Here is a 229826-nt window from a genome sequence, read left to right as displayed (position 1 = left end):
CCCCATGGCAGACCGCGCGAGGTCGCATAGTCGATCTGACGTTGCACCACGAGTTTGTTGGTCTGGTCGAGCAACGAACCGAGCGGCTCGGACATGACCAGCGGCGGCATCAGATATTCGAACATCGAGCCGGACCAGGAGAGCAGAGCGCCCTTCCAGCCCACCGGCACCAGTAGACGGCCCAGCTTGAACCAATGCTCGACCGGCACGTCGCCCTTGGCGATGGCGAAGAGGCTCGCCAGACGGGCTTCGGAAGCCAGAAGATCGTAGCAGCTTTCGTCCAGTTCGTTTTCCTGCACGCGGAAACCGATCGACAGAAGGCGACGTTCCTTCCGCTCAAGGAAGCCGAACTGCATATCGAAGGCCAGCTGACGCGAACGGGTTGCGAGATCGCGCAGGCGCTCGCGCAGCGCGTCGGTGTCGCGTTCGCCCATGGCGTCATCGGTGTGCGCCTGGCAGGTATCGACCAGAATACGCGCCCATTCCTTGGCCTCGGCGCTGGCGGGCGTCTCGATCTCGCTGTCGAGTTCTTCCATCAGACGCACGATATCATTGGCGAAAAGCGACAGGTTGATCGTGCGGAAGGATGCCGTTTCCGGCTCTTCCTTGATGGTGCGCACGGCGCGGCGGAAATTGGCGATACGCTCTTCCAGACGGCGGCGCAGCGGACGCAGGATGCGGCGGTCGTCCGGGATACTCGCGATGGTTTCCTCAAGGATGTCGTTGACATCGAGGATACCGTCGAGGTCGCCCTGCACATAGACGGATGGCGCTTCGGCCCATTCTTCGAGCGCCGAAGACAATGTCACCAGATGGCCGGCGAGATTGCCGCTATCCACCGCCGACACATAAAGCGGGCGCATCGGCGTCAGCGTGTTGGTCTCATACCAGTTGTAGAGATGGCCCTGATACTTCTCCATCTTCTCCAGCGTATTGACGGTCGCCTCGACACGCTCCACCGTTTCGTCGAAGCCAATCCAGCCGAAATCGCGGGCTGCGACAATCGACAGAAGATAGACGCCGATATTGGTCGGAGAGGTACGCTGCGCCAGCACCGGCAGCGGGTCTTCCTGGAAGTTATCCGGCGGCAGATGATGGTTTTCATCATTCGCGAATTCGGCGAAATAACGCCAAGTCCGGCGCGCATAACGGCGCAGATCAGACTTGTCGGATGACAGAACTTCGAGCGTGTCCTGCGGCTTGGCCGAACGGCTGACCAGCCAAGCGATCAGCGGCGAGACGAACCAGATCACCGCAAAGGGAGCGGCGATCAGCGCGGCATGGCTTTCGGCTGCGAGAGGCACGAACATCGCCAGACCAGCAATGGCCATGGCTGGCCACATGAGCTGGAAATAGAACAGCAGCGTGTCCGGTGAGGTCTTGGCCTGCGCCGCTGTGCGCCATTCCAGGAGGTTGCGGCGCGAAACGAACAGACGATAGACCGTGCGCGCAATGGCATCGGCCATGAGGAAGGCCGAATGCGCGATGAAGGTGGTGCGTAGCGCCACATCCGCTGTGCCCAGTGCAATATCGGTCAGCACCGATTGCGCATGTCCCTTCAGCGAATAATCCATATTCACCGGGATCAGATTGGTGACGATGCCGAAAGTCGGCGCGACGAACATGCTGACGATCAGGAAGCCCTGCCAGACGGCAGCAACGCCAAGCGGCAGCACGCTCCAGCCGATTACGGCGGCAAGCAACCACAGGATCGGGTTCAGCGAACGGCGCAGATTGTCCACCATCTTCCAACGCGTCGTGGCGCTGACGCCGCGATTGGTGGAAAACAGCCATGGCAGAAGCTGCCAGTCGCCACGCGCCCAGCGATGGTGGCGCGACACATCGACATTATAGCCGGTCGGATAATCTTCCACGACTTCAACATCGCTGACGAGTGCAGCGCGGGCATAGCCGCCTTCGAGAAGATCGTGGCTAAGAAGCGTGTTTTCCGGCACGCGATCCTTCAGCGCCGCCTCAAAGGCGTCGATGTCGTAAAGACCCTTACCGGTAAATGTGCCTTCGCCCAGCAGGTCCTGATAGGTGTCGGAAACCGCGAAGACATAAGGGTCTATGCCACGATTGACCGAGAAGACGCGTTGCAGGAACGATGCCTCGTCGCCCGTCGTCAGCGACGGCGTCACGCGCGGCTGCAAAATGCCATAACCGCGAACAACCTTGCCGGTCTTTTCATCGATGACCGGACGGTTCAGCGGATGGCTGAGCTTGCCAGCGAGATTGGTGACGGATTCCGGCGTCAGACGCGTATCGGCGTCCAGCGTCATCACATATTTGATTTCCTTCGGCAGACGCTCATCCGGCGGGAAGAAGCTCGTATCCTGATCGCCGCGCAGAAGCAGGTTCAGCTCGTGCAGCTTGCCGCGCTTGCGCTCCCAACCCATCCAGCAATTCTGCTTGTCGTTGAACAGGCGACGGCGATGCATGAGGAAGAAGCGCGGCTGGTCGCCGCCCGTATAATGCTCGTTGAGCTTAGCGATTTCCTCACGCGCATAGTCATAGATTTCCATGTCCGCAGGCTTGATTTCCTGCTTCGCATCCACCCAGTCGCTGACCAGCGCGAAATAGATCTCGCCGCGCGGATTGGTGAGATAATGGACTTCCAGATTGCGGATCTGCTCGTCGATGGAATCACGCGAGGTGATGAAGGTCGGCACCGCGACAAGCGTGCGCGCTTCTTCAGGCAAGCCTTCCTTATATTCGAATCCGATCAGGCGCGTCGGCTGTACGAACCACGGCACCAGCGCATTGAACAGCGAATAGGAGGCATCCATCGCCGGGAAGATCGCCAGCAGCGTGAACAGCAGGCGCAGATCGGTCGAAAGACCGGCACGGCTCATGCAGTAATTGACGAGCAGCAGAATCAGGATCGTGAAGATCGCCGTCGGGATGAATAGCCCAAGAAGTCCAAGCCCGCGATAAAAGCGCAGCGCCTTGACGCCGAACGGCGCCTTGTAGCCACAGACTTTCTCAAGATCGCTGCGACCGTCGCCCGACAGATAATAGGCGATGGAGCCCTTGCCTTCGGCTTCCGGATGACCGGCCTGCTCGGCACGCTGGCCTTCCTCGGCAAGCTTGAGCGCTGCCCAGGTGATATCGATTTCGCTCATATCCGAATAGCGGGCGAGCTCTTCAATCGTCACGCGATAGGCATTGCGCGAGCGGAAATCCAAGAGTTCGAAATCGCTGTGGTCGCGCAGGATCGCATCGACCTCGTTGACCGTTTCGAACCAGGTTTCCCAATCCACGTCGTCGATGGATTTCAGGCTGCGAATGACGTTGCCCATCGTCACGCCGCCAGTGGACTGGCGTGCATGTTCCTCGACGATGGCGTCTTCCGGGTTGCTGCCTTCCTGTTCCAGAATCCGTTCGAGCCAGCTTGCGGCAGCCGTCGTGTCGGTGGAGGCGGAACGCAGACGATAGAGAAGATGCGTGGCGAAAGTGCTGTCGCGGGCGGCCTGCGCATATTGCGCCAGAACCGCATCGAGTTCCGCGCCGTCGGCAGCGACCACAATGCGGTCTGCGGCCGTGTTGGCGAGATTGCGCATCAGGCGCGCACGATCAACACGCAGAGCCAGACGGCGCGCATTTTCGATCAGGAAATAGCGAACAGCGGACGGCAGCGCCCACAATTCACCGATCTTCAGCGGCTCGACTTCCTGAAAGCCCTTTACGATGGCCGTCAGGGTTTTGAGCGAGAAATTGCTGTCCGTATGGGCGACATAAAGCCAGGCCAGCGCGAAAATGCGCGGCATGCCTTCGACAGCCTTGTAAGGCGGCAACTGGCGAATGAATCGGCGCGGCAGATCGCGGCGTGCCTGCTGGACATTCTTGTCGATCTGGTAATGGTTATCGAGCAGCCATTGCGCGGCAGGCGTAATCGTCTCACCGGCACGCGACGCGGCGTCGGACGCGCGATAGGCATGCAGGATCAGCTTGCCGTTTTCGGACAGGCGCTGATCGAACGGAAACGCCAGATAGCCCGGCAGCGGAATGTCTTCCCCGCGGGCAACGGTGCTCGCCAGAACGCGCAGCTCATCTTCCGTCTTGTAAAGCGCGCGGATCGGCGATGGCTGTTCCGGCGGAATCTGATCAGAACCGCCCTGCCCAGTGGATTTCGGCTCCATCGGACTATTCGTTTTGGGCGGCTTTGACGATTTATTCTCGGTTGAGGTTGAATGGGAGTGCGACGAAGACGATTCCGGCATCTGCCTTAACAGCCTTTCCGAAGGGATGAGTTATCTGCGGCGGTGGATACTAAATTCATTTCAATTCAATGTAGGGAAACGACAGTATCCGTAATCGGTTCCCTGCATGTCGCCCGCATTTGGCCAAAATGCGACGGCGGATTGTGCTGATATTCAAACCGTTTAAATCGCAACGCACAATTCTTTCCCGGTAGTAATGTTGCGTTATGGATCAACTCGTTGAATACAACCCTAACATATTGAATTTATAAAAAATACCACCCTGGGTACGGTCGCAGCCATTTTAACGCGCGCCGCCATTCTCGTCCAGAACAACAAAAAAAGCGGCCTCCACGCGAGAATCATCGTGCGGAGGCCGCTTTTAGTCTGCTTAGCCAGTCAAAAACCGCGATTCAGGCATCAATCTTCGCCGAAGTTTCACTCGAAGCCTTTTCCGGTCCGCCTGCCGGAAACAGCTTCCAGTAGCGCGGACGAAACGCGATGCGGCTTTTCTCCGCAGCCGGGTGTTCGGCAGGAATTTCGATCTCGATGCGCTCACGCGCACCGCCCACTTCAAGCTCCACACGCCGCTTACCGCCGGAGCGGCGGCTTGCCACAACCGTGCCTGCGATGCAGCCGCCGCAACCGTCGAGCAGTTCCACATCATGCGGGCGGAAATAGAGCTGCGCCTCGCCCTCTGCCGCGCCCTCGGCGGTGAGGCCGATATTGCGATCCGTCAGCCAGACCTCGCCATTTTCGACCCGGACCGGAAGCGTGCTGGACTCGCCGATAAATCCATAGACGAAAGGCGAGTTCGGATTGTCATAGATTTCATCGGGCGTGCCGAGTTGTTCGATCCGTCCCTGGCTCATGACCACCACGCGGTCGGCCAGTTCGAGCGCTTCATCCTGATCATGCGTGACGAAAACGGTCGTATGGCCGGTCTTGTCATGAATTTCACGCAGCCAGCGGCGCAATTCCTTGCGCACAAGCGCATCCAGCGCGCCAAAAGGCTCGTCGAGCAGCAGAACCTTCGGCTCGATGGCCATGGCGCGGGCAAGCGCGACGCGCTGGCGCTGACCACCGGAAAGCTGGGCGGGATAACGCTTTTCCAGCCCCTGCAACTGCACCAGATCGAGCAATTCCAGCGCACGGCGACGGATTTCGCTGGTGGCAGGACGGGTCGAACCGGGGCGCACTTTCAGGCCAAAACCGATATTGTCCGCGACCGTCATATGCCGGAACAGCGCATAATGCTGAAACACAAAACCAACATTGCGCTCCTGCACGCTCTTCTGCGAGGCGTCTTCCTCACCGAAGAAAATCGTGCCTTCCGTCGGTGTTTCCAGCCCGGCGATCAGACGCAGCAGCGTCGTCTTGCCCGAACCGGACGGGCCGAGCAGCGCGATCAGTTCGCCAGACCGGATATCCAGCGACACATTATGCAAAGCCGGAAAACGGGCAAACTCCTTACGCACGTCGGCAACACGAACTTCCATTCCCTATCCTTCCCCTGCCGCTTCGCGGCCATTTATCCTTGAAGCCGAGCCCGGTTTCAACCACCCGGATCAGCTTTCCAAATTGCCTTCAGTGCCCGTTGCTGCCCGCCAGCTCATCGCTATAGCGCAGCTCCAGGATTGTCTTGATCGCCAGCGTCAGAAGCGCAAGCAGAGCCAGAAGCGAAGCCACCGCAAATGCTGCAACGAAGTTATACTCGTTATAGAGGATTTCCACGTGCAAAGGCATCGTATTGGTGAGACCGCGAATGCGGCCCGATACCACGGATACCGCCCCGAACTCACCCATGGCGCGGGCATTACAGAGCAGAACGCCATAGAGAAGGCCCCATTTGATATTCGGCAACGTGACATAGCGAAATGTCTGCCAGCCATTAGCGCCAAGTGAAATCGCCGCCTCTTCGTCCCCGGTTCCCTGCTCCTGCATCAGCGGGATCAGTTCGCGCGCCACGAAGGGAAAAGTGACGAAGACCGTCGCCAGAACGATCCCGGGCACCGCGAAGAGTATCTGGATCCCATGCTGCTCCAGCCACGGCCCGAGCAGGCTGTGACTGGAAAACAGCAGCACGAAGACCAGACCGGAAATGACCGGCGACACCGAAAACGGCAGGTCGATCAGCGTGGTCAACAGTGCCTTGCCCTTGAACTCGAACTTGGCGATAGCCCATGCGGCGGCCACGCCGAAAACCAGATTGAGCGGCACGGCGATGGCCGCAACCGTCAAGGTGAGCTTGATCGCCGACCAGGCGTCCGGCTCCAGCAAGGCTTCGAGATATTCGGTCGGGCCTTTGCGGAAGGCTTCCACAAAAACCGCAATCACCGGCAGGATCAGAAAGAGCGCCAGAAACGCCAGCGCCAGCGCAATCAGGATGATGCGCGTGGTCCGGCTTTCCGTCACGGCGCTACGGCTGGCGCGGCCAGTGCGGCTGGCGCGGCCAGTGCCTGTTGTTTCATTCGCCATAGCCGTATTTCTTTCTCGAACGCGCCTGAATGAGATTGATGAACAAGAGCATCGCGAAGGAAAGCACCAGCATGATGGTGGCGAGCGCCGTCGCACCGGCGTAATCATATTCCTCCAGCTTGACGACGATCAGCAGTGGCGCGATTTCCGACACATAGGGCGTGTTGCCCGCAATGAAGATGACCGAGCCATATTCACCCACTCCACGCGCAAAGGCGAGAGCAAAGCCGGTGAGGATCGCAGGCTGAAGGCTGGGCAGAAGCACCCGCCAGATGGTCTGGAAACGCGTGGCACCGAGCGTCGCCGCAGCCTCTTCGACCTCACGGCTGATTTCTTCCATGATCGGCTGCACCGTGCGCACCACGAAAGGAAGGCCGATGAAGATCAGCGCGACCACGATACCGATGCGCGTAAAGGCGATGCGGATGCCGAAGGGCGCAAACAGGCTGCCGATCCAGCCATTCGGTGCATAGATGGCGGCCAGCGCAATACCGGCAACCGCTGTCGGCAGCGCAAAGGGAATATCGACAATGGCATCGATGAAACGGCGGCCCGGAAAGCGATAGCGGGTCAGAACCCAGGCCAGAATAACGCCGAACACGACATTGACCAGCGCGGCGATGAATGCCGTTCCAAAGCTTGTTTCCAGCGATTTCAACGTGCGTTGATCGGTGATCAGCCGCCAGAAGCCGGAGAAACCGATCTCGCTGGAGCGCAGCACGAGGGCCGCCAGCGGAATGAGAATGAGAAGGGTCAGATAGGCAACACTGAAACCGAACGTCAGTCCGAAACCTGGAATGACGCTCGGCTTGCGAAAGTGCGACCCTGCTCTGGCCCGTGCAGGGAGCGAAGACATGCTGTTGTTTTGTTCCCTTTTTCAGTGGCTGCAAATATCAGCTTCGGTTCTGACCGGCTGACTGTGCTTTTGTCTGCCCCTTATTTGCCAGGCTTGTAGATCTGGTCGAACGTACCGCCGTCACCGAAATGGTAAGGCTGCGCCTTGGCCCAACCGCCGAAAATCGGATCGTCGATGGTTACCAGCGTCAGGTCTGGAAGCTTGCGCTGCTGGTCAGCCGGGATGAGGTCCGGCTTCGACGGACGGTAGAAATGCTTGGCTGCGATAGCCTGACCTTCCGGCGAATAGAGATATTCGAGATAGGCCTGCGCCAGCTTGGTGGTGCCGTTCTCCTCGGCGTTCTTGTCAACGATAGAGACCGGGGGTTCAGCTAGGATCGACTGCGGCGGCACAACGATATCGAACGCATCCTCGCCGAATTCGGCAACCGAAAGATAGGCTTCGTTTTCCCAGGCCAGCAGCACATCGCCGAGCTGGCGCTGCACGAAGCTGGTCGTCGCGCCGCGTGCGCCAGTATCAAGCACCGGCACGTGACGGAACAGGTCAGCGATGTAATCCTTGATCTTCTGTTCGTCGCCGCCATACTGCTTGTAGGCCCAGGCCCAGGCGGCAAGATAGTTCCAGCGCGCGCCGCCGGATGTCTTCGGGTTCGGCGTGATGACTTCCACACCGTCCTTCACCAGATCACCCCAGTCCTTGATGGCCTTGGGGTTGCCCTTGCGCACCAGAAAAACGATCGTTGATGTATAAGGCGACGAATTGTTCGGAAGGCGCTTGCGCCATTCCTTGTCGATCTTGCCGGTGCGCGACGCTATCGCGTCGATATCGCTTTCGAGCGCCAGCGTGACCACATCAGCCTTGACGCCGTCGATCACCGAACGGGCCTGCGCGCCCGAACCGCCATGCGATGCGCGGATGGTGACGGTTTCGCCGGTTTCCTTCTTCCAATGCGCCGCAAAGGCCGCATTGTAATCCTTGTAGAGCTCACGCGTCGGATCATAGGACACGTTCAGAAGCGTCTGATCCGCGTGGCTCGCCTGAACGGTTCCGGCCAGCGAGGCCGCTGCCACCAATGCCGCCAAAGTGAGCGAAAGTCTCGATAATTTCACGACCGCCTCCATTGTTTCCTTTGGGCCCCCCACGGGTATCCCTCGTAGCCATTGGTCAGGACAGTATCAGAGGTCTTTGACGACAGGATGCCACAACCTCACCGAAATTTAAAACCGCTTCGAAAAATCTGCTCACTTTTGGGGTTATTTCGGGGATATTTTTTCCAGCGCCCTATCAAAACGCGTCGGGCGGTAGCATCATAAACTCAATGGGCAGGCGCGAGAACTGCCGAAGGCGCAGCGCTGCCCAACGCAAGCGGTGGCTGTTTCGGCTCATTCCATCCCATGTAGTTATAGAACTCATAGCGCCAGACGCCTATCGCTTCATGCAGGGCCAAATCGGTCACCAGAAAAGAAAGTCCCGCCGAAGACATGTTGGTATGCGCCGCCGTCAGAAACCCGGCTGCGACCGGCTCGGGCTTCACGCCGAAATGTGCCAGATAGAGCAAGTCACGCTTGATGATCGGCGCTGCTTGCAGCAGCACGATCTTCGCGGGCTTGATCGCACGCAGGATTGCTGCGGTGTTTTTGGCGTTCTGCCAAGTATTCCGGCTCTTTTCGTCCAACAGGATGGAAGCGGGATCAATACCGGCCTTCACCAATTGCCCGGCGATCGATGCCGCCTCGGTCACACCGGTCCCGGCCACATCTGCGCCGCTGACGATGAAGGTGCACTTCAGGGCGCTCTCGATACAGTGATGGTTCATGCCCACGGCAGCAAGGATCGGCCCATAGGAAAAGGCGAGCGGTTCGACCACTTTTTCACCGCGTTCCATGACGGTCTGCGTGCCCATGCCGAAGACGATAAAGGCGGTATTGTCTTCAAGCGAGGATTGCAGCGTCGATGAATAGGACGACTGCAGGCGGTTCATCAGATAATCGGGCAGGATGGCCGACGCGATTGCGCCATACAGAACGATGCCGACGGCAATCGAAACAAACCCAAGCTTGCGGCATTTGAAATACCAAAGCAGCAACCCGACAACAATAAATGCAATGGTCAGATTAAGTGTCATATCCGGAAAACCGATTATTATTATAAGTTTAGCAATAATTGATGTATTGAGAGACCACACATCGCCCCAGCTGGCAATCCCAATTATTTCGGAATATTGAACGAGCGCAATGAAAGAATGCCGCGCGCTGTAATCTTTGACGCAAAGATTATCAGTTATTTATAAATACAGCGATTTTATTGAATCACGGCACCAGATAGTGCTTGTCCCACTGGTCGGCGGGGACTTCGTCGCCAATATCATATTGAAAAGACGTTATATTGATGTGTTCATCATCCGTCTTGCAGGTAAAGGCGAGCTTGTACCAGTGCTCGCGGCTGCGGAAGGCAGCACCGTCTGCCGCAATGGAATTCTTCTTCGTCACCGGATCGGAAAAAGCATAGGCCAGCACCTTATCGACCGAAAATTTATTCTGTTCGCGGGTAATCCGCTCCATGGCCTCGACATCGCAGCGCTGTTCCAGACGGGTTACCGGATCGAGCTTTTCGAGCTGCGCTTTCTCGGACGCATTCATCGCGGAAGCAGGCAATGCCATCGAAACCAGGGAAACAAGGCAAGCGAGGGCAAAGGCCGGGGACAAAACAGACATAAACTTCATGAGACTTTCGGATACTCCTCGAAATGCATCGATATATGTCGAAAATTGTTCCCGATGCGAAGCGCGGGACTATAACAGCGATTTGGGACGCAAAGCCGATCATCACCTGAAATTGATATATTACCAGAGCAATTATGACCCAATGCTCTTTTTGACCACAGCTTTTGGCCGGGCCGTCAGTCGGGTTTCGAACAGGATTTGCAGCGATTGATAAGCCCTCATTCCGCAATGGCTCTTGATTTCGCCAGCCCGACCGTGTTTGAAACCTCGAACGCCGCCATCGATGCGAAAGGTAGAGACATGAAGCCCGTATTCCTGCAACTGCAGTGCGCTCCCGGCAAAACCTATGAGGTTGCCGACACTCTCTTTCAGCGCGAGATCGTATCCGAGCTTTATTCGACCAGCGGTGAATTCGACCTGCTGGCGAAAATCTATATCGCCGAGGGCGACGATATCGGCAAGTTCATCAACGACAATGTGCTCAATATCCCGCATATCGTGCGGTCCCTGACAACGCTGACTTTCACGGCATTCTGATTATCGGCTAATTACCTTCTGGAGCACCCTTCCGGCGGTAAAGATTTGATTCACCATAAGTGAATTATCATGCGGCGAAGGGAACTACCTTCTGTGTTCGCGCATTTTCTGTATGGAAGCGCGGGCCTCGCTCAGTGGGCTCCCGCAGAGGTGAAAGACAGTGATGAACGATCTTGAACAGCGACGCATACTGGTTGTGGAGGACGAAATTTTCGTCGCTCTCGACGTTGCCGCGACTGTGGAAGACGCGAACGGAACGGTTGTCGGTCCGGTCGGCACTGTCCGGCAGGCCATGGATCTCATCAATCGTAATGAAGTCGATGCCGCCATCCTCGATGTCAATCTGATTGACGGCAATGTGGAACCTATCCTGGACCGGCTGAAAAGCCGCAACACATTCGTCGTCATCCATACCGGCGGCGGGCTGCCTGCCGAGCTTGCGGCGCGCTATCCTGAAGTGCCGGTCTTTCAGAAGCCGATCCCGCCCACCATACTGACCCGCACGCTGGCAACCGCCCTTTCAGCCGGCGCGGTGCGCTGAGACCGATGCGGCGGGCGTTCCCGGATTTTGCGACTGTCCTGAAAGAAACCGAGGCGAATTCCGGTCAGGAAGAGGCCGTTCGCCGGTCGCAGATCAATCTTGCATCGGCGTTCTTTTCGGCAGGGTTGGGCGATAGTGCCGCACCCTCACGCCCGGAAATCGATCTTGCGCCGCTTTTCTATTTTGAGGAAAAGTCGGCCGAGAGCGACCAGCGAGAGACTGAACGGCAAGCAATCGCTGAGCGCATGCAAAACCAGTCGCCCGACGCGATACGGCGAGAGTTGAACCTTCGCCCCGGTCTGACGCGCGCTGAGCTTCAACGCCTGCGTCGCTCCTTTGCCGCGAGCAATCATCCAGACCGCCTGCCACAAGAGTTTCGCGCCGATGCGGAACAGCGTATGAAGATGGCAAATGCCCTCCTCGACACAGCCATGGCGACAGCAGCAAATTGAGTTCAAGCAATTTCGTTACGTTTTGAGCTCAAATTCTTTTGCATTATAACAAGAACCTGCTAGATTGGGGTCAATTGCGCCTGCGAAAGCTGGCGCACGAGAGAACCCCTTTCGTTGTCCGTAAACCGGCAAATGGTCCCGCTTCTGGCAATATGGGGCAATTTGCGCTTTGCCTGCTGTGGGTGGTTCTGTCATACCGCATTATAAAGTTAGAATAATTCCTAAAAGGTCAGAAAATGCCTCCTTATCGTTCGCGAACAACCACCCACGGCCGGAATATGGCGGGTGCGCGCGGCCTATGGCGCGCCACCGGCATGAAGGATGAGGATTTCGGCAAGCCGATTATTGCTGTGGTGAACTCGTTCACACAGTTCGTGCCGGGCCACGTTCACCTCAAGGATCTCGGCCAGCTCGTCGCGCGCGAAATCGAAAGTGCTGGCGGCGTGGCCAAGGAATTCAACACCATCGCGGTCGATGACGGTATCGCCATGGGCCATGACGGCATGCTCTATTCGCTGCCATCGCGCGAACTCATCGCCGACTCGGTCGAATATATGGTCAATGCCCATTGCGCCGATGCGATGGTCTGCATTTCCAACTGCGACAAGATCACCCCCGGCATGCTGATGGCCGCGCTGCGCCTCAATATTCCGGTCGTGTTCGTTTCGGGCGGACCGATGGAAGCGGGCAAGGTCGTCTGGGACGACCAGATCAAGAAGCTCGACCTGGTTGACGCCATGGTCGCCGCTGCCGACGATCACTATACCGACGAGCAGGTCAAGACGATTGAACGCTCCGCCTGCCCGACTTGCGGTTCGTGCTCGGGCATGTTCACCGCAAACTCGATGAACTGCCTCACCGAAGCGCTTGGCCTGTCACTGCCGGGCAACGGCTCGACGCTCGCAACCCATGCCGACCGCAAGCGCCTCTTCGTAGAAGCCGGCCATCTAGTCGTCGATCTCGCCCGCCGTTATTACGAGCAGGACGACGAAAGCGTGCTGCCGCGCTCGATTGCAAGCTTCCCGGCGTTTGAAAACGCCATGACGCTCGACATCGCCATGGGCGGTTCGACCAATACGGTCCTGCATCTTCTCGCCGCCGCGCAGGAAGCCGAAATCGATTTCACCATGGCCGATATCGACCGCCTGTCGCGCCGCGTGCCGGTGCTTTGCAAGGTCGCCCCTGCCAACAATACGGTTCACATGGAAGATGTGCACCGTGCGGGCGGCATCATGGGCATTCTCGGCCAGCTCGACAAAGCGGGCCTGATCAATACCGATCTGCCGACCGTGCACAGCCAGACGGTTGCCAAGGCGCTGGATCATTGGGACGTGACCCGTACCAACAGCGAAATGGTGCACAAGTTCTATTCGGCGGCACCGGGTGGCGTGCCGACGCAGGTGGCATTCAGCCAGGAGCGCCGCTTTGATAGCGTCGATACCGACCGCGAAAAGGGCGTTATCCGCTCCAAGGAACACGCGTTTAGTCAGGATGGCGGTCTGGCCGTGCTTTACGGCAATCTGGCGGAAGACGGCTGCATCGTGAAAACGGCAGGCGTGGATGATTCCATCCTTAAGTTCTCCGGCCCGGCGCGTATTTTCGAAAGCCAGGATACGGCGGTACTCGGCATTTTGAACGGCAAGATCAAGGCTGGCGATATCGTGCTGATCCGCTATGAAGGCCCGCGCGGCGGCCCCGGCATGCAGGAAATGCTCTACCCGACCAGCTATCTGAAGTCGAAGGGTCTGGGCAAGGCCTGCGCGCTGATCACCGACGGTCGTTTCTCGGGCGGCTCGTCGGGCCTCTCCATCGGCCATGTTTCGCCGGAAGCAGCCGAAGGCGGCACGATCGGTCTGGTGCGCGAAGGCGATATCATCGATATCGACATTCCGAACCGCAAGATCCACCTCGCCGTGGACGATGCAACGCTGGCCGAACGCCGCGCCGAACAGGAAGCAACGGGCTGGAAGCCCGCCGAAGATCGCAAGCGCAAGATTTCCACTGCGCTGAAGGCTTATGCCTCCATGGCAACCAGCGCCGCCAAGGGTGCGGTGCGGAAATTGCCGGATTGATTATCAAAAGAAAAGCAAAAGCCCCGCAAATGCGGGGCTTTTTCATAATCTGCTCGTTGTAAACCTGTTGCTTCGCCCCCCTCATCCTGAGGAGGGGCCCTGAGCTTGCGAAGGGAACCGTCTCGAAGGGCTGAGGGGAGATGTGCGTTTTTCCCTCAGCCCTTCGATCCTTCGACAAGCTCAGGGTGATGCGCTGTTTTCAACAGCTCCTTAGGATGAGGGAAAAGAGCAGCGCAGCAACGTCCATAAACCACGACGTTGTAAGGTCGATGATTATTGAAAGGCCTTTTCCACCGCAGGCATCAGATCATCCCGCACCGACTCCGGCGTGAACGGGCCGACATGCTTATAAATGATCTTGCCGTCCGGGCCGACGAGGAAGGTTTCCGGCACGCCGTAGACGCCCCATTCGATGGCTGAGCGACCCACGCGGTCGGCGCCGACAGCGGCAAAGGGATTGCCGAGATCGCCCAGAAAGCGGCGGGCGTTTTCGGGCTGGTCCTTGTAGTTAAGGCCCACCAGACGGATGCGGCTGTCCCTGGCGATTTCCATCAGGAGCGGATGCTCCTGACGGCAGGGAACGCACCACGATCCCCAGACATTCACCAGTGTCAGCTTGCCCCCCGGACCCGTTTTGAAATCTTCGCTGTTGAGGCCCGGCACCGGAACGCCATCGCGCATCAGGCCTTCGACCGCCGGGAGATTGGTTTGCGGCGCTTGCTTGCCGATCAAAGCAGATGGAATGGCCGAGCTATCCTTGCCTGACAGAAGCTGCACGGCGAAGACGGCTGCAAGCCCCACAAACACCAGCAATGGAAGCAGCGCTGCCCATGTGGCGCGTTTTTTCGGCGCGGCGTGCTTTTGTGTCGTTTCCGTCATTGAACCGGCGCCTTTGACGAGCGGCGGCGCACGCCCTGCGCCTCAAGCCGCTTCAGCTCATTCTTCTGGATACGCTGATCGATATATATCCAGCCGACAGTCAGGATAAGCGCCGCGATGGTGATGCCATAAGCGGCCATGACGAAGCCGAGATGATTGCTCATACCGCGCCCTCCTCCTGCATTTGTTTGCCGCGTTTGCGATCAGCGTTGCGGGCGGCGAGCTTCTTCATCGAAGCCACGCGGCGACGCCATATTTCGTTGCGCATCGCCATCATATGCAGCGCAAGGAATAGCAGCGTGAAGCCAATCGCCATCACGAATAACGGGCGCAACATGGAGCCATCGATGGTCGGCCCGCCCATGCGGAAAACGGAAGCTGGCTGATGCAACGTGTTCCACCAGTCGACCGAGAATTTGATGATCGGGATGTTGATGAAGCCCACCAGCGTCAGCACCGCCACCGGCTTGGCACTCTTGGCCGGATCGGCGAAGGCGCGCGATAGCGCGATGATACCGAGATACATCAGGAACAGCACGAAAACCGAGGTCAGGCGTGCATCCCACACCCACCACGTGCCCCACATGGGCTTGCCCCATAGCGAACCCGTGGCAAGCGCCAATGCGGTGAAAACCGCACCCAAGGGGGCAGCCGAGCGGATCGACACATCGGCCAGCGGATGCCGCCAGACCAGTGTGCCGAGAGCCGACACTGCCATGATCGAGTAACACATCATGGAAAGCCATGCGAAAGGCACATGGATATACATGATGCGGACTGTGAGGCCTTGCTGGTAATCGTCCGGCGACAGGAAAACCATACCGAGACCGGCGGCAAGGAACAGAACGGCAAGCCCCGCCAGCCACGGCAAAACCTTGCCCGCAAAAGCGAGGAAGCGTGTGGGATTGGCCATATCGAGCCAGCTTGCGGTTTTCACGGCGTCTTTCGTCATGACCTATACTTAACCTCCCCCCTCATGCCGTTCAATTGACCGCGCTCAACTGCGTCAATCGGTCGAGCATGATCCGATTCCGATCGTAGCGGGATCAGAAAACAGTCCAGTGGACTGTTTTCCCCGCGAAGGCGGTTCCCACTTTTCGGGATCATGCTCAATCCGCCGAATTCTTCAGCGCCGCGCTCGCGGCCAGCGGTCCCAGCACAGCGAAAAACAGCGTCAGTGCGGCAAGCACCAGAAATGGAGCCAGAAAGGGGGCGTTGTCTACCGTCGCTCCGTAAGAAGCAGATACACCAAAAATGAGAACCGGAATGGTGAGCGGCAGCACGATGACCGAAACAAGCAGTCCGCCGCGCGGCAGAGCCACCGCCAGCGCCGCACCCACCGCACCGACAAAGGCGATGGCGGGTGTGCCGACCAGAAGCGTCAGGGTTGTGGCACCGATTGCCGCCGCATCCATATTCATGAACAGGCCGAGCATGGGCGAGGCGATTACCAGCGGCAAAACGCTCGCCGCCCAATGGGCGACGCATTTGACCAGAACCGTGAGCGCCAGCATGTGACGGTCGGAGCCGATCAGCAGCAGATCGAGCGAGCCATCGTCACGGTCGGCCTGAAACAGCCGGTCGAGGCCGAGCAGCGTCGCCAGCAACGCACCGATCCACAGCATGGCCGGACCGATCCGCGCCAGTAGATTGAGGTCCGGGCCGACGCCGAATGGCATCACCGAAATAACAGCGAGAAAGAACAATATGCCGACCAGCGCACCGCCGCCCGCGCGAAAGCTCAGGCGCATGTCGCGAAGGAACAGCGCCAGCATCAAAACGCCTCATGCGAGAATCTGGCCATATCGAGCGTGTTCGCACCTTCCAGCCCCAGCGGAATATGCGTGGCGGCAATGATCATGCCGCCCTGTTGCAGATGGTCGCGCATCAGCACGGCAAAACGGGTTTCCGACGCCTTGTCGAGACCGGCGGTCGGCTCATCGACAATCCATAGCGGGCGATGGCTGACCAGAAGCTTGGCAATGGAGACGCGACGCTTTTGCCCGGTGGAGAGATAGCCGAAAGGCAGATGTTCGACGCCGGGCAGGTTGACAGCTTCCAGCGCGTCATCAATGTCGAGCGCTCCCGCGCCGTTAAACCGCTGCCAGAACAAAAGATTTTCGCGCACGCTCAAGGCCGGTTTCATCGCATTTTGATGGCCGAGATAATGACAGGCCGCCTGCACGGGCAGCGATGCGCCGTCCTCGATCAGTGCGATGCGGCCTTCTTCCGGCGCGAGCAGACCGCAGATGATTCGCAGCAAGGTGGATTTGCCGGACCCGTTCGGGCCGGTGACCACCAGCGCCTCCCCGCCATCGAGCGTGAAAGAAAGGTTGGAGAAGATCGTCTCGCCACCCCGTTCGCCACCCAGATTTTCGGCCTCAAGCCGCATTTTCTCTCCTCAAAAACCAACCGTCTCCCAGAGTTTCGGGAACGAACGGAAGGATCGCAACATTTCGCCGCAAGGCAGCGAATTCACGAAATTCAGTCTGGAATCGTTTTAGAAAACTCTCTATATGAGGGCTACCACGCCAGCGGTCGGCGTGGAAACCATTTTTGGCCGATCTCAAACACCTGGCGCCCGTGAGGACCCAGGCTTCGGGACGGACAGCGGAAATGACTGCACCCGCACCTTGGCGCGTCCTTGAAACGCTAGCCTAGGCGTTCGTCCTGGTTTTCCGGCCAGTAGCATAAGGACGAACGCAGTGTCACACATTGACAGCTTCAAATGTCGCAAAACCCTCACCGTCGGCGGTAAAGACTATGTCTATTACAGCCTGACCGAAGCCGAAAAGAACGGCCTCGAAGGCGTTTCCAAGCTTCCTTTCTCCATGAAGGTTCTTCTTGAGAACCTGCTTCGCTTCGAGGACGACCGCTCCGTCAAGAAGTCGGATATTGAAGCTGTCGCCAAGTGGCTGGCCGACCGCGGCAAAGCCGGTGCAGAAATCGCCTACCGCCCGGCCCGCGTTCTCATGCAGGATTTCACCGGCGTTCCAGCTGTTGTCGACCTTGCAGCCATGCGCGACGGCCTCAAGGCGCTCGGCGGCGACCCGGAAAAGATCAACCCGCTCGTGCCCGTCGATCTGGTCATCGATCACTCGGTCATCGTTGACGAATTCGGCAATCCAAGCGCATTCAAGGCCAATGTGGACCTCGAATATCAGCGCAACGGCGAACGCTACCGCTTTCTGAAGTGGGGCCAGCAGGCGTTCCAGAACTTCCGCGTTGTTCCTCCAGGCACCGGCATCTGCCATCAGGTGAATCTCGAATATCTGGCCCAGGCAGTCTGGACCAAGGAAGAAGACGGCGAAACCGTCGCTTATCCCGACACCTGCGTCGGCACCGACAGCCACACCACCATGGTCAACGGCCTTGGCGTTCTGGGCTGGGGCGTGGGCGGCATCGAAGCTGAAGCTGCCATGCTCGGCCAGCCGGTTTCCATGCTTCTGCCGGAAGTCGTCGGCTTCCGCCTGACCGGCAAGGTCAAGGAAGGCGTCACCGCGACCGACCTCGTGCTCACCGTCACGCAGATGCTGCGCAAGAAGGGCGTTGTCGGCAAGTTCGTCGAATTCTTCGGCGAAGGCCTCGAAAACATGACGCTGGCCGACCGTGCGACCATCGCAAACATGGGGCCGGAATATGGCGCAACCTGCGGCTTCTTCCCGGTTGACAGCGAAACGCTGAACTACATGAACACCACTGGTCGCGATGAACATCGCATCGAGCTGGTTGAAGCATACTGCCGTGCGCAGGGCATGTGGCGCGACAAGGGCGCAGCCGATCCGGTCTTCACCGACGTTCTCGAACTCGACATGGGCGACGTTGTTCCCTCGATGGCCGGTCCGAAGCGTCCTGAAGGCCGCATTCCGCTGGAAAACATCGGCTCCGGTTTCGCGACCTCGCTCGAAAACGAATACAAGAAGACCACCGGCCAGACCACGCGCTATGCCGTCGAAGGCGAAGATTTCGACCTCGGCCATGGCGATGTGGTGATTGCCGCTATCACGTCCTGCACCAACACCTCGAACCCGAGCGTGTTGATCGCTGCCGGTCTTCTGGCCCGCAACGCCGTCGCCAAGGGCCTCAAGACCAAGCCTTGGGTCAAGACCTCGCTCGCGCCCGGCTCTCAGGTCGTTGCCGCCTATCTCGAATCCGCCGGTCTCCAGAAGGATCTCGATGCGCTCGGCTTCAACCTCGTCGGCTTCGGCTGCACGACCTGCATCGGCAATTCCGGTCCGCTGCCGGCACCGATCTCCAAGACCATCAACGAAAAGGGCCTGATCGCGGCTGCCGTTCTGTCCGGCAACCGTAACTTCGAAGGCCGCGTTTCGCCGGATGTACAGGCAAACTACCTTGCTTCGCCACCGCTTGTCGTCGCTCATGCTCTTGCCGGTACGGTCACCAAGGACCTGACCAAGGAGCCGCTTGGCGAAGACCAGAACGGCAACCCGGTATACCTCCGCGACATCTGGCCTTCCTCTCAGGAAATCCAGGACTTCATCGCCAAGAACGTCACCCGCAAAATCTTCTCGGAGAAATATGCGGACGTGTTCAAGGGCGACGAAAACTGGCAGGCCGTTCAGGTTCCTGCGGGCCAGACCTATGCATGGGACGACAACTCGACCTATGTGCAGAACCCGCCTTACTTCGTCGGCATGGGCAAGTCGGCTGGCACGATCGGCGACGTGAAGGGTGCTCGTATTCTTGGCCTCTTCGGCGACAAGATCACGACTGACCACATTTCGCCTGCCGGTTCGATCAAGGCGCAGTCGCCTGCCGGTAAATACCTCATCGACCATGGCGTTGGCGTTGCCGACTTCAACCAGTACGGCACGCGTCGCGGCAACCATGAAGTGATGATGCGCGGCACCTTCGCCAACATCCGTATCCGCAACCACATGCTGGGCGAAAACGGACGTGAAGGCGGCTACACCATCCACTACCCGTCGAAGGAAGAAACCTCGATCTATGATGCTGCCATGCAGTACAAGGCCGAGGGCGTGCCGCTCGTCGTCTTCGCAGGCGTCGAATATGGCAATGGTTCTTCGCGTGACTGGGCTGCCAAGGGCACCAACCTGCTTGGCGTGAAGGCCGTGATTGCGCAGTCTTTCGAGCGTATCCACCGTTCCAACCTCGTCGGCATGGGCATTGTGCCTTTCGTCTTCGAGGAAGGCACGAGCTGGCAGACGCTGGGCCTCAAGGGCGACGAAATCGTCACCATCGAAGGTCTGGCCGATGTGCGTCCGCGTCAGAAGGTCGAAGCTTCCATCACCTATGCCGACGGCTCGGTGAAGAAGGTTCCGCTCATCTGCCGCATCGATACGCTGGACGAGCTCGACTACATGAAGAACGGCGGCATTCTGCAGACCGTTCTGCGCGATCTCGCTGCTTAATCAGCGCCCGACTGAAACAAAAAGGCCGCCGGAGCAATCCGGCGGCCTTTTCGTTTCTGACGCAAATAGAGCACACTCGCCGCTGAATCTCACCGCAACGTGAATTCCCATTGATCGGCGTAATTCCTACATAATAGATGTCATCGTCAATTAATGCAGGATCATACAAAGTGACCGTTCAGCCCTCATTCTATGGAACAGCCACATGGCTGACCGGCGATTCCCTGCCGGGCTGGCGCAATGTCTGCGCCGTTCTGGGGCTGGCTTTCACCGGTTGCGTTTCCATGCAGGGTTCTGCATCGGCTGAAGCAGCGCCCAAGAAAACCGCGGTGGTAGAGCTTTTCACCAGTCAGGGCTGCAAGTCCTGCCCGAAGGCGGACGATAATTTTGCCAAGTTCGCCGATGACCCCAGCGTGCTGGCGCTGTCGTTCCACGTCAATTACTGGGATTATATGGGGTGGCGCGACACGCTTGCCACTCAGGATAATACCGACCGCCAGAATGCTTACCGTAACTCCTTCAACGCGCGCATGATCTATACGCCGCAGGCCATCATCAATGGTCAGGCGGAGGTCAATGGGCGCGATGCGGGCGCCATCAAGGCACAGGTCGCCGCCGACAAGCTGACAGTGCCGGTTGCGATCAACCGGCTCGACGATGGTCGCCTGTCCATCGAGATCGGGGCTGGCGAAAAGCCAAAGTCGCCGGTGCATGTCGTTCTGTTCTATTTCCGCGATGCGGTCACCATCCCAATCACCGAAGGCGAGAATGCCGGTCAGGATATCACCTACCGAAACACGGTGAGCGAGATCAACACGATCGGCATGTGGGATGGCAAGCCGCTGAAAATCGAGCTCCCTGCTTCTGAATTGAAGCGTAAGGATGTTTCCGGTTGCGCGGTCATTCTTCAGGAAACCCGGGACGACAACTCGCTCGGGCGCATTCATGGCGCAGCCATGTTCAAGCAGAAAGCGCCGGTCGGCTTCTGATCGCAGGCATTCGGCCGCAAGCCATTATCCATTCGGCATCGGGCCGGATGGTGTGAGGTTAGCTGTCATATTGCGGGAATATCTGGTGTTGCGGCTCGGTCGGACGAAAAAGTTGGTTCGGCTCGGGCAGTCCTTTGGGCGGGGGGCTTGGGGTCGGACATACCCGAACCGAACCGTCTCAGGCAACACGTAGATGCTGAAGCCATAATCAGGCTGGAATGCGAAGCTGACAAGGCGAAAATGTGTTCAACGATCACCATTGCCGACAGACTTTCGTTTTTCGTGAACAGCTAATGCACAGCGGCCCGCGTGCAAAATCCAGCGTTTTATGAGGGAAATCCCGTTCATTTGAACGGTGCCGCGCCTTCCCGCACTTGAATTTGTTTCACAAAAGCATCACCCTCCTGTCATGCGTTTCAAACGCACCTGCCGCTTCGCCACCCACAGGGCTGAAAGGAAGGACATGGATATTTCAAGCGCAGAGGATTCATCATCCTCGTCCAACGCGTCCGCGTCGCCAAAGGTCGTCTCTCTCGACCGCGCAAGGCCGGTTCCCACCGCCATCAGTTTCGACCGGCATGAACTTGGCAAGATCCTGAACATCTATGGCCGCATGGTCGCCGCCGGTGCCTGGCGCGACTACGCTATCGACCATCTGAGCGACCGGGCGGTCTTTTCCATCTTCCGACGCGCCAGCGAGGTTCCGCTGTTCCGGATCGAGAAAAATCCCAAGCTCGCGCAAAAGCAAGGCGCTTACGCGGTCATCGCTGCAAGCGGACTGATCATGAAGCGCGGCCATGAACTGGACCGCGTGCTGCGCGTTTTCGACAAGAGCCTGAAACTCGTCGAGGCCTGATTAGCCTTCGGTTCCTCAATCCTTCGATCCTTCGAGACGCCGTTTTCAACGGCTCCTCAGGATGAGGGGAGCGTAGTCTGCAACGCCCTCCCCTGAGCTTGTCGAAGGGCGAGCTTGTCGAAGGGTGAGCCTGTCGAAGGGGCACTGACCCGCCATTTGATTTATGAAAGCGGCGGTGCTCCCGGCTCCAGCGTGCGCCCGCCATTGAGCGGCAGCTGCATCAGCACCGTATCCAGCCAGCGCCCATGCTTGAAGCCGGAGCCCTCAATTCGTCCGCAATGCACGAAACCCATGCTTTCATGCAGCCGCACCGAGCCGATATTGTTCTCGCCATCACCGATGACAGCCAAAAGCTGCCGGAAGCCGAGCTGGGCGGCCCGTTCGATCAGTTCGCGCAGGAGAAGCTTGCCCACGCCCTTCTTCTTGGCCTCGGGCGCGATATAGATCGAATCCTCCGCAAGCCAGCGATAGGCCGGTCTGGTGCGGAAATAGCTGGCATAGGCATAGCCCAGAACCACACCATCCTCTTCCGCGATCAGAATAGGGAAACCCTGCGCGACGAAGCCCTCAAAGCGCTGGCGCAGGTCTTCGCGCGACGGCGGCTCGACCTCGTAGGAACCGGAGCCGTTCAACACGGCTTCGGTATAGATTGCAGTGATGGCATCGATGTCGGTGGGGTGAAAATCGCGGACGATGGGCATGAGGCAGAACCGGAGAAATGATTTTACACATTTCCAGAATGCATCAGGAAGCGACCGGACAAAAGCAAAAAGGGCGGCGTTTCCGCTGCCCTTTTCATTCAGAACCTGATCCAGCGACTATTCACGGTTGCCCATGAACTGCAGCAGGAAGGTGAACATATTGATGAAGTCGAGATAGAGACGCAGCGCGCCCATCACGATCTTGCGGCCCTGCGTATCCGATGCATCGCCTTCGTAATACATTTCCTTGATCGACTGGGTGTCGTAGGCGGTGAGGCCTGCGAAGATCAGAACGCCGATCACCGAGATTGCGAATTGCAGCGCGGTGGAGCCGAGGAAGATGTTGACGACCGAAGCCAGGATCAGGCCGAACAGGCCCATGATCAGGAACGAGCCCATAGCGGACAGGTCACGCTTGGTCGTGTAGCCGTAGAGCGACAGCGCACCGAAGGACGCAGCCGTCACGAAGAAGGTGCGAACGACGCTCTGGCCCGTGAAGACCAGGAAGATCGACGACAGCGACAGGCCGACGAGAGCTGCATAGCCCCAGAAGACGGCGTTAGCGGTCGAGACCGAAAGACGTTCGATGCGGAAGCTCAGGAAGAACACTGCCGCCAGCGGCGCAAGCATCACCACCCAGCGCAGCGGCGAAGTGTAGAGCGCGACGCCAAGGCCCGTGAGCATCTTGCCATTGGCAAGCTGCGCGACGGCTGCGGACGGGTCCGTCGTCGTTGCGAGTGCCGCAACGGCGAATGCAGCAAGGCCGGTAACGGCCAAACCGATAGCCATCATGTTGTAGACGCCCAGCATATAGCTGCGCAAACCCTGATCGATGCCTGCATCGGCGCGAGCGCCGCCTACCGGCCTCTGCTGCGCCTGAATATTGCGAAAGTCAGCCATGACTTAAATCCTCTTGCCATGTCCCGTCCGGTGTCGGGGCGCTCATTCCGGCGAGCCGCCGCCAGGCGCCGCTGGCGGGACTCCAGCATGCCTGCCTGACATTATGGGGATTATGGCCCTCACGTACAAGTACCGCCTGTAAAAAAACGCGAGGGCAGGTTTGAAAAATCGGGCTGCATTCTCCATAGGTTCCAATAGCTTAGGCTTTGCGCCCTCTCCGCATTACAAATAACTCATATTGTTCTGAGAACCTGCGCAGGCTTCTGTCCCAGCACACGCCATGTCCCGGCCAGCCCGAAACCGACGGTCAGCACCAGCGCAACCACCACGGTCATCAGCGCCACATCGGGCAGGAATTGCGCTTTAAGCTTCATGATCTCCACCACGACATACCAGCCCGCCACACTGCCAGCGGCAAGTGCGAAAAGCGCTGTTGCAAGGCCGAGCAGCATATATTCCATGATATAGGCTGCAATCAGCGTGCCGCGTGTGGCGCCCAATGTCTTCAGGACGACAGCGTCGTGCACCCGGGCGCGGTTGCCCGCAGCCAGCGCCCCGCCCAGCACCAGAACCGATGCAGCAAGCGCAATGGAAGCCGCCGCGCGAATGGCTGTCGCCAGCTGACCGATCAGATCATTGGCGACGTTAAGCGCGTCCGTCACGCTAACCGTCGTGACGGCGGGCCAGGTTTTGGTGACCTGCCGCAGTACATCGGGCGCGAGGTTTTTCTTGCCGTCCGGAATGGTCAGCGTCGCAAGCCATGTCGCCGGCGCACCGGCGAAGGTGTTGGGCGAGAACACCATGACGAAATTCATCGCCAGTGTTTCCCATTGCACCTGCCGGAAACTCGCGATCTTTGCGGTGATGTTGCGGCCCAGCACATTGACCGTCACCGTGTCGCCAAGCTTCAGGCCCAGTTCCTTGCCTTCCCGTTCAGCGAAGGAGACAAGTGGCTCACCGCTATAATCGGCGGGCCACCATTCGCCCTCACTCAGCGTCGAATTCTCCGGCACCTTGTCGGCAAAGGTTATGCCGCGATCGCCACGCAGCACCCAGGCGGCTTCCGGCGGGATGGTCATATCGCGCACATTGGTGCCATTGAAAGCCACAATACGCCCGCGCAGCATCGGACCAGAGGTGAGCTTGCCGTCCGGCACGATGCCGCTTACCAGCTTGGTGAAATCGCCAATGTCGCGGTTCTGGATATCCACGAAAAAGAAATCCGGCGCTTGTGCCGGGATATTCTCGGTCACCTGACGGCGCAGATTGCCGTCGATCAGCGCAATCGCCACCATCAGCGTGAGGCCGAGGCCGAGCGAAAGCACCACCGAAGGGGTAAGCGCGCCGGGGCGGTGAATATTGCCGACCGCAAGTCGAAGTGCGGTCGAGCGCACACGCGGCGCACGGCGGGCAAGCCAGCGTATGCCATCGGCCACAAGCCGCAACACGCCGAAAGCGGCAATGGCCGAGACGATGAAGATCGCCGCGATCCGCCGATCATAGGCGACATAGAGCGCCAATCCGGCCAGAGCCGCAATCAGCAGAACCGCAAGACCGAGATATAGCAGGGGCGGCAGGCCGCGCTGCTCAAAGCCCTGCTCGCGGAACAGCGCAGTCGCGGGAATATTGCGAGCGCGCCCAAGCGGAATGATCGCAAAGGCAAGCGTGGTGATGAGGCCGAAGACTGCCGCAAGCGCCAGCGCGCCGGGGAAGAAGCCGCCGCCACCGGCGACCGGCAGATAATTGGCGAGCGCCAGTGCGGCGGCAAAAGGGATGATTGCCGCCAGAATGAGCCCAAGCACGATGCCGATCAGGCCGATCACCATGATCTGCACGAGATAGACCAGAACCGCAAAGCGTGCAGGGGCGCCGAGCGATTTGAAAGTCGCGATCACGCCGCGCTTGCCGTCGAGATAGGCGCGCACCGCATTGGCGACACCAACGCCACCGACGATCAGCGCGGTCAGGCCGACCAGCGTCAGAAACTGGGAGAAGCGTTCGATATTGGCGCTCAGCGCCGGTGCAGCATTGGCGCGGGATCGGATATTCCATCCGGCATCCGGGAAATCGGCGGCGGCCTGCCGCCGCACCTCGGCAATCGCCGAGTCAGGTGCTCCGTTGGGCAGTGCGACCTTGTAGATATGATCGACAAGGCTGCCGGGTTGAATCAGACCAGACGCGCGCAGACCATCGAGCGAAACGAGAAACCGCGGTGCAAAATTGAAGCCGGACGACAAGAGGTCCGGTTCGCTTTCGATCACAGCGCGCAGTTCAAAGGTTTGCGAGCCAAGCAGCACCTTTGCGCCAAGCGAAAGTCCCATGCGGTTGAGGAAATCCTGACTGACGGCAGCGCCGTAAATATCGCCTTTGATGGCCGTCATATCGGCCAGCGACTGCTCCGGTGCGGCCTTCAGCGTGCCATAAAGCGGATAGGCGGCATCGACCGCCTTCACCTCGACCAGCGACTGGTCGGAACCATCGGGCATACGGGCCATGGAGCGCATTGTCGCGCTTTCGGCCATTCTGCCCTGTTTTCCGATGAAGGCGCGTTCTTCCGCTGTTGCTTCGCGCTGATTGAGTGCAAAGCTGACATCGCCGCCCAAAATGCTCTGGCCTTCCGATGCAATGCCGGTGCTGACCGACCGCGCCACGGAATTGACGCCGCCAATGGCCGCCACGCCAAGCGCGATACAGGCCAGAAAAATATAGAAACCGGCAAGCCCGCCGCGCATTTCGCGCAGCGCAAAACGGAGAGCGAGAGAAAAAGATTTCATTCGGCTCATGCGTCCGCCGCCAGTTTCTCAAGCACCGCACCGGCCTTTTCAGCGGTTTCTTCGATGCGACCGGACCGGACGGGAATTTCGCGGTCGCAGCGCGCCGCCAGCGACGGATCATGCGTGACCAGCACCATGGTCAGCCCGTTTTCGCGTTGCTTGGCGAAGAGAAGATCGGCAATTTGACGCCCCGTTGTGGTGTCGAGATTGCCGGTCGGTTCATCGGCAATCAGAATTTTCGGCGATGGCGCGAGGGCGCGGGCAATCGCCACGCGCTGCTGCTCGCCGCCGGAAAGTTCGGACGGATAATGCGTCAGACGTTCGCCAAGCCCAACCGCTTTCAACTCGCGCTCCGCGACTTCGAATGCATCGCGGCGGCCAGCCAGTTCCAGCGGAACCGCCACATTTTCCAGCGCCGTCATATTGGGAATCAAGTGAAACGACTGGAAGACGATGCCTATATTGGCGCCACGAAAAGCGGCGGCCTGATCCTCGCTCATCTGGCTGATCGTCTCGCCCGCGATCTTCACAGTTCCGTTATCAACATGCTCCAGCCCAGCCAGAACCATGAGAAGTGTGGATTTGCCCGAGCCGGATGGACCGACGATACCAACCGACTGGCCTTGCGCAATATGGAGAGAGACACCCTTCAGCACATGCACCGACGAGGCGGCATGGCCAAGTGTCAGATGAACGTTCTCAAGTTCGATAATCGGGCCAACAGCCTGTTCCGTCACGCGGTTTTCTTCCTATATGTATGTGTAGAACCGAAAAGCGCGCCACAAATTTGAACCTATGTTGCGCCAAGATTTGATTCAATCCCGTGAGCTGTCGCTCATCCCTTTACCGAATATGGGTTGCCAACGATGCGTTTCAAACTCTCAATTCCGGCATGGCTCTCGATTTTTGCGATCCTCGGATCGGTTTTTGCGGGCAGCGTCTATGCCCAGCAGGAGCCGACGCAGGAAGACCCGACCGGCCTTGAAGACGCCTTGCCGACCGAGCAGCTTTCGCAGGTCAAGGTTGTGGGCTTCGGCGACAGCCTGATGGCCGGTTATCTCCTGCCCGCCAATGCCGCCTTTCCGCAGCAGCTTGAAAAAGCGCTCAACGACAAGGGCGTCGAGGTTTCAATCGAAAATGCAGGCGTGTCGGGTGACACGACTACCGGGGGCCTGTCGCGCATCGACTGGTCTATCCCCGATGGAACCGATCTCGTCATTCTTGAACTCGGCGCTAACGATGCGCTGCGCGGCATCCAGCCCGACATCACGGAAAAGAATCTCGACGACATGCTGGCGCGTCTCAAGGAGCGCGGCATTGCCGTCATTCTGGCAGGCATGATGGCCCCGCCCAATATGGGTAAGGACTATGCCGCCAAGTTCAACCCCATCTATCCGAAGCTGGCGCAGAAATATGGCGTGCCGCTCTACCCGTTTTTCCTCGACGGCGTAGCAACCAAGAAGGAGCTTTTGCTCGAGGATGGCATGCACCCCAATGAAAAGGGTGTTGAAGCCATGGTGGCAAACTTTATGCCGACAATCGAAAAAAGCCTGTCCGATGTGCAAAACAAGGGGACATCAGGAGGCTGAAACCCGTTAGGGGCATAAACAGCTTGCCCCGGGAACCAAACGATGATTCGCTACGAATGCATCGACTTAGCCGAATCGACTTCTGACAGGTACGATGCTTTGACTCTCTAGGTTAGAGTGTCCTTTATGCGTCCACGACGCATAGCGCTCTGACACAGAACGCTTCGAGGAGGATGCCTTATGCCGCGTCTTTTCACTGCCCTCGAAATCCCGCGCGATGCTGCGCTCTCGCTGTCATTATTGCGAGGCGGTCTCCCCGGCGCACGCTGGATTGATGTCGAAAACTACCACATAACGCTGCGTTTTATCGGAGATGTGGAAGGCCATGTGGCCGACGAGATCGCCAATGCGCTCGACCGCGTACGGCGACCCGAATTCATGCTCAACCTGTCAGGCGTCAATGCTTTCGGCTCCAAAAAGCCGCACAGCATTTATGCGGGTGTATCCCCCTCGCCTGAACTCAACGCATTGCAGGCGGAAATCGAACGCATCTGCCAGAGGCTTCACATTCCCGCCGATCCGCGCAAATTCACTCCCCATGTGACCCTGGCGCGTCTTCGGAATGCCCGCATCGATGATGTGGTGCATTACCTGTCCTCACGCGGCAATTTCGCGACGCTACCCTTCAAGGTGGGGCGTTTCGTGCTGATGTCGTCGCGCGATTCCGTGGGCGGCGGACCTTACATCGTCGAGGAAGCTTGGCCTTTGGTGGCCCGTTCCAGCCAGAACTGGTCGGCCAATGCTTTCGAGGAAGCCAGAACCATCCGGTAAACCAGCTCGAAATCCCCGATGCCACCATAATAGGGATCGGGGATTTCAACCGGCTTTCCCTCGGCAATCTCGGTGAACAATCCGATACGGGCTGCAGCATTACCGGGCTTGCGCTCGGCTATCATCCGCATGTTGTAACGGTCCATTCCGAGGATGAGATCAAAGCGGCTGAAATCTCCCGCAGTCAGCTGACGGCAACGCTGCGCGGAAATATCAAGCCCGTGCACGGCTGCCACGCGCACCGAACGCTCATCTGGCGCTTCGCCAGTGTGATAACCGTTGGTGCCCGCCGAATCGATCAGCACATCGCGAATGCCGCGTGCTTCAAGCACCTGCCCCATCACGCCTTCGGCGAGCGGCGAACGGCAGATATTGCCCGCGCAGATGAAAAGAATGCTGGTCGGTTTCTCTATGGTCACGGAACCCTCGCGCTCATGATAAGTTAGTTCGAGAACCGCAACATAGGCGAAAGATGATGGCACGCAACCGGTTGACCGAAGACGAACTGAAACAGGCGTTGGCCGAACTGGATGGCTGGCAGAAGTTGGAGGATCGCGAGGCGATCACCAAGAGCTTCAAGTTCAAGGATTTCAGCGCTGCCTTCGGCTTCATGACACGGGCGGCACTTTATGCCGAAAAACTCGACCATCATCCAGAATGGTTCAACGTTTATAATCGCGTTGATGTCACGCTTGCGACCCATAGCGAAAATGGCGTTACCGAGCTGGACATCAAGATGGCGCGCAAGATGAACGCGATAGCTGTGCCAGGCTCTTAAACCTTTGAAATATAAACCATAATATTCTTCTTCTGGTAAGTGAAGCTGCCGTCGCGGTTTCGGCACGAATAGGGCAGCGCTTTGGTCAGATCGACGCGATCGCCCCAGTTCTGGCCGAGCGCGCCGCCATTGATGCTGCGGATAAAGACATCGCCGACTGCAATGGCCGAATGGAAAATATGCCCGGCCCGGACATCGTAGAAGCCGATGGCGCGGCCATAGGTAATGGCGGAATAGCCGTTCCATTGCTCTCCGGCACGGAAATTCAGCAGCGGAATCCAGTTCTGCCCGGAGGTTCCGCGCAAGGTATGCTCCGAAATGCCCGCCCCCAGAAGAAAGCGCATATAGGCCGTCGCGTCGTAGCAAACATTGTCTTTCACATCGACATTGATGTGGTCGCTCAAATCCTGCGCCGATGCGAGCTGGTTTCCGCGATAGAACTGACTTGTCCGGTCAGCACGGACAAAGTTCTCTCCATAGCCGGTAAGATGCATGAACAGTCTCCATTCAATCAGATCAACAAGCTGACCCAGCCCAAAACTGACCTTGGGCTGGCCGGACCTATATTCCTTTGATTTGGCATGGCCGTTGTAGCTGATGGTTCTTGCAGGATGCTCCCTGCCCTGAACGAGCAAAAACTTGAAAACCGGGTCGATTGCCCCCATTTTCGGTCGTGTCATTTTCGGCTCTGTTCACGCCGACATCTGACTGACAGGAGTTTGCACGACGATGGATAGCGTCAAAATTGGTGAAATCCTTGAACCCGGCAGCGAAAGCGATTTCAAGAAACGCAGCGAACGGGTGAAGCAAGGTTTCTGGAAGGCCGCGCGCCGCGCCGGTCGCATGGTGCCCTTCATGGATGAAGTGGTGGCCGCCTATTATTGCGCGCTCGACCAGAACACGCCGACACGCGTGCGTATGACCCTGATGGCGGCGCTCGCCTATTTCGTGCTGCCCTTCGACATTATCCCCGACATGCTGGTCGGCATCGGCTTTACCGACGACGTCGCCGTGCTGATGGCGGCGCTCACCGCCGTGCGCACGCATATTACGCCCGCGCATCGGCTCGCGGCGCGTCAGGCGTTGGAAGAAGGTAAGGGAGTAAGGGAGTAAGGGAGTAAGGGAGTAAGGATGCTCGCTTAATTGTGAAGTAAAACAATTCCCTATTCCCTTATTCCCCTACTCCCTTACTCCCTTATTTTCCAAACGCATGTCTTTATCCCAAAACCGGTTCCCACTTTTGGGAGACATGCTTTCCGTCATATTCCAGCCGCTTTCTTTGCATTGAAGTTGAGCGCGGGATGGCTACCAGCCCTTGCTCGTTCAAGTTTTCTTTCAAAACTTCACCGTTTGGTAACCCAGATTAAGGCACTTTAATCGGCAACTGAGCGGGGCGGCGTGTTGAACGGCGGCATCCCGATATTCGAGTTTGAAGCAAACGAAAGAGAACCGGTAAAAGACCATGCTTGGAAAATCGATCGTCGCGGCTTCGGTGTTTACGATTGCAATGGCGGGCTCGGCCCTCGCCCAGACACCGACCCAGATTAAACAGTTCGACGCCTGGGGCGCCTATAGCTACAAGGCTGGCAACGGCAAGGTTTGCTATGTCCTCTCCGTTCCGACTGTGAAGGCTCCCGCCTCGGTCGATCACGGTGACAATTTCTTCCTGATCAGCCAGAAGCCGGGCCAGAACATCTCGTTCGAGCCGCAGTTCATGGCCGGTTACGATCTGAACCCCAATGCCAAGGTTACCGTCAGCGTCGGCAGCAACCGCTTCACCATGTTCGTGAACGGCAAGTCGGGCTGGATGGAAAACGCCGCCGAAGAGCCGAAGCTCATCGCAGCCATGAAGTCCGGTCAGGATCTCAAGGTCGAGGCGCAGTCGAAGCGCGGCACCAAGACCAATTACACCTATTCGCTGAAGGGTGTTTCGGCAGCGCTTGCCGCGATCCAGAACTGCAAGTAAGCGACATTTCGTCGGATACGGACTGCTTTTTCAAAGCCGGAGCCTGTGCTCCGGCTTTTTTCTTCGTGCCTGTTCCGGCAATTCTGCATAACAGCCGGGATGATCGAACGGGATGACGGACGCCTTATTCTATGCTAAGAGCGCGCGAAACAAGGCTCGCATATGCAGATGACAGAGCCCATATATCCTCGCAATAAGGGCAATCGGGCCCAAATTGATCGGCGCGCGACATCGCGGTCGCCCCTTAACAGTTGAAAACAGATGTCTATTTCGTTCGATCTTACCATTGATGATACGCGCGACCAGCTGGCCCGCCATGTGCGCGCCAATCTGGACGCAAAGCCGTCGCTCATCGGCATGTCGCGCGAGGAAATGGCCGAAGCGCTCGTCAAGGCTGGCGTGCCGGAACGTCAGGTGAAGATGCGCATCAGCCAGCTCTGGCACTGGCTCTATGTGCGCGGCGTTTCCGATTTCGCCGATATGCGCAATATTTCCAAGGATTTGCGCGCCATGCTGGCGCAGCATTTCACCATTGCGCGCCCGGAAGTGGTCGAAGAGCAGATTTCGCAGGACGGCACCCGCAAGTGGCTGTTCCGATTTCCGCCGCGGGGCGCTGGCCGCCCGGTCGAGATCGAAAGCGTCTATATTCCCGAAGAAGGTCGCGGCACGCTGTGCGTTTCCAGCCAGGTCGGCTGCACGCTGACCTGCTCGTTTTGCCATACTGGCACGCAGAAGCTGGTGCGCAATCTAACTTCGGAAGAAATTCTGGCGCAGCTTCTGACCGCCCGCGACCGGCTCGGCGATTTCCCGGACAAGGACACGCCCGACGGTGCCATGGTGCCCGCCGAAGGCCGCAAGATCACCAATATCGTGATGATGGGCATGGGCGAGCCGCTCTATAATTTCGAGGAAGTGAAGAAGGCTCTCATTATCGCCTCGGATGGTGATGGCCTGTCGCTTTCCAAGCGTCGCATCACGCTTTCGACCTCCGGCGTGGTGCCTGAAATCTACCGCACCGGCGATGAAATCGGCGTGATGCTGGCGATTTCGCTCCATGCCGTGCGCGACGAGTTGCGCGACATCCTGGTGCCGATCAACAAGAAATATCCGCTGGAGCAGCTCATCAAGGCTTGCCGCGAATATCCCGGCCTGTCGAATGCCAAGCGCATCACATTCGAATATGTGATGCTGAAGGACATCAACGACAGCCTGGAAGATGCCAAGCTTCTGGTGAAGCTGTTGCAGGGCATTCCGGCCAAGATCAATCTCATTCCGTTCAATCCATGGCCCGGCACCAACTATCAGTGCTCGGACTGGGAACAGATCGAGCGCTTTGCCGATTACGTCAATGCAGCCGGTTATGCCTCGCCGATCCGCACGCCGCGTGGTCGCGACATTCTCGCCGCCTGCGGTCAGTTGAAGTCGGAATCGGAACGCATGCGCAAGAGCGAACGCCTTGCGCTGGAAGCCATGATGATCGCCGGACACGGCGAATAAACGGGGCGAATAACCCGATAAAGCGAGCGCGCATGAACGATACATTCGACTACATAATGCGCTTCGTCGTTATTCTTTTTGGCTATTGCTGCGGCTTGCTGGCAACCGGTTGGTTTCTGGCGGCAATCCTGTTTCGCAGCATCGGCGTTGATGCGCTGATGGACGATTTCGCGATGATGGCCGGGGCAGGCAATACGGAAGCCGCCAGCCTTTGGGCCACAACCAGCTTCTGGAGCAGCGTTTTCGTCGGCGGTTTCATCGTGGCCATGCTGGCAGGCGGCATCAGCTTCCTGCCAGCGGCCATCGTCATTCTGCTTGCCGAAGCACGCGGTTATCGCTCGTCGGTGTTTTATTGCGTTGTGGGCGCCATCATCGGCCTAGGAGCCGCGGGAACCGCTATTCCGTTTCGCGGATCGGACGACTGGCCGGAAATGCCGCTCTGGATTGCAGCCTTCGTCGGTGCGGGCATTGTCGGCGGCTTCATCTACTGGCTGATTGCAGGCCGCAATGCCGGACGGCTTTCCGACCGCCCGGCTGGGTAGATATCAGGTTATTTCGCCTGCGCGGTGATGATTTTCAGGGCGAAAGCCGAAAACACGCCCGCAAACAACCAATCCACAATGCGCGTGACCGTCGGGTTCTTCTTCAGGAGGCCCGCAAACCGGTCGGCTGCGACCACCATCGGAATGGTGAAGGGCAGCGCCAGCGGGATGAAGGACAGGCCGAGAAAGAACAATTTGCCCATTGCATGCGGGTCCGTTACGGAAACGAACTGCGGCAGGAAGGTCATGTTGAACAGAATGATCTTCGGGTTGAGCAGATTGATGCCAAGCCCGGTTGCCCAGTTCTGAACCAGCGTATGTTTCTTACCGCCGTTCTTTTCCGGCGAAAACGCCGAACCCTTGCGGATTGCCTGTACGGCGAGCCAGACGAGATAGCCCGCACCCACAACCTTCAGCACGGTGAAGGCAGCTGGAGACGCGATAATCAGTGCCGAAAGCCCCAGCGCCACCATGGTGGTGTGGATGACGATGCCGGTGCTTGCGCCAGCCATGCAGGCGAAACCGGCTGCCTTGCCTTCAGACAAGGCCCGTCCGACGAACAGCGTCATATCCGGGCCGGGTGTGATGGAAAGAATGGCGGTTGCAATCGCGAACTGGACGAAAATGGTCCATTCGGGAATGAAGGTCAGGTTTGTCAGGAACGACATGCGAAAAGCTCCGAAAATTCGCGGCAAGCTAACGCGAATCAAATCTCGCCGCTACTGGATTCTCGGGTCTTTTCGATAAGTCGCAGCCATCCGGCTTGCACGTCGCCTAGCAACTGATAAAAGGACAGCAACATCCAATTCCCAAGCCCTGCGGATGCTCTCCCCGAGCGGACAATGGGTCATCCATCGTATCGGAAGTTGACTATGAGCAAGTGGAAAGACGTTAAGAAAGTCGTGCTCGCCTATTCGGGCGGTCTCGACACCTCGATCATCCTGAAATGGCTTCAGACGGAACTCGGCGCGGAAGTCGTGACTTTCACCGCTGATCTGGGTCAGGGCGAAGAACTTGAACCGGCACGCAAGAAAGCGGAAATGCTGGGCATCAAGGAAATCTTCATTGAGGACGTGCGCGAAGAATTCGTGCGCGATTTCGTTTTCCCGATGTTCCGCGCCAATGCCGTCTATGAAGGCGTTTATCTGCTCGGCACGTCGATTGCCCGTCCGCTGATTTCCAAGCATCTCATCGAGATCGCCAAGAAGACCGGCGCAGACGCCATTGCGCATGGCGCAACGGGCAAGGGCAACGATCAGGTTCGCTTCGAGCTTTCCGCTTATGCGCTGAACCCGGACATCAAGATCATCGCTCCATGGCGCGACTGGTCGTTCAAGAGCCGCACGCATCTGCTCGAATTCGCTGAACAACACCAGATTCCGGTTGCCAAGGACAAGAAGGGCGAAGCGCCGTTCTCCGTCGACGCCAACCTGCTGCACTCCTCGTCCGAGGGCAAGGTTCTGGAAGATCCAGCACTCGAAGCACCCGAATATGTGCATATGCGCACCATTTCGCCGGAAGCAGCACCCGACAAGGCAACGATCATCAAGATCGGCTTTGAAAAGGGCGACGCCGTTTCGATCAATGGCCAGCGTCTTTCGCCTGCAACGCTGCTTGCCAAGCTAAACGAATATGGCCGCGACAACGGCATCGGTCGTCTCGACCTCGTGGAAAACCGCTTCGTCGGCATGAAGTCGCGCGGCGTCTACGAAACGCCCGGCGGCACGATCCTGCTGGCGGCCCACCGCGCCATCGAATCGATCACGCTCGACCGTGGCGCTGCTCACCTCAAGGACGAGCTGATGCCGCGCTATGCGGAGCTGATCTATTACGGCTTCTGGTTCTCGCCGGAGCGCGAAATGCTTCAGGCCGCAATCGATCTCAGCCAGAAGAACGTCGAAGGCGAAGTCACCCTCAAGCTCTACAAGGGCAATGTGATGGTGATCGGTCGCGAGTCGGACAAGTCGCTTTATTCCGACAAGCTCGTGACCTTCGAAGACGATCAGGGCGCTTACGACCAGAAAGACGCAGCAGGCTTCATCAAGCTCAACGCGCTGCGGTTGCGTACGCTGGCTGCCCGTGACCGCCGTTAGGTATTGATCTTCAGGCTCTGCTGGCCTGCAAATGGCAGTTTTCTGCGCTTCCGGTGCTCACGTACCTTTAAGTACGCTGCGCGCCGGTTCTCGAGGCCCACCATTTTCGGCTCACCGCGCCAGAATCTCAACGGCCTAAGGTCTACCGTTTTGGAAACGCCCTTCTCATCGGAGGGCGTTTTTCTTTGTCCTGAATTTTCTTGTTCCTTGAAGAATCCGACGCGCCCACAGGGATCGAACGTTTCCCTGCTTGACTCTTTTCAGAGTCGATTCAATACTAGAACAAATAGAGAACAATGACGGTTCCTGTCTCCGGAACCGCGCCAACAAACACAGACAGATTACAGGATTTTTGACGTGAGCGGCATCGACATCGCGACGTTGCGGCGCATGGTTACCGCCATTGAAGGCAACGATCCGCAAGGAAATTTTGCTGGCGATACAGCTGCCGGTTTCGGGCGCGAAAACAGTTTCGCGCTGGGCCACGCGGCGGCGGACGCGGCCTTTCCGCATGGGCTTGCTGGCGATGCCTTGCATGAGGTTTTCGCGGAAAATCCCGGTGCGCATATGGCGGCGACCGGCTTTGCGCTCGCCATGGCATTGCGCGCCACACAAAAGCAGCGACCGATCATCTGGATCGAGGAGGAAACGGCGACAAGCGAATATGGCGGGCTCTACCCGCCGGGGCTGCATGCTTTCGGCATCGCCCCGCACCGGTTGCTGATCGTGCGCTGTCCGAATGCGCAGGATGTGCTGAAGGCGGCCAATGATGTGCTGGAAGCAGGAACCGGCGGCAAGGCTTCGCATCTCGTCTCCGGCATCGTTGCCTCGATAACCGGCCAGCCGAAATGCCTCGACCTGACACCCTCACGTCGCCTGCTGCTGGCAGCGGAGACAGCGCAACTGCCGGTCATCCTGCTTCGAAGTCATCGCACCGGCGTGCAAAGCGCTGCCGTCAGCCGATGGCGTGTCGCGCCTGCGCCTTCTCGCTCCAGCGGGGCCAATGCGCCGGGAAAACCGGCCTTTCTGGCCATTCTGGAGCGCAACCGTCATGGCACATGCGGCCAGTGGATCATGGAATGGAACAATGAAACCCTTGAATTCGGCATCAGAGAACGGGAAGGAAGCGGCAGCGTCGGCATCCACCATGGCGTTCATGGCGCTGTGGTTTCCGTTCCTGCCGACGGACAGGCTGCACCGCGCCGGGCGATCTGATGCATCCTCCGGGCAAGCGTCCGACGCACTGCCGCTTGTCATTACCGAGCGCACCGCCAATGCGCTTCGGTTGACGGCCATCGACGTCAAGGCCGCCAAGCTCGGGCTTTATCCCGGCATGGCGCTGACCGATGCGCGGGCGCGTGTGGAAAGGCTTGATGTCGCCAATGCCGCGCCGGAGCGCGATGCCGCCCTGCTCAACAAAATGGCCCATTGGTGCGAACGCTATACGCCACTTGTCGCCTTCGATCCGCCGCACGGGCTGATGCTGGACATTACCGGCTGCGCGCATCTGTTCGGCGGACTGGTCGCCATGCATGCCGATGTGATCCAGCGCATCGAGCGCGCTGGTCTGCACGTGCGGGCAGCCATTACCGATAACAGTTTTGCGGCGCGGCTTCTCGCCCGTGGCACCAGAGGCGGCGTATTCGACAAGGCGCAGGCCGATGCCGTGTTGCCGCGCCTGCCGCTTTCCGCGCTTGAACTGGCCGATGCCGCTGAAACCGGCCTCAAGCGCGCGGGCCTGAAACGCATCGGCGATGTGATGGCGCTGCCGCGTGCAGCACTCACCGCGCGCTTTGGTCCCGATCTCGCCACCCGTCTCGGTCGCCTGACACGGCAGGAGCGCGCGCCCATCTCGCCGCTACGCATGGTGCCGCTCGCAACGGCAGAGCGCCGCCAGTCCGAGCCTCTGACCGCCATGGAACTGGTGGAGCGCATCTTGCAGGAATTGGCGCAGGAGCTGTTCGCCCGGCTTGAGATGGAAGGCAAAGGCGCGCTTTTGATCGAAGCATCCTTCTTCCGGGTCGATGGCGAGATACGCCATATCCGCATTGAAACCGGCCAGCCTCTGCGCGATGACAGGGTTTTTCTGCGTCTTGCGCGTGAAAGGCTTAATGCCCTCACCGATCCGCTGGATGCCGGTTTCGGTTTTGACATGATCAGGCTTGCCGCCTTGCGCAGTGCTGCGGTCACACAACGCCAGACCGGGCTGGACCAGCATGAGGAAGATGATGCCGGCTTCAGCCAGCTGATCGACCGTCTCTCGGCGCGTCTGGGGCCGGACCGCGTGCTGGTGCCTTTCGCACGCGATACGCATATGCCGGAGCGCGCTTTTGGCCTGCGCCCTGCCCTGCATGGCAGCCGCGCAAACCAGACCGGTTATGAAAGCAGCCCAACGCTGGCTGGTGACCCGCCAGCGCGCCCCATAAAACTGTTTCGCCCGCCGCAGCTGATCGAAAGCGTGGCGGAAGTGCCGGACAGCCCACCCTCATTCTTCCTGTGGCGACGGGTCCGCCATCATATTCGCCTTGCCGAAGGACCAGAGCGGATCGAACCGGAATGGTGGCTTTCTCTCGGTCATGACGTACCGGAACTGCGCGATTATTACCGGGTGGAAGATGTGAACGGCCAGCGTTTCTGGATTTTCCGCGAAGGTCTTTATGACGGCGCCAATCATCCGCGCTGGTTCCTGCATGGGTTGTTTGCCTGATGCCCCACATCGAGAAAAAACCCGCTTATTATGAAATGGCTGTCGCCAGCAATTTTTCGTTCCTGTGCGGTGCGTCGCACCCGCAGGAACTGGTGCTGCAAGCTCGCGATCTTGGCCTTTCCGGCATCGGCATTGCCGACCGCAACACGCTGGCCGGTGTGGTGCGGGCACATGCCGCCTGGAAGGATTTTCGCGACAAAAGCAATTTCCGGCTGTTCATCGGCTGCCGCTTGTCCTTCATCGACGGCACGCCGGATATGGTCGTCTATCCGCGTGACCGACCTGCCTATGGGCAATTATGCCGCCTTCTGACCGAAGGCAAAAGGCGCGCCGCCATCAAGGGTGAATGCCATCTGCTCTGGGCCGATCTGCTGTTTCGCGCCCGGCAGTTTCAAATCGCCGTCATGCCCCCGGAAGAGGATGACCCTGCCTTTCCGGCGCGTCTGTCGGAAATCGCCACGGCGGCACAAGGCTGCATCTGGCTGGCGCTTGCCATGCCACATCAGGGGCATGATGGACGCCGGGCCGAACGCATCGCCCGCTTTGCAGCCGATGCCGGTGTGCCGCTTCTCGCCACCAATGACGTACTCTATCACCACCCCAACCGCCGCGCGCTTCAGGATGTGCTGACGGCAACCCGCCATCACAGCACGGTTTTTGCCGCCGGGCGGCTGCTGGAGAAAAACGCCGAGCGCCATCTGAAACCAGCGCAGGAAATGGTGCGGCTGTTCCGCCAATATCCGCAGGCGATTGCCGCGACCGCCGATTTCATCGCGCCCATCACCTTCCAGCTCGACGAGTTGAAATATGATTATCCCGACGAGCCCGTGCCACCGGGAAAGACACCGCAACAGCATCTGCACGACCTTACCTGGGAGGGCGCTGCCAAGTTCTACGGATTGGGTAGCATACCGGAAAAGGTGCAGGCGCTGATCCACAAGGAACTGGCGCTGATCGAAAAGCTGCAATATGCGGCCTATTTCCTGACCGTCCATGACATTGTGCGCTATGCCCGCTCAAAAGAAATTTTGTGTCAGGGGCGCGGTTCGGCGGCCAATTCCGTCGTCTGCTTCTGTCTTGGCATAACCGGCGTGGACCCAACCGAAGTGGACCTGCTGTTCGAGCGCTTTATCTCTGCCGAGCGCCAGGAACCGCCGGATATCGACGTCGATTTCGAGCATGAGCGGCGCGAGCAGGTGATGCAATATGTGTATGAACGCTACACCACCGACCGTGCGGCGATTGTCGCGACTGTCATCAGCTATCGATCCCGCAGCGCGATCCGCGATGTCGGCAAGGCGCTGGGCCTGACGGAAGATGTGACGGCAGCCCTTGCCAATACGGTCTGGGGCATATCCGGCGGCGGCATCGACAAGCAGCATATTCGCCAGGCGGGTCTCGACCCCGACAATCCGGTCATCCGGCGCGCAGTGGAACTGGCCATTGAGCTGATCGGCTTTCCCCGTCATCTGTCGCAGCATGTGGGGGGCTTTGTGCTCACACGCGACCGTCTGGACGAGACCGTGCCCATCGGCCCGGCGGCCATGGAAGACCGCTATTTCATCGAATGGGACAAGGATGACATCGATGAAGTGGGGCTGATGAAAGTGGATGTGCTGTCACTCGGCATGCTCACCTGCATTCGCAAGGCTTTCGACCTCATTCATCAGCACAAGCCGCAGCTTTATGGCGGTCAAAAGCAGACCCTCGCCACCCTGCCGCGCAAAGACAAGGCCGTCTACGACATGCTTTGCAAGGGGGATTCGCTCGGCGTGTTTCAGGTGGAAAGCCGCGCTCAGATGAACATGCTGCCGCGTCTGCAACCGCAGGAGTTTTACGATCTGGTCATTCAGGTCGCTATCGTGCGTCCCGGCCCGATTCAGGGCGATATGGTGCATCCTTATCTGAGACGAAGAAGCGGACAGGAGCCCAACATCTTGCCGTCACCAGCCCCCGAACACGGCCCACCGGACGAGTTGCAACAGATATTGGACAAGACCAAAGGCGTGCCGCTATTTCAGGAACAGGCGATGCGCATTGCCATCGAAGCGGCAAAGTTCACGCCCGACGAAGCCAACCAGCTTCGCCGCGCCATGGCGACTTTCCGCAAGATGGGCACCATCCACACCATGGAGAAAAAGATGATCGACGGCATGGTCAATCGCGGCTACGACCGGAGCTTTGCCGAGAATTGTTTCAACCAGATCAAGGGCTTCGGTGAATATGGCTTCCCCGAAAGCCATGCGGCCAGCTTTGCGCATCTGGTCTATATTTCCGCGTGGATCAAGCATCATCACCCGGAAGTCTTTGCCGCCGCCCTGCTCAATTCGCAGCCGATGGGCTTTTATGCGCCAGCGCAGATCGTGCGTGACGCGCGCGAACATGACGTGACGGTCCTGCCCGTCGATGTGAATTTCAGTGCGTGGGATAATCTTCTGGAAGACATTCCCGGTCCGCGCCCTGCTGTGCGGCTCGGCTTTCGCCAGATCGACGGTTTTTCAAAACGTGACACCGAACTACTGCTTGCCGACCGGCATGAGCCTTATCGCACCATCGAGGACATGCATCGCCGTCTGCGCCTCGACCGGCGCGCCTTCACCGCGCTGGCCGATGCCGATGCTTTCGGCTCGCTCGATATCGACCGCCGCGCAGCACTTTGGGCCGTGCGCCGCCTGCCCAATGACGAAACCCTGCCGCTGTTCCGGGCCGCCGCCACCAGCGAACTGGCGGAAGAGCCGCGCACGAAGCTGCCCGAAATGGCGGCATCCGAACATGTCATTGCCGATTACGAGACGACCCGGCTTTCGCTGAAAGGGCATCCGCTGCAATATTTGCGCGAAGGGCTGGCGGCAGAAGGTGTCTCCACCTGTCGCGCCGTGCAGGAGGGTGCCGATGGTCGCCGGATGAAAGTGGCGGGCGTCGTGACTGTGCGCCAGCGCCCCGGCAGCGCGAAGGGTGTTGTGTTTCTCACCATCGAGGATGAGACCGGCATTGCCAATATCGTTGTCTGGCCGAAAATCATGAAAGCGTTTCGCCGTGAGGTGATGGGCGCACGCCTGATCCGCATCGAAGGCCGCATCCAGCGCAGCCCGGAGGGTGTGGTGCATCTGGTGGCGGCCAGGATCGAAGACCGCTCCAGCGCCCTGATGGATCTGAGCGGGCGCGAGGCGCAACGCCTCGTCGCGCCGTCACAAATGGCGCATCACCCGAGAAATGTGCGGATCATGCCGAAGTCGCGAGACTTCCATTGAGAATTTCAGTTCCAGGCACCGACAAAAAACACCGCACAATAATGCAGCATCGCCCCGACGACGACAAAGCCATGCCAGATGGCGTTCTGGAAACGCAGCCGCTGCCAGACGTGAAAGATCACGCCCAGCGAATAAACAATGCCGCCCGCCGCGATCAGCCAGAACACGGTCTTCGGCAGCGATTGAGTAATCGTGTCGTAGACCATGATGCCACTCCATCCGAGCGCCAGATAAAGCAGGATCGACAGCCGGTCGAAACGACCGGGCAGAAAAAGCTTCAGCATGATGCCGACGAAAGCCACGCCCCAGACGAAGAGCAAAAGTGGCACGGCGCGATCCCCCATATGCATGGCGAAGGGCGTATAGGTTCCGGCAATCAGCAGATAGATGGCCGAGTGATCGAACCGGCGCAGGAACCATTTGGTCGGCGAGACGGGCCAGATATTATAGACCGCCGAAATGCCAAGCGCGCCCAGAAGGCTTGCCAGATAGACGCTGGACGAAATCGAGGTCGTTGCGGAACTGTTCGGCAGAAAATAGATCAGCATGGCAACCGCACCGGCGAAAGCCAGCGCCACGCCAAGCACATGGATAACACCATCCGCCCAGAGTTCGGCCTTGTCGTAATGCCATTTGATGGAATGTGGCAGCTTCATAATCTTCGCCCTGTCCGGTCTTCGGACAGGGAACTACCTTCGCTTTGCAGCGTCAAGATGACAGTTAAACGCATTGTGCTTTCCAAAAATCGATTCCGATTTTTGGGCCGATGCGCCAGTCGATATGGGGAATTAAACCGGCGACCAAGCGCCGCCGGGAGAAGCTTATTGTGCTGGCGTGTAGGACGCCTGGATCGGTGCAACACCCGGCAGCGGCGCCGAAGAACCGCTTGGCAGGGACACCGGTTCGATGGCAGCCGCGGCATCGCGGGTCGGACCGTTGCGGAAACCGCCGTCCATGCCGGTTTCTTCCAGCATGCCCTTGCGCTTGGCATCGTAATAATAGCCGCGTGCATAGAAACGCACGGCCTGGCTTTCATTGCCACCCGCAACCTTATATGCGCCCGACAGATAGCGAACGGCATATTTCAGGTTGGTTTCGGCATCGAGCAAGCCCTTCGGCGCACCCGTATAGCCCATGCCGCGTGCGGTCGGATGGCTGATCTGCATCAGACCCCAATAGGGACCGTTGCGCGCACCGGGATTGAAGCGGCTTTCGCGATGCACGACGCGGCGCACCAGACGCTCAGGCACATCATAAGCGACGGAATATTTGGCAATCAGCGCATCGAGATTTTTCGGCGCGCTCTCCGGCGTTTCAAACGCCATATTGGCGGCAACCGAGGCAGGCGAAGCGGCGGCACGTGCCCCTGCATAGGCCATCATCGGCTGCGAAACGCCGCGTTCGCCCGGAATAGGAACCGCGGCAGGCAGAACCGGCTCGGCAGAAGCAACAGCCTCGACACCAGCAGCCGGTACGCCAGGAACAGCAGCGCCGTCCGTCGTGGTGGCAGCGGCAATCGCGGCAGCACCGCCCGTTGCAGCCGGACCAGCGGCCATGGCCGTTGCGGTCGCGCCGACAGCGGCATTGGCGACTGGTGCAGGGGAAGCCGCAGCGCCGGGAACGGCAGTGCCAGCGGCGGCCACGGCAACAGTCTTCGCATCAGTCGCCTGTGGGGCGCCCGGTGCAGCGGTCTGCGTTGCAGCATCCGTTGGGGAAATCAGCGCCGTTTTCACGGGCTTGCCGTCATTGGTGGTGTTGCAGGCGCTCAGCGCCACGGCGCAGCCCAAAAGCAGGACACCCTTGCCGAGAAGGGAAGCGGATATAGAAGAAAAAAGCGCGAAACGCATGGCTGGACCCGTTCTCAGGAATCGAAATCTTTTTCGATGCGTTTTTCAAGCTCGACCAGATCGTCAGGCAGCGGCAAACCGTTCGCACGGAGCGCATTCAGCTTTTCGCGAACCGTTTCGCGGATTTCATGGGCGTCCTGCGGCTGATTCACCATTTGCTCAAACAGCAGCGCAATTTCCGCCTTGATGTCCTCGAATGCCATCCAGATCCTCTTGGCTTAACGGCCTCCAGGAAGCCCGTTGCAGTCAATATTCTTTCGGTCGATGACAGTTCTGTACCATGCAAAAGACGAAAAACGGAAGCGCTAAACGTCTGGGTCGCGCCAAAATGAATATTTCAAATGGTAACAAAAGGATTAACGCGCTCAGAGAATGCGCGGCAGCATCGTATCTATCACATTGAAATCCAATGCAAATATTCCAAGATCGTCGAAGTCCAGTCCACCATTCGGATCGAACAGATAAATGCTCATCCAGATGAGCGCGATGACCAGCAAAATGGCCAGAATCGTGAGAATCAAAAGGCGTTTGCCGAGCGCCGCCTTGCGACCCGCCCCCTGTTTTGAATGCTTGGCCATCGTCACTTGTCGCCTCGGCTTTGCTGCTTCGGCGTGGTATCGAACGCGCTAATCATCATTGGTCGCGTTCAGTTCTTCCGGCGGTGTGCCGTGTTCTGGCACCGCGGGCAGATAGCCTTCATGGACCAGCCATTTGCGCAAAATCAGCGTTATGGCTTCTGTCAGGTTCAGACCCGGGTGCTTTTCAGCGATGACGCGCTCCAAAGCATCATGCACGTCATCGGGAAGATAGGTGCTCATTCTGTCTCCTCCGCTTAGAGCGCATTTCGATCTGATTGAATCAGATCGGCGCTCTGGTCCTTTGCTTTAACGCGCATCTTGACCGAAAACCGGTTCCCACTTTTCGGAATGCGCTGTAGTCCTTTGCTTTAGCGCGCATCTTGTCCGAAAACCGGTTCCCACTTTTCGGGATGCGCTTTATAGAAAATCAGGCAACCGTAACCGACAAGCTGCCGACACCATCCACCTTGCCCACAAGGTGGTCGCCGCGCTGCACGGGGCCGACGCCTGCGGGGGTGCCTGTAAATATAAGATCGCCCGGTTGCAGCTCAAAGAGCGACGAAAGATAGGAGATCGTTTCCGCCACTTTCCAGATCATCTGGTTGAGGTCGCCAGACTGGCGCGTCTCGCCATTGATGGACAGCGAAATCGATGCCGACTGCGGATGGCCGACATCCGATACTGGCGCGATGGCAGAGCATGGCGCGGAATGCTCGAATGCCTTGGCGACTTCCCACGGGCGACCGGCCTTCTTGGCGACCGCTTGCAAGTCGCGCCGCGTCATGTCGATGCCCACCGCATAGCCATAAACGTGATCCAGCGCCTGTTCGACCGGAATATCGATGCCGCCAGTCTTCAATGCGACCACAAGCTCGATTTCGTGATGCACATCCTCGGTCTTGGGCGGATAGGGAAAATCGCCGCCATTGATCACCAGACTGTCAGGGTTTTTCTGGAAGAAGAACGGCGGATTGCGGGTCGGATCGCCGCCCATTTCGATGGCGTGATCGGCATAATTCTGACCGACGCAATAGATGCGATGCACGGGAAAAGCTGCGTCCGTGCCCTTCACGGGCAGAATAGGCTGCGGGCGCGGCGCGAAGACATAATCGGTCATTGGGGATTATTCCGATCGGAAATTGCAGGATGCTACGATTTTTCCCCATCATGCAGGCGCATGCGCATCCTCGCAAGCCTTGAAAACAGCAATTCCCCATTATCGCCCATCCGTCGCGACCACAAATTCCGCTTGGCGCGATTGGCTCACGACAAGCTTAGCGTTCGGAATATCGTTGGACAATGCGCGGCTGCGCGCCGTCTCCTCGTCGAAACCAAAAGAGAGCCAGCGGTCGATCAACCGCCGCTCCAGCACCGGAAAAGGCACATCGAGACGGATTGTCATGTCGAAAAACGGCGCAAGTCCCGACCATGGTTCCTGATCGAGCAGCAGGTAATTGCCCTCAACCAGAAGCACGCGATGCTCGGGCCCGACCACTGAGGCCGCCGCGCGGGAAAGCTCCAGCGAACGGTCGAACACAGGAATGAACACTTCGTCGCGTGCATGTTTCAGCCGTTCCAACAGGGCGGCAAAACCGGCGCAATCGAAGGTCGGCGGCGACCCCTTGCGACTGCGCAACCCGCGCTGATCGAGAATCACGTCATCAAGGTGAAACCCGTCCATCGGCACGACGATGGATGGGCCATCAGCGCCCTTGTTGAGCGCCACGCGCAGTTCTTCCGCGATGGTGGATTTGCCTGCGCCCGGAGGACCCGCAATGGCGACGATCAGCCGGCTATCCACCTTCGAAAGCCGCGCAAGAATTTCTGAAGGCAAGGCTTCGCGGTCAATAGGCGTCATGTCCGATTTCCGTTTCGTGGTCGTGCGGACAGATGTCCCGATTCGTGCAGCCCGCTCAAGGGAGTTAGGCAGCTTCGGCCTTCGGTCGCATTGCACCCGTCATCAGAGCCACAGCGTCCGACATGGAATATTCCTTCGGGTCAATCACCGTCAGGCGACGTCCGAGCCGGTGAATATGGATGCGGTCGGCCACTTCGAACACATGCGGCATGTTATGCGAGATGAGCACAATCGGCATGCCCCGCGCCTTCACGTCGAGGATCAGTTCCAGCACGCGGCGCGATTCCTTGACGCCAAGCGCTGCCGTCGGCTCATCCATGATCACGACCTCGGACCCGAAAGCGGCAGCGCGCGCCACGGCAACGCCCTGACGCTGGCCGCCGGACAGCGTTTCCACCGCTTGACCGATATTCTGGATGGTCATCAGGCCCAGCTCCGTCAGCTTGTCGCGGGCGATCTTTTCCATCGCGCCGCGATCGAGCATGCGAAACAGCGAACCGAGCGGTCCCTTGCGGCGGATTTCCCGCCCGAGAAACAGATTGTCAGCAATCGAAAGCGCAGGCGACAAAGCGAGGTTCTGATAAACCGTCTCGATGCCCGCATGGCGTGCTTCCATCGGCGAATGGAAACTGACCGGTTTTCCGTCGAGCTTGATCTCGCCTTCGTCGGGCTTGATCGCGCCAGACAGCGCCTTGATCAGCGAGGATTTACCGGCGCCATTGTCGCCGATAACGGCGAGGATTTCGCCCGGATAGAGATCGAAATCGGCATGGTCGAGCGCGGTAACGCGCCCGTAACGCTTGACCAGACCCTTTGCCGAGAGAACAGGTGTAGCCGAGGTTTTCATGCGGCAGCCTTTCTGATCCATTGGTCGATAGCGACGGCGGCGATGATGAGAACGCCGATCAGGAGATAGGTCCATTGCGGATCGGTGCCCCACAGGCGCAAGCCAAGCGAAAATACGCCGACGATCAGCGCGCCGAACATGGTGCCGAGGATCGAGCCGCGCCCGCCGAAGAGCGAAATGCCGCCGATCACCACAGCCGTGATGGATTCGATATTGGCGAACTGGCCTGCGGTCGGCGACACGGAGCCAAGGCGGCCAATCATCGCCCAACCGGCCAGAGCGCAGATGATACCGGCCAGAACATAGACGGACATCAGGATCGGTTTGACCGAAACGCCCGACAGCTTTGCCGCCTCCGGATCGTCGCCAATGGCATAGACATGGCGGCCCCAGGCGGTGTGGTTCAGCACATACCAGAGCAGCAGCACCAGAAGCACCATGGCGATGACGCCATAGGTGAAGACAGCGCCACCGACACGAATGCTCTCGCCGAAGAATTGCAAGATTGGCGCTTGCGCGGTTATTTCCTGCGCGCGGATGGTTTCATTGGCCGAATAGAGGAAATTTGTGGCCAGAATCACCTGCCACATTCCGAGCGTGACGATGAAGGGCGGCAGGCGGACATAGGCCACCAGAAAGCCGTTGATAAAGCCGCACAGTGCGCCGGTGGCAAAGCCAAGCACGATGGAAAGCTCGGCTGGCAGGCCATAGCGGAAGGTGAACTGGCCCATCACCACCGATGACAGCACCATGATCGCGCCGACCGAAAGATCGATACCGGCGGTGAGGATAACCAGCGTTTGCGCTGCGGCCACGATGCCGGTGATGGCGACCTGCTGGAGAATGAGCGTGAGCGCGAAGGCGGAGAAGAATTTGCCGCCCAATGTGACGCCAAACACCACCAGCGACAGGACCAGCACGATCAGCGGCACGGCTGCCGGATTGTGATGCAGGAAATTCCGCATCCGATAAAGCGCCGACTGGTCACCCGCATCAAAGGAGGCCACGTCGGATGCGCTTTGCGAAAGGGTCGTTTCAAACGCCTGCATCGACGGTTTTTGTGCAGCGGAAGCCGCCTCTGGCTCACTCATGATTATCTCCTGCTTTCAGCTGCAAAACGGTCCGGCAAATCTGACGATCCGCCGGACCGATATTTCAAAAGATCAGCCCCAGCACTTGTCGAGCGCAGTCTTGGTATCGATGGACGGAACGCCATCGACAGGCTTGTCCGTCACCAGCGTCACGCCCGTATCGACGAAGGTTTTGCCTTCCGTCGGCTTTGGCTTTTCGCCGGTATCGGCAAATTTCTTGATCGCTTCGATGCCGAGCGACGCCATCTGCAACGGATATTGCTGCGAGGTTGCGCCGATCACGCCAGCCGCAACGTTCTTCACGCCGGGGCAGCCGCCATCGATGGAAACGATCAGCACATCCTTTTCACGGCCCACAGCCTTCAGCGCTTCATAAGCGCCAGCGGCGGCAGGTTCGTTGATCGTGTGCACGACATTGATGTTCGGGTCCTTCTGCAGAAGGTTTTCCATGGCGCGTCGACCGCCTTCTTCGTTGCCGTCGGTCAGGTCGCGACCGGCGATGCGCGGATCGTCCTCGTCGCCAAGCTTGTTCTTGTCTTTCGGGTCGATGCCGAAGCCGACATCAAAACCCTGATCGCGCAGAACATCCACGCTTGGCTGCGATGCGGTCAGGTTGAGGAAGGCGACGCGCGCATCCTTGGCCTTGTCACCAAGCGCTGCTGCGGCCCATTTTCCGACCAGTTCTCCGGCCAGGAAATTATCCGTTGCAAAAGTCGCGTCTGCCGCATCCGCCGGTTCCAGCGGCGTGTCGAGCGCGATGATCAGAAGACCCGCGTCACGCGCCTTTTGCAGCGTCGGCACGATGCCCTTGGTGTCGGAAGCGGTGATGAGAATGCCCTTGGCGCCGTCGGCGATGCAGGTTTCGATGGCCGCGACCTGACTTTCGGAATCGCCGTCGATCTTGCCCGCATAGGTTTTGAGATTGACGCCCAACTCCTTGGCCTTGGCGACAGCGCCTTCCTTCATCTTGACGAAAAAGGGATTGGTGTCAGTCTTGGTGATGAGGCACGCGCCGACATCGGCAGCATGCGCTGGAAGTGCGGCAACACCAAGCGTGAAGGCAGCAAAGGCCGCCGACAGAACTGTCTTCTTCATGAACTCCTCCCAGAGTGAAACCGGTCCTTCTTCCCCCGGCATGGTTGAAGCAAAACACGGCTTCGAAACAGAGTCAATTAATAAATCCACTTGATTTATTAATGTACTGTGTCACTCTCGCCCCGGGAGGAGAGAGCCGAGGAAGACGCGACGCCACGCTGAAAAAAGCGCGCATCTCGCTGCTTAAGCTTTTGTTTTTATTTCATATCCCACAGAATGAGGCTTTTTCTCCTGCGATGAATGGGTTAGGAACCTCGCCGTGCCCGAACACTACAGTTGCAAATTCGTCAGGCCGTGGCGAAACGAGTGATTTTCGAGCACCGGAGCGGAGCGTACTTAAAAGTACGTGAGCACCGAAGCACAGGAAATTGCTCGATGCAGACCGGCATCACGAAGAATGCAACTGGGTGTTAAGCGTGGGATCTGGGAGAGAAAATGGTCAGGCATCATCCGGAACAGGACGTTTCCGAGCCAAGGGGCGGCCCGGCAGGCTCGCCCGGCCCTGCCATGCAGAAATTTGCCGAACCGGGCGCGAGTATCAATCGCGGTTCCAACCAGATCGGCGTGCGCGCCTATAATGAGCGGCTGGTTCTGGCGCTTGTGCGCAGGCATGGCGCGCTGGCCCGAGCCGATATTGCACGCCTGACCGGACTTTCGGCGCAAACTGTTTCCGTCATCATCCGCGCGCTGGAAAAAGACGGGCTGATTACGCAAGGCGAGCGCGTGCGTGGGCGCGTCGGCCAGCCCTCCATGCCGATGCGGCTTGCAGCGGACGGCGTTTTTTCCTTCGGCCTCAAGATCGGGCGGCGCAGCGCGGAAATCATCCTGATGGATTTTCTGGGCGCGATCCGCGAACGCAGGCATATCACCTATCGCTGGCCGGTGCCCGACGAAATCCGCCGTTTCGCCTTTGACAGCATTACCGCCTTCACCGCCGCACTTGATCCGGACAAGCGCGATCGCATTGCGGGCCTCGGCATCGCGCTGCCGTTTGAACTCTGGAACTGGGTGGAGGAAGTGGGCGCGCCCGCCGCCGACATGAATGCGTGGCTCGATGCCGATCTCGTCAACGATTTCGGCGCGGTCTTTCCGTTCCCCGTGTTTCTTCAGAATGACGGCACGGCGGCCTGTGGCGCGGAACTCACCTTCGGGCGCGGGCCGGAATTCACCGATTTCGTCTATTTCTTCATCGGCTCGTTCATTGGTGGCGGCGTGGTGCTGAACAACACGCTTTATCCGGGACGCACAGGCAATGCCGGTGCGCTCGGTTCCATGCCGATGCGCATGCGCAGCGCCGAAGATGGACGCGCGACATTGCAGCTGATCGATACCGCCTCGCTTTTCGTGCTGGAGCGGCTGTTGCAGGAGAGAAATATTTCGTCCGACGATCTCTGGCTATCGCCCGAAAGCTGGCACAATTTCGGCGAACCGCTCGATGCCTGGATCGCACTTGCCGCGCGGGGGCTTGCCCATGCGGCGGTGGCGGCTGCGTCGATCATCGATTTTCCTGCGGCCATCATCGATGGATGGTTGCCGGAAGGCGTTCGCCATCGCATTGTCGAAGCGACGCGGGCCGAACTCTCCCGCCTCGACCTGCAAGGCCTCAGCGCGCCGGAGATCATCGAGGGCAATGTGGGCGTCCACGCCAAGGCCATGGGCGCCGCAAGTCTGCCGCTCTCCAACCGGTATCTGTTCGACCAGAGCGTGCTGTTCAAGGATGCAGGTTAATCTCCAGAATTTGTAAAACACGCACACGGTTTGTTATTTACCAATGACAAGTTTGATCTATTTTGTCTTGCAATGACCGCAAATGCCGACAAGTTAACCGCTTGAAACCATTGAATCGAACGGGAAAGATATGACCGTCAAGACGATTGCGACCACGCCTTTTCAGGACCAGCAGCCGGGCACATCAGGCCTGCGCAAGAAGGTTCCCGTATTCCAGCAGCCCAATTATGCAGAAAACTTTATTCAGTCCGTTTTCGATGTGCTGGAAGGTTTTGAGGGCAAGACGCTTGTGGTCGGCGGCGATGGACGCTTCTATAATCGCGAAGTGATCCAGAAGCTCATCAAGATCGCGGTAGCCAACGGCTTCGGCCGCATCATGGTCGGTCAGGGCGGCATACTTTCCACGCCAGCCGCATCCAACATGATCCGCAAATACAAGGCATTTGGCGGCATGGTGCTTTCGGCCAGCCATAATCCCGGCGGACCGAAGGAAGATTTCGGCATCAAGTACAATATCGGCAATGGCGGCCCGGCACCGGAAAAGATCACCGATGCGATCTTCGCTCGCTCCAAGGTGATAGACCAGTACAAAATCGCCGATGTGGCCGATATCGATATCGACAAGCTCGGCAGCACCAAGCTGGGTGACACCGAGATCGTCATTTTCGATCCGGTGACCGATTATGCCGAGCTGATGGAAAGCCTGTTCGATTTCGACGCCATCCGCGCCATGATCAAGGGCGGCTTTGGGCTCAAATTCGATGCGATGCATGCCGTGACAGGGCCTTACGCCAAGGAAATATTCGAGCGCCGTCTGGGTGCGCCGGACGGCAGCGTCGTCAATTTCGTGCCGCTGCCGGATTTCGGTGGGCATCACCCCGATCCGAATCTCGTCTACGCAAAAGATCTCTATGATCTGCTGATGTCGGACAATGCACCGGATTTCGGCGCAGCCTCCGATGGAGACGGCGACCGCAACCTGATTATCGGACGCGGTATTTTCGTCACCCCGTCCGACTCGCTCGCCATGCTCGCCGCCAATGCGCATCTGGCACCCGGTTATAAGGGCGGCATCAAGGGCATAGCACGTTCGATGCCGACCAGCGCCGCCGCCGACCGCGTGGCGGAAAAGCTCGGCATCGGCATCTATGAAACGCCAACCGGCTGGAAGTTCTTCGGCAATCTGCTGGACAATGGCAAGGTCACGATCTGCGGCGAGGAAAGCTCCGGCACCGGTTCCGACCATGTGCGCGAGAAGGACGGTCTATGGGCCGTGCTGCTCTGGCTCAATATTCTGGCCGTGCGCAAGGAAAGCGTGAAGGCCATTGTCGAGGAACATTGGGCGCGCTTCGGGCGCAATTATTACACCCGCCACGACTTTGAGGCGGTCGATTCAGATATCGCAAAAAAGCTGGTGGCTGACCTGCGCGCCAAGCTTTCGAGCCTGCCGGGCACCACGGTCAACGGTCTGAAGATCGAGAAAGCTGATGATTTCGCGTATCATGACCCGGTGGACCATTCGGTCAGCGAGCATCAGGGCATCCGCATCTATTTCCCCGATGGCGGGCGCGTCGTGCTTCGCCTGTCCGGCACCGGCACTTCAGGCGCCACCATCCGCATCTATATCGAGCGCTACGAAGCGGACACCGCCAAGCACAATCTTGATACGCAGGAAACGCTCGCCGCGCTGATCGACGCTGCCGAGCAGATCGCCGAAGTGAAGAAGCGCAGCGGACGCGATGCGCCGACGGTGGTTACGTAATAGGGGCATAGGGGAATAGGGGAATAGGGGAATAGGGGAATAGGGGAATAGGGGAATAGGCTAGTAAGGCCGAAACTTTGTTCAAGCTCCCTTTTCACTTATTCCCCTACTCCCTTACTCCCCTACTCCCTTAATCGAAAACAATCGCCGGTGCTGGTCGGCCAGCACCATTGCCGCCCTTCATGTTTTCCCAGACCTTGGACGCGATATCGCGGTAGATTTTCGCGTGTTCGCTATCCGGCTCGACCACCGTGACCGGTGTGCCATTATCCGAATGGGCGCGGATATCCATATGCAGTGGCACTTCGCCGAGGAACGGCACATTGAGGCGTTCGGCCTCCTTGCGCGCGCCGCCGTGACCGAAAATGTCGTAGCGCTTGCCCGTATCAGGCGCGATGAAGTAGCTCATATTTTCGACGATGCCGAGCAACGGCACATCCACCTTGCGGAACATGGACAAGCCCTTGCGCGCGTCGATCAGCGCCAGATCCTGTGGCGTCGAAACGACAACCGCACCAGCCAGCGGCACCTGTTGCGCCATGGTCAGTTGTGCGTCGCCGGTGCCGGGAGGCATATCGACGACCAGAACATCAAGCTCGCCCCAGGCCACTTCGCGCAGCATCTGCGTCAGCGCCGACATGACCATCGGACCCCGCCAGATCATCGGCGTTTCCTCATCGACCATGAAGCCCATCGACATGACCTTGAGGCCATAATTTTCCATCGGCTTCAGGATGCGTCCCTCGATCGTTTCCGGGCGACCGGAAAGGCCCAGAAGGCGCGGCATGGAGGGGCCATAAATATCGGCATCGAGAATGCCGACCTTCAGGCCATTGGCCTGCAAGCCGAGCGCCAGATTGACCGCCGTGGTGGACTTGCCAACGCCGCCCTTGCCGGATGCGACGGCGATGATCGCGCCGACGCCCGGAATGCCGGGCTTGGCTGCTGCACGTTGTGGCTGCGGCGGATGGCGATGCTGTGCGGGTGCGGCAGCGGCAGGGCGCGGTTGCGGCTTGGGCGGCGGCGGAGCGTCGTCGCTGGTGCGGCCGCCTCTTTTTTCCGCCGTCAGCGTGACCAGCGCGCCGGAAACACCGGGGATTTCCTTCACGGCCTTTTCCGCTGCAAGCCGCATCGGCTCCAGCGCATCCGCGCGCTGCGCGGGAACCGTGATGGAGAAGAAGACCTTGCCGTCGGCAATAAAAATATCCGATACCAGTCCGAGCGACACAACATCGCTTTCGAAGTCCGGTCCCGTCACGGTCTTCAGCCGTTCCAGAACCTGTTCGCGCGTTACGCTTGCCATTTCGATTCCTTTAGTGAAGGCAGTAAGGCAATAGGTGAGTAAGTGAGTATGTATAGAACATATTGTCCTACTGCCCTATTCCCTTATTCCCCTACTCCCCTAATCCCTTTTCACCAAGAGGCCAATGCTCATTCTGGGCCTCATTCGGCGCACCTTTCAGGCCGCTTCCTCGCAGACGGCGGCTTCCGGGCGGTGTCCCATGAGATAAAGCGCGCAGGTGGTGCGCAGCATGGAGGCGAAATTCGGGATTGCGCCATTGGCTTCCAGCGCTTCATCATAGAGCGTCGAGATGAAGCGCGGCGTGGTCAGATTCTGGCTGGCCGCGATCGCATCCAGCAGTCGCCAGAAGGTCGCTTCCAATTGAATGCTGGTGGAATGCCCGCCGATGCGCACAGAGCGATTGATCTGCCGGTAGCCTTCCGGGTCCTGCTCGGCGAAAACCTTGCACATGGGTTCCTCCATCCTTTAGAGCACGAACTGCGCTGTGGTAGCCGATTGCCACCACGCCGTCGTTTTTTCTTTCATAATCGACAACCAGTGAGACAATCGCAAGCCGCTTTTGCTGAAGCGCTGCCAAAAATGACCTGCAAGAAATAGGAGTCACTTGTGGCTAAAGCCATTCATTCGATGATCCGCGTTCTCAACGAGGAAAAATCCGTTTCCTTCTACCACCAAGCTTTCAAGCTCGACATTGCAGAACGCATTGATTTCGAAACCTTCACGCTGATTTATCTGCGCAATGCAGAAGCCGACTTCGAAGTCGAGCTGACCGTTAACAAGGGTCGCACCGAACCCTACAATCTGGGCGATGGCTACGGTCATCTTGCTGTGGTCGTGGACGATGTCGACGCCGAACATGCGCGCTTCACCGCGCTTGGCTTCAAGGTCGGCAAGCTTGTCGATTTCAAGAACAACGGTGTGCAGCTTGCCCGCTTCTTCTTTGCCGAAGATCCGGATGGCTACAAGATCGAAGTTCTGCAGCGCGGCGGCCGTTACCAGTAAGCCGCCCGGCACCATATCGCCTGTCATGGCCGAGAGGAGCGGCCACGACAGACGCCAGCGTTCCCGGTGACGAAAATGCGCCGGGTACGCGCAGCCAGTCCATCCATTCCGGATGGGCAAGCAAAGGAGGAGAACCGAATGACAACCGTTTTCGACGGTCTTTCCACCCACGAAAAGAAGAAGCTCTCCCGCCGCGACCTCTTGAAGCGCGGTGCGGGCCTGAGCCTTGGGGCCATGCTGGTCATCAGCGGCAATGCCGTTATCTGCCCGCAATTTGCATGGGCGCTTGAAACGACAACGCTCAAGCCCGAAACCATAGCGACGCTGATCCAGCTCGCACGCGATATTTATCCGCATGACAAGCTTCCCGACCGGTTCTACGCCATTGCCGTCAAACCCTACGACGCGGATTCCGCCAAGGATGAAACGCTGAAAAAGCTGATTGAGGACGGTGTTGCCGATCTGGACAAACGGGCCGGAGCCGGAGGCTATCTGGGTCTCGGTTGGGAGGAAGAGCGCGTGGCGATCCTGCGCGATATTGAACAAAGCCCCTTCTTCCAGAAGGTGCGCAGCGGACTTGTGACCGGCCTTTATAACCAGAAGGATATCTGGCCGCTCTTCGGCTACGAAGGCGAATCCTATTCCAAGGGCGGTTATATCAAGCGCGGCTTCGACGATATCGAGTGGCTTTAAAGAGCCGGATCAAGCTCAACCGAACCAAATTCAAAGCGGCATTACCGTTCGGCAAGCGCCAAGCGCTTTGCGGAAACGGCGAAGCATTGGGAGGAAACCATGGCTGCTCCATATGATCTCAAGGACGACAAGGTCGTCGTTATCATCGGTTCCGGCGCTGGCGGCGGTACGCTCGGCAACGAACTGGCGCAGAAAGGCATCGACGTCGTTATTCTGGAAGCTGGAAAGCGCCACGAATTCGAAGACTTCATCAATGATGAATGGGACAGTTTTGCGCAGCTCGCCTGGCTGGACAAGCGCACCACATCCGGCGACTGGCGGGTCGCGAAAGATTTCCCAAATCTGCCCGCATGGATCGTCAAGGCGGTCGGCGGCACCACCACGCACTGGGCTGGCGCATCGTTGCGTTTTCAGGAACACGAATTCCACACGCTGACGAATTACGGCAAGCTGGAAGGCGCGAATCTCCTCGACTGGCCGATTACCCTTGCCGATCTGGAGCCTTATTACACCAAGGCCGAGGACAAAATGGGGGTGACGCGCACCAACGGCATTGAAGGCCTGCCCGGCAACAATAATTTCAAGGTGATGAAAGCCGGTGCCGACAAGCTCGGCTACAAGGAATGTCATACCGGTCGCATGGCGATCAATTCTGCGCCGCGCGATGACCGCATGGGCTGCCAGCAAACCGGCTTCTGTTTCCAGGGCTGCAAATGGGGCGCGAAATGGTCGACGCTCTATACCGAAATTCCCAAGGGCGAAGAGACCGGCAAGCTGGAAGTTCGTCCCGAATGCACAGCGCTCAAGATCGAACACAATGCGGCTGGCAAGGTGACGGGCGTTCTCTATGCCGACAAGGACGGCAAGCAGCATCTGCAAAAAGCGCGTGTGGTCTGTGTGGCAGGCAATTCGATCGAAAGCCCGCGCCTGCTGCTCAACTCGGCCTCGTCGAAATTTCCCGACGGGCTCGCCAATTCATCGGGACAGGTCGGACGCAATTATATGCGGCACACGACGGGATCGGTTTACGCTTCGTTCGAAAAGCCGGTTCACATGTATCGCGGCACGACCATGGCAGGCATCATCCGCGACGAAGCGATCCACGATCCGAAGCGCGGCTTTGTCGGCGGTTATGAAATGGAGACCATTTCGCTTGGCCTGCCCTTCATGGCGGCGTTCCTTAATCCGGGCGGCTGGGGTCGAAGCTTTACTTCGGCGCTGGATGATTATGTCAACATGGCGGGCCTCTGGATCGTTGGCGAGGACATGCCGCAGGAGAACAACCGCATCACATTGAGCAAGGACGTGAAGGATGAGCATGGCCTGCCGGTGCCGGATGTTCATTATAGCGACCATGCGAATGACGTCGCCATGCGCACCCATGCCTATGCGCAGGGCAAGGCGCTCTATGAAGCGGTCGGTGCGGTTCGGACTTTCCCGACACCGCCCTACCCTTCCACCCATAATCTCGGCACCAATCGCATGAGCGAGAAGCCGCAGGACGGCGTGGTCAACAAGCACGGGCAGACGCATGACATCAAGAACCTGTTCGTTTCCGATGGCAGCCAGTTCACGACCGGCGGCGCGGAAAATCCGACCCTGACCATCGTGGCGCTGGCCATCCGTCAGGCGGATTACATCGCCGAGCAGATGAAAAAGCGGACGATCTGAGCCGCGACCGGCATTCTCCCCCGACTGCCCGCGATGATGAAACCGGCGCGACCAATTCGCGCCGGTTTCGTTTGATGCTTGGCAAAGATGCATGGCTTCGACTAGATAGGCTCCGCGACACAGGGAGATGCCGTAGGTTGAAGTTCAGCGCACGCCAGTTTCGGAGCAATCTCGCCATACGCCTCCTGAGCGTATTGGCTTTGATGCTCGTGGCCTTCGCGCACAAGCCCATCGATCTGAATGCTCCCGACAGCTATCAGCTCGCACAGTATCAACTGCCGGATGGCACCTATCCCGTTCTTTGCATCGGTAACCAGGGTGAAAAACAGAATCATCAGGGGCATGACAAGCATGTAAGCAGCGAAAGCTGCGAGGCCTGCCGTATTGCCTCCGGCTTCCTTTGTCCGACACCGGAAAGCTCGACCGCTCCCTCGCCGCATGTCGCGATCACCCATTGCTTTGCACCGCCACAGCTTGCATTATTCCGCAGTGTCTACCCGCCTTCGGCGCCGCCGCAGGCTCCGCCTATTGTTTGATTAAAAATTTTTAGCCGTGCGCCTTTTCTCAAAAGGTTGCGCCTTCCTTTTTTTTAAACTTCAGGTTTATCAGAATGAAAAATCATCGTCTTTTCGCGTCCGCATTTTCGCTGGCAGCCCTTTGCCTTTCCGCAGGCCTGGCCAATGCCCATTCGTCGCTCGACCAGAGCGAAGCCAAGGCTGGCAGCTTCTACAAGGCCACTTTCCGCATTCCGCACGGCTGCGACGGCAAGGCCACGACCGAAGTCAAAGTGGAGCTTCCCGAAGGTTTTGTGTCGGCGCAGCCGCAGGTCAAGGCTGGCTGGACAATTGAAACCACCAAGGGCGATTATGCCAAGAGCTACAAAGTTCATGGCAAGGATGTCACCTCCGGTATCAAGGAAGTGCGCTTCACCGAGGGCAACCTGCCGGGCGAGTTCTATGACGAGTTCACCGTCGTCGGCCAGCTGGCCAAGTTCGACAAGGACACCACGCTTTCCTTCCCCGTGACGCAGATCTGCGGCAGCGACGCTTCCGTCGCATGGACGGAAATTGCCAAAGACGGACAGAACCCGCACGAGCTTGAACATCCGGCCCCGCAGCTTCTCGTATTGGCGGCGACCGGCGCTGACGAGCATGCAGGCCACGGTGGTCATGGTGACCACGGCGACGCGCACGGCAGCCATGCAGCCGAGCCGGTGAAACTTGGCGATCTCACCATTACATCGCCTTCGGTTCGCGCCATGGTGCCCGGTGCCAAGGTGGCAGGCGGTTTTCTGACAATCGAAAATGGCGGCAAGGATGCCGACAAGCTCATCTCCGTCAGCACAACGGGCGTAAAGCGCGTAGAAGTCCACGAAATGAGCATGGAAAACAATGTGATGAAGATGCGCAAGCTCGATGGCGGTCTCGACCTGCCTGCGGGCGAAACCGTCGAGCTGAAGTCCGGCGGTTATCACCTCATGTTCATCCAGCCGGAGAAGCCCTACAAGGAAGGCGAAACCGTGCCGGTTACGCTCGAATTCGAAAAGGCTGGCAAGGTTGAGATCAACTTCCCCGTCACGGCCCAGAATGGCCAGACGAGCGAACATTCATCCGATCATTCATCCGATCATTCTGGCCACTAATTCCCGGAGCATGGGGCGCGGTGTCGTTCTCTCCCTCCTCCACCGGCATTGCGCCCGTTTGCCGCAACCGCTGTCTCCCCGCAGCGGTTGCGTTATCATTCGAATACTGTAAACATGACTATTGCAGTCTAGAATAATTCTACGCTCTTGAAATCTCTCGGCTTTTTAAAAGTTGACCAATTGACTCCAGATCAATTTGCAGCTTTTATATAGCTCCGCGCAATCCTGCGCACCTTTGATGTCTGGGCCTTGAACCCTTTCGATTGGAGGACCCAATGGTTGGTCTCGGTGAATGCCGGTCCGCAAATATCGACGGCCTGCCCTGGCAGCTCAGTCTCTTGCCGACCGGATACTGCACTATACGCGGCGCGACGGAACGTCCCGCTCAGCGTAAACAGGGCAAGTCTCCTGTCTCGCATGCCTCTGCCGATGTTGCATCGTGGAGGCGCTCATGAATATGCGTATATCGCAGCTGAACGGCGCCAATAGCGCAGGCTATTTCGACCGCCTGCCGGAAAAGCTGGTGCTGGAAGGTTATCGCCGCTGGACTGCGGGTTTCGAGACTGGCTCGATCATCCCGTGGGAAATGACCTGGGGTCTCTATTCGGAAGTGCTCGGACCATCGGAAGCAAAGCGCGCTGTCGGCGAGCTTTCGCATTTCATCCGTGTGCTGCGTCATTGTGCAAGCTGCGAGTTGCGCGCTTTCCCGTTCGACTCGCATCATGTCTGCCGCGAGGAATGCCTGACGCTGGGGCTGATTTCCGGATTGCACAATCAGGATGCGCTGCTGCTCGACACGTGTCTGGAAGCCATTGCCTGCAAACGGCGCTGCGACGATGTGGCAGCTGCCGCCAGCAATTTTGCCGAAGCTTTGGCCGATTTCGGCCAGACTTTGCTGCCAATACCGATTCACGCCATCGACACCGCTTTGAACATTACGCATCGCGCGACTTTTCACTGATCTGAAAATCCCAGCGTTTTGCGAACAAAGACGATTCTAAGTTTTAAGCCGCTGCGATGCAGCGCAAGGAGATCAAAATGCAGGCCAGAACCGAACGACGCCTCGGCATTGCCGCTGCCCTCGTACTGACCGTAGCAGCATTTGTCATGCCGGGCGTATCCACCCAGATCGCGCAAAACGACGTTGCGCCAGAAAAGCAGGTTCACATGGCTTCCGCCGAAAGCCTGCGCGCCGAGTTCCGTCATTTCGTCAGGCTTGGCGAAGCGATGCCGAAATCGGTTCGCTACGAATAGAATGCAAAAAAGGCCGTCTCTGACGGCCTTTTGTTTAAGCATTCATATCTTCGGCGCAGTTAGCTGACAACAATCGGCGCCTGCCCCTGTACGCGATTATACAGGTCGATAATGTCCTGATTCATCAGGCGGATACAGCCCGACGACATCGACTGCCCGATGGACCACCATTCCGGCGAGCCGTGGATGCGATAGCCGGTGTCGCGGCCATTCTGGAAAATGTAAAGCGCGCGTGCGCCGAGCGGGTTCTGCGGACCCGGCTCCTGACCATTGCGGTATTTTTCGAGTTCCGGCTTGCGCTGGATCATTTCCGGCGGCGGCGTCCAGCGCGGCCACTGCTTTTTGTACTGCACATTGGCACGGCCCTGCCATTCAAAGCCCGCCTTGCCGATGCCGACGCCATAGCGCAGCGCTTCGCCGCCCGGCAGCACATAATAGAGGTAATGATCTTTCAGGCTGACGACGATGGTGCCCGGCGCTTGACCGGTCGGGTCCGGCACAATCTGGCGGCGGAATTGCTTCGGTACCTTGTCATAAGGAATGGCAGGCAGCGCGTAAGGCCCCTCCTGCACCGATGCATACATGACATCCGGCGTCGTGATGGCGCGATCAACACTGATCTGCGGACGCATCGGCGAGATGCCCCCTGTCGACATTGTATCTACCTGAAAGGCAGACATGTCCATCGTCTGCGAGCAGCCTGCGGCGCCACTCAGAACGACGGCCCCGGTGCCAAGCAAAAAGCGGCGGCGGCTCAGAACATCACTCAACTTCGACATGCAAATCGCCCAAAACACAGGTGACAGGGAGCAGGCATCATGCCGCTCGGTATTAACCGCAATTTGCAGTCTTATGGTTGAGGAACCGTTAAACCAGGCATTTCGATACTCATAAAAGATTAGCGCAGGCGTAAAAACTCAACCGAGGGATGCAGCGTTTGAAAAGAAAAAGCCGGACGAACCGCCCGGCTTATTCAAGCAAATCGAGGAAAGATCAGTAGTCTTTTTCGTAGAAGATACCGCCGCTGGAATCACCCTCTGCGCCAAGCGACCCCTTCGCCTTGAGGTTTCGCGTGATGTCGAGATTGACGGTTCCCTTGGTCGAGCCGCCGGACCCTGCTTCCACACCCAGATAGATATTGTCGCGGATGTAGCGTCCGGCGCGAACGGCTGTCTGCCCCTTGCTGTCGGTCACGACATCAAGATCGTCGAGGCCGGTACCGGCGCGAAGCTTGTTCATGAGCGAATTGTTGGAGCCGCCCGCAAGTTCCGCTGCCGCAGCAGCAAGCTGTGCAATCTGGAACGCCGACAATTCGCCGATGGAGCGCTTGAAGATCAGCTGAGCCAGCACTTCATCCTGCGGCAGTTCCGGGGACGAGGAGAAGACGATATTGAGATTATCGACCGTGCCTGTGACCGTGACGATGGCGGTGATTTCATTGCCTTCCGAACGGGCCACGAAATTGAGCTGCGGATTGAGGTCGCCAACCAGCGTGACATGCCCCTCATCAAAGGTGATGCGCTGGCCGAGAATGCCGATGCGACCGCGAATCATGTCGAAGGAACCAACCGGCTTGATATCGCTGACCGGCCCGGTGAGGCGCACGCGCCCGCCCAGTTCCGTATCGAGACCGCGACCGCGCACGAAAATCTGGTTTGGCGCATTGACGACGACATCGAGACGCGGTCCGGCTGAATTGGTCCGCGCCACCGACTTGGCCTTACCCTTGCGGGTTTCGACCTTGGCGCGCTCCAGCGTCTTCGCAACATTTTTCGGCGTGTTCTTATGCTCGACCGGCACATAGGTTGCGCCGCCACCGAGATTTTCCGGTACCGAGATTTCCGCACGTTCCACGTCGATCCGACCACCAATCAGCATGTCGCCTGCCAGCGGTCCGGTGATCGAGATGCCGCCATTGACCGTTGCGACGACAAGCTTGCCATCGGCATAACGGGCGCGGTCCAGCTTGATATCGATATTGGCCGGGAAATTCGCCGCTGCATTCGTGGAGATCGTGCCGCTTGCGGAAACGGAGCCGCCGCTACCGAACGCAGCATTGACCTGCCGCAGCGTGATGGTTTCACCATCCATGCTGCCCATGATATTGATATTGTTCACACGGACATTGGTTTCGGGATCGATGAAGGTTGCACCGCTGGTGGAGAACATGCCGCGCAATTGCGGGCGGTCGAAGCCGCCGGAAACGCTTGCGGTCAGCGTCAGTGTGCCATTGGCCTGCGCGCCGCGATCCGCCAGAAAGCGATTGGCGAGCGCCAGCGGGACGTTGCCGTTGACATTGACGCCAAGGCCCTGACCGGAGAACGGCACCTTGCCGCTCGCCGTGACATTCAGGCCCTGCGGGCCATCCACCGTCAGCGAGGAAATATCGACCGCCTTGGCGGCATAGCTGCCTGCTGCCTGAAGGCTGAGCGGCGCAAGGCCGTTTTCGCGCAGCGGCTTGGCAGCAAGGCCGGCCCCCTTGAGATTGAAGGTCGCGGCGGGATTGGTCAGCGGGCCCGTCACGCGCGCCGTGCCGGTGACATTGCCCGCGAGGTCCTGCCCTTTCACAGCGCCGTTCAGTATGCCGAGCGGCAGATTGGCCAGCGTCACATCGACGCCAAGATCACCTTTGCCGAGCGGCACGCCGCCCTTCGCCGTGACGTCGATACCATTGCCGCTTGCAGCGCCACCGGTTACCCGGGCGTCGATGTTGAGCCGGTCATTGGCCGACGTGCCCTTGGCATCGGCATTCAGCGCAGCGATGCCCTGTTTCTTCAGTTCAGCAGCCGTCACGCCACGCGCCGCCATATCGAAGGCGATATTGGGCGCATCGCGCGTACCGGTCACGCGGGCGGTCCCGTTGACAGTACCGCCGAGGCCGAGGTCCGGCTTGAAGGTGTTGGCAAGCGCCAGCGGCAGATCGGTAAGCGCCACCGACAGATCAAGGCGGTCATCGACCGAGCCGTTGATCTTGACCTGCCCCGCGCCCGCATTGGCACCGGTATTGATGATGATATCGCCAAAGGAAATCGCGCTGCCCTTCATGGCAATCGTCACCGGCTCGGCGAGATTGGCGCGAAGCGCACCCTGCTTCACATCTGCCGAGGCAAGGCCGAGTTCAAAGCCGCCATCCTTCGGCTCCAGCGAGCCGGCGGCATTGGCCACCGTGCCGATCTTGAGCTTCGTATTGGCGCTGAAATCGGTCTTGGTTCCGGTGGCGTTTGCCTTGGCGTCGAAGGTGTCGATGCCGAACGTGCCGACCATAATGTCGCGCGCGGCAGCATTGCCGTCCACGACGGGCACGCCGAACAGATCCTGTGCGGTCAGCGCGATATTGGCGGACGCAATATGATTGCCATTGACCTTCACGCCCTTGGCGTCAGCTGAAACGGTCGCATTCTGCCGGTCGCCATCGGCTTGCAGCGCGATATCGGCATTGGCCGCCCCGGTTGCCTCGGCAAGAAACAGTGCGGCGGCAGTGGAGATATCCGGCGCGTCGAGCTTCAGCGCGCCATTGAGCAAACCCTTGGCCGTCTGCGTGACATTGCCGGAAAGATGGGCCCCGCCTGCATTGAACAGAAGATTGGTCAGGCGCTTCTCGTCATTGACGATGTCGATCAGTGAACCCAGTTCAATGCGCTCGCCATTGAGGAAGGCATTGCCTGCCAGCTTGCCGGACAGAGCCGCGCCGGTGCTCGCATTGCCATCGAGCATGGCGTTGAAATCAAGACCGGCATTGGTAAGCTTGCGGCCCGCAAGCGTGCCCTGCGGCGCGTCGGCCCGCAGCGCCAGCGCAATCAGCTTGTCGTCACCGCGCGCACTGCCCTTGACCGTCATACGGCCCGATGCCTGCGGTGAAAGCAGCTTCATATCGGACAGCATCACGCCGAAATCGAAATTCGCCTTGTCCGATGCGAAGGAGCCATTGGCGGTGATTTTGCTCAACGCATTGCCGATGCGGAAATCGCGCGCGGAAAAACCTTCGGCGCTGCGACCGACAGCACCGGCCAGCCGCACTTCGCCGTCCAGAATATTGTCGACCGCCTCAGTGCCGGTGCGCATGTTTTGCGCCGTACCGTCGAGATCGAGATAGAATGCGCCGCTGATCGGGCGAACCGTGCCCTTGGCCTTGACGTCGATACTGCCCGCCAGTTCCTTGTCCGCCAAAGCGCCGAAGGGCGCAAGGCTTGCGACCTTGGCGGCGATATCGCCATTGAAGACGAAGTCGTCAATATTGCCCTTGAGATCAAGGCTGAGACCGTTGCCCTCGATATTCGCCTGTGCAAGTTCCACCGGAGAACCGGCGCGCCAGCCGCCATCGATGAGAAGCGCGATCTTGCTGCCCAGTGCCTGCGCCAGTTCTGCGCGTGGCGAGGAAATGCCGTCCATGCCGCCCGTCACCTTGAAAGTGATGTGGCGGTTTGCGGCATCGTTGAGGTTTTCGGCAACGCCGCCCATGTCCAGCGCCACGCTGGAGGCGGCAATGGTCGCATTCTTCAAGCCGTTGACGGAAAGTTGGCCGGTCCAGTCATTGGTTGGACGGTCGCCATAGGAAACCTGAAACCGCGCATTGTCGATATAGGTTTCGGCGCCCTTGACCGGCAGCAGCACACGGCCCTTGGTTTCGTCGGCAATCGACGCATCGATGCTGAGCTTGTTCAGAAAATGATCATTGCCGGATTCCGCAGCAGCCTTCAGCTTCAGCGCGGCGCTTGTCAGCGCCAGATCATCGAGACGGAAACCACCCGCATCTTTCAGGAAGCCATCGGCAGAAAGCACGGTTTCGGAACCGAAGAAGTCACGGAACACTGGTGGCACCAGCACAGCAATCGGCCCATTGAAACGGGCGGCAAAAACGCGACCGCCATTGGGCGCTTCGCCCTGACGGTTCAGCGTGAAAGCGCCAGTCAGCGTGCGGCTGCCATTGGTGTCGAGCGCCAAATCCACTTTCAGATCATCAAGCGGGCCAGCGCCTGTCAAGGTGAGATCGACTGGCGGGCGACCGTCAATATTGAGCAAGTTGGCCACGATGCCATTGGCGGGTTCTGCAACTTTCAGATCAAGATCGACCTTTTGGTCGGCATTGGCATAGGCGGCGCGCAGGGCGAAACTGCCGCCGGGACCGTCAAGGCGCTTGATATCGAAGGACGAGTTCAGTGAACCATCGGCGAGCGAAAGGCTGCCGGTTGCAGAGACTTCCGATTCGAGGCCGAAAATCTCGGGTCCAAAACGCAGCCGCGCCACATCAAGCTGATCCAGACTGATGGAAATCGGCAGTTCCGGCAGGCTGAAGCTCGACGATTCCGGCGATGGCAGGCTGTTGTCCGGCAGCGGCTTGCGGGCAATATCGATGCGCTCCGCGCTCAGCGACTGAATGCTGAGCCGACCGAGCAGCAAAGCGGTGCGGCTCCAGTTCAGCTTGGCATTTTCAATCCGCAGCCAGACGCCTTCACGGTCGGCAATGGTGATCGAGCCGATGGAGGCTTCCGACGACAGGACGCCGCTGATGCCCGAAAGCGAGATACGGCGGTTCGGCGCGGAAAGCTGGCTTTCCACGAAAGACAGGAAATAGGATTTTTGCTCTTCGTTGCTTTCCGATGCTTCGGCCTGCTGTTCGCTCTGGCCCTGCGTTTGCGCATTTGCCGGGGCGACAATCGACGCCGTGGTCTGTGTATCCACGCCGATAAGCGTGACCCATGCGCCCGGAATGGCCAGCACGGCGGCCACAGCGGCGAGAATCAGGAAGAGGAAAACGGTGATAAATCTGGTCAAAACGCCTGTCCTATGCCCACATAGAATGCATAGCTCGGATCACCCGAGCGGCGGTTAAGCGGTATGGCGACGTCGAGGCGAATCGGCCCGAGGCCGGTCAGGTAGCGCAGACCACCACCGGCGCCGACGCGCATTTGTTCCGAGAAATCCGGAAACGATTTTTCGCCGACATAGCCCGCATCGACAAAGGCGACCGCGCCGATGGAATCGGTGATGCGGGTGCGCACCTCGCCCGAAGCTTCCAGCAGCGACCGTCCGCCGACGATGTTGCCGTTTCCGGCATCGACGCCGATATTGCGATAGGCATAGCCGCGCACTGAGCCGCCGCCGCCCGCAAGGAAGGACAGGCTCGGCGGCAAATCTTCAATCGAAGCGCCAACAATCGATCCCACTTTCACGCGCCCGGCCAGAATCACGCGATCCGTTGCACCAAGGCCGTAATAGGTGCGGCCCTCGGCGGTGAAGCGGGTGGCGAAATTGCCGTAATGGAATTCGTAGAAGGGCTGGATATTGCCTTCCAGATAAAAGCCCGAACTTGGGTCCGGCTTGTTGTTGCGGCTGTCGTAAAGCACGCTGCCTTCCAGACCGGCTGTCGTGAAGTCGCGGGGACCGAAAGGATAGTCCGTGTAGCGTCCCTGGCTCGCCTTGGCATAGATCGCGCCTGACAATTCGTCGCTGAATATCTGCGTGAAACCGGTCTTGGCGTTGATCGAGGTTTCGGTATAGGCGTCGAGCACTTCGCGCTTGGCGTCGAGCGACAGAACGAAATCCGTATCAGGCGTATAGACGCCGGGCTTCTTGAACGTGCCGCCGAGCAGATAGGTATAGTTCTGCGGATTAAATGAATTATCCTGCGAACCGCCAATGCCACTGACCTTGGCGTCGAAACGCAGGTTTTCACCCTTGCCGAACAGGTTGCGATGCATCCAGTAGCCGGTGACGCCGAAGCCGTCGATGGTCGAATATTCCGCACCGAAGCCGAACCGGCGGGGTTTGCGCTCCTGCACGTTGAGCGTCATCGGCAGGCTGCCATCCGGCTCGATGGTTTCGGCTTCCTCGAAACTCATCGCACGAAACACTTCCATGCGGCCAAGACGCTTCTTGGCTTTTTCGATATCGTCGGGGTCGTATTCCTTATCGGGCGTCAGCCCGGTCATCCAGGCGACGAATTGCGGGTCCATACGCGCCGTGCCTACCACGCTGACCGGCCCATAATGCGCCTTGCGGCCCGGATCGAGCGCGACATCGGCGGCAACCGTGTTGCCATCATGGTCGGCGACAACCTCTTCGCCTGTCACCTGCGCCTTCGGATAGCCCTGCTGACGCCAAGCCTCGACGGCAAGACGCTCGGCCTTGATGATCGTTCCAGAGCGCGCTACCTGACCGGGCGCGAAACCCGCATCTTCGGGCGATTGCACGACATCGCGCTTGTCGGTGGCGGGTGGCGCTATATTGGAAATGGCCGTGCGCGAAAACAGGAACTGCGGTCCCGGATCGACGGAAATCGCCACTTTCGCATTGTTTGGAATATCAGCGTCCGGCGGAATGTCGTTCGCCTCGCGGCCATCGACGAGAATCGAGATCGTGCCGCCATAGCGGCCTTCACCGTAAAGGGCGGCCAGAATACGCCGATAATCGCCGCGCGCCTTGGCCAGCAGACCGGCGGAACCCGAGGCGGGCTTGTCCGCGTCGGTCACCAGACCGGATGCACCTTCAACGACGGATTTCAGATCGGCTTCGGTGCCATCCGCATTCTTGCGATCACCGGTGGTAGTGACCTCGACCTCATAGGTCTTCGGATCGATGATATCGGGATCGGTTTTCTTGTCTTCGCCCCAAAGACGGACGCCAAAAAGCTCAAACGCCAAAGCAGGCGACACGGTAAACGAGGAAAAATGCGCCGCCAGCAAAAGCATGGCAATGCCTTTTCCCTGTATCGTCCTGTTACTCCGAGTCATACGCGTTACTGTCCGGTTCCTGTCTATGCGGTCGCCTGGCAGCGTCCCGTTTCCATTTCCCACCCAGGACGTTTCAGGGATTACCATAGGGAGGTCGGGGGGCCAAGCAACAACCTAAAGCTTAAGCTCTAGATATGAACGGATTCAGTCAAGGGAGTGTTAACGTTACCACAGCTTTACGCAACGCCCGGTCGCAGACGCGAAGACTTCGCGCTGAAAATGCAAAATATGAAGCGCACAAAAAAGGGAGGCGCTCCGGAGGGAACCGGAGCGCCACGCGGCTTTGGGGGGAGAGAGGGAGGATAAAGCCGCGATTCAAACCGTGTGCGGATCATGGTCTGGCGCACGGGAGAAACGGTAGCTCAGCGGGGCATGTCAAAGACCAGCCCCGCCGGGCGCGGTCTGATTAAGGCAGATTACGCACGTCGTCAGGCGTCATGTACATCGGCATCATATTGGTATCGAGGTGATGCATGACCCAGATGGAGCCGGCAAGCACGATAGCCAGAATGATGACCGTGAAGATGAGCGCCAGAATGTTCCAGCCGCCTTCCGACTTCGGATCGAGGTGCAGGAAGTAAACCAGATGCACCAGGATCTGAACGACGGCGATGCCGAGAACAACGGCTGCGGTCGTGGCAGGCGTGAAATAGCCGTTCATCGCCAGAAGGAATGGAACGACGGTGAGAATAACCGCCAGCACGAAGCCGATCAGATACGACTTCAGGCTGCCATGCGCGGCATGATCGTGTGTTTCGTGTGCAGAACTCATCACAGTACACCCAGCAGATAGACAAGGGTAAAGACGCCAATCCAGATGATGTCCAGGAAGTGCCAGAAGAGGCTGAGGCACATCACGCGCGTCTGGTTCTTTTCGGTCAGGCCGTCACGCAGAAGCTGGGCGGAAAGCACCAGAATCCAGATCAGGCCGGACGTGATGTGAAGACCGTGGGTTCCGACCAGCGCGAAGAAGGCCGAAAGGAACGCGCTGCGGCTCGGGCCGGCGTCTTCGAGAATCAGGTGATGGAATTCATAGACTTCCATCACGAGGAAGGCTGCACCCAGCAGGAACGTGACGCCCAGCCAGAACAGCACGCCTGCACGGTTCTTCTTGTACATGGACAGCGTCGCCAGACCATAGGTCAGCGAAGAGACCAGCAGCAGCATGGTTTCGGTCAACACAAACTGCAGGTCGAAGAGTTCACGGCCGGTCGGACCGCCCGCAAACTGGTGCGCCAGAACGGCATAGGTTGCAAACAGGCCCGAGAACAGGACGCAGTCGCTCATCAGGTAGATCCAGAAGCCGACCAGCGTGGTCGACCCTGCATCCTGATGGTCTTCGTGAGCAGGATGCTCGTTGCCGCCCGTGAATGGACCGGCCGTTGAAATGCTAGCGCTCATGGATCAAGCCTCCTGAGCCATCAGTTGCCGGGTGCGAAGGTCTTCGACGCTCTGCACTTCTTCGGCCGAGACGTAGAAGTCTCTGTCATTGTTGAACGAGTGGAAGATCGCAACGGCGAGTACACCCACGGCAGAGGCAATGGCCAGCCACCAGATATGCCACACCAGCGCAAAGCCGAGCGGAATGTTCATGATGCCGATGATGAAACCCGTACCGGTGTTCTTCGGCATGTGGATGCGTGCGAACTTTTCCGTGCGGCGCACATAACCGTTCTGCTTCATGTCCCACCAGCTGTCGTGGTCGCGGACATGCGGCACTTCAGCGAAGTTGTAGAATGCAGGCGGCGAAGCCAGCGACCATTCCAGCGTACGGCCCGTACCCCAGCTGTCGCCGTTGTTGTCACGCAGCTTTTCGCGGTCGCGGATCGAAACCATGATCTGCAGAACCTGGAACACGATACCGCACAGGATGATCGCAACGCCGACGGCGGCGATGATCAGATAGATGTGCCATGCCGGGTTTTCGGTGTGGTTCAGACGACGGGTCATGCCCATCAGGCCGAGCACATAGAGCGGCATGAACGCCATGATGAAGCCGACCAGCCAGCACCAGAACGCGTTACGGCCCAGACGTTCGTTGAGCTTGAAGCCGAAAGCCTTCGGCCACCAGTAGACGAGACCGGCAAAGCAGCCGAACAGCACGCCCGAGATGATCACATTGTGGAAGTGGGCGATCAGGAACACCGAGTTATGCAGCACGAAATCCGCAGGCGGAACAGCAAGCAGAACGCCCGTCATACCGCCAACCACGAAGGTACACATGAAGCCGATCGTCCACAGAACCGGCGTTTCCATGCGGACGCGGCCCTTATACATCGTGAACAGCCAGTTGAAGACCTTAGCCCCCGTCGGGATCGAGATGATCATCGTCGCAACACCGAAGAAGGCGTTGACATTGGCGCCGCCACCCATGGTGAAGAAGTGGTGCACCCAGACGAGGAACGACAGGACCGTAATGGCAACTGTTGCGTAAACCATCGACTTGTAGCCGAACAGACGCTTGCCGGAGAAGGTCGCGATGATTTCGGAGAAGACACCGAAAGCAGGCAGGATGAGGATGTAGACTTCCGGGTGACCCCAGATCCAGATCAGGTTCACATACATCATCGGATTGCCACCAGCATCATTGGTGAAGAAGTGGAAATCCAGATAGCGGTCCAGCGAAAGCAGGGCCAGCGTGACAGTGAGGATCGGGAAGGCTGCGACGATCAGCACGTTCGAGCAGAGCGCGGTCCAGGTGAAGACCGGAACCTGCATCATGCCCATGCCGGGCGCACGCATCTTGATGATGGTGGTGATCAGGTTGACGCCTGAAAGCAGCGTACCCATACCGGAAATCTGCAAGGCCCAGATATAGTAATCCACGCCGACATCCGGGCTGAATTCCTTGCCGGACAGCGGCGGATAAGCAAGCCAGCCGGTCTTGGCGAATTCGCCAATGCCGAGCGACAGGTTGATCAGAACCGCACCGGCGACCGTGAGCCAGAAGCTCAGCGAGTTGAGGTAGGGGAAAGCAACGTCACGCGCACCGATCTGGAGCGGAACCGCAAAGTTCATCAGACCGACGACGAATGGCATCGCCACGAAGAAGATCATGATCACGCCGTGGGCGGTAAAGATCTGGTCGTAGTGATGGGGCGGCAAAAAGCCTTCATTCGCGCCCGAGGCAAGAGCCTGCTGCGCGCGCATCATCACGGCGTCCGAGAAGCCGCGGAACAGCATCACGAAAGCCAGAATGATATACATGATGCCGATACGCTTGTGATCGACCGTCGTGAGCCAGTCTTTCCAGAGCGGGGCCCATTTGCCGTAATAAGTGATGGCTGCCAGAATAGCGAGCGCACCACCAGCCACCGCGGTCAATGTGACCATGATGATCGGCTCGTGATACGGGATCGCTTCGAGCGTAAGTTTTCCGAACATTTTTATCACGCTTCGATTGGAGCAATTCCGGGAAAGCCTCTAACGGCTTTCGGTCCGGAACCGCGTGAAACAAAAGATTGAATGCCGATGGCCGCGATCTCGCAGGAGATCACGGCGCAAGGGCAAATCAGTTTGCGAGCTGCGACAGGCGCTGCGGCGCCACTGCACAGATGATGTCGCTCGCCCACTGGCTGAAATCGACAGGCGAAGACTTGCGCAGGTTTGCGCGTGCTTCGCGGATCATCTGCTGACGGTGCATTTCATCGTCCATGCAGACGGACTTGCCGTCCCAGCAGCGGTTCACGATATCGTGGAACAGCGTCTTGTCATTGTAGTTGAAGAACTGCACCGCATGCTTTTCGCTCGGCTGAACCAGCGATGCATAACGGTCGCGGCCCAGTTCTTCGCCCTTGGCCTTCACGTCGGCAACCCACTTGTCGAAGTCGGCCTGATTATAGGCATGTGCCTTGAAGCGCATCTGGGCAAAGCCCTGACCGCTATAATTGGCGGAAATGCCGTCGAACTCACCTTCATGATTGGCGATGAGATGCAGCTTCGTCTGCATGCTCGGCATGGTGTAGACCATGCTGCCCAGCGCCGGAATGAAGAAGGAGTTCATGATGTTGCTGGAGGTCAGCTTGAAGTTGACCGGAACATCAACAGGCATGGCCATTTCATTGACGGTGGCAATGCCCTGATCGGGATAGATGAAAAGCCATTTCCAGTCGAGCGCAACCACTTCGACATTGATCGGCTTCACGCTGGATTCCAGCGGGCGGTACGGATCGAGCTTATGCGTGCTGATCCAGGTGACCGTACCGAGAACCACGATGATCGCCAGAGGGATGAGCCAGACGCCCAGTTCGATCTTGGTCGAGTGGTGCCAGTCGGGCTGATAATCCGCCTTTTCATTCGTGGCGCGGTATTTCCAGGCGAAGTACAGCGTCATGAAGATGACAGGCAGCACGACGAGCAACATGAGGCCGGTCGCAAAAAGGATAAGATCGCGTTCCGCCACGCCGACCTCTCCCTTGGGAGAGAGAAGAACCTGGTTCTCGCAGCCGGCAAGAAACGCAGTCAGGGCCAGTACGGCGAACGAAACGATCGTCCGAGGGATGCCGAGTTTCATTTGTCTTTCCATCCTGCACCGATGCGATCTGAAAATCTGAAACCCGCTGCCGGGACCATTCCCGGTCAGACGCTTCAGTTCTTCAGATCGCACCAGAGCGATTTCGTCTCAGTGTGGCTTTGAACTTGAAATCACTTTCAAGCTGCCCGTTAACGTGAACCGCAGGGGTTCGTCATGTCGCGAGCGTCAAATCCGGCACGTATGTCGTTTTTCAGTTTTCGGTAAATTCTGAAAATTCCAAACGTACCGTTATAACGAATAGTTCCGTTTGTCACCTGTCTGGAGAAATTTGTGCTGGATCGTAATGTCGCGGTCAAAAACGCCGCAAACCAGACTCCAATTAGCGGAAATGACATCTCCGCAAGCGCCTCAACGCGGGGAATTAGAGCCCCTGTTGCGCTGACGCGGCGGTGACTTAATCCTTTGTCCCCGGCCATGCAAGTACAACCAACGGATAAATCCTGCGATAGCCGCGCGATCTGGAACCGATTAACCACATTGTGAAGTCGCCGGGCCGCGACTAAGACAATCTAAAAACACACAACCTAAAACCCGCAACGTTTCGGGGCTGGCCGACTGAAGTCTGGAAAGGGTACCATGGTTTTCGCCGACTTCCCGCTCGATGAAGCCGAAGGCGCGGTACTGGCCTATGCGGTAACGGCGGGTGCGCTCACGCTGCGCAAGGGGACCGTGCTCACCCGCGAACATTGCGCGGCCTTGCAGCAGGCTGGCCTCACAAGCGTTCTGGCGGCTCGGTTCGAGCCCGGCGATATTGGCGAAGATGAAGCGGCGCAGTTGATCGGGGCCGCCCTCACCTCGCAGACGATCCATACCGGCACGGCGACGACCGGACGCATCAATCTTTTTGCCAGCTCCACCGGTATTTTCTGCGTGGATGCTTCAACAATAGATGCGGTCAACGTCTATGACGCGCGCATTTCTCTAGCGACAATACGCAATCATATGCGCGTGGAAGCAGGCCAGATGGTCGCGACGGTCAAGATCATTCCCTTTGCCGTACCAAAAAATCTTGTCGATGCCATCTGCCCCCTCCTCCACGGTCAACAGGCGATGGACGTCAAGGCGTTTCGCCCGCTGCGCATCGGCCTGATCCAGTCGCGACTTCCCTCTATCCGCGAGACCGTGTTCGACAAGACGCGCGAGGTGATGGAAAAGCGCGTTGCGCGCAATGGCGGCACGCTAATCGTGGAAAAGCGTGTCGCGCATGACACGGAGGCGCTGGCCAGCGCGATTTCGGGCATAAGCATTGGCTGCGACATTCTCGTGGTTTTCAGTGCATCGGCGGTTGCCGACACCACCGACATCGTGCCGCGTTCGATCCTCCAGAGTGGCGGAGAAATTCTGCGCATCGGCATGCCGGTCGATCCCGGCAATCTGCTGGTGCTTGGAAGGCGCGACGGCAAATATATCATCGCGGCACCGGGTTCGGCCCGCAGCATGCGAGAAAACAGTCTCGACTGGGTGCTGGACCGCCTGATGGCAGGCATCGACCTCAATTCGACCGACTTGTCCCGCATGGGCGTGGGCGGGCTTCTGTTATAGGCTAATGGTCAGATGTCGAAATCGAACACCAGAATGCCGTCGACACCGCCTTCCGCAGCTTCGACGAGAGCCTTACCAACCTTGACGTGCTCGGGATGCGGCAGATAGGCGTCACGCGCCGCAGCATCGGCAAAATCCACCACAAAACCGTGGCGAAAGCCTTTTTCTAACCCTTCGGGGCTGTTGTTGGCCCCGGTCGTGACAGAAACTATTCCGCCGATCTTGCCTTTGAGAGCGACGACCGAAGCAAGTGCCCGCTCGATGGCCGCGCCATCAAGTTCCGGCTTGAATTTGATGAGAACGATGTGGCGTATCATGGAGCCTATCCGTTTCCAAAAACAGTGTTCCGTCGCCCCTGCCTGAAAAGCGGAAAGCCAGAGGCAAGGAAACAAAAACGAAAAAGGCCGGGATGGACCCGACCTTCCGCTTTCACCTGAGTTGACGCCGGTTCATCCGCGGTCGTCATCCCAGGTGAATTCCCGATACGGAGGCAGATATAAACCTTCTCCGTTTCAAGATTGTGACATCCCCGAAATTTCTGCCAAAGAGCAGAAATCACCCGCCGAAACGAGCCGCCCGATATCAGGCAGCCATCGCCGTTTCGGCAAATTCGGGATGGTTATAGTTCCAGACCTCGACCAGACACTGATGCATCAAATCAAGATCGACCGGACCAATCCGGCTCAAGACCAGATCAAGATCATCGCGCTCAACACCACGGTTAAGAAGCTCGACAATCGCTTCCGTGAGAATCATTTTATCGTCAAATCTGTAGCGCTGCATAAACCTGCTCCGCTAACTGCCCCAGCTTTTCATGGATTCAGACTAGACACTTATAGTTAACCGAAGCTTAAGCCACGGAAAACCAACGCAACTTCGACTGACGCCACGCAACTGACACGAATGCTTGCCCCTGACGGCTTATGGCCGTCGCCCGATATAAAATATGTAACCAAAGCTATCCAAAAAACGGCCAGAATATCGCCAGGCCGAACAAGAATAAGTCTCATTCTTACTCCATGCTCCGCCAAAGCCAAGCAAAAACTGGCGCTAGAATTTATTTCATAAAACTCTTTTAAAGCGTTCCCATGAGCTTTTTCAAAATATACGCCCAATGGTCCATCAACCGCGTCAGAATTGGCGCTCTTGCTGCTTTGACGGGAGCAAGTATGTTGGGCGGCTATCTCTATACGATCCAGTATAACGGCAATGTCCATGAAATTGTGCCCGGAGAGGCCTATCGTTCGAACCAGCCTGATCCGGCGCGGATCGCAAAACTGCAAAAGGCCTACGGTATCAAGACCATCATCAATCTGCGCGGTCCGGAACCGGGTGCGGATTGGTATGACGACGAAATCAACGCTTCACAAGCGCTTGGCATCCAGCATGTTGATTTTGAAATGTCGTCCAGCAAGCGGCTGTCGCCCCAGCGCGCGCAGGAGCTGATCACGCTGATGCAGAATGCCGAAAAACCGATCCTCATTCATTGCAAGGCTGGTGCGGATCGCACGGGTCTTGCCGCGGCGCTTTATGTGGCGGCTATCTCCAAGGGCGGCGAGCGCAAGGCCGAGGGGCAGATGTCCATTGCCTATGGGCATTTCGGTTTTCCGGGCAGTCCAACTCATGCGATGGATGACACCTTCGAGGAGCTTGAACCGACGTTCAACTTTTCCGGGTCCTGAACTGCCTTCTAATATTTATCTGAACGCAAAAACGCCGGGACAAGCCCGGCGTTTCTGATTGTCTGTCGAGGGCGTCTTATTCGAGGCCGACGATCTTGCCGTCATCCCACTTGAAGATGTCAAAGCTCGGCGAGCTGAGGTCACCATTTTCGCCATAGGTCAGCGTGCCGATTGCGGTTTCGATCGGCTTGCCGTCATGCAGAGCCTTGGCAACGGCAGCCGAATCATCAGCCGAACCTGCGCTTTCAATGCCAGCCTTGATGACTTCAACTGCGGCATAGGCGTTCATGGTGAAGGCTTCAGCCGGGATACCCTTGGCCTTCAGCGCTTCGATGGCGTCCTTGGATGCGGGGTTCTTCGTGGCGTCCTTGGCATTGGTGAACAGCGTGCCCTGTGCGTTGGTGCCGCCGATTGCCCAATATTCGGTGTTGGACAGGCCTTCGCCGCCGAGAACCAGCGCCTGCATGCCAGCGTCATGCAGCTGGCGCGACAGGAGACCGCCTTCGGCATGATAACCGCCGAAATACACGACTTCCGCGCCTGCCGACTTCAGCTTGGTGACCAGTGCGCTGAAATCCTTATCGCCCGGCGTGACGGAATCGTAATGCACTTCCGTAACACCGCCCTTGTTGATCGCAGCCTTGAAAGCGTCGGCCAGACCCTTGCCATAGGCGCCCTTGTCGTGGATCACGGCGACCTTCTTGTCCTTGAAGTTCTTCAGGACATAATCGGCCATGACTTCGGCCTGCTGGTCGTCGCGGCCGCAGGTGCGGAACACGTTTTCCAGCTTGCGTGCGGTCAGATCCGGGCCAGTTGCAGTCGGGGTGACCATCAGCACGCCGTTTTCAGAGAAAACGTCGGATACCGGAATGGCAACGCCGGTCGTGACCGGGCCAACGACGAACTTGATGCCATCGCCGACGATCTGGTTGGCAGCGGAGACGCCCTGCTTCGGTTCACCGGCGTCGTCGGCAAACTTCAGAACGATTTTCTCGCCCTTGATGCCGCCAGCCTTGTTGATGACTTCGGCAGCGGTTTCTGCGCCCTTCTTCACCTGATCGCCGAAAGCGGCAACCGGACCCGTCAGCGGTGCAACCACGCCGATGGTGATGTCGGCATAAGCAGCACTGGCAAAACCGAGAGTAGCAGCGAAAGCTACGCTGGACAGAAGTTTCAGGTTCATTCTTTTTCTCCTTTGGTGGGGCGCCGTCCTGGGACGCGCCCTCATCTAACCCATGATGGCAACCCATCCGGTCAATTGTCAGCGCTTGCGTGCTGGCGAATTGCCGGGCCCTCCCTTTTGTTTCATCTTACGATCTCAAAGGGTCGATCCAAAAGCGCGCCGCACCGCACCCAAAAAGGGACTGGAGCCATAATATTATCCAAAACAGCCTCGGCAGTTTCGGAAAACTGCTCCAAAACGGGAGCCGCTTTCGTGATGTGCTAAGAATGCATTTCCGGCTTTCGATTGCAAGGGGCCAAGTGCCCACAGTGACAGCGAAAATCGGCTTCCTCCCAAAGTCTAACTCCCTCCCTTCCATGATGGTGATTGCTTCGCAAAAAAGGCCGCGATCCCTTCCGCGGCCTCCGGTGTTTCCCATGTGTCGGCAAGACGGATGAGCGTCGTGTCGATGACGGCTTCGTCAATCGGCGCGACCAGCGCATGAACGAGCCGTTTCGACGCCGCAACCGCCGCCGGTGCGGTGGAAAAATACGGTTTGATCTCCGCTTCGACCGTCGCGTCCAGTTGCTCAGCCTCGACCACCTCATGCAGAAGGCCGATACGCATTGCCTCCTGCGCGTCGAACAGTCGGGCAGAGGTGAATGTGCGCAGTGCATGGGCCTGACCAATGCGCGCCACGACATAGGGGCTGATGGTGGCAGGTATCAGACCAAGCTTCGTCTCCGTCAGGCCGAAGCGCGCGCCGGACACGCCGATGGCTGCATCACAGACACTAATGAGGCCGATACCACCGCCATAGGCTTGTCCATTGACGCGCGCGATCAGCGGTTTTGGCAGATCGCGAAGCGCCTTCAGCATCAAGGCGAGCTTGCGCGCTTCCTCGATCCGCTGCGCACGGCTGGCATTCACCTGCGCCTGCATCCAGCCAAGGTCGCCGCCCGCGCAAAAGCTCGTACCCGCACCGGTCAGAACCACAATCCTGACCTTCGGATCATCCGCCAGATGCAGCGCCGCAGTGGTCAGTTCATCGATCATCAGACCGGAAAGCACATTGTGCTGCTCGGGCCGGTTCAGCGTCAACGTTGCGACGCCGCGCGCGTCAATGGCAAGCTGAATGGTCTCGAAAGGGTTCATGCGGCTCTATCCTGACGCAGCGCCTGCGCGAACAATGCCGCCGACCGCAGCTTGTCCAGATCAAGGCCGGTTTCAAAACCCAAACCGTGCAAAAGTTCGGCCACTGCCACCGTATCGACATTGCCCTTGGCACCCGGCGCAAAAGGACAACCGCCCAGACCGCCGACCGATGCATCGAACACCCGCAAGCCCTTTTCCAGACTGACGCGAATATTGTCGAGCGCACGTCCGCCCGTGTCGTGATAATGGCCCGCAAGGCTGTGCGCAGGGGCGATGGCAAGCACCGCATCCAGCATGGCCGCGACCTTGTCGGGCGTGCCGCGCCCAATCGTGTCGCCAAGGCTCACCTCATGGCAACCGAGCGAGAAAAGCTGCTCAGTCACATCGGCAACGGCCTGTGGCGCGGTCGGCCCGTCATAGGGGCATTCGATGGCGCAACTGACATAGCCGCGCACCGCAAGCCCGTCATTGATCGCAGCGCCAATTACCGGCGACAGGCGTTCGATGCTCTCGGCAATCGTGCAGTTGATGTTGGCTTTGGAAAAACCCTCCGAGGCGGAAATGAAAACCGCGACCTCGTCGACATTGGCCGCAGCCGCCGCCTCATAGCCCTTCATGTTCGGCACGAGCACAGAATAGCGCACGCTGTCGGCGCGACGAATGCCCGCCATCACGTCTGCTGCATCGGCCAGTTGCGGCACCCATTTCGGGCTCACGAAACTTGTCGCCTCGATGCGGGCATAACCGCAGCCGGACAGGCGGTCGATCAGGGCGATCTTGTCCGCCGTCGGCACAAAACGTTTCTCGTTTTGCAGGCCGTCACGTGCTGCCATTTCAACGATTTCGACGTGTTCAGCCATGTTCTTCCTCCAATTCGACAAGCAGCGCGCCTTCACTGACCTGATCGCCAGCCACAACAGTAATGGATGTGATCTTGCCGTCGCGTGGCGCGGTCAGCGAAAGCTCCATCTTCATCGCCTCCATCGTCACCAGCGGATCGCCCTTCGCGACGCTGGCGCCTTCCACGGCGGATACGAGCCGTACAAGTCCTGGCATCGGAGCCAGAATGCGGCTTTCCGTGGACGCATCATCTTCCGCTCCGGCAGACAGCACATGATGAAATATGGTGTCGCGCCCGTCGAACTGCACCGTCACATCATGCCCGATGCGGACGACAGACGCTTCCGACACACGGCCATCGACGGAGAACCGAACCAGCCCGTTTGCGTGACTGCGGATTTCGACCGCGCCGAAATCGAAGCCGAAACGCCGTTGATCATTGATCGCGAAGCTGATCGTCCGGCGTTCGCCCTGATGGTCGAGCAGCACCGAGCGCGATGCTTCGTCCCACAGACGAAATCCGCGCAGGCTCGACCATGGATCGTCGCTCAACGGCGCATCCAGCAGATCGAGCGCCGCCAATGCCGCCAGTGCAAAGGCGATTTCCGATGGCGGCTCGTCAGCAAATAATTGGCCCCCCTCGCGGGCAATCAGCCCGGTATCGACATCGCCGGTGCGAAAAGCATTCAGCTTGCAGAGCGCCGACAGGAACTGGCGATTGGTGACGAGTCCGGCAATGCGGGTTTTGCCCAATGCCGTGTCGAGTCGGTTCATCGCCTCGTCGCGATCCCGGCCATGGACGATGATCTTGGCGATCATAGGATCGTAGAACGGCGTGATGGTATCGCCTGTCCGCACACCGGAATCGACACGCGCCTGCTCCGGCGGAGCGAACAGCGCAAGCTTGCCCGTTGCGGGGAGAAAGTCGCGGGCTGGGTCCTCGGCGTAAAGCCGCGCCTCAAAAGCCCAGCCATGGATTGCAATTTCATCCCGCCGCTTCGGCAAGGCTTCGCCGGACGCAACGCGCAACTGCCATTCGACCAGATCGAGACCGGTGATCGCTTCCGTCACCGGATGCTCCACCTGCAAGCGCGTGTTCATTTCCATGAAGAAGAACCGGTCAGGCCGCAGCCCTTCCGACACATCGGCGATGAACTCCACCGTGCCCGCGCCGGAATAGCCGATGGCCAAAGCGGCCTTCACCGCAGCTTCGCCCATCACCGCGCGCATATCCGGCGTCATGCCGGGTGCGGGCGCTTCCTCAATCACCTTCTGGTGGCGGCGTTGCAGCGAGCAATCGCGCTCAAAAAGATGCACCGCATGGCCGTGATTATCGCCGAAGACCTGCACCTCGATATGGCGCGGCTTGGTCATATATTTTTCCACCAGCACGGCGCTGTCGCCGAACGAGGCTTCCGCCTCGCGACGCGCGCTGTCCAGCGCTGCTGCAAAATCCGCCGCCTGATCGACGCGCCGCATACCTTTGCCGCCGCCACCCGCCCGGGCCTTGATCAGCACCGGATAGCCGATGCGATCCGCCTCGCTTTTGAGGAAAGCGCCGTCCTGATTGTCGCCGTGATAGCCCGGCACGACGGGAACACCGGCTTTTTCCATCAGCGCCTTGGCGGCATCCTTTAACCCCATGGCGCGGATGGCTTTTGCCGAGGGACCGATAAAGACCAGCCCTGCTGCCTCGACGGCATCCACAAAACCGGCGTTCTCCGAGAGAAAGCCATAGCCCGGATGGATTGCCTCCGCGCCGGTTTCAAGTGCAGCTTTGATAATCGCCTCGACATTGAGATAGCTCTGCGCCGAAAGCGCTGGACCGACGCGCACCGCCTCATCGGCCATTTCGACATGCAGCGCCCGCGCGTCCGCATCGGAATAGATCGCGACGGTGGCAATACCGAATTGACGCGCCGTGCGGATGACCCGACAGGCAATTTCCCCGCGATTGGCAATCAGTATCTTTTTGAACATCTGATCGCCCCCTTCACATTCTGAACAGGCCAAAACGCGTCGGCTCGACTGGCGCATTCAGCGTTGCGGAAAGCGAAAGGCCCAGCACTTCGCGGCTCTTGCGCGGATCGACGATGCCGTCATCCCAAAGCCGTGCCGAGGCATAAAGCGGATGGCTCTGGCGCTCGAACATTTCAAGCGTCGGACGCTTGAACTCCGCTTCCTCTTCCGCCGACCATGTTCCACCGGTGCGTTCGATCCCGTCGCGCTTGACGGTCGCCAGCACGCCCGCCGCCTGCTCGCCACCCATCACGGCGATGCGGCTGTTCGGCCAGGTCCACAGAAAGCGTGGGGAATAGGCCCGTCCCGCCATACCGTAATTGCCCGCGCCATAGGATGCACCGATCAGCATGGTGATTTTCGGCACATTGGCCGTCGCCACCGCCGTCACCAGCTTGGCGCCGTGCTTGGCGATGCCTTCCGCCTCATATTTGCGCCCGACCATGAAGCCGGTGATGTTCTGCAAAAACACCAGCGGAATATTGCGCTGGCAGCAAAGCTCGATGAAATGCGCGCCCTTGGTGGCCGCTTCGGAAAACAGCACGCCATTATTGGCGATGATGCCCACCGGCATGCCGTAAATGCTGGCAAAGCCGCAAACCAGCGTGGCGCCGTAGCGCGCCTTGAACTCATTGAAATCCGAGCCGTCCACCAGCCGCGCAATCACCTCGCGCACATCATAGGGAATGCGCGTATCGGCGGAAACCACGCCCAGAAGCTCTTCCGGGTCATAGAGCGGGGCCGAACCGTCGCCCTTCGCAATGAAGGAGCGTTTCTCACTGTTGAGATTGGCCGCGATGGCGCGCGCGATCTGGAGAGCATGGGCATCGTCATTGGCCAGATGATCGGCCACGCCTGAAAGCCGCGTGTGCACGTCGCCACCGCCGAGGTCTTCCGCCGTCACCACTTCGCCGGTCGCGGCCTTCACCAGCGGCGGGCCAGCCAGAAAGATCGTACCCTGATTGCGCACGATCACCGTCTCGTCGCTCATGGCAGGCACATAAGCGCCGCCCGCCGTGCACGACCCCATGACCACGGCGACCTGCGGAATGTCCGCTGCCGACATCTGCGCCTGATTGTAAAAGATGCGTCCGAAATGGTCGCGATCCGGGAAAACCTCATCCTGATTGGGCAGGTTGGCCCCGCCTGAATCGACCAGATAGATGCAGGGCAGGCGATTCTCGCCCGCGATCTCCTGCGCGCGCAGATGCTTTTTCACCGTCACCGGATAATAGGTGCCACCCTTCACCGTCGCATCGTTGCAGACGATCATACATTCGCGTCCCGATACGCGCCCGATGCCGGTGATGATACCGCCGGAAGGAGCAGCACCGTCATACATGCCGTGACCCGCCGTCAGACCGACTTCCAGAAAGGGCGAACCCGGATCAAGCAATTGCGCAACGCGGTCACGGGGAAGCAGCTTGCCGCGTGCGACATGACGTTCGCGCGCTTTCTCGCCGCCGCCATCGATGGCAAGGCGGGACGCCTCGGCCACGATATCGATGGCCTCAAGCATGGCCTTGCGGTTAGCCTGATAGGTAGTGCTTCGCGTCGATATCTCGGATTTTAGAACCGGCATCAACGGGTCTCCTGAAACAATTCCCGCCCGATCAGCATACGCCGGATTTCCGACGTACCCGCACCGATTTCGTAAAGCTTGGCATCGCGCAGCAGACGCCCGGTCGGATAGTCGTTGATATAGCCATTGCCGCCCAGCGACTGGATTGCCTGCAAGGCCATCTGGGTCGCATTTTCTGCCGTGTAGAGAATGCAGCCCGCCGCATCCTTGCGCGTCGTCTCGCCCCGGTCGCAGGCTGCCGCCACAGCATAGGTATAGGCACGCGAGGCGTTGAAGGTCACATACATGTCGGCGAGCTTGCCCTGCATGAGCTGGAATTCGCCGATCGGCTGGTCGAACTGCTTGCGCTCGTGCACATAGGGCACCACGACATCAAGGCAGGCCGCCATGATGCCAAGCGGGCCGCCCGCCAGCACCACACGCTCATAGTCGAGGCCGGACATCAGCACGTTGACGCCCTTGCCGACCTCGCCCAGCACATTCTCGGCAGGCACTTCGCAATTTTCGAACACCAGCTCGCAGGTGTTGGAGCCGCGCATGCCAAGCTTGTCGAGCTTTTGCGCGGTCGAGAAACCCTTGAAACTTTTCTCGACGATAAAGGCGCTCATCCCGCGCGAGCCAGCCGACGGATCGGTCTTGGCGTAGACCACCAGCACATCGGCATCCGGGCCGTTGGTGATCCACATCTTGTTGCCGTTCAGCACATAGGCGTCGCCGCGCTTTTCGGCGCGAAGCTTCATCGAAACCACGTCCGATCCGGCTCCCGGCTCGGACATGGCGAGCGCGCCGACATGTTCACCGGAAATGAGCTTTGGCAGATATTTGGCGCGCTGCTCGCTTGAGCCGTTGCGCTTGATCTGGTTGACGCAGAGATTGGAATGCGCGCCATAGCTGAGGCCAATCGAGGCCGAGGCGCGGCTGATCTCTTCCATGGCCACGCAATGGGCGAGATAGCCGAGACCCGCGCCGCCATACTCTTCCGGCGCCGTGATGCCCAGCACACCCAGCTCACCCAGTTCACGCCACAGATGCATGGGAAATGCGTTATTGCGGTCGGTTTCGGCGGCAAGCGGCGCAATGCGGCTTTCCGCGAAACGGCGCACGGTCTCACGAAGGGCTTCGATCTCCTCGCCAAGACCGAAATTCATGCCCGAAGCAAACATACTCGTCCTCCACAAGTTCTGCCCGGTATCCATCTTTTTCAAGACGGCTATGTCTGGTCAGAGTGTCCCGTGGCGGTCAAATAGGCAATGGCTTTGCGCGGCGTTCTGTGGCTATTTATTACCGGATAAAGAAATTTTGTTGCGCGAAAACCGGCGACCTTCGTCGCCGGTTCAGCTTTTGTTTGCGCATCATCCCGCGCATCGGAGCAGGAATAGAAATCAGTCTTCCTGCAGGGAAGGAACGTCCCGATAAAGCTCAAGCGCTTCCGGATTGGCCAGCGCCTCGCGGTTCTTCACCTCGCGCCCATGCACGATGTCGCGCACGGCCAGTTCGACGATCTTGCCGGACTTGGTGCGCGGAATATCGCTGACGGCGACGATCTTCGCCGGAACATGGCGCGGCGTAGCGCCGGTACGGATCTTGGTCTTGATGCGCGCCTTCAGATCGTCATCCAGCGTCACGCCTTCAGCAAGCCGCACGAACAGCACTACCCGCACATCCTTATCCCAATCCTGACCGATGCAGAGCGCCTCGGCGATCTCCGGCATCTGCTCGACCTGATTGTAGATTTCCGCCGTACCGATACGCACGCCGCCGGGGTTCAACGTCGCGTCCGAACGTCCATGAATGACGATGCCGTCATGTGCGGTCCATTCGGCAAAATCACCATGGCACCAGATATTGTCGAAGCGCTCGAAATAGGCGGCCTGATATTTCGCCCCATCCGGGTCGTTCCAGAACTGCAGCGGCATGCATGGAAACGCCTTCGTGCAGACCAGTTCGCCTTTCTGCATGCGCACCGGCTGGCCGTCATCGTTCCAGACATCGACAGCCATGCCGAGGCCAGCGCCCTGAATTTCGCCCAGCCAGACGGGTTCCGTCGGCACGCCCAGCACAAAGCAGGACACGATATCCGTTCCGCCGGAAATGGACGCAAGATGCACATCCGGCTTGATGGCGTCATAGACGAAGGCAAAGCCTTCCGGCGACAACGGCGAGCCGGTGGACGAAACAGTGCGCAGCGCCGAGAGGTCGTGCGTTTCGCCCGGCTTCAGCCCGGCTTTCAGCACGGCGTCGATAAACTTTGCCGATGTGCCGAAATAGGTCATGCCTTCGGCGGCGGCATAATCGAACAGCACATTGCCATCGGGATAGAATGGTGAGCCGTCATAGAGCAGCAAGGTGGCCCCGGAACCGATGCCCGACGCCAGCCAGTTCCACATCATCCAGCCGCAAGTGGTGAAATAGAAGAACTTGTCGCCTTCGCGGATATCTGCATGGAGACGCTGCTCTTTCAGATGCTGCAACAGCACCCCACCCGCGCGATGGACGATACATTTTGGAATGCCGGTCGTGCCGGAGGAAAACAGAATATAGACCGGATGATCGAAAGGTAGGCGTGTGAATTCGACAGGCTTTGCGGCAAAGGCGCTCAGCGCTTCATCAAGCGCCACGCCCTTCGCAGCCTTCTGCGCGACAGCTTCCGCTTCGCCCAGATAGGACACGATCACCGACCGACGCAATCCCGGCAGCTGTGCCGTGACCTGCGCCACCTTGTCGGCCACCTCAATGCGCTTGCCATTGTACCAATAGCCATCGCAGGCAAAGAACAGCTTCGGTTCGATCTGGCCGAAGCGGTCGAGCACGCCCTGCATCCCGAAATCCGGCGAGCACGACGACCAGACGGCGCCGATGGAGCTGGCGGCCAGCATCAGCGCAACGGCCTCCGGCATATTGGGCATCATGCCCGCGATGCGGTCGCCCGGCTCTACGCCTTCGGCCAGCATGAATTGCTGGAGTTTCGAGACAAGCGCGTGGAGATCGTTCCAGCTCAGGCGACGCTCCACCTTGTCCTCGCCACGGAAGACGATGGCGTCGTCATGGCCCTGCTGGCGCAGGAGATTTTCCGCGAAATTAAGCCGCGCTTCGGGAAAGAATTTCGCCTCGCGCATATGGCCCTTGTCGACAAGGGCCGTTGCACCGCGCTCGCCAATGACCTCGCAGAAATCCCAGATGAGCGTCCAGAAGCCCGCGCGATCTTCCACCGACCAGCGATGCAGCGCCGCATAATCCGACAGGCTGAGGCCGGTGCGCTGCTCGGCGCGAATGCGGAATTGTTCCAGCGTGCTGGCTGCGATGCGTTGCGCATCGGGCTGCCACAGCGGATGGTCGTGCGAAAACTGCGTGGAAACGGGCTCGGTGCTCATTATTCCTCCATGACACGGGCGCAGCAGACACCAGTTACGGGCTGCGCCGCCAGAGGTTTCTAAAAGAGACTTTCCGGTACGTCCATGCTTTTCCGGGTCATGCGTCGCGTCGGCGCATCATCGGTGCGCTTTCACCCAGTCTGTCCATCCACAAGTCGATGCGGCGCACCGCCCAGCGGTGGATCGGATTTTCAAACAGATGCCACGCAGCAATGGCGACAAGCACACTGATCAACGTGCAGCCGGAAATCAGCAGAAGCGCGCTGAAGCCACTCTGCGCGGCTTCTGCCGGAAGTATCGCGAAGGCGATCTTGAAGAAAAACTGGCCGACCAGAGGGTGAAGAATGAAAATTCCGAAACTGTAACGCGACAATTTCACGAAGCCGTTCCATCGCAACGGCGTGTAGATGTTCTGCATGCTCGCGGCATAGAGAATATAGGTGCAAAAATAGAGGAAGACGAGCCGCCAGGGTCCTTCCAATGTTTGAACGCCATCCATCGCGCTTTGTGGATGATAAAACAGAAACACCACCAAACAGCCGGCGAGAGCGAGCATAATCAGCGGTTTCGGCAGATCGGTATGCTTTCGCCGCGCCAGCCACATGCCGAACAGAAACGACGGCAGCGCGCGAAACACGCCGATATCGGCAAATTGTATCCGCGTCAGCGATGGTGTGCCGACCGAGCGCGCCAGATATTCGCCGCCCAGCAAGGCAATGGCGACCACAACCAGCACACCGCTGCCCAGCCGTTTGCACAGCATATCGAAGAGCGGGAAACACAGATACATCAGGAACAGCGCGCTGAGCGACCAGCTGACGTAATTATAGGACAGGCTTTCGCCGAATCCCCAGCTTTGCACGAGGAACAATTGGGCCACACCGTCCCACACATTCATGTTCGGCAGCACAGCGGGGTGTAAAAACCCCTTGGCCGTCAGCACCGATATGAGCGCGAAACACAAAAAGGTCACCAGATGCAGCGGATAGATTCGCGCAAGGCGCTTGCCCATGAAAGCAGCGTAGTGGCGCGGGTCCCAGATATAGTTTGCGCGCCGCGCCAGAAAGAGACCGGAGACTATAAAAAAGACATCGGTAAAATAAGCAAATGTTGATATAAGATCAGACAGTGCATCGTTCTTCACGGAAACCCGAAAAGAATAATGGAAGAATGCGATCCCGAGACACAATACAAACCGGAGACCGTCGAAGTCAGGAAGCCGTTTCATTACAAGACATCTTAAACAATATGCACAGGGATGTCAGTATATGCTTCCGCGATAAAGTCGAGTGTGAAATGATCTTGCGGACAAGAAATTCGACAAAAATCGAACGTCGGGCTCTCAGAGCCTGAATCAAAAAGCGGCATGTGTGCGAAAATGGTGATTCTCGAATACCAGAGCGAAGCGTATTCATGGCACGTGAGCACCGGAAGCCTCGCATAATCCCAAAAAGCTGCAGACTTTTCGGTTCAGATTATGCGAAAGCAAATCTCAAATTGCCATTTTCGCATATATAGGACGTTTTTTGGAACAGGCTCTCAGCAATCACCGTCTTCTGGCTTCCGCGATGAGCCTTGAAATTAAACAGGATGAATCATCCGAGCAGTTAACGATTATTCGAGAAGAAGCATCGATAGCACAGAAGTTGAGATGTCATGTGGCACAATACGGGATAAACACTTAGTTGAACTATCCGTGACAATCGGATTCTGTATCTGGTCTTCCACTAAAGAAGCACTCCTCTTCTGTCGTGTGTGTCTCCTGATCCGATAAAGTCTCCCTCCTAAAACGCCAACTCTCTCCCACTGATCAGGATCTAAAGGTGTTATGCGATAATTTGTACTGCTTTCTCTGTAAAGATGCGTAAGATCAGCAGATATTTGTCGAAGCAGACCTTCATTTCCTGATGGATCTTGAATATAATTATACATATTGCGATTAAGTCGACTGAGATACTGAAATCTATCACGTCCTACAATGTATTCTGCATAAATTTCAAAACCTTCATTCTCGTTTTGATATCGAGGATCATTTCGCGGCGCGTGCGCGGGATCATCCACTCTATTCATGCCTGATGGCCCCTCAAACAAGTTTCCCGGAGCCCACAAAAAATAGTCACTGAACGCATCTAAGCCCTCTGGCTCAATCGTTCCTCCAGGCACCACTCGACCACTCGCAAAACCATCCGCAAGATCCATAGCCTGTGCAACTTCAGCATACGTTATTGCAGGACAAGTAGCCGTTCGCCTGCGATCAAGAGAATCCGCAGCCATCTGACCAAACGTACTCCGCGCCATGATCCTGAAATTAATCCAGGCTGTATGCAACCTCCGTAAATGGCCTGGGTGTGCCACTACGGTTGCAAAAAAAGCTCGAAGACGTTCTTGAGGAATAATATGGTGGCGACTTGCCTCTATGGGAAACTCTTGCGGAGAGCCTTGGCGAGTCGCTGTATTCCTCGTCAGATCAAGCGTGTATCGGGACAACGAAAGAAAGGGGGCGACCGCCCTTAATTGACGCGCTAATGAAAATGCACCTTTGAGAGGAGGATCAACTGCATTGGCCCTCATCGGAAAAGTAACGAGAACGACTATAAGAGAACCAAGGATAGCCTTCTTTTTATACATATGTTTACCCAATAAATTATATAAATATAAAATAATATGAGAAATATATTCAATTATATTTAACAAATAATAAAAATATATTACTTTGGATCCATATCGATTTTCTTTACATCGCCGTTGCTATTATCGCAGAATAAAGTTACAGGATAATAACCAGATTTAGCTGCAAGCAAAAGAGCATACATAGCGCGGCCATATTCTGTGTTCAATCCAGATTTTTTCGACAAAGTTAGCCACGTATTTCTATTATCCTCTTCTATCGAAAATGTTGGGTAATAATTAGATCCTTCATAGGAAATCGCCTTAATATGCACCTTGGTTGTATTGTCCGGACATTTTTTGTAATCATTAGCGTAAGCATTCTCATGCATAGCGATAAATGAAAATACGATCGAAGCGGCAGTAAATAATTTAGCAGGAATTTTCATAAACTATCCTTTTTAAGTATAAAAATATATTCTGTTGCAAAATTACTAATATGAAGATACTTTCAGCGATTATAGGCGGGATTTTTTGAATTATATTCGAGATATTTTAATAAAAACAATTCTTATTCGGAACGGACTCCAACAAAATATTCTTTGCATTTTCTAGAGCAGTTGCGGTTGAAACGGAATCGTGGGACCGCTCTATCCATTTGTTTATAGGCATCGAAGCGGGATCAGAAATCAGTCCAGTCGACTGATTTCCTCGCGTAGACGCTACGCACTTTTGCTGGAAATGCTCTAATTGCAATAATTAGCAGAAGCTTAAGCAACAATATACAGCAGTATATTGCTACATATTCGTCTTTCGCAGATTTTGCGCTTAGAGCCTGAATCGTAATGAATGGAGCGAATCAGACAGATGCAAGGATGAACTTGGTCAGTACCGTGGTACGCATTTGTGGCACGCGAGCGCATGTGGCATGCACGCCAAGACATCGAAAACAAGGGGAAGTTCAATTCACAAAGTGAATGGTGGAGCCAAGCGGGATCGAACCGCTGACCTCCTGCATGCCATGCAGGCGCTCTCCCAGCTGAGCTATGGCCCCATCAGACCTCTTTCGAGGCGGGCCAGACAGAACTTGCTGTCCGGTGTGGCGGCTTATTAAATGGCGTTTGCCAGAAGATCAAGAGCTAAATCGCAACTCTTTTCACATCTGCGAAAATAATTTGCCGATTGTCCGCTTCTGCCGCCGGAGGCTGTGGAAAGCGGCCTCTGCGCAGGCCGAAAAAGAAAGGGCAGCCCGTGGGCTGCCCTGTCGTAAACACTGGGAAATCAAGCTGATTCTGCGGGATCAGCCTTCTTCGTCGTCGCCACCGACGCCACCACCGAGGATGCCCGACATATCGTCGTCCTCGTCTTCTTCCTCTTCGAGGAAGGTGTCGTCATCGTCGTCGCCCAGATCGACATCGTCGTCGTCCAGATCCGGCAGATCGTCGCCGCCACCCTTCGCTTCATCGTCGGCATCTTCAAGAGAAACGAAATCCGGCTTTTCCAGTGCCGTATCCAGTTCTTCCTCTTCGGCTTCTTCTTCAACGACGCGGGCTTCTGCATTCGCGTCGAAATAAGAACGCGGATAGGAGATGCCGGTGTAAGGCGAAACGATCGGATCGCGATTCAGATCGTAAAACTTCTTGCCCGTTTCCGGGTCGATGCGCTTGGTACCAAGTTCAGCTTTTGCCACGTTGAGCCTCGTGAGTTTTATTCCCGTTACGCCTGTGGCGGGGGCCACTTTTCATCCGGGGGCATAAATTCATTTCAAAAACGCGCCGGCTGATCCTGTCAGACCACCCATATGCCCGCAATATACCGAAAGACCGGTCCACAGCAGGAACAGCGGACGGTGCCGCGTCTTTGCCTTTGTTGTTCGGTGCATAAACGCAATTTAGCGGGTTTGTCAAAGCGAAAGACGCCGAATAGCCAAGACTCTTTATTATAGGCGCGTCCGGCAGACCATCGATGGCGTATTCGCGGATGACCGCATGGTATTACTATGCTAGTGAAGCCCCGCTTATCTCTCAATCCCGGCGCGCGATCGCGCCAAAAATGCGACAGTGAAAAATCCATGTCCCATTCCGCTTCCCCGAAACCTGCAGTCGCCCGCCGCTCGGAGGCACTGGCCGGCGAAATTCGCATTCCGGGCGACAAGTCCATTTCTCACCGTTCCTTCATGTTCGGCGGCCTGGCATCGGGCGAGACCCGTATTACCGGCCTGCTTGAAGGTGAAGACGTCATCAATACCGGTCGCGCCATGCAGGCCATGGGCGCCAAGATCGAAAAGGATGGCGATACCTGGATCATCCATGGCGTCGGCAATGGCTGCCTTCTTGAACCGGAAGCACCGCTCGATTTCGGCAATGCCGGAACGGGTGCGCGCCTGACAATGGGCCTCGTCGGCACCTATGACATGACCACCGCCTTTATCGGTGATGCGTCCCTTTCGCGCCGGCCGATGGGCCGCGTGCTTGACCCGCTGCGCCAGATGGGCGTGCAGGTGAAGTCGACCGATGGCGACCGCATGCCGCTGACCCTCGTGGGACCGAGCGTCGCCAATCCGATCACCTATCGCGTGCCGATGGCTTCCGCGCAGGTAAAGTCGGCAGTGCTGCTGGCCGGTCTCAACACGCCGGGCGTCACGACCGTCATCGAGCCGGTCATGACACGCGACCATACCGAAAAGATGCTGCAGGGCTTTGGCGCTGATCTCACCGTCGAGACCGACAAGGATGGCGTGCGCCATATCCGCATCACCGGACAGGGTAAGCTGATCGGCCAGACCATCGATGTTCCGGGCGATCCATCCTCAACGGCGTTCCCGCTGGTTGCAGCGTTGCTGGTCGAAGGTTCGGATATCACCATCCGCAATGTTTTGATGAATCCGACCCGCACGGGCCTGATCCTCACCTTGCAGGAAATGGGCGCTGATATTGAAGTCTTTAATGAACGTCTCGCTGGCGGTGAAGATGTTGCCGATCTGCGCGTGAAATCGTCGAAGCTCAAGGGCGTCACCGTTCCGCCGGAGCGTGCGCCTTCGATGATCGACGAATATCCGGTGCTGGCCATCGCTGCGACTTTCGCGGAAGGCGAAACGATCATGGACGGGCTTGATGAGCTGCGCGTCAAGGAATCGGATCGTCTGGCAGCGGTTGCCCGCGGCCTCGAAGTCAACGGCGTCGATTGCACGGAAGGCGAGATGTCGCTCACCGTTCGCGGTCGTCCCGACGGCAAGGGCATCGGCGGCGGTGTCGTCGCCACCCATCTCGATCACCGTATCGCGATGAGCTTCCTTGTCATGGGCCTTGCCTCTGAAAAGCCTGTGACCGTTGACGACAGCACGATGATCGCAACCTCCTTCCCGGAATTCATGGACCTCATGACCGGAATGGGCGCGAAGATCGAGCCGAGCGAAGCCGAATGAAGCCATTCATCGTCGCCATCGATGGACCGGCAGCCTCGGGCAAGGGAACCCTTGCCCGGCGCATCGCCACGCATTACGGCATACCGCATCTCGACACCGGACTGACCTATCGCGCAGTCGCCAAGGCGCTTCTCGACAAGAACCTGCCGCTTGATGATGAGCTGCTGGCAGCCGATGCGGCCCGCCATCTCGACTTACGCGAAATGGACAAGACCGTGCTCTCCGCCCATGATATCGGCGAGGCCGCATCCAAGGTTGCGGTCATGCCAGCCGTGCGGCGTGCGCTTGTCGAAGCCCAGCGCCATTTTGCGGCGGCCCTTCCGGCCAGCGTCCTCGATGGTCGCGATATCGGCACGGTGGTCTGCCCCAAGGCGGAGATAAAGCTGTTCGTCACCGCTTCGCCGGAAGTACGCGCCGAGCGGCGTTACGACGAGATTGTTTCAAAGGGCGGCGCTGCCGACCTTGGCGAAATTCTCGCCGATCTGAAGAAGCGCGACGAGCGCGACACCAACCGCACTGATTCTCCTTTGCGCCCTGCCGAAGACGCGCACTTGCTTGATACGAGCGAAATGAGTATAGAAGCGGCATTTCTGGCGGCGAAAAACCTCATCGATGAGGCTCTCGCGCGTCATAAGGCATAACGGACCAGCATTTTAAGGCTCTTTGGCCTGAATTTGCCCCGGAAATGCTGGAAAAATGCCCGGTCGGCCCTATATAGGCTGCTCGAATAACAAATAGTCTGACTTCGCGTTCCACGCGCCGGTTGTCTGCAAAGACGGAGCCGAGGTCGGACAGTGTACAACACGAACCCCCGGCGCCGCATCCGATGAATTTTCCGGATGCATCAGGAGTATATATGTCTCAATCCAACCCCTCCCGCGCAGATTTCGAGTCCCTGCTGGCAGAATCCTTCGCGCAAAACGATCTTGCTGAAGGCTATGTCGTCAAGGGCCGCATCGTCGCCATCGAAAAGGACATGGCGATCATCGACGCCGGTCTGAAGGTCGAAGGCCGCGTACCGCTGAAGGAATTCGGCGCAAAGGGCAAAGACGGCACGCTGAAGCCGGGCGATGAAGTTGAAGTTTACGTCGAGCGTATCGAAAACGCTCTCGGCGAAGCTGTTCTCTCGCGCGAAAAAGCACGTCGTGAAGAAAGCTGGGTCAAGCTCGAGCAGAAGTTCGCCAATGGCGAGCGCGTCGACGGTGTGATCTTCAATCAGGTCAAGGGTGGTTTCACCGTCGACCTCGACGGCGCTGTTGCCTTCCTGCCGCGTTCGCAGGTCGACATCCGTCCGATCCGCGACGTCACCCCGCTCATGCACGTCCCGCAGCCGTTCGAAATCCTCAAGATGGACAAGCGTCGCGGCAACATCGTTGTCTCGCGTCGTACCGTTCTTGAAGAGAGCCGTGCGGAACAGCGTTCGGAAATCGTCCAGAACCTTGAAGAAGGTCAGGTCGTTGAAGGCGTCGTCAAGAACATCACCGATTACGGTGCGTTCGTTGACCTCGGCGGCATCGACGGTCTCCTGCACGTCACCGACATGGCATGGCGCCGCGTCAACCATCCGTCGGAAATCCTCACCATCGGCCAGACGGTCAAGGTGCAGATCATCCGCATCAACCAGGAAACCCATCGTATCTCGCTCGGCATGAAGCAGCTCGAGAGCGATCCTTGGGATGGTATCGGCGCGAAGTACCCGATCGGCAAAAAGATCACCGGCACCGTCACGAACATCACTGACTACGGTGCATTCGTGGAAATCGAGCCGGGCATCGAAGGCCTGATCCACGTTTCCGAAATGTCGTGGACCAAGAAGAATGTCCATCCGGGCAAGATTCTCTCCACCACCCAGGAAGTCGAAGTCGTTGTGCTCGAAGTTGATCCGGTCAAGCGCCGCATCTCTCTCGGCCTCAAGCAGACCCTCGACAATCCGTGGACGACGTTCGCTCAGAAGTACCCGACCGGCACCGTTGTTGAAGGCGAAGTCAAGAACAAGACCGAATTCGGCCTGTTCATTGGTCTCGACGGCGACGTTGACGGCATGGTTCACCTCTCCGATCTCGACTGGAACCGTCCAGGCGAACAGGTTATCGAAGAGTACAACAAGGGCGAAGTGGTCAAGGCTGTCGTTCTCGACGTCGATATCGACAAGGAACGCATCTCGCTTGGCATCAAGCAGCTTTCCGGCGACAAGGTCGGTGAAGCAGCAGCTTCGGGCGAACTGCGCAAGAACGCCGTTGTAACCTGCGAAGTGACCGCTGTTACCGATGGTGGCCTCGAAGTTCGTCTGGTCGATCACGACCTCGACAGCTTCATCCGCCGTTCGGATCTTTCGCGTGATCGCGAAGAACAGCGTCCGGAACGCTTCACGGTCGGTCAGAAGGTTGACGCGCGCGTCATCGCTTTCGACAAGAAGACCCGCAAGCTGCAGGTCTCGATCAAGGCGCTCGAAATCGCCGAAGAAAAGGAAGCTGTCGCTCAGTACGGTTCGACCGACTCCGGCGCTTCGCTCGGCGACATCCTCGGTGCCGCTCTGAAGAAGCAGGAAAAGAACTAATCTTTTCCCTCTTCTTGCAAACACGGAAAAGCCCGCTTTATAGCGGGCTTTTTCTTTTGGTTTTTCATAATAATACGCAATTGTTGTATTTTAATTAGTTCTAAAATTAATTTGACTCCTCTATATATTCGTTTTATTTGCGGATGTTACTTACATTTGCTTTGTTATATTTAGGAGAAATATATTGGGTGCAAGATTTTCCATGATCGCGTCTGGCATTTTGGCTCTGATCGCCACGAATGCCTATGCCGCAGACGTCATTGTTCCCGAGGCACCTGTTGCACCAGCAGTCCCGATTGCCACTCCCTTCAACTGGGGCGGCGCTTATATCGGCGGGCAGGTCGGCTACGGATGGGCAAATACCAAATACACGGTCGGACCGTCCTATAACTCCATAGGAAAACTGGACGGTTTCCTCGGCGGTATTTATGCCGGGTATAATATTGATACCGGGACAAATGTTATCTTGGGCGTTGATGGCGATTTCACTGGCACAGCGGTTGGCAAGACCGAATCTGTCGGAGATCTCGCATCAGGCAAAACGCAATTGCGTTGGTCTGGGGCAGCCCGCGCGCGCGTGGGTTACGCCGTTGACCGTTTCCTGCCTTATATCGCTGGCGGCGTGGCGTTCGGCAATATCGAAGACAAGCTGCATGTTCTAGGCGAGAAGCTTTTGTCGGAATCGAAAACACAGGCCGGCTGGACCATCGGCGGCGGTATTGATTACGCTGTGACCGACAATATCGTCACCCGCGTTGAATATCGTTACACCGATTTCAACAAGCACAACTACAATTTTGATAATACCAGCGTTGGTGGCAGTGGCAAGCTGTCGACAAACGAAGTTCGTCTCGGCGTCGCTTATAAGTTCTGATTGAACATTGTCCTGAGATCAGGAAACAGCCCTGTCCTCGCATCGAGGCGGGGCTGCTTCCGTCACACGACACCGAGCATATGGATCAGTCCGAGGCTGATGATGCCGAGCGCCAGCAGCGAGAGAACCGCCGTCAGCGTTACCCGCCCGCCAGCCTGCGCTACCGACCGTACATCTACACCAAGACCGAGCGCTGCCATCGAAATGATGGTCAGAAGCGTCGACGCATATTGAATGCCGGGGAGGAGTGCCTCTGGGATGAGGTGCAACGAGTGCAGCGCCATCATTCCAAGAAAGCCAATGATGAACCACGGCACCAGTTGGAAAAAGCCCGGCTTTGCATCCGCGTTTTTATTACCGGCAAGAACCGCCAGCGCCAGAATGACCGGACCGAGCATCAGCACGCGCACCAGCTTGACCAGCGTGCCCAACTGCACACTGATGGCGGCGACCGGAGCTGTCGCAGCCAGCACCTGCGGCACAGCATAGACCGTCAGCCCCGCCAGCACGCCATATTGCGTGTGCGACAGGCCGAGAAGCGGCACCAGCAATGGCAGGCACAGCACGACAACCACGCCGAGGATCGCCGTAAAAGCGATGGAGGCGGCAACATCTTCGCTTTCGGCCCCGATGACCGGAGCCGTTGCCGCTATGGCCGAGTTACCGCAAATCGAGTTGCCGCAAGCCACCAGCACCGCCATGCGATGCGGCAGCTTGAGCAGCCGCCCGATACCGTAGCTCAATCCAATCGCAAGAATGACCACGCAGGCGATGCCGAGAATAAGGCCCGAACCTGCCGCGATCACTGCGCTGACACTGATCGAAGCGCCGAGAAGCACCACGGCGATTTCCAGAATCATCTTTGCCGAGAAGCTGATGCCCTTGCTGAACTGTTTGCCCGGACGCAGGAAAGTCCGCACCGCCGTGCCAAGCAGAATGGCAATCACCAGCGCTTCCAGCCATGCTCTGCCCGCATAATGCACTTCGATCTTCTCGAGACCTATCGCCATCGCGGCGACACCGACGCTGAGGGCAAGTCCGGGCAGAATGTTCTGGATTTTTGAGTATGTCATTATCGGCATTTCATATCGAAAGAGAATTCCATTCCGATCTGATGCCCGATTTCCCCTGTTCAATCCATTTCATTATATGGCATATTTCATTCGATATAATCGAACGAATAACGCTATGACCCTGGAACAACTGCGTATTTTCATTGAAGTGGCGGAGCGGGAACATCTGACCCGCGCCTCCGAGGCTCTACATCTGACGCCCTCGGCCGTCAGCTCGGCAATCCGCACCCTCGAAGAGCGCTATGGTGCGACATTATTCAACCGCATCGGACGTCGTATCGAACTGACCGGAGACGGACGGCTGTTTCTGGATGAAGCGCGTGCAACGCTGGCGCGCGCACGTTCTGCCGAACGTATGCTATCTGAATTCGGTGGCGGCAAGCGTGGCATTCTCTCCATCCATGCCAGCCAGACCATCGCAAGCTATTGGTTGCCGCCCTTTCTGGCACAGTTTCACAGCGCCTTTCCGCTGGTCGAGGTGCGGCTGACAGTGGGAAATACGGAAAGCGTGACCGCGGCAACGCAGGAAGGCGCCGCCGATATCGGCCTCGTGGAAGGCTCCGTGCAGGCGCCGGCGCTTTCCATAAGCAAGGTGGCGACGGATCAGCTTATTCTGGTCACGCGCCCTGACCACGCATGGAGAGGAGCGGGACGCCTCTCGTGGGACCGGCTGTTTGAAGGAAAATGGATATTGCGCGAACAGGGATCAGGTACGCGCAGTGTTTTCGAAGATGCCATGCGCGCCAACGGCTATAACCCCGCGCGGTTGAATGTGGCGCTGGAACTGCCCTCCAACGAGGCCATTTGTTCAGCCGTGCGTTCCGGCGACTACCTCACCGCCATATCGGAACTGGTCGCTGCCCCGCATCTTGCCGCAGGAACGCTCGTCAAAGCGGACTTCATTCTGCCGCAGCGCCAGTTTCTACTTATCACTCAGAAGGAGCGGCATAATACAAAAGCTAAGGATGCGTTTTTGAGGCTAATTACGTCGACGGTTAACTCTGCCGAGTGACATCGGTTACATGTCGTAATTTACACCCGCAGAAACGAGATTCTATAATAAAATTTCCTATGAATAATTAAAATATATAGTATTATGTAAATATAATAATTTATAATTATTCTATAATATATAACCCACACCCTCTGCACCGTAACATTTTCATGGAAACTCACTATAGATACCATCACTGTGCTCTCTGTGACAAAACAGAGGGGCGCAACCTTGCCACTAAAATAGCTTATACTCCAAAAAAATCTTAAATAACTAATGCTCCGGCAAGGTACTCTGGCATATTATCGAAACCGCGCGAACCAAAGGTCGGGTAAAAATCTTTAGCCAACGCAGTGGGACGCCAGGCCTCCCCCCCCACAGAGCGCCTCTGATAATTCATCGGAGTGGGATAAGGAGAGAAGCCAATCGCTGCCTGTTGAACAACTTTTACAGCCTTCAGCCTAACTTCCCCCCGAAAACCGGTCACAGGCAATCCGGTTTTAATCGCCAACTGCGCTGCAAACGAATTTTCTCCGCCGTTAGCAGAATAATCCGTGAGCATTCGTATGTGATCAAATTCATGCTCACGTCTCAATTTCCCAATTAGCTCTGCAAATCTTTCCGCTCCCCAATATTTTCGCGGACCATTAGTATAAACATTATTAATCGGCTTTCCTTTTACTGAAACCTCTCTGGTACGAATGTATATATTTAGCCGCGGCGTTCTTCTTTTATGATCGATTATATCAAAGTATATACCAATATTTTGAGAATGAGAAAAATCCGAATATTTCACTCCGCGCGTATTTTCGAAAATTCTACCATCTTCCGGTGGAGCGATATATTCATGTTGAGTGAGCATACCGCCTTTTGGCAGCATCTGATAGCGAGGGTTTTCCAGATACCGAATAACATAATCCGGAACAGCTTCTCTCATGAACTTTATCCTATATATAGTTATGAACTATCATATTAATAAGAATTATTATTCTATGAGTAACTGACATTTATAGCAGAAAAATGAGAAACCGAATAACATTTTTATTGTCAGTCGTGCATTGATGATTAGCGGATCTGACGCAGCAGTTCAGGCTGCGGAAAACAAGTCGAAGCCAAGCCGTTCTTTGCCTGCCACATGCCGATGGAGCGGCGTGTCTTGAAGCCCGGCAATCCGTCCGGCTTGCCGACATCATAGCCCTGCGCCTGCAAGCGCTTCTGCATGGCGCCGATATCTGAGCGATACATCGTGCCGACATTGCCCCATGCCTGCTGGAAATCGCCTGCGCCATATGCAATGCGGTCGCCGACATGGCCGATGAAGAGCGCATAGAGATCGCTCATATTATAGTCCTTGAGCACGTAGAAATTCGGGCTCACGATGAAGGCGGGGCCAAATCGCCCGGCGGGCATGAGCAGAAAACCTTCGCCCTTCATTTCATTGGATGGAAATGCCTTGCCATTGACGCGGGTGATGCCAAGTCTGGCCCATTCGGCAATCGGCTTGCCCTGATCCGGGCCTTCCAGAGAACACGACACGCTCTGCGGGACATTGACCTCAAAGCCCCAGTCGCGCCCCTTCTGCCAGCCGTGCAGCTTCAGATAATTGGCGATGGAAGCCAGCGTATCCGGCACGGAATTCCAGATATCGCGCTTGCCGTCGCCGTCAAAATCGACCGCGTGCTTGAGGTAGGAGGTTGGCATAAATTGCGGCTGGCCAAGCGCGCCCGCCCATGAGCTTTTCATGGCGTTTTCGTCGATATAGCCTTTCGAGGCGATTTCGAGCGCGGCAATCAGCTCCTTGCGGAACATGTCCTTGCGCGTTGCCATAAAGGCCTTCGTGCCCAGAACTTCAAACACATTATAGGGAATTTTGACCGTGCCGAAGCCCGATTCACGGCCCCATATCGCGACAATGATCGGACCCGGAACACCATATTTCTGCTCGATGCGTTTCAGAAGGCTCGAATATTGGCTGTAACGCGCCTGACCGCCACTGGTGACCGAGGCCATGGTCTTCGCATTGAAATACTTGCCCGGCGCGCCGAACTCGGCCTGTTTCTGTTCTTTCGGCGTCGACGGCTTTTCCCCGGGGATGACCAGATCCGGCAATTTCCAATTGATGGCCACACCGGCAAAGGCCTGATCGAAGGTAGCGCGCGAAACACCCGCCGCCTTGGCCTCAGGCCAGAGATCTTGCTCGATCCAGTTGCGATACTGGCTTTCGACCTGCGCCTTGGAGGGCGCTGCGACGGCAGGAGAAACAGCAAGAATGACGACAAGCCCCAGAGCAGTTTTCAAAGCATGCTTCCAACGGCTTGCTGCCATCATGTTTCTCCTGAATAACTAAAGGGTGGTTCTCGCTCGCAAGGCGGCAGCCAGCGTGCCCTCATCCAGATAATCGAGTTCGCCGCCCACCGGGACGCCATGAGCGAGCCGTGTGACGCGAACCTCGAAATTCGCCAATTGATCGGTAATGTAATGCGCGGTGGTCTGGCCTTCGACAGTCGCATTGACTGCGAGAATCACTTCTTTGATTTCGCCGGTCGCGACACGTTCCACCAGCCCCTTGATATTGAGGTCGTCAGGACCGATGCCGTCGAGCGGCGACAGACGACCGCCCAGGACATGATAACGGACATTCATCGTGCCCGCCCGTTCCAGCGCCCAAAGATCGGACACGTCTTCCACCACGATCAGCGTGGTGGGGTCGCGGCGCTCGTCCGTGCAGATGGTGCAGGGATCGGACGTGTCGACATTGCCGCAGCACGAACAAATGCGCACCTTTTCGGCAGCGTCCTGCATGGCGCCGCCCAGCGGCACCAGAAGCGCTTCCTTCTTCTTGATGAGATGCAGCGCCGCACGGCGCGCCGAACGCGGCCCCAGACCCGGTACACGGGCAAGAAGCTGGATCAGTCGTTCGATTTCGGGACCGGCGATTCGTTTGGACATTTTTTGTAAGGGAGTAAGGGAATAGGGGAATAAGTGAGTAGGGGACGAGAATGAGGGATATGCGACATGGCGGCAACCAGCCGGCCAAACATACTCCCCTATTCCCTTATTCCCCTACTCCCTTAAAACGGCAGCTTGAAACCCGGAGGAATCGGAAGACCCGCCGTCAGCGACTGCGTCTTTTCGGCCATCACGGCTTCAAGCTTTGCCTTGGCATCGTTGTGGGCCGCGATGATCAGGTCTTCGAGGATTTCGACCTCGTCTTCCTTGGCCAGCGACGGATCGATCTTCAGCGCCGACAAGGTGCCCTTGCCGGACAGGGTGATCGTCACCAGACCGCCACCGGAAGAGGCCGTGGCTTCCAGATTGGCGATTTCGTCCTGCATGGCCTTCATCTTGGCCTGCAATTCCTTCGCCTGCTTCATCATGCCCATCATGTCACGCATGGGTTTACTCCATAGTCTTCAATAATTCAGTCGTCTTCAGACGGCACACCGGGCACTTCCGAAACGGCGTCGAGGTCAATGTCCTCGTCATCGTTCTGTTCCGCCACGGCAATGCGCACGTCGGTGATTTTCGCGCCCGGAAAGGCCGCGAGAATGGCTGCCACATCCGGATCGGCGCGGGCATCGGTGACAAGATTGTCGCGACGCTCCGTTTCCGCTTCGGCAACCGTCTGGCTCGCGACATCACGCGCCACCGTCACCACCCAGCGAATGCCGGTCCAGTTCAAAAGATGCTGCGCGATCTCGCTCGGCAGCGATTTCGGCGCATCGTCGGTCAGGCCGATTTCAAGTCGTCCCGGCGCGATGGAGGCCAGACGCACGCAGTTCTTGACCAGAATCTTGAACTGCATGTTGCGATGCTTGTCGGCCATCGCAACAATGTCGTTCAGGCTGTTGACCGGCACGGAAGGCTGCGCTGCACTCTCGGCGACCGGCTGCGGAGCAGGCGGCTGAACCGGTTGTGGAGCCGTTTCCACGATACGCATGGCCGTGGCCGGACCGCCCGAGGCGGATGCCATCGAGGCCGAACCGACGGCATCGGCCGCGAAACGTGCTTCCGGCGCGCCGTTGCCATTGGAGCGAGGATTGCCCGGAGGCTGCGGACGCGGAGCAGAAACAGAACCGTTTTCAAGGCCGCGCAAGGCTTCGTCCAGCGTCGGCAGATCGGCAGCATGGGCCAGACGGATCAGCAACATTTCGGCAGCCTGCACCGGCCTTGTCGCCGTATCCACTTCCGCAATGCCCTTGAGTAGCATCTGCCAGGTGCGCGACAGCACGCGCACGGACAGCTTTTGCGCAAAATCGCGACCGCGCACGCGTTCATCTTCCGACAGCGACACATCTTCCGCCACATCGGGCGTGAAGCGCAGTCGTGTTACCAGATGATTGAAATCGGCCAGATCAGTTAGCACCACCGAGGGATCGGCACCCACATCATATTGGGCGCGAAACTCGGTGAGAGCGCCAGCCACATCGCCGCGCATCAGCATTTCGAACAGGTCGATGATGCGGGCGCGGTCGGCAAGCCCCAGCATGGAACGCACGGCTTCCGCACTGACCTGACCGGCACCATGCGCAATGGCCTGATCGAAGATCGACAGCGAATCGCGGGCGGAACCTTCTCCAGCTCGCGCAATCATGGCGAGCGACGCATCATCGACTTCGATCTGCTCGGCCTCCGCAATGCGGCGCAAATGCTGCGCCAGCGTGCCCGATTCGATGCGGCGCAGGTCGAAGCGCTGGCAGCGCGACAGAACCGTGATCGGCACCTTGCGGATTTCGGTGGTGGCGAAGATGAATTTCACATGCGGCGGCGGCTCTTCCAGCGTCTTCAACAGACCATTGAAGGCCTGATTAGAGAGCATGTGCACTTCGTCGATGATATAGACTTTGTAGCGCGCTGAAACCGGGCGATAGCGCACCTGCTCAATGATCTCGCGAATATCGTCAATGCCGGTATGCGAGGCAGCGTCCATCTCGATCACATCGACATGGCGGCCTTCCATAATTGCCTGACAATGCTCGCCGGGCACGGAAAGGTCGATGGTCGGCTGATCGACAGTATCGGTCTTGTAATTGAGCGCCCGCGCCAGAATGCGCGCCGTCGTCGTTTTGCCAACGCCGCGAACGCCGGTCAGCATCCAGGCCTGCGCGATGCGACCGGTCTCGAACGCATTTTTGAGCGTGCGCACCATCGGCTCCTGGCCGACGAGATCGTTGAAATTCTGCGGACGGTATTTGCGGGCGAGAACGCGATAGGCCCCATCGGCAGCTATGCCAGCGGATTTCGTATCCATGGCGACCCTTCCGTTCTTCCTGTTACGCTTTTTTCTCGACCGACAGTTTGGACCGGACGTATGAGCAAGGTCAACAACGGACACTGTTCATCAACAGCCGCCAGATAGCCAAGAAAAGTGGCGAATGAGAAAAAGGTGGGAGGCTGGCACGGCGACCCGTGCCTGGCTCGTTAGGGCTGCTTCCTTCCGGACCTGACCCGGTTGGCGAGTGGCTCGTCCACCACCAACCTCCCACGCTGCATATCGTCAATCGCAGCGCAAAAAGCAAGCGCAGAACGAAAAAAACTGATAGGAAACAGCTTATGACACAGTTCGAACTCGATAAACGGCTTGATGCCGACACTTTTTCCGTCGCCGTGCTCGGCCTTTGCGAGTTGCGACTGATGAATGACCGCCGCTGGCCGTGGCTTATCCTCGTGCCGCGCAGGGCCGATCTTTCAGAAATTCACGATCTGACGCCGCTCGACCAGACGATTCTTACCTTCGAGGCCGGATTGGTAGCGCAGGCGCTGAAAACCGTGACCGAGTGCCAGAAAATCAACACCGGAGCCCTCGGCAATATCGTGCGCCAGCTTCATCTGCATGTGATTGCCCGCAACGAGGGCGATGCGGGATGGCCCGGCCCCGTCTGGGGCCATGGCACGCGTGAAGCCTATGACGAAAAAGACGCCCGCAAGCTGATCGCCGACATTCGCGCGGCGCTGTAATTCTCCCAACAACAGCAATTCGAGAGCATCATGGCTTTCCGCCTCTACGATCTGCCGGAAATAGAACCGAGCCGTTTTGTCGGCTTTGGTGGCAACCGCATCGACCGCCAGTCCGAAAAACGTCAGGACGATTCGGCCTTCACCGCGCTGGAACTGCCGGAAACGCGCGTCATGCTTTTGGGCGGCAACAAGCTTCTGCTCGATTACACCGATGAAAAGACGCCGCGCGCGCTCTTCCGCTTCAGCGAAGCGAGGGACTTTGCACCCGATCTGCACGAGCCGGTGTTTCTGGGGTTGCAGGATGGCACGCCGCTCGTCGCCCTGATGGCCCCCATCGATCCCGAGGCGCTGGAAGTACCGTTTCGGGCGCAGGACTATCGCAGCATCTATATGGAAGGGCTGGTTTCAGCCGATCTGCTGGGCGCGCTGGCGCAAGCAGCGGCACTAACTGCCTGGCACAACAATCACCGTTTCTGCGGGCGTTGTGGCACAAAGACCGAAATGCGCGCCGGTGGTGCCAAGCGTCAATGTCCAAATTGCAGCGCCGAGCATTTCCCGCGCACCGATCCGGTGGCGATCATGCTGCCGGTGCGCGGTGACAAATGCATTCTCGCGCGCAGCCCGCATTTTGCTGCCGGTTCCTATTCCTGCCTTGCTGGTTTCATCGAACATGGCGAGACGATTGAAGCAGCGGTTCGTCGTGAAAGCCTTGAGGAAATGGGGCTCGCCATTGGTCGCGTCGGATATCACGCCAGCCAGCCCTGGCCGTTTCCCTATTCGCTGATGATCGGCTGCCATGCCGAAGTGCTGTCGGACGACTTCACTATCGACCGCTCGGAACTGGAAGACGGTCGCTGGTTCGGCAAGGATGAAGTCCGCACCATGCTGGCGGGCACCCATGAAAATGGGCTGCGAGTGCCACCATCCGGCGCCATCGCAACCCATCTGATCAAGGCATGGGCGGAAAACTGATTCTGCCCGATATTTTCGTGAATTATTCCGCGGCGAGCAACTGCGTGCCGCGAATGTCGCTGCCCCGATAGACGCCGAGAATACGTACTTCCTTGGAGAAGAATTCGAGTTCCTCCAAAGCGAGCTGTACATTGCGGTCTTCAGGGTGGCCCTCAATATCGGCATAGAACTGCGTGGCGATAAAACGCCCGCCGATCTGATAGCTTTCGAGCTTGGTCATATTGACGCCGTTGGTGGCAAAGCCGCCCATCGCCTTGTAAAGCGCTGCCGGAACGTTGCGCACGCGGAAAACAAACGTCGTCATGATGCGTTCGCCGTTTTCCGGGCGTGGTGCCCATTGCTTTTCCTTCGACAGAACCACGAAGCGGGTCACATTGTCTTCCGCGTCCTCGACATTTTCTTCCAGAATATCGAGGCCGTAGAGATCGGCGGCCAGACGCGGCGCGAGCGCTGCCATCGAACGGTCCTGCATGTCGGCGACGAGACGGGCAGCGCCCGCCGTATCACCCGCGATGACCGGCTTCCAGCCGTTCTGGCGGATGACCTTGCGGCACTGGCCGAGCGCGTGAATATGGCTGTGAACCGTCTTGATTTCCTCGCGCTTGACGCCCGGAAGCACCATCAGCTGAAAATGGATCGGCAGGAAATATTCGCCCACAATGTGCATATCGGCCAGCGGCAGCAGATAATGAATATCCGCAACGCGACCAGCCAGCGTATTCTCGATCGGGATCATCGCCAGATCGGCAGCGCCGGTCTCGACCGCGTTGAAAGCGTCTTCAAAAGTCGGACACGGCAAAGGCTCCATACCGGGAAACATGTTGCGCGACGCCGTATCGGAATTGGCACCCGCTTCACCCTGAAAAGAAATCCGGTTGGTTTTCATCGTCGTCGTACTTTCTCAAACGCCCCTCACTCGCGGGGCTTTCCTGGTTGTTGACCTTGTCAAAGACCCTTTGCGACAAGAAGTCGGGCGCGGTCAAGGTCGGCGGGCGTATCGACGCCCAGCGGCACCGTTTTCACCACTTCGACATCGATGCGCATGCTGGCTTCCAAAGCGCGCAATTGCTCAAGCTTTTCGCGCTTTTCCAGCGGCGACGGCCCGAGTTTCACGAATTTCTCCAGCGCCGAACGGCGATAGGCATAAAGGCCGATATGATGATAGAGCGGGCCGTCGCCATAAGGCGCCGTGGCGCGGGTGAAATAGAGCGCGCGCAGACGCGAACTGCCCGCCAGCGGCGAGCCGACGATCTTCACCACGCTCGGATTGGTCTTTTCCGATTCTTCCTCAATCTCGACGCCAAGCGTCGCAATATCTGCCGGACCGTCTTCGAGCGGCAGCAGAGCGCTGCGGATTATGTCGGGATCTATGGTCGGCAAATCACCCTGCACATTGACCACGGCATCGAACTCGCCAGCCGGATCGAGCTTCAAAAGCGCTTCATAGATGCGGTCCGAACCCGATTCGTGATCGGTGCGGGTCATGACGGCTTCGTGGCCATGCGCAGTGACGGCGGCAAAAATTTCCTCGCTATCGGTCGCAACGACGGCGCGCCCAAGCTTGGCGGCGGCGGCTCTGTCGGCCACATGCACGATCATCGGCTTCCCGCAAATATCGGCCAGCGGCTTGTTCGGCAAGCGCGTGGCGGCCAGTCTTGCCGGAATAAGAGTAAGGGTCTTTAAGGTCTGAAGCATGGTCGCCTCTTGTTGTCTCGTCGGATCGTGGCCGTCTTTCGAGGAGTTTTATCCGCACTGTAAATGCTGCAAAAGTGTCAAAAAGTCACGGGTCTGGTTACCCTTATAGGTGTTGCATCGCCCTGGTAAAAGACCTAGTTTCCGCCCGATGCCGCGGAGAGAATTGCAACCTCATATGAGGTGCGCATGTCGGCTGAGGAGAGCGTTCTCGGGGAGAGCGTTTTGGTAGAGGGAGCGCTGACCGGCGATGAATTCAACCCGGACTAACAAGTTTATCATGGCTTTTCTGGCAACGGTTTTCGTTGTCATGACGACGGGCATCCTGTCCGATGCGCTGTTTCATTCGCCTGCACCGGAAAAGCCCGGTTTTATAATCGAAGCGGCGGAAGCGTCGACCGGTGAAGGGGGAGCTGCACCGGCCAAGGAAGAAGTTTCCATCGCAACATTGCTGCAATCCGCCGATCCTGCGCGCGGCGAAACAGTTTTCAAGCGCTGTGCTGCCTGCCACACCGGCGAAAAGGGCGGCGCAAACAAGGTCGGCCCGCATCTGTGGGATGTCGTGAACCGTCCGGCGGCTTCCGTTGAAGGTTTTGGCTATTCGTCCGCCATGAAGGAATTCGGCGCAGGCGGCAACAAGTGGGACTTCGAGCATCTCAACAAGTTCCTGACGTCGCCAAAAGGCTTCATCAAGGGCACGGCCATGGGCTTTGCGGGCGACAAGAAGGACAATGAGCGCGCCGATCTGATCGCCTATCTGCGCACGCTGTCCGACAACCCGGCTCCACTTCCAGCCGCTGATGCCGCACCGGCAGGCGTCGATGCTAAGCCTGCGGATGCAGCGCCTGCACCGGAAGGCGAAAAGCCAGCCGCACCGGCGAACTAATAGCGCAAGAATGATCGAAAAGCCCGGTTTCAACCGGGCTTTTTCATTTGGACGATGAAATTTATTGTCCCGGTGCCTTTCTTCCTCCGCAAAAACCCATAAGACTCATACAGATGATCCGAAGCAGAAACGGAGAGACTGGATGAAAGCGTTTTGGGCGGGTGCATTTGCGGTTGCCATGCTTGCAAGCACAATGTCGTTAAGCCATGCGAGCGACGTGGAACCCCAATGGCGCAGTTCTTCCAGCCTGCTCGGCGAGCCCAAATATGCGGCTGATTTCAAGCATTACGACTACGTAAACCCGCAAGCGCCGAAGGGCGGCACGCTCAATCAGGTGGCCGTCGGCACATTCGACAGTCTCAACCCGTTCGTCGTGCAGGGCGTCGCCGCAGCGGGCCTGTCAGACTTCGGCGGCGGCATGCTCTACGATACGCTGATGACAGATTCGCTCGATCAGGGATCGACACAGTATCCGCTGATCGCCGAAGCGCTTCAGTACCCGGATGATTATTCCTGGGTGAAGTTCAAGCTCAACCCGAACGCCAAATGGCATGACGGTCAGCCGATCACCGTGGAAGACGTGATCTGGTCCTTCAATGTGCTTAAGAAACAGTCGCCACTTTACAACAAATATTATGGCGACGTGGAAAGCGCGGAAAAGACCGGCGACCACGAGGTGAAGTTCAACTTCAGCCAAAAGGGCAATCGCGAATTGCCGCAAATCATGGGCCAGCTCGCAGTGCTGCCGCAGCATTGGTGGGAGGGCAAGGACGCGCAGGGCAAACAGCGCGATATCAGCCGCCCGACGCTGGAAATTCCGCTGGGTTCTTCTGCCTACAAGATCGACCGCGTTGCGCCGGGACGATCCATCACCTGGGCGCGCGTCGATGATTACTGGGGCAAAGACCTGGCCGTGAATGTCGGTCGCAACAATTTCGACCGCGTCGTCTACGAGTATTACTTCAACGAAGATGCAACCTGGGAAGCCTTCAAGAAGGGCGGCCAGTATGATTATCGTAACGAAAACCGCGCCCAGCGCTGGGCGGAACAGTATAATTTTCCGGCAGTCGAGCGCGGTGACGTCGTCAAGAAGTCCTTCCCGTATAATGCCGTCGGCCGCATGCAGGGCTATTTCCTGAATACGCGGCGCGACAAGTTCAAGGACCCGAAAGTTCGTCAAGCGCTGACCTATGCTTTCGACTTCGAATCCATGAACCGCATGCTGTTTTTTAATCAGTATAACCGCATCAACAGCTATTTCGCTGGCAATGAATTGCAGCTGAGCGGCCCGCCGACCCCGGCGGAGCAGGCCATTCTCGAAACGGTCAAGGATGCGCTCCCCGCAGATGCGCTGACCAAGGAATTCAAGCTGCCTGTTTACGACACGCCGCAGGCCACCCGCGATAATCTGCGAACGGCTCTGAAGCTGTTTGCGGAAGCGGGTTGGAAATTGCAGGGCAACAAGCTGGTCGATGCGAATGGCAATCCGTTCACCATCGAATTTCTCGGCAAGGATCCGACCGACGAGCGCATCTACAATCCGTTTGCGGCGAGCCTGCGCAAGATCGGGATCAATGCCACGGTGCGTATCGTCGATACCGCCCAATATCAGGCGCGGGTCAATGATTTCGACTATGATATCATCACCTCGGTCATCGCGCAGACCGCCTCGCCCGGCAATGAGCAGCGCGACATGTGGGGCTCGAAGGCCGCAGATTTCAAAGGCAGCCGCAACTATGCCGGTATCAAGAACCCGGCCATCGACACGCTGATCGACCGCGTGATCTATGCCAAGGATCGCGAGGAACTGGTGGCCGCAAGCCATGCGCTCGACCGGGCGCTGTTGTGGAATTATTACGTGATCCCGCAATGGTATTCCGACCACATCAATGTGGCCTATTGGAACAAGTTCGGCATGCCGGAAAAGCAGCCGGATTATCTGGGCATCGATCCATTCTCATGGTGGGTCGACTCCGCGAAGGAAGCCAAACTGAAGACCGGCAGCGAATAGGGACAAGCGGAGAATGACGATGCTTCGCATGAACCGCCGCCATTTTCTGGGTGTTTCGGGCAGCGCCGCAATCGCGGCCTGCCTGCCGGGTCAGGCTGTCATTGCCAACGCCTTTGCGGAGGTGCCGACCGGCAAGTCCCTGCATGGCCTGTCCGCCTTTGGCGAGCTGAAATATGGCAGCGATTTCACCCATTTCGATTACACCAGTCCAGACGCGCCGAAAGGCGGCACGTTCAGGTTTGCGCCAGCAAGCTGGACCTGGAACCAGAACACGCAGACCTTCAACACGCTCAGCACCTTTACCTTCAAAGGCGACGCGCCGCCGCGCATGGAGCTGACCTATGACAGCCTGATGGTCCCGGCGCTCGATGAACCGGATTCCGTCTACGGACTTATCGCTGAAAGCGTCACGCTGTCGAAAGATCGTCGGGCCTGCACCTTCAAGCTGCGCAAGGAAGCGCGGTTCCATGACGGATCACCGATCACGGCGAAAGACGTGCTGTTCACCTATACGGTGCTGAAGGAAAAGGGCCACCCGCTCATACGTCAGTCGCTCGCCGGGCTGGAAAAGGTGGAACTGACGGGCAAGAACGATATTCGCATGCGTTTTGCGACGGATCGCGGCCCCAACGCCATCCTTGACGCCGTGGTGCTGCCGATCCTGTCGGAGACCTGGTTCAAGGATCGCGATTTCGAAGCGACCACGATGGAACCGGTGCTCGGTTCGGGCGCTTACAAGGTGGGGAATTTCACCGCCGGTCAATTCATTGAATATGATCGTTTCGAAGACTACTGGGCCAAGGATTTGCCAGTGCGGCGCGGTTCCAGCCATTTCGACCGCATCCACATCGAGTTCTTCCGCGACCGGCAGCCGGAATTCGAAGCCTTCAAGAAAGGCGATATCGATTTTCGTTCCGAAAGCGTGTCCAAGAACTGGGCTACCGGCTACGACTTCCCGGCCATTCAGGAAAAGAAAATCATCAAGCGCACCTTCCCGAAAGAGAAGAGCCCGCTGATGCAGGCCTGGGCGCTGAACCAGCGTCGCGAGCGTTTCCGCGACCCGCGCGTGCGGGAGGCAATCAGCCTCTGTTTTGATTTCGAGTGGACCAACAAAAACCTCTTCTTCGACACCTATGAGCGCTCGCAATCGAGTTTCAACGGGTCGGATTTTCAGGCCAGGGGCCTCCCCACCCCGGATGAGTCGAAAGTGCTGGAACGCTATCGCGGCAAGCTTCCCGATGCCGTGTTCGGCGAGACCGTCATCATGCCGGTTTCGGATGGAACAGGGCGGGACCGCGCGCAATTCGGCAAAGCCGTCAAACTGATGGAAGAAGCCGGTTTCGAGCGGCGCAACGGGCAGTTTCACGACAAGGACGGCGCGAAATTCGCGCTGGAAATTCTCAGCGATTCGGAAGCCTTCACGCGCGTCTACAATCCGTTCATCCAGAAACTGCGGGCCATCGGTATCGATGCCAGTTTGCGGCTGGTGGATGCCAGCCAGTATCAGGCGCGGATGCAGGATTTCCAGTTCGACATGGTGGGCATTGCAATGCTGTTTGGCGCGACGCCGACGTCAGAATCGCTTTCCAGCATGTTTGGTTCGCAAGCGGCCAAGACGCCCGGAAGCTATAATCTGCCCGGCACAGCCGACCCGTTGATCGACGCCCTGATCGACGATGCCGGAAAAGTGTCGACCCGCGACGATCTTGTCGCGACCATCAGAGTGCTGGATCGGTACTTGCGTATCCGGCGCGACTGGATTCCAAATTGGACAACAGCGAATCATCTCGTCGCCTATTGGGACCGGTTCGGTTTCAAGGAACCGAAGCCCGATTACGGCTTTCCGGTCGAGACGCTGTGGTGGATTGAAGAAGAAAAGGCAAAAGTTGTTGGTAAGCCATAAGAGAAACACGGATCTAACGCGAGAGCCAAGCTAATGGGCGCCTACATCCTCCGCCGCTTGATCTTAATGATCCCGACCATCTTCGGCATCATGGCTATTTCCTTCGCCGTTGTTCAATTCGCTCCCGGCGGTCCGGTCGAGCGCGTGATCGCGCAGCTTTCCGGTCAGGGCGGCGACGCGCTGGACCGCCTTTCCGGTGGCGGCAGCGATTTCGGCCAGAGCGCGGTCGATAGCGGCTCGGTCAATTCGAAATATCGCGGCGCACAGGGGCTCGACCCCCAATTCATTGCCGATCTTGAAAAGCAGTTTGGCTTCGACAAGCCGCCACTGGAACGTTTCGGTCAGATGCTATGGAATTATCTGCGTTTTGATTTTGGGCGCAGCTATTTCCGCGACATCAGCGTCATCGATCTGATCAAGGAAAAGATGCCGGTTTCGATCTCGCTCGGCCTGTGGCTGACGTTTCTGTCCTACATGATCTCGATCCCGCTTGGCATTCGCAAGGCAATCAAGGAAGGCACGCGCTTCGATACATGGACCAGCGCGGTCATCATTGTCGGCTATGCCATTCCAAGCTTCCTCTTCGCCATCCTGCTGATCGTGCTGTTTGCGGGCGGCTCGTTCTTCGACTGGTTCCCGCTGCGCGGCCTCACCTCGCCCGACTTCGTGCAAATGTCATTCTGGGGCAAGATCGGCGACTATCTCTGGCACATGGTTCTGCCGGTCACGGCGCTGGTGCTTTCGGCCTTCGCCACCACAACACTTTTGACGAAAAACTCGTTTCTCGAGGAAATCCGCAAGCAATATGTGACGACGGCGCGCGCCAAGGGCCTTACCGAAAATCAGGTGCTTTATCGCCATGTCTTCCGCAACGCCATGCTGATCGTCATTGCCGGTTTTCCGGGCGCTTTCATCTCGGCTTTCTTCACCGGCTCGCTTTTGATTGAAACCATCTTCTCGCTCGACGGTCTTGGCCTGCTCGGCTACCAGTCGGTCATCAACCGTGATTATCCGGTTGTATTCGCCAATCTCTTCATCTTCTCGCTGATCGGTCTGCTCGTCGGGCTTCTGTCCGATCTGACCTATACGTGGATCGATCCGCGCATCGATTTCGACCGGAGGGACGTGTGATGACCGATGCCGCCCTCACCCCCACCGTCAAGCCCGTAAAGCGTCCATGGCTGTCGCCGCTGAACCGTCGCCGCTGGCAGAATTTCAAGGCCAACAAACGCGGTTACTGGTCGCTGTGGGTTTTTCTGTTCCTGCTCATTGCCGCCCTTTGCTCGGAATTCATCGCCAATGATCGCCCCATTCTCGTTTCCTACAAGGGCGAGTTGCTGGCGCCGGTCTTTGTCGATTATCCGGAAGAGAAATTCGGCGGCTTCTATGCGGTGACCGACTATCGCGATCCGGTGATCCAGGAAGAAATCGCCAATAATGGCTGGGCGATCTGGCCGCCGATCCGCTATTCCTACAACACCGTGAATAATGAAATCCCGGAAGCGGCGCCGTCCAAGCCTTTCTGGCTCTTTTCCGCCGAGGAACGTTGCCAGCGCTATCCGCAAGGCGTGAGCGATCCCAATTGCCGTTTCGGCAATTTCAACCTGCTAGGCACCGACGATCAGGCGCGCGACGTCTTTGCGCGCGCGCTTTATGGCTTCCGCATTTCGGTGCTGTTCGGCCTGATCCTCACCTTCTTCTCGGCCATCATCGGCGTGACGGCAGGCGCGGTTCAGGGCTATTTCGGCGGCTGGGTCGATCTGATCTTCCAGCGCATCATCGAAATCTGGTCGTCGATCCCCGTGCTTTATCTGTTGCTGATCATAGCGGCGATCCTGCCGCCCGGCTTCTGGGTGCTGCTCGGCATCATGCTGCTGTTCTCATGGGTGGCGTTCGTCGGCGTGGTGCGCGCTGAATTCCTGCGCGCCCGAAATTTTGAATATGTGAATGCCGCGCGCGCGCTCGGCGTGAAGAACGGCACCATCATGTGGCGGCATCTTCTGCCCAATGCCATGGTGGCGACGCTGACCTTTCTGCCCTTCATCCTCAACGGCTCGATCACCACGCTGACCTCGCTCGACTTCCTCGGCTTCGGCCTGCCACCCGGCTCGGCCTCGCTCGGCGAACTTCTGGCGCAGGGCAAGAATAATCTTCAGGCGCCGTGGCTCGGCATTACCGGCTTCGTGGTCATCTCGGTCATGCTGTCGCTGCTGATCTTCATCGGCGAGGCGACCCGCGACGCATTCGATCCGCGAAAGGCATTTCAATGAGTGGGTCAATGAGCGGATCCCTGTCCGAATCAGGCAATAAAACCCTGCTGTCCGTCCGCGACTTGTCGGTGGCCTTCCGCCAGAATGGCGAAGAACGCATTTCCGTCGACCGCGTGTCCTTCGACATTGCCGAAGGCGAAACTGTGGCACTGGTCGGCGAATCCGGCTCGGGCAAGTCTGTATCCGCTTTGTCGGTGCTGAAACTTCTGCCCTATCCGGCGGCCAGCCACCCTTCCGGTGAAATCCTTTTCAACGGCAAGGATTTGATGCAGGCCTCCGAGCCGGAATTGCGGCGCGTGCGCGGCAACGACATTGCCATGATCTTTCAGGAGCCGATGACCTCGCTCAACCCGCTGCACAGCGTCGAGCGGCAGGTCGGCGAAATTTTGCGTGTGCATCAGGGCATGGGCGACGCCCAGGCACGAGCACGCACGCTGGAGCTTTTGAACGAAGTGGGTATTCGCGAGCCGGAGAAGCGCCTGTCAGCCTTCCCTCATCAGCTTTCTGGCGGACAACGCCAGCGCGTGATGATCGCCATGGCGCTGGCCAACAAGCCGAAACTGCTGATTGCCGATGAACCCACCACCGCACTTGATGTGACGGTACAGGCGCAGATTTTGAAGCTGCTGGCCGAACTCAAGGCCGCGCAGGGCATGTCGATGCTGTTCATCACCCACGATCTCGGCATCGTGCGCAAGATCGCCGACAAGGTCTGCGTGATGAGCAAAGGCAAGATCGTCGAGGCTGGACCGACAACGGAAATTTTCGACAATCCGCAGCATCCCTATACAAAACATCTGCTTGCCGCCGAACCGAAGGGCGAGCCGCCCGCTGCCGATCCGGCAGCGAAAACGGTGATGGAAGGCAAGGATATCCGTGTCTGGTTCCCGATCAAAAAGGGGTTCATGCGCAAGACCGTCGACCATGTGAAGGCAGTGGACGGTATCGATGTCAATCTGCGCGCCGGTCAGACACTCGGTGTCGTCGGCGAATCGGGCTCTGGCAAGACTACGCTCGGCCTTGCCCTTTCGCGCATGATTTCATCAAAAGGCGATATCCACTTTGAAGGGCGCGATATCGCGAAATTCAGCTTCAAGGACATGCGTCCGCTGCGTCGTGAAATGCAGATCGTGTTTCAGGACCCGTTCGGCTCGCTCTCACCGCGCATGACCATTGCGGACATCATCGCCGAAGGTCTGCTGGTGCATGAGCCGAAACTCTCGGCAGACGACCGCGATGCGCGTGTCGTCTCGGCACTTCAGGAAGTGAACCTCGATCCCGAAACCCGCTTCCGCTATCCGCATGAATTTTCCGGCGGCCAGCGCCAGCGCATCGCCATTGCGCGCGCCATGGTGCTGAACCCGCGGTTCGTGATGCTGGATGAGCCGACCTCGGCGCTCGACATGAGCGTGCAGGCGCAAGTGGTCGATCTTTTGCGTGGATTGCAGAAGAAGCATGATCTCGCCTATCTTTTCATAAGCCACGATCTCAAAGTGGTGCGGGCACTGGCCAATGATGTGCTGGTGATGCGCAACGGCAAGGCGGTTGAATATGGTACGGCGAAGGACGTCTTCGCCAATCCGAAGACCGACTATACCAAGGCGTTGATGGCGGCAGCCTTCCATATGGAGGCGCTAGTGGAGTGAATTTGACATTTGGACACCGCCCGACCGATACGCAGGTTCAAATGTCAAATTCAAAACTCCACTAGATACAGAATTGATAAGTGGTCCTTTGATTCCGACATTTGCTCGGAGCTAAAGGCAATTGAAGGCAAATGTCGGAATCGGACCACTTGGGGAGGAGTGAGGCAATGACCACGAACAACGACAAAGGCAATATTCTTCTGGCGATCACCGATTGGGATCCGGAAATCTGGCTGAAGACATTCAAGGACAATGCGCCGGATCGCCCCGTGGTGACCGAGCGCGCCGAGGCCGATCCTTCCGTCAAATACGCGCTCGTATGGAAGCAGAAGCCCGGCTCGCTCGCCAATCTGCCCAATCTGAAAGTCATCTTCTCGCTTGGCGCTGGCGTGGACCATGTGTTCCGCGATGACCGCATTCCCGATGTGCCGCTGGTGCGCATCATCTCCGACGATCTGACCATGCGCATGACCGAATATGTGGTCTGGCAGGTGCTGGATCATCACCGTCTGGGCTCGCGCTATCGCAAGCAGCAGCAGAACCATGTCTGGCACGAAGATCGCCGCCAGCCTGCCGCCCATGAGGTGACGGTTGGCATTATGGGGCTTGGCGTGCTGGGTCGCGATGCGGCTGAAAAGCTGACCGCGCTCGGTTTTAACGTGACCGGATGGAGCCGCCGCCCTCAGGAAATCAAGGGCGTCAAAACCTATCACGGTCGCGACGGCTTTGGCGCTTTCCTCAAGACCGCCGATATTTTCGTCTGCTTGCTGCCGCTGACGCCGGACACCAAGGGCATCCTGTCCATGTCGATGTTCGCGCAGTTGAAAAGCGACGGACCGTTCGGCGCGCCGGTATTGATCAATGCCGGACGCGGCGGCTTGCAGAACGAGGCTGATATTCTGGCCGCGCTCGACCGTGGGCTGCTTTCGGCAGCAACGCTCGATGTGTTCAATCAGGAACCGCTGCCGGCCACCAGCGCGCTCTGGGATCATCCGCGCGTGACGATCACCCCGCACGCCGCCGCAAGCTCGTCAGCGACCGCGCTGGTGCCGCAGATCATCCGGCAGATCGAAGCTTTCGAGCGCAATGGCACGCTGGAGCATATCGTCGACCGCAACACGCAGTATTGATGTTGATATTCGGCTTGATCGGCAGCTACCGGCTGCCGGTCATCTCACCGCCTATCCCTGCACGATTTCCTTGCGCATGGTGATGGAGGTCGTGCGCGTATAGCCGGGATGCGCCGTTTCCGCGATCTTGCAATAACCGAGCTTTTCAAACACTGCCCGGTTGCGCGTCAGTTCGATACGCACCTGCAATTCAATCGCCGGCTTGCCCGTCGCGATAGTTTCGGCCTCCACACAATGCATAAGGGCGCGCGCGATCCCTTGCCCCTCGAAAGCAGGCGCAACGGCCAGCTTGCCGAGATAAAAGCTGTCGCTTCCTTCTTTGATGAAAACGCAGCCTACCAGTTCTTCGCCGATCAGGGCGACAAAGCCGATTTCATCGCTGGCCTTTTGTTTCAGCCCTTCCGCGGTCAGAAGATGCGCGGAAGACGGCGGATCGATCACGCCGTCCATATAGGCAAAGCTGTCGCGGATGAGTTTCAGAAGCTCGTCCCAGCGGGCGAAATCCTGAGTGATGGGTACGATACGGGGCGTGGTCATTTGGGCGTGCGCGCCTTGTAGCGAATGGTCTCGAAGCGGACATTCAGCGCATTATAGAGCAACAGGCGACCGACCAGCGGCTCGCCGATGCCGATGACGAGCTTGATGACCTCCATCGCCTGCAAGCTGCCGATCACGCCCGGCAACACGCCCAGCACGCCCGCTTCCGCGCAGGTTGGGACGGTTCCCGGCGGCGGTGCTTCCGGGAAGAGATCGCGATAGGAGGGATGTGGCGCGCCATCTGGCCCCGTCAGATAGGGCATCAGGACCGTCACGGTTCCATCGAAACGGCCCATCGCGCCTGTCACCAGCGGGCGCCCGACCTTGGCTGCCGTATCCGCCAGCACATAGCGTGTCGTGAAATTATCGGAACCGTCGACGATCACATCGTAAGCGGCAATGAGCGCTTCGGCATTGTCCGCACTGAGACGCAGGGCGTGGCCTTCGACCGCCACATGCGGATTGATGCGCGTAATGGCGCTTCGCGCGCTCTCGACCTTTTGCTGCCCGACGCTTTCCGTGTCGTGGATGACCTGACGCTGCAGGTTGGACAGCGAAACCGTGTCGTCATCGACGATGCCAAGCGTTCCTATGCCCGCTGCCGCCAGATATTGCAGCACGGGCGCGCCGAGACCGCCAGCGCCGACGACCAGCACGCGGGCCGCCTTCAGCTTCTGCTGGCCGGGACCGCCGACTTCCGGCAGCACGATATGGCGCGCATAGCGTTCAAGCTCTTCGGACGAAAATGGTCTGGATGGTGCATTCATGATGGTCACAACATAAGCCGCCGCGACGATGCTGTCAGCGGATATTTTAGCTCTTGGTGAGGACGCCGCCTGCGACACTGAAAAACTGCGCATCGCCGCCAAGCGTATCGAACAGCGCCCTGTCGGTTCCGGTCATGAAGGCCTGTCCGCCGAGATCATCGAGAATGCCGAACAAGGCGGCACGACGACCTGAATCGAGATGCGCGGCGATTTCGTCCAGAAGGAGAATCGGGGCCATGCCGGATAATTCGCCGGTCAGGCGCGCATGGGCGAGGATAAGACCGATCAGCAATGCCTTCTGCTCCCCGGTCGAACAAAGGGCGGCAGGCATCGCCTTCGGCCGATGCTGCACGATGAGGTCGGTGCGGTGCGGCCCGTCCAGCGTGCGGCCAGCCGCTCGATCCCGGCTGCGCCCGTCACGCAAGTTGCGGCGGAAATCCTCTTCCAGATCGAGCGCCGCCTCAACGCCGATCCGCTGTTCCAGCGAACCTTCCAGAAAGCAATCCGCCTTCGGGAAAGGACCTTCTGCCGGCAACCGTTCGATCATGGCTGCAATCAGCCGCATGGCTTCCGCCCGCGCTGCGGCAATGGCGGTGCCAAGCTCCGCCATCTGACTTTCAATGGCGTCGAGCCACTGGTCGTCATTATTGCCTTCGCTCAAAAGCCGGTTACGGCTGCGCATGGCCTTCTCATAATCGAGCACACGCTTGCCGTGCCCGGTATCGATGGCGAGCACCATGCGGTCGAGAAAGCGCCGCCGGTCCGACGCGCCACCGGTGAAAAGCCCGTCCATGGAAGGAACGACCCAAAGAATGCGGGCATAATCGAGCAGCTCGTCGCCAGAGGCCGCAACGCCGTTGATGCGAACCTTGCGCCCGCCTTCTCCGCCGCCTGCAGTTCCAGTGCCGATTTCTGCTTCGCCGTAAATCATGCAGTCGAGCGTTGCGTGGATGGCAAAGCCGTCATGCGCGACAGTTCGCGCCACATCGTCATAGGAGGCCCGGCGAAGGCCGCGCCCCGGCGACAGAAAGGAAAGTGCTTCGATGAGATTGGTCTTGCCCGAACCGTTCTCGCCCGTCAGCACCACATGGCCGGGACCAAGCGGCAGCGAGAGTTCCGCATAATTGCGGAAATCAGTCAATTTAAGCCGCCGGACCGAAACCCGGTCAGGGCGGCTCGTTATATCGTCTTTTATATCCACAATTGGGTTCTTTAAGAGACCTCTTCCAGCGAGATGCCGTGGCTGTCGAGATTTTGGTTATGGTGAGCCGAAAATGGCGGGATTTGAGAACCGGAGCGGAGTGTACTTCACCGCATAATCCCGAAAAGTTGCTGACTTGTCGGGATTATGCGTCGAAAAATGCCACGTGAGCACCGGAAGCGAAATATCACGCCATTTGCAGGCCGCCAGAGCCTGAAGATCGATAGCTCTTAGACGCGCATCGGCATCAGGACATACAGCACATCTTCGTCGCCGGTGTCGCGCACCAGTGTAGGCGAACCGGCATCAGCCAGCATGAAGACAGCATCCGAGCCGGAAAGCTGGCTGGTGATGTCCAGCAGATATTTGGAGTTGAAGCCGATATCCAGTGGATCGGAATCATAATCCGCTGCCAGCTCATCCGTAGCGCTGCCCGAATCGGGATTATTGACCGTCAGCGTCAACTGGCCATCGGCGATGGAAAGCTTGACCGCACGGCCACGCTCGCTCGAAATGGTCGAAACGCGGTCCACCGAAGCGGCGAATTCCTGGCGTCCGATGGTGAGCTTCTTGTCATTGCCGGAAGGAATGACGCGCTGGTAATCCGGGAAGGTGCCGTCGATGAGCTTGGAAGTAAGCACCACCGAGCCGACCGTGAAGCGGATCTTGGCATCCGACAGTTCCACTGTCGCCACCACATCCGGAGCGTCAACCAGCTTTTGCAGTTCGGCAACCGTCTTGCGCGGGATGATAATGCCCGGCATGCCTTCCGTGCCCGATGGCGCTTCCAGTTCGGCACGCGCCAAACGGTGACCGTCGGTCGCCACGGCGCGCAGCTTCAGAGCGCCGTCGCTTTCAATGGCATGGAAGTAGATGCCGTTCAGATAATAGCGGGTTTCTTCCGTCGAGATCGCAAACTGGGTGCGGTCGATAAGGCGCTTCAGCGCCTGCGCTTCGATGCGGAAGGAATGGGTGAAAGACCCGGCTGTCAGTTCCGGGAAATCCGACTGCGGCAGGCACTGGAGACGGAAGGACGACTTGCCGGAAATGACCGACATGGAACCGCCATCCGGATTAGTCGACAGCATGACTTCCGCGCCATCGGGAAGCTTGCGCACAATGTCGTAGAGAAGGTGTGCCGGAACGGTCGTCGCACCCGCCTGCTCGACCATGGCGGCGGTTGCTTCATTCACTTCGAGGTCGAGATCGGTCGCCTTGAGGGCAAGGCTTGCGCCTTCGGCCTGCAAAAGCACGTTCGACAGAATCGGAATCGTGTTGCGACGCTCCACGACGCGGTGGACGTGGTTGAGAGATTTGAGAAGGTTCGATCGCTCTAGGGTAACACGCATGTTCAAACGCACTCGCTCGCTGGGACCAGGGCGCTTGCATCTGACGGGCAGCGGCCCTCGTCGGTACGGCGCCAGAGGCGCCAGAAAGGTCCGTTAAAGTGGCAGATTTTTAAGGAGAAAAGCAAGCCCGCGCCGTGCCGTAATGCGACAGGGCCCGGGCTTTTTGTTGATAACCGCGGTTGATAGCGGGGAAGCTCTCCAACACGACCGTTGCATTCTTCGTGAGGCCGGGCTGCAACGAGCAATTTCCTGCGCTCCGGTGCTCACGTACCTTTAAGTACGCTCCGCTCCGTTGCTCGAAAATCACCCGTTTCGCCATGGCCTGACGAATTTGCAACTGTCGTGTTAATCAAGCCGCCTGATCGTTGATGAGGCGCTTCAGAAGCTCCAGTTCCTGTGCCAGCTTGGTGTCGGCACCCACCAGATCTTCGATCTTGCGCACAGCGTGCAGCACGGTGGTGTGATCGCGTCCGCCAAAGCGGCGGCCAATTTCCGGCAGCGAGCGCGGCGTCATCATCTTGGCGAGATACATCGCCACCTGACGCGGCTTCACGATGGTGCGGGTACGACGATTCGAGAGCAGATCCTGCTTCGAAACATTGTAATGGCGCGCCACGATGCGCTGGATCTCCTCGATGCGGATGCGCTTCGGTTCACCTGCGCGGGTCAAGTGACCCAGCAGCTCATCCACGCGGTCGATCGACAGATTAGGCTCGAAAGACTGGCGGAACAGAAGCTGGTTGAAAGCACCTTCCAGCTCGCGACCCGATCCGGTGACGGTGCGGGCAACATGCGAGAGAATCTCGTCGCCAATGTTGAGGCTCGGATCTTCGACCTGTGCCGTGTTCAGACGACGGCGCAGCATTTCAACGCGCATGTCGTAATCCGGTGCGGCCACTTCAAGCGCGACGCCGCCCTGCAGACGCGAACGGACGCGAACGTCGAGCGATTCCAGTTCCGACGGTGCACGATCAGCGGCAACCACGACCTGCTTGGCGCTGTCGAGCAGCGTGTTCAGGAGATGGCAGAACTCGTGCTGAATGGACTTGCCCTGCAGGAACTGCATGTCGTCGATGACCAGAAGGTCGATGTCGCGCAGCTGCTCCTTGAAGGAAAGCGCATTGTTGTCACGGATCGCGGTCGCAAAGCGCCACATGAAATATTCAGCTGTCAGATAAACGACGCGGGCCTTTTCCTGACGCTGCAACGCTGCCGCTGCAATGGCCTGGAGAAGATGCGTCTTGCCGAGACCGACCGAGGCATGGATGAAAAGCGGGTTGAAGCGCACGGCGCTGGAACCGGCTTCCGCAATGGTGCGGGCGGCAGCAAGCGCCACGCGATTCGATGCGCCATCGACGAAGCTGTCGAAGGTGTAGCGCGGATCAAGCGGCGAACCGAGAATCGAGCCCGAAGCGGCAGCCGATTCTGCGACCACGGCGGAGCCGCGCTTGTCGCCGATATGCTGACCGGCAAAGGACTGGCCGACCGGGAACATCATCTTTTCGCGCGGCGCCACGACCGGCTTGGTTTCAGCCGATTCTGCCGTTTCTGCGGGAGCGGCGCTGCGAACCACACGGTTCATGCCGCGCACCACGACTTCGACCTTCAGGATCTGCGCGTTTTCTTCCTGCCAGAGTTCGGTCAGGAGTTCGGAATAATGATTGTTGATCCAGGAGCGCAGAAAAGCGGTCGGAACCGACAGACGCACAATGCTCTTGGAAATATCGTCAAGTTTCAACCGGCCAAACCAGCTCGAATAGATTTCGCTGCCCACGCGGGCTTTCAGCTTTGCCGTCAGGCGCTCGAAAGCCTCTTCGCTAACCGCAGCGTCCACGTTCGTCAGGCTCTTGTCATTGCCGGTAGCAGAAGATCCATGGATACGGTTCGCATGTGCATCATCACCCATCGTTGCCGTCGCCTTGCCGCTCGTCATTGCCATCGCTCGCCTGCCTTCACATTCGTACGCGCCATTTTCCGGCGCTTGTCATTTTTTCCAGCTCGTCGTTCCGGATCTGTCGTCCTTCAACGTCGGCGGTACTCATTCATACACTCAGACCCGCAAACATCCGGGCCAAACACAAACTCAATCGAACCCAACAGGTCCCAAACCGAAATACTCCTTTCCGGTTACCCGCGCACGACTCATACAACTGTTCACCGAAGGCTGATTGCCCGGAACCCCTTCCACGACAACCACTCAATTGCCCGCCATCTGTCCAAAACGACTTTCCGGTTAATGGCCAGTTAATGGCCCGGTCATTGAATGATAAGCAATCGCCTGAAAGAAAGAGGACCTTGGAGACCAGAAAATAGCGCCCGCGGATTGAACATCCACGCTGACATTCGACAGCAATAAGCGCTAACTCCGGGCCGGTGGCCCACCCCTCTTGATGAGCTGACTTTAGCGAAGGGCCGGCGCAAAGAGCAAGCCTGAGATTGCCAGTTTTTTTCATAAAACCCCTTGCATAGGGCCGTGCGACAGACAGGGAATCGGACGCCAGCGAATTAACACCTTTGGATTCAAGGCATTTTCCACATGGTCAAATTAGATGGTCCTGATCTGTTCCGCCTGAAAAATAAATTTTAAAATTCTGCTTGACTCAAACGGCCTTCCGAGTCCCGCCAACCCCCTGTGGATAACTCCGTTGGAATCTCCGCAAATGATTGAAATTACAATTGAAAATTACCCAATCATTGCTTTTGGAAACCTCGGAAACTGGCCTTTTCACATTGAAAAAACTGCGAAAAAATGGCGACCTCTCCTTGCGCAGTCTTTTGGCAGAAACCTGAAAAAAAGAAAACCCGGCTAACAATGAGCCGGGTTTCGAAATTTACATATAAAAATAGGCGGCAATTAGGCGTTGAGTGCCTTCACGCGCTTGGCAAGACGAGACACCTTGCGAGCAGCAGTGTTCTTGTGCACGACGCCCTTGGAGGCTGCGCGCATCAGTTCAGGCTCAGCAGCCTTGAATGCGACTTCCGCAGCCTGCTTGTCGCCGCTCAGCAGAGCGTCTTCCAGCCTGCGGATGAAAGTGCGAACGCGCGAGCGGCGCGACTTGTTGATTTCGGTGCGGGCAGCGATCTTGCGCACTGCCTTCTTGGCCGAAGGAGTATTGGCCATAAATGCCTCTCTTTTTCTGTCAGCTAGCCAGGGGCTTAAACCGCCGGGCACAAAACCTCTAGGGCAGCCGAAATCCCTAGAAATCCCGGGAAGGCCGCCGATCCGTGGGCGGGCTTATAGATCAGCTTTGCCCTCACGTCAACGAGGATTCTGCCTCAACCGCCAATCAAAAAGCCGGATTTGCGCCTGCGCGCGGGCTTTTCGGCCCTTACAAGGGGCCATCATACCGCATCGGGCAACGGTAATGGCTGCCCGATGTGCTGTCAGTCTTATCGATTCTTGAAGCTTGGCGTGCGCTTGTCGATGAAAGCGGCCATGCCTTCCTTCTGGTCTTCCGTCGCAAAAAGCGAATGGAACAGGCGGCGCTCATAGCGCAGTCCTTCGTTCAAGGTCAATTCGTAGCTGCGATTGACGGCTTCCTTGGCCATCAGCACGGACGGACGCGAGAAGGAGGCGATGCGCTCGGCTGCCTTCAGCGCTTCTTCCAGCAAGACTTCCGGCTCGACGACCCGCGAAACGAGACCCGAACGCTCGGCTTCCGCTGCATCCATCATGCGGCCCGTCAGGCACATATCCATGGCCTTGGACTTGCCGACAAAACGGGTCAGGCGCTGCGAGCCGCCCATGCCAGGAATTACGCCCAGCGTAATTTCCGGCTGGCCGAACTTGGCATTGCTGCCCGCGATGATGAAGTCGCACATCATGGCCAGCTCGCACCCGCCACCCAGCGCATAGCCGGAAACGGCGGCGATGATCGGCTTGCGCACGCGGTCCACCTTCTGCCAGTCGGCGAACATATCCTGCAGATAGGCATCGACGAAATCGATCGACTGCATTTCCTTGATGTCGGCACCCGCCGCGAAGGCTTTTTCGGAACCGGTCAACACCACGGCGCCAATCTTGTCATCGGCGTCGAAAGCCGAGAGCGCATCCGTCAAATCATCGAGCACTCCCCGATTGAGCGCATTGAGCGCTTGCGGGCGATTGAGGCGGATAAGCCCGACATTGCCGCGCGTCTCGACGATGATCGTTTCATAAGCCATGGAATTCTGCTCCTCCTTCATCAGGCATCGCCGTCCGGTTCAGGCCCCTATAAGGCCGATACCATGACAGCTTCAATTTCCGGGCGGCAAGGTGAACCGGCCATCCCCGTTTGGCAAGGTCTTATGTCTGGCACGAGGCACAGAAAAAAGTCGAACGTCCCGCCTGAACCGCACGCTCGACCACGCCATTGCAGGCGGGATTGCGACACGGCTCCCCTTCCCGCCCATAGACCGAGAAGGAATGCTGGAAATAGCCGAGTGCGCCATCGGCCTGAATATAATCCTTCAGGCTCGATCCGCCCGCAGCAATCGCCTCCGCAATCACTGTGCGGATATCGCTCGCCAGACGCTCCATAAGTGCTGCATCGTCCGCCACGGCCCCGGCTGCCCGCATGGGCGACAGGCCGGAACGCCACAGCGCCTCGCAGACATAGATATTGCCGAGACCGGCGATCAGCCGCTGATCGAGCAGCGCTGCCTTGAGCGGCGTGCGCCGTCCCTGGAACAACTCCGCCAGTACCGCCCCCGACAGAAGATTGCCGGTCGGTTCGATCCCGAGGCCGCTCAGAAACGGATGCGTATCGAGCGCGCCTTTTTCCGCAAACAGCATGAAGCCGAAACGGCGCGGATCATTATAGATGATGCGCGCGCCCGAACCGCCCGACCGCAACAGGTGAAACACCACATGGTCATGGGCGCTGTTCTTCGAACGCTCATGATGGAAGGCACCGGGCGTATCGGCATCGTCGTCGGCCTCGATGCGAAACGAGCCGGACATGCCAAGATGGCTGATGACGGACAGGCCGTCATCGAGGTGAAGCGTGAGATATTTCGCACGGCGACCGAGCGCCTCGATACGATGACCGGTCAGACGCTCGACAAAATGCTCCGGGAATGGAAAGCGGAGATCGGGTCTGTTCTGATCGACCTTTTCGATGGTTGCGCCTTCCATGAAGGGTTGCAAGCCGCGGCGAACGGTTTCTACCTCGGGCAATTCTGGCATGAAAACAAATCCTGAAGGGGGCGGTTTGGCCTTTCCTTCTATATGTTGGGTTTTATCCGCATTGCCAAGCACTACAGTTGCATTCTTCGTGATGCCGGTCTGCAACGAGCAATTTCCTGCGCTCCGGTGCTCACGTACCCTTAAGTACGCTCCGCTCCGGTGCTCGAAAATCACTCGTTTCGCCGCGGCCTGACGAATTTGCAACTGTAGTGCAAGGGGTAGAGCCAAGACACGGGTTCAGCAACCGCTGCAGGGAATGGTGTTGGTATAGCGCGGCGCGAGGTAATAGGTCTCGCTCATCGGTATGCTGGTCGATATCCAGGAGTTCAGCGGCCTGTAGTCCAGTTCGACGTCGACCTTGATGAAATAGGCATCGCTTGCGACCAGCGCCTCGGGAAGATCGGTCTTGCTGCCAGCCAGCGCCGCGAAATTTGCGACATTGGCGCGCGACCAGTCAACAGTCACGGAATAGGTGCTGGACGACTGCGCCTTGGTGACCTTGATGGCTGTCACCCTGATCTTCGGGCTTGTCCGGCGATAGGGCAAAAGCGACGTGCTGCCGATGGCGAACATATCGTCGATATCCGTGGCTTTGACGGATATCTGGCGCGTGACCAGATCGGCAAGGCCACTCGCGGACCGCGACACCTTCTTGTTGACGTCGAGACCATCGGCCAAATCGGTGGAGCCCAGATAAATCAGGAGCAGAACCGGGACGATCAGCGCGAATTCAACCGCGCCGACCGCGCGCTTGTCGCGGAAAAATCTTTTCAACAACCGGGATAATGCTGTTCGCATGGCGATATAGGTCCAGTCCGGGCCACAACCCGATATTCGTCGTCAGTTTGGAAACGGCTCGTTTTGCCATGTCAGCGTGGAGAATAACGGCATAGTGCCGCTCTCAGCATCGGCGCTATCGGTCATGTAGAGAATGTTGGTCAGAACCGGCCAGCGATAAAGCACATTGAGCTGGTTGATGGTCGAGGTGCCGTTGGTGCCGGTGATGCCGGTGCGCGACAGATAACCTTTGTCCGTCAGAATGTCGCGGTTCGGGACCGAGGCAAAGCCGGAATATGTTCCGAGATTGAATGACAACCCCTCGCAACCGGTTTTCACCATGAACTGGATCTGATCGCAAAGCATGGTCTGGATTCTGGTCTGCGTGAGATCGCTTCCCCGGACCTGCCCGGTCTGGATCTGGCGCGCCACGTTCTGCGTGGCGTTCCACAACACCTGTCGGGCGGTGAAATTCATGCCTGTTTCAATGATCGAAAAGACGATGAGGAGAAACGGGATGATCAGGAGCGTGAATTCAATGGCCGTGACGCCGTCTCGCGCCCGACCGAACAGCCGCAACTGACGGACGGCGGCCTGCAACCGCAGCCGTCCTTCTCCGCGCCTTTGACGGAAATCCATGAATGCCATGCCCCACCCAAACCCGCCGGTTCAAACAATGGCGCATGATTACATCAGGACAACCTGAAAGAGTATTAACGGCGCAGGCCGGATTTTAGAGAGGGGTGTTATTTATCGTCGCCGGTCTTGGTGGACGCCTTTTCGCAATAGGGTGTGCAGGACAGCGTCTGCACCTCTGCCTGGCGATAAACGCGCATGGTGCCGCGCGCATTGCTGGAAACGACGAGTTCCCGGTCGATGATCGGCTCGCCGTTCTTATCCATGACAACGATATTGGTAACGCCAAAATCCTTGCCGGTCAGCACGATGGTCTGGGAATCCTGCACCACTGCATCCGCAATGGCGGGATTGCCGATCACTACCGTGTCGGCGGGTCGGGCCAGACGAAGGATGCGCGCCTGACTGGTTTCCAGCTTGATATATTCTTCCGCCTGCGCAGCCTGAAGCCCTGCTGAAACCAGCATCATTGCGGCCAAAGCAGATGCCTTCCGCAACTTTTCCGAAGAGAAAAACCGATGCGCCACTCTACGACCCCCGTAATATGCCTAGCAAATAATGAAGAGGATTGGTGAAGGAAGCATTAAGCCGTCCGCCACGCCCGCCTAGTGGTCTGATTCCAACATTTGCTCCCTCGGTTCACGCGCTGAGCAAATGTTGGAATCAAAAAGACCACTAGCAACTATATGTATCTAGTGGATTTTTCGAATTTGACGTTTGAAACAGCGTATGTGTCAGCCGGGATTCAAACGTCAAATTCAATCCACTAGCATGCGAGAGCGGCGAGCCAATCGACAGGAAACGCTTCATTAACCCTGATTATTAAGGGCCCAACAATGCGTGTCGATTATCTTTCAGCCATCCGAACAGAGCGACGGCCATGATGGGGCAGCCGTCTTCGGAGAGGTGAAGGAGCGTACAATGCCGACATTGATGACGCGTTTTTTGAAGAACCGGGCCGGTTCCACAGCGATTGAATATGCGCTGATCGGCACGCTGGTTTCGATTGCGATCGTCAGCGGCGTGGCGCTCATGGCCGGCAGCGTCGGCGAAAAATTCGACAGCGTTGCCACGAGCTTTCAGAACGCGACCAACGGCCAATAACACTTATTGAAGGGATCGGGGGATTCGATGGTCATAGCGGCGCTGATGACGGCGATATTCGTGGCGGCGATGGTCACGGCCATGGTCACCGATCTTCTGTCGATGACCATTCGCAACCGGGTTTCGATTGGGCTCGCCGCCGGTTTCATCATCCTTGCACCGTTTTCCGGTCTTGCCCTTGCCGATTACGGCTGGCATCTGCTGGCAGGCGGGCTGATGCTTTGCATCACTTTCCTGCTCTTCTGCCTGCGCACCATGGGCGGCGGCGATGCAAAAATGATTGCAGCAACCACATTGTGGTTCGGCTTCAATCCGGGGCTGGTGGATTATGTCATCAAGTTTTCGCTGATTGGCGGCGCCCTCACGCTTCTCATCATTCTTTACCGCCTGATGCCGCGCCCGGCGCATGCGGATCGCTATGCCTTTTTGGAACGGCTGTCGCACAAGGATGTCGGGATTCCCTACGGTATCGCTTTGGGTGCTGCCGGTTTGTGGAGCTTCCCGCTCTCACCCGTTGGCCAGACCATGCAGTCGATTTTGTTCGCTCCCGCGTAACGGCCAGCACGAAATTGCCCTGCGGAACTTATATTTCTTAATACGAATAAGATTATATTAACCATAATTACACGATTGCCAGTGCAATTTTGGAACACGTCGTTCGGACGTGGGGACTTGCACGGGGCGCATCATGAAATCAGCTCGTCTGCTCATTCTTGGGGTAGCCGTCATCGCTGCTGGCGGTGCGGGCTATATCGCCATGAATCTGGCGGCACCGCCGCCAGCGCCGGTCGTGGTTGCGTCCGAAACCCCACAGATCCAGCTGGAAGAAGTGCTGGTCGCCACGGAAAACCTCGGTGTCGGTGCTGAACTGACCTCGCAAATGCGCTGGCAGTCATGGCCTGCCGAAGCGATATCCGACGGCTATATCACCCGGTCCAGCGAACCAGACGCGATCAATCAGCTCAATGGCGCAACCGTCAGGCTGCAACTTTTCCCCGGCGAACCCATTCGCAAGGTGAAGCTGATCGGCCCCGGACAGAGCTTCCTCTCATCAATCCTGCCGCCCGGCATGCGTGCGGTTGCGACCCAGATCAATGCCGAAAGCTCAGCGGGCGGTTTCATCCTGCCCAATGATTTTGTCGATGTCATCATGACCCGTCGCAAGCCGGACAATGCAACCAGCACCTCCATCGCGCCTTTCACGACCGAAACAGTGCTGCAAAATGTGCGTATTCTCGCCATTGACCAGACCATTCAGGAAGACGAACAGGGCCGCAAGGTCATGGTCGGCCAGACCGCGACACTGGAACTGACGCCCGATCAGGCGGAAATCATCACCGTCGCCCAGCAGATGGCCGACCGGTTGACCCTGTCCCTGCGCTCCATGCACGATGCGGAAGACAAGGACATCAAGCAGGCCGACTATCTGGTTTCCTCGCCGACGCGCAGCGGAACCGTCAAGGTCATCAAGTCCGGCAGCATTACAGAAGTAGGACCGCGCTCATGAAACAGGGAAAACGCGTGCGCCCGTATTTTGCCAAATCCGCCCTCATTGCCGCAAGCCTGGCACTTTGCGCCCAGCCTTTCTTCGAAGCGCCTGCCATGGCAGCGGGTGACGTCGTCAAGGTCGGCGCACAGGGCCGCGCCCAGCGCATCGCGCTTGGTCTCAACAAATCGCTTGTGCTGGACCTGCCGCAGGACGCCTATGACGTTCTCGTCTCCAATCCATCCATCGCGGATGCGGTCACGCGCACATCGCGCCGCATCTATCTGTTCGGCAAGCAGGTCGGGCAGACGAATATCTTTGTCTTCGGCCCGAATGGCGAACAGATCGCCTCGATCGATGTTGAAATCGAGCGCGATGTCAGCAGCCTTTCGACGCAATTGAAACGTCTCGTTCCAGGTTCCGATATCCGGGTTGAACTGATCAACGACAACGTCGTTTTGACCGGCACGGTTCAGACGCCACAGGATTCGGCGCAGGCCGCAAAGCTTGCAAGCCTTTTCGTAACCGGTGGTGAGGCCACGACGGGCCAGTATTCGACGACCGCTTCGGCCCCGACCGATGGCGGCGGAGTAGCAATCGACAATCCCGATGCAGGGCGGCGCACCAGTAAAGTGGTCAATATGCTCACCATCGTTGGGGAAGATCAGGTCACGCTGAAGGTGACGGTGGCCGAAGTCAGCCGCACCGTCATGAAGCAGCTCGGCGTCAATATGACGGGCAGCGGAACCAGCAACGGCATTTCTTATGGCGGCATTTCGGAAAGCCTGCCCGGAGCCATTGGCGATACCCTGTCAAATACTGGCTTCGGTCTCGCAACCAGCAATTTCTCTGCCTATCTGCGCGCGATGGAAACAGCAGGCGTCATGAAGACGCTGGCCGAACCGACGCTGACTGCGATTTCCGGCGAAAAAGCTGCATTCAATGTGGGCGGCGAATATAATGTCATCAACAGCGTCACCTATGACGATGATGGCAAGCGCACCAACCAGCTGGCCAAGATCAACTATGGCATCGGACTGGAGTTCATGCCGGTGGTGCTCGGCCCGGGTCGCATCAGCCTGAAGATCAGAACATCGGTTTCCGAACCCACAACGGAAGGTTCCTCATCGACCAACCAGGCAGACGGCCTCGGCGCGAGCATTCTGTCGCTGCGCAAACGCGTGGCAGACACCACGGTGGAGTTGCCATCCGGGGGCTCGATGATGATCGGCGGCCTTATCCGCGATGAAGTGCGCCAGTCGGTTTCCGGCTTTCCGGGTCTTACCAAGATTCCCGTCCTCGGCGCGCTGTTCCGCAGCAAGGACTTCATCCGCAACGAATCCGAACTGGTCGTCATTGTGACGCCTTATCTCGCTCGCCCGGTGGCGCGGCAGCAGCTTGCGCGCCCCGACGACAATCTTAATCCGGCCAGCGATGGCGCCGGTTACATTCTCGGCAAGGTCAACCGCGTTTACGGGACGATGGAGACCAAGCTGCCGCCCGGCCGTTACAACGGCGTTGTCGGGTATATCTACAAATGAGCGGGGAAACGGGAATGACAATCCGGGGCAAAAAGGTTTCCATCAAGTCGGCGATGCTGGTTCTGTCGGTCGCGCTTCTGGCCGGTTGCGCCAACCGACAGCACGTGACCGTCGGCGCATTGCCTGACGATTACCGCACCAATCATCCCATCACGATTGCCGAGCGCGAGCAGGTGACGGATATTCCGGTCGGCAGCGCCGATAGCCGGCTTAATACCATGCAGCGCGGCATCGTGCAGAAGGCCGTCGCCAACTATCGCTATAACGGATCGGGCATGGTCTATGTGCTGGTTCCAGCTGGTGCAGCCAATCAGGCTGCCGCCTATCGCCTGAGCACGGAAATCTCCGCAGCGCTGCGCAAGGGTGGCATCAAGCAGACCAATATCGCCATTGAAAACTATCCCGTTCCATCACCGGATGCCGCAGCGCCGATCCGCATCAGCTATTATGCGATGACGGCTGGCACGACGCCTTGCGGTCGCTGGCCGGACGATATTGCGACCACGCCGGAAAACAAGCATTACGCCAATTTCGGCTGCTCGATGCAAAACAATCTCGCAGCTCAAGTCGCCAATCCAGCCGATCTTCTGGGGCCGCGCGCTTCCTCTCCAATCGATTCCGACCGCACGACGGAACGCCTCAATGGCGATCAGGGCTACACGAAAATGTCGACTGCGCAGACGGATAATTGGCAAGAACCCCGCAGCGAACAGGCAAATTACTAAGAGGGCGAACCATGACAAATATCGCCTTCGAACCGGACAATGGCAGCGAAATTGCCGAACAGCGCGCGCCGATCATGCTGGAAAATGTGCGGCCGATTCCGCGCATTTCCATCCAGGCCTTTTGTGAAAACGAAAGCGTCGCTATTCCCATCGAACGTGCCGGCAACGACCGGCGCATGGCCAAGACGCATCTCAAAGTCTCCGGCGGCGGCATAGAAGCGGCCATCGAGTTCTACCAGACAGCCTCAACGCCCAATCTGATCATTGTCGAATCGTCGTCGGAACCGAGCATTCTGCTCGACGAGCTCCAGCGCCTGTCGGAGGTCTGCGATCCCGGTTCCAAGGTGCTCGTCATCGGCCACTCCAACGAAGTCTGGCTCTATCGCGAATTGCTGCGCCGCGGCGTATCGGAATATATCGTAGCGCCCGTTTCGCTAGCCGATGTTCTGGCCATCGTCTCATCGATATTTCTCGATCCGGGTGCCGAACCGCTTGGACGTTCCATCGCGGTTATCGGCGCGAAGGGCGGTGTCGGCGCATCGACCATCGCGCACAATGTTGCCTGGTCGATCTCGAACCTGTTCCGGCACGACGTGGTTCTGGCCGATATGGACCTGCCCTTCGGCACGGCCAATATCAATTTCGATCAAGACCCGACGCTCGGTATCGCCGATGCCGTGTTTTCGCCTGAACGGGTGGACGAGGTCTATCTCGACCGCCTTCTGGTGCAATATGGCGAACATCTCTCGATTCTCGCCGCCCCTTCCAGTCTGGAGCGCACCTTCGATTTTCAGGAAGACGCCTTTTCCGAAATAATCGATGTCGCCCAGCGCACCTCGCCGCTGGTGGTTCTCGATCTGGCGCATGGCTGGAACGGCTGGACCCGCACCACATTGATGCGGGCCGATGAAGTGGTGATCGTCGCAGCACCCGATCTCGCCAATCTGCGCAATACGAAGAACCTGCTCGACACGCTGGCGCAATTGCGCCCGAACGATCTGAAGCCGCATCTGGTGCTCAATCAGGTGGGTGTGCCGAAGCGCCCCGAAATTGCACTGTCGGACTTTTCCGAACCGCTCGGCATCGACCCGATTGCTGCCATCGAATTCGAACCGCAGCTTTTCGGCAATGCCGCCAATACCGGGCGCATGATCGCGGAAACCAGCCCCGACAGCCCGGTTTCTGCAACCATCACGCATTTAGCGCACGTGCTGACGGGACGGGCGGATGTCCAGCCGCGCAAGAAGAATGGCATCTCCGGTCTTTTGGGCAAATTTGCACGCAAGACGAAGTAACGGCGGAAAATCATGTTCGGCAAAAGAGGCAACGATTCAGGAAGCAAACAGGATGGCAGCATTGCAAAAGCAATCGCGCCTCAGCCTGTGCAGCGCACGGAGCCTGTTCAGCCGTCCCGCATGCAGGCCGCTGTTCCCACCACGCCTGCCAGACCTGCCCCGCCCACCAGCAGCGGGCGCGAGAAGACCGAAGGCTATTACGACACCAAAGCGCAGGTCTTTTCCGCGCTGATCGACACGATTGATCTGTCGCAGCTTTCGCGCATGGCGCCCGATACGGCGCGCGAGGAAATCCGCGATATCGTCAATGATATCATCGCCATCAAGAATTTCGTGATGTCGATTGCCGAGCAGGAAGAACTGCTCGACGACATATGCAACGATGTTCTGGGCTACGGTCCGCTGGAGCCATTGCTCGCCCGCGACGACATTGCCGATATCATGGTCAATGGTTCGCGCCACACCTATATCGAAGTCGATGGCAGGGTGCAGGAAACGGGTATCCGGTTTCGCGACAACCAGCAGCTTCTCAATATCTGCCAGCGCATCGTCAGCCAGGTCGGCAGGCGCGTCGATGAATCAAGCCCGATCTGCGATGCACGCCTGCCGGACGGGTCGCGCGTCAATGTCATCGCGTCCCCCCTGTCGCTTGACGGCCCGGCGCTCACCATCCGCAAATTCCGCAAGGACAAGCTGACGCTCGACCAGTTGGTGCGTTTCGGCGCGATTTCCAGCGCCGGTGCGGAACTGTTGCAGATCATCAGCCGCGTGCGCTGCAATGTCATCATTTCCGGCGGCACGGGTTCGGGCAAGACCACGCTTTTGAACTGCCTGACCCGCTATATCGATACGCATGAGCGCATCATCACTTGCGAAGATTCCGCCGAACTGCAATTGCAGCAGCCCCATGTCGTGCGCCTTGAAACCCGCCCGCCCAATCTGGAAGGCGAAGGCGAAGTGACCATGCGCGATCTGGTCAAAAACTGCCTGCGTATGCGCCCGGAGCGAATCATCGTCGGCGAAGTGCGCGGACCGGAAGTCTTCGATCTGCTGCAAGCCATGAATACCGGCCATGACGGCTCGATGGGCACCATCCACTCCAACAGCCCGCGCGAATGTCTCAGCCGTATGGAAGCCATGATCGCCATGGGCGGCTATGTGCTGCCGCAGAAGACCGTGCGCGAAATTCTGGTCAACTCCATCGATATCATCATTCAGGCGGCGCGCCTGCGGGACGGTTCGCGTCGCATTACCCATGTGACAGAAGTTGTCGGGCTGGAAGGCGACGTTATCATCACCCAGGATCTAATGCTTTACGACATCAAGGGCGAGGACGCATCCGGACGTATTCTCGGCACGCACAGTTCGACCGGCATTGGTCGTCCGGCCTTCTGGGAACGCGCGCGCTATTACAACGAAGATAGCCGCCTTGCCACTGTTCTCGACAGTATGGAGACGGTTGACTGATGACCGCCTCCCCCGTCAGCATTCTGATCTTCATTGTTCTGGCGGTGGTCGCCTGTGCTGCGCTCGCCTATGTGCTGTTCTATGACAGGCTGGCCAGCAAGGACCCCGCCTCGCGGCGGCTGGAAACCGTGCGCAACTATGCCGAACGCAGTGTCACCCGCAGCGAACGGGACAAAAACACCGATATCCAGAAACGCCGCAAACTGTTGCAAGACAATATCAAGGATCTCGAAGCGCGGCAGAAGCAGCGCGAGAAGAATCAGAAATACCCGCCGCTGCGCATCATGCTGACGCAGGCGGGCCTGAGCATCACGCTGCGCCAGTTCTATATCTATTCCGGCGTCACGGCCTTCACCGGCCTCCTGATCGGCTTTATTTTCGGCCTGCCGCTTCTGCTACTTCCCGGCATTGCCATTGCCTGCTTTTTCGGGCTGCCACGCTGGTTCGTGCTGCAAAAACGCAAGCGCCGCCTGAAGAAGTTTCTGGAAGAATTTCCAAACGCGCTCGACGTCATTGTCCGCGCGACAAGGGCGGGCCTGCCGCTCAACGATGGCTTGCGCCTGATCGCCAGCGAGGCGCTGGAGCCGGTCAAAGGCGAATTCAAGAAAGTCGTTGAAGCCCAGCAGATGGGTCTGTCGATCCCCGAAGCTGTTGGCAAGATGCCCGACAGCATGCCCTGCCCCGAAACCAACTTCTTCGCCATCGTGATCCAGATTCAGTCTCAGGCGGGCGGCAATCTTTCCGAAGCGCTGAACAATCTGTCCAAGGTGCTGCGTGATCGCAAGAAGATGAAAGCCAAGGTCGATGCGCTTTCGATGGAAGCAAAGGCATCAGCCGCCATCATCGGCGCGCTGCCCTTTATCGTCATGGTGCTGGTCTATCTGACCAGTCCGCAATATATGACGCTGCTTTTCACGTCATCAACCGGCCATATGCTGTTAGGCATTGCCGCCGTGCTGATGGCGACCGGCATCTTCATCATGAAGAACATGATCAATTTCGATATGTGAGGCGCAGACCATGTTTTCTCTCCTCATCGAAAAACTAAGCGACCCGCAATTTCTGATCGCCATGCTGATCACGGTTGCGGTTTTCGCCGCCATCGTCACTGTTGTCATGCCGGTCCTCAGCACCAGTGTTTTGAAATCACGCATGAAATCGGTCGCCACCGAGCGCGAGGCCATCCGCTCGCGCGAACGCGCGCGGCTAGCAACGGAAAACGACCGGCGCAACAGCCTGCGTCACCAACAGAAGCAGGGCATTCGCGACTTCGTCGAAAGGCTCGATCTGAAAAAGGCGCTGGCCGACGAAAAGACGATTGCAGCACTCAGAACCGCCGGTTTTCGCGGGCAAAACCCGCTCAACATCTTCCTGTTTCTGCGCTTCGTGCTGCCTTTCGGCGCGATGACGCTGGCAGCCTTTTACGTCTTCGTGCTTGGCAATCTGCCGGAGCACTCATTCTTCGTCCGGATTTTCGTCTGTATTCTGGCCGGTTATGCCGGGTTCTATGCGCCGAACCTCTATGTTTCCAACAAGGCGGCCAAGCGCAAGCAGTCGATCCGCCGGGCCTGGCCGGATGCGCTCGACCTGATGCTGATCTGCGTCGAATCGGGCATGTCGGTTGAAGCAGCCTTTCGCAAGGTGGCCGACGAAATCGGCATACAATCGGTGGAACTGGCGGAAGAACTGATGCTCACCAATGCCGAGCTGTCATTCCTGCCCGAGCGCCGTCAGGCCTATGATAATCTCGCCAGCCGTACCGGCGTCGATCAGGTGAAATCGGTTTCGCAGGCGCTTATTCAGGCAGAGCGTTACGGTACGCCGGTGTCGCAGGCGCTCAGAACGCTTTCTCAGGAAAGCCGCGATCTGCGCATGCTGGAAGCGGAAAAGAAAGCGGCAGCCCTGCCGCCGAAACTGACCGTGCCGATGATCGTGTTCTTCCTGCCGGTGCTGTTCATCGTCATTCTTGGCCCGGCCTTCATCCAGATCGCCGCGCAGGGCGGACTGTTCGGTCCGCGCTGATGCATCGCCGGATGTAAGAACGTCAGCCCTTCGGCTTGTCCTTGAGCATGTTCCAGGAGTTCTGCTGCGCCAGCATGGAACGCAGATAATCCGTGTTGGCCTTGGCCTGTTGCGGCGAAAGCTCCTGCGCGGCAATGGTTTCCGCTTCCTGAAAACGCCCCTGCAATCCGACTGAAAGCGCCAGATTCTGACGCACGCGGCTATCCGCGCCAGGCAGAACGGACGCCTGCCGGAAATAGTTTTCCGCCGCCTTGGAATCACCGGCGAGAAGATAGGACATGCCCATATTGGAGAGTACCGACGGTTCGTTCGGCTTGATCTGTAGCGCCTTCTGATACATGGCGCGGGCCTGATCCCGATTGCCCATCTGGTCGAGAATGGCACCTTCGGCGGAGACGAGTTTCCAGTCGGGATAGGCCGGGTTCTGCGCACGGCGAATGGCATCAAGTGCGGTGTCGAACTGGCCCGCACCGGCCAGCGCCTTGCCATAGGCGGCAAGCACCTGCTGATCCTTCGGATAGGTGATGACCAGCGCGCGCATGACGGCCAGAGCCTGATCGTTGCGGCCAAGTCGTATCAGCACGCCTGCATAATTGAGCGCTGTGCCACGGTCCTTGGGGTTGCGCTCATATTGCGCGCCAAGACGGCCCGCCATCGCGGCAAGCTGTGCGTCGTTCATGTGATCGAAAGTGGCTGCGGTTTCGACGCGTCGCACCGAACCTGTCGTAGTGCGGTCCACCGTGTTGCAGCCGGTGAGGACAAGCGCTGAAAGGATAGAAGCCACGCCAAGGCGGAAACCAGCGCCGCCCATTACACCGATGTTGAGCATCCCGCCTCCAATATCGACCGGCGCTACGCCCCGGTCCATCAAGCCCGATTTCTCCTTCATCAATAATCCGTTAACCCTAATGATTGGTTAACAAGCCCTGCATGCACCTGTTTTCAAACGAGGCGAAGCACTCTATCTGTTTTCAAAACTGCCTTGATCGGAAAGAGTGCCATGTCTGTCGAACTCATTGCCCAAAAGTCGGAACAAAGCCGTCCAATCTGGTTTACGAAAAAGGGGCAACTGGAAGAAAACACGCTTCCTGCCCCGGTGATCGCTTGGGCGAAAGCCCATGATTTCGACGGAGAGGCGGGCAAGGTTCTGGTTCTGCCGGGACCGGACGGCGCGATCTCCGGCGCGCTGTTCGGCATTGGCGACGGTGCCAAAGGTGGTCAGTCGCAACTGCTTGCAGGCAAACTCGCACGCAGCCTGCCGGAAGGTGACTGGCATTTCGAAAATGCTGGCGACGAGGCCGGGCTGGCGGCGCTCGCCTTCCTGATGGGCGGCTATCATTTCTCGCGCTACCGCAAGGCAAATGGCAAGACAATCCGTCTTGCTCTGCCAAGCGGTGTTGATGAAGCCGAGACGAAGCGCATCGCCGCAGCGGTTACACTCACGCGTGATCTCATCAACACGCCGACCAACGACATGGGACCGGACGCGCTGGAAAAAGCCGCACGCGAACTGGCCAGCGAACATGGCGCGAAGGTGAGCGTCACGGAAGGCGATGCTCTTCTGGAACAGAATTTCCCGATGATCCATGCGGTCGGACGCGCAGGCGCGATTGCGCCACGTCTGATCGACATCACATGGGGCAAGGAAAGCGATCCGAAAGTCACGCTGGTCGGCAAGGGCGTCTGCTTCGATACGGGCGGTCTCGATATCAAGCCCGCAAGCGGCATGTTGCTCATGAAAAAGGATATGGGCGGCGCTGCCAATGTGCTCGGCCTTGCCGCCATCGTCATGGGCGCAAAACTGGCCGTGCGGTTGCGCGTACTAATCCCGGCGGTCGAGAATTCAATTGCCGGAAATGCGTTCCGTCCGGGCGATGTTCTGCAAAGCCGCAAGGGACTGACCGTCGAAATAGGCAATACGGATGCGGAAGGCAGGCTGGTGCTGGCGGATGCTCTGGCGCTGGCCGACGAGGAAGAACCGGAATTGCTGATTGATATGGCGACCCTGACCGGTGCAGCGCGTGTGGCGCTCGGTCCTGACCTGCCACCGTTCTTCACCCATGACAATGCGCTGGCGGAAGCCATTGCCGCCAAGGCCGAGGAAACCGCCGATCCGCTGTGGCGCATGCCGCTCTGGCAGCCCTATGCGCAAAAACTGTCGTCACGCATTGCCGATATCAACAACGTCACCACTGACGGTTTTGCCGGATCGGTGACGGCAGCCTTGTTCCTCAGCCGCTTTGTCGAAAAAGCAAAGGCGCATGCGCATTTCGATATTTTCGGCTGGGTGCCGGTGGAAAAACCCGCCTCACCGGTCGGCGGTGAAGCGCAGGCGATCCGTGCGCTCTATCTGCTGCTCAAGGAACGCTACGCTTGATGTTTATCAATCGAAGGCTTCACCGGGATAAACACCCCATAGCTCCGACTGCTTGATCCAGCCGCGCACGCCGCTGACATCCATGCGGCACCATTGACCGGTGCACTGGCGCACGGTGCCGACAACACCCGGTTCGATATCGGCAGCGACTTCTGCCGTATCATTGGCATCGCGGCGCATGGTGATCATCTTGCCCTGGTCGTTCTTCAGCCAGGGCGCGGTGATCGCTGTGCGCTTGCCGGACAGGAGCGACTGGTAGACCCAGCCTTCTGTGCCGTCGGCATCGCGGATACGCCGCCAGTTGTCATATTCCTGAATGATCTCGACCGGCAGCCCGGCCTTCATGAACAGCCAAGACACCGGATAGTCGCGCCCCGGCCCGATGCGCAGGTTGACGCGTGCCGGTTTGAGGCTGACGAAGCGCGGCACAGGCAGTCCGCTTGCGCCCGTGGCGGTGCCAGTTGCTTCCGTTTCGGCTGCATGCGCGCTGATCGGCGCTGCCGCGAACAGCAGCCCCAGACACGCCGCAAAGGCCATGAAAAAGCGCTTTACCGAGATGCTCTGAGCCAAAAACCTTTGGGGAAGTACTCTATTCACTGCGCCTCTCGCCGTCCTGTTCTTTACTCAAGACGGTCATGCCTTCAGCGGAAGCGTAAAACGGCGGGGGCTGTCCGGCATCGCGACCGTCTTGTTTATCGGTCCTGTTTTTCTTTGTCTTTGCCCCGCCGCCTTGATAGAGATGAGCAGCCGAAGCAATATCCCATATTGCACCTTCTTGGTTAAGGAGGTCTCAACATGAAGCTTCAGCACAGAAGTTCGCCCGGAAGCGGGCTTAGAAAACGGGGTGGAGATGTCGAACAAAAAGAAGCCGCTGGTCGTTCTTACGAGAAAACTGCCGGACCCGGTGGAAACCCGAATGCGGGAATTGTTCGATGCACGTCTCAATATAGACGACCACCGTATGACCCAGCCGGAAATCATCGCCGCGCTGAAAGAGGCCGATGTTCTCGTGCCCTGCATCACCGATGTGATCGACGCCGCCGCCATTGAACAGGCGGGACCCAATCTCAAGCTGATCGCCAATTTCGGCAATGGCGTCGATAATATCGATGTAGCCGCCGCTGCAAAGCGCGGCATTACCGTAACCAACACGCCGAATGTGCTCACCGAAGATACCGCCGACATGACGCTGGCGCTGCTTCTGTCGGCCCCGCGCCGCCTTGTCGAAGGCGCGAATGTGCTGAACGAGCGCGATGGCAAATGGCCGGGCTGGTCGCCGACATGGATGCTCGGACGCCGCATCTGGGGCAAGCGCCTCGGCATTGTCGGCATGGGCCGCATCGGCACCGCCGTGGCGCGTCGCGCCAAGGCTTTCGGCTTGTCGATCCATTATCACAATCGCAAACGCGTCAGCCCGCAGGTCGAGGAAGAGCTGGAAGCGACCTATTGGGACAGCCTCGACCAGATGCTGGCCCGCATGGACATTATCTCGGTCAATTGCCCTTCGACGCCGGCCACATTTCATCTGCTCTCGGCCCGTCGCATCGCGCTGATGCAGCCGACGGCCTATCTGGTCAACACGGCGCGGGGCCAGATCATCGATGAAAACGCCTTGATCGATCTGATCGAGCAAGGCCGCATCGCCGGTGCCGGGCTGGACGTGTTCGAGAACGAACCTGCGGTCAATCCGCGCCTGCTGGCGCTTGCCGAAAAGGGCAAGGTCGTGCTGCTGCCACATATGGGTTCAGCCACGATTGAAGGCCGCATCGATATGGGTGACAAGGTCATCATCAATATCAAGGCCTTCGTCGACGGACACCGGACGCCGGATCGGGTTCTTCCAAACCGGGTTTAAGTTCGGCTGTTCGTTTTTCCATCAATGAATTTCAGAACCGTGTGGGCGTAAAGCCGGGGATTTTCCACCGGCACGCCGTGGCCGGAATCAGGCAGGATAATCAGTTCTGCACCGGGAATCTGGCTGGCGATGAATTCCGTATGTTCGCGCGTGACGGCTGTATCGTGATCGCCGATCACGATGGCGGTGCGCACCTTTATCTGTGACAGGTCTTCATCGGTATAGTTCGGTTCATTCGCCCAGAGCGCATGAATTTCCTTGTCGATGCTTTCGTAGTGGCGAAGTTCAGGGATGGGCCGACCCTCGGCCATCGCTTCGATATAGCCGGTATTGCCCTCAGGTGAGACATTGGCAGCCTGCGCGAACAGGCTGTTCAGGCGCTCAGGGTAACGCATGGCGATATCGAGCCCGATAATGCCGCCATCGCTCCAGCCCACCAGATCGACCTTGTCGATATGCAGAAAGTCCATGAGCGCCACATAATCGTCAGCCATCAGGCCATAAGTCAGCGGTTCAGTCGTGCGGGTGGAACGCCCCTGCCCGCGACTGTCGGCGACGATCACCGTATGATGACGCGCCAATATCGGCAGTTGCGCATCCCAGACATGCTGGTCGGACAGACCGCCCGGTATCAGCAGGATCGGCGGTCCCTTACCGACGATCCGGTAATACATTTCGATACCGTTGACTTCGGCAAAGGCGGCTGGCGAAGCGGGAATGGTCACGCGCGCTATCCTTTCGGATGAAACCGCTGAAGGGATGAGGACAGCAAGACCAAGCGCCATGGCGACAAAGCCTGCACCTTGAAACATCCTGTTTCCCGTCATCGGCCCGACCTTTCATGGACCTGTTTAAAGCAGTCGCTGCGCAATCAGGGTCTGCGGATCAGCGTCGGCAGATCATAGAGATAAGCGATGCGCTTGATCGCATCCTGCAACGGTTCCAGCGTCACGGTCATGGTGTGACCGCTCGCATGGATCAGCATGTCGGGCGCAGCGCAGATCGCGACATGCCCCTTCCAGAAAACAAGATCGCCACGCTGGAGATTGGAATAATCCGCATTCGGCTCCACCACCGTGCCCAGCGTATTTTGCTGCATGTCGGAATCGCGCAGAACCTTGCGGCCCGCGACCCACATGGCAAGCTGAACCAGACCGGAACAATCAATGCCGAAGCCGGACGTGCCGCCCCAAAGATAGGGCGTATGCAACAGCGTTTCCGCCACGGCCACATAGTCGGCAGCGTGTTCGCCGATTGGCGCCAGATGGCTTGCAATCATCGCCTCGCCGCTTTCCAGCACGGCATAAGGAGTGCCGCGCGTTTCGGCAGCGCCCACGATCCGCACGCGTGAACCAAGCGACAGCGCCTGTGTGTGCGGAAAACGCAAATCGGAGCCGGGATAGACAAAGGTTCGCGGCACGATGACCATATGGGTGGCTTCGCCCTGCGGTTTTTCGATGAACGACGCCGAGACATAACCCGTATAACCGTCACGCTCGGCCTGCACCCAACACCAGCCGTCCATTTCCTCGAAAACGCGCACCGTGTCGCCAAAAATGATCTGGGTCTGGGGTCCGCTGTCCGGGCGCGGCTGCGACCGGAGATCAACCACCGGCGCGGTCACCTGCATTTCGGTTCCGGCTATAAAGCGGGCCGCCTGCACCCGGTCGTTCAATCGCTCATCGGCGAGATCGGCGCGATAGGCATTGAGGCGGCGGTCGAGCGTGGTCACATCGGAACTCATGGGCAGACACTCATAAAGGTAACTCTCTGGCTTTGGCGATCACCAGATCGCCCAGTCGTTCAACATAAAGCGCACCGGCGACGGTTCTCTTAACTAGCACATTTCGCCGGTCTTTTTCATCACGATGACGGGATAGAAGGTCGAGCGTACCCATCGTGTCGAGCGCGCGCGTGACCACCGGCTTGGTGACATCCAGTTTTGCCGCAAGCCCCCGCACCGTATGCGGCGGCGGCTCCAGATAGATTGTCAGAAGAATAGCGGTCTGCCGCGTCGTGAGATCTGGCATCTCGTCACGTATCTGCCCAAGCGACAGGGTCTTCAGCAATGTCAGTGCCTGTATCGGCTTCATCTCAACCGGCATCCGCTATCCTCTACACCAAGGATTGTTTCGGAACCGTTTTATTCAACCCGCTTTCGCTGTTTCTGGCAAGAACTTTATGGCAGCTAACAAAAAAGCGGCCGAAGCCGCTTATCAGTAATCCGTCAGGATCGAACTGTCACTGCGTCTTGCGACGGAGGCGAACGATAATGTCCACATTGACGATTTCCATGCCTTCCGGTGCGTCGGGCATATTGGCAACCGTCGGCTGGCCGCGTTCGCCATGCGGAATATCGAACACGACATTTTCCCCTTCGAGGAAAAAGTGCTGATGGTCCGAAATATTCGTGTCGAAATAGGTCTTGGAGCCTTCCACCGCGATGATGCGGAGCATTCCGGCTTCCGTGAACTGGTGCAATGTGTTGTAAACGGTAGCGAGAGACACCGGCACATCCGCCATGACCGCCTGTTCGTGGAGGTCTTCAGCGGACAGGTGGCGATCACCTTGCGAAAAAATCAGACTGGCAAGCGCAACGCGCTGGCGCGTCGGACGCAGGCCGCAATCGCGGAGCCGTTCTTCCATAGAGACCGTCGAGTGGGTATGTGTAGACTGCATATTCACCGCTGGTTCCGTTACAAGCTTGTAGCAAATTCGTCAAAGATTGAACGGGCTGTTGCCCATTGCATACTGACATTGATATATGCCGTTGCGAAATAAGTATCAATAGGCTTGGAGTTTGCCCGTTTTTTCGGGAAAATCCATTGCATATTTTTATGGTCGCTAAGGTTTTGTACGGGAACCAGTCTGTGATAGGGGTGTTCCGACTTAACGACCAGAAAGAGATAGAGCGGTTTGGGCGTTTGCGCTAAAACCGTTCCGAATGACAACCGGGCCGGATTGCCGGCCGATAGCGAATAAACCTCAAGGGAGGCGAAATGGCAGAACAGAAATCAAGCTACGGGTATGAAGAACTCCTCAGCTGCGGGCGCGGCGAGATGTTCGGCCCCGGCAATGCCCAGCTTCCCCTGCCGCCAATGCTGATGGTGCACCGCATCACCGATATTTCCGAAACCGGTGGAGAGTTCGGCAAGGGTTATATCCGCGCCGAATACGACGTGCGCCCTGACGACTGGTATTTTCCATGCCATTTCCAGGGCAACCCGATCATGCCGGGCTGCCTCGGCCTTGACGGCATGTGGCAGCTGACCGGCTTCTTCCTTGGCTGGCTCGGCGAACCGGGCCGCGGCATGGCGCTTTCGACCGGCGAAGTGAAATTCAAGGGCATGGTGCGCCCGCACACCAAGCTTCTCGAATATGGCATCGACTTCAAGCGCGTCATGCGCGGACGTCTTGTGCTCGGCACCGCCGATGGCTGGCTGAAAGCCGATGGCGAAACCATTTACAAGGCCACCGATCTGCGCGTCGGCCTTTCAAGGGAAGGCGACGGACAATAATCGTCTGAACCAACCATTATTCACGGGCGCGACGGCAAAAACGAACAGTTTTTATGCGGTCGCGCTCAAAACATGCGAAGATCGCACCTATGTAACGGCGACGAGGCAGTCTTGACCCAAGCGACTGCCGCTCGACGAGCAAAGGTGTAAAGGAGAACGCGATGCGGCGTGTGGTCGTAACGGGTATGGGGATCGTATCCTCGATTGGCAACAACACCGAAGAGGTGACGGCCTCGCTGCGCGAAGCCAAATCCGGCATCTCGCGTGCGGAAGAATATGCCGAACTGGGTTTCCGCTGCCAGGTGCACGGCGCACCGAAGATCGATGTCGAATCCCTCGTGGACCGTCGCGCCATGCGCTTCCACGGTCGCGGCACCGCCTGGAATCACATCGCCATGGATCAGGCGATTGCCGATGCTGGTCTTTCGGAAGACGAAGTCTCCAACGACCGCACCGGCATCATCATGGGTTCGGGCGGTCCTTCCACCCGCACCATCGTTGATTCCGCTGATATCACCCGTGAAAAGGGCCCGAAGCGCGTCGGTCCGTTCGCCGTGCCGAAGGCCATGAGCTCGACGGCGTCCGCGACGCTGGCGACCTTCTTCAAGATCAAGGGCATCAACTATTCGATCTCTTCGGCCTGCGCGACATCCAACCATTGCATCGGCAATGCGTTCGAGATGATCCAGTATGGCAAGCAGGACCGCATGTTTGCGGGCGGCTGCGAAGATCTCGACTGGACGCTTTCGGTGCTATTCGACGCCATGGGCGCGATGGCGACCAAGTATAACGACACGCCTGCCACCGCATCACGCGCTTATGACAAGAACCGCGACGGCTTTGTGATTGCAGGCGGCGCTGGCGTTCTGGTGCTGGAAGATCTCGAAACCGCGCTTGCGCGCGGCGCCAAGATCTATGGCGAAATCGTCGGCTATGGCGCAACGTCTGACGGCTACGACATGGTCGCTCCATCCGGCGAAGGCGCGATCCGCTGCATGAAGATGGCGCTTTCGACCGTCAAGACCAAGATCGACTACATCAACCCGCACGCAACCTCTACGCCTGCTGGTGATGCGCCGGAAATCGACGCCATCCGTCAGGTGTTCGGCTCGGGCGACGCCTGCCCGCCGATTGCCGCGACCAAGTCGCTGACCGGCCATTCGCTGGGCGCAACGGGCGTGCAGGAAGCGATCTATTCGCTTTTGATGATGCAGAATAATTTCATTTGCGAAAGCGCGCATATCGAAGAATTGGACCCTGCCTTCGCGGACATGCCTATCGTCCGCAAGCGCATCGATAATGCTCAGCTCAATACCGTGCTCTCCAACTCCTTCGGGTTTGGCGGCACCAATGCGACGCTGGTTTTCCAGCGCTACCAGAGCTGAGGGAGAGGGGAATATGGAAGGTTTGATGCAAGGAAAACGCGGCCTCATCATGGGGGTCGCGAATAATCATTCTCTGGCATGGGGCATCTCGAAGCAACTGGCCGCACAGGGCGCAGAACTCGCTTTCACCTATCAGGGCGATGCGCTGGGCAAGCGCGTGAAGCCGCTGGCCGAACAGGTCGGCTCGGACCTCGTCCTGCCCTGCGATGTCGAAGACATTTCTACGGTCGATGCGGTTTTTGCCGAAATCGAGAAGAAGTGGGGCAAGCTCGATTTCATCGTTCACGCCATCGGTTTTTCCGACAAGACCGAACTGAAGGGCCGTTACGCAGACGTCACCACGCGCGATAATTTCAGCCGGACCATGGTGATTTCCGCCTACTCCTTCACGGAAATGGCGCAGCGCGCTGAAAGGCTGATGAAGGACGGCGGTTCGATCCTGACGCTGACCTATGGCGGCTCGACCCGCACGATCCCGAACTACAACGTTATGGGCGTTGCCAAGGCGGCGCTTGAAGCCATGGTTCGCTATCTGGCTGCCGATTACGGCCCGCAGGGCATCCGCGTCAACGCTATTTCGGCTGGCCCGGTGCGCACGCTGGCCGGTGCTGGCATCGGCGATGCGCGCGCGATCTTCAGCTATCAGCGCCGCAATTCGCCGCTACGCCGCACTGTTGATATTGACGATGTCGGCAAATCGGCAGTCTATCTGCTGTCCGATCTGTCGAGCGGCGTGACTGGCGAAATCCATTATGTGGATTCCGGCTACAACATCGTTTCAATGCCGACGCTGGAAGAGCTGAAAAGCTCCGACGCCGAACGCGGCGAATAAGTATTCCGGAAACAAAAAAGCCGCCCTTCGGGGCGGCTTTTTTGCTTCACTTCTTCGCATCGAAGATTTTGAAACCGTCTGCTTCTTCCAGTGTCGTCACCGACTTGAACAGGCCCTTGAGGGTCACCTCATAGGGTAGCTGCCGGTTGGCGACCATCAGCAGGCGACCGCCCGGCTTCAGCCGCGACGCTGCAGCCGAGATAAAGCTCTGGCCAAGCGAAACATCCGTCACGCGCCCTTCATGGAACGGCGGGTTCATGATGACGGTATCGTAGATGCCGGTCACCTTCTCGCTGGTAATATCGAACCAGTTGAAGGAAATCGGCACCGAAGCGCGCAAGCGCTCCAAATTGCCGCGTGCGGCCTCCAGCGCCTCATAATCCGCCTCGAACAGATCGATGGACTTGATGCGGTCGGCATATTTCAAGCTCTGCGCTGCGAGATAACCCCAGCCCGCGCCAAAATCCGCTACATTGCCGAACACGATCTTTTCCATATGCGGGACCAACAGCGCCGAGCCCTTGTCGATGGCGCCGTGCGAAAACATGCCCGGTTCGGTGCGGAACACATCATCAATTGCGCTTTCCAGCGGGCGCAGCGCCGCGATGAAGTCGTCGTCCAGATCGGCGGGACGCTGCAGCCAGAAGGCCACCGCGTGGTTCTTTGACATCCGGTCGCTGATTTCGGCGATATTGCCCACCCATTTGCGGAAACTATCGACGCCAAGCTTCTTGTCCCCGCAAACGACGATCCACCCGCCCGGCTGAACACGCGCCAAAAGCTCGGAGAACCACGCCTCGTTGCGTCCACGGTGTTTTCCGAGCAGGAGTAGCCCGCCGTTAAAACGGCTCTCTGTGGCCAATCTCGGCTCTGCGCGAAAGCCTTCCTTGCCCAGCCCCAGAAAATCTGGACGCCATGGTTGCAGGCAAGTCAGGATCTGCTTCCATTCAGGATCGAGAAGCCGGTCGGCGGAAAGGCCGCATGCGAGAAAGGATTGCCCATCTTCGGGCGTATCGAGAATGCCCTGCTCGAAGGGAAGGAAGAGTGTTTTCTGTGCCGGTGTCATCATGATCGTTCTTTAACCCGCAAGATCGCATCCGAAAAGTCCGCGCGACCCCTATGATTCCCGTGAAACAACAAAAAAGCGCGCCCGAGGGCGCGCTTTCAGATTTCATAAGCGATGCAGGGCTTATTCAGCGTCTGCCTCTGCCTTCTTTTCAGCAACGACTTCCTTGCCGGTTTCCTGATCGACGACCTTCATCGACAGGCGAACCTTGCCACGTTCGTCGAACCCCATGAGCTTGACCCAGACCTTCTGGCCTTCCTTGACCACATCGGTGGTCTTGGCAACGCGGTCGGCAGCCAGCTGCGAGATGTGAACCAGACCGTCACGCGGGCCGAAGAAGTTCACGAAAGCGCCGAAGTCGGCGGTCTTGACGACCGTGCCTTCGTAAATTTCGCCGACTTCCGGCTCAGCAACAATCGAGTGAATCCACTTCTTGGCGGCTTCGATTTCCTTGCCGTTCGACGAAGCGATCTTCACCGTGCCGTCGTCTTCGATGTTGATCTTGGCACCGGTCTTTTCCACGATTTCGCGGATGACCTTGCCGCCCGAACCGATAACATCACGGATCTTGTCAGTCGGGATGTTCATCACTTCGATGCGCGGAGCGAATTCGCCGAGTTCTTCACGCGACGTGGACAGAGCCTTGCTCATTTCGCCGAGAATATGAATGCGACCACCCTTGGCCTGCTCCAGAGCGACCTTCATGATCTCTTCGGTGATACCGTCGATCTTGATGTCCATCTGAAGTGCGGTGATGCCGTTTTCAGTACCGGCAACCTTGAAGTCCATGTCGCCGAGGTGATCTTCATCGCCGAGAATATCGGAAAGAACAGCATAACGCTCGCCTTCCTTGATCAGGCCCATGGCGATACCGGCAACCGGACGTGCAAGCGGAACGCCGGCGTCCATCAGAGCGAGCGAGGTGCCGCAAACGGTCGCCATCGAGGAGGAACCGTTGGATTCGGTGATCTCGGAAACCGAACGGATCGTGTAAGGGAACTGTTCGGCAGCTGGCAGCATCGGGTGGATAGCGCGCCATGCGAGCTTGCCATGACCAACTTCACGACGGCCCGGCGAACCCATACGGCCGGTTTCACCAACCGAATATGGCGGGAAGTTGTAGTGCAGCATGAAGGATTCTTTGTACGTACCGGTCAGAGAATCGATCATCTGTTCGTCTTCGCCGGTGCCGAGCGTGGCAACAACGATTGCCTGCGTTTCGCCGCGGGTGAACAGCGCCGAGCCGTGGGTGCGCGGCAGAAGGCCAACTTCCGAGACGATTGCACGAACGGTCTTCAGGTCGCGGCCATCGATACGGTTGCCCGTGTCGAGAATGTTCCAGCGAACGATCTTCGCCTGCAGGTGCTTGAAGACAGTCGCAAAGCTTTCAGCCGAGAATTCCGGTTCTTCAACGCCTTCAGGGAAGAAGTGAGCCTTCGCCTTGGCCTTTGCAGCGTCAACAGCAACGTAACGAGCCTGCTTTTCGGTGATCTTGTAAGCGTCGCGCAGGTCGTTCTCCACAACGGCCAGCATCTTGGCTTCGAGGTCCGACAGGTCTTCCGGCTGGAAGTCGCGCGGTTCCTTGGCAGCAACTTCAGCAAGCTTGATGATCGCGTCGATCACCGGCTGGAAGCTCTTCTGGCCGAAAACGACGGCGCCGAGCATGACTTCTTCGGAAAGTTCCTGCGCTTCCGATTCAACCATCAGCACGGCATCAGCCGTACCGGCAACAACCAGATCGAGCTTCGATTCCGGCATTTCGTCGATATTCGGGTTCAGAACATATTCGCCGTTGATGTAACCAACGCGCGCACCACCGATCGGGCCCATGAAAGGAACGCCGGAAAGGGTCAGTGCTGCGGAAGCTGCAACCATCGACAGGACGTCGGGGTTGTTTTCGAGATCGTGCTGAACAACGGTCAGAACAACCTGCGTGTCGTTCTTGTAGCCATCGACGAAGAGCGGACGGATCGGACGGTCGATCAGGCGCGAAACGAGGGTTTCGTTTTCGCTCGGACGACCTTCACGCTTGAAGAAACCGCCCGGGATCTTGCCGGCAGCATAGGTCTTTTCCTGATAATTGACCGTCAGCGGGAAGAAATCCTGACCAGGCTTCGGTTCCTTGGCAGAAACGACAGTCGCCAGAACGACGGTTTCGCCATAGGTTGCGAGAACTGCACCGTCAGCCTGACGCGCGATCTTGCCGGTTTCGAGCGTGAGCGGACGACCGCCCCATTCGATTTCCACTTTGTGGGTATTGAACATATCTTGTCCTCATAGGGAGACGCCGCGCCAGGCGCTAAGGCATCTCCGTGGTTGGTGGACGGGCCACGGGCAAGACAACGGGGAGCTCGGGGGAGAGCGAACTACCTGCAATCCTGCCCCATGACTGGTCCATGTCATGAGCCTTTTCGGCTCTCGGGCAACCCGATCCGGCCTTGTTTCGTGCGGGGCGGGAAATAAGGGCATATGCCCTATTCTCTGTTTCTCCGCATTACCCTACGCAAACCGCTTCGCGCTCTTGTTGGGAATGCTTTAAAAATCAAACGGGCGACGTTCATCACGTCGCCCGATTTACCGTTAACGGCGCAGGCCGAGACGGCTGATCAGCGCCTGGTAGCGCGCTGCGTCCACGCCTTTGACATAGTCAAGAAGACGGCGGCGCTGCGAAACCAGCTTCAAAAGGCCGCGACGCGAATGATTGTCATTCTTGTGGCCCTTGAAGTGTTCGGTGAGGTTGGCGATACGCTCGGAAAGAACGGCAACCTGAACTTCAGGAGAACCGGTGTCACCTTCCTTGGTGGCGTATTCCTTGATAAGTGCTTGCTTGCGCTCAGCAGTAATCGACATCGTAAACCCTTTCTTGATGAGAGGAAAAACAGACGCCCAGGCCGGGATGTCGTCCAGCGCGGGCCAACTTACACGATCTGATCTGCATTTCTGCGGGATCGCTGTTGGGGCATATAGTGCAAAAACGGCAAGAATACCAGCATCAAATACGCCCCGGCAGTTGCGAGGACTTTTTAGGTAGCAGTGAAAACTCGCTTCGGCTTGAACTGACCATGCTCGATATAGCCGATGGCTAGCAGTTTTCCGCGTGCCGTGACGCACGCTTCGTCCGCTTCCAGCGGGGCATCGCGACCACGCAGGATAACCGGATTGCCGAGGCGAACGCGCTGCGCCTGATCGTCGGTCAGCGGCACCTGCGGCAGACAATCGAGCGCAGCGCCCGTATCGATCACCAGAGCATCAAGGCCCGAGAAATCGCGGCGCGGCGCGGGTTCGAGCACATTGCCATCCTCGTCTTTCGGCGGCAGCGGCGGCCAGACGGCTTCCAGTTCCGAGAGCGTGACAAAGTCTTCTTCCGTGAACGGCGCGACTTCGATGCGGCGCAGTTCGGAAATATGACCAAAGCAGCCAAGATCGCGGCCCATATCGCGCGCCAGTGAGCGCACATAGGTGCCCTTGGAGCACTCGACCTCGAACGAGGTGCGGTTGTCGTCGTGGAATTCGACGATTTCCAGACGGTCGATCTCGACTTCGCGTGCCGGAATCTCCACCGTTTCGCCTTCACGGGCGAGATCATAGGCGCGTTCACCGTCGATCTTGATGGCGGAGAACTGCGGCGGGATCTGCGAAATGAGGCCGGTATAGTTCGGCAGCAGGGCCTCAACTTTTTCACGCGACGGACGCTTGTCGGAGGTCTTGGTCGGCTGACCTTCAAGGTCGTCGGTCGAGCGTTCCTCGCCCCAGGTCACCGTGAAACGATAGACCTTGGTTCCGTCCATGACATAAGGCACGGTCTTGGTGGCTTCGCCCAGAGCAATCGGCAGCATGCCGGATGCGAGCGGGTCGAGTGTGCCGGCATGACCGGCCTTCTCGGCGTTGAACAGCCACTTGATCTTCGAGACCGCTTCGGTCGATCCCATACCTTTCGGCTTGTCGAAAATAACCCAACCGGAAACCGGACGGCCTTTTTTCTTACCCCGTCTTGCCATGCTTTATTTGTCTCCATTGCGGGAGGTTTCATCCTCGCCAGCGTCTTCATCGTTATGCGCAAGATCGCGCGCCACTTCCGGCGAACGCAGAAGTGCGTCGATCTTCGAAAAATTGTCGAAACTCGTGTCGGAGCGAAAGCGGAACTCCGGCATGTATTTCATCTGGCCAAGGACTGGCGCCATGCGTCCGCGAATGAATTTCGCGTTTGCGGCCAAAGCCTTGACGATAGACTGCGGGTCAACATTGCCAAGCGGCATGATGAAACAGGTGGCGATCTTCAGGTCGGGCGACATGCGCACTTCCGAAACGGAAATGACGGTGCGCTCGATCAGATCGTCACGGATTTCATTGCGCTGGAGCAATTGCGCCAATGCATGGCGCACCTGTTCGCCAACGCGAAGCTGGCGCTGCGAAAGACCGCCTGAGCCTTTTGGGTCCGGGGAACGTGCCATAGCTAAATCCTCGATGAACAGCCATCGACCGACGTTCAGCCTCTCAGGCTGTCCGACGACACGGCTTGAAAATTATGGGCGTAACTTACCACAATTCAGATGGGAGTCAGACCCTCGGAACCGGGCATTAGAGCGCGTTTCGATCTGAATGAATCACATCGGCGCTCAATGCTTTTCTATTTCAAGCATAATCTTTCCGATGCTCGTTTCACTCCGGTCAGATTAAGCTCTAAAAAGCCGGACCGCCCCTGTCGGACGGTCCGGCCAAAGCTATTAGAGCGTGCGCGTAATATGCTCGACGCGGAACGCTTCGATCGTGTCGCCTGCGCGAATGTCGTCGTAGTTTTCGAACGCCATACCGCATTCCTGGCCCATCGGCACTTCCGACACTTCGTCCTTGAAGCGCTTGAGCGTCTTGAGCTTGCCTTCGTGGATAACCACGTTGTCACGGATGAGGCGGACGCCTGCACCACGTTCGACCTTACCGTCAACGACACGGCAACCAGCAACCTTGCCGACCTTGGTGATGTTGAAGACTTCAAGAATCTCAGCGTTACCAATGAAGGTTTCACGGCGTTCTGGCGACAGAAGACCCGACATTGCTGCTTTAACATCTTCGATCAGATCGTAAATGATGTTGTAGTAGCGAATTTCGATGCCCTGCTGTTCGGCAGCGTCACGTGCCTGCTTGTTGGCGCGGACGTTGAAGCCGATGATCGCGGCATTGGAGGCTTCGGCCAGCGACACGTCGCTTTCCGTGATACCACCGGCGCCCGAATGCACGATGCGTGCACGCACTTCGTCGGTGCCGAGCTTGTCGAGAGCCGTCATGATTGCTTCGACCGAACCCTGCACGTCACCCTTGATGACGAGCGGGAATTCCTTCAGGCCATTGACCTGCAGCTGGCTCATCATCTGCTCGAGCGAACCGCGCGCGCCGGACTGGCGGGCAACGGCCTTGTCACGGGCCAGACGCTGACGATATTCGGCGATTTCACGCGCCTTGGCTTCATTGGCAACCACGGCAAAGCGGTCGCCCGCCTGCGGCGTGCCCTGAAGGCCCAGAACTTCAACCGGCATAGCAGGACCGGCTTCCTTCACATGCTCGCCATGGTCATTGACCAGTGCGCGCACGCGGCCCCATTCGCTACCGGCGACGAGAATGTCACCGGGATGCAGCGTACCGGTCTGAACCAGAACGGTTGCAACCGAACCACGGCCACGATCAAGCTGGGCTTCGATGACAACGCCTTCAGCCGTACGCTTCGGGTCTGCCTTGAGATCAAGGATTTCAGCCTGCAACAGAACTGCTTCCAGCAGCTTGTCGAGGTTGATCTTGTTCTTGGCCGACACTTCGACGTCGAGAACTTCACCGCCCATCGATTCCACGAAGACATCGTGCTGCAACAGGGCAGTACGAACCTTCTGCGGATCGGCAGTTGGCTTGTCGATCTTGTTGATCGCCACGATGATCGGAACACCAGCCGCCTTGGCATGGTTGATCGATTCAATCGTCTGCGGCATCACGCTATCGTCGGCAGCCACCACAAGGATGGCAATGTCGGTCGCCTGCGCACCACGGGCACGCATTGCGGTAAAGGCAGCGTGGCCCGGCGTATCGATGAAGGTGATCTTCTGGCCGTTCTGTTCGACCTGATAAGCACCGATATGCTGTGTGATACCACCGGCTTCACCCGACACCACATTGGCGTGACGGATTGCATCGAGCAGCGAGGTCTTGCCGTGATCGACGTGGCCCATGATGGTCACGACCGGAGGACGGGAAACCAGCGCAGCCTCGTTGTCGGCAACACCGAAGATGCCTTCTTCAACGTCCGATTCCGCAACGCGCTTGACGGTGTGGCCGAATTCTTCAGCAATGAGCTGCGCCATATCGGCATCGATCACATCGCCCGGCTTCATCATCTGGCCCTGCTTCATCAGGTACTTGATGATGTCGACCGAACGCTCGGTCATACGCTGTGCGAGTTCCTGAAGCGTAATGGTTTCAGGCACAGTCACTTCGCGAGAGATTTTCTCGCGCGTTTCCTGCATCTGCGAACGCTTGAACTTTTCCTGACGGCGACGCATGGCCGACAACGAACGCGAACGGCCTTCGTCTTCCAGATTGCTGGAGATCGTCAGCTTGCCGCGACGGCGATCGTCTTCCGTCTTGACCACCTTCGGCGCGCGCACTTCCGGCTTGGCCGCGGTGCCACGACGGGCTGCCATCGGGCTTCCGCCACGACGATCATCGTCATCGCCAGACTGGCCCGGCCTGCGAAGCTGGCTCTGCGGCAGCGGCTTGCCCGGTCCCGGAGCGGTTTCTGCAAGCGACGGAGCCGGACGCGGTGCACCCGACTGCGGACGATTGCCCTGCTGCGGACGGCCAGCGTGCTGCGGGCGGTTGCCCTGCGGTGCGCCACGCGAATCGTCGCGACGCTCGGTGCGCTGTTCGCCCCGTGCTTCCGGCTGCGGAACGCGCTTGGCAGCTTCTTCTTCTGCCTTGCGGCGTGCTTCGGCCTCAGCCTTGAGACGGGCTTCTTCCTCGGCCTGACGGCGTGCGGATTCTTCACGTTCCTTGGCGCGGCGCGCATCTTCTTCGGCGCGACGCTTGGCTTCTTCAACGGCGCGGGCGCGTTCTTCGACTTCACGCACCTGCGCTTCTTCAAGCGCACGGCGGCGTGCATCCATTTCGGAGCGCGACAGCGTGTTCAGCACCATGCCGGAGCGATCGGCAGGGCGCGGGCGCGGTGCCTGCTGATTGGGGCGCTGCTGCACCGGGCGCTGCAGTTGCTGTGCGACATGCGGCTTTGCAACCGGGGCCGCAGCAGCGGGTGCTGCCGGTGCCTTCGGCTGAGCCACGGGCGCGGCAGGGGCTGCTGCAGGCTTGGGAGCCGCTGCTTCCACTTCCGGCTTGTCGTCTGGCCGTGAGAACTTGCGCTTCTTGGTTTCAACGACGACAGCCTTGGTGCGGCCGTGGCTGAAATTCTGGCGCACGGTGCTCTGCTCGACGCCCGGCCGCTTCATGGTCAGGGTCTTCTTGGGGGTGACGCCCAGCGTCTTGTCGTCGTTTGTGTTATCGCTCATTACGTTCCGTTTCCTTCGCGGCTCCGGCCGCTCTACTCGAGCATTATCCAACGCGACCTGGTCGGGTTGGATAATGCTCCAGTCATCCACTTCTACGCCCAATCCGGTGTGAGACCTGCCAGCCTCCGGGATTACGCTCTAATTCGAATTCGTTGCGCTTTCACCGCGATAGCGATGCAGCAATTGCGCCCGCTGAACGAACCCGACAGCCGCCTTTCCTTCAAGCACGGCTGCATGTATCACATTTCCGCCCCCAAATGCCAAATCCATTTCTTCTCCCGTAAAAAGGGTGAAGGCCGGGATATCGGGGCCATCCAGATGCACCACGGCGCGCCTTGCCTGATCAAGCTTGCGCACGCCATCGGCTGCGGCTTCCTTGGTATGCAGCACCATGGCCGCCGCGCCCGTGCGGATCGCCTGATCCACCTTGGTCGAGCCGGTTACCACGGCGCCTGCCTTGCGCGCCAAAGCCAGACTGCCGAGAGCGGATTTCGTCAGCAGCTGGTCGACCAGCGCGCCAAGATCGTCCTGCGGCTTCACGCCTTCCTTCAGCGCCCGCGCAAAAAGCTTGCGCTTGATCGCTTCATCCACCAGACGGCGCTCGGCCTTGACCCAGCATCCCCTGCCTGGCAGGTTTCTTTTCAAGTCCGGCACGACGGAACCGTCTGGCCCTGCCACAAAGCGGATCATGTCATCGGCAGAACCGCTTTCGCGCGTGACGATACAGGTTCTGTCATTCATATCCTGCTCCACGCAAACTCCCGCTCTGCCATATACGGACTTGTACTCAACTTCAAAACTGGCAACGCTTCCGCCGTTATGTTCTCAAATCGGGCGGTTTGGAACCTCCCCGACATATCAAACGCAACGCGTGGCGCTGTACCAGAGCCGGGGCTTCGCCACAACCCGAAACGTGGTCCAAGGCCCACTGAAACCCGATCCGACTGACCGAATCCGGCAGATGAGACCCGTTTCCCCATCTCCGGGCGCAAAACCGCTGCGCAGTTTTGCTGGAGATGCTTGAAGCCGCACAGCTTACGCCTGAATTGCTTCAGACGTAAGAACCCATGCGGCTCCAGAACTTTCAGCGCTTCTTACGAAGCAGCTTCTTCTTCACCGGCTTCAGCCTCGACTTCCGCTTCGGCTTCTTCCTGAGCGGCTGCTGCCAGCTCTTCTTCCGTGATCCAGCCAGCCTTGAGGCGGGCAGTCAGGATCATCTGTTCGGCATCGACGCGCGAAACATCGAAGGACGAGAGAATGCCGCTATGAGCGACAGTGTCGCCATCCTTGCGCTCACGCCAGCCGACGAGATCGTCAACAGCGTAACCTGCAAAGTCTTCAATCGACTTCACACCGTCTTCACCGACAGCAACCAGCATGGCGGTGGTGAGGTTCGGCAGTTCACGCAGTTCGTCTTCGACGCCGAGTTCCTTGCGGCGCGCATCCAGTTCACCTTCGAGGCGATCCAGATATTCACGGGCACGCTGCTGGATTTCAGAAGCGGTATCGTCATCGAAACCGTCGATGGATGCGATTTCGCCCGGCTCGACATAAGCCAGTTCTTCAATCGAGGCGAAGCCTTCGGAAGCCAGAACCTGACCGACCATTTCGTCAACGTCGAGGGCTTCCATGAACAGGTTCGAACGCTCGGTGAATTCCTTCTGACGACGTTCGGACTCTTCGTCCTCCGTCAGAATGTCGATGTCCCAACCGGTGAGCTGCGATGCGAGGCGGACATTCTGGCCGCGACGACCGATCGCAAGTGATAGTTGGTCATTCGGGACGACAACTTCAATACGTTCCGCATCTTCGTCGAGAACAACCTTCGCAACTTCAGCGGGCTGAAGCGCGTTGACGATGAAGGAAGCCGCATCCGGCGACCACGGAATGATGTCGATCTTTTCGCCCTGCAGTTCAGCCACAACCGCCTGAACACGCGAACCACGCATACCAACGCAGGCACCGACCGGATCGATGGACGCATCGCGCGAAACCACGGCGATCTTGGCGCGCGAACCCGGATCACGGGCGACCGACTTGATCTCGATGATGCCGTCATAGATTTCCGGAACTTCCATGGTGAAGAGCTTCGCCATGAATTGCGGATGGGTGCGCGACAGGAAAATCTGCGGGCCGCGCTGTTCGCGACGCACGTCGTAAACATAAGCGCGGATACGGTCACCATAACGGAAGGCTTCACGCGGGATCAGTTCGTCACGGCGCACGATGGCTTCGCCACGGCCCAGATCGACAATCACATTGCCATATTCGACGCGCTTCACAGTGCCGTTGACGATTTCGCCCACGCGGTCCTTGTATTCGTCATACTGGCGGTCACGCTCGGCTTCGCGCACTTTCTGCACGATGACCTGCTTGGCGGACTGGGCAGCAATACGGCCGAAATCCATCGGCGGCAGCTGGTCAGCGATGAAGTCGCCGATCTGCGCATCCGGGTTGCGGTCGCGTGCGGTGAACAGCGAAATCTGCGTGGCGTAGTCTTCGACATTCTCGACCACTTCGAGCAGACGCTGAAGCTTGATCTCGCCCGACTTCGCATTGATGTCGGCGCGGATGTTGCTTTCCTGACCGTAACGCGAACGCGCTGCCTTCTGGATCGCATCGGCCATGGCCGCAAGAACGATCTCGCGGTCAATCGACTTCTCGCGTGCGACCGCATCGGCGATCTGCAGAAGCTCCAGCCTGTTAGCACTGACTGCCATAGGTCTCTCCTTGGTGTCGCACCCGGCTTCTCCTTGCGCCGAATGCCTGAAACTTTTTTCGTCGGCTTATTTCTTGTCAGCCGTATCTTCTGTCGGCGTCTCTTCCGGCGCATCGCCCAGATCGTCTCCGGGGATGCGGCCTTCACGAAGGGCCTTGTCCTTGCGCAGCGCATCGCGGATCAGATCGTCGGTGAGGACCAGACGCGCATCCGAAATCACATCGAAGGGAATGCGCACGACCGGTTCGTTGCCGTAGGACACCTGATCGCTTTCGATCACCACCGTCTCGGCATCGCCCAGCACGATACGACCGCGGAATTTCTTGCGGCCTTCATGCACGATAGAAGTCTCTACCTTGGCGATATGGCCTGCCCAGTCAGCAAAGTCCGACTTGCGCACCAGCGGACGATCGATGCCCGGCGACGAGATTTCCAGATGATATTTGCCGCTGATCGGATCTTCGACGTCGAGCACCGGCGCGACGGTACGGCTGACCAGCTCGCAATCGTCAACGGTCATCGTGCCATCGGGACGCTCGGCCATGATCTGCAAGGTCTGGCCATTGAGGCCGGAAAGACGCACGCGCACCAGACGGAAGCCGAGCGTATTGAGGACCGGCTCCACAATGCCTGCCACTTTCGCGTCGATGCCCGTTTCGCGAATGATGCGCTCATCCACAGCCACGATTGGCGTCTCTGCTTCGTTTGCCTGAACCTGTTCCGTCAACTCTGAACCTCTCGAAGGGGTCGAAAAACCTCTATTTCCCGGGTCTAAGTAACAAAAAAGAGCGGGACCGGACGGACCCACTCTTGTTCGTTCGACCAAGAATTTGAGAGTTATATACCAGCGGAAGCGGATTTTTTCAAGTCCCGCTTCTGTCTAGAGCATTTCCAGCAAAAGTGCGCAGCGATTTTGCGTAGGATAATGCGTAAAAACAGATAGATAGAGCGGTTTCACGATACCGTTTTGATCGGAACCGCTCTAGAAATTCAACGTCGGATAAAAGTCAGATAGGCAGCCTTGCGGCCCTCGCGAAAGGCCTTGGCCTCATAGCGCGTTCCCGGCCAGCCTTCATAGGCATTGTTCCAGTCCGCCGGACTTTCCGCTTGCCAGTCAAAAGCATCGTGACGACGGCAATGTTGCAGCGTCCAGTTTACATAATGCTCGATATCCGACGCGAAGCGGAATTTTGCGCCGGGTTTCAAAATGCGGGCAAAACGATCCAGATTGGCGTCGCTGACAAAACGGCGCTTCCAGTGGCGGCGCTTGTGCCACGGATCGGGATAAAACAGGTCGATACCGGTCAGCGATGCATCCGGCATCCAGTCGAGAACCGCCGTCGCATCTTCATCATAGAGCCGCATATTGAGACGCAGCTCCTGATCGAGCGCCGCCAGCATCTTGGCCATGCCGTTGACGAAAGGCTCGACGCCAATGAAGCCTGTCTGCGGATAGCGGCCCGTTTCATGATGAAGATGTTCGCCGCCACCAAAGCCGATTTCCATGCGCACCGCGTCAACCGCGATGGGAAACAACGCGCGCAGATCCTGCGGCGCAGGCTTGGCAAGGTCGAGCTTCAGTTCGGGCAGAAGGTCCTCGAACAGGTTCCGCTGATGGCTGCGCAGCGGCTTGCCGTGACGACGGCCAAAAAAGTTTCCGGCACCGCGCAGAGGATGGGTTTCTTCGGTCATGTTTTATCCGTCAGAATAAGCGAAGAGCGCGGTCGATGACCGCGCTCTTTGATATTTGCAAGACACATAACGCCAAGCGGCCTGTGATGCAACTTTTGGAACAGGCTTTAAGCGACAGACGCTTTGAGTGCCTTGGTGAGGTCGGTCTTCTCCCAGGAGAAGGAACCGTCACGGCCCGGCTTGCGGCCAAAATGACCGTAAGACGAAGTCTTGGCATAGATCGGCTTGTTGAGGTCGAGATGCTTGCGGATGCCGGTCGGCGACAGGTCCATCACTTCACGCAGCGCTTCTTCAACAGCGGATTCCGCTACCTTGCCGGTGCCATGCAGATCGACATAGACCGAAAGCGGCTGCGCAACGCCGATGGCGTAGGCAAGCTGGATCGTGCAGCGGTCGGCAAGATTTGCCGCCACGACATTCTTGGCCAGATAACGCGCTGCATAGGCAGCCGAGCGGTCAACCTTGGTCGTGTCCTTGCCGGAGAATGCGCCGCCGCCATGCGGAGCGGCACCGCCGTAAGTGTCGACGATGATCTTGCGGCCCGTCAGGCCTGCGTCACCGTCCGGGCCACCAATGACGAATTTGCCGGTCGGGTTGATGTACCAGTTGCAGGTCGCTGCAATCGGCAGCTCGCCCAGCGCGTCGCGGATATAGGGCTCGACAACCGAACGAACCTTCTTCGAATCCCAGCTGGCATCCAGATGCTGCGTCGAGAGCACAATCTGCGTAACTTCCGCAGCCTTGCCGTTTTCGTAACGCACCGTGACCTGGCTCTTGGCGTCCGGGCCAAGCTTGCCCGCATCGCCTTCGCCCTTATGGCGGGCTTCGGACAGCTTTTCGAGAATCTTGTGCGAATAATAGATCGGGGCAGGCATCAGATCGGGGGTTTCGCGGCAGGCATAGCCGAACATGATACCCTGATCGCCCGCACCTTCTTCGCCCTGACGGTCGGCAGCATTATCGACGCCCTGCGCGATGTCGGCAGACTGCGGGTGCAGAAGCACGTCGATCTTCACCGTCTTCCAGTGAAAGCCGTCCTGCTCGTAACCGATTTCGCGGATCGCCTTGCGGGCTGCCGAACGGAAGCGGGCAGGATTGATCAGCGGATGGCCAGCGGCGTCCCTGGCGATCGAGCCGTCCTTATTCTTCTTCAGGAAAGTCTCCGGCACGCGCACTTCACCGGCAATCACCACGCGGTTGGTGGTGGCAAGCGTTTCGCAGGCGACGCGGACAGACCACGGATCCACGCCGGTGCGGCGCGCTTCCTTGTAGACCATGTCGACGATTTCATCGGAGATACGATCGCAAACCTTGTCCGGGTGTCCTTCAGACACAGATTCGCTGGTGAAGAGATAAGAACTGCGCGACACGGGTAACCCCTCTTGAAAATCCAACGGAGGACATCTCCGCCTAGGAAACACAGTAGCGCCCGGAACTTTCCGGGCGCGTCAAAGTGTTAGCGAAGTTGGGATCGAACCGTCAATGCATTTTCGTATTGCGACAGGGCGCGGTGGGAAAAATTCATTTCCCAAGGCCGAAAAGCCACCGTCAAAAGGGGAAAAACGCGCATGAATCGCCAGAAAACAGGCGTAAAGGGGAGTGACTTACTCGGCGTCTGCTGCCAGCGACTTCACCAGATCGATGATTTTCCGGCGAACTTTCGGATCTGAAATTTTCGTGAACGCCCGTGTGAGCTGGACGCCTTCGTTCGAATTCAGGAAATCGACCACATAGGTCGCTTCGTTATCTTCCGCAAAGCCTTCCTGGCCGACGGGGTTTGATCCCGGTGCGTCTTCGAAGAAAAAGGAAACCGGTACATTGAGAATGGCTGAGATCGCCTGCAGGCGGCTGGCACCGACGCGATTGGTGCCCTTCTCGTATTTTTGAATCTGCTGAAACGTGATGCCCAGATTTTCGCCAAGCTTTTCCTGACTGAGGCCCAGCATGTTGCGGCGGAGACGAATGCGGCTGCCGACGTGTACGTCGATTGGGTTGGGCTTCTTTTTATTCTCAATCATACAGCTGTCACTCCTCGCGGCTGCGAGCTTTCATTCATGTACTGTTCATCTGAACAGGGATAACATCACGTTGTGGGAGGTAGTCTGACGCGTTTCGCACGACTTCACACGTGGGAACCGTCACCGCGCCGGTATAACATCTTAACAAAATTGCCGTGTCAATGAAAACGCCTGCGGAATGACACCGTGAAAGCGACGTTGACAAAGAGTAAGGTTAACAGGATCGTTATCGTCTGTTTCGATCCCGGCGCTGTGCCCCAAAATGGTGCACGAACTGACGGTAGGGAAGCATCCACCACGCCGACAGCATCCAGCGCGAGACCTTCAGTGATTCGACCGTAGGAATCCGTTACCGCCGAAAGCCCGTTATTGGCCGCACGCACGAGCGGCAAGCCTTGCTCCACGGCGCGAACCTGCGCCTGCCGGAAGTGCTGATAAGGCCCCGGCGTGTTGCCATACCAGCCATCATTCGTGACGTTGACGATTGCTTTGGGCGCGCTTGTTTCCGGCCCCGAAACGCCCAGCTCATCAGGGAAAATCGCCTCGTAGCAGATAAGCGGCAGGAGCGTCTGGCCCGGCCTCACATTCAGGAGACGCCGTGAGGAACCGGCGGTAAAGCCGCCCGGCATTTTCACCACTTCCTGAAGTCCAAGCCCCCGCAGAAGGCTTTCCAACGGCAGATATTCGCCGAATGGAACAAGATGCACCTTGTCGGTAGCGTCGGTGATCTCGCCCCGGTCGTTGATCGAATATATGGAATTGTAATAGCGCGGCTCGCCATTGCCTGCGGCCCGCTCTTCGCGCACGGCGCCGGTCAACAGCACCTGACCGTCCTGCAATGTATTGCCGATCTGGGCCAGCGCTTCCGGTGTCGACGTCAGAATATAGGGTACTGCCGTTTCAGGCCATATGACGACATCGGGGCGCGGCTTGCCATCAGCGGGCGGCTCGGCCGTCAGCGCAATCAGCTTGTCGAAGATCGAGCGGCGCGCGGCATTGTCCCATTTCATGGTCTGCGGAATGGAGGGCTGCACGATGCGGATATTGATGTTGCCCTTTTCGTCGCCCACGGCTGGCGCGCGCGAAAGTGTCCATGCGCCAAAGCCGACATGGGTTGCAGCAAGAAGAATGGCGAGGGTGATACCGCTTTTTGCAAGCCGTCCGCCGATCAGCAATGCGGGCGATGCGAAGAGGAACACGGCAAGCGCGCTCATGCCCACAAGGCCGACCACCGCGACCGACTGCATCAGCAGCGGCACCGGCATTGCCGCATAGCCGATAGCGTTCCACGGGAAGCCGGTCAGCAGGAAGGTGCGCAACCATTCTGCAAGCGCAAAGCCGAACGCGAGCGCAAAAATCCTTCCAAGCCCGTCAGACCAGAAAATGCGCGCAACCATGGTCGCAAAGGCATAGAAAATCGCCAGAAAGGCGGGCAGGCCCAGCACTGCCAGCGGCAGGGCCCAGGCAAACTCGTCTGCATCGACCAGAAGCGCCGTCCCGATCCACCAGAGGCCCGAGACGAAATAGCCGAAGCCGAACCACCACCCAACCATTGCCGCGGGCAGAATACGCCGGATCGGGCCAGCATCGGCGCGCGCCAAAGCGCCGTCGATCAGCCAGACGAGGATCGGAAAGGAAATGAAACCGGCGATGAAGAGATCAAAAGGCGGCTGGGTCAGTGTCGCGAAGGCGCCACTCAAAAAAGCGGCCAGCGCACGACGCCAGCCGCTTGAAAGAATGATCCTGCCCGCAAGCCGTTCGATCATCAGGCCTCTTTGAAGGTTTCAGTGTCTTCGGCGGTAGCCGGAGACTGCTCTTCAGGCTTGGTGGTAACAACGGCACGCTGTTGCCTGCGGCGGTCAGCGGCGGAAAGCGGCACGATGCGCACCTTCTTCACGCGGCGCGGATCAACCTCCAGCACGTGGAATTCATAGCCGGGCACGGCCTGCACCACTTCACCGCGAACCGGAATCCGGCCCAATACGGAGAAGATCAGGCCGCCAACCGTATCGACATCCTCGCCATGTTCGCCCACCGCGAAAGACGGGCCGATCTTTGCCGCGAATTCGTCCAGATCGGCGCGCGCATCGACGACGAACACGCCATCGGCTTCCTCGGCGATCATGATTTCTTCGTCGTCATGCTCGTCTTCAATATCGCCGACAACCATTTCGACAATATCTTCCAGCGAGACGAGACCATCGGTGCCGCCATATTCGTCGATGACCAGCGCCATCTGGATATGGGTTGCCTGCATGCGGGCCATCAGGCCGCTCGCCATCATCGATGGCGGCACGAACAGCACCTTGCGCATGAGGTTGAGCTCGCCGATCGTCTTGGTGAGATCAATGCGGCTCATATCGAATTTCGGCGGCGTCGCCGCAGCAGGCGTCTTGGCCGTCGTGCGGCGGCGCGTTTTCTGGCGCGCCTGACGCGTGATGAAATTCAAAACGTCGCGGATATGGATCATGCCGCGCGGATCGTCCAGCGTTTCGGCATAGACCGGCATACGGGAATGGCCGGATTCCTCGAAGAGTTCCAGCACTTCCCAAAGCGGCGTGGAAATTTCAACGGCCTCGACATCCGCGCGCGGAATCATCACGTCTTCGACGCGGATTTCACGCAGGCGCAGGATATTGTGCAGCATCGCCTTTTCTTCGGGCGAGAAGGCGGAATCCTGTTCGCTTGCCGTGCTGGACAACGCATCGGCCAGATCTTCACGCAAGGAAGATTGCTGCCGCGAGCGGATGAAAGGGAAAATATTCGACAGAAGGGAACGCTTTTCGACCGCTACCGGTCGCTGCGTACTTTGCCCTTCGGCGTCTAGGGTCTCGCTGCGATTCTCGCCCGCGGACGGAGGTTGTGAGGTTTGATCAGCCATGGTCAATCGTTGTTAATGGTCTCTTGGGATACAGCATAAGGGTCCGGGATGGCAATAGCATGAAGAATCTCGACCTCGCGGCGTTCCATTTCCTCTGCTTCCTCGTCGGTTTCATGATCATAGCCCAACAGATGCAGGAAGCCATGCACGACAAGGTGTGAGAGGTGATGGTCAAGAGGCTTGCCTTCTTCAACCGCTTCACGCTCCACGGTTTCGCGGGCGATGACAATGTCGCCCAGCATTGGTCCCGGTTGGTTCCCGGCCTTGACCGGAAACGCGGGAAACGACAACACATTGGTAGGCTTGTCCTTGCCGCGCCATTCGGCGTTCAGCTCCTGAATGGACGCATCGTCGGTAAAGACGATACTCAATTCGCTGTCGGCATCCTTGAGGCCCAGATTGGTCCATGCCGCCTCGACAGACTTTCTGACAAGTCCTTCGAGTGTTGTTTCATCCGGCCAGTTGCCAGCTTCAATGGTGATATCGATATGGATCGCGTTGTCTGACACGTTCTGCGGCGGCTTCCCGGACAGCAAGCCGCTTCGTCCTTTCAGTTGTTCGAAAGCCGTCTGCCCCAAAAAGGCAGACAGCATTTTTTAGATCGTAGTTCTAACGACCAATTACAAGTCCTCTTATTCCGGACGGACCGGCTGCTGGACATGCGTTTTCGCATCGCGGTCATAGGCGTTGACGATTGCCGCCACCAGCGGATGACGCACCACGTCTTTTTGGGTGAACCGCACCTTGATGACGCTTTCCACATCGTCCAGCACGCGAAGCGCTTCGACAAGCCCGGATTTCTGACCGGGTGGAAGATCGATCTGGCTCGGATCGCCCGTCACGATCATCCGCGATCCTTCACCAAGACGCGTCAGGAACATTTTCATCTGCATGGATGTCGTGTTCTGCGCCTCATCGAGGATCACCGCCGAATGGGCCAGCGTGCGCCCGCGCATGAAGGCCAGCGGCGCGATTTCGATGACGCCTGCCGTGATGGCCCGCTCGACCTTTTCGGCGGGCATCATGTCGTAAAGCGCGTCATAGAGAGGACGCAGATAGGGATCGACCTTTTCCTTCATGTCACCCGGCAGAAAGCCCAGGCGTTCACCCGCTTCAACAGCCGGACGGGACAGGATGATCCGCTCCACCAGACCGCGTTCCAAAAGCATGGCGGCATGGGCGACGGCCAGATAGGTCTTGCCTGTACCGGCAGGACCGACACCGAACACCAGTTCGGAACGGTCGAGCGCCCGCATATAGGCGTCCTGCGTCGGGGTGCGCGCAAAGATCGTCTTCTTGCGGGTGGAAATCTGGGCAGCAGACAGCTTGCCCTTGTTTTCCATCGTCGGCAGGTCGAGCTGATCATCGGCGGCGATGGCCATGCGCAAGGCACCATCGACATCCGATGCCGTCAGTTCATGGCCTTTCTGCACGGTTTCATAAAGATGATCGAGCGTGCGGCGCGCCTGTTCGGTCGCGGTCGGTTCGCCCCGGATCGAGAGCTGGTTGCCCTTGGAGCGAACATCGACACCGAGCTTTTGCTCGATCCGTGCCAGATTTTCGTCGAACTGACCGTAAAGCGCACTGGCCAGGCGGTTGTTCTCGAAAGTGAGCACGATATGGGCCATATCCGAGGCCCCGGTAGTCGGGCTTTTTTGCGTTAGAGTGGTTGGCTTGGCAGGTCTCAGCTTTTCCGTGGCGCTCAACCGTATCTCCTCAAGAGTTCACGCATTGCAATCACAGTTCCGACGGGATCATCGGCCCGACAGGATTATCGGCACGAGACTCAAGCGCCGAACCATCTGCCTGAACGGTATCATGCCTTCACGCCAGTTTTTGCGCAATAAGGCTATTGGTCCCAGTGGAGGTGATTTTCACATGAATAATTTCGCCGACCTGATCATTGTTGTCATCGATGATCACCGGAAGGAGCCAGGGCGAGCGTCCCACCATCTGCCCCGCCTGACGGCCGGGCTTTTCTAAAAGCACGTCCATCTCGCGACCGATCATGGATTCCTGAAACGCATATTGCTGTTCCGACAGCAAAGCCTGCAGGCGCTGAAGCCGCTCGTCTTTCACCGCTTCGTCCACATGACCGGACAGATCCGCGCCGGGCGTGCCGGGACGTGGCGAATATTTGAAGGAATAGGCCTGCGCGTAATTCACATCGCGCACCAGCTGCATCGTATCTTCGAAATCCTGATCGGTCTCGCCGGGGAAGCCGACAATGAAATCGCCCGACAGCGCCATATCCGGACGCACGTCACGGATGCGCTCGATCAGGCGTCGATATTCGTCCGCCTTGTGGCGGCGGTTCATCGCCTTGAGAATACGGTCCGAGCCGGACTGCACCGGCAGATGCAGATAAGGCATCAGCTGGCGCAGGTCGCGATGCGCGGCGATCAGGCTGTCATCCATATCGCGCGGATGGCTGGTCGTATAACGCAGGCGCGCAACACCCGGAATACGCGCGAGGCGGAACAATAATTCGCCCAGCCCCCATTCGCGGCCATCGTCGCCCTCGCCATGCCAGGCATTGACGTTCTGGCCGAGCAGGGTCAGTTCCCGCACACCGCCATCGGCAAGGCGTTCCGCTTCGGCCACGATCTGTTTGACGCTGCGCGACACTTCCGAACCGCGCGTATAGGGCACCACGCAGAAGGTGCAGAACTTGTCGCAGCCTTCCTGCACCGTCAGAAAAGCAGAAACGCCGCGCTTGCGGGTTTCCTCGCGCTTCGGCGACGGCAGATGTTCAAACTTGTCTTCAAGCGCATATTCGGTCTCGACGACCTTTTCGCCGCCGCGAACGCGCGCCAGCGCATTGGGCAGGCGATGATAGGTCTGCGGTCCGATCACCAGATCGACATTCGGCGCTCGGCGCAGAATTTCCTGTCCTTCGGCCTGTGCCACGCAGCCAGCAACACCGATGGTCAGTTCCTTGCCATTGGCTTGCCGCGCGTCCTTCATCTTGCGCAGGCGTCCCAGCGCGGAATAGAGCTTTTCCGAGGCCTTTTCGCGGATATGGCAGGTGTTAAGCAGCACCAGATCGGCATCGTCCGGCGTATCGGTCGCGACATAGCCTTCCGCTGCAAGGCTGTCGGCCATGCGCTGGCTGTCATAGACATTCATCTGGCAGCCATAGGTTTTGACAAAAACCTTGCGCGTATTTGGACGCGTATCGGCGTGGTCTGCCGCTGGCACAATATCGGTGATGTTTTCGCTCATGCGGGGCTATCTACAGCTTTTGTCGCCGCTTTGGAAGGTGACAAACTGATCGGCTTTTTCGCTATCGCATTTTCGAACGCAAAACTGCTTCGCACTTTTGCTGAAAATGCTGGTTACTCTTCCGAAATCTCACGGCCCAGAAGTGCGCTTTGCAAAAGTGTGCGCACCCGGCTTTCCATGGTGCGGGCCAGCATCTTGCGGTCTGTGGCTGCCGTGACGACCATCGGCTCGCCGAAGCGGATTTCAACATCGATGGCGCCTTCGCGCAGGATACCTTTCAGATGCGGCATCAACTCGACATCGCCCGGCCAGGATGCAATCGGGCGAAAATAGCGCCCCATGGCCATGCCATGCACGCCGGTATAGGCGATGGCGACCGGCTGCACGAGCACTTCCGGCACACCGGCTTCCCTGATCGCCGCATGGGCTGCACCGAAAAGAGCGGTCTTGAACGGCAAGACCCGATTGCCATCGGAGGTCGTGCCTTCGGGAAACAGCACCATGGCATCTCCCTCGCTCATCCGCGTGGCGATTTCAGAGGTTTGTTCGCCGGTCTTGCCGCGCCGCTCGCGCTCGACAAAAACGGTCCGCTGCAAAACAGCGAACATGCCGAAAATCGGCCAGCTGCGCACTTCTGACTTGGCGATGAACGACACCTGCCCGACCGAGGACAGGACAACAATGTCGCTCCAGGACGTATGATTGGCGACCAGCAACAACGGGCGACCGCGATGCATTTCGCCGACGGTGCGCACCCGAAAGCCGAACAACCGCGCAATCACGCGGTGGAAAAAATTGGGCAGGCTGCGTTTCCAGCCATTCCTGAGTTTCAGAAACACATATTGAACCGGGATCAGCGACAGGCTCAGCATGACCATGGCCGCGAGAACGAGAAAGACCCGGATCGCGCCAATCATTGCGGTCTCTTCAGATCGCGGCGCAGAACGAGCGCTGCCGAGCGCCCATTGGCGGTTTCGTAATAAGCCGGGCGATCACCGACCTTCTGAAACCCGAGACGCCGGTAAAGCGCCTGCGCCGCGACATTGGCTTCATCGACTTCGAGAAACAGCGTTTCCGCCCGTTCCTGATAGAGATAGCGCAACACGGCATCCATCAGCGCGCGACCGACACCCTGCCGTTGCACATCGCGAGAAACCGCGATGGTGAGAATTTCCGCCTCTCCTGCAACCAGCCGCGCCAGAACGAAACCGCAGGCGTCATTGGGTTTGCCTTCCGCACGGGCGACAAAACCGAAAACCGTATCCTGCGCGATCAGCGAGCGAAAATCGTCCGAGCTCCAGCCATGGTGAAACGCGACGGCATGAATGCGCTGGATCACGTGGCTGTCCTGCGCGCTGAGCGCTTCCACCGAAACCTGTCGGCGACCGAAGCGACCGAATGGCAAGCCCATCATCGCCTATTCTCCGGCCTGCCTGCGCGGCAATGCAAACCCGACCTGCGGCTTGGCATCTGGCCCGCGCATGTAAAGCGGCTTCGGCGCGTCAGCGGGTGTGCGTGTGGCCGCCAGGCAGGCGAAAGTGGCGATATTGGCGGTCGGCTCGATGGGGCCAAGCGCAAACTTGTCGCCCAAGGCCTCGTTGATCGACTTTGCTGCCGATCCGGCCAGCACGGTATCGAGGGCCGCATTGCCTGCAAAAGCTTCCGCTTCTTCTCGCGACAGCACCGATGGCTTGGACAGGGCAGCACCATTGGCGTCGAATGTCTGCGCGTAAATCTCGCCGCGATGCGCGTCGAGCAGGATCGTCACCGGCTTGCCCGGCATGTGTGTGATTGTCTCATCCGCCAGCGCCTCGAAGGCGGTGACGCCAATCGCCGGGCACCCGAGCGCCAGTGCAAAACCCCGCGCCGCCGAAACGCCAATACGAACGCCCGTGAAAGAACCGGGGCCGATATTCACCGCCACGCGATCAATATCCTTAATCGCCACGCCTGCCTCGGCCAGCGCGCGCCCGACATAATCCATCAGCACTTCGGCGTGCCCCTTGCCGATATTCTCGCTGACCTGAGCAAGAACGACATCGCGGCCAGCGTCATAGACGGCGGCGGCGCAATAGGAAGCGGCGGTATCGAGGGCGAGTATCTTCATGCACTTCCGGGTAAATGAGAATTGCCCCCGCGACAAGTCTAACCGTGCCCAAGTGGACACCAATTCATCGTCAAAGAGCAGCCTGGCTTGGAATTTTCGGCTTTTTCTGCGGAACAAAATCTCTCGGCAGGCGTTTTCTTGCTGGGTGCGGGACGATTCTGTTTGCGCCTCTCTTCGACCGCCCCGACGCTGGCGATTCTCCCAATCGCTGCGAGCCAGCCAATCGCTCGCGCCTGATTGTGCAAAAGGATATGAGGATAAAATGTCCAATAAGTCGATGCATGCAACCCGCAACGATCTTCCTTCCAACACCAAGACGACCATGATCGCGCTTCTGAACGAAAATCTGGCTGCGACCATCGATCTTGCACTGATCACCAAGCAGGCGCATTGGAACCTCAAGGGGCCGCAATTTATCGCAGTGCACGAGATGCTCGACGGTTTCCGCACCGAACTCGACGATCACGTCGACACCATTGCCGAACGGGCGGTGCAGCTTGGCGGCACGGCCTATGGCACGTCGCAGATTGTGGTGAAGGAAACGAAACTGAAGCCCTATCCGACCGATATTTATGCGGTTCACGATCATCTGGGCGCGCTGATCGAGCGTTATGGCGATGTCGCCAATCTTCTGCGCAAATCGATCAAGGATTCAGACGAGGCGGGCGACGACAACACGGCGGATATTTTTACCGCCGCTTCGCGCTCGCTGGACAAGGCGCTATGGTTCCTCGAAGCCCATGTGCAGGAAAAGAATTGAGGCTTCAGTTCATCGCAATCATGAAGAAGGCCGGGAAATTTCCCGGCCTTTTCGATTTCCGGCGTCCAGCACTCAGAGCGGTTCCGGTAAAAACGGAATCGGGCAACTGCTCTATCTCTTTGTTTTTACGCATTATCCTACGCAAAACCGCAACGCACTTCTGCTGGAAATGCTCTAGCTGGCCCATTCGCCGCGACGCATCACCGGCTCGCGGCTACCATCGGCCTTGATGCCATCAACGTCGATTTCACCGGAACCGATCATCCAGTCGATGTGGATGAGGCTGGAATTGCCGCCCTGCGCCTTGATCTGTTCCGGCGTCAGCTTGGCGCCGTCGATGAAGCACTTGGAATAGCACTGGCCGAGCGCGATATGGCTCGCAGCATTTTCATCGAACAGCGTGTTGTAGAACAAGAGACCGCTTTGCGAGATCGGTGAGGAATGCGGCACCAGCGCCACTTCACCGAGCCTGCGCGCGCCTTCATCCGTGTCGAGCACCTTCGACAGCACTTCCTCACCACGGCTCGCCTTGGCTTCGACAATCCGGCCCGCTTCGAAACGCACGGCGATATTCTCGATCAGTGTGCCCTGATGCGAAAGTGGCTTAGTGCTGGCGACATAACCATCGACGCGCAAGGCATGCGGCGTGGTGAAAACCTCTTCCGTTGGAATATTCGGATTGCAGGTAATGCCGTTCTTCGCCGTCGATGCGCCGCCGTGCCACTCGTGGCCGTCGGCAAGCCCGACCGTCAGGTCCGTGCCCGGGCCCTTGAAGTTCAGAGCGCTATAAGCCTTGCCGTTCAGGAAACGGGTGCGGGTGCGAAGCGCTGCATTATGCGCGGCCCATGCGCCGATCGGATCTTCGACATCCACGCGTGAAGCGGCAAAAATGGCTTCGGCCAGCTTGCGGGTCGCAACCTCTTCCGGCTCATTCGGGAACATCAGCTTCGCCCATGCCACATTTGGATAGGAAACGATGTTCCAGTTGATATCGAAGCCCGCGATCTTTTCCAGCGCAGGCTGATAGGCCTTGGAATTTGCGCGATTGGCACGCGAAACCTTGGCGGCGTCCTGGCTGGACAGGAGCATCGGGTTGTCGGCAGCAATCGCAAGACGCGCCGCACCTTCCGAATAGGCCTTGGCCATACCCTGATAGAGCCAGTCCGCGGCGCGGTCGAAGCTTGCATCGGGCGCGTTTTCATAGCGGGCCAGCGCAATCTGATCATCGGCGAAGAACGGCGTCACCAGACCTGCGCCAGCCTTATAGGCGTGTTTGGCAATCAGCCGCACCAGCGGCAGGGCGACAACCGGCGCCGTGATGATCAGATCCTGTCCCTCGCGCAATTGCAGGCCGACGCGCACGGCGACTTCCGCCAGACGTTCGAGCTTTACCGGATCGATGACAGGATTTTGCATATCGTGAGCCATGAGCTGCGGGACCTCTTTTGATGCGAAGACGCGTACCTTTAAAAAAAGGAGCGCGGTTTGGAATCAGTTCTATACTCTCGTTATCAGTTTACCAAACGGCATAATTTCACCACTCTTTTTCATGCACCTGCGCTATTATTGAAGCAGCGGGCAGTTACACAGGACGAATGACATGAACCGGAAACTACTTGTTTTGCTGGGGCTCGCAGGCCTGCTGGCCGGTTGTGTCACCATGACACCGGAAGAGCGCCGCGCCGCCGACGAGCAGACATGTCTCGGCTATGGCTTCAAGCCGCGGACCGACGCATTTGCCAACTGTCTGCAGCGGCTCGATCTCGACCGCCGGGCGGATCGCCGCGCCTGGGAAAACCGCGTCGATTTCTACGATCAGCCCATCATGCTCTATCAGCCGATCTATCGTCCGGTCGTGGTTCGTCCCCGCTAATAGCGATGGAATGCAGAACTCAAATAAAAAATGCGGGCCAATCGGAAAGATTAGCCCGCACCAAATCTGTTCAACTCAACTTATAGAGGGGTTTCCGGACGGTCCTGCGACAGAAGCAATGCGCCGATTGCATCGACCTGCTTCTGATCTGCCGCTGCATAGCCAAGCGATTGCGGCTGGCTTGCCGGTGCCGACGTATCGAATTGCGGCTGATAGGACGCGACCTGCTGAATTTGCGGCTGAGCCGTCGCTACATCGTTGTTATGCGCAAGGCGATTGCCCCGCGCCTGCGGTCCAAGGCCGCTGCCACGCACAGAGGTTTCCATCTTGGACGCATCCGCCAGCGCGACCTGTACGGTTGGCGCTGCTGCCGGAACCGGTCCCGCCTGCGGCAAGGTCACGTCATAGGACGGGTCTTGCGGCAGCGACGGCGATTGCGGCGAATAGGCGAGCGCGAGGTTATATGGTTCCTGCGGCACCGGGTTCTGCAACGAACCGTCGCGATTGCGTTTTTCGTAGAAGGAATTACCGCCGGCAACCAGCACATAGTGCATGTTGTTGTAGGGGAACTTCAGGCCTGCCGTATGGAAGAACATGGCGTTCTTCAGCTTCGGATGGCGCTGGCCTTTCAGCACGGCGTCGGCTGCGGCCTGAACATCGGGCAGCTTGCTGGATTCCATCTTGCGGGTGAGAACGCCGGGTGCGAACTGGTTCTTCTGGCCGACGACGCCGCAAATCGTATCCGGATAACGGCCCGATGCGAGGCGGTTCATCACAACCGTGCCGACAGCCATCAGACCATCGGAACTGGAGCGGTTCGATTCGAAGAACATGGCGCGCTCGAGACACTCCTTGTCCCTTGCCGTATAGGTATAGGTCTTGACACCGTTGACCGACTTGACGTGACTTACGGCCGCCGTCTTCTCGGTCTTGGCTGTGGTGCCGGTCGTCGTGCAACCCGTCACTACGAAGGGCGCTACGAGCAGTCCTGCCAATACAGGCAGCTTCCAATTACCAGCGCGCGTCAACGGCTCAGTCTCATATTCAGGACCCTTAACTGAAGCAGTCGATCCGAAGGCCAAAAATGACCAATACGGGTCTAGCTGCGGTGCAAGTCAAAGCAGGCGAAGATCAAAAATCAAACAACCTGCCGTCGCTCGTCTTCTTCAAGGTTTTGGAATTTTTAGGCCAAAAAAAGGCAATGGGTCAAATTCCGAAATTGCTGAAACCATCGAAATGGTCGCAAATGAAACCCGAATCACGAGCGCAATTGTCCACACAAACCATTCAAAACTATTAATATTTTCTTAATGAACCTGCGGAAAAGAGATAAACCTTTGATTTGATGGAAATGATAGTTCCTCAATACAGGTCACAACCCTGCCTTAATTCGCAACTGCTGTAAAATTTTGATATATCTTGCTTCATCAGGTTGGGAAAATCTGCGGCGTAACTGTTTTAGCAAGTCCTGCGCCGGTTCCTTCAACTTTGATACAAGAAGCGTAACATTCCGTGAGATTAGCGATTTTCAGCCTTTTCAGCGTCTCGCCGGACCGAATCGGCTGGCAAGGATAACAGGCCGCAAGAGCGCTTCAGAAAGTGATCGAGCCCGCCTTTCGATGAGGAAAGACGGGCTCGAAAAGAAGTTTTTTATCGACGCACGATCAGCCGAAAGAATATCCCGCGCCGCGTACCGTGCGGATCGGATCGAGCGCACGACCCAAGTTGATGGCCTTGCGCAAGCGTCCGACATGGACATCCACGGTGCGATCATCGACATAGATATCCGGTCCCCAGACACCGTCGAGAAGCTGACTGCGCGAGAAAACGCGGCCCGGCGACATCATGAAATATTCGAGCAAACGGAACTCCGTCGGTCCAAGACGGACTTCCTTTTCCTTGCGGTAAACGCGGTGCTGCTGACGGTCGAGCACCAGATCGCCTACTTTCAGAACATGCGACAGCAGGCTTGGATTGGCACGGCGCAGCATCGCCTTGACGCGGGCCAGGAGTTCCGGTGTCGAGAAGGGCTTCACGACATAGTCGTCGGCCCCGACGCTTAAACCCCGAACGCGTTCGCTTTCCTCGCCGCGCGCGGTCAGCATGATGACCGGCAGGCGTTCCGTCTCCGGCCATTGGCGCAGACGGCGGCACAGTTCGATGCCCGATACGCCGGGAAGCATCCAATCGAGGATGAGGAGATCAGGGACGTTCTCGCGCAGCGCGATTTCGGCCTCGTCGCCGCGCAGCATCGTGTCCACCTGATAGCCTTCGGCCTCAAGATTGTAGCGCAGCAGAACGCTCAGCGCTTCTTCGTCTTCCACCACAGCGATTTTGGGTACCTGTGACATCCAATATTCCCTATCTTAAACCGGCGAGCGGAAGATACACGTCCCCCCATCGACCGCGTGCAGCCGCGCTATTCACACATTCTCCACCGCATTTGGGAGCAATCCGGCAATCTGCCCTGATCGCTTCAAATGCAGCGCTTACTCAGGGCTTGCGTGCCTCATCCACGACGATGCCGTGGCTCAGGTCTTCCTTCGGTCGTTCGGCAGGCATCTGCAGGCCGGTCACGATGTAATAAACGGTTTCCGCGATGTTGGTCGCATGGTCGCCGATGCGCTCGATATTCTTGGCGCAGAACAGAAGATGCGTGCAGGCGGAAATATTGCGCGGATCTTCCATCATATAGGTGAGCAGCTCGCGGAACAGCGAGGTGTACATGGCGTCGATCTCGTCGTCGCGATCACGCACGACATTGATCTGCTGTACCGAGCGCGACGAATAGGCGTCGAGCACGTCTTTCAGCTGGGTCAGCGCCAGTTCGGCGAGCGTTTCCAGACCGCGATAGAGCTTGACCGGCTGGCGGGATTCCGAAACGGCGGCAACGCGCTTGGCAATGTTCTTGCCCAGATCGCCAACGCGCTCCAGATCGGCGGAAATGCGAATCGAACCGATGATTTCGCGCAGGTCCACCGCCATCGGCTGGCGCTTGGCGATGATCATCACGGCCTTGTCGTCGATTTCGCGCTCGCTGGCATCCAGGATCAGGTCGTCGGAAATGACGCGCTGCGCAAGGGCGTTGTCGGCATTGACGATCGCTGCGACCGACTGTTCGACCATACGTTCCGCATGTCCGCCCATTTCGGCGATCTTGTGGGTGAGAAACTTCAGTTCCTCATCGTAGGAACGAACGGTATGCTGAGACGGCATGGTAGACCTCGTAATATAAATTGCGGGGAAGCCGCACTTCTGTTTGTTCTGACGCAATCCGCGCGCAAGGGTTGCTTTCCCCTGCCCCCGGTTTGTTAGCCGAAGCGTCCGGTGATGTAATCCTGCGTGCGCTTTTCCGTCGGCGCAGTGAACATCGTTTCCGTGTCGCCCACTTCGACCAGATTGCCGAGATGGAACATGGCGGTGCGCTGCGAAACGCGGGCCGCCTGCTGCATCGAGTGCGTGACGATAACGATGGTGTAGTTCTGGCGCAGTTCATCGATCAGCTCTTCCACCTTGGCGGTGGCAATCGGATCAAGCGCCGAGCAGGGTTCGTCCATCAGGATGACTTCCGGGCTAACCGCAATCGCACGTGCAATGCACAGGCGCTGCTGCTGGCCGCCGGAAAGGCCCGTGCCCGCATCGTGCAGGCGATCCTTCACTTCCTCGAACAGGCTTGCCTTCTGAAGGCTGGTCACGACGATTTCCTCCAGATCGGCCTTCGTGCGGGCCAGACCGTGAATGCGCGGGCCGTAGGCGACATTCTCGTAGATCGACTTCGGGAACGGGTTCGGCTTCTGGAACACCATGCCGACACGGGCGCGTAGTTCCACCACATCAATCTTCGGATCGTAGATATCCTCATTGTCGAGCGTGATCTTGCCAGCGATGCGACAACCTTCAATCGTGTCGTTCATGCGATTGAGCGAACGAAGGAAGGTGGACTTGCCGCAGCCGGAAGGACCGATCAGCGCCGTCACCATCTTTTCCGGAACATCCAGATTGACGTCGAAAAGGGCCTGCTTCTCACCATAGAATACGCAAACCTTGTCGCCGCGCATCTTTACGGAACTGGCGTTGGCGTTCATCTTTTCTCCTACGGCTTTCTCGAGAGTTCGTTCAGTCATCAAATTCATAGCTTCGACTCCCGTTTACCAGCGGCGCTCGAACCGGCGGCGCAGAATGATTGCTGCAATGTTCATCACGGCCAGGAACAGAAGTAAGACGATGATAGCGCCGGACGTGCGTTCCACAAAGGCGCGTTCTGCTTCATTGGCCCACATATAGATCTGGACAGGCAAGGCGGTCGCCGGGTCCATCGGCGTGGACGGAACATCCGCCACGAAAGCCACCATGCCGATCAGCAGAAGCGGCGCGGTTTCGCCCAGCGCATGGGCAAGCCCGATGATCGTGCCCGTCAGAATGCCGGGTGCGGCAAGCGGCAGCACGTGATGAAACACCATCTGCGTCTTGGACGCGCCGAGACCGAGCGCTGCTGCGCGGATCGACGGCGGCACGGCGCGCAGGGCGGCACGCGTTGCGATAATGATCGTCGGCAGCGTCATCAGCGTCAGCACCAGACCGCCGACCAGCGAGGCTGAGCGCGGCAGGTTGAAGAAGTTGACGAAGACCGCAAGCCCCAGCAGACCGAACACGATGGACGGTACGGCTGCGAGGTTGTTGATGTTCACCTCGATCATATCCGTCCAGCGGTTCTTCTTGGCGAACTCTTCCAGATAGATCGAAGCGGCGACTCCGATAGGCAGAGCCAGACCCAGCACGATCAGCATCATATAGAGCGAACCGACCAGCGCCACGCCGAGCCCCGACGTTTCCGGGCGGCTCGATGCGCCATAGGTGAAGAGGCCGGTGTTGAATGCCTCCTTCATGACGCCTTCTTCCGAAAGCGTCTTCATCCAGCCAACCTGACGGTCCGATACCTTGCGGCTCGTTTCAGGGACGGTCAGATCGATCTGCCCCTTGAAGGCGGAATCGATATCCGCACCGGCCAGAACCGGAACAGTTTGTGTCGTGCCGATGATGGCCGGATTGTCCATCACCATCTGGCGCAGCTGAACGCGCACGCCGTCGGAATAGAAGCGGCCAAGATCGCGCATGGCCGGGCGGTCGGTGGTTGCGACGCCGAGCTTTTCAGCCAGCGCATTGCGCACCAGAAGCGGATAGTTCGCGGCGATCAGCACGTTCGGATCGGTCGCCCGCTTGTTGCCCGGATCGATCACCTGCGCGTCGATCTGGACCGGAAGGTAGAGCGTCGTCTGCCAGAAGGCGGTGTAGCCCTTGGAGAAAACCGAGAACAGCAGCGCGCAGAGGAAGAACACGCCAATGGCGATTGCAGCGATGCCATAGAGGCGGAAGCGGCGTTCGGCAGCGTAGCGGCGTTTCAGTCCGATATCGCGGCGGGCGGGTTGTGCAGTCGCCGTACCGCTTGCGTTGAAGGTCGTATCGGTCATTATTCGTACTGCTCCCGGTACTTGCGCACGATATGCAGCGCAAAGATGTTCATGATCAGCGTCAGGACGAAAAGCGTGATGCCAAGTGCAAAGGCAACCAGCGTCTGCGGCGAGTTGAACTCAAGGTCGCCGGTCAGCTGATTGACGATTTTCACCGTGATGGTGGTCATCGCGTCGAATGGGTTGATGTTGATACGCGCCGCAACGCCTGCCGCCAGAACCACGATCATGGTTTCACCGATGGCGCGTGAAGCGGTCATCAAAAGTGCGCCGACGATGCCCGGGAGTGCCGCAGGCAGGACAACGCGCTTGACAGTTTCGGAGCGGGTGGCGCCAAGACCGAGCGAGCCGTCGCGCAGCGTGCGCGGCACGGCGGTGATGATGTCGTCGGAAAGCGACGACACGAAAGGAATAAGCATCACACCCATGACGAGACCGGCGGTCAAAACGCTCTGCGCCATGATGAAGCCCTGACCGCCCGCAATCGCGGCGGAAAGATCACGCAGGAACGGGCCGACCGTCACAAGGGCGAAGAAGCCGTAGACGATACTGGGAATACCGGCGAGCAGTTCAAGCACCGGCTTGACCACCGTGCGCACGCGCGGCGAGGCATATTCGGCCATGTAGATGGCGGCGAACAGACCGACCGGAACCGCGAACAGCATAGCGACCAGCGCGATATAGAGCGTACCGGCCAGAAGCGGGATCAGGCCGAACTGGCCCGTCTCACCGCCGGAACCGGCAGCAGCAAAGCGCGGGTCCCAGACCGTGCCGAAGAAGAAATTCCACGGCGAAACCGACTGAAAGAAGCTGATCGTCTGAAACAGCATCGAGCAGATGATGCCGACAGTGGTCAGAATGGCGATGCCCGACGCGGCGATCAGCCCCCACAGCACGATGCGCTCGACATTGTTGCGGGCGCGCATGCGGCGGTTGATCGTGGAAAGACCGAAAATCAGACCGGCAACCGCAATGACCAGCGCCACGGCAGCGCCGATCGTGTGCGTGAGGTCCGTCGCCTTCTTCAGATAGAGGGCGATGGGCACCATATAGTCCTGGCCCTCGGTCGCGAGAGCCACGCCCTTGTTGCCGAGAACCGAGCGCGCATCCTGATAGTTGGTCGGGAAGCTTTCCAGCTCAGCCGGTGTCAGGCGCTCAAGCCCGTTGGCGAGGCCGCGCACCATACCGAGCTGAAGGCTGCGATTGGTGTAAGAACCATCCTCGACGGCATCGGGTAGTCGTGCGGTGGCGCTGTGATCGAGATAGACGGACGATCCGACAGCCCAGACGGCAAGAAACAGCACTGCAGGCAATGCAGAAACGAGGAAAACCCACCAGCCATGATAATGCGGGCGGGAATGCATTTTCTCGGCCGTCGATCCTTGCCCCGAACCTTGGGGCGCGACAGGCTGCGCTTTGTCCAGTGCAACGGCGCGCTGACGGCCAATAAAGAAGCCGACCAACCCGATTGCAATGACGCTGACGAGAACCAGAAAGAAGGACATTCAATTTCCCCGGTTGCCCTGAAAAATGCGAAACGACATAGACGTGTCCCCAATGACCAGACTGTCAGCTCCGCGCGATTGCGCCTCTCATATTAGAATGGCGCGAAAGGAGAAGAACGCGGGGAGGTTTCATCCCCGCGTTCCACAGTTTTAGACTTACTTTGCAGCCAGCGTCTTGCCTTCGGTGAAGGCGGCGCGCTGTGCTTCGCGTTCTGCATCCGGAGCCGGCACCAGACCATATTCAGCGAGCGGGCCGTCAGGACCGATCATCTGGTCGTTCAGGAAGAAATCGACATATTCCTTGAGGCCCGGCACGACGCCGAGGTGAGCCTTCTTCACGTAGAAGAACAGCGGACGCGAAACCGGATATTCACCCGAGGCGACGGTCGCAGCCGATGGCGTGATGTCGTTGACGGTCGCAACCTTCAGCTTGTCGGCATTGTTTTCGAAGAAGTAGAGGCCGAAAACGCCAACGCCGGTCTTGTTGGAGTCGATGCGCGCCAGCGTTTCAGCATAGTCGCCGTCGATGTCGACAGCCTTGCCGTCCTTACGCACTGCGATACAGGCCGAAGCGGCAGCCTTGTCGTCGAGACCGGTCTTCTTGATTTCGTCCAGAGCGCCGGAGTGCTTGCAGCCGTCGGCCAGAACCTTTTCTTCGAAAACTTCACGGGTGCCGTGCTTTTCGCCCGGGATATAGGCAGCAATGTCCCAATCCGGCAGGTTCGGGTTCACCTGGTTCCACTTGGTGTTTGGATTATCGACCAGCTTGCCATCAACAACAACCTTGGCGGCCAGGGCCTTGTAGACGTCTTCCGGCTTCAGCTTCCAATCCGGACCCTTGGCGTCGGTTGCGAAGACGATGCCGTCATAACCGAAGCGCACTTCCTGAACGTCCTTGACGCCAGCGTCAACGCACGACTTCAGTTCCGAATCCTTCATGGCGCGCGATGCATTGGCGATGTCGATGGTGTTTTCACCGACGCCCTTGCAGAATTCCTTGATGCCGGCGCCCGAACCGCCCGATTCAACAACCGGCGTCTTGAAGTTCGGATAGGTTTCGCCGAAGGTTTCAGCGACGATCTTAGCATAAGGCAGCACGGTCGAGGAACCGGCAACCTGAATCTGATCGCGCGCCTGGGCAGCGGAAACCGACAGAACGGCGGCAATGGCCAGCGCCGCGGTCGAGGAAATCATCTTGTTCATGAGCAGCAGCTCCTGTTGTAAAAAGCCTATGACGATTAGCGTCAGTAGCCGTCTACGCGCTCTATATTACATTCATATGACAGTAATGTTACAGGTTTGTAGCAATCCACCCTCCACCAATTGTGTGGGACTTTGGATGCCATGGAAGAGCTGCTGGAACTGTTATGGGAATCAAAGCCGTAAGCTTGGCAAACGGGCTCCCGTGGCTTCGATGCCGGCCACATCGGCATTGGCAAAGGCAAAGCGCAGAAAAGCTTCCTGCCCGTCACCGAAGAAGACACCCGGCAATGTGACAATGCCGAGCGACTTCGCAAGGCGCTCTGCAACCGTCACCGATGATAGGCCCTCGAAAGGGTGCCGCACGAAGGCGAAATAGGCCCCCACCGCTTCTACACGCCAGCCATCGACCACCGCCATGACGGAGCGAAGTGTTGCAGACCGGCACGCGATTTCCTTGCGGTTCTCGTTGCGCCATGCTTCGAGCGGCGCAAGCACGCGGGCAACGGCCACCTGCGGCGCACGTGTCGCGCAGATTTGCAGATTATCCATCACCTTGGCTATATTGGCCACCATATCGACGCCTGCAACAATGGCCCCCAGACGATGCCCCGGAATGCAGAAGGATTTCGAGAAGCTGTAGAGCTGGATCAGATGCGACGGCCAGTCGGCCTCACCGAATAACTCGTGCGGCGCCTCACCGGCAGTCGGCAGAAAATCGCGATAGGTTTCATCGAGGATCAGCCACGTGCCGTTGGCGCGGCACAGCGCATAGATCTGGCCGAGCAGTTCCGGCGGGTAGACCGCGCCGGTCGGGTTGTTCGGGGAAACAAGCGTCAGCGCCCTCACACCGGGATGCAGCGCCGCCCGCACATCCTCAACCGTTGGCACAAAGCCATTTTCAGCACGGCACGGAAAGGAAGCCGGCTTGATGCCAAGCATTTCCAGTGACGAACGGTGGTTGAAATAGAACGGGTCGGTCGTCAGCACCGTATCGCCGCTGCCAGCCACGCACATGATGGCCGCGATGAAAGCCTGATTGCAGCCGGATGTGACATGCACATTGCGCGCTTCAATCGAAGCGCCATAAAGCGAGCCGACATGTCGGGCATAGGCCTGACGCAGCACAGCCTCGCCTTCAATCGGCCCGTAGCCTGCGCTGGAGAGCGAACCCGCCGCCTCGCCCAGAAAGCGCAGCATGTCGGGATGCGGCGGATAGCCCGGAACCGCCTGCGAAAGATCGATCAGCGGGCCGTGGCTGCCGTCATAATCCCGCGCCCAGACCTGCACAGCCGGAATGGGCGGCGCGGAGAGTTGATCGATCAGCGGATTGACGGCAGGCAAATTCATCGGTGGCTCCCATAGCGATGACGCCACTCTTATCGCGAAGGGATGAGGGTTTAAAGCGGTTACTCGCTGGGCCGAGAAAGCACATAGGCGGCAGAGCCCAGCATGAAGATGGTCACCGCAATCGCCAGCAGCGGACCCGGATGGGCGCCCCACCAGAAAAAACCGTAGCCGACAAGCATGCCCAGGCAGGCATAGAGCTTTGCCTTTGGTGGTATCGCGCCACGGTCACGCCACTTGACGATCAGCGGGCCGAAACGCGGGTCGGCAAGAAGCCGCGCTTCAAGTTTGGGCGAAGACCGCGCAAAGAACCAGGCCGCCAGAATGATGAAGATGGTCGTCGGCATGACCGGCAAGACGGCGCCGATGATGCCAAGCGCAAGCATGACAAAGCCCAGTACGAGATAGAGCGCCCGCTTGCCAGCGGATATCGCCGGAACGGAGGCATTCGTGTTCGTGTCGGGATGATCGTCCTGCATGTTTTCCGTTGGAATCACATCTGTTCGCCACAGGCATATAGCAGGATTTCTTCCATAAATTGCACTGGCTGCACGGTCAAAGAAACGTCATAAGCGCCGTTTTCCGGCCTGTGGATAAGAAAAAACCGACCTGTAAAAATTGCCACACACACGGCCAAATTGCATTTTTGCCCGGAAAATGCCGCATTTCGACAACTTTTAGAAGAGGCTTTAAAACTTGCGCTACAAATAAAAATTGTAGGGTCAGGCGACAGCGGTAGAACCGCTAAAAGCAGTTTTTCTTGGATTCCACCGCGTAAAACAAGGCCACACGAAGCCATGCGCCAGATTCCTAACGAATCGTAAACGCTTTTACAGCAACAGAACCGAATCCTTCAAAATATTCCTCAGTTATGTTTCGAAATATAAGTAAACAACGCATAGTATAGGATGATATTCCGCTGCGGATATAGATTCAATTATCGCATAATGTTCTCATTCGAACCACGTCATCGCCACATTTAGATTCCACTTCGCTCAGGTCTTTCTCAGCAAAACTGTCAAAGCGCCCCGTTAACAACTAGTGGAACTGGTATGAACTTCAAGACCCGTATGGCTATGCTCGGCTTTGCAGCAACCAGCCTTCTCGCTGTCAGCGCAATCGAAGCCTCGGCACAGCAATGCGGCGGTGCCTCCTGGTACGCCCTGACCTCCCGCACGGCTTCGGGTGAACGTATGAACCCAGCCGGATTGACCGCAGCGCACCGCTCCCTGCCGCTTGGCAGCAAGGTCAAAGTTACCAATCAGAGAAATGGCAAGTCGCTCGTCGTGCGCATCAACGACCGCGGCCCGTTCATCAAGGGACGCGTGCTGGATCTCTCCAAGGGTGCTGCAAGCCGTCTCGGCTTCATCGGCGCCGGACATACCAAGGTCTGCTTCACGCCGATGTAATCCGGCGTAAAGCAATGATCAGATTCTAGAGCGCATCCCGAAAAGCGGGAGCCGGTTTTCGGAAAAGATGCGCGTAAAAACGAAGAATTAGAGCAGTAACAGCCTAGGCTGGGCAGGTACTGCTTTCAACTCTTCCGGGATACGCTGTTTGCGATCCAGCCGATCGATGAACCAGCGGGTCAGATTGATCCAGACGTCGTCTTTTTCCGCCGCATCCTCGATGCCGTGTTCGAGATTGGGATTGTCATTGACTTCGATCACCACGACACCGTCATCCGTCTCTTTCAGATCGACACCGTATAATCCATCGCCAATACACCGCGCAGCGCGCAGGCCGGTTTCCAGAACCGCTTTGGGCGCATCCGCCAGCGTATAGGTGCGAAAGCCGCCCTCAAGCGGTTTGCCGCCCGTATCGTGCTTGACGATCTGCCAGTGGTTTTTCGCCATCATATACTGACAGATGAAGAGCGGCTTGCCGTCGAGGACGCCCACACGCCAGTCGAACCGGGTCGGCATATATTTCTGCGCCAGCAGAAGATCGCTGTCCTGAAGCCACAGCATCGCCAGCACCTTCAGCTCCGCAATATCCTTCACCTTCTTCACCCCGCGCGAGAAGGACGAATCCGGTATCTTGATCACCAGCGGAAAGCCCAGAATATCGGCGGCCCGCTCCAGATCCTCCTCGCCCGCAATCATCACGGTCTGCGGCACGGCCACATCATTGGCCTGCATCAGTTCGTGCAGATAAACCTTGTTGGTGCAGCGGATCATCGAAATCGGATCGTCGATGACCGGCATGTTTTCCTGCTGCGCCCGTCGCGCAAAGCGATAGGTATGGTTGGAAATCGACGTGGTTTCGCGGATGAACAACGCGTCGTAATTGGCAAGTCGCGACAGGTCCTTCCTGCCGATGGGGTCCACTTCAACGCCGAGGCGCGCTGCGATCTTCGCCCAATGCTTCAGTGACGCCATGGATGAAGGTGGCATCGCCTCTTTCGGATCGCAAAGCGTGGCGACCGTATAACGGGCCGGAACCTTTGGCTTGGCCGCCCGCCATTCGCGCTGCGTATAGCGGTCGAGCGCATCCTCGAAACGCTCCTTTTGATGTTTTGAGAATTTCGCAATATTGGCAAAGCCGATTTTCTGGATACGCGCCCACTCGCCGGGCTTGACCGTTACTTCCAGCGACGGCGCACGGAACCAGTCGAACAATAGCCTGCCGAAACGCTCGAATTCCGGGTTCTCGGCCAGCCCGAAATGGACGTGGATGGTTTCTGGCGCTTTTTCGGGATGCTTGCCCAACGCCTTGTTGAGCATGTCTTCCAGCTCGGGAATGGCATTCTCATAGAGCCGCCGTTCGGACAGATCAATCATCGTCTCGACGGACGGAATGATCCGGTGACCGCGCGCCTCCGCCAGAAGCGAGGCATAATAGCCGCGGCTTTGATAGGTATAGCTCCGCGACAGGTTGATAATGCGCGGGCGCTGCTGGCCGTTGAACAGGGCCGGATGCGCGAGATAATCGCGATTGGTCATGACCTTGTGCGGTGTCGCGCCATTGTCGATATCCGAGAGGCGCCCAACGAGAATGACGCAGATCGTCATCAGTCTGTCCCTTTTTCGAGAATCACCGCTGCTCTCAGCCCATCGCTGCCGAAGCGGGCGATGCGGTCGAAGATGTGGAAGGGAACCGGCACATTGGCCGCATCGGCGATGCTTTCGCCCTGTTTCTCTTCCACCCACGGATCATGAATAAAAATGTGACGGCCATCTTCGCCATGGACGAGCACCCAATGCGGCACCTTGTTGCCGAACATGAGATAGCCGCTGATCAGAACGATCACCGACGCGCCCCGTCGAAGCGCCGTGATGATGTCGAACAAGGTGAAACCGCGATATTCCACCGGAATGCCATAGGCTTCCGTGCGCTGGCGAAAATCGGTCTGTGCAAGCCGCATCACCCGGCGCTTCTTTTCCGAACGCACCGATTGCAGAAACAGCATATCCTCAATGGAGACGATGATGGATGCCTTCAATCCATGCTCGTGCCCGGCGACGGCAAGGCCGAAAGGTTCGCAGCCGCCCGGCCCGGACATCATGTAGATCGTGGTTGCATCGCGCCACAGACGGATTTCCAGCACCGGATCGAGCGCGGTTCCGGGCTTGTGCCGGGCAAGCGCCATCATCAGGCAGGCCGCACCACAGGTGAAATCGGTCGTCTGCCGGTAATAGGCAAATGGTGTTGCCAGAGGCACGCCGCCGCGCACCGTCTTTTCGAAACGCAAGGCGTTGGAATGGTCGGCATAATAATCGAGATAGCGCCCAATCGGGCGATAGCTGTGGCGCTTGTAAAGAGCGATCGCCCGCGCATTGTCCTCGCGCACTTCAAGCCGTAGCAGCGGACGGTCATGCTCAAAGGCCGCCGTCTCTGCCGCCTGGAGCAAAAGCGCGCCGATCCCCTTGGCGCCTGCATCCGGATCAACGGCAATCGAATAGAGCCGCGCCAGTGCCGTACCGTGCCGGAAAAGGATCATCGCATAGCCGATGATCTGGCCGTCAGCTTCCGCAATGATGGTTTCCGCAGTGGGGCGCGCGATCAGGGCGCGAAAGGAGCGTCGGGAAATGCGGTCTGTTTCGAAACAGCGCTCTTCGATGCGCAATAACGCATCGATGTCGTCTGCCGTGGCCTTGCGCGTGGTTGCGCTTGTCATCCCGTGGCCTTTGCAAATGGACCTCAAAGGTCCGGTGGAATGTGCCAACCATTGGCATATTCGCTGGCAAAAACAAGCTCCCTCAGCATGGCAAAATTATGAGTGGTCACCAAGCGTACAAAACGCCTGAAAAACCCAACAAATTCAATCATAGATTGTATTATTTCAGACCACCCGCGTTAACCATTAATTAAGATGTTGGGCGGTGAAGCGGCAAATCGAATTGACTCGCAAGTGTTTCAGATTTTAACGTTTCGTTAATAAAAGAGTTTCCGGCAAGGGCGTTGAGTATGTTTTGCGTTGTTCGCTCGACCAAGAAAATGATGGCAGCTGCTGCTTTCGCGGCTTCGGTGCTGATGACAGGCTTTGGTGCTGAAGCAGCCTCTGGCGACTTCATGCAGACTGGCAAGGTCACCTCGCAGCCAATCGGCCATTACGAATTCTGCAAGCGCGAAGCGCAGGAATGCAATATTGCCAGCCGCGACACCAGCCCGTTGCCGCTCGGTCATGCCAACTGGCAGCGCATTGTCGAAGTCAATCTTTCGGTCAATGAACGCATCAAGCCGATGACCGACGTGGAAATCTACGGCGTCGAGGAATATTGGGCTTATCCGACCACCGTTGGCGATTGCGAAGACTATGTGCTGCTCAAGCAGCGCGAGTTGCAAAAGGCCGGCATTCCGATCAGCGATCTTCTGATCACCGTCGTGCGCAAGCCGGACGGCGAAGGCCATGCCGTGCTGACCGTTCGCACCGACCGCGGCGACTTCGTTCTCGACAATCTGACCGACGAAGTTCTGCGCTGGAACGAAACCGACTACACCTATCTGAAGCGTCAGGCCGCGAACAATACCGGTCGCTGGGTCACCATCGAAGCACCGGACAATCTGTTGGTCGGCTCGGTTCGTCATTAGAGCGGTTCCGGTTAGCACGGAATCGTGGAACCGCTCTGTCAATTTGTTTTTGCGCATTATCCCACGCAAAACCGCTACGCACTTTTGCTGGAAATGCTCTAAATCGAAAGCTTACCGAAATTGAATTCAGGCCCGGAACGTGATAGACAGTCCGGGTCTAAAAAGGAGAGGTCGGTGCGGTTAGCCCGGCTCCCGTGCAACGGCATAGTATAATGCCAGAGACGGGTCCTGACCTTCGCGGTTCTGCGATCGCAATGTGTCCCCTGACCTTCAACTCCGGAGCAATGGTGCGCCGGAGGATCAAGGGTTTGGACAATGAAACAGCAAATTTCCGTTATTACACTCGGTATTGCCGACCTCGCCAATTCGCGTCGCTTCTATGTCGAAGGCTTCGGCTGGACGCCGATATTTGAAAATGACGAGATCATCTTCTACCAGATGAACGGGTTCGTTCTCGGCACCTTCCTTAAATCATCGCTCGAAGCCGACATGAACCGTCGCGGCCTTGTGCAACCGGGGGCATTTTCGCTCGCCCATAATGTGGAGCAACAAGCAGATGTCGCGCCGCTGATGCAGCGGCTGACAGAGGCAGGCGGGACGCTGCTGCGCGCTGCCGACGCGCCCCCGCATGGCGGCTTTCGCGGCTATGTCGCCGATCCCGACGACCACGCCTGGGAAATTGCGTGGAACCCGGCCTGGCGCATCGATGAAAACGGGCTGGTGACCTTCGGGATCTAAGCCCCGGAACGCGACCATCTGCGGCGTGAGCAATCACGCCGCAGAAATCAACCGTTCCGCACCGATGCGGTAGGAAATTGCGCCAGCCAGATGAATGCGGCTGATTTGATCCACCCCATCGAGATCGGCCAGAGTGCGCGCAACTTTCAGGATGCGGTGATAGGCACGGGCGGAAAAGCGCATCTGCTCGCTGGCGTCGCGCAACAGCTTCATTCCCGCTGCATCCGGTCGCGCCACCTCCTCGATCAGATTCGCCGAGCAATAGGCGTTCGCCATCGACGGATCGAGCCCCAGCGCCGCATAGCGCGTGGCCTGCACGGCGCGGGCGCGGGCGACACGCTGCGCCACGGTCTCGCTGCGCTCCGACTGCGCGGGCTGGATCAGGTCGAGCGCCGAGACAGCGGGCATGTCGACACGCAGGTCGATGCGATCCAGAAGCGGGCCGGAAATCCGCGCCTGATAATCCGTCTGGCAGCGCGGCCCGCGCGCGCAACTGTGGCCGGGCTCGCCCGCCATCCCGCATCGGCATGGGTTCATGGCGGCAATCAGTTGAAAGCGCGCCGGATAGCTGGTGCGATGATTGACCCGGGCGATCAGACATTCGCCCGTTTCGAGCGGCTGGCGCAACGAATCCAAAACCTGCGGTGAAAACTCTGGAAACTCATCCAGAAACAACACGCCATTATGCGCCAGCGACACCTCGCCCGGGCGGGCGCGCAAGCCACCGCCGACCATCGCCGCCATCGAAGCCGAATGATGCGGCGACCGGAACGGCCTTCGGTCGGACAGTTTTCCGCCCGCTAGCTCGCCCGCGATGGACGCGATCATCGACACATCCAGCAATTCACGAGGGGAAAGCCGCGGAAGGATCGACGGCAGGCGTTGCGCCAGCATCGACTTGCCGGAACCGGGCGGGCCGACCAGAAGCAGATTGTGATTGCCTGCTGCGGCGATTTCCAGCGCGCGTTTGGCCGTTTCCTGTCCCTTGATATCGGCAAGATCGGGCAGGCTTTCGCTGGAAACCCGCATGGACGGATCGGGCGGCGTCAGCACCTGTGTTCCACGAAAATGATTGGCCAGCGCAATCAGGCTGCGCGGTGCGAGAATGTCGATATCGGCACCGGCCCAAGCAGCTTCCGGACCGCAGGCATAGGGGCAGATCAGCCCCTTGTCTTCCCGATTGGCACCGATCGCAGCGGGCAAAACACCCGCGACAGGCGTAATCGACCCGTCGAGCGAAAGTTCGCCCAGCACCAGATAGGATTGGATGGCGTCTGCCGGAATGGCGCCGATGGCCGCCATCAACCCGACCGCTATCGGCAGATCGTAATGCGACCCTTCCTTCGGCAGATCGGCGGGCGCCAGATTGACCGTGACCCGCTTGGTGGGCATCGATAGCCCGGAAGCATGCAAGGCCGCCTGCACGCGCTCGCGGCTTTCCGCCACCGCCTTGTCGGGCAGGCCGACAATCGACATGCCCATCTTGCCCGGCGCGACCATGACCTGCACATCGACAGGCACCGCTTCTATGCCCTGAAAGGCAACCGTTCCAACCCGCGCGACCATAAGCCCCCACTCGCCACGCAGCACATCTCTAAAGTGAGAGAATGCTTAAATACAACCAGAGGATTTAAGCATTTTTCCCGAAACAGATCAAGAACGCTGTGTCGCCGGCGAGGCCTGAATTTACCAGGAAACGCGTGCGCCTATACGACCGGAAAGAAGCCTGAAGCGCTCGCCGCCGAGGTTGAACTCATAGGATGCATTGGCGTAGAGCGAGGTATTGTCGGCAACCTTGGTCGTGAAACCGGCACCGAGTTCAAGGCTGGTTTCCTCCCAGGACGGACGAAGCCTGTCATTGTTGAAATAGATCGTATCGCTCGCCTTGAACTGATGCCAGACATTGGCCAGCACAAACGGATTGAACGGCCGCTCGTTGATCGTGTAATTGCCTTGCAGGCGCGCGCCGACACGGCCTGTCCAGCTATCGTTATTGTCGTAACGGATGGTGCCGCCGGGATCGTTAGCCTCATCGAAATTCTGATACTGCCAATAGATCTGCGCCTGCGGTTCGATCACCCATTTTTCGCTGATCGCGAATTTCTTGCCCGCTTCGAGAGAGGCCGTCCATTCCTTGCCATGGAAGCTGGAACTATAATCTGCGACCGATTCCGTATCGATGCTGAGCCATGAATGCATGACGATGGCGTCGATATAAGCTTCGTTTTCCCAGGTATGGGTCCAGTAAGCGCCGAGGCTGTAAGCATCGACATCGATATTGCCGATCTCGATATTATTGCCATAGATGTTTCTGGCGCGCATATCGCCCCAGCCGCGCGCATAGCCAGCCATCAGGCCGAGCGTATCGAGCTGACCGTCATCATGTTCGGCACGATAGACCGGCACGCCGAACTGCATGCCCCACTGGTTACCCTTGTAGCGCTGATCTGCGAAGGTGCTGAGATTCTGGCGATATTGATCGCCGAACATGCGGCCCCAGATGACATGCTTGTTTGCTTCATCACCGAACCAGGACTGTTCGCCGTGCCGTTCGTGGAATGTGCCGAGCGCCACGCGCAACAACCCGCGCACGACGGTTGGCGTTGCGCCCAGGATCGGAACTTCGGGACGAACCAGCGTGATGCTGCCGCCATCGTCGCCACCGCCCGAACCGCCTCCGGTCCCACCGCCGCTGCCGCCACCCGTGCCGCCGCCAGAGCCGCCGCCTGTACCACCTCCGGAACCACCGCCAGAGCCGCCACCTGTGTTGCCATTGCCGTCGTCGTCATCATCGCCATCGTCAGGGCCGGGCAATAACCAAATCGGCAAATCAGGATTGGTTGCGTCGATGCCGTCGAAATTGTTGCGCAGATACCAATTGTTCTCGGTTCCCGCCGTCACACCGCCTTGCACCAGCTGGTATTCGTAAATACCGGCGGAAGCGCGCCGCGCGAGGTTAAACGTACCTTCGCCCGTGGTCGCTCCATTGATCGCCTCCACCACAAGGATACCGTTCTGCTGGGTTTGCGCACCCGTACCGCCGACATTGGTCACCACGATGCCGGTGGAGCCGGTCGTCGTGCCGTTCGAAATGACCAATTTGTCGGACGGCGCATTGTCGCTGGCCAGAACCGTGTTCAGCCAGAGCTGGCCCGAATTCCCCTGATAATTGCCGACGATGGTGAGGCTGTCCGATGTGGAATTGGAGCCATTGGTGAGATCGATCACGCCTGCATTCACCACCTGTGTGAGACTGCCACCCACCGCCGGGCTGATGGTCCAGCTGCCGCTGCCAGCGCGAAGATAGCTGCTCGAATCGATGGTGAGCGTGCCGGTAGCGGTGCCGCTGTCGCCAAGCGTCAGATTGCTGTTCATCGTCAGCTCCGACGCATTCTGAAGCTCGATAAGCTCCCAGTTGATCAGACGCTGCGGATTGCTGCCCTTGGTGTTCTGCCAGGTCAGACGATCTGTGCCGAGGCCGCCATTGATCTGGATGCTTTTCAGCTGCGTATCGGTCAGCCCCTGAAACACCGCGACATCATTGTCCGCGCCCATGTCGATGCCGCCGATCAGACCGCCCGTCCAGAGCATGTAATCAGCGCCATTGCCCGCCATCAGCGAACCGGTGACTTCGCCACCGGACAAGAGGAACCGGTCATTGCCGTCATCCTGATTGACCGTCGCACTGACACGACCGCCGCGCATGTCGAAAAGATCGTCGCCAGCCCCTTGCGAAACGCTGCCATTGATCTGGCCGGGATCATAATTGATGATCGTGTCGTTGCCGGAACCAAGCGCAATCGTGCTCTGGATCGTGCCGTAATTTTCCACGAAGGTCTGGCTGGCGCCATTGACGAAAATGCCGTTATTGAAGAATGCGCCGGTGGTGTTGGTGATATTGGTCGCGCCATCGCCATTGATGGTGACGCCATTGTTCAACGTGCCATCATTGGTGATGATGTTCGTGCTGTTGCCGGTGAAGCTGAACGCCGAATTGATATGCGAATTGGCATAATTATGGACCACATAGGTGCCGTTGCCGCTCACAGTCAGGCCGCCATTGATCGTGCCGCGATTGTCGAAAACGAGGCTGGTCGCATCGTTTATGGCAACGCTCTGCGCATTGCCCGAATGATCGACCGTCAGCGCGCCCATGCTGCTGGCCGTGAATGGGCCATTCAGATTGGTGTTCTGCTCGATCACGACATTGAGGCTGCCAAGCCCGCTGGTGCTGAACCCGCTCGGATTACCGTTACAGACAACCGTATCGCCCGATGCAGGCGAGGCAGGCGTACAATCGGCAAGCGCCGTTTCTGTATAGGGGAAGAGAAGAAGAACCCCGATGACCGGTATCGGCATTTTGAACTGAGGGGCGGTAAGGCGCAGTAACGGAAAGGCGTGACTTTTTCTGTTCTCAGTCGAATGACGCATCAAGGTCCCCTCGAATACTATTCGCAAATAACTGAATAGACCGAATTCTGCACTAAAGAACGGGATTGGCAATATTATAAATTAGGGTGTTCTAAATTTGTTGGACGGTGTGTCCCAAAATCGTACAGGGGGTGCAAGCGGCGCAGTCACTTTGATTTTGCAAGTCTGCTCAATCCTATAGCCAGACGAAGCGCATGTCTGGCGAAAAAGAAACGGGCCCCATTGCTGGAGACCCGTTTCACTATACTGGTGGTTCGCAGTCGAAACATCGGCGCCACGGATTTGCGGGGGCCGGTGTTGTCTATTACCGCTTTGCTTCCACTGCGTCCCAGAACAGAGCAGCAATATTGGTGCCGTCAAAACGCTCGATCTCGCGAATGCCGGTCGGCGAGGTGACGTTGATCTCGGTCATGTAGTCGCCGATAACGTCGATGCCGACCAGAATGAAACCGCGCTCCCGCAGGGACGGTCCGATGCGTGCGCAGATTTCACGTTCGCGCGCCGTGAGCTTGCTCTGTTCGGGCCTGCCGCCGACATGCATGTTGGAGCGCGCATCGGTTTCTGACGGCACGCGGTTGAGCGCACCGACCGGCTCGCCGTCGATCAGGATGATGCGCTTGTCGCCTGCGCGCACGTCTTTCAAATAGCGCTGGGCGATGAACGGCTCGCGGAAAAGCTGGCCGAACATTTCGAGCAGCGAAGTGAGGTTACGATCACCATCGGCCAGATGAAACACGCCCGCGCCGCCATTGCCATAGAGCGGCTTGAGGATAATGTCGCCAAATTCGCGGCGGAAATCCATGACTTCCTGCGGGTCCTTGGTGATGAGCGTTTCCGGCATCAGGTCGGGAAATTCGGTGACGAAGATCTTTTCGGGGCTATTGCGCACCCAGGCCGGATCGTTGACCACCAGGGTCTTCGGATGGATGCGCTCCAGAAGATGCGTGTTGGTGATGTAGTTCATGTCGAAAGGCGGGTCCTGACGCAGCAGCACCACATCCATTTCCAGCATGTCGCGGCGCTCAGGTACGCCCAGCGTGAAGTGATCGCCTTTGACGTCGCGCACTTCCAGTTTTTCGAGGCGCGCCGAAACGACGCCGTCGCGCATCGACAGGCGGTCAGGCGTATAATGATAAAGCTCGTGGCCGCGCTTCTGCGCCTCCAGCGAAAGAGCGAACGTTGTGTCGCCCGTGATGTTGATCGTGCTGATATGGTCCATCTGGACCGCGACTTTGAGAGCCATGATTTCCTCGCGATTCGAAGTTGCGGGAAATTTAAAACGGAATGCACCGGCGATATAGTGCCTTTCTGCCGCCGAAACCGTGCCAATTCAGGCTTTCCGGCGTCCACAAAACACAAAAAAGTGTTTGCCATGGGGCCTCACTTCCAAACGAGGCAACCCTCCCCATATGATGGATCACAAATAGATACCCCTAGAATCAAGAGAACCTCATGAAAAAGATTGGCTTTCTCTCGTTCGGCCATTGGTCGCCCTCCCCGCAGTCGCAAACCCGTTCGGCTGCCGATACGCTGCTGCAATCGATAGATCTGGCAGTAGCCGCTGAAGAACTGGGGGCCGATGGCGCCTATTTCCGCGTGCACCATTTTGCGCGCCAGCTCGCCTCGCCTTTCCCGCTTCTGGCGGCGGTCGGCGCCAAGACCAGCAAGATCGAGATCGGCACCGGCGTCATCGATATGCGTTATGAAAACCCGCTTTACATGGCGGAAGATGCAGGCGCTGCCGACCTGATCGCTGGCGGACGCTTGCAGCTTGGTATCAGCCGCGGATCGCCCGAACAGGTGATCGACGGCTGGCGCTATTTCGGCTACGCGCCGGAAGAAGGCCAGACGGATGCCGATATGGGCCGCAAACATGCGGAAGTGTTTTTGCGCACATTGAAAGGCGAAGGCTTTGCGCAACCCAATCCGCGCCCGATGTTCCCCAACCCGCCCGGCCTGTTGCGCCTTGAGCCGTATTCGGAAGGATTGATCGACCGCATCTGGTGGGGCGCAGGGTCGAACGCCACCGCGGTCTGGGCAGCCAAGCTCGGCATGAACCTGCAAAGCTCCACGCTGAAAGACGACGAGACGGGCGAGCCGTTCCATATCCAGCAGGCAAAGCAGATACGCGCCTATCGCGAAGCCTGGAAGGAAGCGGGCCACAGCCGCACGCCGCGCGTTTCGGTGAGCCGCAGCGTCTTCGCGCTTGTCGATGACCGCGACCGTGCCTATTTCGGCGCTGGCGGCAAGGAGCAGGACAGCATCGGCTACATCGATGAGAATACGCGGGCGATCTTCGGTCGCTCCTATGCCGCGGAGCCGGAAGACCTCATCAAGGAACTGGCGCAGGACGAAGCGATTGCCGAGGCAGACACCCTGCTTCTGACCGTCCCCAACCAGCTTGGCGTCGACTATAATGCCCATGTCATCGAAGCGATTTTGAAACATGTCGCTCCGGCGCTTGGCTGGCGCTGAATTGCCGCATTTATGCCATGCCGAAGCTTTTCATTTGGCGGGAAAATGCTCTAGACACAGCGGTTGAATGATACTTTTCGGGAGGAAAAGGTGACGTCCGTCAAAACTGTCATATTCGCCGACCATATCGCAGAACTGGGCGAAGGCCCGGGTTACGATCCGCTGACAGGCCATGTCTGGTGGTTCGATATTCTCGGGCACAAACTCATCGAGCGAAACTGGGAAAGCGGGGCAATGGAGGTCCATGACCTCGGCATGAAAGCCAGCGCCCTTGCCGTCATCGACCGCGAGCGCCAGCTTCTGGTCAGCGAACACGGGCTGTTCATCCGCGAGCGCGCCAATGGTCGTCTGACGATGCATCATCCGCTGGAAGCCGACAATCCGGTGACGCGCTCCAATGATGCGCGCGTCCACCCCTCCGGCGCATTCTGGATCGGCACCATGGGCCGTAAGGCCGAGAAGGATGCCGGTTCCATCTGGTGGTATCGCGAAGGCCAGGTGAAGAAGCTCTTTTCCGGCATCACGATCACCAATTCGATCTGCTTTTCGCCGGATGGAAAGATCGCCTATTTCGCCGATACCGACCGCAATATCATCTGGCGTGTCGATACCGATCCTGAAACGGGGCTGCCGGTTTCGGAAAAGAGCGTCTTTCATCACCGTGTCGATGAAGGCGGCGTTGACGGATCAGTCGTGGATGCGGAAGGCACCGTCTGGAACGCCTGCTGGGGCGGAAAAGCGCTTCACGCCTATTCACCACAAGGTCGCCTGATCCGATCGATAGAACTGCCTGTAAGCCAGCCGTCCTGCCCGGCCTTTGTCGGCCCGGATGCGGCGGTGATGATCGTGACCAGCGCCCATGAAGGCATGAACGACGAGGCTCGTAACGCCGATCCCCATGCCGGAAAGGTGCTGCTGCTTGATCTCACATTGGCGGGGCGGCATGACCCGCCGGTAGCGCTCTAAAAGATAAAGGCCCCTTCCGAGGCCTTTTTCATTGTGGTGTCAGATACCCTCGACAATGACGATCTCACCATCCGCTACGGTCTGGCGAATAGCTTTCGCCGCCTGATATTCCGGCGAGTTGTAGCAATCGAGCGCGTGCTGCATGGTCTCGAACTCGATGATGACATTGCGCGCACGTCCTTGTCCTTCGACGGCTTCCGCCTTGCCGCCGCGCGCAATGAAATTCGCGCCATAGCGTTCGAAGGCGGGTTTGGCTGTGGACACATAATCCTTGTAGCGTTCCGGGTCGCGAACATCCACGCGGGCGATCCAATAGGCTTTCGTCATGCTTTCCTCCTCGAAAACTATTTACGCAGCGGAGCGCATTTCTTCCAGAATGGCAAGGGCAGACGCTTTGCGATCCGCTGCGCCGACAATCGGTCGCGCCACGACAAGATGGCTGGCGCCGGCACGAAGCGCATCCGCTGGCGTCATGACACGCTTCTGATCACCCTTCTCCGCGCCTGCGGGACGAATGCCCGGCGTCACCACCGCCATATCCGGTCCGATGGCCTGACGAATGGCGGCAGCTTCGGCTGCGGAAGCGACGATACCACCCATGCCGGCGTCCAGCGCCTGACGCGCGCGCTTCAGGACCAGCGTTTCCGCATTGTCGGAATAGCCCGCTTCGCGCAGGTCGGCATCATCCATCGACGTCAGAACCGTCACGCCGAGCAAGCAGAGATCTGACCCTCTGGCGGCTTCGACGGCAGCGCGCATGGCTTTTGGATAGGCATGGAGCGTGAGCATCGAAACGCCCATCTTCGCAACATTCTCCACGCCCTTGGCGATGGTGTTGTCGATGTCGAGCAGCTTCATGTCGAGGAAGACTTTCTTCTTCGCCGCAATCAAGCTCTTCGCAAAATCGAGACCGCCCGCAAAAACCAGCTGATAGCCGATCTTGTAGAAGGACACGGCATCACCGAGTTCCTCAACGGCTTTTTCCGCTTCGGCGATAGTCGGCACGTCGAGGCCCACGATCAGCTGATCGCGCAATTCTGTCGTCGTCATGAAATTCTCCGCTGCAATTTTTGTTCTAATCGCACAACGGGGCGCGGTACGAAAGATACCGCGCCCCGAAATATGCAGATTGAACGGAGAATCAGCCGACCCGGCTGATCACGCTCTGACAGACGGCTGTGAGCATTTTGGCGCTGCGCTCATCCTTGAGGGTGCCATCCTCGTTGAATGCCACCGAGGCGCGACCGACCGAACATTGTTCGGTCACGACCTGCGTTCCAACCGCCATCAACACCGCGCGCAGGTGGTAGAGCCCGCGCATACCGGCGAACATGCCATCCGACGTCGAACACAGACCGACCGTCAGCCCGCTATAGGGCCGCAGCGGCTGGTCGCCATCCTTGGAAATCCGGCTGACCCAGTCGAGCGTGTTTTTCAGCAGCGGCGGGATCGATGCATTATATTCCGGCGAGCAGATCAGAAGCGCGTCGTGTTCGGCAAAGAGCCGACCGAGCTTCATGGCGTTTTCGGGAACGCCATGCTCCTTTTCCAGATTCTGGTCCATCAGGGGCAACGGATAATCAGCAAGCGTGATGCGGGTGACTTCCGCACCCTGCGCCCGCAATTCCTGTTCGGCGGCATCCGCCATATGACCCGAGAAAGCGCCGATACGGATCGAACCGGCGAAGACAAGAACACGTGCGGTCATGGACAACTCCGAGAATCAGCAAATACAATCACGGACAGTCAATCAGCCGAGCGGCCTGCGGTAAACCCACAGCTGTGCTGGAGGAACATTACGCATGACGAAATCATAGTGCTGAACCGTATAGTTTCCGCGACCGGCTGGAACCGGCGGCAGAGGTCCATAAGTGATCTGCATGAACGGACGGCCGCGCGGAATGCGCGTCAGCATATCTTCGATAAGCTGCACACGGCGCGCCATCGGGAAGTTGAGCAGCGGCACGGCAGAAATAATACTGTCGAACTGCTGGTCCTTCATGGTGCCGAGCGTGGTGTCGAGATCGAACGCATCGCCCTGGATGATGTTCACCTCGGGATAGGTCTTGTTCAGATGCTCGACGAAATCCTGCGAATATTCGATCGAATAAAGATCGGATGGCTTCACGCCATGCTTGAGGATCGCCTTGGTGATGACGCCGGTGCCCGGCCCAAGTTCGAGAACCGGCAGGCCGGAATGGATATCGATCACGCTTGCCATGCGCCGCGCGGTGATGGAGCTGGTCGGCAGAATGGCGCCTACCGCTTTCGGCCCGTCAATCCACCCTTTGAAAAAACGGATTTCCTCGTCGAATTTCGCGGCGAGTTTCCTGCCGAGTTGACCTGCCATTCCGCATGCTCCCATTGTCGTTATTGGACAAGCTTATGCCGCTTTCAATTCCTTAAGCAAGGCAGGAATAAGGAAAATATGAAAAAAGGGAGCCGTTTGGCTCCCCTTTTTTACTCACCTATTCCCTCGAAGAATTCCTTCATCCGCGAGAAGAACCCGGCTGATTTCGGGCTGTTCTCCTGCGAGGAGAGCTTTTCGAATTCCTCCAGTAATTCGCGCTGGCGCTTCGACAGGTTCTGCGGCGTCTCAATATCGATCTGGATATAGAGATCGCCCACCGCCTGCTGGCGCAGAACCGGCATGCCCTTGCCCTTGAGGCGGAACTGCTTGGCGTTCTGCGTGCCTTCGGGAACCTTCACGCGGGTCTGGGTGCCGTCCAGTGTCGAGACTTCGAACTGGCCGCCCAGCGCCGCCGTGGTCATCGAGATCGGCACCTTGCAATAAAGGTCGGAGCCGTCGCGCTGGAAGAACTCGTGCGGCTTGACCGAAAGGAAGATGTAGAGATCACCCGACGGACCGCCGCGCATTCCGGCTTCGCCTTCGCCTGCAAGGCGAATACGGGTGCCGTCCTCGATCCCGGCCGGGATATTGACCGAAAGCGAACGCTCCTGCGTCACGCGGCCCTGACCGTGGCACTTGCCGCAAGGATCCTTGATGACCTGACCGCGACCATTACAGGTCGGGCAGGTGCGTTCCACCGAGAAGAAGCCCTGCGCCGCGCGCACCCGGCCCGAGCCCGAGCACATGGTACAGGTGGTGGGCTGCGAACCCGCCTTGGCACCCGAACCGGAGCATTCATCACAGGTGATGGAGGTCGGCACGCGAATCTGCGCCGTCTTGCCGGCGAAAGCTTCTTCGAGCGTCACTTCCATATTATAGCGCAGATCGGCGCCGCGTTCGCGACCGTTGCTGGAACGGCGGCGACCGCCACCCATCATCTCGCCAAAAATATCTTCGAAAATATCGGCAAAACCGCCCGCGCCCGCAAAGCCATTGCCAAAACCGGCACCTGCGCCGCCATTTTCAAAGGCAGCATGGCCGAAACGGTCATAGGCTGCCCGCTTCTGCGGGTCCTTCAGCGTTTCGTAAGCTTCGCCGATTTCCTTGAACTTGCGTTCAGCTTCCGGATTATCCGGGTTGCGATCAGGATGGTACTGCATGGCGAGCTTGCGAAAAGCCGCTTTCAGCGTCTTGTCATCGCAGGACTTTTCTACGCCCAATGCTTCGTAATAATCGATCTTCATACGTCCGTTACCCCGGCGGCTGGACCGGACTCCCAACCGGAGCCTTCGTTATTATTCATCGTCTGCCGAATACCGAAACTGGCAAAAGCCCGGCATGGAGCCGGGCTTTCACTGTCAGCGGCAGATGATTACGACTTCTTCTTGTCGTCGTCGATTTCTTCATAGTCGGCGTCAACGACATCGTCCTTGGACGAAGCCTGCTCGCCGCCTTCGGCGTCCGCACCTTCAGAAGCCTGCGCTGCCTCATACATGGCCTGACCGAGCTTCATCGCCGTTTCAGCGAGCGTCTGGGTCTTGGCCTTGATGTCTTCGGCATCGTCACCTTCAAGCGAGGTCTTGAGCGCAGCGATCGCGCCTTCGATGGCCTGCTTGTCGTCTTCCGAGACCTTGTCGCCGTAATCCTTCAGCGACTTTTCCGTCGAGTGGATCAGGCTTTCGGCCTGGTTCTTGGCTTCAACGGCATCGCGGCGCTTCTTGTCGGCGTCGGCATTGGCCTCGGCGTCCTTGACCATCTTTTCGATGTCGGCATCCGACAGACCGCCCGAAGCCTGAATGCGGATCTGGTGCTCCTTGCCGGTGCCCTTATCCTTGGCCGATACGTTGACGATACCGTTGGCGTCGATGTCGAAGGTCACTTCGATCTGCGGCACGCCACGCGGTGCAGGCGGAATGCCCACGAGGTCGAACTGGCCGAGGATCTTGTTGTCGGCAGCCATTTCACGCTCGCCCTGGAAGACGCGGATCGTCACAGCCGACTGATTGTCTTCGGCAGTGGAGAAGGTCTGCGACTTCTTGGTCGGGATGGTCGTGTTGCGGTCGATCAGACGGGTGAACACGCCACCGAGCGTTTCGATGCCGAGCGACAGCGGGGTCACGTCGAGCAGCAGAACGTCCTTGACGTCGCCCTGCAGAACGCCGCCCTGAATGGCCGCGCCCATGGCGACGACTTCATCCGGGTTCACGCCCTTGTGCGGTTCCTTGCCGAAGAAGGCCTTCACGACTTCCTGGATCTTGGGCATGCGGGTCATGCCGCCGACCAGAACCACTTCGTCGATTTCACCAGCCTTGAGACCGGCATCCTTCAGAGCGGCCTTGCACGGCTCAATCGTGCGCTTGACGAGGTCTTCGACAAGGCTTTCGAACTTGGCGCGCGACAGCTTGATGGCCAGATGCTTCGGACCCGTTGCGTCAGCGGTGATGAACGGCAGGTTGATTTCGGTCTGCTGGGCAGCCGACAGTTCAATCTTGGCCTTTTCGGCAGCTTCCTTGAGGCGCTGCAGAGCAAGCTTGTCGTTCTTCAGATCGATGCCGCTTTCCTTCTTGAACTCGGTGATCATGTAGTCGACGATGTGCATGTCGAAGTCTTCACCGCCGAGGAACGTGTCACCGTTGGTGGACTTCACTTCGAACACGCCGTCACCGATCTCAAGCACCGACACGTCGAAGGTGCCGCCGCCAAGATCGTATACGGCAATAGTCTTGCCTTCGCTCTTGTCGAGACCATAGGCGAGCGCAGCAGCGGTCGGCTCGTTGATGATGCGCAGCACTTCCAGACCGGCAATCTTGCCAGCGTCCTTGGTGGCCTGACGCTGGGCGTCGTTGAAGTAAGCCGGAACCGTGATAACGGCCTGCGTGACGGTTTCGCCGAGGTAAGATTCAGCCGTTTCCTTCATTTTCTGAAGGATCATCGCGGAAACCTGCGATGGCGAATACTTCTTCCCGTGAACTTCTACCCAGGCATCGCCATTGTCGCCCTTGACGATCTTGTAAGGGACGAGATCCTTGTCCTTGGTGACCATCGGATCGTCGAAACGGCGACCGATCAGGCGCTTGACTGCAAACAGGGTGCCTTCCGGATTGGTGACGGCCTGACGTTTCGCAGGCTGACCAGCGAGACGTTCGTCACTATCGGTGAAAGCAATGATGGAAGGCGTCGTGCGGGCGCCTTCGGCATTCTCGATGACCTTCGCGCTCTTACCGTCCATAACGGCGACGCAGGAGTTGGTCGTTCCCAGATCGATACCAATAACTTTAGCCATATTTCTCTCCATTCAGCAAACCGCCAAGACCTCTACCGAGCGTTCCATGGGCGGCTCCTACGGTTTTTCACAATGCCCGCTTCAAGGTTGGGTTTCCGGAGGTTTTTTCAAGACCCCTCGGCCTGTCATCGAAGCCCTGTGCGAGGCGTATATAAGAAAGGCGCTTTTTCACTGCAAGTCAGAACAGCCGGACAGTCATAAATTCCTTCCCGGCTAATCTGACAGGTCTTTATCCGGACGATCCCTACAGGGAACCTATAGGTCTACGAAACCATTATTTTTGCCCGCCCGATAGATCGCGTCGATGACGCGCTGATTGGCCTTGGAATTCTCCAATGAAAACAAGGCTACATCCTCGCCCTGTACGACGCGCACAAAATTTTGCGCCTGCAACTGATAATGGTTTACGTCCGAAAACGACCATTCCGTCGCTTCCGTATGGCCTGCGTCGTTGAGCGTCACGCGGCTATGGCCATATTTGCCGGTGTTGAACGGCGCATGAACCTCGATGAAGCCCTTGTCGCCGTGGAAAACCATGAACTGACGCCCGGCAAGCTGCGTCGCTACATAGAAAGTCATGTCGAAGCCGTCGAATCGGGCCGCGACATTGGCATAGCGGTCAGTGCCGAAATTCGGGTCGATTTCGACGGAAGCCTGCACGGAGAGCGGCTCCTTGCCCGTGACCATGCGGGTTACGACCGTCGGATAAACGCCGATATCCGGCAACGCGCCGCCGCCGAGGTCGGGCTGATTGCGCATATTGCCGGGATCGACGTTGAAATAGCTGAAAGCGCCCTGAACATGGCGCAACGTGCCGATGGCGCCTTCGGCCAGCAATGCGCGCACCTTGATCCATTGCGGATGGTAATAGACCATGAAGGCCTCGGCGATTGTGACCTTGTGCTTGTCGCGTGCGGCGATGAGCTGGTCGATATCGTCGGCTTTCAGCGCTATCGGCTTTTCACACAGCACATGCTTGCCGGCTTCCGCCGCCTTGATCGTCCATTCGATATGCTGCGATGTCGGCAGCGGGATATAAACGCCGTCCACCTGATCGCTGGCCAGCAATTCCTCATAGGAGCCGAAGGCAAGCGGGGCACCGAAACGGTCGGCCACGGCGCGGGCACGCGCGTGATCGCGGCTCGCTATCGCATGGACCACGCCATTATCCGACGCGGCCAATGCGGGAATCACCTGCGTGACGCCGATTTTGGCGGTGGAAAGAATACCCCAACGGAACATGCCATTTCCTTTAGTTTCGCGGCTGAACACTATCATCGATTTCGTGACCGGTGGTAATCGATGACATGTTTGACCGAAAGACAAAAGGAAAAATCCCGTTACAGGCGTTCTTTCCAAAAAGGCGTAAATTCACATCCGCCGCAAGGCTGGCGGCGCAAGCGTCAACAGCCCGGCCAGTGTCATGGCGAAGCCAACCCACAGTGGCGCGTGGAGACCATATCCCGCTTCCATCGCCAGACCGCCGATCCATGGACCAAGGCCGAGGCCGATATTGATAACCGATGCGTGCATTGCATTCACCAATGCGCCGGGATGGGCAATGCGCATCACACGCGCCACGAAAGCCGGGTTCAAGGCAATGCCGGTCAGGCCGATCATCACGATGGCGAGGATTGCGGCAGGCTTGAGTTCGGCGAAAAGCGCGAAGATCAGCATGGCTGCAAGCATCACCACAAGACCTGCAAAGATCGTCATGATCGTGTGCCGATCGGCAAAGCGACCGGAAACATAGTTGCCGACGATGTTGGCCGCACCATAGACGGCGAGCAGGAACGGAACCTGCATGGCCGAAAATCCGGCCAATTCCACGGTGATCGGCGACAGATAGCTGTAAACCGCAAAAGACGAGCCGATGACCAGCGCGCTGGTGGCATAGGCCGCCCAGAGTTTTGGCTTGCGCATTTCCGCCAGCTCCGACCGCAGATCGGCCTGCGGTCCGTCACGGGTCGTTTCGATCTTCAGCGCGATGACCAGCGCACAAAGCAGAATCAGCACCACGATGCTCCAGAAGCTGGCGCGCCAGCCGAACGCATTGGTGATCGCCGTTGCAATCGGCACGCCCAGCACGGTGCAGAGCATCAATCCGGCAAAGACCAGCGAGGATGCCCGGCCGCGCAGTTCCGGCGCGACGAGTTGCGCCGTAATGGCGAGCATGAGGCCGAAACTGGTTGCGGCGGCCATGCCGGTCAGCACGCGGGCGGCCAGAAGCACCTGGAAATTGCTGGTGGAGGCGGCAACGCTCTGCGCGAGCGCATAGAAGATCAAAAGGCCGAGCAGTCCGCGCTTGTTCTCGATCTTCAGGGCCAGAAACAGCACCGTTACCAGCGGACCGCCGACCATCATGCCCAAGGCATAGAGCGAAATCAGATTGCCGATATCGGCAATGGAGCGGCCAAAAGCTTCCTGAAGCGAGGGCATCATGCCCGAAATCATCAGTTCGGAGGTCGTCAGCGCAAAAACGCCGAGACTGAGACAATAGACAACCAGCGGTATTGCCCGCGCCTCTTTACGGGACGCAACCGTCCCCTCCGCCGCAAGGGCAGAATCGCACGAATCGTTCATGGAGACGAATCCTATTTATGTAATAATGATTATATAATTCATATCGACTTGTTCGAGCGCGTCAAGAGAATTATATAAGACAGACTACAGAAAGGGAGGAAAAATGGTTTCGCGCGGTCGCCCGCGCAGTTTCGATCGCGATGCTGCGCTGGACAAGGTCATGAAAGTTTTCTGGGCCAAAGGCTATGAATGCGCCCAGATCAGCGATTTCACGGCAGCCATAGGCATTACGCCGCCGAGCTTCTATGCCGCTTTCGGCAATAAGGAGCTGGCTTTCCGCGAGGCCGTGGATTTTTACCGACGCACCATCGGCGCTGCCCCCTTCAGAGCTTTGGAAGTCGCCGCCACCATTCAGGACGGCATACGCCTCTGGCTTGAATTGAGCGCAGACAGCGCTTTTGCGTGTCCTGCTGGCGGCTGCATGATCAGCGTCAGCTCGATCCAGTGCAAACCGGAGAACGTCCCGGTCAAGGAATTCCTGACAGCCATTCGCCACACCAATCAGGACCTGCTTTCCAAGCGCCTGCAACGCGCCTTGCGCGAGGGCGACCTGCCGCCCGAAACCGACATCGCCCAGATGAGCGAATTCTACCACGCGATCCAGCAGAGCCTCTCCTATGAGGCGCGCGACGGCAGTTCGCGGGCCGCGGTGCAAAAGATCATCGACATGGCCATGCGCGCCATGCCCGCAAAAGTAAAAAGCCCGGCTTGAAGCCGGGCTTTTTACTTTTTGCTTATCCGCGCAGCACGCCGCCGGTCTGTTTGGCGACACTTGCCACAACCTGTTTCGACAATGCGTCCAGATCTTCGTCGGTCAGGGTGCGGTCCTGCGGCTGAAGCAGCACTTCAACCGCAATCGACTTCTTGCCTTCGCCAAGCGATGCACCGGTGAAGATATCGAACACCTGAACGCCGACGATCAGCTTCTTGTCGGCTGCCGAAACCGCCTTCACGACATTGCCCGCCTCGACGGTGGCATCGACCACGAAAGCATAGTCGCGTTTGAGGCTCTGGAACTGCGACAGGTTGAGCGCAGGCTTGGTGCGGGTCGCCTTTGCCTTCGGCTCAGGGATCGCATCGATATAGATTTCGAAGCCGCAGAGATTGCCCGACACGTCGAGGGCTTCCAGCGTGTCCGGATGGAACTCGCCGAAATAGCCAAGCACGACCTTGGGGCCGAGCTTCAGCGTGCCGGAACGGCCCGGATGGAACCATTCCGGTCCACCGGCTTCGATCTGGATGCGATCAACCGGCGCACCGGCAGCTTCCAGCGCCGCCAGCGCATCGGCCTTGGCGTCGAACACGCCAACGGTCGCCGCATTGCCCGACCAGAAGCGGCCAGCGCCTTCAACGCCCGCCGTTCCGCGACGGATACCACCGGCCACACGGCGCTGCTTCTCCGGCGTGTCGCCTTCATAGATGCCCGAAACCTCGAACAGAGCGATATCGCCAAAACCGCGATCCGCATTGCGCTGTGCCGCAGCCAAGAGGCCCGGCAGAAGCGACGGACGCATATCCGACATGTCGGCTGCAATCGGGTTGGCAAGCTTCAGCTCCGGCTGGCCGCCGCCAAATGCCTTGGCCTGCGCTTCGGAAATGAAGGAATAGGTCACCGCTTCCAGCATGCCGCGCGAAGCGAGCATACGGCGGGCATGACGCGTGCGAATCTGCAAGGTGGTCAGGATGCGGCCATTGACGGCGCCATGGTTTGGCAGCGGCTGCGGCTCGATCTGGTTGATGCCGTGAATACGCATGACTTCTTCAACGAGGTCGGCCTTGCCTTCCACGTCTCCACGCCATGTCGGCACCGTTGCCTTGATGACCTTGCCATCGCCTTCGACACCGAAGCCGAGACGCTTCAGGATATCGAGCGAAGCGTCGTAGGAAACCTCGATACCTGTCAGGCGCTTTACTTCCGTGACCGGGAAATCGATGACGCGCGCAGCTGGCGCCTTGTAACCGACAACGTCGAGAACCGTTGGTTGTCCGCCACACAGGTCCAGCACCAGCTGGGTCGCAATTTCCGCACCCGGAACCATCATTTCCGGATCGACGCCGCGCTCGAACCGATAGCGCGCATCGGTGACGATGCCGAGTTCGCGACCCGTGCGTGCAATCATGCGCGCATCCCAAAGCGCGGATTCGATCAGCACATCGACCGTGTTCTCGTCGCAACCGGAATGCTCGCCACCCATGATGCCCGCAATCGATTCGGGACCGTTTTCATCGGCAATGATGTAAATGCCGGGCTTCAGCTTGTACTCACGCTGGTCGAGCGCCAGAATGGTTTCGCCTTCACGCGCCGCACGCACCGTCAGATTGCCCTTGACCTTGGCCGCGTCGAAAACATGCAGCGGACGGCCCTGATCGAAGGTCACGTAATTGGTGATATCCACCAGCGCATTGATCGGGCGCAGGCCGATTGCCTTCAGACGCTGCTGCATCCATTTCGGGCTCGGGCCATTCTTCACGCCCTTGACCATGCGCAGCGCAAAGCCAAGGCAGAACGGGTTTTCCGCATCCTGATCGAGAACGATCTTCACCGGCGTTTCGCCTTCGCCCTTGGCGGCGGCTGGCAGCGTGTTCTTCAGCGTGCCGAGACCGGCGGCTGCCAGATCGCGGGCAATGCCGTGAATACCGGTGCAATCGGCGCGGTTCGGCGTGAGGCCGATTTCGATAATCGGATCGTCAAGGCCCATATAGGCCGCAAAGCTTGTGCCCACCGGTGCATTTTCTGGCAGATCGATAATGCCGTTATGCTCGTCGGACAGTTCCAGCTCACGCTCGGAGCACATCATGCCAAAACTTTCGACACCGCGAATCTTGCCGACCGACAGCGTGACATCGAGACCCGGCACATAGTCGCCCGGACGGCCCAGAACACCGACCAGACCGGCGCGGGCATTCGGCGCGCCGCAAACGACCTGTACCGGCTTGCCATCGCCCGTATCGACGGAGAGCACGCGCAGCTTGTCGGCATCGGGATGCTGGGTGGCGCTCACCACCTTGGCGATCTTGAAAGCCTTGAAGGCGGCGCGGTCATCGACCGATTCCACTTCAAGACCGATATCGGTCAGCTTCTCGACGATCTGGTCGAGCGTCGCATCGGTTTCAAGGTGATCCTTGAGCCAGGAAAGCGTGAATTTCATGATCGTGTTCTTTCCTAAAAATCAGCGTTTGAGCACTTCGACAACGCGAAAGCGCTCGCAAAGCAATTCCATATCTGGAGAGAAGCCGCCGTTGCGGCGAAAATAGGCTTCGTGGCCCTTTCGCCATTCTTCCAGCGGGCCTTCGCCCTCCTGTTCCGCAAATGCGGCATCAACCTCATCAAAGCGGCAGACCGTCAGTTCGACGGTTTCGACCACCGCAGCGGGTCGGCCAAGACCATCCAGAACCACATCGCGACGACCGATGACCGGCATCGGCTCGCCGTCTTCACCGAATGAGGCAAGCGCGGCGCAGGTCGCAGTCTTGCGACCTGCCAGAACCAGCGCAAGCAGCTCATCGGCGAGTTCCGGCGAATCGCCAAAGGCGAAAGTCACGGCATCGCGATAAGGTTCGGGCAATTGCGTCATGCGCTGAGGCCACCAAACAGCGTCGGCAGATCGAGCGGACGGAAACCGTAATGGTTGATCCAGCGCACATCGGCATCGAAGAAAGCGCGCAGATCCGGCATGCCGTATTTCAGCATGGCGATGCGGTCGATACCCATGCCCCAGGCAAAGCCCTGATAGACGTCCGGGTCATAACCCGAAGCGCGCAGCACATTCGGATGCACCATGCCGCAGCCCAGAATTTCGAGCCAGTCATTGCCCTCGCCGAACTTCACATGCGGGCCGGAGCGGTCGCACTGGATATCCACTTCGACAGATGGTTCCGTGAACGGGAAGAAGCTCGGACGCATGCGCATCGTCACCGACGGCACTTCGAAGAACGCCTTGCAGAACTCTTCCAGCACCCACTTCATGTTGGCGACATTGGCCGACTTGTCCACGACCAGACCTTCGACCTGATGGAACATCGGCGAATGGGTGGCGTCGGAATCCATGCGATAGGTTTTGCCCGGGATCACGATGCGGATCGGCTCGTCGCGGCCTTCCTTGTCACGGATCGCTGCAAACTTCTCCATCGTGTGCACCTGCACCGGCGATGTATGCGTGCGCAGAAGCTTGCGCTCGCCCTTTTCATCCGGATTGAAGAAGAACGTGTCGTGCATCTCGCGCGCCGGGTGCCCTTCCGAAAAATTCAGCGCGGTGAAATTGTAGTAATCAGTTTCGATATCCGGACCTTCGGCAATCGAGAAACCCATATCGGCGAAGATCGCCGTGATTTCGTCCACCACCTGCGAAATCGGATGAATGCGGCCGCGCGAGGCAGCGCTTTCACGAACCGGCAGCGTCACATCGACTTTTTCGCGTTCCAGACGGGCCGCAACCGCAGCCTTGCGCAGCGCAGACTTGCGCTCCGTCAGCGCATCGGTGACGCGGTTCTTCAGGCCGTTAATCGCCGGGCCCTGAAGCTGGCGTTCTTCCGGCGTCATGGTGCCGAGCAGTTTCAACTTCTCGGAAACCGTGCCCTTCTTGCCCAGTGCCGCGACGCGGACCGCTTCAATCGCCTGCTCATCGCTGGCGGCGGCGATTTCGCCCATGATCGTTTGTTCGAGTTGTTCAAGATCGCTCATTGTCTATATCCCTCTCGTGTCCAAGGGACACTCGACGCCTCTTGTTTACATCCCTGTCGTGCCTTTGGCACTCCACGCCTCTTGTTTGCTTCCCTGTCGCGCCGATGGCGCTCCACGCCTCTTGTCTATTTCCCTGCGCGCCTGCAACACCCACGCCTCTTGATCGGCGATATCGGCACCGGGCACCAGATAAGAAAGAAAAACCCGCGCCAGCCGAGCCAGCGCGGGTTCCCCAAATTCACAATGTCACTTGGGAAGGGCTGGCTTAGCGGACAGCGCCTTCAAAAGCGTTCGGCGTTTCGGTGTTCTTGAGGTACTCAAGAGCCTTCTTTGCCGATGCAACCAGCGCACCGAATGCATCCGGTTCGTGGATTGCGATATCGGACAGGACCTTGCGGTCGATTTCGATACCAGCCTTGGCCAGACCGTCGATGAAACGGCCATAGGTCAGGCCCTGCTCGCGGACAGCAGCATTGATGCGCTGGATCCAGAGCGCGCGGAACGTACGCTTGCGATTCTTACGGTCGCGGTAAGCATACTGCTTCGAACGGTCAACTGCAGCCTTGGCGGTGCGGATGGTGTTCTTGCGACGACCGCGGAAACCGGCAGCCTGATCGAGAACTTTTTTGTGCTTGGCGTGTGAGGTAACGCCGCGTTTTACGCGTGCCATATCATGATCTCCTTAAAGGACAGCGGCTTAGAGGCCGTTAGGCAGGAACTGTTTTACGATCTTCGCATCTGCTTCCGAGAGCACCATGGTGCCGCGTGCATCGCGAATGAACTTGTTCGAGCGCTTGATCATGCCATGGCGCTTGCCTGCAGCCGCAGCTACAACTTTGCCAGTGCCGGTGATTTTGAACCGCTTCTTCGCGGCCGATTTGGTCTTCATCTTGGGCATTTTGCTACTCCTTAATTGCGATCCCCGTCGTGCCTGCGGCACTCCACGCCTCTTGTTATGGAAGGCGTTCGTGCCTGAAACCGACCGAAATCTGTTTTTACTTTCAGGCAGACCAAGCCTGAAAAGCATACGAAACCGCCACGGCATGCCCTGCCGGGCGGTTCGAACGCGGCCTTATAGGCTTAAAGCCCATAAAACGCAATGGCTGAATCAACCGAAATTGATCAATAAAGCCGCAACAAAACCGACAAGACATGGATGTCCTGCAGGTACTCGATAAATTCGAAGAACGGATAGGCTACGAAGAATACCAGCCCATCTATGAAAGTACGATAGAGCCGGTCCGGCTTCACCGTGACCGTCGCGTCGTCGCTATAGATCGAAAACTTCGGGAAGAAGCGTGGAACCTCACGGCAATAAGCGCGGTAAGGCTCGCCGAAATTCTGCTCCAGAAATTTTTCTTCTGTGCGGATGACGATGGAAAAGGCGATATAGCAAAGCACGCCGAAGCCGGCTGCCACGATGATACTGCCCGTCTGCGCGCCGATGCCCATCGCACCGATGGTGCTGAACACATAAAGCGGGTTGCGCGTGATCGAATAAGGACCGCTGCGCACGATTTCCGCGCTCTTGCGCCCGCCGATATAAAGCGTGCACCACAGGCGCCCGAGAATCGCGGCGACGATGAAGCTGATGCCGATCGCCTCAATATATTCATGCGCGTGCCCGACCCAGGCCGAGCGCACGAAAAGCAGCGCGATCACCAGCAGCGCAATCACAACGCCAATCGCCAGACGGCGACGTTGCTGATATCTTCCCAATTCACCTATCGTCTTCATAATTGTTCCACGATTGCCACATTGGTTGCCGCCCATCCGATTGCGGGCAAATTTCCGGCAAAGAAAAACCGCCCGAAGGCGGCTTTTCCAAGACAATTCTGAAAAATCAGCGCGGTGCAAGCACCATCATCATCTGACGGCCTTCGAGCTTCGGCTCGGACTCGACCTTCGCGATTTCGACAGTGTCTTCTTTTACACGCTGCAGAAGCTTCATACCGAGCTCCTGGTGCGCCATTTCACGGCCACGGAAACGCAAGGTAACCTTTACCTTGTCGCCTTCCTCAAAGAAACGCACGGCAGCCTTCATCTTCACCTCATAATCATGAGTGTCGATGTTCGGTCGCATCTTGATTTCCTTGATTTCAACCGTTTTCTGCTTCTTGCGTGCCTCGGCGGCCTTTTTCTGGTTCTGATACTTCAGCTTACCAAGGTCTACGATCTTGCAAACCGGAGGCTCTGCGTTCGGCACGATCTCAACGAGATCGAGGCCCGCTTCCTCTGCCATAGCAATCGCTTCCTGAATGGAAACATCACCATGGTTCTGGCCTTCGGCATCGATAAGCTGGACCCGGGGAACCCGGATGTCACGGTTGGAGCGCGGTCCGTCTTTCTGGACCGGCGTCGCTCTGAACGGTCGGCGAATGGTCGTTATCTCCTGATTGTTAACGTTCATACGGCAAGAACTTTTGTCGCTCACACGACATATCCCCGATCAAACCGCAGTTGATCGCGGAAATGTCGTCAAGCAAGCGGCGAAGTCAATAGCATCTTTGACAGGAAAAATCACCCCCACTTGATAAAGAGCTAAATCGGGGGCTGAAAGCGACATATCGGTCACATTTCCTGCAATTTCAAGGGCTGCCAAGCGGTTGGGCTGATCGCGCGGGTTTCCTCGCCAGACAAGACATGGCAAAAGTCATCCCAACAATCAGGAGACTCAGATGAGCAGTGCGGGGCCAGAACTGGAGCCAGAATTTCTTGACGTGGACGGCGCGAAGATTGCCGTTCGCCACAGAGAGGGTAAAAATCGGCCCGGTGTCGTCTGGTTAGGTGGCTATCGTTCCGACATGCGCGGCACCAAGGCCCTCGTTCTCGATGAATGGGCCGAAAAGACCGGCCATAGCGCGCTGCGGCTCGACTATTCCGGTCACGGCGAATCCGGCGGCGATTTCAATCAGGGCACGATTTCGCGCTGGCTCAACGAAAGCCTTGCCGTCTATCGCCATTATGCCAAAGGCCCGCAAATTCTCGTCGGCTCGTCCATGGGCGGCTGGATTGCGCTGCGAATGGCGCAGGAATTGAAGAAGGAAGGCAAGGAGCCCGCCGGCATCGTGTTGATTGCGCCCGCCCCCGACTTCACGGCGGTGCTTGTCGAGCCAACCCTTTCTGACGCCCAAAAGCGCGACTTGCAGGAAAAGGGTTATTTCGAAGAGCCTTCCGACTATTCGCCCAATCCGTACGTCTACACACGTGCGCTTCTCGAAGACGGCCGCCAGAACCTCGTACTCAAGGGCATTATCGAAACCGGATGCCCGGTCCATATTCTGCAAGGCATGCAGGACCCGGACGTGCCGTACAAGCACGCGCTGACGCTGGTGGAGCATCTGCCGGTCGATGATGTGACGCTGACGCTTGTACGCGACGGCGACCACCGGCTGTCACGCCCGCAGGATCTCGATCTTCTCATCCGCACGGTCTCCGGTTTGGCCGAACGTGTGACCACAACAGCATAACGGGGCATCATCATGCGCTTTTCGGTCATCGCGTCATCGGCGGTTGCGGCCATTGTCGGCTTCGGCGGCACGCTGGCGCTGATCATCGCCGCCGCACAGGTTCTGGGCGCCACACAGGCCGAAACGGCGAGCTGGGTCACGGCCATTTGTCTTTCCATCGCCGCCACCTCAGCCTGGCTCAGCACGCGCTATCGCATGCCGATCATCGCGGCATGGTCGACGCCCGGACTGGCGTTGATCGGCGCAAGCGCCGGTTTCACCATGGCGGAAGCCGTCGGCGCCTTCATCGTGACGGCGATTGCGCTGATCGCGACCGGACTGATCCGCCAGCTTTCGGTGCTGGTCTCGCGCATACCGGCCTCCGTCGCCTCGGGCATGCTTGCGGGCGTACTGCTCAGCTTCGTCATCGCCGCCGCCAAGACTGTTCCCTTCGATCCCGTTTTCGTGCTGCCGCTGGTAGCGCTGTTCTTCCTGATCCGCCTCTTCAACCCGTCGCTGGCAGTCATCGCCGTTCTGGTGGTTGGCATGATCTTCGCGCTTGTTTCAGGCCGCTCGCCGACCCTGCCCGCACCGGAAATCTCGACGCTCACCCTCGTCTGGCCGGAATTTCATTTGGGCGCGATGATCGGCCTCGCCTTGCCGCTCTATCTCGTCACCATGGCGTCGCAGAACCTGCCCGGTTTTGCGGTGCTGCGCGCATCCGGCTATGAACCGCCGACCAGCGCCTGCCTGCGCGTGACGGGTCTGTTTTCCATACTGTCGGCACCGTTCGGTGCATCCACCACCAATCTGGCGGCGATTTCGGCAGCACTTTGCACCAATCCCGATGCCCATCCCGATCCCACCAAGCGCTGGCTGACCGGGCCGGTCTATGCGGCAATCTATGTTGTGTTCGCTTTGTTCGGCGCATCGCTGGTTGCGATCTTCGCCGTGCTGCCGACAACGCTGATCGCGCTGGTCGCCGGTCTTGCCCTGACCGGCCCGTTCATCAACGCCATGTCGCTTGCCTTGAAGGACGAACCGGAGCGCCTTGCCGCCACGATCACTTTCGCTGTGACGGCCTCCGGCATGGCATTCTTCGGGGTCGGTTCGGCCTTCTGGGCCCTGATAGCCGGGCTTGCCGTTACTTTTCTCGAACATTTTCGGAAAAAAATTTCGAGATAATCACATTGGTTAGCTCTGACTCCCTCTGAATCGCACTGGAATCGGATTGCGACATGCTTGAAATGCCGCAATCCCCTCACCAATTCGAAATCAAGCCGCCAAACACGAAATGTCCGCATAATGTGGACCTGGCAGGCCTGATTTTATGGAGCAGACCATGACCAATTCCGCATTGATACGACCGGCATGGACGCCAGCCACGATTGCGCTGATGGTGCTCGGCTTCTTTCTCTTCTGGCCGCTTGGCCTTGCCATGCTCGCCTATATTCTTTGGGGCGACCGCCTCGAAGGGTTCAAGCGCGGCGTCAACGAGAAGACCGATTCCATGTTCGGTTCTTTCCGCAACTGCCGCAAAAGCGAGAGCTTCAACTTTGGCAGCGCAACCGGCAACGCAGCCTTCGACGACTGGCGTCGCGAAGAACTGAACCGTCTTGCCGAAGAGCGCCGCAAGCTTGACGAAGCCCGCGCCGAATTCGAATCCTATGCCGCAGAGCTTCGCCGCGCACGCGACAAGGAAGAGTTCGACCGCTTCATGGCTGAGCGTCGCGCTGCAGCCAAGAAGACGCCAGCAAAGGGCAACAAGAATGACATCACCGATCTTTGATCGCGGATAACAGCTTGAAAACTATTGAAACGGCGCGGGTTTTCCGCGCCGTTTTGCTTAAAACAGCTTTTTTGTCTGGCTTTTCGCACGAATCGCTTATTCTTGCGCGATGGGCTTATCCTTCCTTCGGCAAATCAGCGGCAACAGGGCATCTGCCAATACGGCAACTGTCCGGAGCGAACGCATCCATGCGGTGGCCGGTCGCGAGCTGTCATTGCGTGTCTTCGAAAACCCGCGCGCCAAACGGCTGACGCTGCGCATCGAAGCTGGCGGAAAAGGCCTGCGCATCACGGTTCCGCCCGGACTGCCCGAGCGCGAAGTGCAGAGTTTTCTCAAGCGCCATCAGGGCTGGATCGAAAGCCGCATCACCAAATTGCCGGATCAGCCGGGTGTTCGCCCCGGCGTGAAAATTCCGATCCGCGGCGTGCCGCATCTGATTACACATCGGCCCGGACGCGGCACGGTCGACCTCCTTGAAGGCAATGTGCTGCTGGTTCACGGCGACCCCGCCCATCTGCCACGCCGTCTGGCAGACTATCTTAAAGGGCAGGTGAAGCGCGATATAGAGGCGCTCGTCATCCGCCACACGGCAAGCGTCGGTCGCAAGGCCAAGGCCGTCCGCTTCAAGGACACCAAGAGCCGCTGGGGGTCGTGCACCTCCGATGGCGTTCTTTCCTTTTCATGGCGGATCGGCATGGCGCCACCGGCCGTCATCAACTATCTCGTCGCGCATGAAGTCGCGCATCTGATCGAGATGAATCATGGGCCGCAATTCTGGAAACTCTGTCAGGAGCTTTGCCCCGATACGGAACGCTGCAAGGCGTGGCTGAAGCGAAATGGCAGCGCATTACAGGCTATAGACTTTACATGAACCGATCGATACTGACCGCCGCCAAGGTGCTGTGGGACTACCACTGCATTTACGATCCCATTCCGGCATCCGATGTCATCATCGGCCTTGGCAGCTATGATCTGCGCGTCGCCGAACGCGCTGCCGATCTCTATCTTGAAGGCATGGCACCCCTGGTGATCTTCACCGGCAAAAGCGGTCACTGGACCGAAAATCTCTATCCTGCAAGCGAAGCGGAAGCATTTGCCGAAGTCGCAGTCCGGCGTGGTGTGCCGGAAGAAGCAATCACCATTGAGCCCAACGCCACCAATATCGGAGAAAACATCCGCTTCTCGCTGGAAAAAATGTTGCCCGGCGTGATCAGCCCGATTTTCGTCACCAAGCCGCAGACCCAGCGCCGCGTGCATGCCACCGTCGCCCGGCAATGGCCGGAAGCAAAGGCAAGCGTGACGGCGCCGCTCCTTTCCTTTGAAGAACAGCCGACGCCTTCCTATCCGGTGGAGATGCTCATCAACGAGATGACCGGCGATCTGGAGCGCATTCTGGACTATCCCGCCAAAGGCTACCAGATTGCGCAGGCGGTTCCCATGGAGGTCATGGAAGCGTATGATTTCTTGATCGCACGCGGTTTTGACGGACATACCGCCAGAGAATAGCTGCGAACTGCTTGAGAAGCGCACCGTTTTGTGCGACGGGAAACCATGGTTTTGGATATCAAGATATGCGGGCTGAAAACGCCTGATACAGTCGCTGCCGCTCTCAACGGCGGTGCGACGCATATCGGCTTTATCTTTTTTCCCAAAAGCCCGCGCAATATCACGCCGGACGCCGCAGCCGTTTTGCGCCCTGCCGCGCTTGGCCGCGCTAAAGCTGTTGCCGTGACGGTCGATGCCGACGATGCGACGCTGGATGAAATCGTCAGCGCCGTAAAACCGGATATTCTGCAATTGCATGGCCATGAAACGCCTGAGCGCGTGCGCTTTGTGAAGGAACGTTACGGCCTGCCGGTCATGAAAGCCTTTGCGATCCGCAGCGCCGACGATCTGGCCGCCATCGCGCCCTATAAGGGCATTGCCGACCGCTTCCTGTTCGACGCCAAGCCGCCGAAGGGATCGGAATTGCCGGGCGGCAACGGGGTTTCCTTCGACTGGGCCCTGCTTGATGCGCTTGACGCGGATGTCGATTACATGCTTTCCGGTGGATTGAACGCTGGCAATATTGCCGAGGCGCTGCACGAGACGCACGCGCCGGGCATCGACATATCGTCCGGCGTCGAGCGCGCACCCGGCGTTAAGGACGTGCGTCTCATTGAAGATTTTTTCCAGGCTGTCGCCGATGCGGATGTGTCACCATCCGCAAAACGCGCCTGAACATGACGGAGCTGAAGCGTTGAACAAGCCGGTTGAACCCAATTCCTACAAGACAGGCCCGGACGAAGAGGGCATGTTCGGTATTTTCGGCGGACGTTTCGTCGCCGAGACGCTGATGCCGCTGATCCTCGAATTGCAGGAGGCCTATGAAACGGCCAAGAACGATCCTGAATTCAAGGCCGAGCTTTCCGCCCTTTCGACCTATTATGCCGGTCGCCCGTCGAAGCTGTATTATGCCGAAGGGCTGACCAAGCATCTGGGCGGTGCAAAAATCTACTTCAAGCGCGAAGACCTGAACCACACCGGCAGCCACAAAATCAACAACTGCCTCGGTCAGATTCTGCTCGCCAAGCGCATGGGCAAGACGCGCATCATCGCCGAAACCGGTGCTGGCCAGCATGGTGTGGCATCGGCAACCGTCGCTGCACGTTTCGGCCTGCCTTGCGTGGTCTATATGGGCGCGACGGACGTTGAACGTCAGAAGCCGAATGTGTTCCGCATGAAGCTGCTGGGTGCCGAAGTGAAGCCGGTTACGGCTGGCAACGGCACGCTCAAGGACGCGATGAACGAAGCGCTTCGCGACTGGGTCACGAATGTTGAAGACACCTATTACCTGATCGGCACGGCTGCCGGTCCGCATCCTTATCCGGAACTGGTTCGCGACTTCCAGTCGGTCATCGGCACGGAAGCGCGCCAGCAGATTCTCGAACAGGAAGGCCGTCTACCGGATGTCATCATCGCGGCTGTCGGCGGCGGTTCCAATGCCATCGGCCTGTTCCATCCCTTCCTCGATGACGCATCGGTCAAGATCGTCGGCGTCGAGGCAGGCGGTCACGGTCTGGACGGTGACGAGCATTGCGCATCGATGAGCGCAGGTCGTCCCGGCGTTCTGCACGGCAATCGCACCTATCTGCTCCAGAACGAAGATGGCCAGATCCTCGAAGGCCATTCGGTCTCCGCCGGTCTCGACTATCCGGGCGTCGGCCCGGAACATTCCTGGTTGAAGGATTCGGGTCGCGTCGATTATGTGCCGATCCTCGATCAGGAAGCACTGGATGCCTTCCAGCTTGCAACCCGCGTCGAAGGCATCATTCCGGCGCTCGAATCCGCCCATGCCATTGCGCAGGCCGTCAAGATGGCGCCAACCATGGGCAAGGACCAGATCATGATCGTCAACCTGTCTGGCCGTGGCGATAAGGACGTTCACACGGTCGGCAAGCTTCTCGGCATGGATATCTGAGGACAGAATGGGCAAAGACGCCGCTGACGCTTCCACCTACAGACCGCGCGCCGCTTGGTTCGACGGGCTGACGGAATGCGGCCCGGCGACGATCAAGCTCAACATCATCGAAGCGGACCCTTCCAATCCGCTTGCCGAAGCTGCGGTGGGCATTGCCCGCCGGCAGATCGCAAATGCTGCGGCAAGGCTTGAAGCCCTGCCGCATCTGGACGCTGGTTTCGCCATTCTCCATCAGGGTGAGGAAAGCCTCTGGCTTCTGCTTCACTGGTGGCTGGAAGGCGGCATTGCAACGGAAATGCTGTGGCAGTCCGAACTCGGCGACGAGATCGAATTCATGCCCGCACAGCCCTTGCTGATGGCCTGCGTCTGGGAACTCGGAATTATTGACTTTGAACGGCGCGCTTGGATGGAGACGGCCATGTCCGGCAAACCCATCGCCGATTATCTTGCGCGCACTTTGCCACGGGGCACGGTATGACCACTCGCATCGACACCAAATTCGCCGCATTGAAGACCGAGGGCCGTCCGGCGCTGGTCACCTATTTCATGGGCGGCGATCCCGACCTCGAAACTTCGCTCAAGGTCATGAAGGAACTGCCGAAGGCCGGTGCCGATGTGATCGAGCTTGGCATGGCTTTCTCCGATCCGATGGCGGACGGCCCGGCCATCGAAGCTGCCGGTCTGCGCGCGCTGAAAGCCGGGCAGTCGCTTTCCAAGACGCTTTATATGGCCGCCGAATTCCGCAAGGAAGACGACACGACCCCGATCGTGCTGATGGGCTATTACAATCCGATCTATATCTATGGCGTCGAGCGCTTCCTGACCGATGCCAAGGCTTCCGGCGTTGATGGCCTGATCATTGTCGATCTGCCGTCGGAAATGGATGCGGAACTTTGCGTTCCGGCCAGGAAGGCGGGCATCAACTTCATTCGCCTGACCACGCCGACCACCGACGACAAGCGTCTGCCGAAGGTTCTGCATAATTCGTCGGGCTTCGTCTATTATGTCTCGATGAACGGTATCACCGGCTCGGCCATTGCCGATACGGCCCGCGTCGGCGACGCGGTGCGTCACATCAAGAAGAGCACCGATTTGCCGATCTGCGTCGGCTTTGGCGTCAAGACGCCGGAACAGGCTGCCGCCATTGCCGCCCATGCGGATGGCGTCGTCGTCGGCACGGCAATCGTCAATGCGGTGGCCGGCGAACTGACGCCGGAAGGCGCGCTTAAGGGCGATCCTGTGGCCGCTGTGAGCAAACTTGTCGGTGCACTGGCGCAAAGCGTTCGCACGACACGCCTTGAAGCCGCCCAATAAATCGTCCATTTAAGCGGGTAGAGTTGCTTTTCCGCATAAGCGGGCGCAAAAGCGCCCGCACTTTCTGTCGGAAGTGCTTGCCGTCGAAGAACAAGAAACGGAACCAAACGTCATGAACTGGATCACCAACTACGTTCGTCCGAAGATCAATTCGATGCTTGGTCGTCGCGAAATGCCGGAAAACCTCTGGATCAAGGATCCGTCCACCGGCGAGATGGTGTTCCACAAGGATCTGGAGAGCAACCAGTTCGTGATCCCGTCTTCGGGCCATCACATGCGCATCAAGGCGAAGGACCGCCTGCGCTTCTTCTTCGACAATGGCGAATATACCACGCTCGACGCGCCGAAAGTGCCGGTCGATCCGCTGAAATTCCGCGACGAGAAGAAATATATCGACCGTCTCAAGGATTACCGCACCCGCACCGGCATGGACGACGCCATCGTCAACGGCCTTGGCACCATTGAAGGTCTGCCGATTGTCGCCACCGTGCAGGATTTCGGCTTCATGGGCGGTTCGCTCGGCATGGGTGCCGGTGAGGCGATCATTCAGGGCTTTGAAAAAGCCATCGAGCTGAAGCGCCCGCTGGTTCTGTTCGCAGCATCGGGCGGCGCGCGCATGCAGGAAGGCATTCTCTCGCTGATGCAGCTCCCGCGCACCACCGTTGCCGTGGAAATGCTGAAAGAGGCAGGCCTGCCTTACATCGTCGTGCTTACCAACCCGACCACGGGCGGCGTGACCGCTTCCTACGCCATGCTGGGCGACATTCATATTGCTGAGCCGGGCGCGCTGATCGGCTTTGCCGGTCCGCGCGTGATCGAACAGACCATCCGCGAAAAACTGCCGGAAGGTTTCCAGAGTGCTGAATATCTGATGGAACACGGCATGGTGGACATGGTTGTTCCCCGCACCGAACTGAAGGAAACGATTGCACGTCTCCTGAAGATCATGACCAAGCAGCCGGCCAACACCGACAGTCCTGTAGCGCCAAAACCAGACGCCGATAGCAACACTGGCAGCAAGGCGGCCTGATATGGGCAGCCAGATCGTGGCAGGCAAGGCGGCTGCCGCTATCGAGCGGCTGATGCAACTGCATCCGAAAGGATTTGACCTCTCCCTGGACCGCATTCGCGGTCTGTTGGAGAAGCTCGGCAATCCGCATCTCAAACTGCCGCCCGTGATCCATATTGCCGGAACCAATGGCAAGGGATCAGCGACTGCCTTCTGCCGCGCCATTCTGGAAGCTAGCGGCTTTGACGTCCACGTCCACACTTCCCCACATCTGGTCAACTGGCACGAGCGTTATCGTCTGGCTGCGCCGGGTGGTGGCCAGCTGGTTGAGGACGACGTTCTGGCCGAGGCCATTGAGCGCGTCGCGGCCGCCAATGGCGGCCAGCACATCACCGTCTTTGAAATCCTCACCGCCGTGGCCTTCGTGTTGTTTGCCGAGCATCCAGCCGATGTCGTCATCATGGAAGTCGGGCTGGGCGGACGCTTCGACGCCACCAATGTCATTCCCGAACCTGCCGTATCGCTGATCATGCCGGTTTCCATTGACCATCAGGCATATCTCGGTGACCGTGTGGAACTGATCGCCGCCGAAAAGGCGGGGATCATCAAGAAGGATTGCCCGGTCGTCGTCGGCTTTCAGCCTTTCGATGCGGCGCGCGAGGTGCTTGTTTCCACCGCGGACCGGCTCGGTTGTCCGGTTTCGGTCTATGGTCAGGATTTCCTCGCCTTCGAAGAACATGGCCGCATGATCTTCCAGAACGAGGATGGGCTGATCGATCTGCCGCTTCCACGCCTGCCCGGTCGTCACCAGATTGCCAATGCCGCCGCTGCCATCGAAACAGTGCAGCTTGCGGGCTTCAACATCCCCGACAAGGCCGTCGAAAAGGCGCTGATGGTGGTGGACTGGCCGGCGCGCATGCAGCGTCTGACGCATGGGGCGCTTGTCGATCTCGCACCGCCAACCTCGGAAATCTGGCTCGACGGCGGACATAATCCGGGCGCAGGCGCGGTGATCGCGGAAGCCTTCGGCGATCTCGAAGAACGCAATGCGCGTCCGCTGTTCCTGATTACCGGCATGATCAACACCAAGGACCCTGTCGGCTATTTTGAGGCCTTTGCGGGCATGGCGCGTCATGTGTTCACCGTGCCGATCCCATCCAGCGATGCGGGTATACCCAATGATGCGCTGGCTGTCGCCGCCCAGAAGGCCGGATTGTCAGCCGAACCGGTTCACTCGGTCGCCAATGCGCTGAAACTTCTGCACGACACCTGGCCAGCCGATGAAATTCCGCCGCGTATCCTGATCGGCGGATCGCTATATCTGGCGGGCGAAGTATTGGGAGAAAACAACACACCACCATCCTAATAAAATTACACTATTATGAGTTACTTTATTAGTCATTATTCCGCCTTTATTTATATCCAAGAATGAATTGTCGTAATTTTAAGAATGGATATATAAATGCGTAATACTATTATTATTTCTACAATTCTTTTTATGGGTCTTTCGGCTGCTCCGTCCTTTGCTGCCAGTATTGCAAAAGAAACTGGTGCCAAGGAAACGGGCACCAAGGCTGTAATGCCCGTTTGTCCCACCGGCACCAAAGCTGCTGCCGACGGGAAATATTATCTTCCCGGTACGCATGAAGAATGCCGGTCGGGCGATAAAGACCATAACGACACCCAGCACAAGTCGAAGTAAGCACACCGCTGATCTTCGAACAAAGAAAAACCCGGCTCAAGGCCGGGTTTTTTTATTGCTTGCTATAATTTCTACTTAAGCAGCAGAAGCCTTGATCCAGTCGGCAAGGCGGCTCTTCGGAGCAGCGCCAACCATATTGGCAGCAAGTTCACCGTCCTTGAACATCAGGAGCGTCGGAATCGAACGCACGCCGAACTGGGCTGCGAGTTCCGGATTCTCGTCGATGTTGACCTTGGCGATCTTGACCTGACCGGCCATTTCGGCGGCGATCTCGTCGAGCGCCGGAGCGATCATCTTGCATGGACCGCACCATTCTGCCCAGAAATCCACCACGACCGGCTCGTTCGACTGAAGAACGTCCGACTGAAAATTGCTGTTATCGACCTTAACGGTTGCCATAGGGCTATCCTCTATATGGTTAAGAACGGCAGACATCTTCACAGACTCACACGCAATCCGCTCTTTCTTCGCTATATCATGTGGCGTGTCTGCTGCCATCCGTCAAGTTCTAGTTACTCACCTTTCCTTGAGAGTCTCTCAGCGCCTGCATGGCTTCATCAAGCACAGCATCGGATAGCGGCAGCAGGAACGGCCCCTCGGTAAAGAGCAAGGCCGTTTCCACAACCCGCCCCGGATAAAGCGGCTCCAGCAGTGCCTTATAGAGCGCAAGCTGTGCGCGATAAGCGAAAGGCACCGCCTCGACGGTCTTGGGCGGCGGTCGGTTGGTCTTATAGTCGACAACGAGAACGCGGGTCGCGTCCACGCTGATGCGATCGACCTGACCGGACACGGCATGATCGCGCCCGCCAAGATTGATCGTGCCCATGATTGCGACTTCGCCACGCGAGCCGGAAGCGAAAACCGGTGCAAATTGCGGATCTGTCAATATAGCTTTCACGCTCGAAACGGCGTTGTGACGCTCAGCCTCCGGCCAGTCGCCCGCTATTCGGGCCAGATAATCTTCCGCCAGCTTCTCTCGCTCGCTCTCCGGCACTTCCGGCAGATATTGCAGCAGCATGTGGATCGCCGTGCCGCGCCGCAGGGCAAAGCCGGGCGTGCCATCGCTGACGATATCCCCGAGCACAGGGGAGCTTGCATCAAGCGGCGGCTCTTCATCCGCCTCAATCAGCGCCGACGCGCCCGATGGTGCCAGCGGGCGCGGGAGCCCCGCCTCGGGCTTAACCGAAAGCAGATATTCCGGCGGCAAACCGGGCAAAGGCGTCGCCTCCGCCTGATCCGGCTCGATAATCTCCGTTAATCCGCGTGGCGTATTGCGATAGCGTCGTGCGGCGACACCCTGCACGGGGTGCACAAAGGTCTCCGATTTGATGGCAAGCGCGTCCTCGGCCAGCCGGTGCCAGGTTTCTCCGCTCTCGCGTGTGCCGCGATAGCCGCAGATGATCAGGCGATCCTCGGCGCGCGTCATGCCGACATAAAGCAGGCGGCGGTATTCTTCCTCGGCGCGGGCCTTTAGCTCTTCGATACGAGCAGCAGTAAACCCGGTCTGCCATGACCCGTTCGGCTGCCAGAGATAGCCTTTCACCGGCGGTCCGTCATGCGCCAGATCATAGGGGATCAGCTTGGGCGCACGGCTCCCGGTCCAGACGGCGCTGCCGGGATCGACCAGAAACACCACAGCGCCTTCAAGGCCCTTCGCCGCATGGACGGTCATGAGGCGCACTTCGTTGCGGCCCTGATCCAGCTCACGCTTGATTTCCGGCGAAGCGGCATCCAGCGTTTCGAGGAAAGCCTGCAAACCGGGCAGCCCGGCCCGCTCGGCAGAGAGCGCGTAGTTCTGAAACTCATCGATAATGTCGCCCGCTTCCGGTCCCAACCGCGCCAGAAGTTTTCGCCGCGCGCCGTCAGCACTCAGAATACGGGCATAGAACTCGAAAACCGGCATGGTGTCGGCGATGCCGCGCCAACGGCTCAAGGTCTTGTGGATGGCGGCAAGCGCCTCGTCGTCACGTGAGGCACGGTAGAGATGTTCGAACAAGGTCGAACCGGACCCGCGCGGATGCGCCAGTGCAAACAGCCGGTCATCGTCCCAGCCGAAGAGCGGGCTTTTGAGAAGCGAAGCCAGCGAAAGATCGTCGGAGGGTTGCAGCACGAAGCGTCCAAGCGCCATCAGATCCTGAATGGCGATATGGCTGGTGAGGCGCAGGCGATCCGCGCCCGCCACCGGCACACCCAGATTCTTCAACGCCCGCGACAAGGCAGGCATGAACTGATCGCGCTTGCGCACCAGCACCATGATATCACGCGGCACGATGCGGCGGTTTTGACCGGGAATGGGTTCGCCCCTGTCCAGCCAGTAGCGGATGGTGGCGGCGATCTGTTCAGCCAGCCGCACGGCGGGCGCGGCCAGATGATCGACCGGCACGCGCCAGTCATCCGGTTCTTCCACCGCTTCGGGCGTCAGCATATCCCAGATTTCCACCTCGCCCGGCGCGTCGGCGCGAATGGCATCGTGAACCGTGGCACCGGCAAGCCCGCGATTGGCTTCCGGCCTCGCAAACACCTCATCCACCGCCTGCAACACATCCGGTGCCGAGCGGAAGGAGAAGTTGAGGCTGACGCGCTCGAACTTCAATTCGGCATCGCCTGCGCGAAGACTGACGGAACGGCCCTGCGCGGCAAAATCTTCCGGTACAGCCCCCTGGAACGAATAGATCGACTGTTTTTCGTCACCCACTGCAAACAGCGTGCGCTGCAAATTGCGCTGGCCGAGACCGGAGAAGAACTCCTCCGACAACATGCGGATAACCTGCCACTGGTCGGGGCTGGTGTCCTGCGCTTCATCAACGAGGATATGATCGATGCCGCGATCGAGCTTGTACTGCACCCACTGCCCTGCCCCGTCGCGGGCAAGCAGCGCCACGGTGCGGGTGATCAGGTCCTCGAAATCGAGCAGACCGCGCTTACGCTTCAGATCATGATAGCGTTGCAGAAGATCGTCGATCAGCGTCAGCGCGGCCAGATTGAGCCGCACGAGGCGCAATTCCTTCAGCCGGTCGAGGCCCATTTCAACACGGGAAGCGGCTGCATCGAAGGCTTCCTCGAAATCCGGCAGCAGCTTCTTCACCGCCGCCGAGCCGACATAGGACCCGGATTTCGGCTCGCCAGTGCTTTTCAGAAACGCAGCGCGCAGCACGGCTTCGCGGTCACGGGTGACGCTCACCTTGTCGTAACGCTTCAGTTGCAGCGCAAAATCATGCGCGCGCGCAGCACCCTTCTGGATCGAAAGAATGAGATCAAGCGCGTCATCGGAGAATTCAGGAACCGGCCAGAGCTCCGCCAGAATATCGCTTTCGCGCTCATCCCGATCGAAACCGAAGGCGCGATGCAAGGTCTCGGCGCGCGTTTCGGCAACGCCCAATTCCGCGATATAGCGCTGCAAACCGTTGCGCCGGTTCACCGCCTCGTCCAGCAGCGATTGCAGCCCCATTTCGCCCGATGCCTGCAACACATCGGCAAAGGCGGCTGCGATATTCGCATCGCCACCACCATGCGCCGTTTCGAGTAGCTGACGCCGTGCTTCACCCACAAGCGCGACCTGCATCAGATCGTCCATCATCTCGAAGTGACCGGCGATGTTTGCCTCAAGTGGAAACTGATGCAGGATGGCTTCGCAAAACGCATGGATGGTCTGGATTTTCAACCCGCCCGGCGTTTCCAGTGCGCGGGCGAAAAGCCGCCGTGCCACCGCAAGGCGAGGTGCGCCCGGTCTGCGGCCTTCAAGCGATTTCAACCGCTCGGCCAGTTCACTGTCCGGCAGCACCGCCCATTCCGACAGACGCGCAAAGACGCGGTTCTGCATCACCGCAGCCGCCGCCTTGGTATAGGTAAGGCAGAGAATTTTCGACGGATCGGTCCCTTCGAGCAAAAGGCGGATAACGCGCTCGGTCAGAACATGCGTCTTGCCGGAACCGGCATTGGCCGACACCCAGACCGAGGCGGCGGGATCGGCTGCCCGCGTCTGCGCATCGATGGTTTCCGGCGGAATATAGAGTTTCTTCTTCATTCGCCGCCCTCCCCACCGGCATCGCCGCCAGCGGACCATTCTAGCACGCGCGCGAGGTGGTCATAGTCGCCCGTAAGATCGGTTTCGCGGAATGGCAGCGCGCGCGAAAGATAACCCTTATCCGGCTTCTGATATTCAGCCAAAAGCTGGGCAAGGCGCTGCCATGCCTCCTCACCCAAAGCGGGAGCGGTCTTTTCCGATGGCGGTCTGCTGATCTTCAGAATGGATTCCGGCTTCACCTCGCCTCCGGCGCGAAGCCGCACATAGGTGAGATCGGACGCCCGAACCGAGCCAACCTCACGGAACGCGCCCCGCACCAGAAGAGCTGCCTCCAGCGCCAGCTGCGGCGACAGCAGGACATGCGCCTGACGCGGCGACGGCGTGGAGCCAGTTTTATAATCGATGATTTCGGCGGTCCCGTCGCGCATCAGATCGATACGGTCGGCACGGCCCGAAAGCGTGATGCCAAGACTTTCGATGTCGCGCTTGTCCGAGGCGATTTCCGCAAACCGCGTCTGCACATTGTAAGCGCGCTCCCGCTCCCATTCCAGAAACTGCGGGATCAGCGCCGTGAAACGCGGCCACCAGACGGCTTCGATTTCGGTCGGCAAATCCATATCTGCAAACAGGATGCGCCCCAGTTCCGTCAGGCGCTCGGCTGCATCCGGTGCCAGCGGGTCGATATTTTCCTGCGTGAAATGTCCGAGAATGTCATGGAACAGCGTACCGCGTTCCGCCGCTGCCGGATCACGGATCAACGGCTCCAGCGGACGCAGCTTGAGAATGCGCTTGGCGAAGATCGCGTAAGGGTCGCGGCGCAGCGTTTCCACTTCCGTGACCGAAAAATGCTTGGGCCGCGCTGCGACCGGTGGCGCAGGCTCAGGTCTTTTGACGAAAGGCACATCCGGCGCACGGTCAATCTCCCGCGACCAGTGCACGAAACGCTGGCCGCGCTGGCGCATGTCCTTCGTCACATCGGCACCCAGCACGGTTTCAAGTCGCTGCAACCAGCGCGATGTAACCGTGGGCGCATTGTCGGAACGCTGCGAGCGCGACAGCACCACATGGTCCATGCCAAGCGCCATTTGAAAATCATGCGCGGCAAGGCCGGTGCGCCGCTCTGGCGGATCGAGTGCGATCATCGCCTTCATCGGGCGCGACATGAAGGGATCGTTGCGCGTCTTGGCGGGCCAACTACCTTCGTTCAGACCGCCGATCACCACTGTATCGACCGTCTGGAGACGCGCTTCCAGCGCACCCCAGACAAAGACACGCGGATGACCGCCCGGATGCGGCTTGACGGTTTCGCCAGCCATCAGCGCATCCAGAATAGCGGGCCATTCGCTAGCTTCGAAATCCAGCTCCGACTCGCTCGACACCAGACCGCGCAGGAACGAGGCAATTTTTTCGCCGCGCTCACCGGAATAGAAAGTGGCGACGCTGCCGTTTTCATCACGCGCCATGTTTTCAACGGCTTGCGCCGTCGCACGCGCAATCTCGCCAATATTGGTTCGCCGACTTGTTGTCGCGAAAGGTGCCAGCGGCACCACCGCCTGGGACAGATTTTCACAGAGGGCCCGGGCGGCAGCGATCATCTCCGGCGTGATGCTGTCATGCCATGCCGGACGCCACGACTGATTGGCGCTCTCCTTCAATCGCCGGTCAAAAAAGGCTGGTAGGTCGATAACGGAAGCGCGTCCCGTGCCACCACGAAAGGCGACAAGCTCCAGCGTTTCACCAGCGAGACGCCGGTCGATGCGCGGTGTTTCAAGCCGCAGCAAAGGATGCTTCACCAGCGCCAGCAAGGCCACCGGATCACCGGGATTGAACACCGTTTCGACCGTCAGGCGCAGCAGCGTCGAGGTCTCGACATCGCGCAAATGCCGCCCGCCGGAATCATCGGCATCAATGCCGAACCGCGCCAGTTCTCCAACCACACGCCGCGCCAAATTGCGGTCCGCCGTCACCAGCGCTGCGATCTTGCCTTCTTGATGGATGGCGTCGCGCAGCGCCAGCGCCACCGACAGCGCTTCCTCGCGTTCGTTCGCCGCCTCAATGAGATCGATTTTATGCGCCGAAGACTGAAGGACGTCCGGTTGCATATCCGGGTGCTGGCTGAGCGCGCCCCACGCATCAGTCGTTTCCGCCGGGCGCAGCGCTTCGCTCACAACACGCTCCAGAATCCGTTTCTGGCGGGGCATGTCTTCAATATGCTCGACATCTTCGCGGAGCGTCCCGATGGCGCGCAGCAACTTGTGCAGGCCATATTGCGGATGCCCGAAGGTCGAGGGATTGTCCTCGACCTCGCCCAGCATCTTCCACGCCTCATCGTCCAGATCGCGATCAAGCCCCGGCAGCACGACTGCGCCGTTCGGCAGATGCGCGATGACGGAAATCAGTTCCGCTGTGGCAGGAATGGAACCCGTCGAACCGGCCGCGATAACCGGCCCCGGAGGCGGGTTATCGCGCAGGCGCGCCACCTCGCCCCAGATCAGGTCGTTGCGGTGGGCTGCCGGATTGGAAAGCTTGCGCTCAGCCAGAATTTCGGGCCACAGCTTGGTGACGATATCGAGAAAACCGAGCGTCACCCGCCACCAGTCGGCAAGATCGTCCGGCGCGATGCTGGCGAGCTCGCTCCATTGCGCGCCATCAGTTTCCACCTGATTCATCAGCCCGGCCAGATCGCGGGCCAGCCAGATGGCATCGGCGGTTGTGGCTGGAACCGATACGTCATCAACGCCGAACAGCGCCCGCACATGGGCGGGCAGAGATTCGCGCCATGGACGGATCAGACGCGCCAGCAGCAGAAGCCGCTCGGCCTTTGCAATCGGCGGATTGAGGTCGAATACGCCCGCCGCCCCGGAATTGAAAAACGCCGCGTCTTCATCCACATCGCCAAGCGGTCTGATGGCGGGCAAAATGGCACTCTTAGCCGGATTCATATCAACGATAACAGAACGCAGAGCACGCGCGGCACGACGCGTCGGCACATAAATCGTGGCGCTGGCTAGCGCCAGAGGATCTGCGGGATTGCCGGGAAAGCCTTCGATCAGTTTGCCGTCAAGCAAGGCTTTGGCGAAGGCTGGGAGAAACGGCGTTCCGGAAGGAATGGAAAACAGCCTTGGCGTGGTTTTGCTCATGCTGTTTCTATCCTTCTCAAATTATTTGGCTCAAATAAACTCGGTTCAAACCAACGCGGAAAGTGCGACCTCCGCTTGCGCTATCGCTTCCGGTGTTCCGACCGTCAGCCAATGGCCGACCATGGGCATACCATAAAGACGGCCTTCAGCGATGGCCTTATCGAAATATCGATTGAGCGACGCCACTTCAGGCTCTGCACCTGCAAAAATGCGCGGATGAATGATACCGGCCCCGGCATAGATGAGCGGCGTTCCCGCCACATCGCGGGCGCGACGCAAGCGGCCTGCATCGTCGGCGACGAAATCGCCCTTCCCCTCGAAACCGGTGGCCTGATCCAGCCCCGCCGTCATCAGCAGGATATCCATCTTTGCATCGTCCCAAGCCTCGCCCAAGGACACGAGATTGGGCTTCGATATATCGCCCACCCAAAACGTATCGGCGTTCAGGAGGTAGAACGGTGCCCCTCCCAATTGCGGCAATGCCTTGACGATGCCGCCTGCAGAATCGAGCAGCAGATCGCGCTCGTCGGAAATGACGATATGCGGCTCTGCGCGGTCAGCAAGATAGGCATCAAGTTGGTCGGCTAAATAATGTACATTCACGACCGCCATCTGTACGCCAACGGCTTCAAGCGCGTCCAGCCCCCAGTCGATCAGCGGCTTTCCCGCGACCTTGACCAGCGGTTTCGGGATTGTCTCGGTGATGGGGCGCATACGCTTGCCAAGCCCCGCCGCCAGAACCATGGCCGTCTCAGGCATTTTCATTGCGCAATAGCCCTTCCTGCATCAATCCCAATTCGCGGAACCATGCCGCCACGGGCGCCATGACCGGATGAACAAGCACACGACCGAGATAGTCATGGATGCGTGGCAGATGGTTGAGATAAGCCGGTTTACCGTCGCGCTCATCAAGCCGCACGAAGAGACCGAGCAGCTTGGCATTGCGTTGCGCGCCCATGGCCGCATAGGCCTTGCGGAACAGTGCTTCGTCGAAAGCATGGCCCAAGCTGCGGCGCTCGTCGCAATAAGCAGAAACGACCGCCTGTTCCAGTTCAACCGGAATCGTCACGCGCGCATCGAGCGCCAGCGAGGCCACGTCATAGGCAGCGGGACCGATCATCGCATCCTGAAAATCGATGGTTCCGATGCGGTCCTTGCCTTCTGCTTCCGGAAACCAGAACAGGTTTGGCGAATGATAATCACGCAGCAGCAGGCTCTGTTCGACATCGGCGATATCGGCAATCACCTTGTCCCACGCCACTTCGTAAGCCTGCTTTTCAGCGTCGGTCAGCTGGCGACCCATCATGCGTGGCGCATACCACTGCCCGACAAGGCTAACCTCGATCAGCATGGCATCGCGGTCGAAAGGCGCGATGAGGTGATCAGGATAGCCGTCAAGCGGCACGTGGTTCGGCCAGTGCACCCCATGCAGATGCGCGAGAAAGCGCCCTGCCGCCTTATAGCGTTCCGCCACCGGCTCACCGGTAGCGGCGCGCACGCCCTCAACGCCCAGATTTTCCAGAACCAAAAACCCTGCGTCCAGATCAGCAGCGCGCATTTCAGGCACGCGAAAACCATGCGCGGCCAAAAGCCCATCAATGGCTGCGAAAGCCAGAATATTCTCGGCCAGATGCGCTATCTGTCGGTAGGTCTTGCCGTCACGCAATATTGGATCATAAGGCATCTGCGGCGCGTTCATGAGAATCTCGACGCCATGCGTGCTGCGGATCGTTTCATATTTGCGCGGCGATGCATCGCCTTGCAGATAACGCCGTTCCGCACCCTGCCGGTCATGGCGGTCAAGGAAAGCACGAATGGCCAGCGAGCGCTCCAGACGGCTGATCGCGGCTTTCGGCACGGCAATGGCGATGCGTCGCCCTGCCCCTTCATGCGAAAGCGTGACCGAGAAATTCGCCTCGGGCAAGAAGCCCTCCCCGCGCTCCGGCCATTCGGCAAGCACAACGCCATCGTCCAGAAATTCGACCAGTCCCAGCTCGTCAAGCTCTTCACCCGACGACAGGCGATAAAGATCGGCATGGGCAACCGGTAGACGAAGCGCTTCGTAGCTTTGCACCAGCGTAAAGGTCGGGCTTGGCACTTCAAGCCCCGGATCGTCGGCAATGGCGCGGATGACCGCGCGGGCCAGCGATGATTTCCCCGCCCCCAGATCACCGGAAAGCGTGACCAGATCGCCCTTTTGCAAAGCGAGAGCGAAGTCCTCGCCAAACCGGAGTGTGGCGGCTTCATCGGGCAAATAGAATTCGAGAATCTGTGTTTGGGCGCTCATAAGCACCGTTTACCTTATTCGGCAGCAACACGGAAGCTGCGTGTCTCCGATGGAAAGCGGCAAATCACGGTTGTTCCCCTGCCCGAACCAGTCTCGATATCGACGTTGCCGCCATGCAGCTCAACGAAGCTTTTCA

At 58.3% G+C, this 229826-nt stretch carries 212 protein-coding genes, 1 tRNA gene and 1 other RNA gene (2 of these 214 only partly in view); 79 read left to right on the top strand and 135 right to left on the bottom strand.

Annotated elements, in window-relative coordinates; genetic code table 11:
- From ABWW11_RS02135 to ABWW11_RS02105, 7 genes are all read right to left on the bottom strand, one after another.
- Positions 1-4142, bottom strand: the 5' portion of a protein-coding gene (locus tag ABWW11_RS02135; RefSeq protein WP_413464709.1) for a glycoside hydrolase family 94 protein. Its footprint begins 4441 nt before the window's first position; the window shows 4142 of its 8583 coding nt (coding positions 1-4142); its start codon is at positions 4140-4142; the stop codon falls past the left edge of the window.
- A gap of 473 nt (positions 4143-4615) precedes the next feature.
- Entirely contained in the window at positions 4616-5701 is a 1086-nt protein-coding gene (locus ABWW11_RS02130) for a sulfate/molybdate ABC transporter ATP-binding protein (RefSeq protein WP_109368144.1), read from the bottom strand.
- Positions 5702-5789: 88 nt separating this feature from the next.
- Complete coding sequence (gene cysW / locus ABWW11_RS02125) at positions 5790-6680, bottom strand: sulfate ABC transporter permease subunit CysW (RefSeq protein WP_109368143.1); 891 nt, start codon at positions 6678-6680, stop codon at positions 5790-5792.
- Positions 6670-7536 (bottom strand): sulfate ABC transporter permease subunit CysT, encoded by an 867-nt coding sequence (cysT, locus tag ABWW11_RS02120; protein WP_109368142.1) that lies wholly within the window; start codon positions 7534-7536, stop codon positions 6670-6672. The genes cysW and cysT overlap by 11 nt, the downstream gene beginning before the upstream one ends.
- 80 nt (positions 7537-7616) lie before the next feature.
- Positions 7617-8645 (bottom strand): sulfate ABC transporter substrate-binding protein, encoded by a 1029-nt coding sequence (locus ABWW11_RS02115; RefSeq protein ID WP_109370142.1) that lies wholly within the window; start codon positions 8643-8645, stop codon positions 7617-7619.
- A 206-nt stretch (positions 8646-8851) separates the two neighbouring features.
- Entirely contained in the window at positions 8852-9661 is an 810-nt protein-coding gene (locus ABWW11_RS02110; RefSeq protein ID WP_121537060.1) for a YdcF family protein, read from the bottom strand.
- Positions 9662-9845: 184 nt separating this feature from the next.
- Entirely contained in the window at positions 9846-10259 is a 414-nt protein-coding gene (locus ABWW11_RS02105) for a DUF930 domain-containing protein (RefSeq protein ID WP_109368141.1), read from the bottom strand.
- 300 nt (positions 10260-10559) lie between these two features.
- Between ABWW11_RS02105 and ABWW11_RS02100 the strand changes: the two genes are divergently transcribed.
- The 4 genes from ABWW11_RS02100 (at position 10560) to ilvD (ending at position 13861) form a co-directional block, all read left to right on the top strand.
- Positions 10560-10796 (top strand): Lrp/AsnC ligand binding domain-containing protein, encoded by a 237-nt coding sequence (locus ABWW11_RS02100; RefSeq protein ID WP_109370141.1) that lies wholly within the window; start codon positions 10560-10562, stop codon positions 10794-10796.
- Between the two features lie 163 nt (positions 10797-10959).
- Positions 10960-11337 (top strand): response regulator, encoded by a 378-nt coding sequence (locus tag ABWW11_RS02095; protein ID WP_109368140.1) that lies wholly within the window; start codon positions 10960-10962, stop codon positions 11335-11337.
- Between the two features lie 5 nt (positions 11338-11342).
- Positions 11343-11789: a hypothetical protein gene (locus ABWW11_RS02090; protein WP_109368139.1), complete on the top strand. Its 447-nt coding sequence runs from the start codon at positions 11343-11345 to the stop codon at positions 11787-11789.
- Between the two features lie 236 nt (positions 11790-12025).
- Positions 12026-13861, top strand: coding sequence for a dihydroxy-acid dehydratase (gene ilvD, locus ABWW11_RS02085; protein WP_109368138.1), 1836 nt, complete (start codon positions 12026-12028; stop codon positions 13859-13861).
- Between the two features lie 273 nt (positions 13862-14134).
- Here ilvD and ABWW11_RS02080 read toward each other — a convergent pair whose 3' ends face one another.
- The 5 genes from ABWW11_RS02080 to ccmA form a co-directional block, all read right to left on the bottom strand.
- Positions 14135-14740, bottom strand: a complete 606-nt coding sequence (locus ABWW11_RS02080; protein ID WP_109368137.1) for a DsbE family thiol:disulfide interchange protein — start codon at positions 14738-14740, stop codon at positions 14135-14137.
- Complete coding sequence (ccmD, locus tag ABWW11_RS02075; RefSeq protein ID WP_109368136.1) at positions 14737-14904, bottom strand: heme exporter protein CcmD; 168 nt, start codon at positions 14902-14904, stop codon at positions 14737-14739. Before ccmD ends, ABWW11_RS02080 begins: the two co-directional genes overlap by 4 nt.
- Positions 14901-15692 (bottom strand): heme ABC transporter permease, encoded by a 792-nt coding sequence (locus tag ABWW11_RS02070; protein ID WP_109368135.1) that lies wholly within the window; start codon positions 15690-15692, stop codon positions 14901-14903. Before ABWW11_RS02070 ends, ccmD begins: the two co-directional genes overlap by 4 nt.
- Before the next feature lie 157 nt (positions 15693-15849).
- Positions 15850-16515 (bottom strand): heme exporter protein CcmB, encoded by a 666-nt coding sequence (gene ccmB, locus ABWW11_RS02065; protein WP_109368134.1) that lies wholly within the window; start codon positions 16513-16515, stop codon positions 15850-15852.
- A complete protein-coding gene (gene ccmA, locus ABWW11_RS02060; RefSeq protein ID WP_121537046.1) occupies positions 16515-17132 on the bottom strand; it encodes a heme ABC exporter ATP-binding protein CcmA in 618 nt (205 codons plus the stop codon). Before ccmA ends, ccmB begins: the two co-directional genes overlap by 1 nt.
- Positions 17133-17445: 313 nt before the next feature.
- On the opposite strand from ccmA, the gene acnA reads away from it, so the two are divergent.
- From acnA to ABWW11_RS02045, 3 genes are all read left to right on the top strand, one after another.
- Positions 17446-20133, top strand: coding sequence for an aconitate hydratase AcnA (gene acnA, locus ABWW11_RS02055; protein ID WP_121537044.1), 2688 nt, complete (start codon positions 17446-17448; stop codon positions 20131-20133).
- A gap of 254 nt (positions 20134-20387) precedes the next feature.
- Entirely contained in the window at positions 20388-21122 is a 735-nt protein-coding gene (locus tag ABWW11_RS02050; protein WP_109370140.1) for a DUF1223 domain-containing protein, read from the top strand.
- A 463-nt stretch (positions 21123-21585) separates the two neighbouring features.
- The gene (locus tag ABWW11_RS02045; RefSeq protein ID WP_109368131.1) at positions 21586-21978 is read left to right on the top strand and encodes a DUF2794 domain-containing protein; all 393 of its coding nucleotides are present in this window, start codon (positions 21586-21588) and stop codon (positions 21976-21978) included.
- A 161-nt stretch (positions 21979-22139) separates the two neighbouring features.
- Here the strand turns inward: ABWW11_RS02045 and ABWW11_RS02040 are convergent, their stop codons facing one another.
- The 4 genes from ABWW11_RS02040 to ABWW11_RS02025 all read right to left on the bottom strand — a co-directional run bounded on the left by ABWW11_RS02040 (position 22140) and on the right by ABWW11_RS02025 (position 27090).
- Positions 22140-22679, bottom strand: a complete 540-nt coding sequence (locus ABWW11_RS02040) for a GNAT family N-acetyltransferase (RefSeq protein WP_109368130.1) — start codon at positions 22677-22679, stop codon at positions 22140-22142.
- 117 nt (positions 22680-22796) lie between these two features.
- A complete protein-coding gene (locus ABWW11_RS02035) occupies positions 22797-23579 on the bottom strand; it encodes a Bax inhibitor-1/YccA family protein (RefSeq protein WP_109368129.1) in 783 nt (260 codons plus the stop codon).
- Between the two features lie 233 nt (positions 23580-23812).
- Positions 23813-26362, bottom strand: coding sequence for an ABC transporter permease (locus tag ABWW11_RS02030; protein ID WP_109368128.1), 2550 nt, complete (start codon positions 26360-26362; stop codon positions 23813-23815).
- Positions 26359-27090, bottom strand: a complete 732-nt coding sequence (locus tag ABWW11_RS02025) for an ABC transporter ATP-binding protein (RefSeq protein ID WP_109368127.1) — start codon at positions 27088-27090, stop codon at positions 26359-26361. The genes ABWW11_RS02030 and ABWW11_RS02025 overlap by 4 nt, the downstream gene beginning before the upstream one ends.
- Positions 27091-27219: 129 nt before the next feature.
- On the opposite strand from ABWW11_RS02025, the gene ABWW11_RS02020 reads away from it, so the two are divergent.
- Complete coding sequence (locus ABWW11_RS02020; protein WP_109368126.1) at positions 27220-27942, top strand: arylesterase; 723 nt, start codon at positions 27220-27222, stop codon at positions 27940-27942.
- A gap of 180 nt (positions 27943-28122) precedes the next feature.
- Positions 28123-28713, top strand: a complete 591-nt coding sequence (gene thpR, locus ABWW11_RS02015) for an RNA 2',3'-cyclic phosphodiesterase (RefSeq protein WP_109368125.1) — start codon at positions 28123-28125, stop codon at positions 28711-28713.
- Here the strand turns inward: thpR and ABWW11_RS02010 are convergent.
- Complete coding sequence (locus tag ABWW11_RS02010) at positions 28623-29132, bottom strand: low molecular weight protein-tyrosine-phosphatase (protein ID WP_109368124.1); 510 nt, start codon at positions 29130-29132, stop codon at positions 28623-28625. The genes thpR and ABWW11_RS02010 overlap by 91 nt on opposite strands.
- Before the next feature lie 56 nt (positions 29133-29188).
- On the opposite strand from ABWW11_RS02010, the gene ABWW11_RS02005 reads away from it, so the two are divergent.
- Entirely contained in the window at positions 29189-29491 is a 303-nt protein-coding gene (locus ABWW11_RS02005; protein ID WP_319080931.1) for a 4a-hydroxytetrahydrobiopterin dehydratase, read from the top strand.
- On the opposite strand, the gene ABWW11_RS02000 is transcribed toward ABWW11_RS02005, so the two are convergent.
- Complete coding sequence (locus ABWW11_RS02000; protein WP_235858898.1) at positions 29488-30171, bottom strand: hypothetical protein; 684 nt, start codon at positions 30169-30171, stop codon at positions 29488-29490. The genes ABWW11_RS02005 and ABWW11_RS02000 overlap by 4 nt on opposite strands.
- A gap of 49 nt (positions 30172-30220) precedes the next feature.
- Here ABWW11_RS02000 and ABWW11_RS01995 point away from each other — a divergent pair, with 49 nt between their 5' ends.
- From ABWW11_RS01995 to ABWW11_RS01980, 4 genes are all read left to right on the top strand, one after another.
- Positions 30221-30604 (top strand): YkvA family protein, encoded by a 384-nt coding sequence (locus ABWW11_RS01995; protein ID WP_109368122.1) that lies wholly within the window; start codon positions 30221-30223, stop codon positions 30602-30604.
- Between the two features lie 349 nt (positions 30605-30953).
- Positions 30954-31457, top strand: coding sequence for an invasion associated locus B family protein (locus ABWW11_RS01990; protein WP_113533733.1), 504 nt, complete (start codon positions 30954-30956; stop codon positions 31455-31457).
- A gap of 261 nt (positions 31458-31718) precedes the next feature.
- Entirely contained in the window at positions 31719-32954 is a 1236-nt protein-coding gene (gene rlmN, locus ABWW11_RS01985; protein WP_121537042.1) for a dual-specificity RNA methyltransferase RlmN, read from the top strand.
- 32 nt (positions 32955-32986) lie between these two features.
- A complete protein-coding gene (locus ABWW11_RS01980) occupies positions 32987-33496 on the top strand; it encodes a hypothetical protein (RefSeq protein WP_121537040.1) in 510 nt (169 codons plus the stop codon).
- Between the two features lie 8 nt (positions 33497-33504).
- On the opposite strand, the gene ABWW11_RS01975 is transcribed toward ABWW11_RS01980, so the two are convergent.
- Complete coding sequence (locus ABWW11_RS01975) at positions 33505-34164, bottom strand: LysE family translocator (RefSeq protein WP_109368120.1); 660 nt, start codon at positions 34162-34164, stop codon at positions 33505-33507.
- Positions 34165-34368: 204 nt separating this feature from the next.
- Here ABWW11_RS01975 and ABWW11_RS01970 point away from each other — a divergent pair, with 204 nt between their 5' ends.
- The 4 genes from ABWW11_RS01970 to ABWW11_RS01955 all read left to right on the top strand — a co-directional run bounded on the left by ABWW11_RS01970 (position 34369) and on the right by ABWW11_RS01955 (position 41547).
- On the top strand, positions 34369-35589 hold the full coding sequence (locus ABWW11_RS01970) for an argininosuccinate synthase (protein ID WP_109368119.1): 1221 nt from the start codon (positions 34369-34371) through the stop codon (positions 35587-35589).
- A 357-nt stretch (positions 35590-35946) separates the two neighbouring features.
- A complete protein-coding gene (locus tag ABWW11_RS01965) occupies positions 35947-36804 on the top strand; it encodes an ImuA family protein (RefSeq protein ID WP_109368118.1) in 858 nt (285 codons plus the stop codon).
- A gap of 40 nt (positions 36805-36844) precedes the next feature.
- Positions 36845-38296, top strand: coding sequence for a Y-family DNA polymerase (locus ABWW11_RS01960; RefSeq protein WP_109370138.1), 1452 nt, complete (start codon positions 36845-36847; stop codon positions 38294-38296).
- Positions 38296-41547 carry an error-prone DNA polymerase gene (locus tag ABWW11_RS01955; protein WP_109368117.1) on the top strand — a complete coding sequence of 1084 codons (3252 nt, stop codon included), beginning with the start codon at positions 38296-38298 and terminating at the stop codon, positions 41545-41547. Before ABWW11_RS01960 ends, ABWW11_RS01955 begins: the two co-directional genes overlap by 1 nt.
- A gap of 5 nt (positions 41548-41552) precedes the next feature.
- Here the strand turns inward: ABWW11_RS01955 and trhA are convergent, their stop codons facing one another.
- From trhA to ABWW11_RS01905, 10 genes are all read right to left on the bottom strand, one after another.
- Positions 41553-42203, bottom strand: coding sequence for a PAQR family membrane homeostasis protein TrhA (gene trhA / locus ABWW11_RS01950; protein WP_109368116.1), 651 nt, complete (start codon positions 42201-42203; stop codon positions 41553-41555).
- A gap of 165 nt (positions 42204-42368) precedes the next feature.
- Positions 42369-43394 (bottom strand): lytic transglycosylase domain-containing protein, encoded by a 1026-nt coding sequence (locus tag ABWW11_RS01945; RefSeq protein WP_109368115.1) that lies wholly within the window; start codon positions 43392-43394, stop codon positions 42369-42371.
- Positions 43395-43408: 14 nt separating this feature from the next.
- On the bottom strand, positions 43409-43597 hold the full coding sequence (locus ABWW11_RS01940; RefSeq protein ID WP_078339953.1) for a hypothetical protein: 189 nt from the start codon (positions 43595-43597) through the stop codon (positions 43409-43411).
- A 162-nt stretch (positions 43598-43759) separates the two neighbouring features.
- A complete protein-coding gene (locus tag ABWW11_RS01935) occupies positions 43760-43972 on the bottom strand; it encodes a hypothetical protein (protein ID WP_078339952.1) in 213 nt (70 codons plus the stop codon).
- A 48-nt stretch (positions 43973-44020) separates the two neighbouring features.
- On the bottom strand, positions 44021-44212 hold the full coding sequence (locus ABWW11_RS01930; protein WP_109368114.1) for a hypothetical protein: 192 nt from the start codon (positions 44210-44212) through the stop codon (positions 44021-44023).
- Between the two features lie 187 nt (positions 44213-44399).
- Positions 44400-45089, bottom strand: coding sequence for a fumarylacetoacetate hydrolase family protein (locus ABWW11_RS01925; protein WP_109368113.1), 690 nt, complete (start codon positions 45087-45089; stop codon positions 44400-44402).
- 99 nt (positions 45090-45188) lie between these two features.
- Positions 45189-45830: a nucleoside/nucleotide kinase family protein gene (locus tag ABWW11_RS01920; protein ID WP_109368112.1), complete on the bottom strand. Its 642-nt coding sequence runs from the start codon at positions 45828-45830 to the stop codon at positions 45189-45191.
- 64 nt (positions 45831-45894) lie between these two features.
- Complete coding sequence (locus ABWW11_RS01915) at positions 45895-46677, bottom strand: ATP-binding cassette domain-containing protein (protein WP_319081195.1); 783 nt, start codon at positions 46675-46677, stop codon at positions 45895-45897.
- Positions 46674-47768 (bottom strand): ABC transporter permease, encoded by a 1095-nt coding sequence (locus tag ABWW11_RS01910; protein ID WP_109368110.1) that lies wholly within the window; start codon positions 47766-47768, stop codon positions 46674-46676. The genes ABWW11_RS01915 and ABWW11_RS01910 overlap by 4 nt, the downstream gene beginning before the upstream one ends.
- Before the next feature lie 72 nt (positions 47769-47840).
- Positions 47841-48863 (bottom strand): sugar ABC transporter substrate-binding protein, encoded by a 1023-nt coding sequence (locus ABWW11_RS01905; protein ID WP_109368109.1) that lies wholly within the window; start codon positions 48861-48863, stop codon positions 47841-47843.
- 435 nt (positions 48864-49298) lie between these two features.
- On the opposite strand from ABWW11_RS01905, the gene ABWW11_RS01900 reads away from it, so the two are divergent.
- Positions 49299-50591: an ROK family transcriptional regulator gene (locus ABWW11_RS01900; protein WP_109368108.1), complete on the top strand. Its 1293-nt coding sequence runs from the start codon at positions 49299-49301 to the stop codon at positions 50589-50591.
- Between the two features lie 130 nt (positions 50592-50721).
- The gene (locus ABWW11_RS01895) at positions 50722-52353 is read left to right on the top strand and encodes an alpha-D-glucose phosphate-specific phosphoglucomutase (RefSeq protein WP_319081294.1); all 1632 of its coding nucleotides are present in this window, start codon (positions 50722-50724) and stop codon (positions 52351-52353) included.
- A gap of 130 nt (positions 52354-52483) precedes the next feature.
- Here the strand turns inward: ABWW11_RS01895 and apbC are convergent, their stop codons facing one another.
- Together apbC and ABWW11_RS01885 are read right to left on the bottom strand one after the other, a co-directional pair.
- The gene (gene apbC / locus ABWW11_RS01890) at positions 52484-53656 is read right to left on the bottom strand and encodes an iron-sulfur cluster carrier protein ApbC (protein ID WP_109368106.1); all 1173 of its coding nucleotides are present in this window, start codon (positions 53654-53656) and stop codon (positions 52484-52486) included.
- Positions 53657-53812: 156 nt separating this feature from the next.
- Positions 53813-54106 (bottom strand): ribbon-helix-helix domain-containing protein, encoded by a 294-nt coding sequence (locus ABWW11_RS01885; protein ID WP_109368105.1) that lies wholly within the window; start codon positions 54104-54106, stop codon positions 53813-53815.
- Positions 54107-54262: 156 nt separating this feature from the next.
- Here ABWW11_RS01885 and ABWW11_RS01880 point away from each other — a divergent pair, with 156 nt between their 5' ends.
- The 7 genes from ABWW11_RS01880 (at position 54263) to ABWW11_RS01850 (ending at position 59918) form a co-directional block, all read left to right on the top strand.
- On the top strand, positions 54263-54658 hold the full coding sequence (locus tag ABWW11_RS01880) for a VOC family protein (protein ID WP_109368104.1): 396 nt from the start codon (positions 54263-54265) through the stop codon (positions 54656-54658).
- A 138-nt stretch (positions 54659-54796) separates the two neighbouring features.
- Positions 54797-55351 carry a Twin-arginine translocation pathway signal gene (locus ABWW11_RS01875; RefSeq protein WP_109368103.1) on the top strand — a complete coding sequence of 185 codons (555 nt, stop codon included), beginning with the start codon at positions 54797-54799 and terminating at the stop codon, positions 55349-55351.
- 99 nt (positions 55352-55450) lie between these two features.
- Entirely contained in the window at positions 55451-57022 is a 1572-nt protein-coding gene (locus tag ABWW11_RS01870) for a GMC family oxidoreductase (RefSeq protein WP_109368102.1), read from the top strand.
- Positions 57023-57159: 137 nt separating this feature from the next.
- A complete protein-coding gene (locus ABWW11_RS01865; RefSeq protein WP_109368101.1) occupies positions 57160-57558 on the top strand; it encodes a hypothetical protein in 399 nt (132 codons plus the stop codon).
- 74 nt (positions 57559-57632) lie between these two features.
- Positions 57633-58664, top strand: coding sequence for a DUF1775 domain-containing protein (locus ABWW11_RS01860; RefSeq protein WP_109368100.1), 1032 nt, complete (start codon positions 57633-57635; stop codon positions 58662-58664).
- A 451-nt stretch (positions 58665-59115) separates the two neighbouring features.
- The gene (locus ABWW11_RS01855) at positions 59116-59625 is read left to right on the top strand and encodes a hypothetical protein (protein WP_181376065.1); all 510 of its coding nucleotides are present in this window, start codon (positions 59116-59118) and stop codon (positions 59623-59625) included.
- 77 nt (positions 59626-59702) lie between these two features.
- Positions 59703-59918 carry a hypothetical protein gene (locus tag ABWW11_RS01850; RefSeq protein ID WP_109370136.1) on the top strand — a complete coding sequence of 72 codons (216 nt, stop codon included), beginning with the start codon at positions 59703-59705 and terminating at the stop codon, positions 59916-59918.
- A 59-nt stretch (positions 59919-59977) separates the two neighbouring features.
- Here the strand turns inward: ABWW11_RS01850 and ABWW11_RS01845 are convergent, their stop codons facing one another.
- The 7 genes from ABWW11_RS01845 to cyoA all read right to left on the bottom strand — a co-directional run bounded on the left by ABWW11_RS01845 (position 59978) and on the right by cyoA (position 72161).
- Positions 59978-60697 carry a L,D-transpeptidase gene (locus ABWW11_RS01845; RefSeq protein ID WP_109368098.1) on the bottom strand — a complete coding sequence of 240 codons (720 nt, stop codon included), beginning with the start codon at positions 60695-60697 and terminating at the stop codon, positions 59978-59980.
- Positions 60698-60911: 214 nt separating this feature from the next.
- Complete coding sequence (locus tag ABWW11_RS01840; protein WP_371835949.1) at positions 60912-65597, bottom strand: translocation/assembly module TamB domain-containing protein; 4686 nt, start codon at positions 65595-65597, stop codon at positions 60912-60914.
- A gap of 89 nt (positions 65598-65686) precedes the next feature.
- Positions 65687-67648 (bottom strand): autotransporter assembly complex protein TamA, encoded by a 1962-nt coding sequence (locus ABWW11_RS01835; protein ID WP_442945166.1) that lies wholly within the window; start codon positions 67646-67648, stop codon positions 65687-65689.
- Positions 67649-68054: 406 nt separating this feature from the next.
- Positions 68055-68420 carry a cytochrome o ubiquinol oxidase subunit IV gene (gene cyoD / locus ABWW11_RS01830; RefSeq protein ID WP_109368096.1) on the bottom strand — a complete coding sequence of 122 codons (366 nt, stop codon included), beginning with the start codon at positions 68418-68420 and terminating at the stop codon, positions 68055-68057.
- Positions 68420-69049, bottom strand: coding sequence for a cytochrome o ubiquinol oxidase subunit III (cyoC, locus tag ABWW11_RS01825; protein WP_109368095.1), 630 nt, complete (start codon positions 69047-69049; stop codon positions 68420-68422). Before cyoC ends, cyoD begins: the two co-directional genes overlap by 1 nt.
- A gap of 3 nt (positions 69050-69052) precedes the next feature.
- Positions 69053-71032 (bottom strand): cytochrome o ubiquinol oxidase subunit I, encoded by a 1980-nt coding sequence (gene cyoB / locus ABWW11_RS01820; RefSeq protein WP_109368094.1) that lies wholly within the window; start codon positions 71030-71032, stop codon positions 69053-69055.
- A gap of 127 nt (positions 71033-71159) precedes the next feature.
- A complete protein-coding gene (cyoA, locus tag ABWW11_RS01815; RefSeq protein WP_109368093.1) occupies positions 71160-72161 on the bottom strand; it encodes a ubiquinol oxidase subunit II in 1002 nt (333 codons plus the stop codon).
- 597 nt (positions 72162-72758) lie between these two features.
- Here cyoA and ABWW11_RS01810 point away from each other — a divergent pair.
- Positions 72759-73724, top strand: coding sequence for a molybdopterin-binding protein (locus ABWW11_RS01810; RefSeq protein ID WP_109368092.1), 966 nt, complete (start codon positions 72759-72761; stop codon positions 73722-73724).
- A gap of 8 nt (positions 73725-73732) precedes the next feature.
- Here the strand turns inward: ABWW11_RS01810 and ABWW11_RS01805 are convergent, their stop codons facing one another.
- Positions 73733-74041, bottom strand: a complete 309-nt coding sequence (locus ABWW11_RS01805; protein ID WP_109368091.1) for a Dabb family protein — start codon at positions 74039-74041, stop codon at positions 73733-73735.
- A 265-nt stretch (positions 74042-74306) separates the two neighbouring features.
- On the bottom strand, positions 74307-74507 hold the full coding sequence (locus tag ABWW11_RS01800; RefSeq protein WP_109368090.1) for a hypothetical protein: 201 nt from the start codon (positions 74505-74507) through the stop codon (positions 74307-74309).
- 305 nt (positions 74508-74812) lie between these two features.
- On the opposite strand from ABWW11_RS01800, the gene ABWW11_RS01795 reads away from it, so the two are divergent.
- Entirely contained in the window at positions 74813-75406 is a 594-nt protein-coding gene (locus ABWW11_RS01795) for a dual specificity protein phosphatase family protein (protein ID WP_109368089.1), read from the top strand.
- A 76-nt stretch (positions 75407-75482) separates the two neighbouring features.
- Here ABWW11_RS01795 and ABWW11_RS01790 read toward each other — a convergent pair whose 3' ends face one another.
- The 12 genes from ABWW11_RS01790 to ABWW11_RS01735 form a co-directional block, all read right to left on the bottom strand.
- Entirely contained in the window at positions 75483-76589 is a 1107-nt protein-coding gene (locus ABWW11_RS01790) for a branched-chain amino acid ABC transporter substrate-binding protein (RefSeq protein WP_109368088.1), read from the bottom strand.
- A 339-nt stretch (positions 76590-76928) separates the two neighbouring features.
- Positions 76929-77723 (bottom strand): crotonase/enoyl-CoA hydratase family protein, encoded by a 795-nt coding sequence (locus ABWW11_RS01785; protein WP_109368087.1) that lies wholly within the window; start codon positions 77721-77723, stop codon positions 76929-76931.
- A complete protein-coding gene (locus ABWW11_RS01780) occupies positions 77720-78583 on the bottom strand; it encodes a hydroxymethylglutaryl-CoA lyase (protein WP_109368086.1) in 864 nt (287 codons plus the stop codon). Before ABWW11_RS01780 ends, ABWW11_RS01785 begins: the two co-directional genes overlap by 4 nt.
- On the bottom strand, positions 78576-80543 hold the full coding sequence (locus ABWW11_RS01775; protein ID WP_109368085.1) for an acetyl/propionyl/methylcrotonyl-CoA carboxylase subunit alpha: 1968 nt from the start codon (positions 80541-80543) through the stop codon (positions 78576-78578). Before ABWW11_RS01775 ends, ABWW11_RS01780 begins: the two co-directional genes overlap by 8 nt.
- A 13-nt stretch (positions 80544-80556) precedes the next feature.
- On the bottom strand, positions 80557-82164 hold the full coding sequence (locus tag ABWW11_RS01770) for a carboxyl transferase domain-containing protein (protein WP_109368084.1): 1608 nt from the start codon (positions 82162-82164) through the stop codon (positions 80557-80559).
- Positions 82164-83312: an isovaleryl-CoA dehydrogenase gene (locus ABWW11_RS01765; protein ID WP_171317214.1), complete on the bottom strand. Its 1149-nt coding sequence runs from the start codon at positions 83310-83312 to the stop codon at positions 82164-82166. The genes ABWW11_RS01770 and ABWW11_RS01765 overlap by 1 nt, the downstream gene beginning before the upstream one ends.
- Positions 83313-83546: 234 nt before the next feature.
- The gene (locus ABWW11_RS01760) at positions 83547-85535 is read right to left on the bottom strand and encodes an acetoacetate--CoA ligase (protein WP_319080579.1); all 1989 of its coding nucleotides are present in this window, start codon (positions 85533-85535) and stop codon (positions 83547-83549) included.
- A gap of 97 nt (positions 85536-85632) precedes the next feature.
- On the bottom strand, positions 85633-86763 hold the full coding sequence (locus tag ABWW11_RS01755; RefSeq protein WP_109368081.1) for an acyltransferase family protein: 1131 nt from the start codon (positions 86761-86763) through the stop codon (positions 85633-85635).
- Between the two features lie 386 nt (positions 86764-87149).
- Positions 87150-88163: a hypothetical protein gene (locus ABWW11_RS01750; RefSeq protein WP_124915155.1), complete on the bottom strand. Its 1014-nt coding sequence runs from the start codon at positions 88161-88163 to the stop codon at positions 87150-87152.
- An 80-nt stretch (positions 88164-88243) separates the two neighbouring features.
- A complete protein-coding gene (locus ABWW11_RS01745; RefSeq protein WP_109368080.1) occupies positions 88244-88591 on the bottom strand; it encodes a hypothetical protein in 348 nt (115 codons plus the stop codon).
- Positions 88592-89120: 529 nt separating this feature from the next.
- Positions 89121-89196: transfer RNA gene (locus tag ABWW11_RS01740), tRNA-Ala, on the bottom strand.
- Positions 89197-89442: 246 nt separating this feature from the next.
- A complete protein-coding gene (locus tag ABWW11_RS01735; protein WP_109368079.1) occupies positions 89443-89832 on the bottom strand; it encodes a TIGR02300 family protein in 390 nt (129 codons plus the stop codon).
- Between the two features lie 381 nt (positions 89833-90213).
- Between ABWW11_RS01735 and aroA the strand changes: the two genes are divergently transcribed.
- The 4 genes from aroA to ABWW11_RS01715 all read left to right on the top strand — a co-directional run bounded on the left by aroA (position 90214) and on the right by ABWW11_RS01715 (position 94997).
- Positions 90214-91566 carry a 3-phosphoshikimate 1-carboxyvinyltransferase gene (gene aroA, locus ABWW11_RS01730; protein ID WP_109368078.1) on the top strand — a complete coding sequence of 451 codons (1353 nt, stop codon included), beginning with the start codon at positions 90214-90216 and terminating at the stop codon, positions 91564-91566.
- Positions 91563-92207, top strand: a complete 645-nt coding sequence (gene cmk / locus ABWW11_RS01725; protein WP_109368077.1) for a (d)CMP kinase — start codon at positions 91563-91565, stop codon at positions 92205-92207. The genes aroA and cmk overlap by 4 nt, the downstream gene beginning before the upstream one ends.
- A gap of 215 nt (positions 92208-92422) precedes the next feature.
- The gene (rpsA, locus tag ABWW11_RS01720) at positions 92423-94123 is read left to right on the top strand and encodes a 30S ribosomal protein S1 (protein ID WP_109368076.1); all 1701 of its coding nucleotides are present in this window, start codon (positions 92423-92425) and stop codon (positions 94121-94123) included.
- A gap of 202 nt (positions 94124-94325) precedes the next feature.
- A complete protein-coding gene (locus tag ABWW11_RS01715; protein ID WP_109368075.1) occupies positions 94326-94997 on the top strand; it encodes an outer membrane protein in 672 nt (223 codons plus the stop codon).
- 62 nt (positions 94998-95059) lie between these two features.
- On the opposite strand, the gene ABWW11_RS01710 is transcribed toward ABWW11_RS01715, so the two are convergent.
- Positions 95060-96079, bottom strand: coding sequence for a YeiH family protein (locus ABWW11_RS01710; protein ID WP_181376064.1), 1020 nt, complete (start codon positions 96077-96079; stop codon positions 95060-95062).
- Positions 96080-96185: 106 nt separating this feature from the next.
- On the opposite strand from ABWW11_RS01710, the gene ABWW11_RS01705 reads away from it, so the two are divergent.
- Positions 96186-97082 carry a LysR family transcriptional regulator gene (locus tag ABWW11_RS01705; protein ID WP_109368073.1) on the top strand — a complete coding sequence of 299 codons (897 nt, stop codon included), beginning with the start codon at positions 96186-96188 and terminating at the stop codon, positions 97080-97082.
- 247 nt (positions 97083-97329) lie between these two features.
- Here the strand turns inward: ABWW11_RS01705 and ABWW11_RS01700 are convergent, their stop codons facing one another.
- The 6 genes from ABWW11_RS01700 to ffs form a co-directional block, all read right to left on the bottom strand.
- A complete protein-coding gene (locus ABWW11_RS01700; RefSeq protein WP_146200191.1) occupies positions 97330-98001 on the bottom strand; it encodes a hypothetical protein in 672 nt (223 codons plus the stop codon).
- Positions 98002-98129: 128 nt separating this feature from the next.
- Positions 98130-99389, bottom strand: coding sequence for a lytic murein transglycosylase (locus ABWW11_RS01695; protein WP_109368071.1), 1260 nt, complete (start codon positions 99387-99389; stop codon positions 98130-98132).
- An 18-nt stretch (positions 99390-99407) separates the two neighbouring features.
- Positions 99408-100013: a recombination mediator RecR gene (gene recR / locus ABWW11_RS01690; RefSeq protein WP_109368070.1), complete on the bottom strand. Its 606-nt coding sequence runs from the start codon at positions 100011-100013 to the stop codon at positions 99408-99410.
- Positions 100014-100135: 122 nt separating this feature from the next.
- The gene (locus ABWW11_RS01685; RefSeq protein WP_078337775.1) at positions 100136-100459 is read right to left on the bottom strand and encodes a YbaB/EbfC family nucleoid-associated protein; all 324 of its coding nucleotides are present in this window, start codon (positions 100457-100459) and stop codon (positions 100136-100138) included.
- A gap of 26 nt (positions 100460-100485) precedes the next feature.
- Positions 100486-102315 carry a DNA polymerase III subunit gamma/tau gene (locus ABWW11_RS01680; RefSeq protein WP_121537024.1) on the bottom strand — a complete coding sequence of 610 codons (1830 nt, stop codon included), beginning with the start codon at positions 102313-102315 and terminating at the stop codon, positions 100486-100488.
- A gap of 135 nt (positions 102316-102450) precedes the next feature.
- Positions 102451-102547, bottom strand: an RNA gene (gene ffs, locus ABWW11_RS01675) — signal recognition particle sRNA small type.
- A gap of 70 nt (positions 102548-102617) precedes the next feature.
- On the opposite strand from ffs, the gene ABWW11_RS01670 reads away from it, so the two are divergent.
- Both ABWW11_RS01670 and nudC read left to right on the top strand, forming a co-directional pair.
- Positions 102618-103022 carry an HIT domain-containing protein gene (locus tag ABWW11_RS01670; protein WP_109368068.1) on the top strand — a complete coding sequence of 135 codons (405 nt, stop codon included), beginning with the start codon at positions 102618-102620 and terminating at the stop codon, positions 103020-103022.
- A gap of 30 nt (positions 103023-103052) precedes the next feature.
- The gene (gene nudC, locus ABWW11_RS01665; RefSeq protein ID WP_109368067.1) at positions 103053-103994 is read left to right on the top strand and encodes an NAD(+) diphosphatase; all 942 of its coding nucleotides are present in this window, start codon (positions 103053-103055) and stop codon (positions 103992-103994) included.
- 22 nt (positions 103995-104016) lie between these two features.
- Here the strand turns inward: nudC and ABWW11_RS01660 are convergent, their stop codons facing one another.
- Positions 104017-104880, bottom strand: a complete 864-nt coding sequence (locus ABWW11_RS01660; RefSeq protein ID WP_109368066.1) for a prephenate dehydratase — start codon at positions 104878-104880, stop codon at positions 104017-104019.
- A gap of 59 nt (positions 104881-104939) precedes the next feature.
- Positions 104940-105689: a 3-deoxy-manno-octulosonate cytidylyltransferase gene (locus ABWW11_RS01655; RefSeq protein ID WP_109368065.1), complete on the bottom strand. Its 750-nt coding sequence runs from the start codon at positions 105687-105689 to the stop codon at positions 104940-104942.
- A 247-nt stretch (positions 105690-105936) separates the two neighbouring features.
- Between ABWW11_RS01655 and ABWW11_RS01650 the strand changes: the two genes are divergently transcribed.
- The 7 genes from ABWW11_RS01650 to ABWW11_RS01620 all read left to right on the top strand — a co-directional run bounded on the left by ABWW11_RS01650 (position 105937) and on the right by ABWW11_RS01620 (position 115532).
- A complete protein-coding gene (locus tag ABWW11_RS01650) occupies positions 105937-106572 on the top strand; it encodes a c-type cytochrome (RefSeq protein WP_319080578.1) in 636 nt (211 codons plus the stop codon).
- A 142-nt stretch (positions 106573-106714) separates the two neighbouring features.
- A complete protein-coding gene (locus ABWW11_RS01645) occupies positions 106715-108583 on the top strand; it encodes an extracellular solute-binding protein (RefSeq protein WP_109368063.1) in 1869 nt (622 codons plus the stop codon).
- Between the two features lie 13 nt (positions 108584-108596).
- Positions 108597-110486 (top strand): extracellular solute-binding protein, encoded by a 1890-nt coding sequence (locus ABWW11_RS01640; RefSeq protein WP_319080577.1) that lies wholly within the window; start codon positions 108597-108599, stop codon positions 110484-110486.
- Positions 110487-110519: 33 nt separating this feature from the next.
- Positions 110520-111617 carry a microcin C ABC transporter permease YejB gene (locus tag ABWW11_RS01635; RefSeq protein ID WP_109368061.1) on the top strand — a complete coding sequence of 366 codons (1098 nt, stop codon included), beginning with the start codon at positions 110520-110522 and terminating at the stop codon, positions 111615-111617.
- Positions 111617-112756 carry an ABC transporter permease gene (locus ABWW11_RS01630; protein ID WP_109368060.1) on the top strand — a complete coding sequence of 380 codons (1140 nt, stop codon included), beginning with the start codon at positions 111617-111619 and terminating at the stop codon, positions 112754-112756. The genes ABWW11_RS01635 and ABWW11_RS01630 overlap by 1 nt, the downstream gene beginning before the upstream one ends.
- A complete protein-coding gene (locus tag ABWW11_RS01625; RefSeq protein WP_109368059.1) occupies positions 112753-114402 on the top strand; it encodes an ABC transporter ATP-binding protein in 1650 nt (549 codons plus the stop codon). Before ABWW11_RS01630 ends, ABWW11_RS01625 begins: the two co-directional genes overlap by 4 nt.
- A 167-nt stretch (positions 114403-114569) precedes the next feature.
- Complete coding sequence (locus tag ABWW11_RS01620) at positions 114570-115532, top strand: 2-hydroxyacid dehydrogenase (protein WP_109368058.1); 963 nt, start codon at positions 114570-114572, stop codon at positions 115530-115532.
- 51 nt (positions 115533-115583) lie between these two features.
- Here the strand turns inward: ABWW11_RS01620 and ABWW11_RS01615 are convergent, their stop codons facing one another.
- The 11 genes from ABWW11_RS01615 to ABWW11_RS01565 all read right to left on the bottom strand — a co-directional run bounded on the left by ABWW11_RS01615 (position 115584) and on the right by ABWW11_RS01565 (position 126436).
- A complete protein-coding gene (locus ABWW11_RS01615) occupies positions 115584-116069 on the bottom strand; it encodes a GNAT family N-acetyltransferase (protein ID WP_109368057.1) in 486 nt (161 codons plus the stop codon).
- Positions 116066-116836, bottom strand: a complete 771-nt coding sequence (locus ABWW11_RS01610; protein WP_109370134.1) for a molybdopterin-synthase adenylyltransferase MoeB — start codon at positions 116834-116836, stop codon at positions 116066-116068. The genes ABWW11_RS01615 and ABWW11_RS01610 overlap by 4 nt, the downstream gene beginning before the upstream one ends.
- Before the next feature lie 46 nt (positions 116837-116882).
- Complete coding sequence (gene recF / locus ABWW11_RS01605) at positions 116883-118037, bottom strand: DNA replication/repair protein RecF (RefSeq protein WP_124915151.1); 1155 nt, start codon at positions 118035-118037, stop codon at positions 116883-116885.
- A 230-nt stretch (positions 118038-118267) separates the two neighbouring features.
- Entirely contained in the window at positions 118268-119386 is a 1119-nt protein-coding gene (gene dnaN, locus ABWW11_RS01600) for a DNA polymerase III subunit beta (protein ID WP_109368055.1), read from the bottom strand.
- Positions 119387-119735: 349 nt separating this feature from the next.
- A complete protein-coding gene (dnaA, locus tag ABWW11_RS01595) occupies positions 119736-121319 on the bottom strand; it encodes a chromosomal replication initiator protein DnaA (RefSeq protein WP_109368053.1) in 1584 nt (527 codons plus the stop codon).
- Between the two features lie 921 nt (positions 121320-122240).
- Positions 122241-122507: a 30S ribosomal protein S20 gene (gene rpsT / locus ABWW11_RS01590; RefSeq protein ID WP_109370133.1), complete on the bottom strand. Its 267-nt coding sequence runs from the start codon at positions 122505-122507 to the stop codon at positions 122241-122243.
- Positions 122508-122776: 269 nt separating this feature from the next.
- Positions 122777-123550, bottom strand: coding sequence for an enoyl-CoA hydratase (locus ABWW11_RS01585; RefSeq protein ID WP_109370351.1), 774 nt, complete (start codon positions 123548-123550; stop codon positions 122777-122779).
- A 121-nt stretch (positions 123551-123671) separates the two neighbouring features.
- Entirely contained in the window at positions 123672-124553 is an 882-nt protein-coding gene (mutM, locus tag ABWW11_RS01580) for a bifunctional DNA-formamidopyrimidine glycosylase/DNA-(apurinic or apyrimidinic site) lyase (RefSeq protein WP_109370350.1), read from the bottom strand.
- A 237-nt stretch (positions 124554-124790) separates the two neighbouring features.
- On the bottom strand, positions 124791-125327 hold the full coding sequence (locus ABWW11_RS01575; RefSeq protein WP_235858897.1) for a TadE/TadG family type IV pilus assembly protein: 537 nt from the start codon (positions 125325-125327) through the stop codon (positions 124791-124793).
- A gap of 66 nt (positions 125328-125393) precedes the next feature.
- Positions 125394-125978 (bottom strand): TadE/TadG family type IV pilus assembly protein, encoded by a 585-nt coding sequence (locus ABWW11_RS01570; RefSeq protein WP_235858896.1) that lies wholly within the window; start codon positions 125976-125978, stop codon positions 125394-125396.
- Positions 125979-126076: 98 nt separating this feature from the next.
- Positions 126077-126436: a pilus assembly protein N-terminal domain-containing protein gene (locus tag ABWW11_RS01565; protein WP_109370131.1), complete on the bottom strand. Its 360-nt coding sequence runs from the start codon at positions 126434-126436 to the stop codon at positions 126077-126079.
- Positions 126437-126806: 370 nt separating this feature from the next.
- Here ABWW11_RS01565 and ABWW11_RS01560 point away from each other — a divergent pair, with 370 nt between their 5' ends.
- The 9 genes from ABWW11_RS01560 to ABWW11_RS01520 all read left to right on the top strand — a co-directional run bounded on the left by ABWW11_RS01560 (position 126807) and on the right by ABWW11_RS01520 (position 135606).
- The gene (locus tag ABWW11_RS01560; RefSeq protein WP_235858895.1) at positions 126807-127070 is read left to right on the top strand and encodes a Flp family type IVb pilin; all 264 of its coding nucleotides are present in this window, start codon (positions 126807-126809) and stop codon (positions 127068-127070) included.
- 27 nt (positions 127071-127097) lie between these two features.
- A complete protein-coding gene (locus ABWW11_RS01555) occupies positions 127098-127625 on the top strand; it encodes an A24 family peptidase (RefSeq protein WP_109370129.1) in 528 nt (175 codons plus the stop codon).
- Positions 127626-127758: 133 nt separating this feature from the next.
- Positions 127759-128577 carry a Flp pilus assembly protein CpaB gene (cpaB, locus tag ABWW11_RS01550; protein WP_109370128.1) on the top strand — a complete coding sequence of 273 codons (819 nt, stop codon included), beginning with the start codon at positions 127759-127761 and terminating at the stop codon, positions 128575-128577.
- Positions 128574-130097, top strand: coding sequence for a type II and III secretion system protein family protein (locus tag ABWW11_RS01545; RefSeq protein ID WP_319080587.1), 1524 nt, complete (start codon positions 128574-128576; stop codon positions 130095-130097). The genes cpaB and ABWW11_RS01545 overlap by 4 nt, the downstream gene beginning before the upstream one ends.
- A 14-nt stretch (positions 130098-130111) precedes the next feature.
- Complete coding sequence (locus tag ABWW11_RS01540) at positions 130112-130822, top strand: CpaD family pilus assembly protein (RefSeq protein ID WP_109370126.1); 711 nt, start codon at positions 130112-130114, stop codon at positions 130820-130822.
- Positions 130823-130833: 11 nt separating this feature from the next.
- On the top strand, positions 130834-132117 hold the full coding sequence (locus ABWW11_RS01535) for a CpaE/TadZ family protein (RefSeq protein ID WP_124915148.1): 1284 nt from the start codon (positions 130834-130836) through the stop codon (positions 132115-132117).
- 12 nt (positions 132118-132129) lie between these two features.
- The gene (locus tag ABWW11_RS01530; protein ID WP_109370124.1) at positions 132130-133584 is read left to right on the top strand and encodes a TadA family conjugal transfer-associated ATPase; all 1455 of its coding nucleotides are present in this window, start codon (positions 132130-132132) and stop codon (positions 133582-133584) included.
- Positions 133584-134594 (top strand): type II secretion system F family protein, encoded by a 1011-nt coding sequence (locus tag ABWW11_RS01525; RefSeq protein WP_109370123.1) that lies wholly within the window; start codon positions 133584-133586, stop codon positions 134592-134594. Before ABWW11_RS01530 ends, ABWW11_RS01525 begins: the two co-directional genes overlap by 1 nt.
- 10 nt (positions 134595-134604) lie before the next feature.
- Positions 134605-135606, top strand: a complete 1002-nt coding sequence (locus ABWW11_RS01520; protein ID WP_109370122.1) for a type II secretion system F family protein — start codon at positions 134605-134607, stop codon at positions 135604-135606.
- 22 nt (positions 135607-135628) lie between these two features.
- Here the strand turns inward: ABWW11_RS01520 and ABWW11_RS01515 are convergent, their stop codons facing one another.
- Positions 135629-136435 carry a tetratricopeptide repeat protein gene (locus ABWW11_RS01515; protein WP_109370348.1) on the bottom strand — a complete coding sequence of 269 codons (807 nt, stop codon included), beginning with the start codon at positions 136433-136435 and terminating at the stop codon, positions 135629-135631.
- Positions 136436-136606: 171 nt separating this feature from the next.
- Here ABWW11_RS01515 and ABWW11_RS01510 point away from each other — a divergent pair, with 171 nt between their 5' ends.
- The gene (locus tag ABWW11_RS01510; protein ID WP_109370121.1) at positions 136607-137983 is read left to right on the top strand and encodes a leucyl aminopeptidase family protein; all 1377 of its coding nucleotides are present in this window, start codon (positions 136607-136609) and stop codon (positions 137981-137983) included.
- 6 nt (positions 137984-137989) lie between these two features.
- On the opposite strand, the gene ABWW11_RS01505 is transcribed toward ABWW11_RS01510, so the two are convergent.
- Positions 137990-138520 (bottom strand): SH3 domain-containing protein, encoded by a 531-nt coding sequence (locus ABWW11_RS01505; protein WP_413464701.1) that lies wholly within the window; start codon positions 138518-138520, stop codon positions 137990-137992.
- 313 nt (positions 138521-138833) lie between these two features.
- Between ABWW11_RS01505 and ABWW11_RS01500 the strand changes: the two genes are divergently transcribed.
- On the top strand, positions 138834-139838 hold the full coding sequence (locus ABWW11_RS01500) for a 2-hydroxyacid dehydrogenase (RefSeq protein WP_109370120.1): 1005 nt from the start codon (positions 138834-138836) through the stop codon (positions 139836-139838).
- On the opposite strand, the gene ABWW11_RS01495 is transcribed toward ABWW11_RS01500, so the two are convergent.
- From ABWW11_RS01495 to irrA, 4 genes are all read right to left on the bottom strand, one after another.
- Entirely contained in the window at positions 139835-140665 is an 831-nt protein-coding gene (locus ABWW11_RS01495) for an alpha/beta fold hydrolase (protein ID WP_244597181.1), read from the bottom strand. The two genes, ABWW11_RS01500 and ABWW11_RS01495, sit on opposite strands and share 4 nt — an antisense overlap.
- A 44-nt stretch (positions 140666-140709) precedes the next feature.
- The gene (locus ABWW11_RS01490) at positions 140710-141582 is read right to left on the bottom strand and encodes a C40 family peptidase (protein WP_109370118.1); all 873 of its coding nucleotides are present in this window, start codon (positions 141580-141582) and stop codon (positions 140710-140712) included.
- A 10-nt stretch (positions 141583-141592) separates the two neighbouring features.
- A complete protein-coding gene (locus ABWW11_RS01485) occupies positions 141593-141943 on the bottom strand; it encodes a MarR family transcriptional regulator (protein ID WP_109370117.1) in 351 nt (116 codons plus the stop codon).
- A gap of 136 nt (positions 141944-142079) precedes the next feature.
- Entirely contained in the window at positions 142080-142517 is a 438-nt protein-coding gene (gene irrA, locus ABWW11_RS01480; protein ID WP_109370116.1) for an iron response transcriptional regulator IrrA, read from the bottom strand.
- A 320-nt stretch (positions 142518-142837) separates the two neighbouring features.
- Between irrA and fabA the strand changes: the two genes are divergently transcribed.
- The 3 genes from fabA to fabI all read left to right on the top strand — a co-directional run bounded on the left by fabA (position 142838) and on the right by fabI (position 145573).
- Entirely contained in the window at positions 142838-143356 is a 519-nt protein-coding gene (gene fabA / locus ABWW11_RS01475) for a 3-hydroxyacyl-[acyl-carrier-protein] dehydratase FabA (protein ID WP_109370115.1), read from the top strand.
- 161 nt (positions 143357-143517) lie between these two features.
- On the top strand, positions 143518-144741 hold the full coding sequence (gene fabB, locus ABWW11_RS01470) for a beta-ketoacyl-ACP synthase I (RefSeq protein WP_109370114.1): 1224 nt from the start codon (positions 143518-143520) through the stop codon (positions 144739-144741).
- Positions 144742-144754: 13 nt separating this feature from the next.
- Entirely contained in the window at positions 144755-145573 is an 819-nt protein-coding gene (gene fabI / locus ABWW11_RS01465; protein WP_109370113.1) for an enoyl-ACP reductase FabI, read from the top strand.
- A gap of 46 nt (positions 145574-145619) precedes the next feature.
- Here the strand turns inward: fabI and ABWW11_RS01460 are convergent, their stop codons facing one another.
- The 20 genes from ABWW11_RS01460 to tsaB all read right to left on the bottom strand — a co-directional run bounded on the left by ABWW11_RS01460 (position 145620) and on the right by tsaB (position 168822).
- Positions 145620-146642, bottom strand: a complete 1023-nt coding sequence (locus tag ABWW11_RS01460; RefSeq protein ID WP_319080584.1) for a class I SAM-dependent methyltransferase — start codon at positions 146640-146642, stop codon at positions 145620-145622.
- Positions 146643-146762: 120 nt separating this feature from the next.
- A complete protein-coding gene (gene pnp / locus ABWW11_RS01455) occupies positions 146763-148904 on the bottom strand; it encodes a polyribonucleotide nucleotidyltransferase (RefSeq protein ID WP_109370111.1) in 2142 nt (713 codons plus the stop codon).
- Positions 148905-149219: 315 nt separating this feature from the next.
- The gene (gene rpsO / locus ABWW11_RS01450) at positions 149220-149489 is read right to left on the bottom strand and encodes a 30S ribosomal protein S15 (RefSeq protein WP_109370110.1); all 270 of its coding nucleotides are present in this window, start codon (positions 149487-149489) and stop codon (positions 149220-149222) included.
- A gap of 173 nt (positions 149490-149662) precedes the next feature.
- Positions 149663-150637 (bottom strand): tRNA pseudouridine(55) synthase TruB, encoded by a 975-nt coding sequence (truB, locus tag ABWW11_RS01445; protein WP_319080583.1) that lies wholly within the window; start codon positions 150635-150637, stop codon positions 149663-149665.
- Between the two features lie 3 nt (positions 150638-150640).
- Complete coding sequence (gene rbfA, locus ABWW11_RS01440) at positions 150641-151090, bottom strand: 30S ribosome-binding factor RbfA (RefSeq protein ID WP_109370108.1); 450 nt, start codon at positions 151088-151090, stop codon at positions 150641-150643.
- A 273-nt stretch (positions 151091-151363) separates the two neighbouring features.
- Positions 151364-154180, bottom strand: a complete 2817-nt coding sequence (gene infB, locus ABWW11_RS01435; protein ID WP_109370107.1) for a translation initiation factor IF-2 — start codon at positions 154178-154180, stop codon at positions 151364-151366.
- Between the two features lie 138 nt (positions 154181-154318).
- Positions 154319-154921 (bottom strand): RNA-binding protein, encoded by a 603-nt coding sequence (locus ABWW11_RS01430; RefSeq protein WP_109370106.1) that lies wholly within the window; start codon positions 154919-154921, stop codon positions 154319-154321.
- A 353-nt stretch (positions 154922-155274) separates the two neighbouring features.
- Positions 155275-156900, bottom strand: coding sequence for a transcription termination factor NusA (gene nusA, locus ABWW11_RS01425; protein ID WP_109370105.1), 1626 nt, complete (start codon positions 156898-156900; stop codon positions 155275-155277).
- 66 nt (positions 156901-156966) lie between these two features.
- Complete coding sequence (rimP, locus tag ABWW11_RS01420) at positions 156967-157626, bottom strand: ribosome maturation factor RimP (protein ID WP_109370104.1); 660 nt, start codon at positions 157624-157626, stop codon at positions 156967-156969.
- A gap of 263 nt (positions 157627-157889) precedes the next feature.
- On the bottom strand, positions 157890-158591 hold the full coding sequence (gene trmB, locus ABWW11_RS01415; RefSeq protein ID WP_319080582.1) for a tRNA (guanine(46)-N(7))-methyltransferase TrmB: 702 nt from the start codon (positions 158589-158591) through the stop codon (positions 157890-157892).
- 107 nt (positions 158592-158698) lie between these two features.
- A complete protein-coding gene (gene metK, locus ABWW11_RS01410; RefSeq protein WP_109370102.1) occupies positions 158699-159961 on the bottom strand; it encodes a methionine adenosyltransferase in 1263 nt (420 codons plus the stop codon).
- Between the two features lie 234 nt (positions 159962-160195).
- Positions 160196-160609, bottom strand: a complete 414-nt coding sequence (locus ABWW11_RS01405) for a helix-turn-helix domain-containing protein (RefSeq protein ID WP_078337717.1) — start codon at positions 160607-160609, stop codon at positions 160196-160198.
- Positions 160610-160767: 158 nt separating this feature from the next.
- Positions 160768-162375 carry an apolipoprotein N-acyltransferase gene (lnt, locus tag ABWW11_RS01400; protein WP_124915145.1) on the bottom strand — a complete coding sequence of 536 codons (1608 nt, stop codon included), beginning with the start codon at positions 162373-162375 and terminating at the stop codon, positions 160768-160770.
- Complete coding sequence (locus ABWW11_RS01395) at positions 162375-163490, bottom strand: hemolysin family protein (protein ID WP_319080581.1); 1116 nt, start codon at positions 163488-163490, stop codon at positions 162375-162377. Before ABWW11_RS01395 ends, lnt begins: the two co-directional genes overlap by 1 nt.
- A gap of 2 nt (positions 163491-163492) precedes the next feature.
- Complete coding sequence (gene ybeY, locus ABWW11_RS01390; protein WP_109370346.1) at positions 163493-163999, bottom strand: rRNA maturation RNase YbeY; 507 nt, start codon at positions 163997-163999, stop codon at positions 163493-163495.
- 123 nt (positions 164000-164122) lie between these two features.
- Positions 164123-165196: a PhoH family protein gene (locus tag ABWW11_RS01385; protein ID WP_171316966.1), complete on the bottom strand. Its 1074-nt coding sequence runs from the start codon at positions 165194-165196 to the stop codon at positions 164123-164125.
- Between the two features lie 118 nt (positions 165197-165314).
- A complete protein-coding gene (miaB, locus tag ABWW11_RS01380) occupies positions 165315-166715 on the bottom strand; it encodes a tRNA (N6-isopentenyl adenosine(37)-C2)-methylthiotransferase MiaB (protein ID WP_124915144.1) in 1401 nt (466 codons plus the stop codon).
- 113 nt (positions 166716-166828) lie between these two features.
- Positions 166829-167632: a lyso-ornithine lipid O-acyltransferase gene (gene olsA, locus ABWW11_RS01375; protein ID WP_109370097.1), complete on the bottom strand. Its 804-nt coding sequence runs from the start codon at positions 167630-167632 to the stop codon at positions 166829-166831.
- Positions 167629-168129 (bottom strand): ribosomal protein S18-alanine N-acetyltransferase, encoded by a 501-nt coding sequence (gene rimI, locus ABWW11_RS01370; protein ID WP_109370096.1) that lies wholly within the window; start codon positions 168127-168129, stop codon positions 167629-167631. Before rimI ends, olsA begins: the two co-directional genes overlap by 4 nt.
- A gap of 3 nt (positions 168130-168132) precedes the next feature.
- Positions 168133-168822 carry a tRNA (adenosine(37)-N6)-threonylcarbamoyltransferase complex dimerization subunit type 1 TsaB gene (tsaB, locus tag ABWW11_RS01365; RefSeq protein WP_109370095.1) on the bottom strand — a complete coding sequence of 230 codons (690 nt, stop codon included), beginning with the start codon at positions 168820-168822 and terminating at the stop codon, positions 168133-168135.
- 262 nt (positions 168823-169084) lie between these two features.
- Between tsaB and dps the strand changes: the two genes are divergently transcribed.
- Positions 169085-169582, top strand: coding sequence for a DNA starvation/stationary phase protection protein Dps (gene dps, locus ABWW11_RS01360; RefSeq protein ID WP_109370094.1), 498 nt, complete (start codon positions 169085-169087; stop codon positions 169580-169582).
- 174 nt (positions 169583-169756) lie between these two features.
- Here the strand turns inward: dps and ABWW11_RS01355 are convergent, their stop codons facing one another.
- Entirely contained in the window at positions 169757-171010 is a 1254-nt protein-coding gene (locus tag ABWW11_RS01355; RefSeq protein WP_109370093.1) for an aminopeptidase, read from the bottom strand.
- 172 nt (positions 171011-171182) lie between these two features.
- Between ABWW11_RS01355 and ABWW11_RS01350 the strand changes: the two genes are divergently transcribed.
- Complete coding sequence (locus ABWW11_RS01350) at positions 171183-171455, top strand: hypothetical protein (RefSeq protein WP_109370092.1); 273 nt, start codon at positions 171183-171185, stop codon at positions 171453-171455.
- Positions 171456-171535: 80 nt separating this feature from the next.
- On the opposite strand, the gene ABWW11_RS01345 is transcribed toward ABWW11_RS01350, so the two are convergent.
- Positions 171536-172483: a cell wall hydrolase gene (locus ABWW11_RS01345; RefSeq protein ID WP_109370091.1), complete on the bottom strand. Its 948-nt coding sequence runs from the start codon at positions 172481-172483 to the stop codon at positions 171536-171538.
- A 56-nt stretch (positions 172484-172539) separates the two neighbouring features.
- Here ABWW11_RS01345 and ABWW11_RS01340 point away from each other — a divergent pair, with 56 nt between their 5' ends.
- Positions 172540-172755 (top strand): hypothetical protein, encoded by a 216-nt coding sequence (locus ABWW11_RS01340; RefSeq protein ID WP_235858892.1) that lies wholly within the window; start codon positions 172540-172542, stop codon positions 172753-172755.
- Between the two features lie 364 nt (positions 172756-173119).
- Here ABWW11_RS01340 and phoB read toward each other — a convergent pair whose 3' ends face one another.
- From phoB to ABWW11_RS01295, 9 genes are all read right to left on the bottom strand, one after another.
- The gene (gene phoB / locus ABWW11_RS01335) at positions 173120-173806 is read right to left on the bottom strand and encodes a phosphate regulon transcriptional regulator PhoB (protein ID WP_078337701.1); all 687 of its coding nucleotides are present in this window, start codon (positions 173804-173806) and stop codon (positions 173120-173122) included.
- A gap of 142 nt (positions 173807-173948) precedes the next feature.
- Positions 173949-174671 (bottom strand): phosphate signaling complex protein PhoU, encoded by a 723-nt coding sequence (phoU, locus tag ABWW11_RS01330; protein WP_109370090.1) that lies wholly within the window; start codon positions 174669-174671, stop codon positions 173949-173951.
- 95 nt (positions 174672-174766) lie between these two features.
- On the bottom strand, positions 174767-175588 hold the full coding sequence (gene pstB, locus ABWW11_RS01325; protein ID WP_121536974.1) for a phosphate ABC transporter ATP-binding protein PstB: 822 nt from the start codon (positions 175586-175588) through the stop codon (positions 174767-174769).
- 15 nt (positions 175589-175603) lie between these two features.
- Entirely contained in the window at positions 175604-176923 is a 1320-nt protein-coding gene (pstA, locus tag ABWW11_RS01320) for a phosphate ABC transporter permease PstA (protein ID WP_109370088.1), read from the bottom strand.
- The gene (gene pstC, locus ABWW11_RS01315) at positions 176923-178428 is read right to left on the bottom strand and encodes a phosphate ABC transporter permease subunit PstC (RefSeq protein ID WP_109370087.1); all 1506 of its coding nucleotides are present in this window, start codon (positions 178426-178428) and stop codon (positions 176923-176925) included. Before pstC ends, pstA begins: the two co-directional genes overlap by 1 nt.
- A 156-nt stretch (positions 178429-178584) precedes the next feature.
- A complete protein-coding gene (locus ABWW11_RS01310; RefSeq protein WP_109370086.1) occupies positions 178585-179631 on the bottom strand; it encodes a PstS family phosphate ABC transporter substrate-binding protein in 1047 nt (348 codons plus the stop codon).
- A gap of 171 nt (positions 179632-179802) precedes the next feature.
- The gene (locus tag ABWW11_RS01305; RefSeq protein ID WP_181376114.1) at positions 179803-180972 is read right to left on the bottom strand and encodes an aminotransferase; all 1170 of its coding nucleotides are present in this window, start codon (positions 180970-180972) and stop codon (positions 179803-179805) included.
- Between the two features lie 65 nt (positions 180973-181037).
- A complete protein-coding gene (locus ABWW11_RS01300) occupies positions 181038-181454 on the bottom strand; it encodes a YbaN family protein (RefSeq protein WP_109370344.1) in 417 nt (138 codons plus the stop codon).
- A gap of 14 nt (positions 181455-181468) precedes the next feature.
- Positions 181469-181774, bottom strand: coding sequence for a hypothetical protein (locus ABWW11_RS01295; RefSeq protein ID WP_171316511.1), 306 nt, complete (start codon positions 181772-181774; stop codon positions 181469-181471).
- Between the two features lie 253 nt (positions 181775-182027).
- Here ABWW11_RS01295 and ABWW11_RS01290 point away from each other — a divergent pair, with 253 nt between their 5' ends.
- Positions 182028-182384: a septal ring lytic transglycosylase RlpA family protein gene (locus tag ABWW11_RS01290; RefSeq protein WP_078337695.1), complete on the top strand. Its 357-nt coding sequence runs from the start codon at positions 182028-182030 to the stop codon at positions 182382-182384.
- An 87-nt stretch (positions 182385-182471) separates the two neighbouring features.
- On the opposite strand, the gene ABWW11_RS01285 is transcribed toward ABWW11_RS01290, so the two are convergent.
- Together ABWW11_RS01285 and ABWW11_RS01280 are read right to left on the bottom strand one after the other, a co-directional pair.
- The gene (locus tag ABWW11_RS01285; RefSeq protein ID WP_109370084.1) at positions 182472-183989 is read right to left on the bottom strand and encodes a RimK family ATP-grasp domain-containing protein; all 1518 of its coding nucleotides are present in this window, start codon (positions 183987-183989) and stop codon (positions 182472-182474) included.
- Positions 183989-185095 (bottom strand): peptidase C39 family protein, encoded by a 1107-nt coding sequence (locus ABWW11_RS01280; RefSeq protein ID WP_109370083.1) that lies wholly within the window; start codon positions 185093-185095, stop codon positions 183989-183991. Before ABWW11_RS01280 ends, ABWW11_RS01285 begins: the two co-directional genes overlap by 1 nt.
- Positions 185096-185385: 290 nt before the next feature.
- On the opposite strand from ABWW11_RS01280, the gene ABWW11_RS01275 reads away from it, so the two are divergent.
- Positions 185386-186009 (top strand): transglutaminase-like cysteine peptidase, encoded by a 624-nt coding sequence (locus ABWW11_RS01275; RefSeq protein WP_109370082.1) that lies wholly within the window; start codon positions 185386-185388, stop codon positions 186007-186009.
- 315 nt (positions 186010-186324) lie between these two features.
- The gene (locus ABWW11_RS01270; protein ID WP_109370081.1) at positions 186325-186747 is read left to right on the top strand and encodes a VOC family protein; all 423 of its coding nucleotides are present in this window, start codon (positions 186325-186327) and stop codon (positions 186745-186747) included.
- A gap of 33 nt (positions 186748-186780) precedes the next feature.
- On the opposite strand, the gene ABWW11_RS01265 is transcribed toward ABWW11_RS01270, so the two are convergent.
- From ABWW11_RS01265 to gshB, 3 genes are all read right to left on the bottom strand, one after another.
- Positions 186781-188313 carry a YifB family Mg chelatase-like AAA ATPase gene (locus ABWW11_RS01265; protein ID WP_109370080.1) on the bottom strand — a complete coding sequence of 511 codons (1533 nt, stop codon included), beginning with the start codon at positions 188311-188313 and terminating at the stop codon, positions 186781-186783.
- A 120-nt stretch (positions 188314-188433) separates the two neighbouring features.
- On the bottom strand, positions 188434-191178 hold the full coding sequence (locus ABWW11_RS01260) for an autotransporter family protein (RefSeq protein ID WP_124915143.1): 2745 nt from the start codon (positions 191176-191178) through the stop codon (positions 188434-188436).
- Between the two features lie 304 nt (positions 191179-191482).
- Positions 191483-192421 carry a glutathione synthase gene (gene gshB, locus ABWW11_RS01255; RefSeq protein ID WP_109370077.1) on the bottom strand — a complete coding sequence of 313 codons (939 nt, stop codon included), beginning with the start codon at positions 192419-192421 and terminating at the stop codon, positions 191483-191485.
- Between the two features lie 209 nt (positions 192422-192630).
- On the opposite strand from gshB, the gene ABWW11_RS01250 reads away from it, so the two are divergent.
- Both ABWW11_RS01250 and ABWW11_RS01245 read left to right on the top strand, forming a co-directional pair.
- The gene (locus tag ABWW11_RS01250) at positions 192631-193653 is read left to right on the top strand and encodes an LLM class flavin-dependent oxidoreductase (RefSeq protein WP_109370076.1); all 1023 of its coding nucleotides are present in this window, start codon (positions 192631-192633) and stop codon (positions 193651-193653) included.
- Positions 193654-193743: 90 nt separating this feature from the next.
- On the top strand, positions 193744-194619 hold the full coding sequence (locus ABWW11_RS01245) for an SMP-30/gluconolactonase/LRE family protein (protein WP_109370343.1): 876 nt from the start codon (positions 193744-193746) through the stop codon (positions 194617-194619).
- Positions 194620-194658: 39 nt separating this feature from the next.
- On the opposite strand, the gene ABWW11_RS01240 is transcribed toward ABWW11_RS01245, so the two are convergent.
- The 8 genes from ABWW11_RS01240 to ABWW11_RS01205 all read right to left on the bottom strand — a co-directional run bounded on the left by ABWW11_RS01240 (position 194659) and on the right by ABWW11_RS01205 (position 202835).
- On the bottom strand, positions 194659-194946 hold the full coding sequence (locus tag ABWW11_RS01240; protein ID WP_109370075.1) for a DUF1330 domain-containing protein: 288 nt from the start codon (positions 194944-194946) through the stop codon (positions 194659-194661).
- A gap of 21 nt (positions 194947-194967) precedes the next feature.
- Positions 194968-195669, bottom strand: coding sequence for an orotidine-5'-phosphate decarboxylase (gene pyrF / locus ABWW11_RS01235; RefSeq protein ID WP_109370074.1), 702 nt, complete (start codon positions 195667-195669; stop codon positions 194968-194970).
- A 91-nt stretch (positions 195670-195760) separates the two neighbouring features.
- Positions 195761-196327: an NADPH-dependent FMN reductase gene (locus ABWW11_RS01230; protein WP_109370073.1), complete on the bottom strand. Its 567-nt coding sequence runs from the start codon at positions 196325-196327 to the stop codon at positions 195761-195763.
- 42 nt (positions 196328-196369) lie between these two features.
- The gene (gene pmtA, locus ABWW11_RS01225; protein ID WP_109370072.1) at positions 196370-196969 is read right to left on the bottom strand and encodes a phospholipid N-methyltransferase PmtA; all 600 of its coding nucleotides are present in this window, start codon (positions 196967-196969) and stop codon (positions 196370-196372) included.
- Between the two features lie 110 nt (positions 196970-197079).
- Positions 197080-198213, bottom strand: coding sequence for a molecular chaperone DnaJ (dnaJ, locus tag ABWW11_RS01220; RefSeq protein ID WP_109370071.1), 1134 nt, complete (start codon positions 198211-198213; stop codon positions 197080-197082).
- A gap of 128 nt (positions 198214-198341) precedes the next feature.
- Positions 198342-200252: a molecular chaperone DnaK gene (gene dnaK, locus ABWW11_RS01215; RefSeq protein ID WP_109370070.1), complete on the bottom strand. Its 1911-nt coding sequence runs from the start codon at positions 200250-200252 to the stop codon at positions 198342-198344.
- 255 nt (positions 200253-200507) lie between these two features.
- Positions 200508-201494: a Gfo/Idh/MocA family protein gene (locus ABWW11_RS01210; RefSeq protein ID WP_109370069.1), complete on the bottom strand. Its 987-nt coding sequence runs from the start codon at positions 201492-201494 to the stop codon at positions 200508-200510.
- 129 nt (positions 201495-201623) lie between these two features.
- Positions 201624-202835 carry an MFS transporter gene (locus ABWW11_RS01205; RefSeq protein ID WP_109370068.1) on the bottom strand — a complete coding sequence of 404 codons (1212 nt, stop codon included), beginning with the start codon at positions 202833-202835 and terminating at the stop codon, positions 201624-201626.
- 103 nt (positions 202836-202938) lie between these two features.
- Between ABWW11_RS01205 and ABWW11_RS01200 the strand changes: the two genes are divergently transcribed.
- Entirely contained in the window at positions 202939-203547 is a 609-nt protein-coding gene (locus ABWW11_RS01200; RefSeq protein WP_109370067.1) for a TetR/AcrR family transcriptional regulator, read from the top strand.
- 22 nt (positions 203548-203569) lie between these two features.
- Here ABWW11_RS01200 and pheT read toward each other — a convergent pair whose 3' ends face one another.
- From pheT to infC, 7 genes are all read right to left on the bottom strand, one after another.
- Positions 203570-205984 (bottom strand): phenylalanine--tRNA ligase subunit beta, encoded by a 2415-nt coding sequence (gene pheT, locus ABWW11_RS01195; RefSeq protein WP_109370066.1) that lies wholly within the window; start codon positions 205982-205984, stop codon positions 203570-203572.
- A gap of 21 nt (positions 205985-206005) precedes the next feature.
- Positions 206006-206410, bottom strand: coding sequence for an ASCH domain-containing protein (locus ABWW11_RS01190; RefSeq protein ID WP_109370065.1), 405 nt, complete (start codon positions 206408-206410; stop codon positions 206006-206008).
- Positions 206407-207516: a phenylalanine--tRNA ligase subunit alpha gene (gene pheS / locus ABWW11_RS01185; protein ID WP_319080796.1), complete on the bottom strand. Its 1110-nt coding sequence runs from the start codon at positions 207514-207516 to the stop codon at positions 206407-206409. Before pheS ends, ABWW11_RS01190 begins: the two co-directional genes overlap by 4 nt.
- 265 nt (positions 207517-207781) lie before the next feature.
- On the bottom strand, positions 207782-208186 hold the full coding sequence (gene rplT / locus ABWW11_RS01180) for a 50S ribosomal protein L20 (protein ID WP_105543029.1): 405 nt from the start codon (positions 208184-208186) through the stop codon (positions 207782-207784).
- Between the two features lie 27 nt (positions 208187-208213).
- Complete coding sequence (gene rpmI, locus ABWW11_RS01175; protein WP_024898386.1) at positions 208214-208414, bottom strand: 50S ribosomal protein L35; 201 nt, start codon at positions 208412-208414, stop codon at positions 208214-208216.
- A 224-nt stretch (positions 208415-208638) separates the two neighbouring features.
- Positions 208639-209253, bottom strand: a complete 615-nt coding sequence (locus tag ABWW11_RS01170) for a methyltransferase family protein (protein WP_109370063.1) — start codon at positions 209251-209253, stop codon at positions 208639-208641.
- A 106-nt stretch (positions 209254-209359) separates the two neighbouring features.
- Entirely contained in the window at positions 209360-209812 is a 453-nt protein-coding gene (gene infC, locus ABWW11_RS01165; RefSeq protein ID WP_318282644.1) for a translation initiation factor IF-3, read from the bottom strand.
- On the opposite strand from infC, the gene ABWW11_RS01160 reads away from it, so the two are divergent.
- The 13 genes from ABWW11_RS01160 to ABWW11_RS01100 all read left to right on the top strand — a co-directional run bounded on the left by ABWW11_RS01160 (position 209789) and on the right by ABWW11_RS01100 (position 220239).
- Positions 209789-209980, top strand: coding sequence for a hypothetical protein (locus tag ABWW11_RS01160; protein ID WP_319080802.1), 192 nt, complete (start codon positions 209789-209791; stop codon positions 209978-209980). The two genes, infC and ABWW11_RS01160, sit on opposite strands and share 24 nt — an antisense overlap.
- Positions 209981-210194: 214 nt before the next feature.
- Positions 210195-210986: an alpha/beta hydrolase gene (locus ABWW11_RS01155; protein WP_109370062.1), complete on the top strand. Its 792-nt coding sequence runs from the start codon at positions 210195-210197 to the stop codon at positions 210984-210986.
- Positions 210987-210998: 12 nt separating this feature from the next.
- A complete protein-coding gene (locus tag ABWW11_RS01150; RefSeq protein ID WP_109370061.1) occupies positions 210999-212150 on the top strand; it encodes a benzoate/H(+) symporter BenE family transporter in 1152 nt (383 codons plus the stop codon).
- Positions 212151-212307: 157 nt separating this feature from the next.
- Positions 212308-212754, top strand: coding sequence for a DUF2852 domain-containing protein (locus ABWW11_RS01145; RefSeq protein WP_109370060.1), 447 nt, complete (start codon positions 212308-212310; stop codon positions 212752-212754).
- Positions 212755-212863: 109 nt separating this feature from the next.
- Positions 212864-213625, top strand: a complete 762-nt coding sequence (locus tag ABWW11_RS01140) for a M48 family metallopeptidase (protein ID WP_109370059.1) — start codon at positions 212864-212866, stop codon at positions 213623-213625.
- A complete protein-coding gene (locus ABWW11_RS01135) occupies positions 213622-214260 on the top strand; it encodes a YdcF family protein (protein ID WP_109370058.1) in 639 nt (212 codons plus the stop codon). Before ABWW11_RS01140 ends, ABWW11_RS01135 begins: the two co-directional genes overlap by 4 nt.
- A 45-nt stretch (positions 214261-214305) precedes the next feature.
- Entirely contained in the window at positions 214306-214974 is a 669-nt protein-coding gene (locus ABWW11_RS01130) for a phosphoribosylanthranilate isomerase (RefSeq protein WP_109370057.1), read from the top strand.
- Positions 214975-214993: 19 nt separating this feature from the next.
- Positions 214994-216214 (top strand): tryptophan synthase subunit beta, encoded by a 1221-nt coding sequence (gene trpB, locus ABWW11_RS01125; RefSeq protein WP_109370342.1) that lies wholly within the window; start codon positions 214994-214996, stop codon positions 216212-216214.
- A gap of 7 nt (positions 216215-216221) precedes the next feature.
- A complete protein-coding gene (locus tag ABWW11_RS01120) occupies positions 216222-216692 on the top strand; it encodes a hypothetical protein (protein WP_109370056.1) in 471 nt (156 codons plus the stop codon).
- A complete protein-coding gene (gene trpA / locus ABWW11_RS01115) occupies positions 216689-217528 on the top strand; it encodes a tryptophan synthase subunit alpha (protein WP_109370055.1) in 840 nt (279 codons plus the stop codon). The genes ABWW11_RS01120 and trpA overlap by 4 nt, the downstream gene beginning before the upstream one ends.
- Before the next feature lie 112 nt (positions 217529-217640).
- A complete protein-coding gene (gene accD, locus ABWW11_RS01110; protein WP_109370341.1) occupies positions 217641-218558 on the top strand; it encodes an acetyl-CoA carboxylase, carboxyltransferase subunit beta in 918 nt (305 codons plus the stop codon).
- Positions 218559-218610: 52 nt separating this feature from the next.
- Positions 218611-219903 carry a bifunctional folylpolyglutamate synthase/dihydrofolate synthase gene (locus tag ABWW11_RS01105; protein ID WP_413464707.1) on the top strand — a complete coding sequence of 431 codons (1293 nt, stop codon included), beginning with the start codon at positions 218611-218613 and terminating at the stop codon, positions 219901-219903.
- A 96-nt stretch (positions 219904-219999) separates the two neighbouring features.
- A complete protein-coding gene (locus ABWW11_RS01100) occupies positions 220000-220239 on the top strand; it encodes a hypothetical protein (RefSeq protein WP_124915141.1) in 240 nt (79 codons plus the stop codon).
- Between the two features lie 75 nt (positions 220240-220314).
- Here ABWW11_RS01100 and trxA read toward each other — a convergent pair whose 3' ends face one another.
- The 6 genes from trxA to ABWW11_RS01070 form a co-directional block, all read right to left on the bottom strand.
- A complete protein-coding gene (gene trxA / locus ABWW11_RS01095; RefSeq protein ID WP_078337659.1) occupies positions 220315-220638 on the bottom strand; it encodes a thioredoxin in 324 nt (107 codons plus the stop codon).
- 109 nt (positions 220639-220747) lie between these two features.
- Positions 220748-224263 carry a double-strand break repair helicase AddA gene (gene addA / locus ABWW11_RS01090; RefSeq protein ID WP_109370053.1) on the bottom strand — a complete coding sequence of 1172 codons (3516 nt, stop codon included), beginning with the start codon at positions 224261-224263 and terminating at the stop codon, positions 220748-220750.
- Complete coding sequence (gene addB / locus ABWW11_RS01085; RefSeq protein ID WP_319080797.1) at positions 224260-227403, bottom strand: double-strand break repair protein AddB; 3144 nt, start codon at positions 227401-227403, stop codon at positions 224260-224262. The genes addA and addB overlap by 4 nt, the downstream gene beginning before the upstream one ends.
- 45 nt (positions 227404-227448) lie before the next feature.
- Positions 227449-228168 carry a nucleotidyltransferase family protein gene (locus ABWW11_RS01080; protein WP_109370051.1) on the bottom strand — a complete coding sequence of 240 codons (720 nt, stop codon included), beginning with the start codon at positions 228166-228168 and terminating at the stop codon, positions 227449-227451.
- Positions 228155-229690 (bottom strand): tRNA (adenosine(37)-N6)-threonylcarbamoyltransferase complex ATPase subunit type 1 TsaE, encoded by a 1536-nt coding sequence (gene tsaE / locus ABWW11_RS01075; protein ID WP_109370050.1) that lies wholly within the window; start codon positions 229688-229690, stop codon positions 228155-228157. The genes ABWW11_RS01080 and tsaE overlap by 14 nt, the downstream gene beginning before the upstream one ends.
- Positions 229691-229704: 14 nt before the next feature.
- Positions 229705-229826, bottom strand: the 3' end of a protein-coding gene (locus ABWW11_RS01070; RefSeq protein WP_109370049.1) for a sensor histidine kinase. It continues 2443 nt past the right edge of the window; only the last 122 of its 2565 coding nucleotides appear in the window; the start codon falls outside the window, past its right edge; its stop codon occupies positions 229705-229707.

It is taken from the genome of Brucella sp. NBRC 113783 (genome assembly GCF_040372265.1).
Classification (GTDB): Bacteria; Pseudomonadota; Alphaproteobacteria; order Rhizobiales; family Rhizobiaceae; genus Brucella; species Brucella teleogrylli.
The sequence above is the reverse complement of the archived record's forward strand: the minus strand, read 5'-3'. Positions and strand labels throughout refer to the sequence as shown.

Excerpts from the sequence above, each read along its gene's own strand:
- ABWW11_RS02130 (WP_109368144.1), bottom strand. The coding sequence starts at position 5,701 with ATGGAAGTTCGTGTTGCCGACGTGCGTAAGGAGTTTGCCCGTTTTCCG.
- cysW (WP_109368143.1), bottom strand. The coding sequence starts at position 6,680 with ATGGCGAATGAAACAACAGGCACTGGCCGCGCCAGCCGCACTGGCCGC.
- cysT (WP_109368142.1), bottom strand. The coding sequence starts at position 7,536 with ATGTCTTCGCTCCCTGCACGGGCCAGAGCAGGGTCGCACTTTCGCAAG.
- ABWW11_RS02110 (WP_121537060.1), bottom strand. The coding sequence starts at position 9,661 with ATGACACTTAATCTGACCATTGCATTTATTGTTGTCGGGTTGCTGCTT.
- ABWW11_RS02105 (WP_109368141.1), bottom strand. The coding sequence starts at position 10,259 with ATGAAGTTTATGTCTGTTTTGTCCCCGGCCTTTGCCCTCGCTTGCCTT.
- ABWW11_RS02100 (WP_109370141.1), top strand. The coding sequence starts at position 10,560 with ATGAAGCCCGTATTCCTGCAACTGCAGTGCGCTCCCGGCAAAACCTAT.
- ABWW11_RS02095 (WP_109368140.1), top strand. The coding sequence starts at position 10,960 with ATGAACGATCTTGAACAGCGACGCATACTGGTTGTGGAGGACGAAATT.
- ABWW11_RS02090 (WP_109368139.1), top strand. The coding sequence starts at position 11,343 with ATGCGGCGGGCGTTCCCGGATTTTGCGACTGTCCTGAAAGAAACCGAG.
- ilvD (WP_109368138.1), top strand. The coding sequence starts at position 12,026 with ATGCCTCCTTATCGTTCGCGAACAACCACCCACGGCCGGAATATGGCG.
- ABWW11_RS02080 (WP_109368137.1), bottom strand. The coding sequence starts at position 14,740 with ATGACGGAAACGACACAAAAGCACGCCGCGCCGAAAAAACGCGCCACA.
- ccmD (WP_109368136.1), bottom strand. The coding sequence starts at position 14,904 with ATGAGCAATCATCTCGGCTTCGTCATGGCCGCTTATGGCATCACCATC.
- ABWW11_RS02070 (WP_109368135.1), bottom strand. The coding sequence starts at position 15,692 with ATGACGAAAGACGCCGTGAAAACCGCAAGCTGGCTCGATATGGCCAAT.
- ccmB (WP_109368134.1), bottom strand. The coding sequence starts at position 16,515 with ATGCTGGCGCTGTTCCTTCGCGACATGCGCCTGAGCTTTCGCGCGGGC.
- ccmA (WP_121537046.1), bottom strand. The coding sequence starts at position 17,132 with ATGCGGCTTGAGGCCGAAAATCTGGGTGGCGAACGGGGTGGCGAGACG.
- ABWW11_RS02045 (WP_109368131.1), top strand. The coding sequence starts at position 21,586 with ATGGATATTTCAAGCGCAGAGGATTCATCATCCTCGTCCAACGCGTCC.
- ABWW11_RS02040 (WP_109368130.1), bottom strand. The coding sequence starts at position 22,679 with ATGCCCATCGTCCGCGATTTTCACCCCACCGACATCGATGCCATCACT.
- ABWW11_RS02035 (WP_109368129.1), bottom strand. The coding sequence starts at position 23,579 with ATGGCTGACTTTCGCAATATTCAGGCGCAGCAGAGGCCGGTAGGCGGC.
- ABWW11_RS02030 (WP_109368128.1), bottom strand. The coding sequence starts at position 26,362 with ATGAGCCGAATGAAATCTTTTTCTCTCGCTCTCCGTTTTGCGCTGCGC.
- ABWW11_RS02020 (WP_109368126.1), top strand. The coding sequence starts at position 27,220 with ATGCGTTTCAAACTCTCAATTCCGGCATGGCTCTCGATTTTTGCGATC.
- thpR (WP_109368125.1), top strand. The coding sequence starts at position 28,123 with ATGCCGCGTCTTTTCACTGCCCTCGAAATCCCGCGCGATGCTGCGCTC.
- ABWW11_RS02005 (WP_319080931.1), top strand. The coding sequence starts at position 29,189 with ATGGCACGCAACCGGTTGACCGAAGACGAACTGAAACAGGCGTTGGCC.
- ABWW11_RS02000 (WP_235858898.1), bottom strand. The coding sequence starts at position 30,171 with ATGACACGACCGAAAATGGGGGCAATCGACCCGGTTTTCAAGTTTTTG.
- ABWW11_RS01995 (WP_109368122.1), top strand. The coding sequence starts at position 30,221 with ATGGATAGCGTCAAAATTGGTGAAATCCTTGAACCCGGCAGCGAAAGC.
- ABWW11_RS01990 (WP_113533733.1), top strand. The coding sequence starts at position 30,954 with ATGCTTGGAAAATCGATCGTCGCGGCTTCGGTGTTTACGATTGCAATG.
- rlmN (WP_121537042.1), top strand. The coding sequence starts at position 31,719 with ATGTCTATTTCGTTCGATCTTACCATTGATGATACGCGCGACCAGCTG.
- ABWW11_RS01980 (WP_121537040.1), top strand. The coding sequence starts at position 32,987 with ATGAACGATACATTCGACTACATAATGCGCTTCGTCGTTATTCTTTTT.
- ABWW11_RS01975 (WP_109368120.1), bottom strand. The coding sequence starts at position 34,164 with ATGTCGTTCCTGACAAACCTGACCTTCATTCCCGAATGGACCATTTTC.
- ABWW11_RS01970 (WP_109368119.1), top strand. The coding sequence starts at position 34,369 with ATGAGCAAGTGGAAAGACGTTAAGAAAGTCGTGCTCGCCTATTCGGGC.
- ABWW11_RS01955 (WP_109368117.1), top strand. The coding sequence starts at position 38,296 with ATGCCCCACATCGAGAAAAAACCCGCTTATTATGAAATGGCTGTCGCC.
- trhA (WP_109368116.1), bottom strand. The coding sequence starts at position 42,203 with ATGAAGCTGCCACATTCCATCAAATGGCATTACGACAAGGCCGAACTC.
- ABWW11_RS01945 (WP_109368115.1), bottom strand. The coding sequence starts at position 43,394 with ATGCGTTTCGCGCTTTTTTCTTCTATATCCGCTTCCCTTCTCGGCAAG.
- ABWW11_RS01940 (WP_078339953.1), bottom strand. The coding sequence starts at position 43,597 with ATGGCATTCGAGGACATCAAGGCGGAAATTGCGCTGCTGTTTGAGCAA.
- ABWW11_RS01935 (WP_078339952.1), bottom strand. The coding sequence starts at position 43,972 with ATGGCCAAGCATTCAAAACAGGGGGCGGGTCGCAAGGCGGCGCTCGGC.
- ABWW11_RS01930 (WP_109368114.1), bottom strand. The coding sequence starts at position 44,212 with ATGAGCACCTATCTTCCCGATGACGTGCATGATGCTTTGGAGCGCGTC.
- ABWW11_RS01925 (WP_109368113.1), bottom strand. The coding sequence starts at position 45,089 with ATGACCGATTATGTCTTCGCGCCGCGCCCGCAGCCTATTCTGCCCGTG.
- ABWW11_RS01920 (WP_109368112.1), bottom strand. The coding sequence starts at position 45,830 with ATGACGCCTATTGACCGCGAAGCCTTGCCTTCAGAAATTCTTGCGCGG.
- ABWW11_RS01915 (WP_319081195.1), bottom strand. The coding sequence starts at position 46,677 with ATGAAAACCTCGGCTACACCTGTTCTCTCGGCAAAGGGTCTGGTCAAG.
- ABWW11_RS01910 (WP_109368110.1), bottom strand. The coding sequence starts at position 47,768 with ATGAGTGAGCCAGAGGCGGCTTCCGCTGCACAAAAACCGTCGATGCAG.
- ABWW11_RS01905 (WP_109368109.1), bottom strand. The coding sequence starts at position 48,863 with ATGAAGAAGACAGTTCTGTCGGCGGCCTTTGCTGCCTTCACGCTTGGT.
- ABWW11_RS01900 (WP_109368108.1), top strand. The coding sequence starts at position 49,299 with ATGGTCAGGCATCATCCGGAACAGGACGTTTCCGAGCCAAGGGGCGGC.
- ABWW11_RS01895 (WP_319081294.1), top strand. The coding sequence starts at position 50,722 with ATGACCGTCAAGACGATTGCGACCACGCCTTTTCAGGACCAGCAGCCG.
- apbC (WP_109368106.1), bottom strand. The coding sequence starts at position 53,656 with ATGGCAAGCGTAACGCGCGAACAGGTTCTGGAACGGCTGAAGACCGTG.
- ABWW11_RS01885 (WP_109368105.1), bottom strand. The coding sequence starts at position 54,106 with ATGTGCAAGGTTTTCGCCGAGCAGGACCCGGAAGGCTACCGGCAGATC.
- ABWW11_RS01875 (WP_109368103.1), top strand. The coding sequence starts at position 54,797 with ATGACAACCGTTTTCGACGGTCTTTCCACCCACGAAAAGAAGAAGCTC.
- ABWW11_RS01870 (WP_109368102.1), top strand. The coding sequence starts at position 55,451 with ATGGCTGCTCCATATGATCTCAAGGACGACAAGGTCGTCGTTATCATC.
- ABWW11_RS01860 (WP_109368100.1), top strand. The coding sequence starts at position 57,633 with ATGAAAAATCATCGTCTTTTCGCGTCCGCATTTTCGCTGGCAGCCCTT.
- ABWW11_RS01855 (WP_181376065.1), top strand. The coding sequence starts at position 59,116 with ATGAATATGCGTATATCGCAGCTGAACGGCGCCAATAGCGCAGGCTAT.
- ABWW11_RS01850 (WP_109370136.1), top strand. The coding sequence starts at position 59,703 with ATGCAGGCCAGAACCGAACGACGCCTCGGCATTGCCGCTGCCCTCGTA.
- ABWW11_RS01845 (WP_109368098.1), bottom strand. The coding sequence starts at position 60,697 with ATGTCGAAGTTGAGTGATGTTCTGAGCCGCCGCCGCTTTTTGCTTGGC.
- ABWW11_RS01835 (WP_442945166.1), bottom strand. The coding sequence starts at position 67,648 with ATGACTCGGAGTAACAGGACGATACAGGGAAAAGGCATTGCCATGCTT.
- cyoD (WP_109368096.1), bottom strand. The coding sequence starts at position 68,420 with ATGAGTTCTGCACACGAAACACACGATCATGCCGCGCATGGCAGCCTG.
- cyoC (WP_109368095.1), bottom strand. The coding sequence starts at position 69,049 with ATGAGCGCTAGCATTTCAACGGCCGGTCCATTCACGGGCGGCAACGAG.
- cyoB (WP_109368094.1), bottom strand. The coding sequence starts at position 71,032 with ATGTTCGGAAAACTTACGCTCGAAGCGATCCCGTATCACGAGCCGATC.
- cyoA (WP_109368093.1), bottom strand. The coding sequence starts at position 72,161 with ATGAAACTCGGCATCCCTCGGACGATCGTTTCGTTCGCCGTACTGGCC.
- ABWW11_RS01810 (WP_109368092.1), top strand. The coding sequence starts at position 72,759 with ATGGTTTTCGCCGACTTCCCGCTCGATGAAGCCGAAGGCGCGGTACTG.
- ABWW11_RS01805 (WP_109368091.1), bottom strand. The coding sequence starts at position 74,041 with ATGATACGCCACATCGTTCTCATCAAATTCAAGCCGGAACTTGATGGC.
- ABWW11_RS01800 (WP_109368090.1), bottom strand. The coding sequence starts at position 74,507 with ATGCAGCGCTACAGATTTGACGATAAAATGATTCTCACGGAAGCGATT.
- ABWW11_RS01795 (WP_109368089.1), top strand. The coding sequence starts at position 74,813 with ATGAGCTTTTTCAAAATATACGCCCAATGGTCCATCAACCGCGTCAGA.
- ABWW11_RS01790 (WP_109368088.1), bottom strand. The coding sequence starts at position 76,589 with ATGAACCTGAAACTTCTGTCCAGCGTAGCTTTCGCTGCTACTCTCGGT.
- ABWW11_RS01785 (WP_109368087.1), bottom strand. The coding sequence starts at position 77,723 with ATGAACCCTTTCGAGACCATTCAGCTTGCCATTGACGCGCGCGGCGTC.
- ABWW11_RS01780 (WP_109368086.1), bottom strand. The coding sequence starts at position 78,583 with ATGGCTGAACACGTCGAAATCGTTGAAATGGCAGCACGTGACGGCCTG.
- ABWW11_RS01775 (WP_109368085.1), bottom strand. The coding sequence starts at position 80,543 with ATGTTCAAAAAGATACTGATTGCCAATCGCGGGGAAATTGCCTGTCGG.
- ABWW11_RS01770 (WP_109368084.1), bottom strand. The coding sequence starts at position 82,164 with ATGCCGGTTCTAAAATCCGAGATATCGACGCGAAGCACTACCTATCAG.
- ABWW11_RS01765 (WP_171317214.1), bottom strand. The coding sequence starts at position 83,312 with ATGAATTTCGGTCTTGGCGAGGAGATCGAAGCCCTTCGTGAGACCGTG.
- ABWW11_RS01760 (WP_319080579.1), bottom strand. The coding sequence starts at position 85,535 with ATGAGCACCGAGCCCGTTTCCACGCAGTTTTCGCACGACCATCCGCTG.
- ABWW11_RS01755 (WP_109368081.1), bottom strand. The coding sequence starts at position 86,763 with ATGAAACGGCTTCCTGACTTCGACGGTCTCCGGTTTGTATTGTGTCTC.
- ABWW11_RS01750 (WP_124915155.1), bottom strand. The coding sequence starts at position 88,163 with ATGTATAAAAAGAAGGCTATCCTTGGTTCTCTTATAGTCGTTCTCGTT.
- ABWW11_RS01745 (WP_109368080.1), bottom strand. The coding sequence starts at position 88,591 with ATGAAAATTCCTGCTAAATTATTTACTGCCGCTTCGATCGTATTTTCA.
- aroA (WP_109368078.1), top strand. The coding sequence starts at position 90,214 with ATGTCCCATTCCGCTTCCCCGAAACCTGCAGTCGCCCGCCGCTCGGAG.
- cmk (WP_109368077.1), top strand. The coding sequence starts at position 91,563 with ATGAAGCCATTCATCGTCGCCATCGATGGACCGGCAGCCTCGGGCAAG.
- rpsA (WP_109368076.1), top strand. The coding sequence starts at position 92,423 with ATGTCTCAATCCAACCCCTCCCGCGCAGATTTCGAGTCCCTGCTGGCA.
- ABWW11_RS01715 (WP_109368075.1), top strand. The coding sequence starts at position 94,326 with ATGATCGCGTCTGGCATTTTGGCTCTGATCGCCACGAATGCCTATGCC.
- ABWW11_RS01710 (WP_181376064.1), bottom strand. The coding sequence starts at position 96,079 with ATGCCGATAATGACATACTCAAAAATCCAGAACATTCTGCCCGGACTT.
- ABWW11_RS01705 (WP_109368073.1), top strand. The coding sequence starts at position 96,186 with ATGACCCTGGAACAACTGCGTATTTTCATTGAAGTGGCGGAGCGGGAA.
- ABWW11_RS01700 (WP_146200191.1), bottom strand. The coding sequence starts at position 98,001 with ATGAGAGAAGCTGTTCCGGATTATGTTATTCGGTATCTGGAAAACCCT.
- ABWW11_RS01695 (WP_109368071.1), bottom strand. The coding sequence starts at position 99,389 with ATGGCAGCAAGCCGTTGGAAGCATGCTTTGAAAACTGCTCTGGGGCTT.
- recR (WP_109368070.1), bottom strand. The coding sequence starts at position 100,013 with ATGTCCAAACGAATCGCCGGTCCCGAAATCGAACGACTGATCCAGCTT.
- ABWW11_RS01685 (WP_078337775.1), bottom strand. The coding sequence starts at position 100,459 with ATGCGTGACATGATGGGCATGATGAAGCAGGCGAAGGAATTGCAGGCC.
- ABWW11_RS01680 (WP_121537024.1), bottom strand. The coding sequence starts at position 102,315 with ATGGATACGAAATCCGCTGGCATAGCTGCCGATGGGGCCTATCGCGTT.
- ABWW11_RS01670 (WP_109368068.1), top strand. The coding sequence starts at position 102,618 with ATGACACAGTTCGAACTCGATAAACGGCTTGATGCCGACACTTTTTCC.
- nudC (WP_109368067.1), top strand. The coding sequence starts at position 103,053 with ATGGCTTTCCGCCTCTACGATCTGCCGGAAATAGAACCGAGCCGTTTT.
- ABWW11_RS01660 (WP_109368066.1), bottom strand. The coding sequence starts at position 104,880 with ATGAAAACCAACCGGATTTCTTTTCAGGGTGAAGCGGGTGCCAATTCC.
- ABWW11_RS01655 (WP_109368065.1), bottom strand. The coding sequence starts at position 105,689 with ATGCTTCAGACCTTAAAGACCCTTACTCTTATTCCGGCAAGACTGGCC.
- ABWW11_RS01650 (WP_319080578.1), top strand. The coding sequence starts at position 105,937 with ATGAATTCAACCCGGACTAACAAGTTTATCATGGCTTTTCTGGCAACG.
- ABWW11_RS01645 (WP_109368063.1), top strand. The coding sequence starts at position 106,715 with ATGAAAGCGTTTTGGGCGGGTGCATTTGCGGTTGCCATGCTTGCAAGC.
- ABWW11_RS01640 (WP_319080577.1), top strand. The coding sequence starts at position 108,597 with ATGACGATGCTTCGCATGAACCGCCGCCATTTTCTGGGTGTTTCGGGC.
- ABWW11_RS01635 (WP_109368061.1), top strand. The coding sequence starts at position 110,520 with ATGGGCGCCTACATCCTCCGCCGCTTGATCTTAATGATCCCGACCATC.
- ABWW11_RS01630 (WP_109368060.1), top strand. The coding sequence starts at position 111,617 with ATGACCGATGCCGCCCTCACCCCCACCGTCAAGCCCGTAAAGCGTCCA.
- ABWW11_RS01625 (WP_109368059.1), top strand. The coding sequence starts at position 112,753 with ATGAGTGGGTCAATGAGCGGATCCCTGTCCGAATCAGGCAATAAAACC.
- ABWW11_RS01620 (WP_109368058.1), top strand. The coding sequence starts at position 114,570 with ATGACCACGAACAACGACAAAGGCAATATTCTTCTGGCGATCACCGAT.
- ABWW11_RS01615 (WP_109368057.1), bottom strand. The coding sequence starts at position 116,069 with ATGACCACGCCCCGTATCGTACCCATCACTCAGGATTTCGCCCGCTGG.
- ABWW11_RS01610 (WP_109370134.1), bottom strand. The coding sequence starts at position 116,836 with ATGAATGCACCATCCAGACCATTTTCGTCCGAAGAGCTTGAACGCTAT.
- dnaN (WP_109368055.1), bottom strand. The coding sequence starts at position 119,386 with ATGCGTGTTACCCTAGAGCGATCGAACCTTCTCAAATCTCTCAACCAC.
- dnaA (WP_109368053.1), bottom strand. The coding sequence starts at position 121,319 with ATGACGAGCGGCAAGGCGACGGCAACGATGGGTGATGATGCACATGCG.
- rpsT (WP_109370133.1), bottom strand. The coding sequence starts at position 122,507 with ATGGCCAATACTCCTTCGGCCAAGAAGGCAGTGCGCAAGATCGCTGCC.
- ABWW11_RS01585 (WP_109370351.1), bottom strand. The coding sequence starts at position 123,550 with ATGGCTTATGAAACGATCATCGTCGAGACGCGCGGCAATGTCGGGCTT.
- mutM (WP_109370350.1), bottom strand. The coding sequence starts at position 124,553 with ATGCCAGAATTGCCCGAGGTAGAAACCGTTCGCCGCGGCTTGCAACCC.
- ABWW11_RS01570 (WP_235858896.1), bottom strand. The coding sequence starts at position 125,978 with ATGGCATTCATGGATTTCCGTCAAAGGCGCGGAGAAGGACGGCTGCGG.
- ABWW11_RS01565 (WP_109370131.1), bottom strand. The coding sequence starts at position 126,436 with ATGATGCTGGTTTCAGCAGGGCTTCAGGCTGCGCAGGCGGAAGAATAT.
- ABWW11_RS01555 (WP_109370129.1), top strand. The coding sequence starts at position 127,098 with ATGGTCATAGCGGCGCTGATGACGGCGATATTCGTGGCGGCGATGGTC.
- cpaB (WP_109370128.1), top strand. The coding sequence starts at position 127,759 with ATGAAATCAGCTCGTCTGCTCATTCTTGGGGTAGCCGTCATCGCTGCT.
- ABWW11_RS01545 (WP_319080587.1), top strand. The coding sequence starts at position 128,574 with ATGAAACAGGGAAAACGCGTGCGCCCGTATTTTGCCAAATCCGCCCTC.
- ABWW11_RS01540 (WP_109370126.1), top strand. The coding sequence starts at position 130,112 with ATGACAATCCGGGGCAAAAAGGTTTCCATCAAGTCGGCGATGCTGGTT.
- ABWW11_RS01535 (WP_124915148.1), top strand. The coding sequence starts at position 130,834 with ATGACAAATATCGCCTTCGAACCGGACAATGGCAGCGAAATTGCCGAA.
- ABWW11_RS01530 (WP_109370124.1), top strand. The coding sequence starts at position 132,130 with ATGTTCGGCAAAAGAGGCAACGATTCAGGAAGCAAACAGGATGGCAGC.
- ABWW11_RS01525 (WP_109370123.1), top strand. The coding sequence starts at position 133,584 with ATGACCGCCTCCCCCGTCAGCATTCTGATCTTCATTGTTCTGGCGGTG.
- ABWW11_RS01520 (WP_109370122.1), top strand. The coding sequence starts at position 134,605 with ATGTTTTCTCTCCTCATCGAAAAACTAAGCGACCCGCAATTTCTGATC.
- ABWW11_RS01515 (WP_109370348.1), bottom strand. The coding sequence starts at position 136,435 with ATGCTCAACATCGGTGTAATGGGCGGCGCTGGTTTCCGCCTTGGCGTG.
- ABWW11_RS01510 (WP_109370121.1), top strand. The coding sequence starts at position 136,607 with ATGTCTGTCGAACTCATTGCCCAAAAGTCGGAACAAAGCCGTCCAATC.
- ABWW11_RS01505 (WP_413464701.1), bottom strand. The coding sequence starts at position 138,520 with ATGGCCTTTGCGGCGTGTCTGGGGCTGCTGTTCGCGGCAGCGCCGATC.
- ABWW11_RS01500 (WP_109370120.1), top strand. The coding sequence starts at position 138,834 with ATGTCGAACAAAAAGAAGCCGCTGGTCGTTCTTACGAGAAAACTGCCG.
- ABWW11_RS01495 (WP_244597181.1), bottom strand. The coding sequence starts at position 140,665 with ATGACGGGAAACAGGATGTTTCAAGGTGCAGGCTTTGTCGCCATGGCG.
- ABWW11_RS01490 (WP_109370118.1), bottom strand. The coding sequence starts at position 141,582 with ATGAGTTCCGATGTGACCACGCTCGACCGCCGCCTCAATGCCTATCGC.
- ABWW11_RS01485 (WP_109370117.1), bottom strand. The coding sequence starts at position 141,943 with ATGCCGGTTGAGATGAAGCCGATACAGGCACTGACATTGCTGAAGACC.
- irrA (WP_109370116.1), bottom strand. The coding sequence starts at position 142,517 with ATGCAGTCTACACATACCCACTCGACGGTCTCTATGGAAGAACGGCTC.
- fabA (WP_109370115.1), top strand. The coding sequence starts at position 142,838 with ATGGCAGAACAGAAATCAAGCTACGGGTATGAAGAACTCCTCAGCTGC.
- fabB (WP_109370114.1), top strand. The coding sequence starts at position 143,518 with ATGCGGCGTGTGGTCGTAACGGGTATGGGGATCGTATCCTCGATTGGC.
- fabI (WP_109370113.1), top strand. The coding sequence starts at position 144,755 with ATGGAAGGTTTGATGCAAGGAAAACGCGGCCTCATCATGGGGGTCGCG.
- ABWW11_RS01460 (WP_319080584.1), bottom strand. The coding sequence starts at position 146,642 with ATGATGACACCGGCACAGAAAACACTCTTCCTTCCCTTCGAGCAGGGC.
- pnp (WP_109370111.1), bottom strand. The coding sequence starts at position 148,904 with ATGTTCAATACCCACAAAGTGGAAATCGAATGGGGCGGTCGTCCGCTC.
- rpsO (WP_109370110.1), bottom strand. The coding sequence starts at position 149,489 with ATGTCGATTACTGCTGAGCGCAAGCAAGCACTTATCAAGGAATACGCC.
- truB (WP_319080583.1), bottom strand. The coding sequence starts at position 150,637 with ATGGCAAGACGGGGTAAGAAAAAAGGCCGTCCGGTTTCCGGTTGGGTT.
- rbfA (WP_109370108.1), bottom strand. The coding sequence starts at position 151,090 with ATGGCACGTTCCCCGGACCCAAAAGGCTCAGGCGGTCTTTCGCAGCGC.
- infB (WP_109370107.1), bottom strand. The coding sequence starts at position 154,180 with ATGAGCGATAACACAAACGACGACAAGACGCTGGGCGTCACCCCCAAG.
- ABWW11_RS01430 (WP_109370106.1), bottom strand. The coding sequence starts at position 154,921 with ATGAATGACAGAACCTGTATCGTCACGCGCGAAAGCGGTTCTGCCGAT.
- nusA (WP_109370105.1), bottom strand. The coding sequence starts at position 156,900 with ATGGCAGTCAGTGCTAACAGGCTGGAGCTTCTGCAGATCGCCGATGCG.
- trmB (WP_319080582.1), bottom strand. The coding sequence starts at position 158,591 with ATGACCGAAGAAACCCATCCTCTGCGCGGTGCCGGAAACTTTTTTGGC.
- ABWW11_RS01405 (WP_078337717.1), bottom strand. The coding sequence starts at position 160,609 with ATGATTGAGAATAAAAAGAAGCCCAACCCAATCGACGTACACGTCGGC.
- lnt (WP_124915145.1), bottom strand. The coding sequence starts at position 162,375 with ATGATCGAACGGCTTGCGGGCAGGATCATTCTTTCAAGCGGCTGGCGT.
- ABWW11_RS01395 (WP_319080581.1), bottom strand. The coding sequence starts at position 163,490 with ATGGCTGATCAAACCTCACAACCTCCGTCCGCGGGCGAGAATCGCAGC.
- miaB (WP_124915144.1), bottom strand. The coding sequence starts at position 166,715 with ATGAGCGAAAACATCACCGATATTGTGCCAGCGGCAGACCACGCCGAT.
- olsA (WP_109370097.1), bottom strand. The coding sequence starts at position 167,632 with ATGATTGGCGCGATCCGGGTCTTTCTCGTTCTCGCGGCCATGGTCATG.
- rimI (WP_109370096.1), bottom strand. The coding sequence starts at position 168,129 with ATGATGGGCTTGCCATTCGGTCGCTTCGGTCGCCGACAGGTTTCGGTG.
- tsaB (WP_109370095.1), bottom strand. The coding sequence starts at position 168,822 with ATGAAGATACTCGCCCTCGATACCGCCGCTTCCTATTGCGCCGCCGCC.
- dps (WP_109370094.1), top strand. The coding sequence starts at position 169,085 with ATGTCCAATAAGTCGATGCATGCAACCCGCAACGATCTTCCTTCCAAC.
- ABWW11_RS01355 (WP_109370093.1), bottom strand. The coding sequence starts at position 171,010 with ATGGCTCACGATATGCAAAATCCTGTCATCGATCCGGTAAAGCTCGAA.
- ABWW11_RS01350 (WP_109370092.1), top strand. The coding sequence starts at position 171,183 with ATGAACCGGAAACTACTTGTTTTGCTGGGGCTCGCAGGCCTGCTGGCC.
- ABWW11_RS01340 (WP_235858892.1), top strand. The coding sequence starts at position 172,540 with ATGACCAATACGGGTCTAGCTGCGGTGCAAGTCAAAGCAGGCGAAGAT.
- phoB (WP_078337701.1), bottom strand. The coding sequence starts at position 173,806 with ATGTCACAGGTACCCAAAATCGCTGTGGTGGAAGACGAAGAAGCGCTG.
- phoU (WP_109370090.1), bottom strand. The coding sequence starts at position 174,671 with ATGCCGTCTCAGCATACCGTTCGTTCCTACGATGAGGAACTGAAGTTT.
- pstB (WP_121536974.1), bottom strand. The coding sequence starts at position 175,588 with ATGAATTTGATGACTGAACGAACTCTCGAGAAAGCCGTAGGAGAAAAG.
- pstA (WP_109370088.1), bottom strand. The coding sequence starts at position 176,923 with ATGACCGATACGACCTTCAACGCAAGCGGTACGGCGACTGCACAACCC.
- pstC (WP_109370087.1), bottom strand. The coding sequence starts at position 178,428 with ATGTCCTTCTTTCTGGTTCTCGTCAGCGTCATTGCAATCGGGTTGGTC.
- ABWW11_RS01310 (WP_109370086.1), bottom strand. The coding sequence starts at position 179,631 with ATGAACAAGATGATTTCCTCGACCGCGGCGCTGGCCATTGCCGCCGTT.
- ABWW11_RS01300 (WP_109370344.1), bottom strand. The coding sequence starts at position 181,454 with ATGCAGGACGATCATCCCGACACGAACACGAATGCCTCCGTTCCGGCG.
- ABWW11_RS01295 (WP_171316511.1), bottom strand. The coding sequence starts at position 181,774 with ATGGCTTCGTGTGGCCTTGTTTTACGCGGTGGAATCCAAGAAAAACTG.
- ABWW11_RS01290 (WP_078337695.1), top strand. The coding sequence starts at position 182,028 with ATGAACTTCAAGACCCGTATGGCTATGCTCGGCTTTGCAGCAACCAGC.
- ABWW11_RS01285 (WP_109370084.1), bottom strand. The coding sequence starts at position 183,989 with ATGACGATCTGCGTCATTCTCGTTGGGCGCCTCTCGGATATCGACAAT.
- ABWW11_RS01280 (WP_109370083.1), bottom strand. The coding sequence starts at position 185,095 with ATGACAAGCGCAACCACGCGCAAGGCCACGGCAGACGACATCGATGCG.
- ABWW11_RS01275 (WP_109370082.1), top strand. The coding sequence starts at position 185,386 with ATGTTTTGCGTTGTTCGCTCGACCAAGAAAATGATGGCAGCTGCTGCT.
- ABWW11_RS01270 (WP_109370081.1), top strand. The coding sequence starts at position 186,325 with ATGAAACAGCAAATTTCCGTTATTACACTCGGTATTGCCGACCTCGCC.
- ABWW11_RS01265 (WP_109370080.1), bottom strand. The coding sequence starts at position 188,313 with ATGGTCGCGCGGGTTGGAACGGTTGCCTTTCAGGGCATAGAAGCGGTG.
- ABWW11_RS01260 (WP_124915143.1), bottom strand. The coding sequence starts at position 191,178 with ATGCGTCATTCGACTGAGAACAGAAAAAGTCACGCCTTTCCGTTACTG.
- gshB (WP_109370077.1), bottom strand. The coding sequence starts at position 192,421 with ATGGCTCTCAAAGTCGCGGTCCAGATGGACCATATCAGCACGATCAAC.
- ABWW11_RS01250 (WP_109370076.1), top strand. The coding sequence starts at position 192,631 with ATGAAAAAGATTGGCTTTCTCTCGTTCGGCCATTGGTCGCCCTCCCCG.
- ABWW11_RS01240 (WP_109370075.1), bottom strand. The coding sequence starts at position 194,946 with ATGACGAAAGCCTATTGGATCGCCCGCGTGGATGTTCGCGACCCGGAA.
- pyrF (WP_109370074.1), bottom strand. The coding sequence starts at position 195,669 with ATGACGACGACAGAATTGCGCGATCAGCTGATCGTGGGCCTCGACGTG.
- ABWW11_RS01230 (WP_109370073.1), bottom strand. The coding sequence starts at position 196,327 with ATGACCGCACGTGTTCTTGTCTTCGCCGGTTCGATCCGTATCGGCGCT.
- pmtA (WP_109370072.1), bottom strand. The coding sequence starts at position 196,969 with ATGGCAGGTCAACTCGGCAGGAAACTCGCCGCGAAATTCGACGAGGAA.
- dnaJ (WP_109370071.1), bottom strand. The coding sequence starts at position 198,213 with ATGAAGATCGATTATTACGAAGCATTGGGCGTAGAAAAGTCCTGCGAT.
- dnaK (WP_109370070.1), bottom strand. The coding sequence starts at position 200,252 with ATGGCTAAAGTTATTGGTATCGATCTGGGAACGACCAACTCCTGCGTC.
- ABWW11_RS01210 (WP_109370069.1), bottom strand. The coding sequence starts at position 201,494 with ATGTTCCGTTGGGGTATTCTTTCCACCGCCAAAATCGGCGTCACGCAG.
- ABWW11_RS01205 (WP_109370068.1), bottom strand. The coding sequence starts at position 202,835 with ATGAACGATTCGTGCGATTCTGCCCTTGCGGCGGAGGGGACGGTTGCG.
- ABWW11_RS01200 (WP_109370067.1), top strand. The coding sequence starts at position 202,939 with ATGGTTTCGCGCGGTCGCCCGCGCAGTTTCGATCGCGATGCTGCGCTG.
- pheT (WP_109370066.1), bottom strand. The coding sequence starts at position 205,984 with ATGAAATTCACGCTTTCCTGGCTCAAGGATCACCTTGAAACCGATGCG.
- ABWW11_RS01190 (WP_109370065.1), bottom strand. The coding sequence starts at position 206,410 with ATGACGCAATTGCCCGAACCTTATCGCGATGCCGTGACTTTCGCCTTT.
- pheS (WP_319080796.1), bottom strand. The coding sequence starts at position 207,516 with ATGAGCGATCTTGAACAACTCGAACAAACGATCATGGGCGAAATCGCC.
- rplT (WP_105543029.1), bottom strand. The coding sequence starts at position 208,186 with ATGGCACGCGTAAAACGCGGCGTTACCTCACACGCCAAGCACAAAAAA.
- rpmI (WP_024898386.1), bottom strand. The coding sequence starts at position 208,414 with ATGCCCAAGATGAAGACCAAATCGGCCGCGAAGAAGCGGTTCAAAATC.
- ABWW11_RS01170 (WP_109370063.1), bottom strand. The coding sequence starts at position 209,253 with ATGAAGACGATAGGTGAATTGGGAAGATATCAGCAACGTCGCCGTCTG.
- ABWW11_RS01160 (WP_319080802.1), top strand. The coding sequence starts at position 209,789 with ATGGTTCTGGCCTTCGGCATCGATAAGCTGGACCCGGGGAACCCGGAT.
- ABWW11_RS01155 (WP_109370062.1), top strand. The coding sequence starts at position 210,195 with ATGAGCAGTGCGGGGCCAGAACTGGAGCCAGAATTTCTTGACGTGGAC.
- ABWW11_RS01150 (WP_109370061.1), top strand. The coding sequence starts at position 210,999 with ATGCGCTTTTCGGTCATCGCGTCATCGGCGGTTGCGGCCATTGTCGGC.
- ABWW11_RS01145 (WP_109370060.1), top strand. The coding sequence starts at position 212,308 with ATGACCAATTCCGCATTGATACGACCGGCATGGACGCCAGCCACGATT.
- ABWW11_RS01140 (WP_109370059.1), top strand. The coding sequence starts at position 212,864 with ATGGGCTTATCCTTCCTTCGGCAAATCAGCGGCAACAGGGCATCTGCC.
- ABWW11_RS01135 (WP_109370058.1), top strand. The coding sequence starts at position 213,622 with ATGAACCGATCGATACTGACCGCCGCCAAGGTGCTGTGGGACTACCAC.
- ABWW11_RS01130 (WP_109370057.1), top strand. The coding sequence starts at position 214,306 with ATGGTTTTGGATATCAAGATATGCGGGCTGAAAACGCCTGATACAGTC.
- ABWW11_RS01120 (WP_109370056.1), top strand. The coding sequence starts at position 216,222 with ATGGGCAAAGACGCCGCTGACGCTTCCACCTACAGACCGCGCGCCGCT.
- trpA (WP_109370055.1), top strand. The coding sequence starts at position 216,689 with ATGACCACTCGCATCGACACCAAATTCGCCGCATTGAAGACCGAGGGC.
- accD (WP_109370341.1), top strand. The coding sequence starts at position 217,641 with ATGAACTGGATCACCAACTACGTTCGTCCGAAGATCAATTCGATGCTT.
- ABWW11_RS01105 (WP_413464707.1), top strand. The coding sequence starts at position 218,611 with ATGCAACTGCATCCGAAAGGATTTGACCTCTCCCTGGACCGCATTCGC.
- ABWW11_RS01100 (WP_124915141.1), top strand. The coding sequence starts at position 220,000 with ATGCGTAATACTATTATTATTTCTACAATTCTTTTTATGGGTCTTTCG.
- trxA (WP_078337659.1), bottom strand. The coding sequence starts at position 220,638 with ATGGCAACCGTTAAGGTCGATAACAGCAATTTTCAGTCGGACGTTCTT.
- addA (WP_109370053.1), bottom strand. The coding sequence starts at position 224,263 with ATGAAGAAGAAACTCTATATTCCGCCGGAAACCATCGATGCGCAGACG.
- addB (WP_319080797.1), bottom strand. The coding sequence starts at position 227,403 with ATGAGCAAAACCACGCCAAGGCTGTTTTCCATTCCTTCCGGAACGCCG.
- ABWW11_RS01080 (WP_109370051.1), bottom strand. The coding sequence starts at position 228,168 with ATGAAAATGCCTGAGACGGCCATGGTTCTGGCGGCGGGGCTTGGCAAG.
- tsaE (WP_109370050.1), bottom strand. The coding sequence starts at position 229,690 with ATGAGCGCCCAAACACAGATTCTCGAATTCTATTTGCCCGATGAAGCC.